Origin of the sequence: Xanthobacter wiegelii (assembly GCF_043193855.2) — a bacterium.
Classification (GTDB): domain Bacteria; phylum Pseudomonadota; class Alphaproteobacteria; order Rhizobiales; family Xanthobacteraceae; genus Xanthobacter; species Xanthobacter flavus_A.
On the sequence record NZ_CM195529.1, the window covers coordinates 624,816 to 846,240 of the forward strand.

Below are 221,425 nucleotides of genomic sequence, written 5' to 3' on the forward strand. Positions count from 1 at the left end.
CTGCGCGCCCTTGAGATTGCGCGTCGGCGCAAGGCGGGAGGGGGAATTGACGAGACCGGCCAGCATGGCCGCCTCGGCGACCGTCACCTGCCGGGCCGACTTGCCGAAATAGCGCTGCGACGCCGCCTCGACGCCATAGGCACCGGCGCCGAAATAGACACGGTTCAGGTAGAGGTCGAGCAGCTGGTCCTTGGTGAACTTGTGCTCCAGCCACAGGGCCAGCACCAGCTCCTGCATCTTGCGGGATGCCGTGCGCTCCTGGGTGAGAAACAGGTTCTTGGCGAGCTGCTGCGTCAGCGTCGAGCCGCCCTGCCGCAGGCGGCGGGAGGTGAGGTTGGTGACGAGGGCGCGCGCGAGGCCCTCCGGATCGAGGCCGAAATGGCTGTAGAAGCGCTGGTCCTCGATGGCGACGAAGGCCTTGGGCAGGTAGGGCGGCAGCTCGCCGATGGGCACGGCGACTCCGCCCATGTCGCCCCGGGTGGCGATGGTCTTGCCGTTGGCTCCCTGGACGGTGACGGTGGGCGGACGCTTGGGGATCATCAGCGTCTGCATGGGCGGCAGCTTCGACGCCTCGTAGGCGATGACGCCCGCGAGGGCGAGCAGCGCCCACACGCCCAGGATGAGGCCCCACTTCACCAGCCGGAACAGGACGCGTCCGCCACCGCGACGGGGCGGGCGGGGCGGCGGATCGGAGCGGCCACGGCGCGGGGCGGGGGCGGAACGCATGTCGGGCTCAGCCTTGGCCTTGGGGCGCGGGGTCGGCTTGCGGGAAGGAGCCGGCGGCTCGGGCGGCGGGGCGGCGGAACGGTCGCGGGGATCGAGGCGGATGTCGAACAGGGATTCGGGCCGCTCCATGAGCGGCTCGCGCCTCATGCCGTCCCCCCGTCCACGCACTGCCATCTGCTGCTTCCGTAGTCTGCTCCGGTCCCCCGTTTCCGACCACACAAATTGGGCGGAAATGAACCAGGGCGACATAACGCGCTCAGACTGAAAGTGGCGTTAAGGAAGCCGACGTGTTGACGGAAATACAATTTAGAATTGTATTTATGATTATAAACAATTTTAGGAGGCAAAGATGGCGACCATCATTCCCGCGCTGGTGCAGGTGGCATTGGCGGAATGGACGTTTTTCGGCGGCGGGCAGATCAACCTCGACGGCACCGTCAAGGACGGGAAGAAGGAGTATCAGGACGGCGCGTGGCAGCGTGTCGGCGACTATTGGCGCTTCCTCGGCGGCGCCTATCGAAACCTCACCGGCAAGGACCGCGGCTATCCATGGTCTGCGGCGTTCGTCTCCTTCTGCTTCCACGAGGCTGGGGCGAAGGATCGCTTTCCCTATGCCGCAGCCCACGCCACTTACATCAACGCCGCCATCCGCAACGCCGACGAGGGCAGGTCCACGGCGCCCATCGTGGCGCACCGGCTGGGCGATTATCAGCTCAAGGTCGGTGACCTGATCGGCTATTGGCGCGGCGATACCAAAGTGAGTTTCGATACCGCCCGGCGGATCGGCTACTACGAGAGCCATACGGACATCGTCGTCGAGGTCGACGACAGCTATGCCTACAGTATTGGCGGCAACGTCAGCCAGTCGGTGACACGCCGTCAGGTCAAGCTCAATGCTCGCGGGCAGCTCGCGGACAAATCCGCCAATTGGTTCGTGGTGATCGAGAACCGGATGTGAACTCCGCCCTCAGGGGCACCTGCTCCAGTAGCCCACGGTCTTCGCCGGCGTCGTGTAGAACCAGCAGGTGTTCGGCGCCGGGGCTGGGCCGACGAGGGGCGTCGCGAGTCCGCCCGGCAGCACGCCGAGCGGTGCGCCGGAGCCCGGCTGGGCGCCGATGGGCGTGTTGGCGCGGAAAGGCGGCGACTGGATGATGGGGGTGGGGTCCGCCGGCACCACCGGCTTCGGCGCCGGCAGCTTCGGGCGCGGCGTCACCACGGTGGGCGCGCGCGGGACGACGGGGGCGGGCCGTACCACGGGACGGGCCGCCGGCCGCTGGATCGGCGGGATCACCGCCGCTCCCCCGACGATGGGCGTGCCGATTCCCGTCCCGGCCAAGGCTCCGGCCGGGGCAAGGGCGATCACCAGCGCCGCGACGCCGCGCATGACGTTACGGAATGTCAGGGCACCTCTCGTAGGGTGCTGTCCGGCCGGCATGTGGTCCATGACCGACATATAGGTTTCGCACCGGCGGTTTCGAGGGGCAGCCCTCAACGACGCTCGCGGCCGGGCGCCGATTGCGGTACAGATACAGGCTCCTGTCCTTCGTGCCTCCAGATCGCCGAGCAATGCCCACCGTCCGTTCCTCCAAGGTCAACCGCGTCATCGGCGAACCCTTCGAAGGCCAGGCCCTCAAGGCCGAGATCAGGGAAATCGCTTCCGCTCACAAGGGGCGCGACCTCGATCTGCGCAATGCAGTCGTCGCCCGGCTCAAGAAGGGCATGCAGGAGGGCCGCGCGGAAGCCGAGCGCCTGCTTCTGGAAGATGGCTGCGGCCGCTGCTGCGCCATGCGCCTTTCCGCGCTTCAGGACGCAATCATCACCAGTGCCTATGAGGTGGCCACCACCTTCCTCTACCCGGTGGACAACCCCTCCCGCTCCGAGCGCATGGCCGTGGCGGCGGTGGGCGGGTACGGCCGGGGCATGATGGCGCCGGGCTCCGACACCGACATCCTGTTCGTGCTGCCCTACAAGCAGACGGCCTGGGGCGAGAGCGTCGCCGAGGCCATGCTCTACATTCTGTGGGATCTCGGCCTGAAGGTGGGTCACGCCACCCGCTCGGTGGAGGAATGCCTGCGCCAAGCGCGGGCCGACTTCACCATCCGCACCTCCATCCTCGAAGCCCGCTACCTCGTTGGCGACAAGGCGCTGTTCGAAGATCTGGAGACGCGCTTCGACAAGGAAGTGGTCGAGGGCACGGGCGCCGAATTCGTCGCCGCCAAGATGGCCGAGCGTGAGGATCGCCTTCGCCGCTCCGGCCAGTCGCGCTATCTCGTCGAACCGAATGTCAAGGAGAGCAAGGGCGGCCTTCGCGACCTCCACACCCTCTTCTGGATCGCCAAATACGTCTACCGGGTGCAGACCGCGAGCCAATTGGTCGCCAAGGGCGTGTTCACGAGGGAGGAAGCGCGCCTCTTCAAGAGGTGCGAGGACTTCCTCTGGTCGGTGCGCTGCCACCTGCATTTCCTGACCGGTCGCGCCGAGGACCGCCTGTCCTTCGACCTGCAGCGGGAGATGGCGCTGCGCCTCGGCTATACGGAGCATCCCGGCCAGAAGGACGTGGAACGCTTCATGAAGCACTATTTCCTCGTGGCGAAGGATGTGGGCGATCTCACCGCCATCCTCTCCGCCGCGCTGGAAGAGCGGCACGAGAAGCCGGTGCCGGGCCTCAAGGGCATGGTGGAGCGTTTCCGCGCCGGGTCCCGGCGCATCACGCTGAAGGACACGCCGGATTTCATCCTGGATCATGACCGCCTCAATGTGGCGGACCCGGAGGCATTCAACCGCGACCCGGTGAACCTCATCCGCATCTTCCACGTGGCCGACAAGCGGAACCTCGCGCTGCATCCCGACGCCAGCCAGCTCGCCGCCCGTTCCCTCGGCCTCATCGATGCGAGCGTGCGCGAGAATCCGGAGGCGAACCGCCTGTTCCTGGAGATCGTCACCTCGAAGGACGCGCCCGAGACGGTGCTGCGGCGGATGAACGAGGTGGGCGTGCTGGGGCGGTTCCTGCCGGAGTTCGGCAAGGTCGTCGCCATGATGCAGTTCAACATGTACCACCACTACACGGTGGACGAGCACCTGCTGCGCTGCATCGGCATCCTGTCGGAGATCGAGCGCAAGGTGAACCCGGACAACGGGCTCGCCAACGAGCTGATGGGCACGGTGAAGAACCGCAACCTGCTCTATGTGGCGCTCCTGCTGCACGATATCGCCAAGGGCCGGCCGGAGGATCATTCGGTGGCGGGCGCCCGCATCGCCCGCAAGCTCTGCCCGCGCTTCGGCCTCTCGCCCGTGGAGACCGAGACGGTGGCCTGGCTGGTGGAGCAGCACCTCGTCATGTCCACGGTCGCCCAGTCCCGCGACCTCTCCGATCGCAAGACCATCGAGAATTTCGCCGCCGTGGTGCAGAACCTCGAGCGGATGAAGCTGCTCACCATCCTCACAACCGCCGACATCAAGGCGGTGGGGCCGGGCACCTGGAACGGCTGGAAGGCGCAGCTCCTGCGCACGCTCTATTACGAGACCGAGCCGGTGCTCACCGGCGGCTTCTCCGAGGTCGACCGGGGCAAGCGCGTCACCGCCGCCCAGTCCCAGTTCCGCTCGGCCCTCTCCGACTGGGACGACGAGAAGGTGGCGGCCTATGTGGCGCGCCATTATCCGCCCTACTGGCTGCGCGTGGACCTCGAGACCAAGCTGCGGCATGCCCGCTTCGTGGACGAGGCGGAGACGGCGGGCTGCTCCATCGCCACCCACGCGTCGCTGGAGCCGGGCCGCGGCATCACCACGCTCACCGTGCTGGCGCCGGACCATCCCAAGCTCTTGTCCATCATCGCCGGCGCTTGCGCCGCGGCGGGTGCCAACATCGTGGACGCACAGATTTCCACCACCACGGACGGGCTGGCGCTCGATACCATCGCCATCCGCCGCGCCTTCGACCATGACGAGGACGAGCTGCGCCGCGCCAACCGCATCCGCGAGGCGGTGGAGCAGGCGCTGACCGGCGAGGTGCGCCTGCCGGAAGTCATGGCCAAGAAGCTGCCCAAGGGCCGCCGCACCTTCACGGTGGAGCCCGAGGTGACGGTGAACAACTCCTGGTCCAACCGGCACACGGTCATGGAGGTCTCCGGCCTCGACCGTCCGGGCCTGCTGTTCGCGCTCACAAACACGCTGTCCCGGCTCAACCTGAACATCGCCTCGGCCCATGTCGCCACCTTCGGCGAGCGAGCGGTGGACGTGTTCTACGTCACCGACCTGATGGGCGCGAAGATCACCGGCGCCGCCCGCCAATCCACCATCCGCCGCGCTCTCGTCTCGGTGTTCGAGGGGCCCGTGGAGGACGAGGAGCCGGCCCGCCGGGTGGCGCGGGGGTGACGGGGCGCCGCGGCGCGGGCGGGAAGGCCGTTTTTTCGCCGCGCTCGCATGGCTCAGATGCCAATCGTTTGCATGAGGCGACGGTGCGGCATACGTTCTGCCGCGCTCCTTTCCGGCCCCGCGATCCAAGATGACCGACGACCTCCATCTCGATGCTTCCGATGCGACCCGTGCCGAGCGGGCGACGACCCGCGTCGTCGTGGCCATGTCGGGTGGGGTGGATTCGTCCGTGGTCGCGGCGCTGCTCGCCCGCGCGGGCTATGACGTGGTGGGCGTCACCCTCCAGCTCTACGACCACGGCGAGGCGGCGCATCGCGCCGGCTCCTGCTGCGCGGGACAGGACATCTATGATGCCAGCGAGGTCGCCCGCACGCTCGGCATCCCGCACTACGTGCTCGATTATGAAAGCCGCTTCCGCGAGGAGGTGATCGACCGCTTCGCCGCGAGCTACGCGGCCGGCGTCACCCCCATCCCTTGCGTGGACTGCAACCGCACCGTCAAGTTCCGCGACCTGCTCGCCACCGCCGAGGAGTTGGGCGCGCGCTATCTCGCGACCGGCCATTATGTGGCGAGCCGCGCGCTGCCGGGGGGCGGGCGCGGCCTGTTCCGGGCGGCGGAGGAGGCGCGGGACCAGTCCTATTTCCTTTACGCCACCACGGCCGCCCAGCTCGACAAGCTGCGCTTCCCCCTCGGCGAGATGCAGAAGGCGGATGTTCGGGCGCTGGCGGCGGAGTTTGGACTTCCCGTCGCCGAGAAGCCGGACAGCCAGGACATCTGCTTCGTGCCGGGCGGCGATTATGCCGAGGTGGTGCAGCGCCTGCGGCCCGAGGCCGGTGAGGCGGGCGACATCGTGCATCTGGACGGCCGGGTGCTCGGCCGCCACAAGGGTGTGCTCCACTACACCATCGGCCAGCGCAAGGGCCTCGGCATCGCCACGCCCGAGCCGCTCTATGTGATCTCCATCGACGCGAGCCGCCGCGAGGTGCGCGTCGGCCCCCGCGAGGCTTTGGCGGTGCGGGCCATTTCGATGGCCGATGTGAATTGGCTGGGCGACCTCCCCTTCGACGCGGCGCTCGATGCCGAGACCGAGGTCTATGTGAAGGTGCGGTCCACCCGTCCCCCGGTACCGGCGCGCCTGGGTCGGACGGCGGACGGCGCCCCGGCGGTGCATCTCGCGCTCGGCGAGGAAGGCGTTGCGCCGGGGCAGGCCTGCGTGCTCTACGATGCCCCCGGCGCCGGTGCCCGCCTTCTCGGTGGTGGCACCATCGTGAAGGCGGAGCGGGTGGCGAAGGCGGTCGCAGAGGTCGCCTGAGGCGCGGGTTGCCCTCGGGACTTGGGGCGGGAGAGACGGAATGGCGGTTCAGTACGATCTCGAAGGCCAGAAGAAGGCCTATGCCAAATGGGCGCCCATCTATGACAAGGTCTATGTGAAGCTGCTGGCCGACGCGCAGCGCAAGACCTCCGCCGCCGCCGCCGCGTGCGGCCCCGACATTCTGGAAGTGGGCGTCGGCACCGGGCTGGTGCTGCCCTATTATCCCGCTCACTGCCGTGTCACCGGCATCGACCTCTCCTTCCACATGCTGCAGAAGGCGGTGGAGAAAAAGGTCGAGCGTGGCCTGAAGCAGGTGGGCCTGCTCTGCGCCATGGACGCCTGCAAGCTCGGATTCGCCGACCACAGCTTCGACGCCGTGACCGTGCCCTTCGTCATCACGCTGGTGCCCGATCCGGAAGGTGCGCTGGACGAGATGTACCGCGTGCTGCGCCCCGGCGGCGAGATCGTCGTCGCCTCCAAGCTCGGCGCGGACGAGGGCGCGACCATGCATGTGGAGGCGGCGCTCGCCCCGCTGGTGAAGAAGATCGGCTGGAGCATCGCCTTCAAGGCGAGCCGCCTTCGGAACTGGGCGGCCAAGTATCCCGACATGGAAGTGGTGAGCATCGCTCCCGTCTTCCCGGTGGGCTTCTTCAAGATGGTGCGCATCAAGAAGAAGGCGGCCTGAGCCTTTCGGCCGCAAGCCTTCTGTTCACAGGGCGCGCGGGGATTCTTGACACCCGCGTGGCCCCGCCTCTATATGCGCGTCTCCCGACGCAACTTGCGTCGGATGTGTGTTGTGGCAGCGTAGCTCAGTCGGTGAGAGCGCCGGATTCATAACCCGGAGGTCGGTGGTTCAAATCCACCCGCTGCTACCATCCATCCCCCGCCTTCCCATCCTCTTCACGGCGCGACTTCATCGAGAAATGCGCGCACCGCCGCGCGCGTCTGCGCGGCCCGCCCCACGAGCAGGTGTCCGCCGGTATCATAGGCGATGAGCCGGGCGCCGGGGATACGCGCCGCCGCCACCTCCGCCGCCGGCAACGTGTTGAAGAGATCATCCCGCGCCGAGACGATGAGGGTGGGCGCCGTGATGCGCTCCAGGGGCAGCACCGGGTGCGGGCAGGCGCTGTCGAGCCGGATGCCGGCGGCGCGCTCCGACACCGGCGCGATGGCGGCGGCGATCTTCAGCACCCGCTCTCGCTCCTGCGCTCCCGCCTGATCGAGCAACGCCGGCCGCACGCCCACGAAACGGATCACCATATTCGGGCCGAGGGCACCGATGAGCCACCAGAAGAAATCGCCCCCGGCCTTCACGATGGCGAAGGCGAGCCGGCTGCCTCCGGTGGGGTCGGTCGCCACCGGGCTGTGCGGGGCGTCGAGCGCCGGCACCAGCAGCACCAGCGCGCGGACCTTCTCCGGATGACGCACGGCCAGCGCCGCCGCCGATCGCGCGCCGGCCGAAAGCCCCATCACGATGACCTTGTCGAGGCCGAGATGGTCGAGCAGCGCCGCGTGGGCATCCGCCTGCGCGGCGACGCCCCCGTCCGGCTCATCCACCGCTGCGGCAGGCGTGCCGGTGCGCAGATAGCCGAAGCGCGAGGGCGAGATGAGGCGGAAGCCGCCGCCCATCAGTTCGTCGGCGAAGAACAGGCCATGGTCGAAGCCGCCGCCCGCGCCGTGGATGGTGAGCAGCACCGGGCCGACACCGCGGTCGGCATATTCCACCGCGCCGCCGGCCAGCGGCGCGATCTCGCTGCCGGAGGCAACGCGCGCGATAGCCCGCTCGCGCGCCGCCTTGAACCTGCGGGCGACCACCACCGCCACTGCAAGGCTGACCAGGGTGGCGAGAAGGGCGAGGGTCAGTCCCATGGCGTCGGCGCTCCGCGGCATTGGCTTGGCGCGCCGGTTGGCCGCGCCCGAACGCTTCCGCTATAGGTACCCCGGCGCAGCCACGGGGTCACGGCGCGCGAGGAGGGGCCAATGACATTCACCGAAGCTGTCCGCAGCTGCCTCAGCCAATATGCCGGCTTTCAGGGCCGGGCGCCGCGCAGCGAGTTCTGGTGGTTCTGGGTGTTCACGCTGCTGGTGGAAGTCGCGGCCTTTGTCATCGGCACCATGCTGCTCGCGGGGTCCATCACCGCGACGCAGGTCAGCGGTGGCCAGTTCGACGCCCTGTATTTCTTCGCCGGACCCAACTGGCTTTCGGCGGCTGTCCACCTCGCCCTCATCCTGCCCTCGCTGGCGGTTGCGGTGCGGCGGCTGCATGACGTTGGGCGGAGCGGCTGGTGGTTCCTGATCCTGTTCATCCCGTTCGGCTTCTTCGTGCTCCTGTTCTGGTGGGTGCAGCCCTCCCAGCGGGAGCCGAACGCCTACGGGCCGCCGCTGCTGCCGGCCCGCTGAGCCTCCGGCCCAATGAGAAAGGCCCGCGCGCATCCTGCGGCGGGCCTTTTTCACGTCCGGGCTTCGGAGCGCTCCGGGATCAGGTCTCGTCCGCCCGCGTGCGGATCCACTCGATGATGCCGGAGAAGTCCTTGCCCTCGTTCCCCTCCGCCGCGAAGGCGGTGTAGAGCGCGGTCGCGGCCGCGCCGAGCGCGGTGGCGGCGCCGGCCGTCTCGGCGGCTTCCTGGGAGAGCTTGAGATCCTTGAGCATCAAAGCCGCCGCAAAGCCCGGCTGGTAGCCGCGATTGGCGGGGCTGGTGGGCACGGGGCCAGGCACCGGGCAATAGGCGTTGATGGACCAGCACTGGCCCGAGGAGGTGGAGGCGACATCGAACAGCGCCTGGTGCGAGAGGCCGAGCTTTTCCGCCAGCACGAAGGCTTCCGAGGCGGCGATCATCGAAATGCCGAGGATCATGTTGTTGCAGATCTTCGCAGCCTGCCCGGCTCCGGCGCCGCCGCAATGGACGATCTTCTTGCCCATCAGTTCCAGGATGGGCTTTGCCGCCGCGAACGCCTCGTCCGTGCCGCCGACCATGAAGGTGAGCGTGCCCGCTTCCGCCCCGCCGACGCCGCCGGAGACCGGCGCATCCACGCTCGCGTGACCCGCCGCCTTGGCGGCCTCGTGGAAGGCGCGGGCGGAGGCAACGTCGATGGTGGAAGAATCAATGAACAGCGTGCCGGGCTTCGCCGCCGCGAACAGACCGTCCGCGCCGGTGGTCGCGCCCACCACATGCTTGCCGGAGGGCAGCATGGTGACGACCGCATCGGCGGCCGCCACCGCCGCCTTGGCGCTGTCGGCGATGGCGATGCCCTTCACCTTCGCCGCCTCCAGCGCGGCGGGCACGAGGTCGAAGCCGGTGACGGTGTGCCCCGCCTTCACGAGATTGGCGGCCATGGGCCCGCCCATGTTTCCGAGGCCGATGAATGCGATGGTGGCCATGATGGTTTCCTCCCTGCCGGATGCTCCCCTCTCCCCTTGCGGGAGAGGGGCCGGGGGTGAGGGGCCGGCCGTATCCGCATAACTGGCTGCGGGACGGCGCAGACATACCCCTCACCCCGTCCCTCTCCCGCAAGGGGAGAGGGAGGTTTTCGCTAGTTCCCCTGCGCGATCAGCGCGCGGGCGACGATGAGGCGCATGATCTCGTTGGTGCCTTCGAGGATCTGGTGGACCCTGAGGTCCCGCACGATCTTCTCGATGCCGTAATCGGACAGGTAGCCATAGCCGCCGTGCATCTGCAGCGCGTCATTGGCCACCTCAAAGCCGCGATCGGTGGCGATGCGCTTGGCCATGGCGCAGAGCTGGGTGGCGTCCGGCGCCTTGGCGTCCAGCGCCGAGGCCGCGCGCCACAGGAAGGTGCGGGCACATTCCAGCTCGGTCGCCATGTCGGCGAGACGGAATTGCAGCGCCTGGAATTCATCGAGCCGCTTTCCGAACGCCTTGCGCTCGCGCATGTAGGACAGCGCCTTCTCCAGCGCCGCCTGCGCCCCGCCCAGCGAGCAGGCGCCGATGTTCAGCCGGCCGCCGTCGAGCCCGGCCATGGCGATCCTGAAGCCCTCGCCCTCCTCGCCGAGCCGGTTCTCCACCGGCACCTTGACGCCCTCGAAGGTGACGGTGCGGGTGGGCTGCACGTTCCAGCCCATCTTGCGCTCGTTGGCGCCGAAGGACAGGCCAGGCGCGCCCGCCTCGATGACGAGAGTGGAGATGCCCTTCGGCCCGTCGCCGCCGGTGCGCACCATCACCACATAGATGTCGGAGGAGCCGGCACCGGAGATGAACTGCTTCTGGCCGTCGACGATGTAATGGTCGCCGTTCCGCACCGCCTTGGTCTTCAGGGCCGCCGCGTCCGATCCCGCGCCGGGCTCGGTGAGGCAGTAGGAGGCGAAATGCTCCATGCTGGCGAGGCGCGGCACCCACTTCCTGCGCTGGGTGTCGTCGCCGAAACGGTCGATCATCCAGGTCGACATGTTGTGGATGGATAGATAGGCCGAGGTGCCGGGGCAGCCGGTGGCCAGCTGCTCGAAGATGAGCGCCGCATCGAGGCGGGTGAGGCCCGAGCCGCCCACATCCTCCTTCACATAGATGCCACCCATGCCGAGCGCCGCGGCGGCGCGCAACTGCTCGACGGGGAAATGCTTCTTCTCGTCCCATTCCACGGCGTAGGGCGCGATCTGCTCATTGGCGAAATCGCGCGCCATGTCGCGGATGGCGATCTGGTCCTCGGAGAGCGTGAACATGCGTGGGCGCCTTCGTGCGAGCCATCCAGTGCCCGCCGAGATATGCACCCGACGGACCCGCCGATGCCAGAGCCGCCCCGCCCTGAGGACGGGGCAGCTGATCCGGCGTGTCAGCCCATGGTGGGGATCACGAAGTCCGCGCCGTCCTTGATGCCCGAGGGCCAACGGGAGGTGACGGTCTTGGTCTTGGTGTAGAAGCGCACGCCGTCCGGGCCGTGCTGGTTCAGGTCACCGAAGCCGGAGCGCTTCCAGCCGCCGAAGGTGTGGTAGGCAAGCGGCACCGGGATCGGCACGTTGATGCCCACCATGCCCACATTCACCTTGGAAGCGAAGTCGCGCGCCGCATCGCCGTCGCGGGTGAAGATGGCGACGCCGTTGCCGTATTCGTGCTCGGTGGGAAGCCGCAGGGCCTCCTTGTAGTCCGGCGCGCGCACCACGGAGAGGACGGGGCCGAAGATCTCTTCCTTGTAGATGCGCATGTCGGCGGTCACATGGTCGAACAGGCAGCCGCCCATGTAGAAGCCGTTCTCATAGCCCTGCATCTTGAAGCCGCGGCCGTCCACCAGCAGCTTCGCGCCCTCCTGGACGCCGAGGTCCACATAGCCGCGCACGCGCTCCAGCGCCTCGCGCGTGACGAGGGGGCCGAAGTCCGCCGAGCCGTCGGTGGAGGGGCCGATCTTCAGGTTCTCGACGCGGGGGACGAGCTTCTCCAGCAGCCGCTCGGCCGCGTCCTCGCCCACCGGCACCGCGACCGAGATGGCCATGCAGCGCTCGCCGGCGGAGCCGTAGCCGGCGCCGATGAGGGCGTCCACGGCCTGGTCCATGTCCGCGTCGGGCATGATGATCATGTGGTTCTTGGCGCCGCCGAAGCCCTGGATGCGCTTCCCGTTGGCCGCGCCCCGGGCATAGATGTACTGGGCGATGCTGGACGAGCCGACGAAGCCGATGGCGTGGACGTCGGGATGGTCGAGAAGACCGTCCACCGCTTCCTTGTCACCGTTCACCACATTGAGGATGCCGGGGGGCAGGCCCGCCTCGAGCATCAGCTGGGCGAGGTGCATGGGCACGCCGGGATCGCGCTCGGACGGCTTGAGGATGAAGGCGTTGCCGCAGGCGATGGCGGGGCCGAACTTCCACATGGGGATCATGGCCGGGAAGTTGAACGGCGTGATGCCGGCCACGACGCCCAGCGCCTGGCGCATGGAATAGATGTCGATGCCCGGGCCGGCGCTGTCGGAGAAGTCGCCCTTCATGAGGTGGGGGATGCCGATGGCGAACTCGATCACCTCGAGGCCGCGCTGGATGTCGCCGCGGGCATCGGGAACGGTCTTGCCATGCTCGCGGGCGAGCAGGTCGGCCAGCAGGTCGTAGTCGCGGTGCACCAGCTCCAGGAACTTCATGAGCACGCGGGCGCGGCGCTGCGGATTGGTGGCGGCCCAGGCGGGCTGCGCGGCCTTGGCGTTGGCGACGGCGGCATTCAGCTCGTCGGTCGAGGCGAGGGCCACGTGGGCGATCACCTCGCCCGTCATGGGCTGGTAGACGTCGGCGAAGCGGCCGGACGTGCCGGGCACCTGCTTGCCGCCGATGAAATGGCCGATCTCGCGCATGATGCGGTTCCTTCTTGGGAAATGCGTTTCCAGACGAGGGCCGCCGCTTCCCGGCAGCGTTCGTTGGCCGGCACACTGCCCTATCTTTTTGTGCACAGCTACGGCAATCTCCGCACCATTGATGTGCACCCTTTCACAGTCCCGAGAGCCATGCCCGGCAGCGATTTCGAGTGGTCCGACCTCACCTTCTTCCTCGCGGTGGCGCGCGCCGGGCGGCTGACCGTGGCGGCGGCGCGGCTGAAGGTGGAGCATTCCACGGTGAGCCGGCGCATCGCCGCGCTGGAAGCGGCGCTGGGGGCCAAGCTGTTCGACCGGCATCCCCACGGCTATGCGCTCACCGCGGCCGGGGATCGCCTGCTCGCCGCCGCCGAGGGCATGGAGACATTGGCCCTCTCCGCCCAGGGGGAGATCGCCGGCGCGGACCTCGGCGTCTCGGGCACGGTGCGGATCGGCGCGCCGGACGGGTTCGGCACCTTCTTCCTCGCCCCGCGCATAGGGGCGCTGTCGGATCTTCATCCGGGGCTGGACATCCAGCTCCTCGCCATGCCCCGCCTGTTTTCCCTGTCCAAGCGCGAGGCGGACATCGCCATCTCGCTGTCGCGGCCGAAGGAGGGGCGGCTGCATGCGAGGAAGCTCACGGACTACCGGCTCGGCCTCTATGCGGCCCGCGCCTATCTGGAGAAGCATGGGGCCATCGAGAGCCGCGCGGCGCTCCAGCGTCACCGCTTCATCGGCTATGTGGATGATCTGATCTACGCGCCGGAGCTGGACTATGTGCCCCTCGTGGCGAAGGACCTACGCGTGCGGCTGAAAAGCTCTAGCCTTGTTGCCCAGATGACGGCGACGCGCGCGGGGGCGGGCGTGTGCGTGCTCCCGTGCTTCATGGCCGACCTGTTCGCGGGGACGGGGCCGGACGCGCTGGTCCCCATCCTGCCCCAGGAGGTGGGCCTGACGCGCACCTTCTGGCTTCTCACCCACGCCGACACCCGCGACCTCGCCCGCATCCGCGTCGCCGCCGACTTTATCGCCGAGGCGGCACAGAAGGGGCGCGCGGTGCTGATGCCGGGGTGAGGACGGCGCTACTTCAGGCGCCAATACTGGTCGGACGGCCCTCCGGCCACCTCGCACGTCGCAAGCTGGAGCGGCGCGCCGTTGGCGGTGGCGGGGCCCCCGCGCACATCGAGACACAGGCCGGACAACTTGTGGCGGATCAGCCCTTCCTTCGTGAACTGCCACTGCTGGTCGGTGGTCGAGCCGTTGGGGTTCCGCCCCGACATCTCGCAATCATAAAGGATCAGCGCGGTCCCGGCCTTGATGCCGGGGGCGCCGGGCACGTCGATGCACTTGCCGGAGAGGGCATTGCGGATGAAGCCCTGGGGCAGGACCTCCCACATCTGGTCGGTGGGCGACCCGTTGGGGTTCAGCGCGCCGAACTCGCAGGTATAAAGAATCAGCGGCGCGCCATTCTTGACGCCGGGGGCGCCGGACACGTCGATGCACTTGCCGGACAGCTGGTTGACGATGAACCTTGTCTGAGCGCTCGCCTCGCCCGCGCAGAAGAGCCCCGCCATCGACAGCGCGGCGGCGAACAGCCATCCACCGAATTTCATGAAATCCCCCAATTCCACGCCACGCGGCCGATGCTGCCATGTTCCCCAGCTTCGCCGTGGCGCGCTTCCATACCAAGCTTCGCAGGGGGAGGATATGCCCCGCACCTTGACTGGCTTCCCCTCTCCCCCTATACGAGCCGCTTCCCGATAGAGCGGGTGAGTGCACGCGGGTCTGCTGGCCCCGACGCGTTCCCCGCGCCATACGAAGAAAAAAGGACTTTCGCCATGTCCCGGCGGTGTGACCTGACCGGCAAGGGGGTTCAGAGCGGCAACCTCGTGAGCCACTCGAACCGCAAGACCAAGCGCCGGTTCCTGCCGAACCTGTGCAACGTGACGCTGGAGAGCGAGACGCTGAAGCGTTCCGTGCGCCTGCGCATCAGCGCCAACGCGCTGAAGAGCGTGGACCATCGCGGTGGCCTCGACGCTTTCCTCGTCAAGGCGCGCGACGAGGAGCTGTCTCCCGTCGCCCTCGACCTCAAGCGCCAGATCGCCAAGGCCGTCGCCGCCGCTGCCGCGGCCTGAGCCTTCGGTTTTCCGAGACGTTTTGAACCGCGGACGGCAACGTCCGCGGTTTTTCGTCGTGGGTGCTTTCAGCGGAGGGGCGTGTCGCCGCCCGCGCTGCGCCCGGCCACGGCCCAGTAAGCAAGGCCTCCGCCGACACCGGCGATGAGGAGGTCGGCCGTCACCCGGACCAGCAGCGGGTCGCCGAGAGAATCGGTGACGAGGGAGAAACCCAGCCAGCCGGCCGCCGCCCAGATCGCGCCGGCCGCCCCATGGGCCAGCGGGTGACGCAGGCGATGGCGTTCCGAAACGGCGATCCACACCAGCGCCGGCGGGAGCCCGCAGACGGCGGCGAGCAGATAGGCGAAGCCGGCGGAGGCGATCGCAACACCATAATAAAGCGCCAGCCCTTCAGGGGCGCCGGGCGCGGGCGCGAGCCGGTCCATGGCGGCGCCCACCAGCGGCAGCAGGCTCACCGTGACGAGGACGGACGCGAGATAGGCCAGCACCAGACGAACCATGCGCCGCGGCGCACCCGGTTCGTCCGCGGCTGGGCTCATCGGGATGGCGACTCAGGCGAGGGGGGAGGAAGCCGCGGCTGCTGCGGAGGCGGCGGCAGCGCGCCGGCCCGCTCGGCGGGGGAGCGCAGGATGGGCTTGAAGAAGCCCGCCGTGGAGCCCGCCACCAGCCAGTAGGCGAGGCCGCCCGCAAGGCCGGCCGCCACCACATAGAAGGGATCGCTCGCCACGAGAGCCGAGCCGTCGGACGGCGCGAAGAGCTGGGCACCGATCCAGGCCGAGACCACGCCATTGGCCACGTGGAACATCCACGAGCGGATGGCGAAGGCCTCCGAGAACAGGATGCCCACGGCCGCCACCAGCCACATGAGCATCAGCAGCATGAACAGCACCACCACTGTGGTGACGATGGCCACGATGAAGCCCAGCGCCCGGTCGCCGGGATCGGCGGCGGTGAACAGCGAGCCGATGCGCCACTCCCCGATGAGGATCACGCACGCCCCCGCGATGACCGAGGCGAAATAGCCGAGCGGCACGAGAACGAGGCGCAGCAGCAGGCGGACGAGGTTGTCCATGGGCTCAGGCAGCCTCGGGCAGGTGGCAGACGGCCTCCACGTTGAGCCCGTCCGGATCGAACACGAACGCCCCGTAATAATCGGGATGGTAATGCGGGCGCAGGCCCGGCGCGCCATTGTCCCGCGCGCCCGCGGCGAGGGCGGCGGCGTAGAAGGCATCCACCGCCGCCCGGTCCGTCGCGGCGAAGGCGAGATGCAGGTGCCCCGTGGAGACCGGCGCATCGCCGATCCAGAAGTCCGGCTTGCCGGAGCCGACCACGCCGAAGCCGATATAGGTATGCCCGCCCGGCGGGCTCACCTCCATGAGGATGCCATAGCCGAGCGGGGCCAGCGCCGCGAGATAGAAGGCGCGGGAGCGCGCCACGTCGTGCACCGAAATCCCCACATGGTCGAGCATGGCAGCGTCTCCGAAGGGGCGGGGACTACTCCTCCGCCTGGGCCATCATGGCGCGATAGGCGAGGCGCTCGCGGGCGGAGAGCTTCTCGCTCTCGCTCTTGAGCTGGCCGCAGGCGGCGAGGATGTCGCGCCCGCGCGGCGTGCGCACCGGGCTCGCGTAGCCGGCGCGGAACACGATGTCCGAGAAGCGCTCGATGGTTTCCCAGTCCGAGCACTCATATTGCGTTCCGGGCCACGGGTTGAACGGAATGAGGTTGATCTTGGCTGGCACGCCTTCGAGCAGCTTCACCAATGCGCGCGCGTCGGCGGGCGAGTCGTTCACGCCCTTCAGCATGACGTATTCGAAGGTAATGCGCTTGGCGTTGGAGGCGGCCGGATAGGTGCGGCAGGCCTCCATCAGCTCCTTGATGGGATACTTCTTGTTGATGGGCACCAGCACGTCGCGCAGGTCGTCGCGCACGGCGTGCAGCGAGATGGCGAGCATGGGGCCGACTTCCGAGCCCAGGCGCTCGATCTCCGGCACCACGCCGGAGGTGGAGACGGTGATGCGCCTCTTGCCGAGGCCGAGGCCGTCGCCGTCCGAGAGGGTCTCGATGGCTTCCTTCACGCTGTCATAGGCATAGAGCGGCTCGCCCATGCCCATGAAGACGATGTTGGTGACCAGCCGGTCGCCCTCGGTGGGCAGGCCCGGACCCACCGCGCGGTCGCGGCCGGGATAATCGCCGAGCCGGTCGCGGGCCACCATCACCTGCGCCACGATCTCGGCGGCGGTGAGGTTGCGCACCAGGCGCTGGGTGCCGGTGTGGCAGAAGGAGCAGTTGAGGGTGCAGCCCACCTGCGAGGACACGCAAAGCGTGCCGCGGTCGCTTTCGGGGATGTAGACCGTCTCGATGTCATGGGGCCGCTCGCCCGGGTGATCGGCGGGGAAGCGCAGCAGCCATTTGCGGGTGCCGTCCTGCGAGACCTGCTCCGCCACGATCTCGGGACGGGCCAGCGTGTAGGCCTCCTCCAGCCGCGCGCGCAGGTGCTTGGAGACGTTGGTCATCTCCGAGAAGTCCTGGGCGCCGCGCAGGTAGATCCAGTGCCAGAGCTGGTTGACGCGCATGCGCCGGTCCGAGCCCTTCACGCCGATGGCATCGAGCGCGTCGCCCAGCTTGTCCCGGTCGAGGCCGATGAGGGAGGCGCGTGCGGGCGCGGCCTCGGACGCGATGGGCGGCAGGGCGGTTTCAGGCGCGGGCGTGGCTTCAGGCATGGTTTCGAGCGTGGGCATCATCCGCCACACATAATCCCTCGCGGGCCGCGTTTCCACGGGAAGAATGCGGGAGCCGCCCCGCGTCTGCCTCAGGGCTTGGTCGAGCCGGCCCCGTCGCCCTCGGCGAGCAGCGCCTTCAGCCGGGCCTCCTCGGCCGCCGAGAGCCGCGGTGCCGGGGGGGCGGCGCTGCGGCGACGCAAAGCGAGGACGGCGCCGAGGGCGCCCAGCACCAGCACGAGGATCGGCGCGCCCCAAAGGAGCGCATTGCGCCAGGACATGCGCGGGCGGAGCAGCACGAACTCGCCGTAGCGGGCCACCATGAAGTCCAGCACCTGGCTGTCGCTGTCGCCGGCCTTCAGCCGCTCGCGCACGATGAGGCGCAGGTCCTTCGCCAGCGGTGCGTCGGAATCGTCGATGGACTGGTTCTGGCAGACCATGCAGCGCAGCTCCGCCGAGAGCGTCCGCGCCCGGCTCTCCAGTGCCGGATCGCCCAGCACCTCGTCCGGCTGCACGGCGAAGGCCGGGGCGCCGAGGGTGAGGAGGATGAGGAGAGCGGCGAGGAGCGCGCGCAGGTTCGGTGCCATGGCGCTCACTCCGCCGGCGCCACGGAATGCCGCTGCTTCTTCGCCGCCGGGCGGGGCGCGCCCACCCTGAGGCGCCGGTCGGCGAGGGAGAGGCCGCCACCCAGCGCCATCACCAGCGCGCCGAGCCAGATCAGCGTCACGAACGGCTTGAAGGTTGCTCGGACGGAGACGTGGCCGTCCGGGCTTTCCTCGGCCATGCTCACATAGAGCTGGCTGAAGCCGAAGGTGCGCAGGCCCGCCTCGGTGGTCGCCATCTGCCGCGCGGCGAAGGTGCGGCGCGAGGCCTCGATATTGCCCTCGGAGACCCCGCCGTCGCGGATGGAGAACACCGCCGTGCGGGCGCGGAAGTTTGGCCCGGTCCGGCTTTCCAGCCGGTCCAGGGTCAGGGTGCGCGAGCCGATGGTGATGGTATCGCCGAGCTTCACCGCGGCGATCTTCTCAAGGCTCCACGACGTCTCGCAGACGATGCCGAGCAGGCAGACGCCCACGCCGAAGTGGGCGATGGCCGTGCCATAGGCCGAGCGCGGCACGCCGGCGAGCCGGGCAAGCGCCACCTTCGCCCCCACGCGGCCGAGGCCGGCGCGCTCGGCGAGGTCGGTCAGGGCGCCCAGCATGATGAAGGCGGCAAGGCCCACCGCCAGCGGCGCCAGCACCGGGCCGCCGGTGGTCGCGGCCGCCGTCACCACCACCGCCACGATGGCGAGGCCGGCGGCGAGCATCAGCCGCTGCGCGGCGCCGAGGATGTCGCCGCGCTTCCAGGCGAGCAGCGGGCCGAACGGCATGGCGAAGACGAGGGGCAGCATCAGCCCGCCGAAGACAAGGTTGAAATAGGGTGGGCCGACCGTGATCTTCGCGCCGGTGAAGGCTTCCAGCGCCAGCGGATAGAGCGTGCCCACCAGCACCGCGGCGGTGGCGGCGGTGAGGAACAGGTTGTTGAACACCAGCGCCCCCTCCCGCGAGATTGGCGCGAACAGGCCGCCCTGCTTCAGCTCGGAGGCGCGGAAGGCGAACAGCGCCAGCCCTCCGGCGATGAAGAAGGTGAGGATGCCGAGGATGAACACGCCCCGCGCCGGATCGGTGGCAAAGGCATGGACCGAGGTCAGCACGCCCGAGCGCACCAGGAAGGTGCCCACCAGCGACAGGGAGAAGGCGAGGATGGCGAGGAGGATGGTCCACACCTTCAGGGCGTCGCGCTTCTCCATCACCACGGCGGAGTGCAGCAGCGCAGTGGCGGCGAGCCAGGGCATGAGCGAGGCGTTCTCCACCGGGTCCCAGAACCACCAGCCACCCCAGCCCAGCTCGTAATAGGCCCAGTAGGAGCCGACCGCGATGCCCAGCGTGAGGAACACCCAGGCCGCCAGCGTCCACGGCCGCACCCAGCGCGCCCAGGCGGCGTCGATCCGCCCCTCGATCAGCGCCGCGATGGCGAAGGAGAAGGAGATGGAGAGCCCCACATAGCCGAGGTAGAGCAGGGGCGGGTGGATGGCGAGGCCGGGGTCCTGAAGGATGGGGTTGAGGCTGCGCCCCTCCGCCGGGGCCGGCACGATGCGGGCGAACGGGTTGGACGTGAACAGGATGAAGGAGAGGAAGGCGGCCGCCACCGCCCCCTGCACCGACAGCACCAGCGCCCTGAGCCGGTCCGGCAGGTTCGAGCCGAACACCGCCACCAGCGCCCCGAAGAGGGCGAGCACGAAGACCCACAGCAGCATGGAGCCTTCGTGGTTCCCCCAGGTGGAGGTCACGCGGTAGACGAGCGGCATCTGGGAGTGGGAGTTCTCCACCACGTTCACCACCGTGAAGTCGGAGGTGACGTAGAGCTGCACCAAAGCGCCGAAGGCAAAGGCGACGAAGCCGAACACGGCGAGGGTGATCGGCCCGGCGGAACCCATCAGCACCGCATCGCGCCGCTCCGCGCCCCAGGCCGGCAGGATCACCTGAGCCAGGGCCAGCGCGAAGGCGAGGGCGAGGGCGTATTGTCCGATCTCGGCGATCATGCCTCAGCTCCCCGGCTGGCGGGTTGAGGGCGAGGCGGCGCCGGGCGCGGGCGCGCCGTCCTTCCAGTGGCCCTGCTGCTTGAGGGCGTCGGCGACCTCGCGGGGCATGTATTTTTCGTCGTGCTTGGCGAGCACGCTGTCGGCCTTGAACGCGCCGTCCGGCTGGAGCGCGCCTTCGGCCACCACGCCCTGACCCTCGCGGAACAGGTCCGGCAGGATGCCCTGGTAGGCCACCTTCACCGTGGCATTGCCGTCGGTGATGGAGAAGGTGGTGAGCGTGCCGGCCTTGACGACGCTGCCGGTCTCCACCAGCCCGCCAAGCCGCAGGCGCGCGCCCGGCGACACCTGCTTCTGTGCCACTTCGGTGGGCGTGCGGAAGAAAACGATGGTGTCGTTGAGCGCCGAGAGGATGAGGCCGGCGGCGAGCGCGAGCACGCCGAGCCCGGCGCCGATGAGGACCAGCCTGCGCTGCTTCCGCGTCATCCTTTTCCTCCTGTCGGCAGGGCCTTCTCCGCCGCGTCGAGACGGGCGAGGGCCGCCGGATCGTCCTTGAAGGCGGCGCGCGCGGTCTTGAGCGCGGCATCCGCCTTGTCCTTGTCGCCGAGCACGCCATAGGCGCGGATCAGCCGTTCCCAGCCGTCGATGTCGTTCGGCTCCTGGTCGAGCCGGGCGGCGAGGCGCTCCACCATGCCGCGCACCATGGCGTTCCGGTCCTGCGGCGACATTTGGGCGGCCGCATTGACATCGGCGGCATTGGGACCGGGTGTCGCAGGGGAAGGTGCTGCGGGCGGCACCGTGCCGCCGACGCGGGCGAGCGCCTCCGCCACCATGGGGCGATAAAGGGCGGAGGCCGGCGTCCTGGCGAGGAGATCGCCCCAGATCCGCGCGGCATCCTGCGCGCGGCCATCCTGCTCGGCGGCGAGGCCGAGGAAATAGGCGGCGCGCGGCTCGTTCGGGTTCAGCGCGAGGGCGGCGGCGAAGGCCTTGGCGGCATCGGCGGTGACGAGGCCGTCCGCCGCCACCACCAGCGCGTCGCCCCTTGCGGACAGGCGCTCGGCGCTGGGGCCCAGGATGCGGATGGCTTCGCCATAGGCGCGGGCGGAATCCTCCGGCCGCCCGAGACGCAGATAGATGGGGGCGAGGATCTCGTAGCCCTGCCCGTCATTGGGATTTTTCTGGAGGTGTTCCTCCACGCGCCGGACGAGGATCGCCACGTCGCTGCGATCGGGCGCCGCGGCCATCCGCTCGGCCAGCGGCGCGCCGGGAAGGCCTGGCGAGCCCATCACGGCATAGAGCGCCGCCGCGCAGATCGGCACGAAGAGGAGCGCGAAAATGGCCGCCGCGCGCCGGCGCCGGCCGGCCACGGCGGGATCGGCGGACGCAGCGTCGGCCGCCGCATCGGCGGCGAGCATGCGGCGGGCCACCTCGATGCGCGCGGCTTCCGCCTCGGCGGCGGGCAGGCGGCCGGATTTCGCGTCGCGGGCGATCTCGGCCAGCTGGTCGCGATAGACCGCAAGGTCCGCTTCCCGCGTCGCCTTCAGGGTGCGGGCGCGCGACAGCGGCCACAGCACGGCGAGGGCCGCGACGGCGGTCATGAGGGCGAGGGCCGTGAACAGAGGGAGTGAAATCATCACCTGCGAGCCGTTAGCGGCTGACGATCCTCGTGCATAGGCCACACGCCGTCCCAGCGGCGCGGAGCCGCAGGCGATCAGGCGTTCGTGACCGATCCACGCCAGATCGACACCGCGAGGGTGATCCGGTACACCAACCCACGGCGCGCCGCATCGTGCAGCGCAGCAGCGGGAGGAGACGGGGATGGGCCTGTTCGACCAGATGGCGGGCAGCATGCTCTCCAACATGCTCGGCCGTGCCGGCCCCGAGGGCGCCGGCGCCCTCATCGACACGCTGCTCAGCGGCCCCATGGCCTCGGCCCTGCCCGGCATCCTCGATGGCGCGCTGGCGAAGACGCCCTATGGCAGCATCGAGGGCGTGCTGGCGCAATTGCAGGAGGCTGGCCTCGCCCATGAGGTGGACAGCTGGCTTTCCAGCGGCCCCAACGTGCCGGTGAGCGCGGACGAGATCGTCAACGCGCTCGGCGCCGAGCCCCTCACCGCCATCGCCAACGGGCTCGGCCTCCAGCCGGAGATGCTGCCCGAGCTTCTCGCCAAGCATCTGCCGGCCATCATTGATCGATTCAGCCCCAACGGCGTGCTGGATCTGCCCGGGCGGTGATTGCCGGGACGGGCCGGGCCCGTCCCTTCAGCACCTTCAAAGCACGACTTCGATCGCGCTCACTTGATCGCGCTCACTTGCATTCCTGCGCCACCCGGTCGAGCGCCTGCGCCAGGCCGACCAGCGAGTATTTGTCGGTGGTCACGTTGCCGCGCAGCGAGGTCGAGGCGACGGTGAGGTCCTTGCCGCGCTTCATGGCGTCCACCAGCTTGGACTCGTCGGCCACGTTGCGCACCCAAGCGCCCTCATCCTTCGTGTAGAGCTGGAGCGTCGCGTTGCCGACCGTCAGGGTCGCGTCCGAACCCTCCTTCAGCGGGAAGCCGACGGTGACGGTCACCTCGTTCTTCACGTTCTCGCCGGGGCGCGTGGAGATGAAGAAATAGGCCGGATCGCGCTTCAGCCCTTCGGGCGCGCGAGTCTTTGGCTGGGAGATGGCGTAGCAGACCTTGGGACTGGAGGTGGAGACGTAGACGCTCCAGTCGCCGAACTGCGCCACCGCCTTCGACTGAGGCTGGCCCTGCGCGGCGGCCGGGGCGGCTGCGGCACAGGCGAGGAACATGCCCAGGAGAGCAGGATGGACACGAGGAAGCGTCATGGCTTCTCCTAAATCGCTGGGGCCCCGTAAGGCAATCGGACATCGTGCTTGGCCGCCGGCTGTCGGGTAGCGACGCAGGCGGTCAAAAAAATGGCGGGGTCGTCTTGCGTTTTCCTAAACCAAAGGCTCGGCTCCGCTCAATGCGCAGGATGGGTGAAATCGCCCGATTCGTTGCGCCGTGGGACTTCGCGAGACTGTCCGGCCGCCGTGCGTGGCGCAAGGCGTGGGTTCTTGATGGCGCCGGTGCCGTCGCGGAAGGGCGTGTTTACCCCGTGCTTCCGCCCTGTTGGGTTAATTTTTGGTAATCCGTTCCTGTCGTTCCAGTGAAGAAGGAGACCTCATGAAAGCGGTGGTGTGCGCGCGCCATGGCGCCCCCGAGACCCTTGAGATCCGCGATCTGCCCGTGCCTTCGCCCGGTCCCGGCGAGGTGCTGGTGAAGGTCGCGGCCATCGGCCTCAATTTCTTCGACACGCTCATCATCCGCGATCTCTACCAGGTGAAGCCCGAGCTGCCCTTCTCCCCCGGCGCCGAATATGCCGGCCATGTCGCCGCGCTGGGCGAGGGCGTCACCGGCTTTGCGGTCGGCGAGCGCGTGTGCGGCTACCAGACCCACGGCGCGGCGCGCGGGTATGTCGCGGCTCCGGCCCAGTTCCTGGCCAAGGTTCCGGACGACCTCGACCTCGTGAAGGCGGCCGGCCTCATCGTCACCTACGGCACGGCGCTCTATGCGCTGCGCGACCGCGGCGAGCTGAAGGCGGGCGAGCGGCTCGCCGTGCTCGGTGCCTCGGGCGGGGTGGGGCTCGCGGCGGTGGAGCTGGGCCGGGTGCTCGGCGCGCGGATCATCGCCTGCGCCTCCTCGCCGGAGAAGGTGCGCTTCGCGCTGGATCACGGAGCGGACGAAGGTTTCGACTATGCCTCCGGTGACCTCAAGGCTGCGCTGAAGGCGTTCGGCGGCGGGACGGGTCTTGATCTGGTCTACGATCCGGTGGGCGGCGACATGGCGGAGCAGGCACTGCGGGCGCTCGGCCCGCTCGGCCGCTTCCTGGTGGTGGGCTTCGCCGCCGGCGAGATCCCGAAGATCCCGCTGAACCTGCTGCTGGTGAAGAATTGCGATGCGCGCGGCGTCGCCTTCGGCTCCCATGCCCGGGCCAATCCCGTCTGGCTGCGCGACGCGGTGGCCGAGCTGATGGGCTACGCGCGGGACGGCCGCATCTCGGCCCACGTGGACAAGACCTTCCCGCTGGAACACTGCGCCGAGGCCCTCGGCGAGATTTCCGGGCGTCGGGTGAAGGGCAAGGTGGTGCTCACCGTCGCCGACTGAACCTCAGGCCGGGCGGCCGTCCTCCCCGGTCGCCTGATGGTCGGGGTCGAAGGCGGCCTTGGCCGCTTCATAATGCTCGGGCTTCACATGGCCCGACAGCAGCTTGAGCGCGCCCATGAGCACCGCCGCATCGTCTCCGAACCCGATCAGCGGCAGGAGGTCCGGCGTCAGGTCGAAGGGCAGGACGAAATAGGCGAGGGCACCGAGCAGGGTCGCGCGCACCCGCAGCGGCGTCTGGCGGTCGAACGCAGCATAATAGCTCGCCACCGCGTCTTCGGCGAAGGGGACGTGGCGGGCGGCGCCGCGCAACTTCCGCCAGAAGCCCTTGCGCACGCTGGCCTCGTCTTGCGCGGCCTTGTCGCGCTCGGCGCCGGAGAGGCGGTCGAATTCGTCGGGGTTCAGCGTGTGCGTAGTCATGCACCATGAGATGGGGACCCCGCTGAGCGCCGCAAGAGGCCGGGCGCCCTACAGGAGCGGGTAGGCCGCTTCCACGAGATAGGGTCCGCCGCCCACCGAATCCCGCGAGGAGAACAGCACGAAGCGCGGCACGCGGAACGCCGGGGTGCGGAAGGAGCCGCGCGCCGCCAGATAGTCCGCCACCTGCCGCGAGGATGCGTCGCGCAGCCGGGCGAGGGTGACGTGGGGCTTGTAGTTGCGCTCCGCGCCGAGGCCGAGCCGCTGCATGATGCGCTCCTGCTCGGCCTGCAGCTCCATCAGCGCCGCATTGGCCTTCACCGCCGCGAACACCGCGCGCGGCTTGTGACCGCCGAACTGGTCCAGCCCGTCCAGCGCGATGTCGAAGGCGGGTCGTCGCACCTGCCCCAGCATCAGCATGATGTCGCGGCCGGTGGCGTCGTCCACGTCGCCGATGAAGCGCAGGGTGACGTGATAGTTCTCGGAATCGATCCAGCGGGCGCCGGACAGACCGCCCCGCAGCATGGACAGGTCGAGCCCGACCTCCGGGGGGATCTCGATGGCGGTGAACAGTCGCGGCATTGAACCCTCCGCGATGGCCGGCGGGATAGTGCCGGTCTCACGAGCGACCGCGGCGCTACCGCAGGCCCAGCCCGTGCAGTGAAGGAGATTCGCGCCCCGAAGGAAAGGGCTCTGCCGCGCCTTCGGCGGTTCGGAAACAAACCGCCCGGCCGAAGCCGGGCGGATGGGTCTGTCGGGCCTCAGCGCTGGCCGGGCCGAGGCCGGTTCTGCGGCGCCGCCCGTTGCTGCGGCATGGCCCTCGGCTGCTGTCGCATCTGCTGCGGCCGCATCTGCTGGGGGCGTTGCTGCGGCCTCATCTGCTGCGGGCGCTGCTGCTGCGGACGCATCTGTTGCGGCCGCTGCTGGGGCCTTTGCTGCGGTCGCACCTGCTGCGGCCGGTTCTGCGGCCGCACGTTGGCGGGCCGATTGGCCGGCCGGTTCGGCTGGACCGCGGGCCGGTTGGGCCGGTTGGGACCCGCGTTCGGATAACCGGGCCGGTTGGGACCGGCATTCGGATATCCGGGCCGGCCAGGTCCGCCGGGCCGGCCGGGGCCGGCGCCGGGATAACCGGGACGGTTCGGTCCTGCCCCCGGAACACCGGGCTGGCCGGGCCGGCCGGGGCGACCGGGGCCGACGCCGGGGGTGCCGGGATATCCGGGACGGCCGGGACCCGCGCCGGGCTGGCCGGGGATGTTGCCGGGCATGCCCGGGCGACCGGGGCGACCGGGTCCGACGCCTGGGGTGCCGGGATAGCCGGGGCGACCCGGTCCCATGCCCGGACCACCGGGATATCCGGGCCGGCCGGGCGCACCGGGAACAACGGGCATTCCGGGACGACCGGGACCGACGCCGGGTCCACCGGGATAGCCGGGCGTGCCGGGACGACCCGGACCACCGGGATAACCCGGACGGCCGGGGGCACCGGGAACGAGAGGCATTCCGGGACGGCCGGGACCGACGCCCGGTCCCCCCGGATATCCGGGCATTCCGGGACGGCCGGGTCCACCGGGTCCACCGGGTCCACCCGGTCCACCGGGCCAGCCGGGACGGCCGGGCCCTCCAGGACCTCCAGGACCACCGGGACCACCGGGGTAGCCGGGGCCGCCCGGCCAGCCGGGACGTCCCGGACCGCCAGGTCCACCCGGTCCACCCGGCCACCCGGGACCGCCGGGACCACCGGGACCGCCGGGCCAACCCGGACGACCGGGACCACCCGGCCAGCCGGGACGCGGCGGGGGCCGAACGCCGGGACGGCCGGGCACCCACGGTCCCGGTCCCCAGACGGGCGGGCGGCCACCCCAGCCGGGACCCCAATAGGGCGGGCGCACCCAGCGCGGCGGCACCACCCACACAGAGTTCCACGGCCGGTTGTTCCAGCCCCAGTTGTTGTTCCAGTAGGAGCCGACGAGCACGCCGGCGCCGAACGCCAGGGCGCCGGTGGCGAAGGTGGTGAAGACCTCCGAGCTGTCATAGGCCGGCACATAGATGCGCTCGGGATCGGCCGGCTGGATATAGATGGTGCGCGCGGGGCCGCCGCTGCCGCTGCTCGCGGGCGCGTCCTGCGTCGTCACCACCTGCTGCGGCGTGGACTGCAGATTGCCGACCGCCTGCGCCTTGGCACGCAGCAACTGGATGGTGTTGGACACATCCTGCGGCTGGGTCGAGAAGGCGAGGCCGAGGGATTCCGACCACTCCATGTGCTCATGGAGCAGGGTGATCACCTCCGGAAAGCGCACCAGCGCCTTCACCGAGGAATCCCAGTTGAAGGCATCCACCGCGGTGAAGTTGCGTTCCTGCACCGGATTGGGATTGGCGACGATCCAGTTGTACGCCTCCACCAGCTGTTCCGGGAACAGCGTCGCCGGGAACAGGATGGCGAGCAGCGGATCCGGATAGAGCGCCACCGGCCCGAGCAGGTATTCGAGCTCAGACAGGGAATAGGCGGGCTGGACCCGATCGCCCGGCTGGGGCGGCGGCAGGGCTTGGCCCTGCGGGCCTTGCTGCCCCTGAGGCGCCTGCGGCAGCGGCTGGCCCTGAGGATAGCCTTGGTCGCCCTGCGGCGCGGGTTGGCCCTGCGGCGCAGGCGGCGGGGTCTGGGCGAGAGCCGGGTAGATGGTGGACCAGCCGAACACCGCCGCGACGGCGATGCGCGACAGGTTTCCCGTCCTCCCCTTGACGCAGTTTCTTATGGATATGCCACCCATGCGGCCCTCCTTATGGCGGCGTTCTGACCTCAGGCTAGACTGGTCGACGCCGCCGTGTCCTTGATGTTTCTCTATTTTTTCAGGGCCTGCTCAGGGCAGGGGGACGAGGATCTCGATCTCCAGCGCCTCGGGCGAGGCGGTCAGAAGGTCTGTCCGATAGCGCTCGATGTAGAGGTCGTTCTGCTCGACGTTCTTCTCGTCGAGATAATTGGCGATCTGCTCGTAGGTATTGTCCATGTCGCCGAAAGAGCCGGTATGCACGAACCGCAAGACCTTGCCGGCGAAGGAGCCGCCGAGCTTCATCGGCTCGGCCGGCTTCTGGGTGGTGGTGCCGGAGAACGGCATCTGCACCTCATAGTCGAAGCCGCGGTCGTCGCTGGTATTGTACATGACGAACACGTCGCCGGCCCGCACTAGGCCCAGCCGCTTCACCTCGCCATCCGCCTTGCGGACGGCCTCCACCAATTTGTCATAGGCGTCTTCCCAGGACGACGAGCCGGAAATCGTGAGCACCGGCACGGGCGTCAGCGTCACCTCGTCCGCCGAGAAGGTGGCGGGAGCGGGCGTGACGGGGGTCGTCTCCACCGTCTTCGGGTCCACCACCGGCGGAGGCGTCAGCGAGTCCTGTGACTTTTGCGGCGCCTGCGCGGCCGCGGGCGCCACCAGCGCCATCATCAGCCCGAAAACCGCCGCCGCCCGCCCGAGCCTCGTCCCCCAAACGCCCGTCATCGTCCATCCTCCCGCGGGCCGAAGGGCCGCGACGCACTCTGTCTAGCATGTTCTCCTGCCGCAGTTCGGCGCGATTGCGGCGCCTTGCGGGCGGCGCGGGGGTGGTGTGATGGACGGAACGACGCCATATAAGGCAAAGATCCTTCAGGACCAGCCCGGACGCCCGTGAACCCGCTCAGCCACCGCCCCTTTGTGAAGATGAACGGTCTCGGCAACGAGATCCTCGTCCTCGACCTGCGCACCGATCCGGTGGAGGTGCCGCCCGCCGCCGCGCGGGCGCTGGCGCGGCCCTCGGTGCTGCCGTTCGACCAGGCCATGGTGCTCTATCCGCCGCGCCGCGCGGACACCGCCGCCTTCGTCCGCATCCTCAACAATGACGGCTCCCTCTCCGCCGCCTGCGGCAACGGCACCCGCTGCATCGCCGCGCTGGAGGCCGAGCGCACCGGCACGCCCCATGTGCTGTTCGAGAGCGAGGCAGGGCTGCTCGATTGCACCGTGCGGCTGGACGGTCAGGTGAAGGTGGACATGGGCGCCCCCCGCCTCGGCTGGCAGGACATCCCGCTGGCGCAGGATGTGGGCGACACGGCGTCGGTCCTCGTGCCCGGCTTCGAGAGCCTGGGGCCGGCGGTGATGGTGAGCATGGGCAATCCGCACGCCATCTTCTTCGTCGATGATGCCGACGCCATGGACGTGGAAGGCCTCGGCGCCGCGCTGGAGCACCATCCGCTCTTTCCGGAGCGCGCCAACATCTCGTTCGCAAGCCTCACCGCGCCGGACCGCATCCTGCTCCATGTTTGGGAACGCGGCGCCGGTCGCACGCAGGCCTGCGGCACCGCCGCCTGCGCCACCGGTGTCGCCGCCGTCCGCACGGGCCGCACGGGCCGCGCCGTCACGGTGACGCTGCCGGGTGGGCCGCTGGAGATCGAATGGCGCGAGAGCGATGGCCACGTTCTGATGACCGGGCCGGTGGAGCACGAATTCGCCGGCACCCTCACACCCGCCATGCTGGATGAGGCCGCCTGATGGCGGATGCAGCGGGCGTCGAGGTGGTCAATTTCGGCTGCCGCCTGAACGCGCTGGAAGGCGACGGCATCGCCCGCGCCGCCACGGCTGCCGGGCTGGAGCGTGCCTTCATCGTGAATACCTGCGCTGTGACGGCGGAAGCCGTGCGGCAGGCGCGCCAGGCCATCCGCCGCGCCCGCCGCCGCGATCCCGCGCTCCGCGTGGTGGTCACCGGATGCGCCGCCCAGACCGAGCCCGCCACCTTCGCCGCCATGGAGGAGGTGGACCTCGTGCTCGGCAATGCCGAGAAGATTTCCGCCGCGAGCTGGGCCCACGCCCGCCGAGACTTTGATTTCGGCATTGGCGCCGAGCAGAAGGTGCGGGTGCAGGACATCGCCGCCGTGCGCGCGGCGACACCCCATCTCGCCGACCGGTTCGAGGGGCACACCCGCGCCTTCGTGGAGGTGCAGAACGGCTGCGATCATCGCTGCACCTTCTGCATCATCCCGTTCGGCCGTGGCCCCTCGCGCAGCGTGCCCATGGGCGCGGTGGTGGCGCAGGTGGCGCGGCTCGTTGAAAGCGGCCATGGCGAGGTGGTGCTGACCGGCGTTGATCTCACCGCCTATGGTGCCGACCTTCCGGGCGCGCCGACCCTCGGGCGGCTGGTGCGGGCGGTGCTCGCGCGTGTGCCGGAGCTGAAGCGGCTGCGTCTCTCCTCCATCGACGCGGTGGAGGCGGATGCGGAACTGATGCGTGCCCTCGCCGAGGAAGAGCGGCTGATGCCGCATCTGCACCTCTCGCTCCAGTCCGGCGACGACCTCATCCTGAAGCGCATGAAGCGCCGCCACAGCCGGGCCGAGGCGCTGGCGTTCATTGCCGCGCTGCGGCGGGCGAGGCCTGACGTGGTGCTGGGTGCCGACATCATCGCCGGCTTTCCGACCGAGACCGAGGCGCAGGCCCGCGCCACGCGCGACTTCGCCGAGGAGGCGGGCCTCGCCTTCCTCCACGCCTTCCCCTATTCCGCCCGGCCGGGCACGGCGGCGGCCCGCATGCCGCAGCTTCCCCCGGCGCTGGTTGCCGAGCGGGCGGCGCGCCTCCGGGAGACCGGGGCGGGCCTGCTGCGCCGGCATCTTTCGGCGGAAATCGGCCGCCGCCGCACGGTGCTGGTGGAAGCCGGCGGGCGCGGACACACCGAACATTTCACCCCGGTGCGCCTCTCCGGCGCGGCGGTGCGCGGCAGCCTCGCCGATCTCAGGATCGCAGGGCACGACGGCGCGCGGCTCATCGCGGCGTGACGCATTTTCAGGGATCTTCGGCATGAGCCAGCAGGACGGCGGAAACGACAAGAAGAAGCGCGGCTTCTGGGGATGGCTGACCGGCGAGCCGGCGGCTGAGACGCCGGTGACGCCTCCGGATGCGCCTGTCCCCGCTGCGGCGGACACCGCGCCCCCGCTGGTCGCGCCAGAGAGGCCGCTAACGACCCCGGTGGAGAGCGCGGCGGCGGAGCCTGCCGCGCCGCCCGAACCGGTCGCGCCCGAGCTGGTTGCGCCCGAGACTTTGGAAGCACCTGCGCCCGAGCCCGTCGAACCCGAGCCGCCTGTTGCCTTCGCGCCGGAGCCGAATACGGACCCCGAGCCGGTCGAGACCGCCGCGCCTGAGCCCGCTCCGGTCGTGGTGCCCGAAGCTCCGGCGCCGGAGCTTCCCCCGCCGCCGCCCGAACCCGTCGCCGTTGCGCCGGTCCCGGAGCCGCGCAAGGGCTTCTGGAGCCGGCTCGCCTCCGGCCTCGCGCGCACCGCGTCCAGCCTCGGGCAGGGCATCACCGATCTCGTGTCCAAGCGCAAGCTCGATGCGGCGACGCTTGAGGAACTGGAGGAAGTGCTGATCCGCGCCGACCTCGGCGTCGAGACCTCCATGCGCATCGTCGAGGAGGTGGGGCGCGGCCGGCACGACAAGATGATCTCGGCCGAGGAGGTCAAAAGCCTGATTGCGGCCGAGGTCGAGCGCATCCTCGCCCCTGTGGCCGTGCCGCTGGTGGTGGACACGGCGCACAAGCCCTTCATCCTGCTGATGGTGGGCGTCAACGGCTCCGGCAAGACCACCACCATCGGCAAGCTCGCCGCCCAGTGGCGGGCGGAGGGCCGCAAGGTGGTGCTCGCCGCCGGCGACACCTTCCGCGCCGCCGCCATCGAGCAGCTGAAGGTGTGGGGCGAGCGCACCGGCGCCACCGTCATCGCCCGCGAGCAGGGGGCCGATGCGGCGGGCGTCGCCCACGATGCCATCACCGAGGCGCGCGCCCAGAACGCCGACATCCTCATGATCGACACCGCCGGCCGCCTGCAGAACCGCGCCGAGCTGATGGCGGAGCTGGAAAAGGTGGTGCGGGTCATCAAGAAGCAGGAGCCCACCGCGCCCCACGCGGTGCTCCTCGTGCTCGACGCCACCGTGGGCCAGAACGCGCTCTCGCAGGTGGAAGCGTTTGCCCGCACCGCCGGCGTCACCGGCCTCGTCATGACCAAGCTCGACGGCACGGCGCGGGGCGGCATCCTCGTGGCCATCGCGGCGAAGCACAAACTGCCCATCCATCTGATCGGGGTGGGCGAGGGGCAGGATGACCTCCAGCCCTTCGCGGCGCGCGATTTCGCACGGGCCATTGCCGGGTTGGAGTGAGGCTGGACGGGCTTTGGCGGTAGCTATCTGCCGCCTCGCTGCCATTCGGTACGCGGCGGTTGAAAATCCGTGCAACCTCGGGGAATCTCGGTCTTGAGCGCCGCCGTGCGCCGTCCCGAGGATCGCCGCAATGACCCCTCCCACCCGCCGCCTGTTCTCCCTGTCGCTGGTTGCCGGCAGCCTTCTGGCTCTCGCCGGATCGGCCTCGGCGGCGGAGACGACGCCGCTGTTCAAGATCGTCACGGTGAAGGACGAGATCGTCGTCGGCCTCTCGCCGCAGGACGCGGCGGCGATCGGCGGCAGCGATGTCACCGCCATCGGCCGGGCACTCAAGGCGAAGGGCGAGGTGACGCTCTGGCGCTACGCCGTGCGCAAGGGCGCCGACGGCGCGCTGGAGCAGGCGCCGGTGGCGCGCGTGAGCATCCTCAGCAACGACAGCCTGCGGGTCGAGCCCTACACGACGCCGCTGAAGATCATCGCCCCGCAATGAGGCGCCTCGCCGCCCTCACCCTCGTTGCGCTTTTGCCGGCGGCCGAGGCGCGCGCGGAAGACCCGGCGTGGCTTGCCGCCGCCACGGCGCAATTGCCGAAGACGCTGGTCGCCGGCCGCGTGCTGCGCACGGGCGAACTGGGTCAGACGGCGCTGATCGCCATCTTTCCCGCCGGCGCGGATGATCCGAGGACGCCGGGCAGCGCCTTCACGTCCGTGCAGGTACTGGAGGTGACGCTGGCGCCGGAGGGCGATGCCCGCCGCGTCGTCTCCGCCGTAGTGCGCCCCCGCACGGCGCAGGATCCGGCGGGGGATGACCCGTTCGCCGAGGATCAGGCGGAAATTCTCGCAAGCCTCGCGAAGCAAAAGCCGGAGCCGGGTGTGGAGCCTTGCCGGCTCAGGGCGTGGTCCATCGACACCAGTCGCAAGGGCCTGCCCGTGCGCGCCGCGCCTTCGGCGACGGCGAAGGTGGTGGGCACCCTCGCTCCACCGCGCCGGACGCCCGAGTCCGGGCAGGGCGAGGACGACAGCTGGCACGTTGAATTCGAGATCACCGGCTACAAGGACGGCTGGTTCCGCATCCGCAATGCCACCCCGCCCGGCGCGCCCTATGACGATCCGCCGCCCCGCTCCTACCCCAAGACCTACAGGGGGGCGGGCTGGATTCCGGCGGACAAGGCCGGCGGCGCCTATGCCAACACGCAGATGCCGGTGATGCGCCTGCACCAGGCGCCCAACGTCGATGCGAAGGATATTCCGCCCGGCGATGACGCGGCCGATCCCTCCGGCAATCTACCCATCGACGGCACGCTGGAGCGCCTCTACGCCTGCTCCGCCAATTGGGCGCTGACGAAGAGCCGGGATGGCAAGCGCGGCTGGTGGCGCGGCATCTGCTCCAATCAAGTCACGAACTGCAGCTGAGTTTTCAGCCGCGCGGCAGCGCCAGCAGGTCCACATGGCCGATGACGCATCCCTGCGCCATCGCCCGTGCCCGATGCCATTCGGCGGCGACCTCGGCCGGCACGCGGCCACTGTCCACCGCCGCCTGCGCGGTCCCCTTGGCGAGCTCGGCGATCAGCTGCCGGTCTCCGGCATCGAGCCGCCAGGGACTGTCCGCCGTCTCGACGGCGTAGCCGGCGGACGCCAACGCCGCGCCCAGGATCGCGCCGGCCTCCGCCCCGGCGGCGGGGCCGAAGCCCTTGTCTGTGCCCTGATGGATGCGGAACGCGTCCGCGATGGCGTCGTCCGCCGGATGCGGCGGAGACCACACGTCCTTTCCGTCGCAGGTCAGCGCCGCATGGAGCACCGCGCCGCTGCCAGTGAAGGCTGCCGCGAAGCGGCGGCACCAGTCCGCCGAAACGAGGTCGTAGAAGGCCGAGGCCGTCACGAGATGGGGCCGGAAGGCGAGCGGCGCGGCCGGATCGGCGGCGATGTCGCGCAGGGCGAATTCCACCGTCACCTCCTTGCCCGAGAGATCGAGCACCAGCGTTTCGCCGTTCTCCCGCCAGCCGTCCGCAAAGGCGCGGAAGGCGGCGCGGGCGGCCTCGGCCAATGCGTCGTCGTGATCCACCAGCACCCAGTGCTGGCGCGGACCGAGCTTCGGCGCGAGCGCCCGCAGATTGGAGCCGGAGCCGGCGCCGAGATCGACGATGCGCTGCTCGGTGAGGGACGACAGCCGGTCGGCCAGCTTCGCCTCGATCGCCGCCGAGCGGGCGGAATGGTCGGCGACCTCGCGCAGGGCGAGCCAGTCGGCGGAGAAGGTGGCGGCGGGGAGGGGCGCAAGCTCGGTCATCGGTGGGCGACCTCCATCAGCACCCGGCCGATGACAGCTGCGGTATCGGACCAGTCGGGCAAGGCAGTTCCGGCGGCAAAGGCGGCATCGGCGATTTTCTGCCGCCGCGCGGGATCGGTGAGAAGGGCACGGAGCGCGCTGGCGAGGGCATCCGCATCGCCGGGCGGCACCTTGAGGCCGGCCCCGTCCGGAACCGTCTCGCCCGCCGCGCCGCCGGTTGTGCAGATGACCGGCAGGCCGCGCCGCAGCGCCTCGGCCAGCACCATGCCGTAGCCCTCATAAAAGGAGGGATGGACGAAGATGTCGGCGCCAGCATAGGCCGCATCCAGAGCCGCCGCATCGAGCGTGCCCGCGAGGTGGATGCGGGAGCCGAAGCCGGCCGCGCGCGCGGCGATCTCCCGCGCCGTCTCAGGCTCGAACTCCGGGCTGCCGACGATGGTCAGCGTCCAGTCGAGATCGGCGAGCTGGTCGAGGGCGTCGAGCAGCACGCCATAGCCCTTGCGGGGCGTCAGCGATCCCACCGCGATGAGGCGCGGCGGATCGCCGTCCGCCGGCACGCGGTCGGCCGGGGCGGTGCCGGGCAGCGCAAGGGTGACCTTCTGCGGTGGCACGGCGTAGCGCTCCACCAGCATCCGCCGCGTTTCGGGACTGACGGCGATGACGGCGGATGCGGCCGCGAGCGCGCCTGCCTCGCTCTCCAGCAGGCGGGCGGCCACGTCTTCGGCAAGGCCGGTTTCCAGCGCGAGGGGGTGGTGCACCAGCCCGACCAAAGGCCGGCCGATCCGCCGCAATCCCTCCTCCGGCAAGGCGCCGAGGGCGAGGCCATCGGCCAGCAGCACGGTTCCGGCCGGCGTCGCGGCGAGGGCGGCCAGCGCCGCCTCAATCTCGCCCTGCGAGGGACAGGGGAAGCCGCCCTTCAGCGAGAGAGCCGTCGCCGCGAAGCCCTGCGCCTTCAGGCCGGCGAGGATGCGGCGGTCATAGGCATAGCCGCCGCTGGGCGTATTAATGTCGCCGGGATGGACCAGCGCCACCGCCGGCCGCGCGGAACCGCTCACGCGGCGGGGCCGATGTCGGCCTCGTACCAGGCGCGGGCAACGTGGGATTCGTGCAGCGACACGCGGATGCGCACGATGCCGTCGCCCCCGGCGCCGAGTTCGCCGGAGCGGGCGGCGGCGGCCATGTGGTCGAACACGTGGCGGGCCAGCACCTCGGTGGTGGTGTTGCGGCCGGCGAACGCGGGCACCTCGTCGAGGTTTTTGTAGTTGAGCGGGCCGAGCACGCCCTTCAGCGCGTCATGGGCGCGGGCGATGTCCACCACCACGCCCTCCTCGGTCAGGTCCTCGCGATAGAAGGCCACATCGACAACGAAGGTCGCCCCGTGCAGCGCCTGCGCCGGGCCGAACAGGTCGCCCCGGAAGGAGTGAGCGATCATGATGTGGTCCCGCACCTCTACCGCGTACATTGAATGTCCTTTCTGTCCGGTGGTCCGGCCTCAGCCGTAGCGCACGACGGTGACGATTCCTTCCGCACCGGCGCCGAGAATACGCGGCATCCGGGCCGGCAGATCATCGAAGGCGACCTCCTGCGTGATGAGCGCGTCCAGCCGGTCGTCGGCGAGGAGGTCCAGCGCCTTCAGGAGGCGGCGGCGGCGGCTCCAGCGCGGGCGGCGGGCGGGGCTCACCGCGCCCACCTGCGAGGAGAGGATGGCGAGGCGTTTGTGGTGGAAGCCGCCGCCAAGCGCCACGTCCACCGGGCGGTCGCCGTACCAGCTCATTTCGATCACCCGGCCTTCGTCGCCGCAGCAGGCGAGGCAGACGTTGAGGCCGGCCGAGGAGCCCGAGGTGTGGAAGACAAGATCGGCATCGAGATCGGCCGGGCCCGGCTCGGCGGGGAGAAACCTCGCGCCGAAGGTCGCGGCGACGGCGGCGCGGGCGGGATCGGTGTCCACCACCGTCACCTCGGCGCCGGGGAGCCGGGCGCAGAGATAGGCGACCAGAAGCCCGACGAGCCCTGCGCCCACCACCACGATGCGGTCGCCGGGGCCGGCGCCGCCGTCCCACACCGCGTTGAGGGCGGTCTCCATGTTGGCCGCGAGCGTCGCGCGCCGCGCCGGCACGGCATCCGGCACCGGCGCCAGCATCTCGCTCAGCGCGACGAACCGTTCCTGGTGGGGCGCGAGGGAGAAGACGCGGCGGCCGATCAGCTCGGGCGGGCCGGCTTCCACCTCGCCGACGGCGCAATAGCCGTATTTCACAGGAAAGGGGAATTCGCCCTCCTGCATCGGGGCGCGCATCCGCGCGCGATGGGCGGGATCGTTGAGGCCCGCCGCCACCAGACGCTCCGTGCCGCGGCTGACCGCGCTGTAGAGGGTTCGGACCTGCGCGGTGCCTTCGTCCATGGCCGGCAGCACGCCCGGCCGCAGCTCGCAGGCCCCCGGCGCCACGTACCAGAGGGCGCGGGTGAAAACGGAGCCGTGGCAAGTTGACGCAGGTTGAACGGCCATGTCTCGGCTCTCGTATAGGCTTGGGGTTTCATCGCCGCGGGCCGCCGGCACCCAGGGAGCTATGCATGTCTTCAAGGTCCGGTCCACTGTCCTCGCTTCCGGAAAAACCCGCGCCCGCCTCGGCCACGCTGACGCCGGCGCTGATCCAGCCGCTCTCAACGCTTCGGCGGCGCCGTCTGTTCATGCTGGTCGCGAATTTGGCGACGGTGGCCCTCGTCCTCGCCGGGATGGTGGCGTTGGGCGCGCATGACGGTTTCTCTCTGGTGGATGGCCTCCTGCTGGTCTGCGCGCTCGCCATCACACCGTGGAATGCCATCGGCTTCTGGAATGCGGCTGTGGGTCTCTACCTCCTGCACGGCCGGCGCAGGGGCATAGAGGCGGCAGCGCCTTTCCTCGCGCCGCCGCTGCCCGAAGGCCCGATCACCTCCCGCACCGCCATCCTCCTGACCGTGCGTAACGAGGACCCCGCCCGCGCGCTCAACCGGCTCAAGGCGGTGAAGGCGGACCTCGACCTCACCGGCCATGGCTCCGCCTTCGACTTCCACGTTCTCAGCGACACTTCGCGGCCCGACATCGCAACCGCCGAGGAAGCGCTGGTGGCGGCGTGGCGGGCGCAGGAGGGCTCTGCCCGCATCTTCTACCGCCGCCGAACGGACAATGCCGGCTTCAAGGCCGGCAACGTGCGCGCCTTCTGCGTCGACGCGGGCGAGCGCTACGACTTCATGCTGCCGCTCGACGCCGACAGCCTGATGGGCGCGGATACCATCCTCTCCATGGTGCGGCTGATGATGGCCTATCCGCGCCTCGGCATCCTGCAGAGCCTCGTGGTGGGCCTGCCCTCCCAGAGCGCGTTCGGGCGCATCTTCCAGTTCGGCATGCGCCACGGCATGCGCAGCTACACTTTGGGTGCGAGCTGGTGGGCGGGGGATTGCGGCCCGTTCTGGGGGCACAATGCGGTGATCCGCGTCGCCCCTTTCCGCGACGCCTGCCACCTGCCCGCGCTGCCCGGCGGCCCGCCCTTCGGCGGACCCGTGCTTTCGCACGATCAGGTGGAAGCGGTGCTCATGCGCCGCGCCGGCTATGAGGTGCGCGTGCTGCCGGTGGAGAGCGAGAGCTATGAAGAGAACCCGCCGGCCGCCACCGATTTCGTCGGGCGCGACCTGCGCTGGTGCCTCGGCAATCTCCAGTATCTGCGCCTGCTGACGGTGCCGGGCCTTGCGGCGAGCCTTCAGCCCATGAGCCGGTTCCAGCTGGTCTGGGCCATCCTGATGTTCGTGACGGTGCCCGCCCATCCGGCGCTGCTGGCGCTCCTGCCTCTGGCGGCGGCGGAGGCGGGGCCGGCCTATCCGGTCGGCCTCGCGCTGGCGCTGTATGGGGGCATGATGGCGATGGCGCTCCTGCCCAAGCTCGCTGGCGTCGCGGATGTCCTGCTGACCACGGGCGGCGTCGCCCGCTATGGCGGCGCGCTGCGCTTTGCGGCGTCGGTCGCCGTGGAGCTGGTGTTCTCCTTCCTGCTCAGCGCCATCACCGCCATGGCGGTGACGCTGGAGATGCTCCGGCTGCTGCTCGGCCGGGTGCGGGCGTCGTGGGGGAAGAGGGTTATTTGGCGGGCGCAGGCGCGCGATGGCCACGGGGTGGACTTCGCCCATGCGGCGCTGGCCTTCTGGCCGCAGACGCTGTTCGGTCTCGCGGTGCTCATCGCGCTCCTGGCGGTGCAGCCGGTGCTGGCGCTGTGGGCGGCGCCGGTTCTGGCGGGCTATGTGCTCGCCATTCCCTTCACCATGGCCACCGCTGACCCGCGTCTCGGCCAATTGTGCGTGCGTCTCGGCCTGTGCGCGGTGCCGGAGGAGTTCGCCCCGAGCCGGGTGCAGCTTCTGCTGGTAGGTGAGCGCTTTGAGGCCCGCCGGGCGGCCTGAACGGGCGCGCAAAAGAAAAGGCCGGGCGCGCGCGCCCGGCCTTTCGTTCAAGTGCGATGGATGAGATCAGCGCCGGCCAAATCCGCCGCCAAATCCGCGACCGCCGCCACCCCAACCGCCGCCACCGCCGAAGCGGTCGCCGCCGCCGAAGCCGCCGAAGCCCCGGTCGAAGCCGCCGGAGCCGAAGCTGTCGCCGCGGCCATAGGCGTCGCCGCCGAAGCCGTCGCCGCCGTAGCTCGACACCCGCTGATTGCCATAGGAGCGGGCCTGTTCCTCGCGGTCGAGGCTCGATGTGTCGCGGCTGGTGTTCTGCCAGCCGGAGGTGGTGTGCTGGCTCCAGCTGCCATTGTCGTTGTGCTGGTAGACATTGCCGTCGTGGTCAACCGCCACGTGGCCATTGTCCCACGCCACCGCGTTCCCGGTCTTGGCATTGCCGGCGACGCCGCGGCTGTCGACGTTCACGTTGCCGTTCTTCTCCGTCACGCCGGTCTGGGAGGCGTGATAGGTGCCCGTGGTGGGATTGGCGCCGGCGGATTCACGGCCGGCGGCGGCATTGCCCGTATAGGCGTTGCCCTCCACACCGGCGCGGCTTTCGCCACGCGCGCCGGTGGTGGGGTTGTAGCGGGCGTTCTCCCGGCCGGCGGCATAATTGCCGGAATAGGGATTGAACGCGGCGCCCGAGCGGCCGGCGAAATTGGTGCCGTTCGCCGTGGTGCCGCGCCAGTCGCGGCCCGACCAGTCGGTGCCGTTCCAGGTGGTGCCCCACGCATGGTTCACCGTGGCCGCGCCGCCCCAGCGGCCATAGAGGTTGGTCTGGTTCAGGTTGGTGTAGCCCCAGTGGCCGCCCCACGGTCCGTAAGGTCCATAGGGACCATAGGGATGCCAGTACGGCCCCCAATAGGGATACACCGCCGTGCCCCAGCCCCAGCCGGCGGCGAAGCCGAAGGCGAACCCGGTGTCGAGGCCCAGCGCGAAGCCGGCGCCGACGCCGTAGGTGACGGGGCACGAATACCAGTCCGTGAAGCCCACGTAGCCCACGCAATTGTAGCCGGTGCCGTAGACCACCGTGCCGCCCGGAGCGACCACGACGCCCATGTAGCCCGGGGTATAGCCCACCACCACGGCCTCCGGCGTGGCGCCGTAGATGCGCACGTAGGTGACATAGTGGACGGGCGAGGACACCGGGATGGTGTAGATCACGTCCGGCACCGCGTCGGCGACGCGCCAGGGGCCGGCGGGATCGACCGCCACGAACCACGCGCCGTTGTTCACCGCGTAGAAGCGGTCGGGCGCGAGGCGGATGACCGGCGTCGCGGTGTTCACGGCATAGGCGAGGGCGGTGCCGGAGATGGGCTCGAACTTCGGCGCGCCCTCATAGGCGACCTTGAGCTGCACATCCCGCTTCACCGTCGCCGTCTGCGGAATGGTCGCGGCGATGGCCGCTTCCTTGGCCTGCGGCGTGCCCGCCACCGAGACCAGCACGTTGGCCTTGGGATCGTTCGGCGAGATCTTGGAGAAGTCCTTGGGCAGCGCGTTGCTGGCCACGAAGGCCCACGGGCCCTTCAGGTCGGGCGCCTTGAACCAGCGGCCCGAGATGAGGACATAATAGGAATTGGAGGTGGTCTCCATGAACACCGCGTGGTCGGCATTGTTCATGGTGAGCAGGTTGGTGCCCGCCACCGGGAGCATCTGCGGCTGGCCGTCGGTCTGGATCAGCTCGGAGGGCTTGGTGACCGCGATGATGGCCGGGGCCGGGTTGATCGGCTTCTTGTCGTTGCTGAGCAGCGGATCGGCCGGGATCTCGGCGATGGCCGCCTTGCCCGCCGCCGCGAGGGCGTCGGAGACCTGGGGCGTGACGATCCAGGTGCCGCCGAGGTCCGGCGTCTCATACCAGTGGCCGGCGGCCTCCAGGTGATAGGTGCCGGCGTCATCCTTCAGCAGCAGGGGCTGTGTGTTGATGACCCGCTGGAAGCCGCTCACGCCCTTGATCGGCCGCAGCACCGGCTGGCCGGCGACGGGAACAAGCACGGTCGTGGTGGTGGCGAACAGGATTTGCGGCGGGGTGTTGTCCACCGGCTGGGCCTGAACCTTGGCCAGTTCCTGGTTCACCGCATAGCTCGCCTGGAGCTGGTCGAGCGGGATGGTCATGCCATCGGGCGGCAGGCGCGTCTGCAGGGCCGAGCGGATCTCGCTCGCCTTGGCCGGCTCGGTGGGCACCTGCACGTTATCGATGGTGAAGGTGGCGAAATGGACGAGGCCCGCCGGCTTGTCGATGGCGACGCGGGTGGAGAACTTCACCATGCCGTAGGTGGGCGCGCCGGTCTTGACGCCGATGGCGACGGCGGCGCGGCCGGACATGGTGTCGCCGTTCCAGACGTCGATCTGCGGCTGATAGAGCTGGAGCACCTGGTTGTCGGGCAGATCGAAGACGCGCGGCCAGGTCGGCGGCGCGGTGGGCGTGGCCCCGGGCTGGGCCTGCGCCTGAGGTGTCGACTGGGGTTGCTGGGCGTCGGCCGTCGCGGGCCACAGCATCGCCGCTGCAACCAGCGCTGCAGCTGAGGCGCCGGTCCAAAGTCGCTTCATGAACTGCCTCCCTCCCCGAAACGCCGGGGCGGGGCACACCTAACATGTTCGCAGACCAACGTCAGCGTGACAGGCCAGCGCCATGCTCAAGACACGTTGAACATGACGCAATGGAATGGCGCAGCGGAAATGGCGCTCAGCCCGCCCGGTCGCAGTTGCGCTGCCAGGAGAGGCGCGGTCCCTCCCAGGACAGGCTGACGCTCTTGCGCGCCGGACAGGCGCGCGTCGCGGCTGACGTACCGTCGCGGTCCCAGTAGTCGCGCCACTGGTAGGCGGCCTTGGTCGCCGGCGCATCCGCATGCGCCATGGCCGGGGCATCGCCGGGGAAGGCGCGCACCAGATCCCCGCCGCCCCAGGCGGCGATGGCGATGAAGGTGGTGGCGGCAGCCGCGATCACGGAGGAGGTCTTCATGGGTCAGGTCTCGGAGCAGGACGTCGCGTCGCCGGCTTAGAACGCCGGACGGCGGCGGGTCGTCCCCTCAATGGAGGATATTTCCTTCGCCTTGTACGACGCCGGGGCTGAACCCGTGCCGACAGGCGGGTTTACCCGTCGTTCATCTTTTCGCGAGTGCGGTGGAAAATATTGCGATTGCGCACGCCAAAAAGGCGGTGGAGCATTTTTCCTATTGCTGATTGCAGACTTGATCTCCGCCTTGGGCAGGAGTTGGCTGAAGCTGCGCCGCGTTTGGGCGCTGGAGCCGGATCCGCCGGTTGCGATCGGACAGGCGGTGAATTCGGCCCTCGAACCTGAGACGGATGCGTGCCGGTGCCCGGTCGCGACGGGCCGTGGCGCGCGGGGGGAGACCTTGGCATGAACAAATATGTCGCCGAGTTCATCGGAACCGCGGTTCTTGTTCTCTTCGGCTGCGGCTCGGCCGTGCTCACCGGCTACGGCTCCGCGCCCATCGGGATGCTCGCCATCGCCTTTGCGTTCGGCCTGGCCGTGACCTCCATGGCCTACGGCATCGGCCATGTGTCCGGCTGCCACATCAATCCCGCCGTCACCATCGGCGTCTGGGCTGCGGGACGCATCCCCACCTCGGAAGTGCCCAAATACTGGATCGCGCAGATCCTCGGCGGCATCGCCGGCGCCGCCATCCTGTTCATGATCGCCTCCGGCAAGCTCGCCGGCTTCGATGTCGCCACCGCCGGCCTCGGCCAGAACGGCTGGGGCGAGGGTTATATCGGCGGTTACGGTCTCGGCGCGGCGATCCTCGCCGAACTGGTGGGCACCTTCATCTTCCTCGTGGTGATCCTCGGCTCCACCTCCAAGGCCGGCATCACCCAGGCGGCTGGCCTCGCCATCGGCCTGTCGCTGGTGATGATCCACATCGTCTTCATCCCCGTCACCGGCGTGTCGGTGAACCCGGCCCGCTCCATCGGTCCGGCGCTGTTCGCCGGCGGCAAGGCGATCTCCCAGCTGTGGCTGTTCATCGTGGTGCCGCTGGTGGGCGCCTATCTCGCTGGCCTTCTCTTCAAGCTGAAGGTGCTCGAGGACTGAGCTCCCCATCTGGATGCATAAAAAGGGGGCGCGCCGGCAAGGCGCGCCCCCTTTCCGTTTGCCGGGTCAGGGCTCCCGGCAAACCCCCGCTCCGGGATGCCTCACTCGGCGGCGACGGGGCCGGACGGGTTCTTCTGCTGCTGCGCCGTTTCCGCCGCCTTGGCGCGGGTCTCGTGCTCCAGCGCCGCCTTCACGCCCGCCCCATACTCCGGGTGGACCTTGGTGAAGAGCGCGATCTGCCGGTCCGCGATCTCCTGCGGAATGCCGTACATGCCGGCCGCGAGGTTGCTGAAGAGCCGCTGGCGCTGGCCGGCGTCGAACAGCTCGAACAGTGCGCGCGGCTGGGAGAAGTCGTCATTGCCGATGCGGTGGCTGTAGCGCTCCGCGTCGCCGGAGATCGCCAGCGGCGGCTCGGCATACTTGGCATCCTCGGCGGCGCCGTTGAACGAATTGGGCTCGTAATAGGCGTCGGTGTTCCCGGTCATCTGCGGGAAGAACCGCATGGCGCCGTCCTTGTGATAGTGGTGCACCGGGCACTTGGCGGCGTTCACCGGCAGGTGCTCGTAATGCGTGCCCAGGCGATAGCGGTGGGCGTCCGCGTAGGAGAAGATGCGGGCCTGCAGCATCTTGTCCGGCGAGAAGGAAATGCCGGGCACGATGTTGGACGGCGAGAAGGCCGCCTGCTCGATCTCGTTGAAATAATTCTCCGGATTGCGGTTCAGCTCCATCACGCCGATGTCGATGGGCGGATACTCGCCGTGCGGCCACACCTTGGTAAGGTCGAAGGGATTGTAGGAGGTCTTCTCTGCATCCAGCTCCGGCATCACCTGCACCTGCACCTTCCACTTGGGGAATTCGCCGCGCTCGATGGCGCTGAACAGATCCTCCTGCGTGGATTCGCGGGTGCGGCCGACCACCTCGGTGGCCTCGCCATTGGTCCAGTGCTTGTGGCCCTGCAGGGTCTTGAAGTGGAACTTCACCCAGAAGCGCTCGCCGGCCTCGTTGATGAAGGAATAGGTGTGCGAGCCGTAGCCGTTCATGTTGCGCACGCCCACGGGCAGGCCACGGTCGGAGAACAGGATCGTCACCTGGTGCAGGCTCTCCGGCGAGAGGGACCAGAAGTCCCACATGGCGGTGGGCGAGCGCAGGTTGGTCTTGGGGTGGCGCTTCTGGGTGTGGATGAAGTCCGGAAACTTGTAGGGGTCGCGGACGAAGAACACCGGCGTGTTGTTGCCCACGAGGTCCCAGTTGCCCTCGGGTGTGTAGAACTTCAGCGCGAAGCCGCGCACGTCGCGCTCGGCGTCCGCCGCGCCGAGTTCGCCGGCCACCGTGGAGAAGCGGGCGATCATGGGCGTCTGCGCGCCGGGCTGGAGCGCCTTGGCCTTGGTGTATTTCGAGATGTCGCCGGTGATGGTGAGGGTGCCGTGGGCGCCCCAGCCCTTGGCGTGGACCACGCGCTCGGGAATGCGCTCGCGGTTCTGGTGCGCCAGCTTCTCGATGAGCTGGTAATCCTGCATCAGCACCGGGCCGCGCGGGCCGGCGGTGAGGGAATTCTGGTTGTCGGCGATGGGATTGCCGGCCGTGGTGGTGAGGGTGGGTCGCGTCATGAAGGGCTCCCTGCTTGGACCTGCGCCGTGACGGCTGCGGATCAACCGGGGCGCAGCATGGCCGTCAGTTGGAATAAGGACAAATCAGATTGCATTGAATTTTTGATAAGATAAACTTATCGCGTGCTCTCCACCCGTCAGCTTCGCTACTTCGACGCCCTTGCCCGCCACCGCCATTTCGGCCGTGCGGCGGAGGAGTGCGCCGTGACCCAGCCGGCCCTCTCCATGCAGATCCGCGAGATGGAGGAGGCCCTCGGCGTGCGCCTCGTGGAGCGGGGGCGGAGCGGGGTGCGCCTGACGCCGGTGGGGGAGGAGGCCGCCTCCCGCGCCCGGGGCGTGCTCGCGGCCCTCGCCGACATGGAGCGCACCATCCGCGACCGGGGGCGGCTGCTGGAAGGGCGGATGCGTCTCGGCGTCATCCCCTCCATCGCGCCCTATCTCCTGCCCCGCCTGCTGCCGGAGATGGCGGGCCGCTGGCCCGGCGTCGAGATCGCGCTTCGGGAGAGCCAGACCGAGCAACTGGTGAACGATCTCGCCCATGGCGATCTCGATCTCGTCATCCTCAGCCTGCCGGTTGAGCATGCGGCGCTGGAGACACTGGCGCTGTTCGAGGACCCATTCCTCCTCGCCGTTCCCGAAAGCTCGGCGGACTTTTCGGGCGAGACCGCCGCCGCCGAGGACATCCTCGCCGCGGACCTCCTGCTGCTGGAGGATGGCCACTGCTTCCGGGACCAGGCGCTCAACGTCTGCCGCAAGGTGGATGCCCGCCAGCTGCGGCGCTTCGGCGCCTCCAGCCTCTCCACGCTGGCCCAGCTGGTCGCCAACGGGCAGGGCGTGACGCTGCTGCCGCAGATGTTCGTCGCCTCCGAAGGCGGGAGCATCCCGCGCGTGCGGCTGCTGCGCTTTCCCCATCCCGCGCCGTCGCGCACCATCGGCCTCGTCTGGCGGCGGACTTTGCCGTTCCGGGACGACGTGGCGCAGGTCGCCGCCATGGTTCGGGCCTGCCGTCCGGCTGTGCAAGACGGCGAAGACCGGCGCTCTGCCTTGCTTTGACCCGCGTTCGCGGCTAAGCCCCGCCCAAAGACGGGGATCCTATGGCTCAGGACGGACTTTCCTACCGCGACGCGGGCGTGGACATCGATGCGGGCAACCGGCTCGTCGATCTCATCAAGCCGCTGGTGAAGGCCACCGCCCGGCCCGGCGCCGATGCGGACATCGGCGGCTTCGGCGGCGTGTTCGACCTGAAGGCGGCGGGATTTGCCGATCCCCTCCTCATCGCCACCACCGACGGCGTGGGCACCAAGCTCAAGATCGCCATCGATACGGGTGTCCATGACACCATCGGCATCGATCTCGTGGCCATGTGCGTGAACGATCTCGTGGTGCAGGGCGCCGAGCCGCTGCTGTTCCTCGATTATTTCGCCACCGGCCGCCTCGCGCCGGAGGTGGGCGCGCACATCGTCGCGGGCATCGCGCGGGCCTGCAAGGCGGCCGGCTGCGCGCTCATCGGCGGCGAGACGGCCGAGATGCCGGGCATGTACCGCGACGGCGACTATGACCTCGCCGGCTTCTCCCTCGGTGCCGTCGAGCGCACCGAGCTTTTGCCGAAGAAGGATGTGGGGCCGGGCGACGTGATCCTCGGCCTCGCCTCGGACGGCGTGCATTCCAACGGCTATTCGCTGGTGCGCCGCATCGTCGAGCGCTCCGGCCTCGCCTGGACCGACGAGGCGCCCTTCCACAAGGGGCAGAACCTCGGCACCGCACTCCTCACCCCCACCCGGCTCTATGTGAAGAGCGTGCTCTCCGTCATCCGCGCGACCGGGGCGGTGAAGGCGCTCGCCCACGTCACCGGCGGCGGCATCACCGAGAACCTGCCACGCGTGCTGCCGGCCGGCACCATCGCCCGGATCGACCTGTCCAACCTCATCGTTCCCCCGGTCTTCCGCTGGCTCGCCTCCGTCGGCGCGGTGGCGCCGGAAGAGATGCTGCGCGCCTTCAACTGCGGCGTCGGCATGGCCGTGGTGGTTCCCGTGGAGCGCGAGGAAGAGGTGGCCGACGCCTTCGCCGCCGCGGGCGAGACGGTTATCCGCCTCGGCGTCATCGAGCCGGGCACCGGCGCGGCCCATGTGGTTTATGACGGGGCCGCCGACTTCGGGTTCGCGTCGTGAGCGAGGCGGCGCCGAAACGCACCGCGATCCTCATCTCCGGCCGCGGCTCCAACATGGCGGCGCTGGTGAAGGCGGCCGAGGCGCCGGACTTCCCGGCCGAGATCGCGCTGGTCCTCTCCAACCGGGAGGACGCCGCCGGCCTCGACTTCGCCAAGGACCATGGTGTGCCCACCCTTGTGCTCTCGCACAAGGGCTATGCTGACCGCCTCGCCTTCGACGCGGCCCTCGACGCACATCTCAAGGCCGAGGGCATCGAGATCGTCTGCCTCGCCGGCTTCATGCGTCTCCTCACCCCCTGGCTGGTGGAGCGCTGGCGCAACCGGATGATCAACGTCCACCCCTCGCTGCTGCCGAGCTTCAAGGGCCTCCACACCCACGAGCGGGCGCTGGAGGCCGGCGTGCGCCTGCACGGCTGCACCGTCCATTTCGTCCGCGCCGAGATGGACGAGGGCCCGATCATCCTCCAGGCCGCAGTGGGCGTGGAGGCCGACGACACGCCGGACGTCCTCGCCGCCCGCGTGCTGGCGCAGGAGCATGTGATCTATCCCAAGGGACTGGAGCTTCTGGCCGCCGGCCGCCTGAAGGTCGCCGACGAACGGGTGGAGATCACCGGCGCCATGGGCGGCCTCCCGCCGCTGGTTTCGCCGGGGGTGTAGTTCACGAGCGGGGTGCCCGCTCTCCTTTGTGCTGACGCTATGCGGTCGCCGGGCGTGAGAGCCTCACGCCCCGATCTTCACCACCCGCACCTTGTTGTCGTGAAACGCCGCGCCACCCACCGGCGCCACCGGATCGGCGCCCGTCAGCGTATTGATCCCGCGCCCACCGCGGTGGGCGCCGGAGGGCTGGATCTGCTCGGAGACGACGACGCCGCGCCGCAGCCCCTCGAACAGCCGGACGCGCAGCTCCACCCGCCCGCGCGGATTCTCCACCGCCACGAGATCGTCCTCGGCCACGCCCAGCGTTGCCGCGTCTTCCGGGTGAAGCAGCAGGGAGGGCGCGCCCTCCTTCTCCTGCGAGGTGGGCGTCTCGGTGAAGGAGGAGTTGAGGAAGTTGCGCGCCGGCGCGGTGACGAGGCGGAAGGGATGCTCCGCATCCGCCTCCTCGATCACCGCCCAATGGTCCGGCAAAGCCGGCATCTCGGCGACGGGGCCGAACTTGCCCGGCGCGGGGAAGGAGAGGTTGGCCCAGTCCACCGCGAAGTGGAAGCGCTTGTCGCGGTGGGCGAAGCCGTCGAGGAAGTGGGCGGCGCGGAAATCCTGCGCCACGTCCATGAAGCGGGCCTCCTCCAGCGCCTCCACCGGGCCACGGCCGCTTTCGCGCAGGGTCCAGTCGATGAGTTCGCGCGCGGTCATGCCGAAGCCGGGATGCTCGGCGCCGAGGCGGGATGCCAAAGCACAGATCACGTCATGGTTGGTGCGGCATTCGCCCGGCGGCTCGACGATCTTGGTGCCGATCTGGATGTGGGGATGCCCGCCCGCGCCATAGAGGTCGTCATGCTCGGTGAACATGGTGGCGGGCAGCACGATGTCCGCCATTTTCGCGGTGTCGGTCATGAACTGCTCGTGGACCGCGACGAACAGGTCCTCCCGCGCGAAGCCGCGCTTCACCTTCTCCTGCTCGGGGGCCACCGCCACCGGATTGGTGTTCTGGATGAGGAGCGCCGCCACCTTGCCGCCGCCGGCCAGCGCGTCCTCCTCGCCCATCAGGATCGGGCCGATGCGGGACTGGTCGAGGGCGCGCACGGTGGGATCGAGCCGGTCCAGCCCCTCGATCATCTTCTTGCGCCAGCCATAGGTGCCGGACATGGAATGCAGCGCGCCGCCGCCCTCATGCTGCCAACTGCCGGCCACCACCGGGATGGAGGCCACCGCATGCATGTTCAGGGCGCCGTTGCGGCTGCGGGAGAAGCCGTAGCCGATGCGGAAGTAGGAGGCGGGCGTCGTGCCCACCAGGCGGGCGTAGGCTTCGATCTCGGCGACCGGCAGGCCGGAAATGGCCGAAGCCCATTCCGGCGAGCGGGCGGCAAGGTGGGCTTCCAGCGCGGCGGCGTCGCGGGCGTAGGTGTCCATATAGGTGCGATCGGCGAGGCCGTCGCGGAACAGCACATGCATGACCGCGCAGGCCAGCGCCCCGTCCGTGCCGGGGCGGATGAGCAGGGGGATGTCCGCCTGCTCCATGGTGGGCGTGCGATAGACATCCACCACCGCGATCTTCGCGCCGTGCTTCTTCCGCGCATGGATGGCGTGGGTCATCACATTGACCTGCGTGGACACCGCATTGGTGCCCCACAGGGTAATGAGGCCGGACGAGGCCATCTCGCGCGGGTCCACGCCGGAGATGCGGCCGGCGCCCGCCATGTAGCCGCTCCAGGCGGGATTGACGCAAATGGAGGAGAAGAAGCGCGAATAGCGCTTCACATGGGTCAGCCGGTTGATGCCATCACGCATCACGAGGCCCATGGTGCCAGCGTAATAATAGGGCCAGACGGACTCTGCCCCATGCGCCCGCTCGGCCTTCAGGAGGCCCTCGGCCACGCGGTCCAGCGCCTCATCCCACGAAATGCGAGTGAACTGGCCGGACCCCTTGGGGCCGGTGCGCAGCAGGGGATGGGTGAGGCGGTCCGGGTGGTTCGCCCGCTCGGCATAGCGGGCGACCTTCGCGCAGATGACGCCGGCGGTATAGGGCTGGTCCTTCGAGCCATGCACGCGGCCGATGCGGCCGTCCGCCATCACGTCCACCTTCAGGGCGCAGACGGACGGGCAGTCATGAGGACAGACGGACGGGTGGGTCGCAACCGGGCTGTGGGCGGCGTGCGAGGCGTTCGGGGCATGGACGTTCATGGCCGAGAGACAATAAAGGGGGCGACGCGCGGCGTCGCCCCCTTTTCAGACCTTATCTAGGGAAGGCTCAGGCGCCGTGCCCGGCCTCGGTGGCGCGGTCGCGACTGCGGTTGCGCAGGATGTAGCCGAGCCCCAGCACGAAGAGCGCGCCGATGGTGCTTGCCACATAGTGGGGCAGGGCCGCCGGGTGCAGTCCGTCCTCGGCCACCTTCACCAGCGCCGGATTGATCTGCTGCAGGTAGCTGAGCGCCATCACGTCGCCCACCAGCATCTCACCGGCGATCCAGCCGAGCAGCGCCGCGCCGAACCAGATCAGGATGGGGAAGCGGGTGAGCAGCGACAGCAGCAGCTGCGAGCCGAAGATGATGAGCGGGATGGTGAGCAGCAGGCCGAACACGAACAATTCCCAGTGCCCGCGCGCCGCGGCGGCGATGGCCACCACATTGTCGAGGCTCATGACCGCATCGGCGATGGCGATGGTGCGCACGGCCTTCCACAGGCTGTCCGATGCGGCGACCTCGTGGGAATCCCCGCCGTTGTCGGTGACCAGCTTGATGGCGATCCAGAACAGGAGCAGGCCGCCGACCACCTTCAGGAACGGCACGCCGAGAAGGTAGGAGACCGCCAGCGCGAACAGGATGCGCAGGCCGACCGCCGCGCCGGCGCCGAGCAGGATGCCCCACTTGCGCTGCTTCTGCGGCAGCGAGCGGCAGGCGAGCGCGATGACCACCGCATTGTCGCCGGACAGCAGCAGGTCGATCCAGATGATCTGCAGAAGGGCGACCCAGAAGGTCGGCGCGGTGAAATCCATCGTCCACTCCATTGGGTGCAGGCGGTAAGGCTATCGTTCGGGGCGGTTCGGCGGGCACGGATGCTATGATGTCGCGTCGCATAAATGACGCGATAGAACTTCCGTTACGGCAAACCGGAGACAGAAAAAAGGGGCCTCGTGCGACCCCTTTCCCTCAAAATCAATTCAGGCCGGCAGGTCGTTGTGGGGCGCGCGCCGACCCTTGTACCAGCGCAGGCCAAGGGCCACAGCCACCACGAGGACGGCGCCGGCGGCCGAGACGATGCGGTGAAGGTGGTGGGTGGTTGCCTCGCCCAGCCGCTCGATGATGGCGACATCGCCCAGCAGCATGTCGCCCGCCACCCAGCCCAGCAGCGCCGCCCCGGCCCAGACCAGCAGCGGGAAGCGATTGATGAGCGCCATCACCAGCGAGGAGCCGGCGATGATGAGGGGAATGGAAATGGCCAGGCCGAATATCAGCAGGAACCAGTCGCCGTCGGCGATGGCGGCCACGGCCACCACATTGTCGAGGCTCATGACGATGTCCGCCACGGCCACCGTGCCCACGGCCTTCCAGAGGTTGTCGCTGGACTGGATGGCCTCTTCGCCCGCCTCTTCGGGGCCGGCGAGGTCCACCGCGATCCACATGAGCGCGAGCGAGCCCACGAGCTTCAGCCAGGGCAGCGCCAGCAGCGTCGCGACGATGCCGGTGAAGATGATGCGCAGTCCCACCGCCACGCCGGCACCGAGGACGATGCCCGTGCGGCGCACCTTCTGCGGCAGCGAGCGGCAGGCGAGCGCAATGACCACCGCATTGTCGCCTGACAAGAGGACGTTGATCCAAATGATCTGAAGCAGCGCCAGCCAGAGCACTGGTGAATCGAGCGCCATGTTCCCTACCCCGGGCCAAAAGAGCGTCGGCGTCACCGCGAGATTGTATTCTGCGTCTGGTGCGCCGTATTTTGGATTTTGACGCTACGGTATTCTGCCCGTGGGGCGGGCTCAACAAAAACCGGATGCCGCGGCGCACCAATTCGATCGCGCGCCGCGGAATCCTAATCGAATACCAGCTCAGCCGACGATTTCATTGCCGGAGAAGAACTGGGCGATCTCCACCTTGGCATTGTCGGTGCTGTCGGAGCCGTGGGCCGAATTGGCCTCGATGGACTCGGCGAACAGCTTGCGGATGGTGCCCTCGGCGGCGTTCGCCGGGTTGGTGGCGCCCATCACTTCGCGGTACTTGGCAACCGCGTTCTCGCCTTCGAGCACCTGCACCACAACGGGGCCGGAGATCATGAAGGCCACGAGCTCGCCGAAGAAGGGGCGCTCCTTGTGCACGGCGTAGAAGGTCTCGGCCTCCTCGCGCGTCATGCGGATGCGCTTCTGGGCCACGATCTTGAGGCCCGCGTTCTCGATGACGGCATTGATGGCGCCGGTGAGGTTCCGACGCGTGGCGTCGGGCTTGATGATCGAGAAGGTGCGCTCGATCGCCATGGGGGACCGTCCTGTCTGTTCATGGAAGAGGAATGCCGCGAGCATCCCGCGGATGGCGCGGCTCTTAGCAGGGGGGCGCCCAAGGGGCAAGGGAAGGGGCGAAATGCCCTGCCTTCACCGGTCCTTCAGCACCCCGTCGATGGCCCGCTCCACGGCGGCGGAGGCATCGAAGGCCACCGGCACGCCAAGCACCCGCGGCCAGAACAGCGGCTCCTTGATGGCGCCAAGGAATTGCGCCGCCGCGAGCTGCGGGTCCGGCGTGGCGAGGCGGCCCTCGGCGGCGAGCGCCGCGAAGTAGGCCCCGAGCCCCTTCAGCGCCGGCTCCTTCCCAACGGCGAAATAGGCCTGGGACAATTCCGGAAAGCGGGGAGCCTCGGCAATGACCAGCCGCAGCAATGGCACAACGTCCGGCCGTTCCCAATGCTCGGTCAGGCGCCCGACATAGGCGCGCAGAACGGCTCGGGGGTCGCCGCCTGTGTCGCCGGGCAGGATGGGCGCGCGGGTGAAATGGGACCAGGCGTCGTCGATCACCGCCGCGAACAGGTCCGCCTTGCCCGGAAAGTGCTGGTAGAGCGTGCGCTTGGAGACGGGCGCCGCCGCCGCCACGGCATCCATGGAGGTGCCCTCGTAGCCCCGCTCCAGAAACAAACGGCGCGCGGCTCCGCGGATGCGCGGCACGGTGGTGCGGCGGTCGCGTGGGGGGCGGCCGTCGGCCGGAGCGGCTCCGGCGGCGCGGGGCGGGGAGGGGATGTCACTTGACATAAGTACACTATACGGTGTAGTTTACATTCATGGCCAGCGCGGATCCGCTTGGCTGTGCATCCCTACACTCCCCTTCATATGAGGTCCCCCATGGACCAACGCTCCCTCGGTCGTTCGGGCCTGTCCGTGTCCGCCATCGGTCTCGGCTGCATGGGCATGTCCGAATTCTATGGTCCGAGCGACGACGAACAGTCGCTCGCGACCCTAGCAGCCGCTCTCGACCTCGGCATAAATTTCTTCGACACCGCCGACATGTACGGCGTCGGCCACAACGAGCGCCTGCTCGGCCGCTTCCTGAAGGGGCGGCGTGACAGCGTCGTCCTCGCCACCAAGTTCGGAAATGTGCGCGGCCCCAACGGCGAGCGCCTCGGTGTTTCCGGCACGCCGGACTATGTGCGCTCCGCCTGCGATGCCAGCCTCGAACGGCTCGGCATCGACACCATCGACCTTTATTACCAGCACCGCGTCGACCCCAACACGCCCATCGATGAGACGGTGGGCGCCATGAAGGGGCTGGTGGAGGCCGGCAAGGTGCGCTTCCTCGGCCTGTCCGAATGCTCGGTGGCGACGCTCCGCAAGGCCCATGCGGTGCATCCCATCACAGCCGTGCAGATCGAATACTCCCTTTGGAGCCGCGAGCCGGAAGAGGAGATGCTGGCGGCCTGTCGCGAACTGGGCGTCGCCTTCGTCGCCTATTCCCCGCTCGGCCGCTCCTTCCTCACCGGCGCGGTGAGCAGCCCTGACGCGCTGGCGGACGATGACTTCCGGCGGAGCAACCCCCGCTTCAGCGGCGAGGCGCTCAAGACGAACCTCGCGCTGGTGGAAGCGCTCAAGGACTTCGCGGCGGGCAAGGGCGTGACCAGCGCCCAGATCGCCCTCGCCTGGATCCTCGGCAAGGACGACAACATCGTCCCCATTCCGGGCACCCGGCGGCAGAAGTATCTGGAGGAGAATGTGGCGGCGACCCGCATTCGCCTCTCGCCGGACGAGATCGCCGCACTGGACGCGCTGTTCGCGCCGGATGCGATCGCGGGAACGCGCTATCCGGCGGCGGCCATGGCGATGCTGAACCTCTGATCGCCGGTCGATCCTGCGGCCCGCGGCGCTGTCGCGGGCCGCGCTCTTCCCGAACGTCACTTTCTAAGGCGTATCGCTCCTGCGCAGGTTCACAGCCCCGATTTCACATGCTAGACACGGTGCATGTAAAAATCATATTTCACCATATGTGAAATGTAAATTCGGGAGCCAGTTCCATGATCACCCGCCGCGCCCTCCTCGCCACCGCGCTCGCCGGCGCGGCCGTGGCTCCGTTCGGCGCCGCGCCGTCCCTGGCCCAGCAGGGGCCGAACACGCTCCTGAACGTCTCCTACGACATCTCCCGCGAGCTGTTCACGGCCATCAACGCGGAGTTCATCCCCTTCTGGAAGTCGAAGACCGGCCAGGAGCTGACGGTGAACCAGAGCCACGCCGGCTCGTCCCGTCAGGCCCGCGCGGTCATCGAGGGGCTGGAGGCGGATGTGGTCACCTTCAACCAGGTGATCGACGTGGATACTCTTGCCAGGGCCGGCTATGTGGCGAAGGACTGGGCGAAGAAGTTCCCCAATTCCGCCTCGCCTTATTATTCCTTCCCGGCCTTCCTCGTGCGCGCGGGCAACCCGAAGAACATCAAGGACTGGTCAGATCTCGTCCGCGATGATGTGAAGGTCATCTTCCCGAACCCCAAGACCTCGGGCAACGCGCGCTACACCTACCTCGCGGCCTATGCGTTCGCGCTGGAGCAGAACAAGGGCGACGCCGCCAAGGCCGATGCCTTCGTGAAGAAGCTGCTCTCCAACGTCCCCGTGTTCGATACCGGCGGCCGGGCCGCCACCACCACCTTCGTCGAGCGGGATACCGGCGACGTGCTCGTGACCTTCGAGGCCGAGACGCGCACCATCGAGGGGCTCTATCCCGACAGGAAGCTGCTCACCGTCGTGCCGCCCGTAAGCCTTTTGGCCGAGTTCCCGGTGGCGGTGGTGGACAAGGTGGTCGACAAGCGCGGCTCTCGCGCCTCGGCCACGGCCTATCTCGAGTTCCTGTATTCCCCCGCTGGGCAGACGCTTGCAGCGAAAGCCTTCCACCGGGTGGTGGACCCGAAGGTGGTCGCCGAGTTCAAGGACCAGTTCCCGCCCATCCGCCTCGTGAAGGTCGAGGACGTGTTCGGCGGCTGGGAGAAGGTGCAGGCCACACACTTCGCCTCCGGCGGCAAGCTCGACAGCCTGTTCGCGGGCAAATGATCCCTCTGGCGGCGTGAGAGGGGCGCGAGCCATCCGCGCTCGTGTCGCATTCCCGCCAGTCCACCGATAAGGCGCCGGCGTCCCTCGGGGGCGTCGGCGCTTTTGTGTGTTCTAAGCTGATGGCTAAACGAGACTTTTCTAAGTTTGGAATAGGTCGGCATGCATTTTGAATGGCTCGAAGGAACGCCACCGAGCCGCGAGCCGTCATGTCCGAAGCCGCCGAAGCCGAAGTCCTCGACATTCCGCAGGTCTACACCCATCACGTCTTCTGCTGCTTCACCCAGCGGCCGCCCATGCACCCGCGCGGTTCCTGCGGCGCCAACGGCGCGCAGCCCCTCTGGGAGCGTCTCGGCAAGAAGCTGGAGGCCTCCGGCCGCCGCGATATCGCGATGACCTCCTCCGGTTGCCTGAGCTTCTGCCAGGCGGGGCCGATCATGGTCGTCTATCCGCAGGGCATCTGGTACACGCCGAAGACCCCCGAGGACATCGACGAGATCGTGTCCTCGCATCTGCTCGGCGGTAAGCCGGTGGAGCGCCTGATCATCGTTCCGCGCATCTGATCCGAGCCCGAGCGGCGATTCCTTCGGTCTGTCATCGCCCGCCACGTGCGGGCGATCCACGGTCGGGCTGGGACAATTCTCCGGCGATCCGGGCAGGCGCAGAAGTGGATCCCCCGGACGAGCCGGGGGATGACGGCGCCTTAACGCCGGAGGCAGAGTCAACACCAAATCCCGCGGCGCTTGAAGGCCGCGCGATCAGGTGGAAGGTGGTGTCAGGACCAGCGCCTCACGCCTTGCCGGGATCGGCGAGGCGGAAGGTGAGGCGCACGCAGGTGCCGCGCTCGCGCGGGTCGAAGATCGGCTCGCAGCCGAGCTTCATCGACATGGCCCTGACGATGCGGTTGCCGAGGCCGGTCGAGTTCGCAGGCTTTTCCGAAGAGATGCCGGCGCCGTCATCCTCCACGGTGAAGTCGAGCCTGTCGCCCACCCGTCGCAGCTTCACCCGCACCGGCCCTTCGCCATCGGGATAGGCGTATTTCATGGCGTTGATGACGAGTTCGGTGGCGATGATGCCCAGCGCAACGCCGCGATCGGGGTCGATGTGGATGGGATCGGCATCATAGGCGAGGGTGATGCCGCCGTGCTCGCGGTGCGCAGACACCTGCAAGTCGTCCAGCAGCGAGCCGATATACTGGTCGAGCGCAACGGTGGCGATCTGGTCGGAGGTGTAGAGGCGGCGATGAACCTGCGCCACCGCGGACACCCGGTTGCGGGCCGAATTCAGCGCTTCCTTGACCCGCGGCTCATCGGTGGCGCCGGCCTGCACGTTGAGCAGCGACACGATGATCTGCAGCGAATTGCCGACGCGATGGTTCATCTCGCGCAGCAGCAGCGCCCGCTCGGCGGCCAGCGCCTCGAACCGGTCCCGGGCGGCGCGGATCTCGGCTTCCGCCGCCTCGTGGGCGCGGCGCATGCGCACCTGCTCCACCGCCGCGACGAAGGCGGCCCGCAGCAGCTCGATGAAGTCGGCCTGGACCTCCTTCACCACATAATCGGCCGCACCCGCCTTGAGGGCGGCCACCGCGAGGCGGCCATCCTGCGCGCCGGTGACGTAGACCACCGGCGGGGGGTTTTCGAGCGCCCGGATGGCGCGCAGCGTGACCATGCCGTCCTGTCCCGGCATGTAATGGTCGAGCGCCACCACGTCGAACCGCTCGGTGCCGAGGCGGGCCAGCCCGTCCTCGCCGGAGAAGGCGGGGACCACCTCGAAGCCGAGGCGGCCAAGCTGGCGCTGCACCAGCCGCCCGAGGGCGGGGTCGTCGTCCACATAGAGCACGCGCAGCGGCAGGGGCGGGGCGGATGCCGCGTCCGGTTGGGATGCCAGGGGGTCGGACACGGCGCAGTCCATCAGTCGGTCTCCGGCACCTGGATGACGGAAAAGAACAGGCCCAGCTGCCGGATCGCGTTGGCGAAATTCTCGTAATTGACCGGCTTGGTCACATACACGTTGGCGCCGAGATCATAGCAGCGCTGGATCTCCACTTTGTCGTCGGTGGTGGTGAGCACCACCACGGGCGAGCGCTTGAGATGCTCGTTCTGCTTGATACGGGCGAGGATATCGACGCCGGTCATGTCGGGCAGGTTGAGATCGAGCAGCACGAGAAGCGCGCGCCCGCTGCTTTCCCGGCCGCTGCCGTCGGCGCCGAACAGGAAATTGACGGCGCTGGTGCCGTCCCTGAAGGCCATGATCTCGTTGCTCACGCCCGCGCGCCGGATGTTCTTCTCGATGAGTCGGGCGTGACCCTCGTCGTCCTCGATCATGATGATGGTGACGTGTTCAACCATGGTCTTTCATTCCGGTCTCCGTGGGCAGGCGGCGCGGTACCGTCACCTTGAAGGTGGAGCCTTCACCCAGCTTGGAATCGAGAGAGATGAGTCCGCCCATGCGGCGCACCAGCGCACGCACATGGGCAAGGCCGATGCCTTCGCCGGGGCGGTCCTGCCGGCCCGAGCGGCGGAACAGCTCGAACACCCGGCCGCGATCCTTGGGATCGATGCCCCGGCCGTTGTCCGCGATCACGAAGGTCACGAAGCCGGGGGTGTCCACGGCGCTCACTTCCACGCGCAGCGGCACGTCGTCCCGGCGGTATTTGAAGGCGTTATCGAGGAGGTTGGTGAAGATCTGCTCCAGCGCCAGCCGGTCGGATTGGATCACCGGCAGGCGCTTGATGGCGATCTCTCCGCCCGCCTCGTGAAGCTGGTGGGTCATGCTGTCACGCAGGCTGGCGAAAAGCTGGCCCATGTCCACGTCCACGGGCATGAACTCCTTCCGGCCTTCGCGCGACAAGGCGAGAATGGCGTGAATGAGCCGGTCCATGCGGTTGATGGACGTCTTGATGAAGCCGAGCGCCTCCTCGAAATCGGCGGCGAGCTGCGCATCGCTCTCCGGTGCGTCCCCCGCCTGGGCTCTCAATTGCGCGAGACGATCGAACAGGTCGCCGCGCATGGCCTCGATCTCGCTGGTGAAGCCCATGATGTTGACCAGGGGCGAGCGCAGATCATGACTGACGATGTAAGCGAAGCTCTGGATTTCGTCGTTGGCTTCCTTGAGATCGGCGGTGCGCTCGGCGACGCGCTTCTCGAGGTCCTGGTTGGCGGCCTCAAGTTCACCATGAGCCGCCTGCAGCGCGTTGATCTGACGGCGATTGAGCGTCAGCGCGAGGGCGCCGAGGGCCAGCACCACGGCGAGGCCCGAGAGGCTGACCACGGTGAGCCAGACCGTGCTGTCGCGGGAGGCGCCGGTGCGCTCCTCCAGCAGCTTGTTCTCCACCTGCTTCATCTCGACGAGAAGCGTACCGAGGCGCGTCATGGCGCCCTCGGTGCGGTCGGCGCGAAGGTCCGCGAAGGCGCCGTCCAGGTCGCCCGCCGTCCGCAGCGCCATGGATCGCTCATAGGAGGCGAGGCGTTCGGCGATCAGGTCGCGGGCTTCCGCCACCCGCTGCTGCTGTTCCGGATTGTCGGCGGTGAGGGCGGCGATCTGCTCAAGAGTGGGTCCGGTCTGCGCCTTGGACTGCTCAAAGAAGCGGGCGAACCCCTCGCGACCGGTGATGAGAAAGCCGCGCTCCGAACTTTCGCTGCGACGGATGAGAACCTGCAATTGGGATACGGCGTTCATCACCTGAAGCGTGTGCGCGACGCTCTCCGCATCCGACCGCGCGCGGTGGATGAGGGTTATCGAAGACGCGCTGATGGCGACGAGGATCGCAAAGCCGAGCAGAAGGAGAAGCGTCGGGCCGGGCGTGGCGAACTGATGCCGCCAGGCGCGTGGCGCGGGCTGTGTCATGACAGGGAAAGATCCGGCTTGGGACACGGGCACGCGCGCAAAGACGTCAGCCGGCCGCACGTGGCCGCGCGGGCAGGTTTTGTCCCGCTCGCGGAGGCCGCCTCGCCGAGGGGGCGAACCGCCCATTTTCCCATTTCGTCCCGCCTCTCCGGCCGCGCGGTAAATTGAAACCTCTTTTGGGTCAATGCGCGCCAACTCCAGGGGTGATAAGTGCGGACTCGCTTGAAGGTTCCACGCCTTCGCGCTTGGATGCGGCTTGAACGTCGCTTTTTTGAAGACGGAGTATCATGCCGGTCACAATCCCCGGCCGTCGACCCGAGGAGGCCTCTGCCGCAGCAGAGTCTGCCGACGAGGTTGCGGCCTATCTGTCCACCTACGGCGAGCCGGAGGTGGTGGAAGTTCTTTTGCCCGATACATCAGCGGTGCTGCGCGGCAAATGGATCCCCGGGCGGTCCATCACCAAGATCTGGAAGGACGGGGTCGCCATTCCCCTCTCCATCTTCGGCCTAGACATCTGGGGCTGCGAGGTGGAGGCGACCGAGATCCACCTGGAGACCGGCGACAAGGACGGCCTGTGCTGGCCGGTGGCGGGCACGCTCAAGCCGGTGCCCTGGGCGCCGCGGCCCACCGCGCAGGTGCTCATCACCATGCACGAGCCGGACGGCTCGGCCAAAGGCGCGCCGTGGAAGCTCGATCCGCGCCAGCAGCTTGCCGGCATCGTGGACCGTTTTACCGCCCGTGGCCTCGCCCCCTGCGTCGCTTTCGAGCTGGAATTCTACCTGCTGAAGCCGTCCGACGTGCCGGGCGCGCCGCCGGAGCCGGTGTTTCCCGTCACCGGGCAGGCGCGGCAGAACATGTATTCCATGTCCGACCTCGACGCCTTCGCGCCGGTGCTGCACGACATGCGGGCCGCCTGCGAGCAGCAGGGGCTGCCGGCGGACACGGTGATCTCCGAGGCCGCGCCCGGCCAGTTCGAGGTCAATCTCTACCACCGCGTGGATGCCCTTGCGGCAGCGGACGACGCCATATTGCTGCGCCGGCTCATCGACGGCGTGGCCCGGCGCCACGGCCTGCGCGCCAGCTTCATGGCCAAGCCCCTCGTGGATTTCGCCGGCAACGGCATGCATGTCCACGTCAGCCTGATGGAAACGGGCGGGGGCAATCTCTTCGCGCGGCCGGACGGGGTGGGTGACCGGGCGCTGCGGCACGCCGCCGGCGGGCTTCTCGCGACCATGGCGGACTCCACCCTTCTGTTCGTGCCGAGCTACAACGGCTACCGCCGCCTCGTGCCGGGCTCCTACGCGCCGGTGTCCATCAGCTGGGGCTATGACAACCGCTCGGTGGCCGTGCGCGTGCCCAACGGGCCGCCCGCCGCCCGCCGGCTGGAGCATCGCATCGCCGGAGCGGAGGCCCATCCCCATCTCGTGCTCGCCGGCATCCTCGCGGGCATGCTGGAGGGGCTGGAGCGGGAGATCGAGCCGCCGGCGCCGCTCTCGGGCAATGCCTACGAGCATGAGGCAGAGCGGCTCTCGCCCTCCATGGAGGAGGCGGTGCGGCGCTTTTTTGCCTCCGACTTCATCGCCCGCGCCTTCGGCGAGGACTATCGCCGCATCTATGGCGTGATGAAGCGGGAGGAATTGGCCGCCTTCACCCGGCAGATCCTGCCCCTCGAATACGACACTTACCTGTGAGCACCGCGGCGCACCCGTTTCCTGTTGAGCGGTGTGCCGCGACGCAATAGCCTTCCACCACCGGGGACGGCAGGATAAGCCCGCCCCGCGCAAGAGGAGAACGGCGGATGCTTCGCCAAACGCTAGCTGCAGTCGTCGTCGCCACGCTCGGCCTTACCGGCGTGGCGACGGCTCAGGACAAGGTCCTGAACGTCTTCAACTGGTCGGACTATATCGATCCGACCGTGCTGGAAGATTTCACCAAGGAAACCGGCATCAAGGTCCGCTACGACGTCTTCGACAGCAACGAGGTGCTGGAGACGAAGCTGCTCGCGGGCAAGACCGGCTACGACGTGGTGGTGCCGTCGGGCTCCTTCCTGCAGCGGCAGATCAAGGCGGGCGTGTTCATCCCCCTCGACAAGGCCAAGCTCCCCAACCTGCAATATGCCTGGCCCGAGGTGTCGCAGCGCCTCGCCGTGTACGACCCCGGCAACGCCCATGCGGTCAACTACATGTGGGGCACCACCGGCATCGGCTACAACGTGGACAAGGTGAAGGAGCGCCTTGGCGACATCCCGCTCAACACCTGGGACATCATTTTCAAGCCGGAAATCCTCTCCAAGCTGAAGGACTGCGGCGTCTACGTGCTGGACGGTCCGGAAGAGGTCATCCCCACCGCGATGAAGTATTTGGGGCTTGATCCCAATTCCAAGAATCCGGACGACATCGCCAAGGCCGGCGAGCTGCTGATGACCATCCGGCCCTTCATCAAGAAGTTCGACAGCTCGGGCTACATCAACGCCCTCGCCCGTGGCGACATCTGTATCGCCCTCGGCTGGTCGGGCGACGTCTACCAGGCCAAGGCGCGCGCCCAGGAAGCCGCGAAGAAGACCAAGAAGAAGCCGGTGAACGTGGACTACGTGCTGCCCAAGGAAGGCGCGCTCATGTGGTTCGACAATTTCGCCATCCCGAAGGACGCCAAGAACATCGACAACGCCCTCGCTTTCATCAATTACATGATGAAGCCCGAAGTGGCGGCCAAGAACACCAACTTCATCTCCTACGCGAACGGCAACCTCGCCTCGCAGAAGTTCATCGACAAGGAGATCATGGACAACCCGTCCATCTATCCGACGAAGGAGGTCTTCGACCGCCTCTTCATCGTCACCACCAACGAGCCGCCGGTGCAGCGGGTCATCACCAAGACCTGGAACACCTTCAAGCGCGGGAAGTGATCGGCAGGCGGAGCGCCCGCCAGCCCATTGGCATCTGAAAATGAAAAGGCCGCGAGAGGCATCTCCCGCGGCCTTTTTCGTGGTGTGCCGTGCGGGCCTCTCAGCCCTTCAGCCCCCGCTTCACCGCGTCGACGATGCGGTCCTGCGTCGCCTCGTCCAGATAGGCGTGCATGGGCAGGGAGATGACCTCTTCCGCCAGCGCCTCGCACACCGGCAGGATGGCGCCGGCGGAGGGATAGTGGCGATAGGCCGGCTGCAGGTGCATGGGCAGACGGTAGTAGACGGCGGTGGGCACGCCCTCGGCCTTCAGCTTCTCGGCGAGGCCGTCGCGCACGCCGGGGGCGAGCTTGATGGTGTATTGGGCCCACACTGAAGTGGCGCGGGGGTCCACCACCGGCACGCCGGCCACGTCCTTGAGCAGTTCATTGTAGCGCCGCGCCACCTTCTCGCGCGCCGCGATCTCCTCCTCGAAGATGGCGAGCTTTTCGAGCAGGACGGCGGCCTGGACCGTATCGAGGCGGGCGGTCATGCCGATGCGCACGTTCTGGTACTTGTCCACGCCCTGGCCGTGCTCGCGCAGGCTCTTGAGGATGGTCACCAGTTCCTCGTTGTCGGTGAGGATGGCGCCGCCGTCCCCGTAAGCGCCGAGCGGCTTGGCGGGGAAGAAGGAGGTGGCGGTGGCGTCGCCGATGGAGCCGGTGCGCCGGTTGTTCCAGGTGCCGCCGAAGCCCTGCGCGGTGTCGCACAGAACCTTGAGGCCATAGGTCTCGGCGATCGGCAGGATCGCGTCATAGTCCGCGGGCTGGCCGAACAGGTCCACCGGAATCACCACGCGCGGCTCCAGCCCCTGCTCGATGGCGACCTGGATGGCCTGCTCCAGGCTCTCCGGGTCCATGTTGAAGGTGTCTTCCTTCACGTCCACGAACACCGGCGTGGCGCCGACCCACGGCACCACCTCGGCAGTGGCGCAGAAGGTGAAGGCCGGGCAGAACACGGCATCGCCCGCCTTCACGCCCCAGGCCATGAGCAGCAGGGCCAGCGCATCCGTCCCGCTGGAGCAGGAGACAGCGTATTTTGCTCCGGCGAAGGCGGCGAGCTTCTGCTCGAACTCGGTGACTTCCGGGCCGTTGATGAAGCGGCAGGAGGCGAGCACCGCCTGCACCGCGTCGTCCACGCGGCGGCCAATGCGGGCGCGCTGGGCGGCAAGGTCGATGAAGGCGATGGGGGCGCTGGCGCCCGACGCGGGAGAGGTCATCTCTGGTCCGTTTCAGAAGGCCCGGTCGCCGGGCGTTTCGCAGGCGCGCGCCCGCCCGCCGGCCTGGAGCCGGCGCGGCCGCACGTTCAAGGGCAGGCTCAGCCCACCGCGCGTCGCTTGGTGGCGGAGCCCCGCGCTGAGGCGGCGGCACCGGGCAGGCACGACATGGCGATCTCTAGGCTCGCCACGCCCTCCTCGCCGGTCACTTCCGGCGGCCGGCCGGTGCGCACGGCGGAGAGGAAGTTCTCAAGCTCGGCGCGCAGCGGCTCGGCATAGGCCACCGGCAGGTGCCGGGTGGAGTAGGAGCCGTCGGGGCGATAGTCGAAATGCTCGGTCACCTGGCGGGTGAGCAGGTCGCCGATCACGTATTTCTTGGAGGTGGCGACGTGCACCGTGCGCGCCTTGAAGGGCGTCAGCCAGTTGGTGTTGATGTGCGCCAGCGCGCCGGTGGCGGTGCGGAACTGGAGCAGGGCGATGTCCTCGCGCTCGGCGATGGCGGCGCGGGTCTGCGGCTGCACTTCCAGGATGTCCGAGCCGGTGAACCAGCGAATCAGGTCGATGTCATGCACCGCGAGGTCGATCACCACGCCCACATTGGACATGCGGGGCGGAAAGGGGCCGACGCGGGTGATGGCGATGGACAGAAGGTTCTCGTCCCGGATGGCATCCTTGATGGCACGCACCGCCGGGTTGAACCGCTCCACATGACCGATCATGAGGGTGACGCCCTTGTCGCGGGCGGCGGCCACGATCTCGCGGCCTTCCTCGGTGGTGGAGGCGACAGGCTTTTCCACCAGCACCGAGCAGCCGGCGGCGATCACGTCGAGGGCGATGGGATGATGCAGGTGGGTGGGGGCCGCCACCACAACCGCGTCGAGGCCGAGGGCGAGGAGGTCGCGATGGTCGCCCACCGCCTGGCAGCCGAGAAAATTGGCGACCCGCTGGGCCTGAGCCTGGTCGGGATCCGCCACGGCGACCAGTTCCGCGCCGGGAAGCTCGGCCAGAACGCGGGCGTGATTCGATCCCATGATGCCGATGCCGGTGACGCCGATGCGTACCGGACGGTTCGAGGCGCGCTCCTGAGCGGGCGCTGCCGGATGAGCCATTTCAGCCCTCTTCTGCCGTTCAACCATTGCGCGCTCTAGCACGATCGTAGTTAAGAAGGCGAGGAGGCGGGTCAAATCCGGCCTCCGGCACCGTTCAAGAATTGCATCCCCGTGTTACCGGTCCGCCCCGGCAAGGGCGGAGCGCCGCCTCTTGCGTCGGGCGCTCTGCCGCATCGGAAGCCGAAGCCGCAACGCAGGGGCGCTTCAAGGCGTCACCCCCAAACAAAAAGGCCCCCGGGCGATGCCGGGGGCCAGTTTGCAAGGGGGGTGCTTCGGATCAGAACTTGTAGTTCACACCGACGCGGGCGGTCTGGATGTTGCTGCCGACGGACAGCTGATCGCCGTTGGAGTAGTTGGTCTTGCTGTTGTCGAAGCCGAGGTACAGGTACTCGGCCTTGACCGTCCAGTTGTTGGTGATGGCGTACTCGAGGCCAGCACCGGCGGTCCAGCCCCACTTCAGGTTGCTGTCGGAGAAGCCGAAGGGGTCGGTGTACTTGGTGTTGGCATAGGCCACGCCGCCGGTGATGTACGGCAGGAAGCGGTCCATCGCATAGCCGAGGCGGGCACGGATGGTGCCGAAGTAGTCGACCTTCTGGTCGATCACGCCACCGCCGAGCGGGCCGCCGAGGAGCACGCCGCTGGTGTTGATGTCGGCCCAGTTGAAGTCCGTCTCGACGCCGAGCACGACGTTGTTAACGAACTGGTAGTTGTAGCCCATCTGCAGACCGCCGGTGAAACCGTTGGAGGTGCCGGGGTTGTAGCTGTAGGTGGGGGAGGCGAAGGGGGTGTAGTCGTAGGTGTTGTCAGCCCAGCCCCAGCCGACGTTGCCGCCGATATAGAAGCCGGTCCAGGAGAAGACCTGCACGGGGATCGGGGCGGCCTTCACCGGATAGCGGGTGGCCAGGTCGGCCGCGGAGGCGGTGCCGGCGAGGAGAACCAGGGCGGTGGCGCCCAGAAGTGCACGCTTCAACATGAGTATCTACCTTTGTGGTTTCGCCGGCCCCCTCCCGGAGGAGGTCGCCGTCGGGTGGTTCTTTCTTACAGCCCCCGCTGGGTGCCGTCTGTAGCGTTCGGGCCACACCGGGAAAATCAAACCGGGCAGAGATGTGGCCTTTTCCTAACTTTTCTTAATCTCCGCGACACAATGGCGCGTAAACGCGGCAGATTTGGGATGGTTCCCATGTTTTGCCGCATTTCTTTTCCTTACGTTACGTTCCCTGCTAGAAACGATAATTCACACCAGCCCGAAGAATATTGGCGTCAAAGCCAGTAGTAACGGGACCGACTGCAGTGGGAAACGTAGCGCTGCCCAAGTCTACATAAAGATATTCGAGCTTCGCGGACCAATTCCGGTCAAATCCTACCTCCGCCCCGAGGCCTAAAGTCCATCCGGTCTGGGTGGAGGAGGAGGTCAGGCTGAAGAAATCCGCGCTGCCCTGGCCATAGGCGAAGCCGCCGGTGCCGTAGACCAGCACGCGGTCGAACGAATAGCCGAGGCGGGCCCGGACAGTGCCGAGATTGTTCAGGCTGTAGGCGCCGGCCGACATGCCGGCGAAGTCGAAATCAGTCTCGACGCCCAGCACGAAGGGGCTGCCGAACTGGAAATTGTAGCCGGCCTGAAAGCCGCCCAGGAATCCGCCGGGGCTGCTGAAGGAGGAAGAGCCCCAGCCGTAGCCGGCATTGGCGCCAAGATAGAAGCCGGTCCACGTGAAGGCGGCGACGGGCTGCGCATAGGGCGCCGGATAGCCGAGGTCGGCCGCCCCGGCTGGTGAGGCGAGAGCGAGGCCCGCCACTGCAGCGGCGGAAGCAAGCAGACGGATACGCATGATCATCCCTCCGAGGGTCCGGCCGGTCGCGCCCGGCGTTTCGCGCACCCTCGCAGGGGAAACTTGCCCCTTTCTCTGCGGTTGCTCTCCTTCGCGCACATGGTTGATGCCGGGGTAACCATCTATGACATTGCGCTGAATGTGGATTTTTGGCCTTGTGCGGAGCTGTCGCGCGTCCCGGCCCGCGTTCGAATTTTCCTATGGTTGACGGCGGATGAAGAGAGGCGGCGAGGCCGTGCCGTTCCCTCCGGGCGCCCGGCGCATTACATACCCTTCCATGATCCGCCGCCGACCCTCCGACCCGCCCGAGATTGCCCTTGCCCGTCCCGATGGCGATGCGCCAGGCGAAGCCTTGCCGCCCGGAGCGGGGGAGGGGACGTCCGAAGAGACGGAAGAGGCCGTCCTTCTCGAGATCGACGCGGCGGAAGAGGCCGTCCCCGGCGAGGAGAGCCTTGCCACGGGGCGCGCCGCCATCGTCCGCGCGGTGAAGCACGCGCCCGGCGGCCCGGGCGTCTACCGCATGATCGCGGCGGACGGCACCGTGCTCTATGTGGGCAAGGCCAAGAGCATCAGGAAGCGCGTGCTCAGCTACACGCGCCCGGTGGGCCACACCAACCGCATCGCCCGCATGATCGCCGCGACGGCGCAAATGGAGTTCGTCTCCACCCGCACCGAACCCGAGGCGCTGCTGCTGGAGGCCAACCTCATCAAGCAGTTGAAGCCGCGCTTCAACGTGCTGCTGCGGGACGACAAATCCTTCCCCTACATCCTCATCACGGCCGATCACGTCTCGCCGCAGATCGCCAAGCATCGCGGCGCGCGCAACCGGCCCGGCGACTATTACGGGCCGTTCGCCAGCGTCTGGGCGGTGGACCGCACCATCAATGCGCTGGAACGCGCCTTCCTGCTGCGCTCCTGCTCCGACAGCTATTACGAGAACCGCACGCGCCCCTGCCTTCTCTTCCAGATCAAGCGGTGCTCCGGCCCCTGCACCGGCGAGGTGAGCCACCAGGACTATGCCGAGCTGGTGCGCGAGGCCCGCGCCTTCCTCTCCGGCCGCTCCCGCGCCATCAAGGAAGAGCTGGCGAAGGAGATGGAGCAGGCCGCCGAGGAACTGGAGTTCGAGCGCGCGGCCCGGTTGCGCGACCGTCTCGCCGCGCTCTCGGCCGTGCAGGGCTCGCAGGGCATCAATCCGCGCGGGGTGGAGGAGGCCGACGTGTTCGCCTGCCACCAGCAGGGCGGCGCCACCTGCGTGGAGGTGTTCTTTTTCCGCACCGGCCAGAACTGGGGCAACCGCGCCTATTATCCCCGCGCCGACCGCTCCCTGAGCGAGGCCGAGGTGCTGGGCGCCTTCCTCGCCCAATTCTACGAGGACAAGCCGTGTCCGCGCCTTCTCCTGCTGTCGCACAAGGTGGAGGAGCAGGAGCTTCTGGCCGAGGCCTTGTCCGAGAAGGCCGGCTACCGGGTCGAGATCGCCGTCCCCCAGCGCGGGGAAAAGCGCGATCTGGTGGATCATGCGATGCAGAATGCCCGCGAGGCGCTGGCCCGCACGCTGGCGGAGAGCGCCACGCAGGCGAAGCTGCTGGAGGGCGTCGCCGCCACCTTCGGCCTCAAGGCGCCGCCGCAGCGCATCGAGGTCTACGACAATTCCCACATCATGGGCACCAATGCGGTGGGCGGCATGATCGTGGCCGGGCCGGAAGGGTTCCGGAAGGCGCAATACCGCAAGTTCAACATCAAGTCGGCCGATCTCGTGCCGGGCGACGATTTCGGCATGATGCGCGAGGTGCTGACCCGCCGCTTCGCCCGCCTGCTGAAGGAGGCGCCGCGGGAGGGTATGGCTGCGGCCACCGAAGCCGCATCCCCCTCACCCCCGCCCTCTCCCGCGAGGGGAGAGGGCGTTCCGGGTGTGACGGGCGGGAACACCGAAGACCATACGGCAACGATTGAGGCCACCGCAGTGGTCGAAGAGCCGCTCGAGCCCCCTCTCCCCTTGCGGGAGAGGGTCGGGGTGAGGGGTGAAGACCCAGCCGTTGCCGAGGTGCCCGTCGAGCCTGAGGGCGAAGACGAGCCCGACGCCCTGCCCGACGCCACCGGCGCCTCGCCCTGGCCGGACCTCGTGCTGATCGACGGCGGCCTCGGCCAGCTCAATGCGGCGCGGAAGGTTCTGGAGGAACTGGGCATCACCGACGTGCCATTGGTGGGCATCGCCAAGGGGCTCGACCGCGAGGCGGGGCGCGAGCAGTTCTTCCTGCCCGGGCGCACGCCGTTCCGCATGGAGCCGCGCGATCCGGTGCTTTATTATATCCAGCGGCTGCGCGACGAGGCCCACCGCTTCGCCATCGGCTCCCACCGGGCGCGGCGCAAGAAGGACATCACGGAAGCCGGGCTTCAGGCCATTCCGGGGGTGGGTCCGACCCGCAAGCGCGCGCTGCTGCGCCACTTCGGCACACTCAAGGCCATCGAGCGCGCCTCGCTCGCCGATCTGGAACAGGTGGCGGGCATCAATGCCGGTACGGCCAAGGCGGTGTACGATTATTTCCACGAGCGACCTTCATCATGAAATCCCATCGAGGCTTTCGCCGGCCGCCCGCCCGGCCTAAATAGGGACGATGGCCGGCGCGATGCGCTCCATCGCCGCCGTGCTTTCTCAAGTGGTGCTCATGTCCGACGCAGCGACACGATCCGATGCCCCGCCCGCGACCGAGCGGCGTTCACGCGGGCATGCCCTGTCGCTGCCGAACATCCTCACCTATTCGCGCTGCGTGGCGGTGCCGCTGGTGGCCGCCAGCTTGTTCTGGTCGGATATCCTCGCCGGCGGGGTGTGGCTGCGCTGGGTCGCGCTGTTCATCTATGTGGCGGCAGCCATCACCGATTTCTTCGACGGCTATCTGGCGCGCGCCTGGTCGCAGCAATCCGCCATCGGGCGGATGCTCGATCCCATCGCCGACAAGCTGCTCGTCTCCACCTGCCTGCTGATGCTCGCATCCGACGGCACCATCCGGGGCTGGTCGCTCTGGGCGGCCATCGTGATCCTGTGCCGGGAGATCCTGGTCTCCGGCCTGCGTGAGTTCCTGGCCGAGCTTCGGGTGTCCGTCCCGGTCTCGCGCCTCGCCAAGTGGAAGACGACGCTCCAACTCGTCGCGGTGGGCGTCCTCATCACCGGCACGGCGGGCGAGGCGGTGCTGCCGGGGGTTACGCTGGTGGGTCTGACACTCCTGTGGATCTCGGCCGTGCTCACGCTCTACACCGGCTACGATTATTTCCGCGCCGGCGCCCGCCATCTGGTGGAGGACGAGCGGTGAAGGTGCTCTACTTCGCCTGGCTGCGCGAACGCGTGGGGCTTGCCGAGGAAGACGTTGCGCCTCCGGCCGAGGTTGCCACCGTTTCCGACCTCGCCCGATGGCTAGCGGGGCGGGACGAGGCCCATGCCCACGCCTTCGACAATCCCGCCATCGTGCGCGCCGCCATCGACCGCCGCCATGTGAAGCCCGACGCCGCCATCGCCGGCGCGCGGGAGGTGGCCTTCTTCCCGCCCATGACCGGGGGCTGAGGCCCATGTTCGCCGTCCGCATCCAGCGTGAGCCCTTCGACGCCGTTGCGGAAAGCGCCGCGCTGGCGGCCGGCCGGACGGATGTTGGCGCCATCGTCACCTTCACCGGCCTCTGCCGCGCCGATACCGGCCCGGACGGGACGGGCCTCGCCGCCCTGACGCTGGAGCATTATCCCGGCATGGCGGAGGAAGAGATCGAGCGCCACCTGGAAGAGGCGCGCCGCCGTTGGCCGCTCACCGGGGCCATCGTCGTGCATCGCCACGGGCGGCTGGAGCCGGGCGATCCCATCGTGTTCGTCGCCACCGCCTCGTCCCACCGCGCCGCCGCCTTCGCCGCGGCCGAATTCCTGATGGACTGGCTGAAGACCAGCGCCCCCTTCTGGAAGAAGGAGGAGCCGGCCGATGCCGCCCGCCCCGCCGGCTGGGTCGAGGCCAAGGCCAGCGACGACGCGGCCGCGGACCGCTGGCGGGGGTAGGGGTCACACGAGGAAGGCGCCGTGGACCCAGCCGGTCTTCTGCGCGATGCCGGCTTCGTCGAGCACATTCACCATCACCCAATTGCCGCTTCGCTCCACGGGCTCCACGACGGTGCCGTCGGCGAGCAACTCCAGCACACCGGAGCCGACGCCGGGTCCGTTGCGCAGATTGAGGCCGGAAGGCGAGCGCACGGTCAGGGTGTTCGGCCCATCCACGGCACGGTCGCCCAGCAGCTGATTGCGGAAGCGCGCCATGTCGAACGCCGGGCCGGGATCCCATTTGCGATCCCGGGCGATGTCGTCGTGACCGAGGATGGTGTCGACCCTGTAGGTCTTCACCAACTCCCGCGCGATGCCCATGGCGGTGGCGATCTGCGCCTGCGGATAGGGCTCCCAGCCGATGGGGGCATCCGTGGGCAGGTAGGGGTTCCCATTCTTGTGCGGGGCGATGAACGGCTCGGGGATGGGCACGCCCGTATAGGATGACCAGCCCGCCCCGCTGCGCTTGAGATAGCCCCAGTTGGCGAGCTCGATCCCGAACGACTTGTTGTTGAAGGACGTGAGCCCGCCCCAGGAGGATTTCCCGGCGTGATTGGCGGCCGTGTCGAAATCCACGCACTGGATGACTGTGCCGTCGCGATCCACCACGACGTGCGCCGAGACCTTTTTCGGGCCGTCGCGAAACCACTCGGCGCTGGATTTCGCCGAAGCCCCGTAGGTGAAGTGCATGATGAGGATCGACGGCTGGCGTGCGAAGGCGCCGCCGGTGTTCTGCGCGGGCGACATGATCCGCGTGACGAGCCGGCCGTTCTCGATCAGCCGGTGACGTTGGTCGATGGTGAAAGCCATGGGTGCCCCCTGTTGCGTCCCAACGGCCATGCAATCATTAAGTGTATAAAATGGTAAGCTCAATCTTAAGCATATGTCGCGTTCGTGATCCGGCAGCCACACCGTCCGGCCTTGAGCGCTTCCGCTCCGGCCCCCTTCCGCCCCGGACCCCTTGCGCCGCGGCATCGGCCGCGTCTATGAAAACGGACGCTCGCTTTTCAAGAACCGGCAAACGGTCCCCGCGCAGGTGAGAGAAACGTTACCGGGAATAACTTCATGGATTTCCGCGTCTCGCTGGACGGGCGCTCCGCGTTGGTGACGGGAGCGTCCGGCGGTCTTGGTGCGTATTTCGCCGGCCGGCTGGCGGCCTCGGGCGCGAAGGTCGCGCTCGCCGCGCGCCGTGCCGAGGCCTGCGCCGCCCTCGCCGACGAAATCAACGCCGCCGGCGGCACGGCGATCGCCGTCGCCCTGGACGTGACCGACCCCGCCTCGGCGCCCGCCGCCGTCGCCGCCACGGTCAAGGCTTTCGGAGGCCTCGACATCCTCGTGAACAATGCCGGCGTCACCGGCACCACGCCGCTCATGGACGAGACGGCCGAGGATTTCGGCCGCATCATCGACACCAACCTCAAGGGCTCCTTCCTCGTCGCCCAGGCGGCGGCGCGGGCCATGGCCGAGGCGAAGAGCGGCGGCTCCATCATCAATGTCGCCTCCATCCTCGGTCTGCGTGTCGCCGGGCAGGTGGCGGCCTATGCGGCATCCAAGGCGGCGCTGGTGCAGCTCACCAAGTCCATGGCGCTGGAATGGGCGCGCCATTCCATCCGCGCCAATGCCTTGTGCCCGGGCTATGTGGAGACCGACCTCAACCGCGACTTCTTCGCCACCGAGGCGGGGCAGGCGCTGGTGCGGCGCATTCCCACCCGGCGGCTCGGCGCTCTGGCTGATCTGGAGGGCCCGCTGCTGTTCCTCAGTTCCGATGCCTCTGCCTACGTGACGGGCACGACGCTGGTGGTCGACGGCGGCCACCTCGTCTCCTCGCTTTGATTGCGCTGCGGACCCGCTTCCGCTTCGCCTCATGTCCCAATAAGTTCATCTCGATGCCAGCGCCCCAGGGAGCGCCCAGGAGGAAGTGATGCGACACAAGGTGTATCCGGACGCAAAGAGTGCCCTGGAGGGCATCGTTTCGGACGGCATGACGGTCATGGCGGGCGGCTTCGGCCTGTGCGGCATCGCCGAGAACCTGATCGCGGCGATCCGCGATCTCGGCCCCAAGCACCTCACCGTGGTGTCCAACAATTGCGGCGTGGACGATTTCGGCCTCGGCATCCTGCTCGCCAACGGCCAGATCAAGAAGATGATCTCGTCCTACGTGGGCGAGAACAAGCTGTTCGAGAAGCTCTATCTCGGCGGCGAGCTGGAGCTGGAATTCAACCCGCAGGGCACGCTGGCCGAGCGCATCCGCGCCGGCGGTGCCGGCATCGCCGGCTTCTACACCAAGACCGGCTACGGCACGATCATCGCCGAGGGCAAGCCGACCCGCGAGTTCAACGGCCAGCATTACGTGCTGGAGACCGGCCTCGTCGCCGACCTCTCCATCATCAAGGCGTGGAAGGCCGACAAGGAAGGCAACCTGATCTATCGGAAGACCGCGCGGAACTTCAATCCGATGATGGCCACCGCCGGCAAGATCACCGTCGTCGAGGTGGAGGAACTGGTGGAGATCGGCGAGCTCGATCCCGAGAACATCCACACCCCCGGCATCTATGTGGACCGCATCGTGGTCGAGGTCGGCGCCGAGAAGCGAATCGAGAAGGTGACCACCCGCAAGCGTGAAGAGGTGAAGTGATGGCCTGGACCCGTGAGCAGATGGCGGCCCGCGCCGCCCAGCAGATCCGCGACGGCTTCTACGTGAACCTCGGCATCGGCATCCCCACCCTCGTCGCCAACGCGCTGCCGCCCGGCATGACCGTGAGCTTCCAGAGCGAGAACGGCATGCTCGGCATCGGCCCCTTCCCCTATGAGGGCGAGGAGGACCCCGATCTCATCAATGCCGGCAAGCAGACCGTGACCGAGGTGCCGGACACCTCTTATTTCTCCTCGTCCGATTCGTTCGCCATGATCCGCGGCGGACACATGGACCTCTCCATCCTCGGCTCCATGCAGGTGTCCGAGCAGGGCGACATCGCCAATTGGATGGTGCCCGGCAAGATGGTGAAGGGCATGGGCGGCGCCATGGACCTCGTGGCCGGCGCCAAGGAAGTCATCGTGCTCATGGAGCATGTGGAGAAGTCCGGCGCGCCCAAGCTGGTCACGCGCTGCACGCTGCCCCTCACCGGGACGCATGTGACCGACTTCGTGATCACCGACCTCGCCGTGTTCGAGTTTACCAAGCGTGGCGGCACGCTGGTGCTGAAGGAACTGGCGCCGGGCGTCACCCTCGACGAGATCAAGGCCAAGACCGAGGCGAAGTTCGAGGTCGGGCTCGCCTGATCGCGCGCCACGAGAACGGTTCGGAAAGGCGCCCTCGGGGGCGCCTTTTTCGTTTGGGGGAGCTTCAGGCGGCTTTTCTGGCGATACCAAGATCCGGCAGAGCGAGGCTCACGTCGGCGGCATCGAGGATGGCGCGCCACTGCGGCCCGCGCAGCACGCCGTATTCCACCTCCCGCTGGTGGGTGAGGGGATCGCGGGCGACGAGCGGGTCGTCCACCCGGCCCGGATGGACCATCACCAGCCCGCCGTCCGGGACGCCGGCGAGGAAATGGCCGAGCAGCGTCGCGAAATCATGGTCGCCGGAGAAATCGTAGGCGCCGCCGAAGCCCCGGTTGGTGGCGAGCCCCGCGCGGGCCGCATCGCGGGCGAAGCCGGCGGAGAAGGCGCCAATCAGCCGGCCCTTGATGTCGAGGCCGTTGAGCGCGCCGCGCGCGGGCGTCACGTCCCGCAGGAAGGCGTGGGGGGCGTGGCGGGCGGTGGCGGCAATCACCGCCGTCCGGATCACCGGTAGGACATGGACGTGCTGGTGGCCGTCCACATGGTCCGGCGGGCGGCCAAAGGCGTCGTGGAAGGCGGCGAACTGCGCCTCCACCTCGGCCGCGACCGCCTTGGCATCGAGCCGGCGCGAGAGTGCCGAGAGCAGCAGCTTTGGCAGGGAGGCGAAGGTGCCGGATGGCTCGGCCATGCCGGCGGTCAACGGCGCGAAGGCCCCGGTGAGGGTGACATGCAGGCCGATGCTGGCGCCCGTGTCCGCCGCCGCATCGTCGAGCGCCCGCGCGGCGGGGGCGAGGCCGTCGAACACGGTCATCACTGACGTGGCGTTGATCCGCCGATCGGCGATCAACGCCGCGATGGCCTCGGAGACTCCGGGAGAAATCGCGTAGTCGTCGGCGCAGAGGATGACGCGCTTCATGGCTCCCCCCGCGAGGCAAGCACCGCCGGATGGGAAATCACCTGCGCCTGTCCATGCCCGGGCAGCTCTAGCCCCGCCTCGGGCGCGCGGTTGAAGACGTGGTCGGCCACATAATAGACCGGCCGCGCCTTGATCTCGGACAGGATGCGGGCGATGTACTCGCCCATCAGCCCCATCACCAGCAATTGCGTGCCGCCGATCACCATCAGGCCCACGACGATGGACGGATAGCCGGGCAAGGGAATGCCCCACACCAGGCGCTCCACCACGATCCAGCCGCCGTAAAACAGGGCGAGGCCCGCCAGCGCCGCGCCGAACAGGGCGGCGAGCCGGAGGGGGGCAGGGGAGAAGGAGGTCAAAGCCTCCATGGACAGGCCGAGCAGCCGCAGGAAATTGAACGAGGTCGAGCCATGCGCCCGGGCGGCCGGGCGATAGGGCACGGCCACCTGCCGGAAGCCGATCCAGCTGGTCAGTCCCTTGAAGAAGCGGTTGCGCTCGGGCATCCGCCGCAAGGCCGCCGCGGCACGCGGAGACAGGATGCGGAAATCGGCCGCGTCTTCGGGAATGGGCGTGGCGGCGCCGAAATTCAGCAGTCTGTAGAAGATGCGCACGAAGGTGCGCCGGCTCGCGGCCTCGTCGGAGCGATCCGCCTTCACCGCATAGGCAACGTCCCAGCCCTCATCCCGCCACAGGCCGATGAAGGTCGGGATCATCTCCGGCGGATGCTGGCCGTCGCCGTCCATGAACATCACCGCGTCGCCTCGCGCATGGTCGTGACCGGCCATGAGGGCGGCTTCCTTGCCATAGTTGCGGCTCAGCGCCACCACCTGCACGTCCACCCGTTCATGCGGGAGGGACGCGGCGATCGCGGCTGAGCCGTCGCGGCTGCCGTCGTCCACATAGACGATCTCGATCCGCATCCCGCGCCGCTCGGCCTCTGCCGCTGCGATCGACGTGACGCGATCGTGGAACTCCGGCAGGCCGGCCGCCTCATTATAGAGCGGTATTACGATGCTCAAGTCTGGTGTCATGATACTGCCATCGATCCCGCGCCGGGGATTGAAACCGCATGTAGCCGGGCCTGCGCGAATTTGCGCAAAAATTTTTTGGATGGGCGGGAACCGCAGGTCGAAGCCGGCGTTTCCTCATCAGCGCGATCATCCCCCCCAAGTGATCGTGCCATTGGCGCGGCCGCTTTCCCCCAAAGCGGCCGCGTCGTCATTTCTGGGGTGCATGGGCCTGATCCGGTCATTTCCTGCCGCGCTCACGCGGCCCCGAAGACCGGAGCCGATTGCGCCACATCAAGACCTGAGACTTTGGGCGAGTTTAGGGTAAGGTCGCGTCGTTCAAACGGCCGAACGGGGGCCTTCCCATATGATTCGCGACATTCTGGTCAATCTCGCCCAAGGGGTCGAGACGGACGTCGCCTGCGACTACGCGGCGAGCCTTGCCGCCAGCTTCGGTGCGCACCTCACCGGCCTGTCGGTGGCCTATGAGATCGACGTGCCGCCCTTTTACATGGGCGCTCTGCCGACAGACTTCATCGATGCCCAGGTGCTGGAGAACCAGGCCGCCGCCGAAAAGGCGGCTGCGCGCTTCTCCGCCGCCGCCGCGGCCGCGGGCCTGTCGCACGAGGTGCGCAGCCTGTCCGCCTCGCTTGGGGTCGCCGCCAACAGCTTCGCGGAACTGGCGCGGCTTTATGACCTCACGGTCGTTGCCCAGCCCGATCCCGACCGGCCCGGCCCGGAAGAGGTGATCTCCGAGACGGTGCTGATGGAGTCCGGCCGCGCCGTGCTCGTCGTGCCCTACGTGCAGACCAAGCCCTTCACCGCCGAGCGGGCGGTGGTGGCCTGGGACGGCAGCCGCCCGGCCGCGCGCGCCCTTGCCGAGGCCCTGCCCCTGCTGCACCGCACCAAGGTGGTGGAGATTTTCCGCGTGGTCACCCATCCCGACGACGAGGACGTCGCCGGTGCGGACGTGGCCCGCCATCTGTCGCGCCATGGCCTGACCGCCACCGTGCGGAAGTTGCCCGTTGGCTCGGGTGAATCCGTGGCCTCGGCCATTCTGAACGAGGTTTCCGACCAGGGCGCCGACCTCGTGGTCATGGGCGGCTACAACCATTCCCGCCTGCGCGAGATGATCATCGGCGGCGTCACGCGGGAAATCCTCAACACCATGACGGTCCCGGTGCTGATGGCCCACTGAGGCCGCTCAGACCGGACCGAAACAAAAATGCCCCGGCCTTGGCCGGGGCATTTTCGTATGCACAGAGGTGTCCGGGCGAGGATCAGTCCTCGTCGTCCTCGGCCTCGTTCTTCTTGGAGCCGCCGAGCTTGGCGAACACGGTCTCGAGGTCGAGGCTCTCGCGCCCCTTGCGCGGCTCTTCCTCATGCTCGTCATGGCCGGTGGTCACATCGGCGGGCAGCAGGGTGGCGCCGCGATCCTCATGGCCGGCGGTGGCCGGACGGTCCTTGGCGGCGCGCTGGACTTCCAGGTCGAGGTCGATCTGGCTGCACAGGCCGAGCGTCACCGGGTCCATGGGGGAGAGCTGGGGCGAATTCCAGTGGGTCCGGTCACGGATGGACTGGATGGTCGCCTTGGTCGTGCCGACCAGACGGATGATCTGCGCGTCCTTCAGCTCGGCATGGTTGCGCAGCAGCCAGAGGATGGCGTTGGGCCGGTCGTGGCGACGCGACACCGGGGTATAGCGCGGGCCGCGACGCTTCTTCTGCTCGGGCAGGCGCACCTTGGGGTCGAGCAGGCGGAGCCGCCGGTTGTGGTCCTTCTCCGCGAGGGTGATCTCGTCGCGGGAGAGCTGGCCGGTGGAGATGGGGTCGAGCCCCTTGATCCCCTGCGCCACCTCGCCGTCGGCGATGCCCTTCACCTCAAGCGGGTGGAGCTTGCAGAAGTCGCCGATCTGCTCGAAGGAGAGCGCCGTATTGTCCACGAGCCAGACGGCGGTGGCCTTGGGCATCAAAGGTACGTTCGACATGACGGCCTCTTCGGCTTGTTGGTCTATCGGGCCCGTCGGACTGGGACGCGCCGGTCATGGAAAGAATGGGCCGGGCATATGCGTCTTCGCCTGGCCACCCCGGCTTCGGGGCGGACCGCGGAATGCATCGCATGTGTCCGGGATAGCGCCAACATAAGGCGACGGGGCAGAAGTTGCAATTGCCGTGGCGTGCCGGGCCAGGAATTCGCCGCCGAAGCTTGACACCGGCCAAAGGAGGTCGCCAATTCGCGCCATGTCCGACACTCCCATCGTGCCCGACCATGATGCCGCGCCCGCCGAAAGGCCGCCGCTGAAAGTCCTTCTCGCGGCGCCGCGCGGCTTCTGCGCCGGCGTGGTCCGCGCCATCGATGCCGTGGAGCAGGCGCTCAAGCTCTATGGTGCGCCGGTCTATGTGCGGCACGAGATCGTGCACAACAAATACGTGGTGGAAGACCTGAAGCGAAAGGGCGCCATCTTCGTGGAGGAGCTCGACGAGGTTCCGGACACCACAGCGCCGGTCATCTTCTCCGCACACGGCGTGCCGAAGTCGGTGCCGGAGGAGGCCGCAGGCCGCAACCTCTTCGCCATCGACGCCACCTGCCCGCTGGTCACCAAGGTGCATCGCGAGGCGCAGGTCCACTTCAAGCGGGGCCGTCACATCCTGCTCATCGGCCACAAGGGCCATCCGGAGGTTGTGGGCACCATCGGCCAACTGCCGGACGGCGCGTTTACGCTGATCGAGACGGCCGAGGAGGCCGAGCGGGTGACGCCGCCGGACGCTGAAAATCTCGCTTATGTGACGCAGACCACCCTGTCGCTGGACGACACGGCGGAAATGGTCGCCATCCTGCGCCGGCGCTTTCCGAAGCTTTCCGAGCCGCACAAGGAAGACATCTGCTACGCCACCACCAACCGGCAGGAGGCCGTGAAGGTCATCGCGCCGAAGGTGGATGCGCTGATCGTGGTGGGCGCACCCAATTCCTCCAATTCCCAGCGCCTGCGCGAGGCAGCGGAACGGGCCGGATGCCCCCGCTCGGCTTTGGTGCAGCGGGCGGCCGACATCGACTGGTCCGTATTCTCCGGCCTCTCCAGCCTCGGCGTCACCGCCGGTGCGTCGGCCCCGGAAGTGCTGGTGGAGGAGATCATCGACGCCTTCGCAGCGCGCTACGACGTGCACGTGGAGACCGTGACCTCCTCGGAAGAAGACGTCTTTTTTCCCCTGCCGCGCGTGCTGCGGCCCGACGCGGCGGCGGAGTAGAGCGTGGCGGTCTATACGGATGTGGCGCCGGCCGAGCTTGAGGCTTTCCTCTCCGGCTACGACATCGGCACGCTGACCTCCTTCCACGGCATCGCCGAGGGGGTGGAGAATTCCAACTTCCTGGTCCAGACCACCACCGGAAGCTTCATCCTCACCCTCTACGAGAAGCGGGTGAAGCGCGAGGATCTGCCGTTTTTCGTCGGCCTCATGCAGCACCTCGCCGCGCGCGGGCTCTCCTGCCCGGAGCCGGTGGCGGCGCGCTCCGGCGCGATCCTCGCGGAAGTCGCGGGGCGGCCGGCGGCGATGGTCACGTTCCTGCCGGGCGTCTCGGTGCGCCGTCCCACCGCCCACCATTGCGCAGAGCTTGGACGGGGCCTTGCCCAGTTGCATCTGGCCGGTGCTGATTTTCCGCTGAAGCGGGCGAATGCCCTGTCCGTAGCGGGCTGGCGGCCGCTGTTCGAGGCGGCCGGCGCGGCGGCGGACACGGTGGCGCCGGGCCTGTCCGCCACGGTCGCGGCCGAGCTTGCCGTGCTGGAGACGGGCTGGCCGCAGGACCTGCCTTCGGGCGTGATCCATGCCGATCTCTTCCCGGACAACGCCTTCTTCCTCGACGACGCACTCTCGGGGATCATCGACTTCTATTTCGCCTGCACGGACTTCCTCGCCTATGACGTGGCCATCTGCCTGAATGCCTGGTGCTTCGAGGCGGATGGGGCCTACAACGTCACCAAGGGGCGGGCGCTGCTTGCCGGCTATGAAGCCGTGCGGCCTCTGTCCGAGCCCGAGAAGGCGGCGCTGCCGCGCCTCGCCCGCGGTGCCGCCCTGCGCTTCCTTTTGACCCGCCTCGTGGACTGGCTGAACGTTCCGGAAGGGGCGCTGGTGCGGCCCAAGGACCCGTTGGAATATCTGAAGAAGCTGCGCTTCCACCAGGCGGTGGAGCGGGCGCAGGATTACGGTCTCGCCGCATGAAGTCCGTGGAAATCTTCACCGATGGGGCTTGCTCCGGCAATCCCGGCCCCGGCGGCTGGGGCGCGCTGCTGCGCTTCGGCGCGCACGAGAAGCCGCTCTGCGGCGGCGAAGGGCTGACCACCAACAACCGCATGGAGCTGATGGGCGCCATCTCTGCCCTTGAGGCACTCAAGGAGCCGTGCGCGGTCGATCTCCACACCGACAGCGAGTACCTGAGGAACGGCGTCACCAAGTGGATGCACGGCTGGAAGCGCAACGGCTGGCGCACCGCCGACAAGAAGCCGGTGAAGAACCAGGACCTCTGGGAGCGGCTGGACGAGGCGCTCAAGCGGCACGAGATCCGCTGGCACTGGGTGAAGGGCCACGCCGGCCACGCCGAGAACGAGCGCGCCGACGAACTCGCCCGCGAGGGCATGGCCCCGTTCAAGCTGAAGGCCCGCCTCGGCGGGTAGGGGGCTGCTGCTTGGCCGGCTCCGGCCTGCGGGAGATCGCGGCAAGCCTCACCATGGCCGAGCTTTCCGACCCGCTCACCTTTCCGACCGGGGGCGATGCAACGTGGCGGGCTGAGGCTTTCCTTGCCGCGCGCGGGCCATTAGGGTCCGGCCACCCCTTCGCCAGACCGCCGGCCGCCCGCACCCCATGTTCCGCAACATTCTCTCCGTCGGCGGCCTGACGCTGCTCTCGCGCCTCGCCGGCTTCATCCGCGACGTGGTGATGGCGGCGGTGCTCGGCGCCGGGCCGGTGGCCGACGCCTTCCTCATCGCCTTCCGTCTGCCGAACCATTTCCGCGCCATCTTCGCCGAAGGGGCCTTCAACGCCGCCTTCGTGCCGACCTATGCCCGGCTCAGGGAGCAGGACGGGGTGCCGGTGGCGCGTGGGTTCGCCGACGAGATCCTCACCGCCATGACGCTGGTGCATTTGGTGCTGCTGGCGTTGGCGCTGGGCTTCACGCCGCAGTTCGTCTCGCTGCTGGCGCCGGGCCTCGCCGAGGATGGCCAACGCTTCGACCTCGCGGTCACGCTCACCCGCATCACCTTCCCCTATCTGGCGCTCATCTCCATCGCGACGCTGGTGACGGGCGCGCTCAATGCCTCCGACCGCTTCGCCGTCGCGGCCGCCGCGCCCATCCTGCTGAACGTGTGCATGGTGAGCACCCTGCTAGGTGCGGCGCTGTTCCCCACCGCCGGCCATGCGGCGGCCTGGGGCGTGCTCATCTCGGGCGTGGCGCAGCTGTTCGTCGTGGGGGTGGATGCGGAGCGGCACGGCATCGGGCTGCGCTTCGCCCGGCCGAAGCTCGATCCGGGCACCCGGCAGTTCCTCAAGGCGCTTGGGCCGGCCATCATCGGCTCGGCCGGGGTGCAGATCGCGCTGTTCGCCGACACCATCATCGCCACCTTCCTGCCGGTGGGCGCGCTCTCCGCGCTCTATTACGCGGACCGGATCAACCAACTGCCCATCGGCGTGGTCGGCATCGCGGTCGGCACCGTGCTGCTGCCGGAGATGTCGCGGCGCCTCGCCGCCAAGGACGATGCGGGCGCCGCGCACGCGCAGGCGCGCTCCATCGAACTGGCGGCGCTACTCGCCATCCCGTTCGTTGCCGCGGCCCTTCTCGTGCCGGACCTGACCATGCGGGCGCTGTTCGCCCGTGGCGCCTTCACGGTGGCCGATGCGGCGGATGCGGCCGCGACGCTTCGGGCCTACGGCTTCGGCCTTCTCGCCTTCGTGGTGGTCCGCGCCTTCATCGCGCCCTTCCATGCACGGGGCGACACCAAGACGCCCATGATCGCGTCCCTCAGCGCCGTCGCGCTCAACGTGGCGCTCAAGTTCGCGCTCATGGGCAGCCTCGCGCAGGTGGGGCTCGCCTTCGCCACCGCCGTGGGCGGCTGGCTGAATGTCGGACTGCTGGTGCTGTTCGCCATCCGCCGGGGCTATCCGGTGGGCGATGCGGCGCTCGGGGGCCATCTGGTGCGGCTCGCGGCGTTGCTTGTGGTGGTGGGCGCGGCGCTGGTGGGGGCGCAGGCGGCGGCCGCGGCGGCGCTGCCGGCCGGCCTGTGGGCGCGCGAGGAGATCATGCTGGCGCTGGTGGTGACGGGCGGCGGCGCCGCCTATCTGGCCGGCCTGTGGCTGCTGCTCGGGCGCGGATTCATCGCGGGCGTCATCGGCCGCAGGAGGCCTGCGCCGCCAAAAGCCTGATCCGCTGGAGCCGTTCCAAATGGACGGTCAACAAATCGTCTCTTTTGCAACGCACCCGCGCTGTGCTATCGATCCGCCGATTTTCCGGTCTCGGCTCATCGGTTGCGGGAGGTGCCGAACCTTCTCCGAAATGAACAAGCGCGGACACCCGTCCGTCCAGGAGCCGGATGCCCATGTCGCCTGCCCCGCGTCTTTCCCTGCCCCGTCCCGCCGTGTCCGTCGCTGCGGCCGTTCCGGTGCTCGCACTCGCGCTGGCGCTCGCCGGCTGCGGCCAGCCCACCGCGCAGCAGCAGGGTGCCCCCCCGCCGCCCCAGGTGACGGTGGCTACCCCCACGTCCGCGAACGTCACCGACACCGACGAATATGTCGGCCGCTTCGTCGCCATCGATGAAGTGAACGTGCGGGCCCGCGTCTCCGGCTATCTGGACAAGATCGGCTTCACCGACGGCCAGATGGTGAAGGAGGGCGACGTGCTCTTCACCATCGACCAGCGCCCGTTCAAGATCGCGGTGGATCAGGCCCAGGCCAATCTCGCCCAGGCCAAGGCCAATCTCGACTTCACCAAAGCGGACCTCGAGCGCGCCCGCACGCTGTTGGAGGACAAGACCTCCAACGCCATCTCCAAGCAGGCCTTCGACCAGCGCACCCAGGCCGAGCGCACCGCCGCCGCCATCGTGCAGTCGCAGGAGGCGCAGGTGCGCTCCGCCCAGCTCGACCTCGGCTTCACCGAGGTGAAGGCGCCGGTGTCGGGCAAGATCGGCGACCGCCGGGTGTCCGTCGGCAACTACGTCACGGGCGGCACGGGCGGCACTCCCACGCTTCTGGCCGTGATCGTCTCCACCGACCCGATCCGCTTCGAGTTCACCATCGACGAGGCCTCGCTGCTGCGCCTGACCCGCCGCCAGGGCGGCACCGACTTCAAGGGCGAGCCGGTGACGCTGCGGCTGATCGACGACAAGGACTTCGTCCACAAGGGCAAGCTCGACTTCCTCAACAACGTCGTCGACCGCGAGACCGGGACCATCCGCGGCCGCGCGGTGTTCGACAACAAGGACGGCCTGTTCCGCCCCGGCATGTTCGCGCGCCTGAGGCTCCAGTCGTCCGACCCCTATCAGGCGCTGGTGGTGCCGGATGTCGCCATCGGCACCGAGCAGGTGAAGAAGTTCGTCTATGTGGTCGGGCCGGAGAACAAGGTCAGCCAGAAGTTTGTCACCCTGGGTCCGCTGCAGGGCGACATGCGGGTGATCCGCGAGGGGCTAGCGCCGGACGACAAGGTGGTGGTGAACGGCCTCATGCGGGTGCGTCCCGGGGTGACGGTGACGCCGCAGGCCGCCGGGGCCCAGCCCGCTGCCGGTGCGCCGGCCGGTTCCGCCAACGCCGCCGCCAAGTAAGGAGAAGCCCTCATGCGCTTCTCCCACTTCTTCATCGACCGTCCCATCTTCGCCTCGGTGGTGTCGGTGGTGGTCATCATCCTCGGCGCGGTCTCCTACCTGCGCCTGCCGGTGGCCCAGTATCCGGATATCGCTCCCCCCGTGATCACGGTCACGGGCCAATATCCCGGCGCCTCGGCGGAAATCGTCGCCGAGACGGTGGTCGCGCCCATCGAGCAGCAGATCAACGGCGTCGAGAAGATGATCTATCTGTCGTCGAACTCGACGGCGGACGGTCGCTTCTCCATCTCCGTCACCTTCGACATCGGCACCAACCTCGACATCGCTCAGGTGCAGGTGCAGAACCGCGTTGCCATCGCCGCCCCACGCCTGCCGGCCGAGGTGCAGCAGGTGGGCGTCGTCACGGCCAAGGCCTCGCCCGACCTTCTGCTGGTGGTCAGCCTCTATTCGCCGGACGGCTCGCGCGATCCGCTGTTCATCTCGAACTTCGCCAATATCGAGGTGAAGGACGTGCTGTCGCGCATCGACGGCGTCGGCTCCATCACCGTGTTCGGCTCGCGCGAATATGCGATGCAGATCTGGCTCGATCCGGACCGGCTCTCCGCCCTTAACCTCACCACCACGGATGTCGTGGCGGCGTTGAAGGCGCAGAACGTGCAGGTGGCCTCCGGCATCCTCAACCAGCCGCCGGTGCCCAACCAGCGGGCGTTCCAGATCGCGGTGCGCACTCTCGGCCGCCTGTCCGATCCCCAGGCCTTCTCCGACATCGTCATCAAGCAGACCGACCAGGCGCTGGTGCGGCTGAAGGATGTGGGCCGGGTCGAGATCGCGGCGCAGGACTATGCGTCCACCTCGTTCCTCGACAAGGACATCTCCATCAACCTCGGCATCTTCCAGCGGCCGGGGTCGAACGCGCTCGCCACCGGCAACGCGGTGGTGGCGGAGATGGCCCGCATCGGCAAGACCTTCCCGGCGGGCCTGAAGTACGCGATCTATTACAACCCGACCGAGTTCATCCAGCAGTCGGTCGATGCGGTGGTGCACACCATCGGCGAGGCCATCGTGCTGGTGGTGCTGGTGGTGATCCTGTTCCTGCAGACGTGGCGGGCGGCGATCATCCCCATCCTCGCCATCCCGATCTCGCTCATCGGCACCTTCTTCGTCATGGCGCTGTTCGGCTTCTCGCTGAACAACCTCTCGCTGTTCGGCCTGGTGCTCGCCATCGGCATCGTGGTGGACGACGCCATCGTGGTGGTGGAGAACGTGGAGCGCAACATCGAGGCGGGGCTCTCCCCGCGTGATGCGGCGTACAAGACCATGGACGAGGTGGGCGGGGCGCTGGTCGCCATCTCCCTCGTGCTGTCGTCGGTGTTCATTCCCACCGCCTTCATCACCGGCATCTCGGGCGAGTTCTACCGCCAGTTCGCGCTCACCATCGCGGGCTCGACGCTGATCTCGCTCCTCGTCTCGCTGACCCTCTCGCCGGCCATGTGCGCGCTGCTCTTGAAGCCGCACCGGTCGAAGCACGAGAAGCCGGCGTGGTACGCCCGGCCCATCGTCGGCTTCTTCGGCCTGTTCAACCGGGGCTTCGAGAAGGTCGGCAACGGCTATGCCTGGATGTCGGCCCGCCTCGTGCGGTTCGTCGCCCTCGTGCTCATCGTCTACGCCGGCATCGTCGGCTTCGGTGGCTGGCTGTTCGCCACCACGCCGCAGGGCTTCATCCCGCAGCAGGATCGCGGCTACCTCATCGTCGTCGCGCAGCTGCCGCCGGGCGCCTCCATGCAGCGCACGGAAGACGTGATGAAGCGCGCCGGCAATCTGGTGCTGGGCACGCCCGGCGTCGGCCACATCGTCAACATCGCCGGCTTCTCGGGCGCCACCTTCACCAATGCCCCGAACGCCGGCGCCATGTTCGTGATCCTCGATCCGTTCACTTCGCGCGCGGGGCATCCCGACCAGACGGCGGCCGCCATCCAGAAGGTGCTGTTCGGCAAGGTGGCGTCCATCCAGGAAGCCCAGATGATCGTGGTGCAGCCGCCGCCCGTGCAGGGCATCGGCAATGCCGGCGGCTTCCGCATGATGCTGGAGGACCGCTCCGGCGCGGGTCTCCTCGCTCTGCGCAATGCCACCTACGCCATGATGGGCGCGGCGGCGCAAACGCCGGGGCTGATGCAGGTCTACTCCTTGTTCGAGACCTCGACGCCCCAGCTCTTCCTCGACATCGACCGGCAGAAGGCGCAGCTGCTCCAGGTCAACGTCGCCGACGTGTTCTCGGCGTTGCAGACCTATATCGGCTCGTCCTACGTCAACGATTTCAACCTGTTCGGCCGCACCTTCCGGGTGCAGGCGCAGGCCGACGCGCCGTTCCGCCTCGACCCCAAGGACGTGCTCTCGATCCGGGTGCGCTCGGCCAACGGGCAGACGGTGCCGCTCGGCTCCTTCACCACCGTGCGCGACATTTCCGGCCCCTACCGCGTGCCGCGCTACAACCTCTATCCCACCGCCGAGCTCGACGGCTCCCCGGCTCCTGGCTATTCGCAGGGCCAGGCCATCCAGATCATGCAGGATCTGGCCGCCAAGGTGCTGCCGCAGGGCTTCTCCTATGAATGGACGGCGCTGGCCTACCAGCAGCAGCGCGCCGGCAACACCGCCATCTTCGCCTTCGCGCTCGGCGTGGTGTTCGTGTTCCTGGTGCTGGCGGCGCAGTACGAGAGCCTGACATTGCCGCTGGCGGTCATCCTCATCGTGCCCATGTGCCTTGTCGCGGCGCTGATCGGCGTGATCCTGAGGGGGCAGGACAACAACATCCTGACCCAGGTGGGCTTCATCGTGCTCATCGGCCTCGCGGCGAAGAACGCGATCCTCATCGTGGAATTCGCCAAGCAGCTGGAGGACCAGGGACACGGCCGGCGCGAGGCGGCGGTGGAGGCGGCGCGGCTGCGCCTGCGTCCCATCATCATGACCTCGCTGGCCTTCATTCTCGGCGTGGTGCCGCTGGTGTGGGCCACCGGCGCCGGCGCCGAGCTGCGGCAGGCGTTGGGCACGGCGGTGTTCTCGGGCATGATCGGCGTGACGCTGTTCGGCCTTGTCTTCACCCCGGTGTTCTACGTCTTCGCGCGCTGGATCGCGTCCCTCGGCAAGCGCCGTGCGGCCGAAGCGCCGCCCCCGTCCCATCCCGCTCCGGCGGAGTGAGGACGACCTGACCCAAACGCAAACGGGCGGCCCTTCGGCCGCCCGTTTCGTTTCATCACCGAGATGTCAGCGTCGCGAGTCGCGGCGCGACTTCAGCCACTTGATACGGTTGACGATTTGCTGGGGCTGGTAGGGCTTGTCGACGCCCGGACCGTCCTCGCAGAGGTTGGTGGCGTGGGCGGCCGCCATGGCGGTGGAGCCGGCCAGTATCACGTCGATCTCCGGGTGCGCGTCGCGCAGCCACTGAGAGAGGGCGAAGCCCTCGCGGTCGCCGGTGGCGGACGCATCCGCCAGCACCACCTCGACCCGTTCGGCCTCGACCTCGAGGATGATCTCGGCCTCGGCGCCGGTCGCGGCTTCGAGCACCTCGTAGCCGCAATTGCGCAGATATTCCGCGATGACGTGGCGGACGAGAATCTCGGTTTCGACCACGAGAACGACGGGCGGAAGCTCGTTCGGACGGTTATCGTTCATCACTCGCCTTTCCTCGATCCCGAATTTTATGAGCCTGCCTTCCCCTGGAGCTGTGCCTGGATGATCTGCAGCACGGTCTCCACCTGATAGGGCTTGGCCAGAAACGGCGCGACCACGGCCGCAACGGTGCGGTCGAACTGGCCGGAGGTCAGGATCACCGGGAGGTTCGGCCGCTCGGCCTTCAGCAGCAGCGCGAACTGGTAGCCGTCCAGCGCGCCCTCGGTATGCACGTCGGAAAAGACCACATCCACGTGCAGACCGGCGAGAATAGCCTGATGCGCCTCCTCCGCCGACGCGGCCTCGATGACCAGCAATCCCGCGGAACGAAGCTCGGAAGCCGTGACCATACGGACCAGCGCGTCGTCTTCGATCAACAGCACGGTGAGAGAAACCGGCTCCGCCATCGGCTGGGCTTCCCCAAGTGTCATTTCATTGGCCCATTCCAGGATGCAGCTTGAGAACGCCGCGGCCCCCCACTCCAAGGTGCAGCTTGAAAACGCCCGGGCCGCGCTTCGGTTCCCCGATACAGCGGGTCAAATCGTCAGTCCCGCTCAATATCTTTAGACTGTCATCCGATCCTCATCGTCGCCCCTCGTCGTCGGCCCTCGGCGCCGACCCTGGGTGCCTCTGCGGTCCCGCGCCGCCGTCCTTCGCTTGCGCAGAAGACCGTCATCGGCGTTGTGGCAGGGATCGGCGCGCTGGGTTACGAACGCGTGATCGGCGCGACACGGCTGGGACCGAGCGCAAGGGGAGGCGGCACGTGACGGCACGGGATTCGCGCGGAGCGATGGTGTTCTACAGCGCGTTCGATGATCCCGTGGAGTGGAAAGCCGCCCTGCAGGCGGCGATGCCTGCCCTCGACGTGCGGATCGCCGACGTGGCGAGCGGCGCCGTGGACGGCGATGCGGCGGACATCCGCTATGCCCTCGTCTGGAAGCCGCCGCAGGGCTTCTTCGCGCGCTTTCCCAATCTCCAGCTGGTGATCAATCTCGGTGCCGGCGTCGATGCGCTGGTCGCCCGCGATGACCTGCCGCACCTTCCCATCACCCGCCTGTCCGACCCCAACATGTCGCGGATGATGGCCTCCTTCGTGCTGTTCTGCGTGCTGCGCCATGCCCGGGACATCCCGACCTTCGAGCGGGCGCAGCGGGAGGGGCGATGGCATTATGTGCATCCGCGCACCGCGGAAGAAACCCGCGTCGGCGTGCTCGGGATCGGCGAACTCGGCTCCACGGCCGCGCTGGAGCTGGTGCGCCACGGGTTCGACGTGCGGGGCTGGTCCCGTTCGCCCAAGCCGCTTGAGGGCGTGAAGACCTGCCACGGGGTCGATGCGCTGCCGGGCTTCCTCGCGCAGGCGGATATCCTCGTGGTCATGCTGCCGCTCACCGGCGAGACGCGCCACCTCATGAATGCGGAGCGCCTGGCCCATCTGCCGAAGGGAGCAAAGTTCATCAACGTCGCCCGCGGCCCGGTCGTGGATGAGGCCGCCCTGATCGCGGCGCTGCGCTCCGGCCAGATTTCCGAGGCGACGCTGGACGTGTTCGAGGTGGAGCCGCTGCCGGCCGAAAGCCCGCTCTGGGGCATGGCCAACGTGCTGGTGACGCCGCACCTCGCCTCCATCGCCATCCCCGCCAGCGCCGCCGCCCAGATCGCGGAAAACATCCGGCGGGTGGAGGCGGGCGAGGAAGTGCTGAACCGGGTGGACCCGACGCGGGGCTATTGAGCCCCGTCGCGTCCGGCGAGGATCTCCCGCGCCCGCTCGTGCGGCGCCAGGGACTGCTCAGTCACGGCGTCGCCGAAATCCTCCATCTCGTAGAGCGGGCGGATCTCGATCTCGCTGGGGCCGGGCATGGGGTTGGGGCAGCGCTTCACCCAGGCGACGGCCTCCTCCATGTCCTTGACCTCCCACAGCCAGTAGCCGGCGATCAGTTCCTTGGTCTCGGCGAAGGGGCCGTCCATGACGATGCGGGAGGCGCCATCGAAACCGATGCGTTTGCCCTGCGCGGACGGCTTGAGGCCGGCGCCGTCCCGCATGATGCCGGCCTTGGCGAGTTCCTCGTTGAAATGGCCCATGGCCTCCAGCAGCTCGGGCGCGGGCATCAGCCCGGCTTCGCTGTCGGCTGTCGCCTTCACGATGACCATCACGCGCATGTCGCTCTCCTCAAGGTTGGATGGGCTCGATGCCAGAAGGACGGTGGACGACGTCCGGCCCCGACACGATACGGGCAAATTTGGAGGATGAATTGCAACGCGCCTGGCCATCGACCAGGCTCCGGCGCGCCGGTCCGGTGCGGCGGGCAGATGCTCAGGGGAATGACATGCGTTTCTGGGGAATGGCCATCGTTGCGGCGGCAGTCGTGGCCGCGGGGGCAGCCGAGGCCGGCAAGCAGACGAACACCCAGTTCCGTGCGTTCGGCCAGTGGAAGGTCGAGACCGTGCTGGACGACGGCAAGTTCTTCCTGTGCCGGGGCATCACCAAGACCAACAGCGGCATTGTCGGGCTGCTTTATTATCCCAACGGCAAGTGGGCCATCGCCTTTCCGGACCTCAGCCTGAAGCCGGGCAGCAAGGTCTCCGGATCGCTGGACATCGGAAAGGCGTCGCAGCCGGTCGAGCTCGTCGCCAGCCAGCCGGGGGTCCGCGAGCGGGTCTTCATCACGGACGAGGTGCTCAATGCGCTGCGGCAGGGCGGCAAGGTCTCGCTCAAGATCGCCGGCAAGACCTTCGACTGGGACATGACCGATGCCGGCCAGGCCATCGGTGCCGTGCAGGACTGCTGGACGGCGGGCAAGAAGATCGGCGGCTAAAGGACCCGGAGGACGCGCGGTGGCGGTGCTCTCCGGCATCTCCCCCGCTCTCGTCTCCCTTGCCTATCGCCCTAAGCTGCGGCACAGGTGACGCGCCATCAACGGGGACTGCCCATGTCGACCACCGTGTCTCCCCTCGCACCGACGTTCGTGCCCGAGCTCAAGCCCGTGCCGGGGGTCACCTTCACCACGGTGGCGGCGGGCATCCGCTACAAGGGGCGCACCGATGTCCTCGCCATGGCGTTCGAGCCCGGCACCACGGTGGCGGGCGTCACCACCCGTTCGCTCTGCCCCTCCGCCCCGGTGGAATGGTGCCGCGAGCTACTGAAGAAGGGCAAGGCGCGGGCGCTGGTGGTGAATTCCGGCAATGCCAACGCTTTCACCGGCATGAAGGGGCGGGAGGCGACGAGCCTCACCGCCGACCTCGCCGCCCAGGCCTTCGGCTGCAAGCCCACCGAGGTGTTCCTCGCCTCCACCGGCGTGATCGGCGAGCCGCTGGACGCCACCAAGTTCGAGGCGGCTCTCACCGAGGCGGCGGGTCAGTTGGTGGACTGGCCGTGGCTTGATGCCGCGCGGTCCATCATGACCACCGACACCTTCCCCAAGCTCGCCACCGCCACCGTGCTGCTCGGCGACGTGCCGGTGACCATCAACGGCATCGCCAAGGGCGCCGGCATGATCGCGCCCGACATGGCGACCATGCTGTCCTTCGTCTTCACCGACGCGCCGATTGCCGCCGACGTGCTGCAGAAGCTGCTCTCCAAGGGCGTGAAGACCACCTTCAACGCCGTCACCATCGACGGCGACACCTCCACCTCCGACACGCTCCTCCTGTTCGCCACCGGCGCCGCCAAGGCCCGCGGCGCGAAGACGGTGAAGGATATCGACGATCCCGCGCTGAAGGCGTTCAAGCGCGCGCTCACCGAGCTTCTCGCGGACCTCGCCGAGCAGGTGGCCCGCGACGGCGAGGGCGCCCGCAAGCTGGTGCGCATCACCGTGACGGGCGCCGTCTCCAACAAGTCGGCGCGGCGCATCGCCATGTCCATCGCCAACTCGCCTCTGGTGAAGACGGCGGTGGCCGGCGAGGATGCCAACTGGGGCCGCGTGGTGATGGCGGTGGGCAAGGCCGGCGAGCCCGCCGACCGCGACCTCCTCTCCATCTCCTTCGGCGACATCCGCGTCGCGAACGAGGGCGCCCGCGATCCCGATTACGATGAGGCTGCGGTCTCCGAATACATGAAGAACGCGGTGATCGACCTCACCGTCGACCTCGGCCTGGGGCGCGGCACCGACCGGGTGCTGACCTGCGACCTGACCAAGGAGTATGTGGCGATCAACGGGGATTACCGTTCGTGAGGGTTGCGGGCCGTTGGGAGTGAGTTATATTTCTATATAACTGAGGTTTTCCCCATGGCCCGTGCAAACCTGCGCAAGGTCGGCGGCTCGGTGATGCTCGCCATTCCGCCGGCCATTCTCGATCAGCTCTCCCTCGCCGAGGGCGCCGGCGTGGAGCTTGCGGTAGAGGGCGAGGCGCTCGTCGTGCGCTCCCGTCGCCCGCGCTACACGCTGGACCAGCTTCTTGCGGAGGAGGCGGATGACCGAGCACGCGATGAGGCGGAAGGGCCAGTCCTCGCCTGCCGGCTCCCTGAGCCCACTGATGACTGGACTTCGGATGGTCCTCACGGCGATGAACTGATCTGATGGAGCGGGGCGACATCTACAAGGTTTCGCTCGATCCTATCGAGGGACGCGAGCAGCAGGGATTTCGCCGCGTGCTGGTGATTTCGCCCGGCAAGTTCAACCGCCTTACGGGGACACCCCTGGTGGTCCCGATCACCACGGGTGGCGGATTTGCCCGCAACATCGGCTTTTCCGTCTCACTCACCGGCGCGGGGCTTGAGACGACCGGCATTGTCCGCTGCGATCAGGCCCGCTCGCTCGATTTCCGCGCCCGCCGTGCGCAGCGGGTGGAGGCGGCACCGGCCCATATCGTCGACGAAGTTCTCGCCAAGCTGTCCACCCTTCTGGAGTGACCCGAAGCCGTGTCGCCGCCCCCCCCTCTCAAGATCACCCTTGTTGCCGCCTGCGCCCTCATTGACGGCGACGGCCGCGTGTTGGTGGCGCAGCGGCCGGAGGGCAAGGCGCTGGCGGGCCTCTGGGAGTTCCCCGGCGGCAAGGTCGAGCCCGGCGAGCGGCCGGAGCAGACCCTCATCCGCGAGCTCGACGAGGAACTGGGTGTCACGGTGAAGGAGGCCTGCCTCGCGCCCCTCACCTTCGCCAGCTACCCCTACGAGACGTTCCACCTCCTGATGCCGCTTTGGATCTGCCGCCGCTGGGAGGGCGTGATCCAGAAGAAGGAGCATCAGGCGCTGCAATGGCTGCGGGCCGGCCGCCTGCGCGACATTCCCATGCCGCCGGCCGACGAGCCGCTGATTCCCGCGCTCATCGACCTCCTCGGCCCCTGATCGCTCCATGTCTTCCGGCATGTCCTCCGCCACGGCGACCCGTATCGGCTTCCTCGCCATCCTGCTGTGGGCGACGCTCGCCTTCTTCACGGCAGCGACCGGGAAGGTGCCGCCCTTTCTGCTGACGGCGCTGACCTTCGGCATCGGCGGGGCGGTCGGCTTGGGCGCGGCGCTCGCCGGGCCGGGGCTTTCCGTGCTGAAGCAGCGGCCGCTGGCCTATCTCCACGGCGTGGGCGGGCTGTTCGGGTACCATTTCCTCTATTTCACCGCTTTGAAGCTGGCGCCTGCGGCCGAGGCGGGGCTGATCGCCTATCTCTGGCCGCTGCTGATCGTGCTGCTCTCCGCCTTCCTGCCGGGCGGCGGGCTGAGGCGCGTGCATGTGATCGGCGCGCTGATGGGCTTCGCCGGAACGGTGGTGCTGCTCGCCGGCAAGGGCGGCTTCACCGGCATCGAGATGCGGTTCCTGCCGGGCTATCTCGCCGCCTTCGCCTGCGCCTTCATCTGGTCGTCCTATTCGGTCGCCTCGCGCCATTTCGCCGATGTGCCGACCCAGGCCGTCGCCGGCTTCTGCCTCGCCACGGCGGTGCTCGCCGGCCTCTGCCATCTCGCGTGGGAGGAGACGGTGTGGCCCGCCTCGACGGGGGAATGGACGGCGGTGGTGCTGCTCGGCATCGGTCCGGTGGGGCTCGCCTTCTACACCTGGGACATCGGCATGAAGCGGGGAGACGTGCGCCTTCTGGGTGTCGCCTCCTATGCGGCGCCGGTGCTGTCCACGTTGCTGCTGGTTGCAACCGGCTTCTCGGCGCCGTCCCTCGCGCTGGCGGTGGCCTGCGCGCTCATCGTCGGCGGAGCCTTCGTCGCCACACGGCGTTGACCGCGCGAACCTGAACGGAGACCCGCCATGACCCATCCCGCGCTCTCGTCCGGCGCCGTCGCCGTCATCACCGGCGGTGCCTCCGGCATCGGGCTCGCTGCCGCTGAAAAGCTCGCCGCGCGCGGGCTGAAGGTGGCCATCGCCGACCTGCCCGGCGAAAAGCTCGATGCCGCCGCGGCTCGGGTGGCGGCCGTGGCGCCGGGCGGGGCCGGCGACGTTCTCGCCGTCGCCACCGACGTCAGCCGGCCGGAGGATCTGGAGCGGCTGGAAGAAATCGTCGCCGGGCGCTTCGGCGGCGCGGACCTCCTCATGAACAATGCCGGCCTGCAGCCGGGCAGTGCCATCTTCGGCCCCTTCGCCAATTGGGAGAAGGTGCTGGGCGTGAACCTCATGGGCATCATCCACGGCTGCCGCGCGTTCGGGCCGAAGATGATCGCACGGGGCCGGCCGGGCCTTATCGTCAACACCGGCTCCAAGCAGGGCATCACCACCCCGCCGGGCGACCCGGCCTACAACGTGTCCAAGGCCGGCGTGAAGGCCTTCACCGAGGCGCTGGAGCACGAACTGCGCAACACGCCGGGTTGCCTGGTGTCCGCCCGCCTGTTCATCCCCGGCTTCGTCTTCACCCCGCTGGCGGCCGGCGGGCGAACGGAAAAGCCGGCGGGGGCCTGGACCGCCGCGCAGACCGTGGACTTCCTGCTGGAGAAGCTGGAGGCCGGGGATTTCTACATCCTCTGCCCGGACAATGACGTGCCTCGCGCGCTCGACGAGAAGCGCATCGCCTGGGCGGCCGGCGACATCATCGAGAACCGGCCGCCGCTGTCGCGCTGGCACAAGGACCATGCGGAGGCTTTCGCCGCATTCGTGAAAGGGGTCTGAACAGTGCCGGCGGACGTGATCCTCCTTGCCATCGGCCCGGCGAGGCCCTAGCACTCCGCGCCGAGCCGCCGCCCTCAGGGCGGCCTGAAAAACGGCGCGATGCCGCAGCGTAAATCAAGACCCGAGGAAACGACCCATGGCCACCCACAAGCTCCTCCTGCTCGCCGGCGACGGCATCGGCCCCGAAGTGATGGCCGAGGTGAAACGGGTGGCCCAGTGGCTCGAGCAGGCGGGCCTCGCCTCCTTCGCCATCGAGGAGGATCTGGTCGGCGGCTGCGCCTATGACGCGCACGGTGCCGCCATCTCCGAGGACGCCATGGTGCGCGCCAAGGCGGCCGATGCCATCCTGCTCGGCGCGGTGGGCGGCCCCAAGTGGGCGGACGTGCCCTATGAGGCGCGCCCCGAGGCGGGCCTGCTGCGCCTGCGCAAGGACCTCCAGCTGTTCGCCAACCTGCGCCCGGCCATCTGCTATCCGGCGCTGGCGGATGCCTCGTCCCTCAAGCGCGAGGTGGTGGAGGGGCTCGACCTTCTCATCGTCCGCGAGCTGACCGGCGGCGTCTATTTCGGCGAGCCCAAGACCATCACCGATCTCGGCAACGGCCAGAAGCGCGCCATCGACACGCAGGTCTATGACACCTACGAGATCGAGCGCATCGCCGCCGTGGCCTTCGAGCTGGCCCGCACCCGCCGCAACAAGGTGACCTCCGCCGAGAAGCACAATGTGATGCGCTCCGGCGTGCTCTGGAAGCAGGTGGTGACCGACCTCCACGCCCGCGCCTACAAGGATGTGGAGCTGGAGCACGCGCTGGCGGATTCGCTCGCCATGCAGCTCGTGCGCTGGCCCAAGCAGTATGACGTGATCGTCACCGACAATCTGTTCGGCGACATCCTCTCCGACCTCGCCGCCATGGCCACCGGCTCGCTCGGCATGCTCCCCTCCGCCTCGCTGGGCGCGGTGGATGCGGCGACCGGCAAGCGCGCGGCGCTCTACGAGCCGGTGCACGGCTCCGCCCCCGACATCGCCGGCAAGGGCGTCGCCAATCCCATCGCCATGATCGGCTCGCTGGCCATGGCGCTGCGCTATTCGTTCAACGAGGGCGCCGTGGCGGACCGCATCGAGCAGGCCATCGCGGGCGTGCTCGCCTCCGGCAAGCGCACCGGCGACATCGCCGCGCCCGGCATGGAGACCATCGGCACCGAGGCGATGGGCAAGGCCATCATCGCCGAGTTGGACGCCGCGACCGCCTGAGCGGTCGTGCTCCAATTCCAAGTGCTTTGACCCTCCGGCCCGTCCGGAGGGTCAAAGCAGCGCGCGCCTCAGCCGCGCTCCACGTCGAAGCCGGCCTCGCGCCAGCCGAGGATGCCGCCCTTCATGTGCTCCTCATAGGCGAGCCCCGCCTTCTGCGCGGCCGCGGCGGCCTGCTGCGAGCGCTGGCCGGAGCGGCAGGAGAAGACGAGGCGCTTGCCCGCCGGGTCGGGCAGAGCGGCCGGATTCCAGGTGCTCAGCGGAAAACTGACGGCGCCGGGAATGCGCTCGGCCTGAATCTCGTTCGGCTCCCGCACGTCCACGAGAAGGATGCTGCCATCGGCGAGACCCTGTCGGACCTCCGACGGGGAGAGGTGGCTGATGGTCCCGCCGAAGGGGTTGCGTTCACTCATTGACCTGTCCTGAACACGAAGCTGTGAGCCGGTTCGTACCGGGCGCGCGAGCCTGCCCGGAGCGCCTTGCGGATGCAAGAGCTGTTGCAGATGCAAGAGCTGTTCCCGCACTTGGCCGCGCCGCTGCGCCGGGGAGGTGCCCGAGGCCGGCTTGCCGGGCTTCGAACCTTGGACGAAGCTGCATGCCGCCCGAACGACCCGCTCATCTGGCGTTCATGTGGCCTTTGCTAGATCAGGTGCCATCGCAGCACGCCGCGGGCCGACGCCCGGCGGATGCGGAAAGGATCAAGATGTCGACCCGTAAAGCCGCCTTCGGCGCGTTCACCGCCTTCACCCTGGCCGGGGCCCTCCTTGCCGGCTCCGCCGTCACCGCCAGTGCCCAGAACAACACCGTGGGCGGTGCGCTCATCGGCGGCACGGCCGGCGCGCTGATCGGCGGCGCGGTGACAGGCAATGCCGGCGGCGCCGCGGCCGGTGCCATTATCGGCGGCACCACCGGCGCCATCATCGGCAACCAGCAGGACCAGCGCCGCGCCTACTACTTCTGGGGCAACAACGGCCGCTGCTACCTGCGCCAGACCAACGGCAACGTGGTCAAGGTGTCGCGCGGCTACTGCGGCTGATCTTCGATCTCAGGACTGTTGATCGGTTCCGTTCCCCCGCACGGATCCGATCAGTGGGAGAGGCGCCGGCTTTTGCCGGCGCCTTTTTCCGTTGGCGCGGGCACGGCTGTGTTGCCTCCCGCAGTGCGGCAGATAGATTGACGCCATGCCGCCCGAGCCTGCTCCCGCCGACGCCCCAGACCGCCCCCGCACCTCCATCGTGCCCGATCTCGCCACGCTGGCCGCCGGGGGAAAACGCGCCGTCGCCCGCGCGCTGGCGCTGGTGGAGACGGCGCGCGGCCAGCCCGACCTCGTGGCGCTGCTTGATGCCGCCGCCAGCGCCGGCCGGGCTGACGTGCTGGGGCTTACGGGGCCGCCCGGCGTCGGCAAATCGACCCTGACCAACGCACTGGTCCGCCGCGCCCGCGCGGCGGGTCGCACGGTGGCTGTGCTGGCGGTGGACCCGTCGTCGCGGCGCACCGGCGGTGCGCTGCTCGGCGACCGGGCGCGGATGAAGACCGATCCCGACGACCGGGGCGTGTTCGTGCGTTCCATGGCCGCGCGCGACCGGCTCGGCGGCCTCTCCGATGATTCGATCGCCGCCGTGGTGCTGCTGCGTGCCGTCTACGATCTGGTGATCGTCGAGACCGTAGGCGTTGGCCAGTCGGAGGCGGACATTTCTCTCGTCGCCGACACGGTGGTGCTGTGCATCCAGCCGGCCTCGGGCGACAGCCTTCAGTTCATGAAGGCGGGTGTCATGGAACTGCCCGACATCATCGTCGTCACCAAGGCCGACATGACCGAGGTTGCCCGCCGCGCCGCCTCCGAGGTTGCCGGGGCGCTGTCGCTGGCCGGTTCCGCCTCCGCCGGCTGGACGGTGCCGGTGATCCGCCTGTCGGCCTCGACCGGGGAGGGGCTCGACGCCTTCGAGGCGGCGGTCGCGGCCCATGGCGCCTTTCTCGACGCGGGAGACCGCCGCGCGGCGCAGCGTGCGTTGCAGGAGGACAAATGGGTGGAGGAGGCGGTGCGCGTGCGCTTCGGCACTCATGGCCTTGCACGGGCACGCAAAATCCCCCGGCGTTCGGAAGGCCCGTTCGCCCGCGAAGCGGAGCTGGCGCGGGAATTAACCTCCAGGCAAGACTGATTGGACAATGCTCTTGCGTGTCGCCGGCCGGCAACGGTCCGGCGCCCTATTGGGGACATGAAGTCTCGGCAAGGGCTGGCGCATGGGAATTTGTCGGGATCGATGGCCGAGGGCCGGACGGGCTTTGTCGCCGTTTCTCGTCGCCACCGCCTTCATCATCGCAACGCCTTGCGGGGCAGGGGCTGACGATGCATCCGGCCGGGCGCCGAAGGGCGCGACGGCGGGCTCAGGTCTCGGCCTCTGGCCGGGTTCCGCGCGGGCGCTGAAGCTCGCCACGCTCGATCTGCCCCAGCCGGTCGGTACCGGCCTGCCGGAGGTTCCGAAGGAGGCGCGCGCCGAGGCCGCAAAGCCGGCGCGCCGTGTTGTCGCACCCGGCGCCATCGTCACTGCCTCCCTCGCGCCGGTCTCCGACGACAGTGCGCGCGCCGCGGCCGTTGCCGCCCAGCCGGTGATGGAGGTTGCGGGCGAGGATGGTGCTCGGGAAGGCGTGGGAACGGGCGTCGAACCGTCCGACCTCATCGCGCCCGCGCTGGCCTCCGCTTCTTTCTCTTCATCGCCCGCCGCCAGCCCGGCGGATGACGACGCCTTCGCCTTTCCCCCGCCGCTGGTTCTGTCGGAGAGCGAAACCGCCGAGCCGCCGCGCCACCACGACATGTCGGGCGCCTATCTTGAGCTGGCGCTCGACATCGTCCTCGAACTGCCGCTCATCCAGGATGCCGCGCGGGTCGCCGCGGCGGAAGAGGTGCCGGCTGATCTGGAACGGGCCCGCCGCGCTGCCGAGGCACTGGCGCGCGAGGATGCGCCGGAAGACGCGATCAACGACTTTGGCGGTGGTACGGAACTCGTGCGTCCCGTGCCGCATCAGGACCCGGTGGCGGTGTTCAGCCGCGATCCGGTGCTGTTTCCGGCCCTGGCGTTCCAGTATGCGGCCCTCGCCGAGCAAGGCTATGTGCCGCATCCGTCCCCGCATGCCGAGGGCGAGGCGGACCTCGTCTCGCCAGACAGCACCGTGGAACTGGAGACCGCGCCCAGCGACGGCATCTGGCCCTCGCCGGCCCAGCGGCTGGAGCTCGGTGGCGAGAAGCTGGCGCGGGCCCAGAAGTGTTTGGCGGAAGCCATCTATTTCGAGAGCCGCGGCGAGCCCAAGCGGGGCCAGATCGCGGTGGCGCAGGTCATCGTGAACCGGGTGTTCTCCGGCTATTACCCCAACGACGTGTGTGGGGCGGTCTACCAGAACGCCCACAGGCACCTCGCCTGCCAGTTCACCTTCGCCTGCGATGACGTGAAGGATGTGGTGCGCGAGCCGGACATGTGGGTGCAGGCCAAGGACATCGCCGCCGACATGCTGGACGGCAAGCTCTGGCTCGCCTCCATCGGTCGCGCCACCCACTACCACGCCTATTGGGTGCATCCGAGCTGGGTGCGGGAGATGCGGAAGCTGGACAAGATCGGCGTCCACACCTTCTACCGCCCGCGCCGCTGGGGCGACAGCTACTGAGCTATGCCCGCTTTCCGGCCTGAGCGGCGCCCCCTCCAGCCCGCGCGGCGCTTGAGCGAGGCAACGCAAGAAGCCTGCGCGGCGCTTGAGCGAAAAGGCGACAAACCCCGCGCGAGGCGCCGTCAGGCGTGGCCGGCGTCGCTGGAGAGCATGCCCGGCACGATACCGAGCTTGCGCAACGCGCTGTCGTATTTCGTCTCCACACCCGCGCCGAAGATCAGGTCCGCGTCGGCCGGGCAGTTGAGCCAGCCGTTGGCCTGAATCTCGGTTTCGAGCTGGCCCGGCGCCCATCCGGCATAGCCGAGCGCCAGCACCGCGCTGCGCGGTCCGTGCCCGCCGGCGATGGCCTTGAGGATGTCCAGCGTCGCGGTGAGGCAGATGCCGTCGTCGATGGTCAGCGTGGAATTCTCGACGAAATAGTCTGCCGAATGCAGCACGAAGCCGCGTCCCGTCTCCACCGGCCCGCCGCGCAGCACTTTGACGGTGCCTGCGCTCCTGGGCAGCAGGATGCGCTCGGAGGCGGGCACCACGTCCAGCTGGACGAGGAGGTCGGTGAAGTCGATGTGGCTCGCCGGCTGGTTCACCACGATGCCCATGGCTCCTTCCGGAGAGTGGGCGCACATGTAGACGAGGGTGCGGGCGAACTGCTCGTCGCGCATGGTCGGCATGGCGATGAGCATCTGCCCATCGAGGAAACCCGACCCCCCGCCGTCGATCGTGTGGTTCTGGCTCGCAGTCATGGAGAAAGGGTACCGCCGTTCGGCCGTCTTGGAAATGCGGATTGCAACGCCGGCGGCTTTGACGCGCCCCGCCGGCGCGGCTGCCCGGGGCGGCTCACACGCTTGTGCGCGCCATGGGGACGGCATGGGGCTTTGCGTCGGGGCCGCGAGAAGGTACCCGGAAGGTCATGACATCGACCCCTCCGCGCTTCCCCGGCGCCTTGCGCGCGGCCGCCTTCTCATCATCGTCTCGCGGCCCGTCTCGCCGCCTTCTTGCCCGCGCATCCCTCGCCTGCGCGATGCTTGCTGTCCTATCGCCTGCCTCTCGGGCCGCGAGCGCGCCGCCGGTGAAGGTTCCGGGCGCCGATGTGATCCTGATGGCCGGTGCCGTCTCCGGCATCAACGCGGATGCGGGCATCGAGCTGAAGCTCGCGCCCGGCTGGAAGACCTACTGGCGCTATCCCGGCGACAGCGGCGTGCCCCCGACGCTGGACTGGAGCGGCTCGGAGAACATCGCGCGCGTGACGATGGAATGGCCGGCGCCCAAGCGTTTCGCCGACGGGGGCGGGGGCTTTGCCATCGGCTACAAGGGGTCGGTGCTGTTCCCGCTCAAGGTGGAACTGAAGGACAAGGACAAGCCGGCCCGGCTTGCTCTCGCGCTGGATTTCGCGGTGTGCGAGGCGCTGTGCATGCCCGCGCGCGCCGACCTCGCCATTGCCCTCGGCGGCGATGCGGGGGCCGAGGCGACTCGCATCGCGGCGGCCCGCGCGGCCCTCCCGGTGGAGCGCCCGCTTGGCGTGGCGGAGCCCACATCCATTCAAGCGGTCGCGCTCGATGCGTCCGCCACGCCGCCCCGTGTCGTCATCGAGGTGAAGGCGCAGAACCCCAAGGCTGACCTTTTTGCCGAGGGGCCCGCGCGCTGGGCGCTGCCGCTGCCGCAGAAGACCATGCTGCCGGACGGCGCCGCCCGTTTCGACCTGCCTCTCGACGGGATTCCCGCCGGGACCGAGCCCTCAGGCGCGCCGCTCACCCTGACCCTCGTGGACGGCCCGAAGGCCATCGTCACGACCGTTCCCGTCCCGCCCATTCCGCCGCGCTGAGTTCGGACGCTTCAGCCTGCGCGGGCGCTTTTCTCCCGGTCAAAAGGCCGTATTGTCGGCGCGGGCGCGAACGCCCAAATATGTGGAGAAGACGATGCCCATTTCGGTCGGCGACAAACTGCCCAACGCCACCTTCCGTGTTCCCACCGAGGACGGCCCGGTGCCGAAGACCACCGACGAGATCTTCACGGGCAAGAAGGTGGTGCTGTTCGCGGTGCCGGGTGCCTTCACGCCCACCTGCCACAAGAACCACCTGCCGGGCTATGTGCACGAGGCCGACGCCATCAAGGCCAAGGGCGTGGACGCCATTGCCGTGGTCTCGGTGAACGACCCCTTCGTCATGGGCGCTTGGGAGAAGGCGTCCGGCTCCGACGGCAAGATCTTGTTCCTGGCCGATCCCGATGCATCCTTCGCGACCGCGCTCGACCTCACCTTCGACGGCTCGGCCGCCGGCCTCGGCGTGCGCTCCAAGCGCTATTCGATGGTGGTTGAGGATGGCGTCGTGAAGACGCTCAATGTCGAGGACGTGCCCTCCAAGGCCGACGCCTCCGGCGCCACCGCGCTGCTCGCCCAGCTCTGATTTTCCGTGCGACTGACGGATGCCGGGCACGCCCGGCGTCCGCGCACCGGCGCCTCCTCAGGAGGCCCGGCCTCGCGCCCGCCCCACGCCTCCGCTCAGGCGATGATATCGGGGAACAACTCGTCCTCGATCTGGCCGATGCGATCCTTCAGCTGCAGCTTGCGCTTCTTGAGCCGCTGAATCTGCAGGATGTCCGATCCCGACACGCTGGTGAGCGCCTCGATCGCTGCATCGAGATCGCGATGCTCCTGCTTCAGGCGTTCCAGGTGGACCTTGAGATCCCGTTCCTCGTCGCTCGTCATGCCCGGTCCTGTCACCGGCGTGCGGGTCCGCCGCCCACTCGCCCCCATTTGGAATGACTATGGCACGGGCTTGCCGCGCCGCAAGATGGGAGGTCGCCGGAGGGGCGGAAAGCGGCTTGAGAAGTCGCTCGACAAGGCGGTCGACTCTTGGTTGGCTCCATGACAGACTGATGTCGTGTTGCAGACAGGGAGTGGCTAAGAATGTCCATCCAGTCGCACCTTCAGGAACTGAAGCGGCGTCACGCGGCCATCGAGCAGGAGCTCAACCGCGAAATGAACAGCCCCGCCTCGGATCCTCTTCGTGTCGCAGAGCTGAAGCGCAAGAAGCTGGTTCTCAAGGACCAGATGTCGAAGCTGAATCCGACGTCCACCGTACATTGATGGTTCGCGAGATGTGCTCGCCGCCCGTGTAATACGGTGCGACGCGCTCATCTTTGCGTCCTGTGAGACGAGCGGCGCAAAGCGGCGTTCCGCGCGAACGGCCTTTGCGTTCCGGGCCATTGGGCTTTAATCCGGCCCCATGGCTCCTCCGCTCGTTCTCCTCCAGGACATCCATCTGCGCTTCGGCGCCACCCCCCTGCTCGACGGCGCGGAGCTTTCCGTGTCGGCGGGCGAACGGGTGTGCCTCGTCGGTCGCAACGGCTCGGGCAAGTCCACGCTGCTGAAGGTGGCGGCGGGGCTGATCGAGCCGGATTCCGGCACGCGCTTCTTCCAGCCCGGCTGCACGGTGCGCTATCTGCCGCAGGAGCCGGACTTTGCCGGCTATGCGACGACGCTCGCTTATGTGGAAGCTGGTCTCGGGCCGGGCGACGATGCCTATCGCGCCCAATATCTCCTCACGGAGCTGGGCCTCACCGGACAGGAAGACCCCGCTCACCTCTCCGGCGGCGAGGCCCGCCGGGCCGCTCTGGCGCGCGTCATCGCGCCGGAGCCGGACGTGCTCCTGCTGGACGAGCCCACCAACCATCTCGATCTGCCGGCCATCGAATGGCTGGAAAGCGAGTTGAGGGGCTTAAAGTCCGCCATGGTGCTCATCAGCCATGACCGGCGCTTCCTGGAAACCCTCTCCCGCGCCACCGTGTGGCTCGACCGCGGGCAGACGCGGCGGCTGGAGCAGGGGTTCGGCGCCTTTGAGGCGTGGCGCGACGACGTGCTGGAGCAGGAAGAGACCGAGCGCCACAAGCTCGACCGCAAGATCGTCGCGGAGCTGGACTGGCTGCGCTACGGCGTCACCGCCCGGCGCAAGCGCAACGTGCGGCGCCTCGGCCTTCTGCATTCCATGCGCAAGGACCGGCGCGAGGAGCGTCGCGCGGTCGGCAACGTCAAGCTGGCGGTGAGCGAGGCCGAGGCCTCGGGCAAGCTGGTCATCGAGGCGAAGCACATCGCCAAGTCGTTCGGCGACCGCGCGGTGGTGAAGGATTTCTCCACCCGTATCCTGCGCGGCGACCGCATCGGCATCATCGGCCCCAACGGCGCCGGCAAGACCACCCTCATCAAGCTGCTCACCGGCGAGCTTGCCCCCGATTCGGGCACGGTGCGACTCGGCACCAATCTCGAAGTCGCCAGCCTCGACCAGAAGCGCGCGGCGCTGGACCCCGGCACCACCCTGCGCGACGCCCTCACCGGCGGCGGCTCCGACCAGGTGCAGGTGGGCGGCGTGCCCAAGCACGTGATGGGTTATCTGAAGGACTTCCTCTTCACCCCTGAGCAGGCCAACGCACCCCTCTCCGTCCTCTCCGGTGGCGAACGCGGCCGGCTGATGCTGGCGCGGGCGCTGGCCTTGCCCTCCAACGTGCTGGTGCTGGACGAGCCCACCAACGATCTCGATCTCGAAACCCTCGATCTCCTGCAGGAGATGGTGGCGGACTATCCCGGCACCGTCATCCTCGTCAGCCACGATCGTGACTTCCTCGACCGCACCGTCTCCAGCGTCATCATGGCGGAAGGGGATGGCGTGTTCCGCGAATATGCCGGCGGCTATTCGGACATGCTGTCCCAGCGCGGCCGGGGCGTGGAGGCGCGCGACAAGGGCGCGCCCGCGCAGAAGGCCAAGGCCGGCGAGTCCAAGCCCGAGGCCGGCAGGACGCCCGCCGGCGCGGCCAAGCGCAGGCTTTCCTTCCACGAGCAGCACGCGCTCAAGACGTTGCCGAAGACCATGGACGACCTGCGCGCCAGGCTGGAGAAGCTCGCCGCCGAGATCGCCGACCCCGCGCTCTATGCCCGCGACCCGGCGCGCTTCGACAAGGCCTCGGCGGCCCTCGCCGAAACTCAGGCGGCCCTGGATGCGGCGGAAGAGGAATGGCTGCGGCTCGAAATCCTCAAGGAGGAACTGGAAGGGTAGGCCGCCCTCACGGGCGGCGCCGCATCAGCACGGTGCTCTCGAAGTCGATCACCAGATCACCGTACTGGTTCGCCCCGGAATTGTAGGTGCGCAGGAAGCCCCATTGGGGCCGGGACTTGATGGTGATCTTGTCCCGGACCTCGGTGGCGAACGAGATCGTATCGCCCGCATAGACCGGCTTCAGCCAGCGTAGCTTGGTGAAGCCCGAGGCCGGTCCGAAGGAGCCGCCGCCCGGCACGCTTTCCTCGCCGGGTTTCGACGCCTCTATGGGCAGGGCCATGTTGGAGGCGACGAAGCACTTCATCCACATGGCTGCAGTATGCCACCCCGACGCCACCAGCGCCCCGAACGGGCTGCGCCGGGCCGCCTCGGGGTCCACATGAAAGGGCTGGGGATCGTAGAGGCGGGCGAAGGCCAGCATCTCCGCCTCGGTGAAGGTGTGATTGCCGAGCGCGGCGGTGGCGCCCGCCTCGACTTCCTCGAAATACATCATGCGAGGCGCGCTCCCGGGTTGCGACGGCCGATCATGCACACGCAGGTCTGATCGACCGCGGCGCTCTTGTCGGCCTTGAGAAGCTCGAAGCGGAAGGTCACGAGGCCCATGTCGGGCTTGCTCCTGGAGGTTCGGCTCTCCAGCACGGTGCGGCGGAGCGTGAGCACATCACCGGGAAAGACCGGCGCGAGCCATTTGTTCTCGGTGACGCCGGGCGAGCCCTGGCCGGCGGTGCGCAGCAGGAAGCCGTCGCAGATGAGTCGCATCATGATGGCGCAGGAATGCCAGCCGGATGCCGCCAGCCCGCCAAGCAGGGACGCCTTGCCCGCCGCCGCATCGAGATGCATGGGCTGGGGATCGAACTCCCGCGCGAAGGCGAGGATCTCCTCCTCCGTGACCTTGTGCGAGCCGAACGTCTTCACCTCACCGATGATGAAATCTTCGAAGAAGATGTCGGGCAAGGCGGCCTCCCTGTCGTTGGAGGCCGATGGAAGGCGAGGATGACGCAAACGTCAAGCTGGGCGTGGGGATACCGGCGCGTCAGGCTCAAAAGAGGTCCTTGTCGCGCCCCACGAGAAGGTCGCGGATGGTCGGGGTGACCGGAAATCCATAGCCGCCTTCACGATGGAGCGCCGGGAGCAAGCCGTCGTCGTGATATTCGGACAGGTTGCGCGGTAGCGCGTGTTGACCAAGGCGTGCTGCCGGTCGCCGAGCTATCGCGCATCCGGTGCCAGATGCCTCAGCGCGAAGCGCATCACCTCGGTCCCATCCTCCCGCCGGGCGCTGCCGGTGCGGTGGTAGATGGTCCAGCCTGGGCGGCTGCCGCTGGGGCGGGCGTCGAGGATTTCGGTGAAGAAGGTGATGGTGTCGCCGGCTCGGACTGGAGCGAGCCATTTGAGATCCGTCAGGCCGAAGCCGACGCCCACGGGTGCGATCGCCGCCGCATGGTCGGGGGGGAGGGCTTCAGCCGTGGCGCCGTGGGCGCGCACGAACAGGCCCATCCATGTTGAGACCGTATGCCAGCCGGAGGCGATGAGGGTGCCGAAGGGGGAGGCGGCGGCCGCCGCCGCATCCACATGGAAGGGCTGGGGATCGTAGGCGCGGGCGAAGCGTACGATCTCCTCGGCCGTGAAGGTGAAGCGGCCAAGTAACTGCGGCCCGGCCCCGACCATCACGGAGCCTCAGTTGGCGAAGCGGAAGTGCAGCACGTCGCCATCGGCGACCACATAGTCCTTGCCTTCCAGGCGGAAGCGGCCGCCCTCGCGCGCACCGGCCTCGCCCTTGAACTTCACATAATCGTCGAAGGCGATGGTCTCGGCGCGGATGAAGCCCTTCTCGAAATCCGTGTGGATCACGCCCGCCGCCGCCGGGGCCTTGGTGCCGGCGGTGATGGTCCAGGCGCGGGCTTCCTTTGGGCCGACGGTGAAATAGGTGAGCAACTGGAGCAGTTCGTAGCCGGCACGGATGACGCGGTTGAGGCCCGGCTCGTCGAGGTCGATGGCCTCCAGATATTCCTTCTGCTCGTCGGGCGGCAGCACCGCGATCTCGCTCTCGATCTTGGCCGAGACGACGACCGCCTTGGCGCCTTCCTCGGCGGCGCGCTTGAAGACCTCGGCGGAGAGGGCGTTGCCCTCCTTCGCGGAGGCTTCCTCGACGTTGCACACGTAAAGCACCGGCTTGGCAGAAAGGAGGCCCAGCTGGTTGAAGAGCTTGCGCTCTTCCGGCTTCACCTCGGCGAGGCGGGCTGGCTTGCCCTCGCGCAGCAGAACGAGGGCGCGCATGACGAGATCGAGGGTTTCCTTGGCTTCCTTGTCGGTGCCGCCCTTGGCTTTCTTCTCCAGCGCCGTGACGCGCTTCTCCAGGCTCTCGAGGTCGGCGAGCATCAGCTCGGTCTCGATGGTCTCGATGTCGTTGACCGGCGCGATCTTGCCTTCCACATGGGTCACGTCTCCATCCTCGAAGCAGCGCACCACATGGGCGATGGCGTCGCACTCGCGGATGTTGGCGAGGAACTGGTTGCCGAGCCCCTCGCCCTTGGAGGCGCCGCGCACCAGGCCTGCAATGTCCACGAAGGTGAGGCGGGTGGGGATGATCTGCCCGGAGCCGGCGATCTCCGCGAGCGTGTCGAGGCGCGGGTCGGGCACCGCAACGTCACCCACGTTCGGCTCGATGGTGCAGAACGGATAGTTCGCCGCCTGCGCCGCCGCCGTCTGGGTGAGCGCGTTGAAAAGGGTGGACTTGCCCACGTTGGGAAGCCCGACGATGCCGCATTTGAAGCCCATGGAACGCTCAGCAGTTGCACCCGCCCGCCGGGGCGGCTGCAGGATGGAGATAAGGATCGGGCCGCGCGGCGGCCGTTGGGGGATCGCATAGCCCCTCGGGCCTTGGGTGCGCAACCCGCCGAAGCTTGCGCCGGGTCTCAGCCCTTCTCGCCGACCCTTTTTTGCTCCCCGAAGCCCTGGGCTTCGAGGAAGAGGTGGGCGCGGTTCTGGAACTCGTCGGGGCGCTGCTTCACCAGCAGCTCGGAGAAATCGGCGCAGGCGTCGCTCACGGCATCCACCCAGCCCTTTTCGGACTTGGCGAAGTCGTTGAGCACGTAGGCGTGCACCAGCGCCTTGTCGCCGGGATGGCCGATGCCGAGGCGGATGCGCCAGTAATCGTTGCCGCACTGGGCGGTGATGGACCTCAGCCCGTTATGGCCGGCGTTGCCGCCGCCCTTCTTGATCCGCAGCTTGGCGGGGGGCAGGTCCAGCTCGTCGTGGAAGACGAAGATGTGGTCGAGGGGGATCTTGTAGAAGCGCTGGGCTTCGGCGACGGCCCGTCCGCTCTCGTTCATGAAGGTCTCGGGAAAAAGCGCGATGACCTTCTCGCCGGCAATCTCGCCTTCCGCGGCAGCGGACTGGAAGCGGCGCCGCAGGGGGCCGAGACGGTGGCGGCGGCAGATGGCGTCGAGCGCCATGAAGCCCACATTGTGCCGGTTGCCGGCATATTTCGGGCCGGGATTGCCGAGCCCTGCGAACAGGAACATGAGGCGGATCTCCGGCCCGGAAAACGGGGCGCCGCGGCTTTAAGCAAGCGCGGCGCCCGGTACTGGTCAGCGATCAGCTCAGGCCTTCGGCTCTTCCGCCGCCGGCTCTTCCTCGGCGCCCACGGGGGCGACGATGGTGGCGAGCGTGTCGTCACCCTGGCCGGCCCAGCTGGAGCCAGCCGGAAGCTTGAGGGCGGAGAGGTGGAAGGCGTCGCCGAACTCGGCGCCGGTGAGATCGACCTCGATGGCGGCGGGGATGTTCTCCGCATCGCACTCAAGCTCGACGGTGTGGGCAACCACGTTCAGCGTGCCGCCGGCCTTGAGCGCCGGGGAGGCTTCCTGCTTCACGAAGTGCACCGGAACCTCGACCGTCACGGTCGCGCCCTTGGAGACGCGCAGGAAGTCCACGTGAACCGGGAAGTCCTTCACCACGTCCAGCTGGTAGTCGCGCGGGATGACGCGGTGCTTCTTGCCGTCCACGTCCACCTCGAACAGGGTGGTGAGGAAGTGGCCGGCATAGATGATCTTGTTGATCTCGATAAAGTCGAGCGAGATCGTGATGGGGTCCTGCTTCTCGCCGTAGATCACGGCGGGCACACGCCCGGCGCGGCGCTCGGCACGGGCGGCCCCCTTGCCGGCCCGCGGGCGCGCCACAGCCTTCAGTTCCTTGATGGCAGTCATGGCACTTGTCCTAACTTCGATATGGGTCCGAGAATGGCGCGTGATTCACACAGCGGACACACGCCTTCGACCGTCGGCACGCCTCCAGGGGGGCGCATGCCGCGGACGAAGGCGCGCTTATAGCGGCGCCGCGGCGCCAACGCAACAATTGCGGGCGTTTGCGCCCGGCGGGGGGATGCCATGAGGGCTTGGAGCCGCGTCACCAGGGGACGGATCGGATGGGCCAGCGCGCTGCTCGCGCTGACGCTCGCCACGGGTGCGGCTGTTGCCCAGCAGGCCCCGGTCCCGCCCGGCAGGGAGGCGGCGAGTGCAGCCGCCGCGAATGCCCGGATCGCCATGTGGGACGTTCCGGACGTGGACCTCCTGCCCGATGACGATTATGGCCGACTGGTGCGCTACGGTCGCTCGGTGCTGGAGGCGAGCGCACGCCATATCGGGCCGGATGCCGCGGATCCGGCCATGCGGTTCGCCGGCAACAACCTCGCTTGTGCGAACTGCCACCTCGACGCTGGGCTTAAGAAATTCGGCCTGCCGCTGGTTGCGGCGTCCGCGGACTACCCGGCCTATTCCACGCGCACGGGGCAGGTCGCGACCCTGGAGGATCGTCTCGACAATTGCATGATGCGCTCCATGAACGGGCGGCCCATGCCACGGGATGCCCGGCCCATGCAGGCACTGGTGGCTTATCTCCGCGTGCTCTCCTCCGCTTTGCCGAAGGATGCGCGCATCGAGGGTGCGGGGGCTGGGGCCCTTCCGGAGCTTGACCGCGCCGCCGATCCGCAGCGCGGCGCGCGCGTCTACGCGCAGAACTGCGTCTTCTGCCATCGCTCGGGCGGGGAAGGGCTGCGGCGCAATCCGGTGGATGCGAGCTTCGGCTATGGCGTGCCGCCTTTGTGGGGCCCCGACAGCTTCAATGACGGTGCCGGCATGAACCGCCTCATCTCCATCGCCAACTTCGTGCATGACAACATGCCCAATGGTACCGATTGGCTGATGCCGGTCTTGTCCACGGAAGACGCGTGGGATGTGGCGGCCTATGTGGTCAGCCAGCCCCGCCCATCGCGCGAGGCCTTTGCGGCGGACTTTCCGGATTTGCTGGAGAAGCCCGTGGACACGGCCTACGGCCCCTATGCGGACACCTTTCCTCCGAGCCAGCACAAATACGGCCCCTTTGCCCCCATCCGCGCCGAAATCAACCGGCTGAAGGCGACGCGCGGCAACGTGCCCAATCCAAATGCGCGGTAGGGCTTAGCGAGGCGTTGACGACTGGCAGGCGCCGGGCTTGCCCACCGGGGTGCCCTGGCCAAACCAGTTGCCGCACTTGTCGCAGCCGGAAACGGCGATGGCCAGCGCGGCGACGGCGGCGAGACGGATGGCGACGCGCATGACTTCTCCTCGGGAACTCGCGGCAGATTAGGCGATCCGCCGGGGAAGGAAAGGGGCCGCGCCGCCGCGGCCCCTTCTCTCCTCAATAGACGATGACGTGCCGCACCACCTCGCCGCGGTCGAGGCGGTCGAAATTCTCGTTGATGGTTTCGAGCGGCCCGGTGGAGGAAAGCAGGCGGTTCACCGGCAGCTTGCCGCGCTTGTAGAGCGCCATGAAGCGCGGGATGTCGCGCGGCGGCACGCAGCTGCCCATATAGCTGCCCTTGATGGTGCGCTCCTCGGCGACGAGGTGCACGGGCGGCAGCGAGATGCGGGCATTGGGATTGGCGAGGCCGCCCGTTGTGGTGGTGCCGCCGCGGCGGGTGATCTTGTAGGCGAGCTCGAAGGCGGGGGCGGAGCCGGCCATCTCGATGGCGTGGTCCACGCCGCCACGGGTCGCCTCCTTCACCGCCTCCACGATGTCCGCGTCGCTGGCGAGGAAGGTGTCGGTGGCGCCGAGCTGGCGGGCGAGGTCGAGCTTGGCCGGCGACAGATCGAGCGCGACGATCTGGTCTGCGCCCGCCGCCACCGCGCCCATCACCGCGGAAAGGCCCACGCCGCCGAGGCCCACCAGCGCGACGCTCTGGCCCGGCCGCACGCCGGCCGTGTTCACCACCGTGCCGACACCGGTCATCACCGCGCAGCCGAACAAGGCGGCGTCGATGAGCGACATCTCCTTGTCGATCTTGATGATGGAACGGCGCGAGACCACCGCATACTCGCCGTAACCGGCGATGCCGCACAGATGGTAGACGTCGGTCCCGTCGTCGCACCTCAGCCGGCGGCCACCGCCGAGCAGCGTTCCCGCGCCGTTGGAGGCCTGTCCCGGCCCGCACAGTTGCGCCCGGCCTTCCATGCAGGAAGGGCAGGTGCCGCAGGTGGGCACGAAGCTCATTACCACATGGTCGCCGGCATGGAGATCATCGACACCTGCGCCCGTCTCCACCACAACGCCCGCCGCCTCGTGGCCGAGCACCATGGGCAACTGCCGCGGACGGTCGCCATTGATGACGGAGAGGTCCGAATGGCACAGGCCGGCCGCCGCCACCTTGATGAGCACCTCGCCAGCCTGGGGCGGCGCAAGGTGAACCGTTTCAATGGTCAGAGGGCGCGTGTCCGCGTAGGGTTTGCTGACCGGAGACGTGCGCAGGACGGCGGCGCGGATCTGCATCTTTTCCTCCCGATGCTGTTACCGCGTTTTCGGACGCGATGGGGCGGAGCGTCAAGCGCGGGAGGCTGCGCATTTCGCAGGGGAGGCGGCGGCGCTCCTTTCCGGCCGCCTCAGGCGGCCTCCGCCGCCATGCCCGACAGCAGGAGGTCGGCCGTCTGGCCCGCCAGAAGGGCGACGTTGGCGTCCTTGGTGATCATGGCGGCGACGATGGCACCGTCGATCAGCACGCCCAATTGGTGTGCGGCGCCGTTGGGGTCGCGCGCGCCGGCCTCGGCGGCAAGGCGGGTGATGGTCTCCAGCACCACCTTCTTGTGGGCGAGGGCAATCTGGCGCATGCGGTCGTCGGCCTTGTCGTGCTCCGCCACCGCATTGATGAAGGGGCAGCCGAAGAATCGGGCGTCGCCGAACCATTCGCGCAGCACAGGGAAGATGCGGCGCAGACGCATCTGCGCGGTTGCCTCTCCTTTCAGCAATTCGCCGAGAAACCAGTCGCGCCAGGCCGCGCCCTCGCGCTCCAGCACCGCTTCCACCAGCCGCTCCTTGGAGCCGAACGACTTGTAGAGGGTCGCCTTGGCCGTTGCCGCCTCGGCCACTACGGCGTCCACGCCCACGGCATTGATGCCGTGCTGGCAGAACAGCCGCGTCGCAGCCTGGAGGATGCGCTCGCGCGCCTTCGGCTCCGCCTCCCCAACGTCCGGGGCGGCGTGGGGATTGGCCCTGGGGCGGCTTGCCTTCGTGTGCTGCATCGCTTCTCACCAATGTGCCGCTTTCGCGTGCACTCGGACAGACCTGTCTGTTTTCTACAGGCACGAACCGTGCCGAACAAGCGGCGTCAACTTTTCCCGCAGCTCCTTATTTCTCATGAGGAAATGCACTTCTCTTGCAGTCAGTCGTCAGCTTCGGCGGATTTGGCATAGGGCGTGCATAAGACAGACCGGTCTGTCTACACGACCCAAGGAGATCCTGATGACTGCGCCCCAGACCGCACTGACCGGCTGCCTCGCGCCAGAAGCGACCACGGGCTGCCTTGCGCCCATCGACAAGGAGGGCCTCGCCAAGCTGATCGCGGCCGGCAAGGCGGACCCCAAGGTCATCAAGACCCTGAAGTGCAAGACCGTCGCCGAGGGTCGCTTCCGCCACGCCAATTACATCCGCAACCTCGAGCCCTACATCGTCGACGAGCCCCCGGGCTTGCTCGGCGACGACACCGCGCCGAACCCCTCCGAGGCCTCCCTCGCGGCGCTCGGCTCCTGCCTCGCGGTCGGCCTCCACGCCAATGCGGTGCATCGCGGCTGGACCGTGCGGAAGCTCGAACTCCAGCTCGAAGGTGATCTCAACATCACCGCCGTGTGGGGCACGGGCGACGTCAGCGAGAAGCCGGTCGGCTTCACCGACGTGCGCGTGAAAGTCGACATGGAATGCGACGGCGTGCCGAAGGAGGAGGTCGAGGCGCTCATCTCCCACGTCACCAAGTGGTCGCCGGTGGCCAACACCTTCGTCCGGCCGGTGAACCTCGAGGTGGCGCTGGGCTGACCCGCCGACGCCGACCAATCCGGCCGTCTTCGGCCGCATCCCTGCCCGGCGACGGTCCGGGCAGGCTCCCGCCCTCTCCCCATCGAGGATCGCCATGTCGCTGTCTGTGCTGCACACCGCCGTCACCGCCTTGTCGCCGCATGACCTCACTGCGGCCGATCTCGATGCCGGCGTGGCGCTGGACGAGATTGGCAAGATCGCGCGGACCGACCTTTCCGCTTGGGCGCGGGCCATCGACGAGGGCACCTATCCGGCGACGCTGCTGCATCGCTTCGCCGATGCGGGGGCGTTCCGGCTGCATCTCTCTCAGGGGCATCAGCTCGGCAATAGCATCGAAGGCATGTCGCGCGTGTCCGAGGTCTGCGCCGCCACCGGCTTCATGGCCTGGTGCCAGAACACGCTCGTCTGGTACATCATCAATTCCGAGAACGAGGCGCCGCGCGCAAAGTATCTCGCCGCCGTCGCCACGGGTCACGTACTCGGCGGAACCGCACTGTCCAATCCCATGAAGTCCTTCTTCGGCATCGAGACGCTGAAGCTGAAGGGCACGCGGGTGGAGGGCGGCTACAAGGTAAGGGGCATCCTGCCCTGGGTGTCCAACCTCGGCCCCGACCATTTCTTCGGCTGCATCTTCGCCGTGGACGGCGCCGCGCCGGTGATGGCCATCATCGACTGTGCCGAGCCGGCGGTGACGCTGAAGCCCTGCGAGCCGTTCCTCGGCATGGACGGCACCGGCACCTACGCCGTGCAGGTGCGCGACCTGTTCATTCCCGACGACATGGTGCTGGCGCACGACGCTCCGTCCTTCGTGAAGAAGATGCGGGCCGGCTTCATCCTGCTCCAGGCCGGCATGGCCATCGGCCTGATCCGCGATTGCATCGCCATGATGCGCGAGGTGGAGGAGCCGCTCGGCCACGTCAACCGCTATCTCGACGTCCAGCCGGACCAGATGGCCGAGACGCTGGCGGCCATGGAGGCGGAGGTGAAAACCCTCGCCGAGACGCCGTTCGATCCGAGCCCGGACTATTGGCGCCGTGTCGTCTCCGCCCGCCTGCTGGCCGGCGAGAAGAGCGTCGAGGCGGCGCACTACGCCATGCTCCACTGCGGCGCCCGTGGCTATGTGCGCGCCTCGCGCTGCCAGCGGCGCCTGCGCGAGGCCTATTTCGTCGCCATCGTCACGCCGGCCACCAAGCAACTGAAGCTGATGCTGGACCAGATGCCCGCCTGACACCGGCCGCCCGTTTCAAAACATGAGGGGCAAAAGCCCCCGTTGCCTTCCGAAGACGTGTCCTTGCGACCCGCAAGATCCGACCCACCAGAGGGGATCACCATGAGCACAATCCTGATTTCGCCGTCCGATCTGTCCACCCTCATCCTGTCCGAGCCCACGGTCGTCATCGACACCCGCGACCCGGCCAGCTATGCCGCCGGGCACATTCCCGGCGCGGTGAACCTGCACGAGATCTTCACCTTCCTCGCCACCTCGACACCCGAGGGCTACGCCGAGCTTAGGGATAAATTCGCCGACGCCTTCGGCAAGGCCGGCCTCTCCGGCAAGGAGACGGCGGTCATCTACGAACAGTCGATGAATTCCGGCTTCGGCCAGTCCTGCCGTGGCTATTTCCTGCTGACCTTCCTCGGCTATCCCAAGGTGAAGGTGCTGCATGGCGGGTTCGCCGCCTGGACGGCCGCGGACCTTCCCGTTTCCACCGACATGCCCGAGCCCAAGGCCGCCACATTCCCCGTGGACCGGGCCGCCGGCGAACTCATCATCGATGCCGCTGCCATGCTGAAGGCGGTGGAAGACCCGGCCGTCGCGAAGCTCGATGTGCGTGACGTGGACGAGTGGATCGGCGAAAGCTCCTCGCCCTATGGCAAGGATTTCTGTCCGCGCAAGGGCCGCATCCCCGGCGCCAAGTGGATCGAATGGTACCGCATGATGAAGCCCACCGCCGAGGGGCCGCGCTTCAAGTCCTCCGCCGAGATTCTCGCCGAGTGCGCCACCGTGGGCATTTCGCCCGAGACCCCCGTCTATCTCTACTGCTTCAAAGGGGCGCGGGCCTCCAACACCTTCCTCGCGCTGAAAGAGGCGGGGGTGAAGGACGTGAAGATGTATTTTGGCTCCTGGAACGAGTGGTCGCGCGATCCGTCGCTGCCCATCGAGGAGGGGCATCCGGCCGCGGCCCTCGGCTGAACCGAGCCAAAGGAGCCCCGCCGTGTCCGAGATCATCTGCTATTTCAGCCCCCAGTCCGGCTATGCCTATTTGGGACACGGCCGCCTGCGCCAGATCGCGCGCGCGGCGGGCGCCGACATTCTCTGGCGTCCCGTCGATATCCTGAAGGTTTTCGCCGAAGGCGGCTCCACCGCCCCGGCGAAGCAGTCGCCCCAGCGCAATGCCTATCGCAAAGAGGACATCGTGCGCTGGGCCAAGGTGCGCGACATCCCGATAAACACCGAGCCGAAATTCTGGCCCACCGATACGCTGCCCGCCTGCCGTCTCATCGCGGCCGCGCAGATTGAGGGCATCGACCCCGCCGATCTCATCGGCGCGTGCCTCTCCGCCGTGTGGGCGCGCGACATCCAGATTTCCGAGAGGGACAACCTCGTCCGCCTCGCCAATGAGGTGGGGCTGGACGGCGAGAAACTGGCGGACCTTTCCGACAGCGTGGAGGCGGCCGACAAGATCGCGCGCAACACCGCCGCCGCCATTGAGGCGGGCGTGTTCGGCTCGCCCACCTATCTCGTCGATGGCCAGATGTATTTCGGCCAGGACCGGCTGCTGTTCGTCGCCGCCGCGCTGGGTGTCGCGCAGGAAGTCGTCGCGCCGGAGCATCTGTCGTGAGCGCCCCGCTCGTCATCATCGGGGCCGGGCAGGCGGCGGCGCAGGCCGTCACCTCGCTCAAGGCCGAGGGCTATGGGAAGCCCATCATCGTCATCGGCGACGAGCCCTATCTGCCCTACCAGCGCCCACCGCTCTCCAAGGCCTATCTCGGCGGCGAGATGGCCGAGGACCGGCTCGAGCTGAAGGCGCCCGCCTTCTATGCGGAGGCCGGTGCCGAGATTCGCCTCTCCACCCGCGCCGCCCGCATCTTTCCTGCGGGCAGGGAGGTTGAGCTTTCCGATGGCAGCCGGCTCACCTACGGCGCGCTGCTCATCGCCACCGGCACCCGTGCCCGCGCGCTGCCTGTGCCGGGCGCCGACCTGCCCGGCGTCTTCTCCATCCGCAGCATCGACGATGTGAAGCACTTCCGCGCGGCGGCGCAGCCGGGCGCGCGGATGGTCATCATCGGCGGCGGCTATATCGGGCTGGAGACGGCCGCCAAGGCGAAGACGCTCGGGCTCGATGTCACCGTGGTGGAAGGCGCGCCGCGGCTTCTCGCCCGCGTCGCCTGCGCCACCATCTCTGATTTCGCCCGCGACCTGCACGAGGCACACGGCGTCATCGTGCGCACCGGCATCGGCGTCGCCCGCATTCTGGGCACGGATGCCGTTACCGGTGTCGAACTGGCGGACGGCCGCATCCTGAAGGCGGATCTCGTTCTGTCCGCTGTGGGCGCGGTCCCCAATGCAGAAATCGCCGCAGATGCTGGCCTTGCCTTGGAGAACGGCATCCGCGTGGACGCGGCGACCCGCACCAGTGCGCCCAATATCTATGCTGCCGGAGACGTGGCCAGTTTTCCAAGCCGTCTGTACGGCCGGCGTATTCGCCTTGAATCCGTGCAGAATGCGATCGATCAGGCGAAGGCTGCCGCTAAAATCATCTCTGGTAATTACGTTGTATACGATCCCATCCCCTGGTTCTGGTCCGATCAGTATGATGTGAAGCTGCAGATCGCCGGCCTTCTCGACGGCCACGACCGCACCGAATGCGAGGGCGACATCGCCGCCGCGCGCTTCTGCGTCAGGTATTTCGCGGGGGAACGCCTCGTCGCGGTTGCCTCCGTCAACGATCCGAAAAGCCACATGCTGGCGCGCAAGGCGCTCGCCACCCCACCACCCGTGCCCGTTCCCGGGTGAGCGTGGCACGGGCATTGCCCTATCCCAGCGTCACGTTCGCCCGGTCCATCGCAAGCCCTCATGGAGAGCCCTGATGTCGATGTTTTCCAACCCGTTCTCGCTGAAGTCCACGCTGCGCCGCTGCCTGTGCGGGCGGCACGCGAGCGCGGAGGAACATGCGGCAGCGGAGCGTGCTGCGGCGCTCTCCGATGAGGCGCGCTACAAGGAGGTGGTCGCCTCCGGCCTCATGCGGGCGCTTTTCCCGAACGACATGAAGCGCCGCGCTTTCCTGAAGGCCGTGGGCACCTCCACGGCGGCAGCCGCGCTCGCGACCTTCTTCCCGCTCGACGCCGCCACCGAGGCCTTCGCCCAGACCGGCAAGCCGGAGAAGACCGACCTCAAGGTGGGCTTCATCCCCATCACCTGCGCCACGCCCATCATCATGGCCCACCCCATGGGCTTCTATAAGAAGCACGGCCTGAACGTGGAGGTGGTGAAGACTGCCGGCTGGGCGGTGGTGCGCGACAAGACCATCAACAAGGAATACGACGCCGCGCACATGCTGGCGCCCATGCCGCTCGCCATCTCGCAGGGGCTGGGCTCGAACCCGATCCCGTTCGTCGCGGCGGCCATCGAGAACATCAACGGCCAGTCCTTCACGCTCGGCATCAAGCACAAGGACAAGATGGACGTGAAGTCGTGGAAGGGGATGAAGCTCGCCATTCCCTACGACTTCTCCATGCATAACTACCTGCTGCGCTATCTCCTCGCCGAGAACGGGATCGATCCGGACACCGATGTCCAGCTTCGCGTGGTGCCCCCGCCGGAGATGGTGGCCAACCTGCGCGCCGAGAATATCGACGGCTTCCTCGCCCCGGACAACGTGGCCCAGCGCGCCGTGTTCGACGGCGTGGGCTTCATTCACTCCCTGTCCAAGACCATGTGGGACGGCCACCCCTGCTGTTCCTTCGCGGCCAGCAGGGAATTCATCTCCACCATGCCGAATACTTACGCGGCGCTGCTGCGCGCGATCGTGGACGCCACCGGCTATGCCTCGAAGGCGGAGAACCGCAAGGCCATCGCTGAGGCCATCGCGCCGGCTGCCTATCTCAACGCGCCGCCGATCGTGCTGGAGCAGGTGCTGGTGGGCAAGTATGCGGACGGCCTCGGCAACATCAAGGATGACCCCAAGCGCGTCGATTTCGATCCCTTCCCGTGGGATTCCTTCGCCGTGTGGATGCTGACCCAGATGAAGCGCTGGGGCCAGATAAAGGGCGACGTGGATTACACCAAGGTCGCCAACGAGGTGTTCCTCGCCACCGACGCCGCCAAGGTGATGAAGGAGATGGGCCTCACCCCGCCCACCACCACCTCCAAGTCATTCTCTGTCATGGGCAAGGTTTTCGACCCGGCCAAGCCCGCCGAATACGTGAACTCCTTCGCCATCAAGCGGAGCTGATGGGATGAAGAGCCTCGGCGCGCGCGCCGGCCTCCTCTCTGTGCTGCTGTTTGTCGCCTTCTGCGCGCTGTGGCAGATCGCCGTCACCCCGAGCGCAAGCTCGGGGCCGGCGCTCGATCCCGAATATGCCAAGCTGATGGGCATCGCCACCGAGGGCGCAAAGTCGGCCATGCCGGGGCCGCTCGATGTGGCCGGCAAGCTCTGGGACAACCTCAAGCGGCCATTCTACGACAACGGCCCCAACGACAAGGGGCTGGGCCTTCAGCTGCTCTATTCCATCGGCCGGGTGGCGATCGGCTATGGGTTGGCGGTGCTGGTGGCGGTGCCCGTCGGCTTTCTCATCGGCATGTCGCCGCTCGCCTACCGGGCGCTCGATCCCTTCATTCAGGTGCTGAAGCCGATCTCGCCACTCGCCTGGATGCCGCTGGCCCTCTACACCATCAAGGACTCTTCCCTCTCTGCCATCTTCGTCATCTTCATCTGCTCGGTGTGGCCCATGCTCATCAACACCGCCTTCGGTGTGGGGGCGGTGCGCAAGGAGTGGCTGAACGTGGCGCGCACGCTGGAGGTGGGCCCATGGCGGCGCGCCTTCACGGTGATCCTGCCGGCGGCGGCGCCCACCATTCTCACCGGTATGCGCATCTCCATCGGCATCGCCTGGCTGGTGATCGTGGCGGCGGAGATGCTCGTGGGCGGCACCGGCATCGGTTACTTCGTCTGGAACGAGTGGAACAACCTCTCCATCGCCAATGTGATCGTCGGGATCCTGCTCATCGGCGTCGTCGGCATGGTGCTCGACCTCATTCTCGCGCGCTTCCAGAAGCGCGTGACCTTTCCGGAGTGAGGGGCATGGAGAACGCCAAGACCGAGAACGCCAAGACCGAGATCGATCCCAAATTCATCTCCATCGAGGGCATCGCCCGGCGCTATCCGGCGGCGGGCGGCGGGTCCACAACCATTTTCGAGGATCTCTGGCTGCCGGTGCCGCGGGGCGAGTTCGTCTGCATCATCGGCCATTCCGGCTGCGGCAAGACGAGCGTGCTCAATATCCTCGCCGGGCTGGAGGAGCCGTCCGACGGCGTGGTGGTGGTGGATGGCCAGGCCATTTCCGGCCCGAGCCTCGACCGCGCCGTGATCTTCCAGGGCCATGCGCTGCTCCCGTGGAAGAGCGTCATCGGCAATGTGGGCTATGCCGTCTCCTCCCGCTGGCGCAAGGCGGGACGTGGCGAGGTGGAGGAGCGCGCGCGCCGCTTCATTGATCTCGTCGGCCTCAGGGGCAACGAGCTGAAGCGGCCGGCGGAACTCTCCGGCGGCATGCGCCAGCGGGTGGGCATCGCCCGCGCGCTGTCCATCGAGCCGAAGATCCTGCTCATGGACGAGCCCTTCTCGGCGCTGGATGCCCTCACCCGCGGCACGCTTCAGGACGAGGTGCGGCGCATCTGCAAGTCCACGGGGCAGACCGTGGTCATGATCACCCACGACGTGGACGAGGCCATCTACCTCGCCGACAAGATCGTGCTCATGACCAACGGTCCGGACGCCATGATTGCCGAGGTGGTGGAGAACCCGCTGCCCATGGAGCGCGCCCGCGACACCATCCACCGGGAAGAGGACTACTACGCGGTGCGCAATCACCTCGTCGACTTCCTCGTCTCCCGCAGCCGCACGTTCAAGGCGGAGATGCCTGCGGGCTACGACCGCCGCCACCCGCCCCGGGTGCGTCTCGGCCGCCAGCCGGAGCCCGCGCTCGCGCCGGCCAACACCATTCCCTTCCCCGCCATCGCCAAGGCGCGGGACTGACTCTCTTTCGACCGATCCCAAGCGGAGACCATAAGAAGATGAAGCGCGAGCAACTGACCGAGAAGATCCTCGACATCAAGCGCGAGAAGGGCTGGACCTGGAAATACATCTGCGAAGAGATCGGCGGCATGTCGCCCGTGCTCGTGGTCGGCGCGCTGCTGGGCCAGATGAAGCTGGTGAAGCCGCTGGCGAAGAAGGCCGCCGAGCTGTTCGGCCTCTCCGAGGTGGAGGAGCGGATGCTCAACGAGGTGCCCATGCGCGGCGCCGGCACGCCCATGCCCCCCACCGATCCGCTGATCTACCGCTTCTACGAGCTGGTGATGGTGAACGGCCCGGCGTGGAAGGCGTTGATAGAGGAGGAGTTCGGCGACGGCATCATGTCCGCCATCGACTTCAACATGGAGATGGTGCGCGAGCCCAACCCCAAGGGCGACCGCGTGCAGATCACCATGTCCGGCAAGTTCCTGCCCTACAAATATTACGGCAACGAACAGGGCATCCCCGAGTACGGTTTCAAGGAAAGCTGAGCCGGCGCCACGTCACGCAGGCAAAGAAAAACCCCGCCGGGCGACCGGCGGGGTTTTTTGTTCAGGGGTGGCAGGGCCTGTCCTATTCGTTGAACAGCACCGGCTGCTCGGGCGCGGGCGCCTCAGCGGCGGCCTCGGTGCCTTCGCCGGCCCGGGTGCGGAAGCGACGACGGCGGGGACGCGGGGCGTCCGCCGCCTCGGCGGCTTCCGCGCTTTCCTCGCGCGGCGCATCGGCAGCGATCTTGGGTTCGGCCTTCGGTTCTGCCTTGGCCTCAGCCTTCGGTTCGGCCTTGGGCTCACGGGGCTCGGCCTTCGGCTCGCTCTTCGCCTCGGCCTTCATTTCGGCCTTCGTTTCGACCTTGGGCTCGGGGCGCTCCTTGGTCACGGCCGGAGCGCCGGTGATGAAGGACGGTAGACCGAGATCCTGCTCCTCGGCGCGGGGCGCGCGCGGCGGACGGGGCTGCTCGATCTCCTCGCTGCGCGGCGCGCGATGCAGACGCGGCTGGTCGGTGTCGTCGGTGCGGGGCGCACGCGCCGCGCGGGGCACAAAACCATCGCCGTTGTCGTCGCGGTTGCGGCGGCGGAACTCGCGCGGCTCGCGCTGTTCCCTTGGCTCGCGCTGTTCGCGCTGTTCACGGGGCTCGCGCTGGTCGCGTGGGTCGCGGTTGTCGCGCGGCTCGCGGTTCTCTCGCGGCTCCCGATTGTCGCGCGCCTCGCGGGGCTGATAGCCCTCGTCTTCATCCCGATTGCGGCGGAAGTTGCCCTGCCGGTTGTCCCGCTGGCCACGATCGTCCCGCTGGCCACGATCGTCCCGCTGGCCACGATCGTCCCGCTGGCCACGGTCGTCCCGCTGGCCACGGTCATCCCGCTGGCCACGGTCATCCCGCTGGCCTCGCTCGTCGCGGTTGCCTCGCTCGTCGCGGTTGCCGCGATCGTCCCGCTGGCCGCGTCCCTGATAGGGCTGCTCGTCGCGGACATAAGGCTGCTCGTTGCGGCCGCCATAGGGCTGGGGCGCGTCGAGAGAGGACATGTCGTCCATCTCATCATCGTCGCCCTCGTCATCGCGGCCGAAGCCGTTCGCCGGGGCGAACTGGCCCTGCAACGAGGCGATGAGGCGAAGATAGTGTTCCGCATGCTGGAAATAGTTCTCGGCAGCCACATGGTCGCCGGAGGCCTGGGCGTCACGGGCGAGCTGCTGGTACTTCTCCGCAATGTGGTGGGCCGTTCCGCGCACCTTCACATCCGGGCCGTTCGACTCATACACCCGCGTCAAAGGGTTTGAGCTGCGCCGGTTGTTGTTGCGGCCGCGCATGCGCTTCTGCTGACCATTTCTCATATGGATCAATCTCTACTCGCCCGGCGTTCACGCCGCCGTCTGCGCCCGGCCGCATCGCGCCGGTACAATCCGCATATCCCGCCGGGCTTCCCGCTCCGGCGGCGCGCGCCTCATGAAACGAACCTGCGGAGGCCCCTCCGTCTGGAGAAAAACGCCGCGGCACGCTGCTCTGTGCGCAGGACAACACCGTCAGTTCCGCGGAAGCCGCCTGCGCCGGCATCCGCGCTGGATCAAAGCGAAAATCGTCAAGAAGTCCGGATCAGTCCGATCATCGAGCCCCGTTCCGTGCCCCCAGCACGGGTGCCGCCGCACGAAATGCCGCAACCCGCGATCCCGTCGTTCGAGACCTCATCGCCATCCGCCTCAGCGGCAAAGACGCCATCGCATGAGAAGCCACGGCCATTCCGAAGGTTGCGCGTGTTCAACACCGTGAACCGATCCAACCGCAGGATGCTTGCATGAGCAGCACCATCGCGCGCTCGACGCTCTCGCATCCCCAGCGACCGAAACATCCGTTTGAGATTTCGGAAGCCCGCATCAGCCCTCTGGACCAATGCTCCGGTTCGATTCCTGCGACTGACACTAGCGATTTCCCTCGGAGGTTCCAAGCCTTTTTTCGTCCGCCGGGTCTTGGGTGGCTCCCCGCCACCGGGCACACAGGGCGCGCGGGATGCCCGCGAGGTCCGCTCGCGCGGGTCCGAGCACGTTCAATCCTGCCTGTTGAACAAGGTCCGCGACAGCCGGTTCCTGCCCCGCGCCGAGTTCGAGAACAGCCACGCCACCGGGCTTCAGCAGGCGCGGAAGGTCGGCTGCGATGGCGCGATAGGCGGTGAGCCCGTCGGCACCGGCGACCAGCGCACGCCGGGGATCATGCAGGCGCACATCGACGGCAAGCCCCGCCATCTCGCCCTCGGCGATATAGGGCGGGTTGGAAACGACGAGGTCGAACCCGCCGGCGACGGCCGTCCCCCAGTCCGCGACAAGGGCCGCCACGCGCCCGGACAGGCCGTTCGCCTCGAAATTCAGCCGTGCGGTGCGGGCGGCGCTTTCCGAATAATCCACGGCGATGCCGGTCGCGGCCGGCCGCTCGGTGAGGATGGCAGCGAGGATGGCGCCCGTGCCCGTGCCCAGATCGAGGATGCGCAACGGCGCCGCGCGGTCGGGAGTGAGCGAGAGCACCGCCTCCACCACGGTCTCCGTATCCGGGCGCGGCACCAGCGTCTCCGCAGAGAGCTGGAAGGTGAGGCTCCAGAATTCCTTGTGCCCGAGGATACGGGCGACTGGCTCGCCGGCCAGCCGTCGGGCAAGGAGAGTGTCGGCGGCAGAGTGCAGCCTCGATGGTACGGACGTTTCGCCGCGCGAAAGAAAATCCCCCGGCGCGAAGCCGAGAGCGTGGGCCAGCAGCAGCCGGGCATCCAGCTCCGGTGTCTCAACGCCTCCGGCGGCGAGGCGCGCGGTCATCTGCCGGCGCAACTGGGCGATGGTCGGCTCGGCCTCGGGTTTATCGCCGGGACCGTCCACCGCTCACGCCTCCTCGGCGGCGGCCAGCAGGGCCGCCTGATGCTCGGTGAGCAGCGGCTCGATGATGTCGTCCAGCGCGGTGCCCGCGATCACCTCCTCCAGCTTGTAGAGGGTAAGGTTGATGCGATGGTCCGTCACCCGACCTTGCGGAAAGTTGTAGGTGCGGATGCGCTCGGAGCGGTCGCCGGAACCGACCTGCCCCTTGCGGTCGGCGGCGCGGCCCGCCTCCTTGCGCTGGCGTTCCTCGTCCAGCAGGCGGGAGCGCAGAAGCGCCATAGCCCGGGCCTTGTTGCGGTGCTGGGAGCGCTCGTCCTGCACCGCCACCACCGTGTTGGTGGGAATATGGGTGATGCGCACCGCCGATTCCGTTTTGTTCACATGCTGTCCGCCGGCCCCCTGGGCGCGGTACACGTCGATGCGCAGGTCCGCCTCGTTGATGTCCACGTCCACATCCTCCGCCTCCGGCAGCACGGCAACGGTGGCCGCCGAGGTATGGATGCGCCCGCCGGCCTCGGTGGTGGGCACGCGCTGCACCCGATGGACCCCGCTTTCGAACTTCAGCCGCGCATAGGCGCCCTTGCCGTGGACGGCGGCGACGATTTCCTTGTAGCCGCCCATGGTGCCCTCGCTCTCGGACAGCACCTCCACGCTCCAGCCCTTGTCGGCGGCATAACGCGCATACATGCGGTAGAGGTCGCCGGCGAAAAGAGCTGCCTCGTCGCCGCCCGTGCCGGCGCGGACCTCCAGGATGACGCCGCGCTCGTCCATGGCGTCCTTGGGCAGGAGCGCGAGGCGCACGGCGGTCGTCAGCTCGGCGATGCGGGTGTCCAGCCGCTCCACTTCCGCCTCGGCCAGGGCACGCATGTCCGGGTCTCCGGCCGAATCGGCCAGCAGCTCCTGCGCCCCCTCAAGGTCACGCGTCGCGCCGCGCAGGGCCAGCACCTGCTCGACCACTGGGGAGAGATCGGAAAACTCGCGGCCGAGACGGACAAACTCCTCCCCCTCCGCCCCGTGGGAGAGGGCGGCCTCGATCTCGGCGTGCCGGGCGACCAACTGGTCGAGCTTGGCGAGGGGGAGCGTGTTCATCAGGGCGCGGTTCTGGAGTCCGGACGGTTTCGGGAGAAGGGCGGGAGCCGAGGCTGCGGGGCGCGCGCCGGCTAGAGCGGCAGGCCGCAGTCCCGCGCGAACTTGGTCAGCGCGGCGCGCGGATCGGCCGCGCCGGTCCGATCCTCCAGCAAGGGCAGGAGCACCTTGCGGGCGGCGGAGACATCCGTCTCCAGCAGCGTGGCCTTCACCGGGCCGATGGCGGCCGGCGAAACCGACAGCGAGCGGTATCCCAAGGCGGCAAGTGCCACGGCCTCAAGCGGGCGGGATGCCAGCTCGCCACACAGGGTGACGGGCTTGCCGTGGCGGATGCCGGCCTCCGCCACCATCCGGAACGCGCGGAGCGCGGGCGGCGACAGGGGGTCGAAGCGGTCGGCGACCCGCATGTTGGCGCGGTCGGCGGCATAGAGGAACTGCACGAGGTCGTTGGACCCCACCGACAGGAAGTCGGCGCGGGAGAGAATTTCGTCCAGCTGGAACAGCAGGGAGGGCACCTCCACCATGGCGCCCACATACACCCGCTCGGGCAGGCCGTGGCCGTGGCGCCGGAGATGCGTCAGTTCGCGCTCCACCAGCGCCTTGGCGCGATCGAACTCGTCCACCGCGGCCACCATGGGGAACATGACCCGCAGTTCCCGCCCGGCGCCGGCGCGCAGCAGGGCGCGCATCTGGCTGCGCAGGAGGCCCGGGCGGTCGAGGCCGAGGCGGATGGCGCGCCAGCCGAGGGCGGGGTTTTCCTCCTCCACCGTCCGCATGTAGGGCAGCACCTTGTCGCCGCCGATGTCGAGTGTTCGGAAGGTGACGGGACGTTCGCCGGCGGCATCCAGGACCGCGCGGTAGAGCTTCAACTGCTCCGAGATGCGCGGGAAGGCCGAGGCAATCATGAACTGAAGCTCGGTGCGGAACAGGCCGATTCCCGCCGCGCCTGTCTCGGCGATGTGCGGCAGGTCCACCAGCAGGCCGGCGTTCAGGTTCAGGTCCACATGCACGCCGTCCTTCGTTACGGAAGGGCGGGTGCGCAACGCGGCATACTGGGCCTGCCGGCGGGCGCGGAAGCGCACCTTCTCGGCATAGGCTTCTTCGACGTCGCCGGGCGGGCGCAGATGGACCTCGCCGTTCTGTCCGTCGACGATGACCGGATCGCCCTGATCGGCGAGGCCTGCGGCATTCTCCACCTGCCCCACCGCCGCGATGCCGAGGGCGCGGGCGACGATGGTGACGTGGCTGGTGGTGCCGCCCTCCTCAAGGACAAGTCCCCGGATGTTGCTGCGGTCGTAATCCAGCAGCGCGGCCGGGCTCATGTTGCGGGCGACGATAATGGCGTTTTCGGGCATCGCCTCCCGCTCCATGCCGCGGGCGCGGCCGATCAACTCGCGCAGGAGGCGGTTGGCGAGGTCGTCGAGGTCGTGCAGGCGCTCGCGCAGGTAAGGGTCCGAGGCGCGCATCATGCGGGCGCGGGTATCGGACTGCACCCGTTCCACCGCGCCCTCGGCGGTGAGACCGGAGAGCACGGCCTCCCGCATCTTGTGCATCCAGCCCCGGTCGTGGGCGAACATGCGATAGGCTTCGAGAATGTCCCGGTGCTCGCCGGCCTTGGAGAGGCCGTCGTCCTCCAGCATCAGGTCGATGGAGTGCCTGAGCTTGCCGATGGCGGCGTCGAGACGAGAGGCCTCCTTCACCACGTCGTCGGCGATGACGTTGGTCACCTTGATGCGCGGCTCGTGCAGCACGACGTGGCCGAGGCCGAGGCCATCCGCCAGCGCCACACCCTTCAGATGCAGCGGCCGGCGCACCGCCGGCTCGGCTCCGGGCTTGGCCAGCGCGGTCAGCTCGCCGGAGGCGATCATCTCGGCCAGCACCATGGCCGTGGTCTGGAGCGCCTCGATCTCCTCTTCCGTATAGGTGCGCCGCGCGCGGTTCTGCACCACGAGCACGCCGAGCGTGTTGCCGCCGCGCAGGATCGGCACGCCCAGGAAGGAGTTGTAGACCTCTTCGCCCGTCTCCGGCCGGTAGGAGAATTCAGGGTGGGACTGGGCGTCGAGCAGAGCGAGCGATTCGGCCTCGCGCGCGACGTGGCCGACGAGGCCTTCGTCGACGCTCAGAACGGTCAAATGAACCGCATCGCGGTTCAGGCCTTCCGTAGCGTACAGCTCGAGGGTCTGATCGACGCGCAGCACGTAGACCGAGCAGACTTCCGCCACCATGTTGGCGGCGATCAGCACCACGATCTTGTCGAGGCGGTCCTGCGCGCTGACCGGCTCCGCCATCACCTCGCGGAGGCGGCGGAGAAGCACGCGCGGACCGCCGAGCGCGCCACGCATCGGCCGCATCCTTAAAAATGATCGGGCTCAGGCGCCCGCGGGGCAATCCATCGGTACGGCGCGCCCCCGCGTAGCCACCGTCTCCTGTTCCGCCCTCAGCTGTCCAGCCCGTATAGCGAATGGAGAGTTCGGACCGCAAGTTCGGTATAGGCCGCGTCTATCAGGAAGGAGATCTTGATCTCCGACGTGGTGATGGCGCGGATGTTGATGCCGCGGCCCGCCAGCGCCTCGAACGCCTTGGCGGCGACGCCGGCGTGGGAGCGCATGCCGATGCCGATGACCGACACCTTGGTCACGTCCCCCGCGCCCTCAAGCGACTGGAAGGCGATCGAGTCGCGGGCCGTCTCGATCACCGCCTTGGCGCGCTCGAAATCGGCCGTGGGCACGGTGAAGGTGATGTCGGTATAGCCGTCCGCCGACACGTTCTGGACGATCATGTCCACATTGATGTGCGCGTCCGCCAGCGGGCCGAACACCGCGGCGGCGATGCCGGGCTTGTCCGCGACGCGGCGGATGGAGACCTGGGCCTCGTCCTTGGAGAAGGCGATGCCCGTGACCACCTGCGATTCCATCTGGCTTGCCACGATTTCCTCCTCGTCGCAGATGAGGGTTCCGGCCTTCTCGACCTCGCGCATCTCCGGCGCGTCGGGGTCGACGAGGCTTGAGCGCACGAACGTGCGCACATTATGCACCATGGCGAGCTCCACCGAGCGCACCTGCAGCACCTTGGCGCCCAGGGACGCCATTTCCAGCATCTCCTCGAAGGCGATGCGGTCGAGGCGGCGGGCCTTGGGCACCACGCGCGGGTCGGTGGTGTAGACGCCGTCCACGTCGGTATAGATGTCGCAGCGCTCGGCCTTGAGCGCCGCAGCCACCGCCACCGCCGAGGTATCCGAGCCACCGCGCCCAAGCGTCGTGATCCGCCCCGTGGGCAGGTGGATGCCCTGGAAGCCGGCGATCACCGCGACCTCGCCGCCCTCGATGGAGGTCGCCAGCCGGTCGCCGTCGATGTCCATGATGCGGGCGGAGCCGTGCGCGTCGTCGGTGGAGATCGGGATCTGCCAGCCCTGCCACGACCGGGCGGAAACGCCCAGTTCCTGGAGGGCGATGGCGAGGAGGCCGCTCGTCACCTGCTCGCCGGAGGCGACCACCGCGTCATATTCACGCGCGTCGTAGAGCGAGGACGCATCCTTGCACCAGGCGACCAGCTCGTTGGTCTTGCCGGACATGGCGGAGACCACGACGGCCACCTTGTAGCCGGCCTGCACCTCGCGCTTGACGTGCCGCGCGACGTTGCGGATGCGCTCGATATTGGCGACGGACGTGCCGCCGAACTTCATGACAAGCCGAGCCATCGCTCGTGCCTTTCTTCGCCTGATGTCCCGAGGATTGCACGCGTGCGGCGCCGATCACGGCCGCCGGCTTCGGACCCGCGTCATTTTCGCCGGCGCAGCTGGGCGCGCGATGCGGGGGGGGCGAAGGTGGCCGAGCGGAACATCCCTGAAGTCCTTGCGCGCGGGGTTCTTGAAGTCGCGCGGCTGTTGGGGCGCCTCCATAGCGGCAACGGCGGGCCGGGGCAACCGCCCAGCGCAACCTCGCGCCAAAGCTTGCGGCGGGAGGAGCGCGCGGGCATCAAGTCCCCCGTGCCACGGGAGCCAGCCATGACCGACTCCGCTTTCGCGCTCGACCCTCGCCTTGCCGCGGACGGCCCGGCTGTGGGCGACCTGCCGCTGTGTCATGTCCGGCTGGTGGAGGACCGGCGCTTCTTCTGGGTCTCGCTGACGCCCCGCCGGGCCGCCAAGTCGGAGGTGTTCGACCTCGATGCGGAGGACCGTGGCCGCCTGATGGACGAGATCGCCCGCGTGAGCGAGGTGCTGAAGCACGCCAGCGCCTGCGCCAAGCTGAACATCGCGGCGCTCGGCAACATGGTGCCCCAGCTCCATGTCCACATTATCGCGCGAAACCCCGGCGACGCCGCCTGGCCGGGCGTGGTGTTCGGTGCCGGCGCCCGCGAGCCGCTGGAGGATGTGGAGCGGGCGGCGCGATTGCGGGCGCTGCGCGCGGGGCTGGGCATTCCCGGCTAATAGGGCCTTTCCGCGCCTATCCTGCCGGCGGGACAGGCAAGCGACAGCCTTGCCTCCGTCCCGACTGCGTGCGACGGTCGCCGTCCGTCCTCAGCCTGCCGCCTTCCGGGGTCGCCTGGTCCATGTCCTTGATTACCCGTCCCGATCTCGGCGCCTGGCCAACTCTTGGCTATGTGGACAGCCCGCTCGACCGCGCCTGCCACCTGCGCGCCGGTGCAGCCGATCTCCTCGGGCATGCCGAAGCCCGCTTCTACCTTCTGGGCGGCGAACTGGTCGCGCTGAACGGTCCGGGGCCGGTCTTCGATCCCCTGTTCACCCGGGCTCAGGCGGAGGCGCGCGGACGTGGCGAGCCCCTGTTCCTCGGCATCGAGGGCGACGGCGCGCCACGCTTCGCCCTGGGGTTCGATCCCGGCCTGCGTGAGAGCCTTGAATCGGATGGGCTCACCGTCACCGATCTGCGCAGCATCGCCGTGAGCGGCCTGATCGCCCCCCATCACCTCGGGCCTGTCGCCTGCGGGAAGGCGCTGCGGGCTTGGCACGGCAGGCATGGCTTCTGCGCCAATTGCGGGGCCGCCTCGCGCATCGTGGACGCCGGCTGGCGGCGCGATTGTCCCTCCTGCGGCGCCCAGCACTTCCCGCGCACGGATCCCGTCGTGATCATGCTCACGGAGCGCGGCGACCGCTGCCTCCTCGGCCGGCAGCCGCATTTCGCGCCCGGCATGTGGTCGACGCTCGCCGGCTTCGTGGAGCCGGGCGAGACCATCGAGGAGGCGGTGCGCCGCGAGACGCTGGAAGAGGCGGGGGTCACGACCGGAGCCGTGCGCTATTTCGCCAGCCAGCCCTGGCCCTTCCCCATGTCGCTGATGATCGGTTGCATCGCAACGGCGACCAGCGAAGACCTCGTCATCGACCGCAACGAGCTGGAGGATGCGCGCTGGTTCGCCCGGGACGAGGTGGCGGAGATGCTGATGCGCACCCATCCGGATGGGCTGTTCGTGCCGCCGCCCATCGCGATTGCGCATCATCTCATCCGCAGCTTCATCGAGGGTGGGCATGGTTGAGCCGGCGCCGCCCGAAGACGCGCCCCGCCCGGCGCGCCTCGCCCGCCTGACGCATCTCCTCGACCGTTTCTTTCCCGATTCCCGACGCGGCATGCGGACCGGACGCCGCCCGCCGTCCCTCGTCTATGGTCTCGATGATCCGGTACCGGCCTCAGCCCTGATTCCGCTCGCCGCCCAGCACGCCATGCTGGCGGTGACCTTTCTGATCTATCCCGTGCTGGCCGCGACCGAGGCGAAGCTGCCCGCCGAGCAGATCTCCGCCATGGTCTCAGCCTGCGCCATGAGCATCGGCGTGGCCACCATCATCCAGTGCATGCGGACCCGCTTCGGCTCGGGCTACCTCGCGGTCCACATCCCGGCGCCGGGAGCGATTCCGCTGGCAGTGCAGGCGCTTGCGCTGGGCGGGTTGGGGCTGATGGCGACCACGACGCTGCTTGTCGGCATCGCGCAACTGTTCATCGCCCGGCTGGTCCGGCCGCTGCGGGTGCTGCTGCCGCCGGAAGTCTGCGGCGTGGCGGTGAGCATGCTCGGCGTCTCGCTGGCAACCCCGGCGCTGCGGCGCGCGCTCGGCCTCGACCACGGCATGATGGTTGAGGAGAATGCGATCCTCTCCAGCCTCGCGACGGTGGGCATCATCGTTGCCATTACCGTGTTCGCGCCGCGACGACTCAAGCTGTTCGCGGTATTCGCGGGGGCGGGCATCGGCTGGATCGTCGCGCTGTCCCTCGGCGCCGGCCGGCCGGAGGCGCCGGCCGCCATCGCCGCCGCGCCTCTCCTCGCCTTGCCGACGCTGACCCTGCCGTCCTTCGAATTCGCGCCGGCGCTGTTCCCGCTGATGGCGCTCCTCGTGGTGATGAACCTCGTGGACGTGCTCTCCGTCACCGTCTCGCTGGAGAAGATGAACGACGCCGACTGGCGCCGCGCCCACATGCCGGCGGCGCAGCGGGCCGTGACCGCTTGCGGCATCGGCAACATATTGAACGGGCTCACCTCCGGCTTCCAGTCCGGCCTTTCCTCGTCCTCGGTCGGGCTCGCCTTCGCCACCCAGTCCACCGCGCGGATCATCGGCTTTACCGCCGGGATCATGATCTTCGCCATCGCCTTCGTGCCCAAGGCGATCGTGGCGCTCACCCTCATCCCCTCGCCGGTCATCGGCGGCATCCTGCTCTACACCTCCGCCTATCTGGTGGTCGCGGGCATGGATCTCGTGACCTCTCGCCGCCTCAGCGAGCGCAGGGTGTTCGTGGTCGGCCTCTCGGTGCTGGCGGGGCTTTCCGTGGCGCTGCTGCCGATCACGCGGCAACTGCCGCTGATGCTTCAGCCCCTGTTCTCGACGCCCCTCACCGTCGGCGCGCTCAGCGCCATCATCCTCAATCTCCTGTTCCGCATCGGCATCGCACAGGAGGCCGTGGAGCGGGTGCCCGAAGGCGCCCACGCCTTTCCTTTCGTGCGGGATTTTCTTGAAAACCAGGGAGATAACTGGGGTGCCCGGCGCGATGTGATCGCCGCCGCCATCCCGACCGTTGCCCAGGCCCTGGAACTGGTGGCCGACAGCGGCATCGCCGAGGGACCGATCGAGCTGCGGGCCCGCTTCGACGAGAGCCATCTCGATGTGTCCGTCGTCTATGACGGCATCGTCATGGAGGCGCCGAAGGAGCGGCCCTCGCCAGAGGCGCTCCTTGGCGATGCCCAGGAGCAGGCCTCCTTCGCCGCCTATATGCTCACCCATCTGTCCGACCACGTGAGCTTCGGCCGCACCGGCGGCCGCGCCCGCATCCTGGTTCGGTTCGATCATTGAGCGTCTCATCGCTCAGACGCCGCGCGGGCTTGGGCGTTGCCTTCGCTCAAGCGCCGCGCGGGCTTATCAGATCACCGGATCGGCATCCCCGAAGCGCGCCCGATAGGGGTGCGCGGGATAGACGCCGAGGATGCGCATCTCCCTGGAAAAGAAGGCCAACTCCTCCAGCGCCAGCTTCACGGAGCGGTCGTCGGGATGCCCCTCCACGTCGGCGTAGAACTGGGTGGCGGTGAACTGCCCGTCGAGCTGGTAGGACTCCAGCTTGGTCATGTTCACGCCGTTGGTGGCGAAGCCCCCCATGGCCTTGTAGAGCGCCGCCGGCACGTTGCGGACGCGGAAGACGAAGGTGGTGATGACTGGCCCGCGCCCCGCCGGGGCCCAGTCGGCGCCGCGGGTCAGGATGATGAAGCGGGTGGTGTTGTGGGCCTCGTCCTCGATGTTCTCGGCGAGGATGTCGAGGCCGTAGATGTCCGCCGCCAGACGGGAGGCGATGGCGGCCCGGGCGGGGTCGTTTGCCTCGGCGATCTCGCGGGCGGAACCTGCTGTATCTGCACCGATAATCGGCGTGAGGGAGAGGGTGCGGATGGCCTTGCGGCACTGGCCCAGTGCCATCACGTGGCTCTGCACCGTCTTGAGGGTCGAAAGGCTCGCCCCCTTCACCGCCATGAGCTGGTGGGAGAGGGGCAGGAAGTACTCGCCGACGATGGAAAGGCTCGACTGCGGCATCAGATGATGGATGTCCGCGACCCGGCCGGCCACCGAATTCTCTATTGGAATCATGGCGTAAGCGGCGGCCCCGCTTTCCACGGCGGCGAAGGCGTCCTCGAAGGTGGGGCAGGGGACGGCTTCGAAGTCGGGGAAGACCTCGCGGCAGGCGATGTGGGAATTGGCGCCGGGCTCGCCCTGGAACGTGATGCGGCGGGCAGATGGGCCATTCTTGGGCATGCTCATTTTTCCTGCGCGAGAAGGGCCCGTGCCCTGTCCAGATGGGAGGGGGTATCGACCCCCAGCGGCACCGCGTCAACCACCGCCACGTCGATCCGCATGCCGGCCTCAAGTGCGCGCAATTGCTCAAGCTTTTCCCGTCTCTCCAACGCCGACGGCGGCAGGGAGACGAAGCGTTCCAGGGCGGCGCGGCGGTAGGCGTAGAGGCCGATGTGGTGGTATAATGGTCCCTCGCCAAAGGGGGCCGTGGCGCGGGTGAAATAGAGCGCGCGCAGCAGTCCCGGCGCCAGCGGCGAGCCGACCACCTTGACCACGTTGGGGTCGGTGCGCTCCTCGGCAAGGGTGATTTCGGCGGCCAGTGTCGAGATGTCAGCCGAGGTTTCCGAGAGGGGAATCAGCGCGGTTCGGATGATGTCGGGTCGAATCGTCGGCAGATCGCCCTGCACATTGACCACGATCTCCACCTCGCCCCCCGGATCGAGGGCGGTGAGCGCCTCGAAAATCCGGTCCGATCCGGAGGGGTGGTCCGCCCGCGTCATCACCGCCTCGAGGCCGGCGGCGGTGACCGCGGCGGCGATCTCCGGCGCGTCGGTGGCGACCGCCACCCGGCCGATGCCGGCTGCGACCGCGCGCCGCGCCACCTCCACGATCATGGGACGTCCGCCCACGTCGGCGAGCGGCTTGCCGGGCAGGCGCGTCGCGGCCATGCGGGCGGGGATCAGCACGAGCACGCGCCCGGCCGAAAGCCCTGCCGGGGCTGGAGCGGGGGAGGGGGTGTCGGCCGGCATGGCGGGATCCTCGGCGGGGTCCGGAAGGCCGCGCCGGGACGGACGCGGGGAGTGGCATTGGGGCGCGCCTTATACGGGTTGCTTCGACCGGTTCAAAGTGCTTAGTGTCCCCGACGGTGCACGGGGCTCCCCCGCGCGCCATTCATCGACATGCTTGGGGCCGGGCTGCGCGCCGTTTCAGGTGCAGCGCCCGGTGGGACACAGGACCTCCGAGGGGCGTAGCGCCGATGGACAGTTTTGAATTGAACAAGATCGCGGGTGCCGTTCTGGGAACGCTCACGCTGACCCTCGGCCTCGGGATCGTGTCCGAAATCCTGTTCACCCCCGAGGCTCCGGCCAAGCCCGGCTTCGAGATCGCCGTGCAGGAAGGCGCCGCCGCCGCCGCCGGCGCGCCCAAGGCCGCCGAGGTGCCGATCGAGCAGCTGTTCGCCACCGCCTCCATTGAGAAGGGCCAGGCCGCCGCCAAGAAGTGCGCCGCCTGCCACAACTTCCAGGAAGGCGCCGGCGCCAAGGTTGGTCCTGACCTCTACGGCATCGTCGGCCGCCCCGTGGCCTCCGCCGCCGGCTTCGGCTATTCGGCGGCCCTGAAGGCCAAGGGCGGCGACTGGACTCCCCAGGCGCTGAACAAGTTCCTGACCAATCCCAAGGCGGACGTGCCCGGCACCGCCATGGCCTTCGCCGGCATCGGCAAGGAAGGCGAGCGCGCCGACCTGATCGCCTATCTGAACTCCCTGTCCCACAGCCCGAAGCCGCTGCCGACCGCAGCCGCCGCCCCGGCTGCGGCTCCGGCAGACGCGCCTGCCGCGGCGCCCGCCGGGCACAAGTGATCTGATCGGGGCGGTGACCCGAGCGTTACGGCGCGGGTCCGTCGACTGAACGATTGAAGCCCTCTCCCGGCTGCGGGAGAGGGCTTTTTCTTTTGGCGAAGCGCCTTCGCCGTTGGATGGCGTCGCCTTCGCTGGGCTTCCACGCAATCGGTCACCCCATCCGCCCGTCATGCCCGGGCTTGTCCCGGAAGTCGGCTGTTTCCGACGTCCGCCCGTGAGAGCGGGACCCGCAAACATGCGGGTTCCGGGTATCCACGTCGGGCCGAAAGGGGGATGCGCGACAGCTATTCCCTGCCCAACCACGCGGATGGCCGGGACAAGCCCGGCCATGACGATGGTGACGGAATCCGCCCGGCCGGGGATGACGGTCCTGAGGGCGGCATGACGGCGGTGTGAGACATGGGCTTGGTCTCAACGTTTCACGCCATTGTCATCCCGCCCACCCCGGCCCCTCGCCGCCGACGCCCTCTGTCGCCCGCTCTCGCCATGTTTCTGCCGTCGCGGCGGGTGCCATAATCGGCTATTCCCGGATCGAAGCGCGATCCAACCGGAGTTGCCGATGCTTGCGTCCCTCGCCCGCCGCCTTGCCCTCGCCGCCGCGCTGAGCCTCGCCTTCGCGGCGCCCGGCCGCAGCGCGGAGGAGGCGAAACCGGCGCCGGACCCGGCCGCGCCCTCTTCCGCCGCCTCCACCGCCGCCGCGACGCCGGTGTTCAAGCATGGCCTGTCGCTCATGGGCGAGCCGGCCTATCCGCCTGGGTTTCCCCATTTCAAATATGTGAATCCCGGCGCCCCCAAGGGCGGCCAGCTGCGCCTTGCCGAGGACGGCACGTTCGACAGCTTCAATTTCGTGGTGCCGCGCGGCACGCCCGCCACGGGCCTCAACCTCATCTACGACACGCTCATGGCCTCGTCCTATGACGAGGTGGCGACCGAGTACGGCCTGATCGCTGAGGGCGTGAGCCATCCGGCGGATTTCTCCTCCGTCACCTATCGGCTCCGCGCCGACGCCCGCTGGCATGACGGCAAGCCGATCTCGCCGGAAGACGTGGTGTTCTCCTTCGAGGCGCTGACGAAGAACAACCCCAACCAGCGCTTCTATTACAGCCACGTCGTGAAAGCCGAGAAGACCGGCGAGCGGGACGTGACCTTCACGTTCGACCAGGCCGGCAACCGGGAGCTGCCGCAGATCGTCGGCCAGCTGACCATCCTGCCGAAGCACTGGTGGACCGGCACGGACGCCAATGGCAAGCCCCGCGACATCGCCCAGGGCACGCTGGAGGTGCCCCTGGGCTCGGGGGCCTACCGCATCAAGAGCTTCATCGCCGGCCGCTCCATCACCTACGAGCGGGTGAAGGACTATTGGGCGAAGGATCTCAATGTGAATGTCGGAAAGGATAATTTCGACGAGATGCGCTACGAGTATTTCCGCGACGATACGGTGATGCTGGAAGCCTTCAAGGCCGACCAGTATGACTTCCGCGTGGAATCCTCGGCCAAGAACTGGGCGACGGCCTATGATTTCCCGGCCCGCACCGATGGCCGCGTCATCCTCGAAATGTTCGAGAACCGCGCCTCGGGCGTGATGCAGGCCTTCATCCCCAATCTGCGCCGCGACAAGTTCAAGGACCCGCGCGTGCGCCGCGCGCTCAATTACGCGCTCGATTTCGAGGGCATGAACCACACCCTCTTCTTCGGCCAGTACAAGCGCACCAATTCCTTCTTCTCCGGCACCGAGCTGGCCTCCTCCGGCCTGCCGCAGGGCCGCGAGCTGGAGATCCTCAATACGCTGAAGGACAAGGTGCCGCCGCAGGTGTTCACCACCGCCTACACCAATCCCGAGAGCGGATCGGAGGAGGCGCGGCGGGCGAACCTGCGCGAGGCGGCCCGCCTGTTCAAGGAGGCCGGCTATGAGATCAAGAACCGCAAGCTGGTGAACGCGAAGGGCGAGCCCTTCACCATCGAGTTCCTGCTCTCCAGCCCCGCCATGGAGCGCGTCGCGGTGTTCTACCGCCCGGCGCTGGAGCGCCTCGGCATCGAGGTGAGCATCCGCATGGTGGATACCTCGCAATACATCAACCGCGTGCGCTCGCGCGACTACGACATGATCGTCTCCGGCTGGGGCCAGTCGCTCTCGCCGGGCAACGAGCAGCGCGAATATTGGGGCTCGGAGGCGGCCGACCGCGAAGGCTCGCGCAACCTCGCCGGCATCAAGGACCCGGCGGTGGACGCGCTCATCGAGAAGGTGATCTACGCCTCCGACCGCGCCGACCTCGTGGCCGCCACCCACGCCCTCGACCGCGTGCTGCTGTGGAATGAATACGTCATCCCCGCCTGGGGGCTGAACTATACCCGCACTGCCCGCTGGGACCGCTTCGCTCATCCCGCGCAATTGCCCACCTATTCCTACGCCTTCCCGGACATCTGGTGGTTCGACCCGGCCAAGGCGTCGAAGGCCGGCGGGGGAGCGGCCAAATGAGCCTGACGCGCCGCGACCTGCTGGCCTCCTCGCTCGCTTCCTCCTGCGCCCTCATGCTGCCCGCGCTGGCGCGCGCACAGGGCATGCCCTCCGCGGCGGAATCCACCGCGACCGAGGGCGGCGTCTCGGCCGGCGCGGTGGAGCGGCACGGCCTCTCCTTCTTCGGCGATCTCAGATATCCGCCGAATTTCACCCATTTCGATTATGTGAACCCGGACGCGCCCAAGGGCGGGCCCTTCTCCCAGCTCGGCCGCGCCACCTTCTACAATCAGGCGCTCACCACCTTCGACACGCTGAACCCCTACAACCAGCGGGGCAACGGTGCGCAGGGCGTCGAGCTGATCTACGACACGCTGATGGCTGCCGCCGGCGACGAGAAGAGCGCCATGTACGGGCGATTGGCCTCGTCCGTGGTGATTTCGGACGAGGGTCTGACGTACCGCTTCAAGCTGAGGCGCGAGGCGCGCTTCCATGACGGCACGCCGCTCACCTCGGCGGACGTGGTGGCGACCTTCGAGGCCTTCAAGGCGGAGGGCTACGAGACCATCCGCATGGCGCTGCGCGATGTCACCTCCTTCGAGGCGGACGGGCCGAACGAGGTGGTGTTCCGGTTCCGGCCCGGCCGCGCGCGGGACGTGCCGCTCACCGTTTCCGGCCTGCCCATCTTCTCCAAGGCGTTCCTGGCGAAGCACCCGTTCGGCCAGTCCTCGCTGGAGGTGCCGCTCGGCTCGGGGCCGTACCGCATCGTCCGCTTCGAGCAGGGGCGCTACATCGAATACGCCCGCGTGCCCGATTACTGGGGTCGCGATTTGCCGGTGATGAAGGGGCGCTTCAATTTCGATCAGGTGCGCTACGAATATTTCCGCGACCGGGTGGCCGGCCTCGAAGGCTTCAAGGCCAAGGCCTATCTCTTCCGCGAGGAGTTCACCGCGCGCGAGTGGGCCACCGGCTACGATTTCCCCGCCGTGCGCGAGGGGCGGGTGAAGATCGATACCCTCACCGACGAGAGCTTCTCCGGCGTGCAGGGCTGGTTCTTCAACACCCGCCGCCCGAAATTCTTCGACCGCCGCGTGCGCGAGGCCATCGGGCTCCTGTTCGATTTCGACTGGACCCGCAAGAACCTGATGTACGACAGCTACAACCGCACCGTCTCCTTCTTCCAGAATTCGGAGATGATGGCGCAGGGCCTGCCCTCCCCGGCGGAGCTGAAGCTGCTCGACCCGTATCGCGACCGCCTGCCGGAGGAAGTCTTCGGCGAGCCCTATGTGCCGCCCCCCTCCGACGGCTCCGGCGAGGACCGCAATTTGCGCCGGCTGGCCCTGAACCTCCTCAAGGAGGCGGGCTATACCGTGCAGCAGGGCAAACTGGTGGATGCGAAAGGCGAGGCCTTCACCATCGAGTTCCTCGACAGCGACGGCAGCATGGAGCGGCACACCGCCCGCTTCATCGGCCATCTGAAGAAGGTGGGCATCGATGCCTCCTTCCGCATCGTGGACCCGGCGCAGTTCCAGCAGAGGCTGCAGAATTTCGACTTCGACCTCGTGGTGCGCCGCTACAGCTTCGCGCCCTATCCCGGCGACGAGCTGCGCGCCTATTTCTCCACCGAGGCGGCACGCACGCGCGGTTCCTACAATGTGGCGGGCATCGCCGACCCGGCGGTGGATGGCCTCATCAACGATGCGCTGGCCGCCGCCGACGCGGCCGCCCTCGTCACCGCCTGCCGCGCGCTGGATCGGGTGCTGCGGGCGGGGCGCTACTGGATTCCCCAGTGGTATTCGGGCCAGAACCGCATCGCCTACTGGAACCAGTTCGCGCGGCCGGCGGTGAAGCCGCGCTACGAGCTGGGCGTGCTCGACACCTGGTGGAGCACCGGCACCGAGCCTGCCCGCTGAGGGTGAGGGGCGCCCCGCCATATGGATGAATCTTCATGTGAAGCGGCAACCTTTTCCCGCCAATATGGTCTAGCCTGAACGAAGTGCCGCAACGGGACGCCTGATGCTCGCCTACATCGTCCGCCGTATCGCCCTCATGGTGCCGACCATTCTCGGCATCATGCTGGTGTCGTTCGTGGTCATCCAGTTCGCCCCCGGCGGGCCGGTGGAGCGCGTGATCGCGCAGCTCACCGGCGAGGATGTCTCCGCCACCCAGCGCGTGTCCGGCGGTGGCGGCGACTTCAGCGGGGCGGGCGCGGCGGCGCAGGCGGGGGCGGCGGCGGACATGTCGTCCAAATATCGCGGCGCGCAGGGGCTCGACCCCGCCTTCATCAAGGAGCTGGAGAAGCAGTTCGGCTTCGACAAGCCGCCCCACGAGCGCTTCCTGAAGATGATCACGGACTATGCCACCTTCAATTTCGGCAAGTCCTATTTCCGCGACATCTCGGTGCTGGAGCTGATCGGCGAGAAGATGCCCGTCTCCATCTCGCTCGGCCTGTGGATGACGCTCATCACCTACCTCATCTCCATCCCGCTCGGCATCGCCAAGGCCATGCGCGACGGCTCGCGCTTCGATGTGTGGACCTCGGCCGTCATCATCGTCGGCTATGCCATCCCCTCCTTCCTGTTCGCCATCCTGCTCATCATCCTGTTCGCCGGCGGCTCCTTCCTCGATCTCTTCCCGCTGCGCGGCCTCACCTCCGAGAATTTCTGGCAGATGAGCTGGCCGGAGCGCATCGTCGATTATTTCTGGCATCTGGCGCTGCCGCTCACCTCCATGGTGCTCGGCGCCTTCGCGACCATGACGCTGCTGACCAAGAACTCGTTCCTGGAGGAGATCCGCAAGCAGTACGTCACCACGGCGCGGATGAAGGGGCTCTCGGAAAGCCGGGTGCTCTACGGCCATGTGTTCCGCAACGCCATGCTCATCGTCATCGCCGGCTTCCCGAGCGCCTTCATCGCCGCCTTCTTCTCCGGCTCGCTCCTGATCGAGACCATCTTCTCGCTGGACGGCCTCGGCCTGCTCGGCTTCGAGAGCGTGCTCAACCGCGACTATCCGGTGGTGTTCGCCACCCTCTACATCTTCTCGCTGGCGGGCCTCATCGTCGGCCTCATCTCGGACCTCACCTACATGCTGGTCGATCCCAGGATCGACTTCGAGACGCGGGAGGTCTGAGCCATGGATGCCGTTCCCGTGCTCCAGCCCGGCGCGCCCACCGACGTGCCCGCCGCCCGCGACACCGCCCACGGCGCGCTGCCGCCCCCCGGCGAGGGCCGGCCGAAAGGGCGGTTCGCCCTCTCTCCGCTCAACCGGCGGCGGCTCGCCAATTTCCGCGGCAACGGGCGCGGCTATTGGGCCTTCGTCGTCTTCATGGTGCTGTTCGTGCTCAGCCTCGGCGCCGAATTCATCGCCAACGACAAGCCCATCCTCGTCTCCTATGACGGCGGCTATTACTTCCCGGTGGTGAAGGCCTATCCGGAGACGGCGTTCGGCGGCGATTTCGAGACCGATGCGGACTATCGCGATCCCTTCCTCCAGAAGCTGATCGCCGAGAAGGGCGGCTGGATGGTGTGGCCCCCCATCCGCTTCTCCTATTCCACCCACAATCTGGACCTGCCCACCCCCGCGCCCTCGCCGCCCACCTGGATGCTCACCGAAGAGCAATGCAAGGCGGCGGCGGAGAAGAAGGGCGTTTCCGGCTGCGCCGGCCTTGAGATGAACTGGCTCGGCACCGACGACCAGGGCCGCGACGTGGTGGCCCGGCTCATCTACGGATTCCGCATCTCCGTGCTGTTCGGCCTCGCGCTGACCATCGTCTCGTCCGTGGTGGGCGTCGCCGCCGGGGCGGTGCAGGGCTATTTCGGCGGCTGGGTGGACCTGCTGTTCCAGCGCTTCATCGAGATCTGGACAGCCATTCCCTCGCTCTATCTGCTGCTCATCATCTCCTCGGTGCTGGTGCCGGGCTTCTGGGTGCTGCTGGGCATCCTGCTCCTGTTCTCCTGGGTGTCGCTGGTGGGGCTGGTGCGCGCCGAATTCCTGCGCGCGCGCAATTTCGAATACGTGCAGGCGGCGCGGGCGCTGGGGGTCGGCAATCTCACCATCATGACGCGGCACATGCTGCCCAACGCCATGGTGGCGACGCTGACCATGCTGCCCTTCATCCTCTCCTCTTCGGTGATGACGCTGACGGCGCTGGACTTCCTCGGCTTCGGCCTGCCCCCCGGCTCGCCCTCGCTGGGCGAGATGCTGTCGCAGGGCAAGAACAACATCCAGGCGCCCTGGCTGGGCCTCACCGGCTTCTTCACCGTGGCCGTCATGCTGAGCCTGCTCATCTTCATCGGCGAGGCGGTGCGCGACGCCTTCGACCCGCGCAAGACGTTCGGGTGAGGGGGAGGGTGTGGTAGGATGAATGCGCGAGGTTGGCTGAGATGAACAGGATCGTGCGCCAGAACTACCCGGTGGAAAAGCTGCCCGAGGATTTGCGGGACGGGATCACGCATGCGTCCGTCACGGTGTCTCTGGAAGAGGAAGCGCCTGATATCTCTCCTGCCGCAGGTCATTTCACGCGGTGGAAGCATTTGCGCCGGACGGAGTTCCTGACGACCGACGAGATCGTCGATCATGTCCGGGCGCTGCGGGACGAATGGGATCGTCGATGACGGTGCCTCGCGTGTATCTCGATACGAACGTCTTCATCACCGCCATGGAGCAGACGGGCGCACGGTCCGATCATGCCTGGTGGGTTTTGTCCTCACTTGAGGCGGGGGATTTCGCGGGGGTGACCAGCGAACTGACCTTGTCCGAGGTGCTGGTGAAACCCCTGGAGCGTGGAGCCGACGCTGTGGTCGAAGCCTATCAGGGCATGATCGCGCCCTCCATCGGCTTCGATGTGCTTCCGGTCGACCGGGCTGTTCTGGTCGCCGCCGCGCGGCTTCGTGCCGGCCGCGCCTCCCTCAAGCTGCCGGACGCGATCCATGTCGCGACGGCGCAACTGGGGGGCTGTGGGTTCTTTGTTTCTGCTGACGAGCGGATCGCCGTGCCGACTGGCATGGCGCGACTGCCTCTTTCTCCCTTCACCGTGGACGACATCGTCAATCCCAAATGACCACACCCCTCCTCTCCGTCCGCGACCTCTCCGTCGCCTTCCGCCGTGGCGATGGCGCGCCGCCGGCTCTGGCGGTGAAGACTGTGTCGTTCGACCTCGCCAAGGGCGAGACGCTGGCACTGGTTGGCGAGTCCGGCTCCGGCAAGTCGGTCACGGCGCTGTCGGTGCTGAAGCTGCTGCCCTATCCCTCGGCGAGCCACCCCTCGGGCGAGATCCTGTTCAAGGGGCGCGACCTGCTCACCGTCCCCGAGCGGGAGCTGCGGGGCATCCGGGGCAACAACATCACCATGGTGTTCCAGGAGCCCATGAGTTCGCTCAACCCGCTCCACTCCATCGAGCGGCAGGTGGGGGAGATGCTGATCCTCCATCGCGGCATGTCGGCCCACGCCGCCCGCGCCCGCACGCTGGAGCTGCTCGCCGAGGTGGGCATCCCCCAGCCGGAGGAGCGGCTCAACGCCTTTCCGCACCAATTGTCCGGCGGCCAGCGCCAGCGCGTGATGATCGCCATGGCGCTCGCCAACGAGCCGGACCTGCTGATCGCCGACGAGCCCACCACGGCGCTCGATGTCACCGTGCAGGCGCAGATCCTGAAGCTTCTGAAGGAGCTTCAGGCGCGGCTCGGCATGGCCATGCTGTTCATCACCCATGACCTCGGCATCGTGCGCAAGATCGCGGACCGGGTGTGCGTGATGCAGAAGGGCGAGATCGTGGAGCAGGGGGGGGCGGAGGCGACCTTCCTCCACCCCAAGCACCCCTATACGCAGGCGCTGCTCAAGGCCGAGCCGAAGCCGGACCCGGCCCCCATCGCCCCCGACGCGCCCATCGTGGTGGAAGCGAACGACCTCAAGGTCTATTTCCCCATCAAGCGCGGCATCCTGCGCAAGACGGTCGGGCACGTGAAGGCGGTGGACGGGGTCTCCGTCGCCATCCGCCGGGGCGAGACGCTGGGCGTGGTGGGGGAGAGCGGATCGGGCAAGACCACGCTCGGCCTCGCGCTGCTGCGGCTCATCTCCAGCTCCGGGCCCATCGCCTTCCTCGGCAAGCCCATCGACGGACTGAGCTTCAAGGCCATGCGGCCGCTGCGGTCCGACCTCCAGATCGTGTTCCAGGACCCCTATGGCGCGCTCTCGCCGCGCATGTCGGTGGCGGAAATCGTGGAGGAGGGGCTCCTCGTCCACCAGCGCAAGCTGTCCGCCGACGAGCGCGAGGCGCGGGTGATCGCGGCCCTCGCCGACGTGGGGCTCGATCCCGAGACGCGGCACCGCTATCCGCACGAATTTTCCGGCGGGCAGCGCCAGCGCATCTCGATTGCCCGCGCCATGGCGCTGGAGCCCTCCTTCGTGGTGCTGGACGAGCCGACGAGCGCGCTCGACATGATCGTGCAGGCGCAGATCGTCGATCTCCTGCGCGCGCTTCAGAAGAAGCGCGACCTCACCTTCATGTTCATCTCCCACGATCTGCGCGTGGTGTCCGCGCTGGCGAGCCGCATCCTCGTCATGCGCAACGGCAAGATGGTGGAGGAGGGGCCGGCGCACGACGTGTTCGAGCATCCGCGGGAGGACTACACCCGCGCTTTGTTCGCCGCCGCCTTCAACCTCGACACCGCCGGCCACGGCGTGGTGCGCCAGTGACGGTGATGGAGGATCGTCCCGCCCGTGTGGACGTGGACGGGCCGGAGCTTCTGGCCAAGGGCTTCCGCCCCTATGAGCGCTACCACCTCGTCCTGCACCACGCGGACGGCACGAGCGACCGCCAAGTGCGTGACATCGTGCGCGGCGGGCGGGTGGTGGGCGTGCTGGGCTATGATCCGGAGCGCGACCTCGTGGTGCTGATCCGCCAGTTCCGCCTCTCGGCGCACCTCGCGGGGGGCAAGGGCGATCTCATCGAGATCGTCGCCGGCATGGTGGAAAAGGGGGAAGACCCGGAAGCCGCCGCCCGGCGGGAGTGCGTGGAGGAAGCGGGCGTTGCGCCCCGCGCCCTCGTGCCCATGCTCGCCTTCACCCCCACGCCCGGCGTGACGGACGAGATGGCGCAGCTCTACCTCGGCATCCTCGATGCGTCCGGCCTGCCCGAGCGGGCGGGATCGGCGGCGGAGACGGAGACCACCCGCCCCTTCGCCGTGCCGGTTGACGAGGCCCTCGCCGCCATCGGCGCGGGGCGCTGCATCAACGGATTTCTTATTCTGGCGCTGCAATGGCTGGCGCTCAACCGCGCCCGGCTTCCGGAGCTGATCGCGGCGGCGGAGCGGGGCTAGGGCGATTTTGCGCCGTCAGGGACGGGTTACTAAAGCGCTCCCTTCCCGCCGTCATCGCCCGGCTCGTCCGGGCGATACACTGCGTCGCCTGAGCCATGTTCGAGAGCCGGATCCAGCCCAACCGTGGATCCCCCGGACAAGCCGGGGGATGACGCAGTGACATGGGGAGCAGGCGCTTTGGCCTGCCGTCCCCGTCCTTACCCCTCACGCATGCGGCTCCAGCCGCGCCAGATCGAACGCCGCCACGTCCTTCAGCAGCTCCACGAAGGCGCGGGAGCCGTATTCGTAGGCGGCCTCGCCCTTGAGGGCCGTTGCATGGGTGGCGTCGCCCATGGCGCCGTCGGGGCTGAGATCCTCGGCCAGCCAGCCGAAGCCGACGGGGTGGTTGGCGCGCAGGCGCTGGAACTCGGTTTCCATGGCGATGGAATAGGGCGGGAACGGCCCGGCGTGGCTCATATCCACCAGTTCAGGGCGGAACGCGAGCATCAGCGAGGTCTCGATCTCCCCGCCATGGATGCCGTGCGCCCGCTCGTGATCGGAGAACAGCCCCACCGGATAGCCGAAGCGGTGCATGGAGCAGGTGACGGCCAGCATCCTGTGGTCCACCCGCAGGGTGCGGGCCACGAGATCGATCACCGGCACGTTGCCGCCATGGGTGTTCATGAGCACGAGGCGGCGCACCCCGGCGCGGGCGAGGCTGCGGCCCAGCTCCACCCAGGCGGCGATGGCGGTGGCGGGCGAGAGCGTCAGCGTGCCGGCGAAGGAGATGTGCTCGTCGGACTTGCCCACGGCCTGCACGGGCAGGAACACCGCATCCACCTCGCGCGGCACCATGAAGGCGATGCGCTCCACATAGGCCTCGGCGATGAACAGGTCGGTGCCCAGCGGCAGATGCGGGCCGTGCTGCTCCACGGCGGCGACGGGCAGAACGGCGACCATGCGGGATTTGTCCAGTGCCGCGAGGGCCGGTGAGGAAAGTTCAGCCCATTTCAGAAACACCGTCCGCCTCCACGCCGCCCGGCGCGTGCTGCCGCGCCACCCTACCTCCATGGGAAGGAAAAGCCGCATGATGTCAAGGGTCTGGGCGGCAACGCGGGCCTCGGCCCAAGGGCTACCCCTCTCCCCTTGCGGGAGAGGGTGGATCGCGGCTCCGCCGCGAGACGGGTGAGGGGTGTGGCGCGGCATCGGGGCGCCTCGGCTCGGCGCGCCCCCTCACCCCCGGCCCCTCTCCCGCCCGAACTCGGCTGTTGCCGAGTTCGGATCGTGCAGGTCGAAGTCGGCAGAAGCCGACTTCGAGGGGAGAGGGGAGAAGCGTCGGGTACGGGCGAGGGGACGACTTCAGCCCGCCCCGCCGGAGAACACCCCGCGAACGCCGCCCGCAAACTGATTCGCTCCCCTCCCGTTCGGCGAATGTCCGCGCGCCCCCTTTCGCCATCGCCCTCGCGTCCCGATATGATACAGGAACACCCCTCCTTTACGTGGATTGCGCCAGAGCCGATGGACGACGTCACCCGATGGGCCGTGCTGCCGCGCAATCTGAGGGCGCGGGGGGTGAGCGCGGTCCTTGGCCCGACCAACACGGGCAAGACCCACCTCGCCATCGAGCGCATGCTCGGCCATGAGAGCGGCATCATCGGCCTGCCGCTGCGCCTGCTCGCGCGCGAGGTGTACCAGCGCATCGTCGATCGGGTGGGGGCGGACAAGGTCGCGCTCATCACCGGCGAGGAGAAGATCAAGCCCAAGGGCCGCCATGGGGAGAACGCCCGCTACTGGGTCTCCACGGTGGAGGCCATGCCGCGTGATCTCGATGTGGCCTTCGTGGCCATCGACGAGATCCAGCTCGCCACGGACCTCGATCGCGGCCACGTCTTCACCGATCGCATCCTGAACCGGCGCGGCCGGCACGAGACGCTGCTGCTGGGCTCGGCCACCATGCGCCCGCTTGTGGAAAAGCTCATTCCCGGGGTGAACGTGGTGGTGCGGCCGCGCCTCTCCACCCTCACCTTCGCCGGCGAGCGGAAAATTTCCCGCCTGCCGCGCCGCTCGGCCATCGTCGCCTTCTCGGCGGACGAGGTCTATTCCATCGCCGAGTTCATCCGCCGCCAGCGCGGCGGGGCGGCGGTGGTGATGGGCGCCCTCTCGCCGCGTACCCGCAATGCGCAGGTGGATCTCTACCAGTCCGGCGATGTGGATTATCTCGTCGCCACCGATGCCATCGGCATGGGTCTCAACCTCGACGTGGACCACGTGGCCTTCGCCTCGGACCGCAAGTTCGACGGCTGGCAGTATCGCAAGCTCAATGCCTCCGAGATGGCGCAGATCGCCGGCCGTGCCGGCCGCGCGACGCGGGACGGCACGTTCGGCACGACGGGGCGTTGTCCACCGTTCGAGGAGGAACTGGTCTCCCGGCTGGAGGAGCATGTGTTCGACACCGCGAAGGTGTTGCAATGGCGCAACGCCGTCGCCGATTTCCAGTCGCCCGCCGCGCTCCTCGCTTCCCTTTCGCGCCTGCCGAAGGAGGAGGGGCTGACCCGCGCGCCCACCGCCGATGACGTTGCGGTGCTTGAAATCATGAGCCGGGACATGGAGGTGACGGGCCGTCTCGACGGCGCCGCCGACGTGGAACGGCTGTGGGATGCCTGCCAGGTGCCGGACTATCGCAAGGTCTCCCCGGGCGCCCATGCGGAGCTGGTGGGCACCCTTTTCGGGCACATAAAGGGGGGTGGCCGCATCCCCGATGACTGGTTCGCGCGTCAAATCGCCTTGACCGATCGCGCAGAAGGCGACATCGACACGTTGTCGAACCGGATTGCGCAGGTGAGGACCCTCACCTTCGTCGCGAACCGGCCCGACTGGCTCAGGGATCCGGAGCACTGGCAAGGCGTCACGAGAGGGGTCGAGGACAAGCTGTCGGATGCGTTGCACGAAAGGCTGGCTCAGCGTTTCGTGGATCGGCGGACCAGCGTGCTCATGCGGCGCCTGCGAGAGAACACGATGCTCGAAACTGAAATCAGCAAGACCGGTGACGTTACCGTCGAAGGCCACGTCATCGGCCACCTCCACGGCTTCCAGTTCGCCCCCGATCCCGCAGCCGCGGCCGGTGGCGAGGAGGCCAAGGCATTGCGCGCAGCCGCCCAGCAGGCGCTGGCCGGCGAGATCGAGCAGCGCGCCCAGCGCCTGTCGCAGGCGGTGGACGAGGCGTTCGTCCTCACCTTCGACGGCACCATCCGCTGGACGGGCGAGGCGGTGGCCAAGCTCATCCCCGGCGACGAGGTGCTGAAGCCGCGCTTCAAGATCATCGCCGACGAGCATCTCACCGGCCCCGCCCGCGACCAGGTGGAAGCCCGCCTCACGCTGTGGATCGCCGCCCATATCGAGAAGCTGCTCGGCGCGCTCACCAAGCTCGGCACCGCCGAGGACATCACCGGCATCGCCCGTGGCATCGCCTTCCAGATCGTCGAGAGCCTCGGCGTTCTGGAGCGCGCCCGCGTCGCCGACGAGGTGAAGGGGCTGGATCAGGCCGCCCGCGCCACCCTGCGCGGCTATGGCGTGCGCTTCGGCGCCCATCACATCTATCTGCCGGCGCTGCTGAAGCCCGCCCCGCGCGCGCTGGCGGCGGAGCTTTATGCGCTGAAGCACGGCGGCCTCGCCCAGAAGGGCCTCGACGAGCTGCCGCACCTCGCCGCCTCCGGCCGCACCTCCATCCCCGTGGATCACGAGGTGCAGAAGGGGCTCTACCGCGCCGTCGGCTTCCGCGTGTGCGGCGAGCGTGCGGTGCGCGTGGACATTCTGGAGCGCCTCGCCGACCTGATCCGCCCCGCGCTGGCGTGGCGGCCCAACTCCCCCGGCCCCAAGCCGGCCGGAGCGGTGGACGGGCGCGGCTTCACCGTGACCGTGGGCATGACCTCGCTCGCCGGCTGCTCGGGGGAGGATTTCGCCTCCATCCTGAAGTCGCTCGGCTATCGCATGGAGCGCCGCCCCCCGCCGCCGCCGGAGGCCGAGGCCCCCGCCGCCGCGCCGGAAGCGGCTCCCGTGGAACTCGCCCCGCTGCCGGAAGGCGCCATCGAGGCCGACCTGCTGTTCGACGCCCCGGCGGAATCGCCGGCCGAGGCCCCTGCGGACGAGCCGGCCGAATCGGTGGACGAGGCGCTTGTCGAGGCGCCTGCCGAGGACGCGCCCGCTGAAGAGACCCCCGCCGACGTCGTTCTCGCCGATGCGGCCGAGGCCGAGGCTGCCGCCGAGGCGGTCGAGGTGTCCGGCGATCCCACCGCCGCCGAAGTCGCGGCCGAGGTGGAGGCGCCTGCCGCCCCCGGTGGTCCCGAGGCGGTGGAAGGTGCGGCCGAAATCGTTGCCGAAGGTGCTGCCGCCGAGGCCGCTCCCGCCGAGCCCGAGCTGATCGAGGTGTGGCGTCCCGGCCGTCCGCCCGGCGCGCCGCGTCGCGAGCGCCCGGCCGGCGAAGGCCGCCGCTTCGGCGATCGTCCGGGCGGAGATCGCGGCGAGCGCGGTGGCGAGAAGGGTGGCGGACGCGGCGAGCGTCGTGATGGCCGTCCGCCCCACCGCCGTCCCGAGCAGGCGCCCGCTGAGGCCGGTGCCCCCGAGGGTGAGCGCGCCCCGCGTCCGCCGCGCGGCGACCGTCCCTTCCGCGGCCCGCGCGAAGGCGAGGGCAATCGCGAGCACAGGAACGAGGGCCATCGTAACGAGGGCCATCGCGGCCCGCGTCCCGAGCAGCGGGCGGACAACCGCCCCGCCCATCAGGAGCGTCGCCGCGAGAAGCCGGCGGACCCGGACAGCCCCTTCGCCGCCCTCGCCGCCCTCAAGGCGCGGCTGGAGGCGGAGAAGAAGGGCGGTTGAGCCGTGAGCGATCCGGCGGAGCGGCAGAGGCTCGACCGCTGGATCTGGCATGCCCGCGTGGTGCGCGCCCGCGAGGATGCCGCCGATCTCGTCCGTTCGGGCCATGTGCGGCTCGATGGCGCACGGGTCACCAGCCCCGGCCACATGGTGCGGGCGGGGCAGGTGCTCACCATCGCCCTCGACCGGCAGGTGCGGGTGCTGCGGGTGACAGCCTTTGCGGAACGCCGGGGAGATGCTACATCCGCTCTCGCGCTTTTCGAGGAAATAACAGAAGCGTGACGGGATTTAGGGACTGCGGCGCGCCCAGTTTTATCGGCCTTTGGCCTGCCGCCGCTTGCGTGGCGCGTGCGCCTGCGCTACCCGAGCCCCTCGAAAGGGATTGCCCATGACCTACGTCGTCACCGAGAACTGCATCCGCTGCAAATACATGGATTGCGTGTCCGTGTGCCCGGTGGACTGTTTCTACGAGGGCGAGAACATGCTCGTCATCCACCCCGACGAGTGCATCGACTGCGGCGTCTGCGAGCCGGAATGCCCGGCCGAGGCCATCAAGCCGGATGCCGAGCCGGGGCTGGAGAAGTGGCTCGCGCTCAACGCCGAATACGCCAAGACCTGGCCCAACATCACCCTGAAGCGCGACGCCCCCGCCGACGCCAAGGAATGGGACGGCAAGCCCGGCAAGGAAGAACTGTTCTCCCCGGAGCCCGGCCAGGGCGACTGAGCCAAGATCTGCCCGGCCAGGGCGACTGATCCCAGGATGTGCGCTCGCCGCCGTGTGCGCAATCTCACGCTGGTTTCGGCAGGGATGGGGGCGGACCCGCGCTCCGATGTTCGCCAGAGGGGCCATTGGGCGCGACAGGCGCCCGGCGCAGTTCTGCGGTCTCTGGCAACATTGTCGAGACCAGCTATACACGCTCCGGATGCAATTGGGCAGTGAGGTCGAGCCGGCATGCAGCAGGTTCCTGCGGCGGGACACCCCTCGGGCCGTCGCGACCGATGGGCGTGGTTGGCGCTGGCTCCGAGCGGGGCTTGGTGTCTGCTCCTGGCCCTGACGGTGTTTTTCGGCGAATTCTCCGAGCGCGCTGTCGTGGTCCTTGGGCTCGCTTTTCCCCTGCTGCTTCTTCTGGGGGCGTGCGGCCTCGCCTACGGCAGCATTGCGGCGCTGGTCTTCCTGGTGACCGGGCGCTGGCGCAGGGCCGTGTCGCATCTTCTCGGCATCGGCATGCTGGCCCTGACTGTCCTCAGCGTCCCGACGCTTGGAGACGCGTCGCGCTACGTCAGGTTCAAGGTCAACCTTCCCGCCTATGAAGCGCGCATCGCCGAATGGCGCGCTCGGCACCCCGATAGCACTCCTGCCCGGCTGGTTCTGGAAAACCGCGACCTTTCCGTGTTCGTGACGGCAACCCTTTTCGAGAGCATCATCTTCGACGAAACCGACGCGGTCCTGAGCGACCCGTGCCCGCTTCTGCGCGGAGACAGGGACCTTTGCCGTATGGAAATGTTCGTTGAACCGATTTCAGGGCATTTCTACAGGGTTACGGAAAGCTGACGGGACCCCCCTCAGGGCAGCGCCTCCAGCTGGAAATATTGCGAGAGCACCAGCTTGCCGTCGGCGTCGAGATAGGCGCGGCCGAATTTGGCGGCCTGCAGCCTGTCGGTCTCCTGATAGATGGTGCCGCCCAGCGGCGGCAGCGCGTTGGGCTTGGCGCAGGGAATGTCGAGCGTCACCTTCTGGCCGACCGTGTAGGCCTCGCCGCGCTCCACCACCTTCACCGTCCCCGCCACCGCGCAGGTGCCGAAGGCGCGCGGCGTGAGGGTCACCCCCTCCACCGCCACCACGATGACGCTCTTCGCCCCCTCCCGGGCGCTCGCATAGACCTGCGGCGACATCAGCGCCAGCGCCGGCGCGGCGCCACCGAGGAGCAGCAGGCCGGCGAGGGCGGTGTTGCGGAGGGTATGGCGGAGCGCCTGCCGCGCGGCCCCCTCGGGTTGCCTGCGGTCCGACCTGTACACCATGCGCGCCTCCCGCTGCTTATCGCCCGGTACCGTCATCGCGGGATGCGGCGCCGACGCTCTTGCCGCCAGTTCTGGCGGGAAATGCGGCATTTGCAAAGCCGGGCTTTCGCAGGGGAGGGGAGCGCCTGTCGCGGACCCGCTGCTCAGCCGGTGGTCGCAGCGGCATCCACCGCCGCCTGATGCTCGGCCGCGAGGCGCGCATCCAGCTCCGCCACCTTCAGCGCCGACGGCCGGCCAATGATGCGCGCGACGTAATCGGCGATCACCGGCGTCTCGGGCACCAGCTTGAACATCACGCCCCAGTTGAAGGCATTGCCCCACAGAATGTCGGCCGCCGTGCACCGGTCGCCCAGAAGATAGGGCTTCGCCGCCAGCTCGCGCGTCACGGTGTCGAGCATGGTGTCGTAGTCGCCGTAAGGCGACATGGCGGGCGCGGCGGGCTCGCGCTTCAGCGCGCGGTCGGTGAGGGCGGGCTCGAAGCAGGCGCCGTAATAGGCAAGCCAGCGCAGATAGGGGCCACGCCCCGGCGCACCCAGGCCAGGCGCGAGGCCGGCTTCGGGGAAGGCATCGGCGAGATGGATGAAGATCGCCACCTGCTCGGTCACGAGTTCGCCCCGGTGCAGGATGGCGGGCACCTTCCCCATGGGGTTCACGGCGAGATAGGCCGGCTGGCGCTGCTCGCCCGCCTTCATGTTCAGCACATGGAGGCGATAGGGCGCCCCCAGCTCCTCGATCAGTGTCAGCGCGCAGGAGGAGCGGGTGTGGGGTGCGTGGAACAGGGTGATGGTGTCGTCGGCGGTCATGAGATCTCCTGTCGTCGGGAGGGGTGACGCCACACCTCTAAACGGCCGAGGCTGACACCTTCTGTCAGGTTTGATAGCTCTATCCCCATGCGCGCCAGCCGCCTCCTCTCCATTCTCATGGTCCTCCAGGCCCGCGGCGCGGTCACCGCCCAGGCCCTCGCGGAGGAATGCGAGGTCTCGCTGCGCACCATCTATCGCGACATCGATGCCCTAAGCGCGGCGGGCGTGCCCGTCTATGCCGAGCGCGGGGCCGGCGGCGGCTACCGGCTGCTGGAGGGCTACCGCACCCGGCTGAACGGCCTCTCCGCGCAGGAGGCGCAGGCGCTGTTCCTCTCGGGTCTCGGCGACGCGGCCGCCGCGCTGGGCCTCGGCGCGGTGCTCGCGGCGGCGCAGACCAAGGTGACGGCCGGCCTGCCGGCCAACCTGCGCAGCGCCGCCGCCCGGATGCGCGCGCGCTTCCATCTCGATGCGCCGGGCTGGTTCCATGAGGCGGAGGAGCCGCCCTTCCTCCAGTCCGTCGCGGCGGCGGCGTGGGAGCAGCACCTCATCGAGATCCGCTACCAGTCGTGGCGGGCGGAGAAGCGCCGGCGGGTCGCGCCGCTTGGCCTCGTGCTGAAAAGCGGCGCCTGGTACCTCGTCGGCGCGGTGGAGGCCAGCGTGCGGACCTATCGCATCAGCCGCATCCGGGAGCTGGAGGCGCTGGCCGAGCGGTTCGAGCCGCCGCCCGGCTTCGACCTCGCCACCTTCTGGGCGGCGAGCGCGCGGCGGCTGGAGGCGGAGATGTATCCCAACCGCGCGACGGTGCGCCTCTCGCCCCTCGGCCAGCGGATGCTGGAGCATGTCACCTCCGCCGTCTCGCGGGCGGGGATGGAGGCGGGCGCGCCGGATGCTGATGGCTACAGGGTCGTCACGCTGCGCGTGGGCGCGCTCTGGGAGGCGACCAGCGATCTGATGCGCTTCGGCCCCGAGGCGGAGGTGCTGGAGCCGCCGGAGCTGCGGGCGCGGGTGCAGGAGACGCTGGAGCGCATGGGGCGGCTCTACGCGCCTTGAAACCCGTCGGCTTCGGGGGCCAATCCCGCCATTTCATGGCGCGCGATTTGCCCTTATAAGGCGCCCATGCTCGACCAGACCCCCAACGCCGCCCTCGCGGACCTGCCCGATTTTGCCCGCCGGCGCACCTTCGCCATCATCTCCCATCCGGACGCCGGCAAGACCACGCTCACGGAAAAGCTGCTGCTGGCCTCCGGCGCCATCCGCATGGCCGGCCACGTGAAGGCGCGCGGCGAGCGCCGCCGCACGCGGTCGGACTGGATGGAGATCGAGCAGCAGCGCGGCATTTCCGTCACCTCCTCGGTGATGACGTTCGAGCGCGACGGCATCGTCTTCAACCTGCTCGACACGCCCGGCCACTCGGACTTCTCGGAAGACACCTACCGCACCCTCTCGGCGGTGGACGCGGCGGTGATGGTGATCGACGCCGCCAAGGGCATCGAGAGCCAGACCCGCAAATTGTTCGAGGTCTGCCGCCTGCGCGACATCCCCATCTTCACCTTCGTGAACAAGGTGGACCGGGAAAGCCTCGACCCCATCGCGCTGATGGACGAGGTGTCCTCCACTCTCGCGCTGGACCTCACCCCGCTCACCTGGCCCATCGGCATGGGCGTGGATTTCCGCGGCCTCATCGACATCGCCAACAAGCGCGCGCTGCTCGCCACCGAGCGCGGCGGTCCGCTGGTGCGCGAGGTGCCATTTAACGAACCCGAAGACCTCATCGGTCTCGACGGCGTGGAGGAGCGCATCCTCAACGAGGCGGTGGAGAGCCTGACGCTGGCGCTGGGCGTGCTGCCGCCGTTCGATCTTGCCGCCTTCCGCGAGGGCCATCTCTCGCCGGTCTTCTTCGGCTCGGCGCTGAAGGAGGCGGGGGTGGCCGAACTGCTGTTCGGCTTGGGCGCGGTCGGCCCGAGCCCGCTGCCACGCACCGCCGCCGGCGACCGCACCGTGGAGCCGGCGGAGGATCTCGTCTCCGGCTTCGTCTTCAAGGTGCAGGCCAACATGGACCCGAACCACCGGGACCGCGTGGCCTTCGTGCGCCTGTGCTCCGGCCGCTTCAAGCGCGGCATGAAGCTGTTCAACCCGCGCGAGAAGCGCAACATGGCCATCGCCAACCCCATCTTCTTCTTCGCCCAGGAGCGCGAGACGGTGGACGAGGCGGTGGCCGGCGACATCATCGGCATTCCCAACCACGGCATGCTGCGCGTGGGCGACACCCTCTCCGAGGGCGAGAGCATCCGGTTCGAGGGCCTGCCGGACTTCGCCCCGGAAATCCTGCGCCGCGTGCTGCTCTCCGATCCCATGAAGGCCAAGCAGCTGCAGAAGGCGCTGCAGGACATGGCGGAAGAGGGCGTGGTGCAGGTGCTGCGGCTGGTCAATGATCCCGCCCCCATCGTCGGCGTGGTCGGCACCCTCCAGCTCGACGTGCTCGCCGCGCGCCTCGAGAAGGAATACGGCGTGCCGATCCGCTACGAGACCACCTCCTTCGTCACCGCCCGCTGGATCGTCGGCGAGCGGGCCGAGGTGGACCGCTTCCTGGAGACCAACCGCTCCTCCACCGCGCGCGACCGCGACGAGGCGCCGGTCTATCTCGCCCGCAGCCAGTGGGTGCTGGACCGCGCCATCGAGGAATGGCCCAAGCTCAAGTTCGTGGCCGTCAAGGAACGCGGCTGACCCCTTTCCCGTAACGATCAGAGGGCGCGTAACGACGCTGCCCGTCCGGAGGATGACATGACCGACGCCGCCCGCCTGTCCGCCCTTGCCGCCACCATCGACGACGCCTTCGAAAAGCGCGCCGAGATCGGCTTCTCGACCACCGGCGCCGTGCGCGACGCGGTGAACGAGGCATTGACGCTGCTGGACAGCGGCGCCGCCCGCGTGGCCGAGCAGGGCGCCAACGGCCAATGGACGGTGAACCAGTGGCTCAAGAAGGCGGTGCTGCTCTCCTTCCGCCTCAACGACATGGAAGCCATCCCCGGCGGCCCCGGCGGCGCCCATTGGTGGGACAAGGTGCCCTCCAAGTTCCTGAACTGGGGCGAGGCCGAGTTCCGCGCCGCCGGCTTCCGTGCCGTGCCCGGCGCCGTGGTGCGCCGCTCCGCCTTCATCGCGCCGAACGTGGTGCTGATGCCCTCCTTCGTGAACCTCGGCGCTCATGTGGGCGAGGGCACCATGGTGGACACGTGGGCCACCGTGGGCTCCTGCGCGCAGATCGGCAAGAACGTGCATCTCTCCGGCGGCGTCGGCATCGGCGGCGTGCTGGAGCCGCTCCAGGCCGGCCCGGTCATCATCGAGGACGACTGCTTCATCGGCGCGCGTTCCGAGGTGGTGGAAGGCGTGGTGGTGCGCCGCGGCTCCGTGCTCTCCATGGGCGTGTTCATCTCCGCCTCCACCAAGATCATCGACCGGCAGACCGGCGAGATATTCATCGGCGAGGTGCCGGCCTATTCGGTGGTGGTGCCCGGCGCGCTCCCCGGCAAGCCGCTGCCCGACGGCACCCCCGGCCCCTCGCTCTATTGCGCGGTGATCGTGAAGCGGGTGGACGCGCAGACCCGCTCCAAGACCTCCATCAACGACCTCCTGCGCGACTGAGATCGCGCCGGTTCGGGAGGGCCCGGAAGATGTGCCGCCAAGGGATTTTCCCGGCGGCACGCCGGGGCCGTGGCGCGACGGATGCGACCTGTTGGCAAGGCGGAGATTCCGGCTTGCCAACCAAGGCCGAGCCGCTATATTCCGCCGCCTCGCCCGGATGCGACGCCCTCGCGGCCCGCTCCCTTCCCAGAGCCATCTTGGAGACGACCGGCGAGACCCGGCCCCGCCCCTGCGGCGATGGCTGGAAACAGGGGCGACGGAATTGCGGGCCTTCAACCAGCCCGGAGCAGGATCGTCATCTCCTGCATAGACCGCCATCGTCGGTGGTCTTTGAGTAAAGTTCTGCGTGCGCCTGTCGCATGCGGCTGGAGAGGTGGCCGAGTGGTTGAAGGCGCACGCCTGGAACGCGTGTATACGGGAAACCGTATCGAGGGTTCGAATCCCTCTCTCTCCGCCAGTTTCAACAACTAATCATCTGAAAATAAAGCGATATTTGATGTGGCACGAAATCGTGCCCCAGCATCTGCCCTAGCACGTGCGTTAGGTCGTGGTGGTCCGTGGTGGACTAAGGCGGTTTTGACCGGGATCATGCAGAATGGGCGGGAATTCGGGGAGGTGCAAATCGAACAGGCGAATCGCACACGGGCGCACCTCGAGCGCCTCCTCCTCGTTTGTGGCGACAGAAATGCCGGCAAGAGTCGCCTTATCCGCGAGATGTTCAGCGATAGGAGGCTAGGGGGCACAGTCCCAACGTCGGGCCGATTGCCTATCAGGCCCCTCTCTCGTGAGCGATGCATCGCAGGACGCGTTATGTCGCCTCATGAAGCGATGGAGACGCCGGCGGACTTCCATTCCAAAATTGACGAAGCCTGTGACGCGGCGCGACGGTCGAACTTCTGGCGCATCAACTATGTGAGTGCTGTACAGCCCAAGGCCGCGAACAATATGCCGGGTATCGTTGATACATGTAGGGGCTTGCAAAAAGCGTTCTTGCCGGAGCGGATCAGAGTGGTGTGTATTGATCCTGACCAGGCCGGCACCAACAACAGCCATCTTAGCGTCGCGGAGGTCGATGGTTTGCGGGCGCTCGATGTCGAAGTCGTCACGATAGATTCTCGCCGCAGTGGGCATCGTGCGGAGCCGGGGAACGTGAGGATCCTTGCTGACTTCTTCGACTTCTCTTGATCGTGTCGGCTAGAAGCCGGGACCCGGCACCCACACCCCGACGACGCGCCCCACCAGCCTTTCGGCCGCATAGTCCTCCCGCATCGGCCCGTCACAGGTGCCGATCCGGCCGGCCTGCAAGAGACGTTGGTATTCGTCCCGCGATTCCGGTGGGATCCAGAAGCAGGCTGTCCACGTCGTCTCCGGCTCAGCGCCGGGCTCGGGACTGCGCACGTTCACGCCATCGGCTCGCCGGAACCAATGCGAGCCGCGCATCATGCAGAGTGCGAAGGCGAGCCCGCTCTCCACCCGCGGGTCGGAGAAGGAGATCAGGAACAGCTCGCCCCGCGCCGGCAGGTGGTCGGCGAGGTCCACCACCGCGAACTCGCCGCGGCGAAGGTGCGGATAGAAGGCGTCATCCTCCACCGGGAAGGTCATGTGTCCCGGCGGAAGCGTCGGCAGGATCATCAGGGCGCGCAGCTCGGGCTGGTGCTCAAATTGGACAGCCGGAAGCTGGGGCGAGATGGCGAGGGCGCGGCCAGGGCGCCCGGCTGACGTGCGGCGGGTCATGCTTCACCTCCTTCCAGAAAGGCCAGGGCCGCCTGCATGAGGTTCGGGATGGCATCGGCGCCGGCGAAATCCTCGCACATCTCCACCGCCAGCCTCAGGGCGGCCATGGCCCCCGCATTGCTGGCGGCGGCCGGGATGCGGCCTTCGTTGAGGGCGTCCCATATCGGCAGGGGGGTGGCGTCCGGGATGTCGCCCTCGGTCGCGTTGAGCGCGGCGCATTCGGCCCGGTAGGCCGTAACGAGCGTGCAGAGCGGATCGGCAGGCTGGGCAGCGGCGGCGGTGGCAGGCAGGCCCACGAGCGCCAGCGCGCCGGTGCCCTTCAGCAGGGAACGGCGGGAGGTGCGAAGCTCAGACATGGGCCGCCTCCCGCATGTGATAGTGACGTTGCCCCTCCTGGCTAATCCAGTTTGAAGTTCGTTCTGGCCCAATGAGAGGACCAGAACATGAGGCGCAGCCGCTTCACCGAGGAGCAGATCATCGGCATCCTGAAGGAGCACGAGGCCGGGGTGCCGGTCTCGGACCTGTGTCGCAAGCACGGGGTCAGTGACGCCAGCATCTACAAGTGGAAAGCCCGTTTCGGCGGGATGGACGTATCGGAGGCCAAGCGGCTGCGCGCGCTCGAAGACGAGAACGCCAAGCTGAAGCGCATGCTCGCCGACGCAATGCTGGACAACGTCGCACTGAAGGATCTGCTGGGAAAGAAGTGGTGACGTCCGCTGCCGAGCGCAGGGCTGTCGCCCACCTCATGGAAGTCCATGGGATGAGCGAACGGCGGGCGTGTAAAGCCACCGGCTTCTGCCGCATGACCATGAGATACGAAGCCACGCGCGGGAATGACGCCTCGCTGCGTGAGCGCATGAAGGCCATCGCCCGGGAGCGACGGCGGTTTGGCTACCGCCGTCTCCACGTCCTGCTCAGGCGGGAGGGCTTCCGGGTCAACCACAAGCGGCTGTTCCGGCTCTATCGTGAGGAACGGCTGATGGTCCGCCGGCGCGGCGGTCGCAAGCGGGCCATCGGAACGCGGGCGCCGATGATGATCCCGCTGCGACCGAACGAGCGCTGGTCACTCGACTTCGTCGCCGACCAGATGACCGATGGCCGGCGCTTCCGGATGCTGGCCATCGTGGACGACTGCACTCGCGAGTGCCTGGCGCTGGTGGCGGACACGTCGCTGTCCGGGGTCAGGGTCGCTCGCGAACTCGACAGGCTTCTGGCAGAGCGCGGCCGGCCCAAGATGATCGTCAGCGACAATGGCAGCGAGTTCACCTCCAATGCCATTCTGGCCTGGACCGACGCGGCCCGGGTCGAGTGGCACTACATCGCGCCCGGCAAGCCGATGCAGAATGGCTTCATCGAGAGCTTCAACGGCCGCCTGCGGGACGAGTTGTTGAACGAGACGCTGTTCTCCAGCCTGTCCCAGGCCAGGGCCGCCCTCGCCCGATGGCAGGTCGATTACAACACCGACCGGCCGCACTCGAAGCTCGGATGGCAGACGCCAAGCGCCTTCGCCTCAACGTTCCACCCGCGGCGGGATCAGACGCTCCGCAACATGAACGGCTCCGCATCTGCCCCCGCCGCTCCACACGCCCGAGAAGGCAAACCCAACCGCCAGAACGAACTCACCGCTGGATAGAAGTTGGGGGCAACGTCAGCGGCGCTCCGCTGCCTGCCCGTTCGCCCCCGCCCGGACCGCGCGCTATCCTGTCGCCGGGCCTGACAGGGCGGTATCTGATCTGAGACAGGCCTGCTACAAAAGCAGAGCCCTAGGCGGGCGCAGGGTTCGGCGATAAGTACTCGGTGTCATGCCAGTCAGTCGCCGGAACAGGCGGCGGAACGACGCCTCGTCCTCATAACCCACCTGGCGTGCGATGTCCGCACCAACGTCGTCGCTCGTCTCCAGGATGTGCTTTGCCTCCTCGATCCGAAGCGTCTGCACATATCCCAGAGGCGAATAGCCCGTCGCCGCCCTGAAACGCCGGTCGAAGCTGCGTTTGGGCAGGCCGGACCGGCGGACCAGTTCGGCAATGATGTCCTGGCGGTCGTAATTTTCGGCGATCCATTGCTGGCAGTTCAGGATCACGGTGTCGCCATGGTTCACGTTCCGGATCATGGAGACGTAAGGCAGCTGTCCGTCGCGATGCCACTGATAGAGGAAGATCTTCGACATGCGGATGGCCTCCTGCATGCCGCCATACTTGGCGATGATCAGAAGCGCGAGGTCCTGCCAGGAGGACGCGCCGCCGGCGCAGTACAGGCTCTGGTTCGGACCCGTTTGGACCATGATGCGCTCGATCTTGAGCCGGACACTTGGATAGTAGGCCTCGAACAGCGGGGCATAGGAGAAATGCGTCGTCGCCTCGTGGCCATCGAGCAGGGCGGCCTCGGCCAGCACGATGGACCCGCCACAGGCCGCATAGATGGGCACGCCGGCCGTGTTCATCTTCCGGATCCAGGCGATGAGGTCTCTGTCGAGGTCATGCGGGGACTGGCCTGCCCCCATGACCACGTTGGGCACGAAGACGAGGTCGGTCGAAGGCGTCGCGTCGATGGTGTCCTGTGGCACGATGCGCACGCCGGTGATGAGCTCCATCGGGTCCACCTTCACGGCGACGAGGCGCGGCTCGAACAGCCCCTCCGGTCCGCCGCCCAGCACATGCTCCCACTGGCGTCCCGCCGCCCAGAGCGTGTCGAACACCCCATAGATGATGGAGGGATCGCATTCGGCGAAGATCGGAATGCTGACCCGAATACGCGGCCGGCTCATCGGCACCCCCGTTCGCGGGAGCCTCTGGCGCGCTTGTCTCAAGGCGCGTTTGGCTTAACTGGCCCGGATCTGGCCATTCTGCCCCTCACGCTTCCTTCGGCGCAAGGATACGACCGCCCCCGACGGCGCGACAGGCGCCTATCCATTCGGGAGACGGAACCATGGACGTGAATGCAGACAAGCTGAACGCCTTGCTCGGTAAGGTGGTGAATGAGCTGGGCGCGGCATCCAACGCCGCGCTGGTCATCCTCGGCGATAAGCTCGGGCTGTTCCGGGCGCTGGCGCTGGGCGCGGCAACGCCGGCCGAACTGGCAGCGCGCACCGGCACCTTCGAGCGCTATGTACGCGAATGGCTGTCCGCCCAGGCCGCGTCCGGCTTCGTGGAATTTGACGCCACCACTGGCTGCTTCTCGCTCTCGCCTGAGCAGGCGGCAGTGTTTGCGGATGACGACAGCCCTGTCGCCATGGCGGGCGGCTTCGCCATGCTCACCGCCGTCTACCACGACGAGCCCAAGCTCGCAGAGGCGTTCAGGACCGGCAGGGGCATGCACTGGGGTGAGCACTGCACCTGCCTATTCTGCGGCGTGGAGCGCTTCTTCCGGTCCGGCTACCGCGGGCACCTCGTCGCCGAATGGCTGCCGGCGCTCGATGGGGTGGTGGAGAAGCTCCAGCGCGGTGCAAGGGTGGCGGATGTCGGCTGCGGTCACGGCGCCTCAACGCTGCTGATGGCGGACTCCTTTCCGAATTCCGAGTTCATCGGTGTCGACTATCATGCCGCCTCCATTGCACATGCGAACGGGCTGGTCGAGGGCCGTGGCAATGTCCGCTTTGAGGTCGGCCGCGCCCAGGATTTCGGGGGGCGGGACTATGATCTCGTAACTCTGTTCGATGCGCTGCACGACATGGGCGACCCCGTCGGTGCCACCACGCATATCCGCAGCGTCCTCAAGGGCGACGGCACGCTCATGCTGGTGGAGCCGGCAGCCGGTGACAGCCTGGCGGAGAACCTGAACCCGGTGGGACGGGTCTACTATGCTGGATCCACCCACATCTGCGTGCCCACCGCTCTAAGCCAGGACGGGGGCACTGCGCTCGGCGCGCAGGCCGGACCGCGGCGCATCGCTGAGGTGGTCCAATCCGGCGGGTTCTCGACCTTCCGGCAGGCGGCATCAACACCGTTCAACATGATCATCGAAGCAAGACCGTAGGTTTTCAGGGAGGCGGCCGGGAGGGGCTGCCACTGAACCGCCCCTGGATTCCTGGACGCCTTCTTCCCTAAATTTTTAGGCAAGGAGGCCTCGATGGGCAAAGCGAACTTGACCGAGGACTTCAAGCGCGACGCGGTCGTTCAGATCACCGAGCGGGGCTATCCGGTCGCAGAGGTGGCTGCGCGGCTGGGGATCAGCAAGTACTCGCTCTACGAATGGAGGAAACGGTATGCCAAGTCTGCCGCCGTGGTCCGCGATGACGATCATGCCGCCGAGGTCCGCCGGCTGAAGCGCGAGCTGCAGCGCGTGACGGAGGAGCGCGACATCTTAAAAAAAGCGGCCGCGTACTTCGCCAAGGATGCAAAGTGAAGTACGCGTTCATCGCCGAGCATCGCCTGCTGTTTTCGATCCGCGCCATGTGTCGGTGCCTGCGTGTCCAGCCCAGCGGCTTCTACGCCTGGCTGAAGGAGCCGCTGAGCCGCCGCGCCAAGAACGATCGCCGCCAGACCGAGCTCATCCGCACGGCCTGGCGCGACAGCAGTAAGGTCTACGGCTACCGGAAGCTCCACGACGACCTCATGGACATGGGCGAGAGCTGCTGCCCGAACCGGGTGGCGCGTCTCGCGCGTTTGGCTGGCATCCGGGCGCAGATCGGCTACAAGCGCCGGCCCGGCCACTATGCCGGCAAGCCGTCCCTGGCCGTCGACAACACGCTCGATCGCCGGTTCGACGTGGAGGCGCCGGACAAGGCCTGGTGACCGACATCACCTACATCCGCACGCATGAGGGCTTCTCATACCTGGCGGTTGTGCTCGACCTCTTCTCGCGCCGCGTCGTCGGCTGGTCGATGCAAGCCCGACAGACGACCAACGTCGTGCTTCAGGCGCTGCTGGCCGCCGTCTGGCGACGCAAGCCGAAGGGCCGTGTGCTGGTGCATTCGGATCAGGGCAGCCAGTTCACGAGCCTGGACTGGGCTTCGTTCCTGAAACACCACGATCTGCAGCCCTCGATGAGCCGTCGGGGCAATTGCCATGACAACGCAGTGGCCGAAAGCTTCTTCAACCTGCTCAAGCGCGAACGCATACGCCGAAAGGTCTACCGAACGCGCGACGAGGCACGCCGGGACGTGTTCGATTACATCGAGATGTTCTACAATCCCACCCGCAAGCACGCACGGAATGGGATGCTGTCGCCCATCGAGTTCGAACGGCAGCACAAAGCGCGAGCCGAGGGCGTCTGGAAAACTCGGGGCGGTTCAGTTCGCTATCGACTGCTCTCTCCGCCAGACCTCTGTTTCAGGACATCGCCAAAAGCTCCAGATTCTAACGCTGATAATGTTTTTTCGCAGGCCTTTGTGTTCCTCTGCGTCTCGCAATGTACCCCAACAGCGTAATTTTGCGTTAGGGCGAGCGTTGGGGCAGAATTCGTTGGTCCAGCCCGCCCCAACGGGCGCCCCTAGCGCCGCGCCCGGAAAAGCGGCATGCAGGTCCTGCAAGGCTTGCCCAGAAGCCCGCCCGAAGGAGCGGGACGAGGAGGAGAGGCGCAGGTGCGAAAGGAACCGCGACGGGGTCTGATGCGGCGCATGGCGTCGGCCATCCTGCGACCGCTGCTTTGGAACCGTGCCGGCCGTGTCCTGGGGGTGGCGGCAGCCGCGGTGATCGCCGCCGCCACACTCGCCACCGCCGCACTCGCCTCGGCCGAAGCCCCGGAAACGCCGGAGGCTGCCCGCCGGGAGCCGGTGCGGATGGTGCTGGACCGGCCCGTCCTGACCCTGATCGAAGCCCGCGACCGGTCGTTCCCCGCGCTCATGGGCGCGCCAGGCGCGGCAACACTCGAGGCGCTGAAGGCCGCAAGCCCGCTCTATGCGGACCTCGCACGCCAGATGGGCGACGACGTGAAGGCGCTGCGGGCGGACATGGCGGCCAACAGGCGCCGGCTGTTCGAGGTGACGGACGACAATGTGGGCCGCATCATCGACCTGCGCTGGCTCGCCTCGCCGCTCGCCAGCTTCCGCCTCGTCGGCGTGGTCAATCGCACCGACCGGCGCGATTTCACCGCGCTGACATCGCAGCCATCCTGCGGCGAGGTGCGGCTCGTCTATCGCCTCGCCTACCGCTTCCGCCGCGGCGCGACCACCTACGCCTCCCGCCTGCCGGTGAACCTCAATGCGGTGTTCGACGTGCCGGTCCCGGCGGACGCCCCCTGTCCCGATCTCGCCGGCCGGTGGACACCGCCGCGCGCCGACATGGATGCGACCGCCATGGCGGACTGGCTCGCATCCGGTCCCCTGTCCGGCCTTCGCCTTCGGCAGATCGAGGTGAATGCGCAGGTCGTCCGCCTGCCGTCCGGCATGGAGACCGAGCTGGGTGGACAGGCCATCTACCTGATGCGCGTGTTCCGCGCCGAGGGCGACCGGGTGATCCCGAAGCCGCTGGAGAACACGCCGGATGTCGGCCGTCTTGCCTCCGATGCGGCGCTGAAAGCGCGGCTGGTGGAGTATGTGCGCACCCATCTGCCCGAGGTCGACCGCGGCGTCTACCAGATCCCGGACGAATTCCTCGCCGAGAAGGTCCTCTCCTTCTCGACCTTCGGCAGCGCCCGGACCGCCAACCATCCCTTCGCCAGCCTGTTCACCGAGGCGGATTTCGCCGGCCTTCCCTATGCACAGCTATCCTATCTGGGCTCTTCCGCCGGACTGATCGCGCGGCTCGATGACGGGACCTGCACCGGATGCCACCAGGGCGCCGCGACCGCCGGCTTCCATCTCATCGGCCATGACGAGCCGGATTCCGCCCCCTTCAACGTGGTGAAGGTGCCCATTTCGCCCCACCTCCATGCCGAGGATGCGCGGCGGCGCGCCTATGTGGCGGCGCTGGCGGCAGGGCGGGAGGCCGACACGTTCCGGCCGCTCTCCATCGCCCCTCCCGCGATATGGGGCGAACCGGCATCGCACGTTCCGGCGTCAGCCGCCGCCACAATGGCCTGCCTCCTGCCCGCCGCTATGGCGCCGTTCAAGGAGACATGGGCCTGCGGCGGGGGCCTCGCCTGCGAGGCCATCGCCCACAATCCGCGCCTGCCGGTCGCGACCGGCCAGTGCATGCCGAGTCAGGAGACGGGCATCGTCTCGGGCATGGCGTGCCTCTCGGGGGAGATCGTGCCCGGCAGGGCGCCCTATCTCGACCGCTTCCGCATCCTGCGCCAGATCAACAGCCGTGCGCCTTCGGTCTCGCCCACCGCCTACAATTGCCGGCCGGCGAAGCTCGGCGTGCCGGGCGGGGCCGCCTACCGCCAATGCACGCCGTCTGAGCGCGCGTTCGCGGGCTTCGCGTCCGGCCGGGCGCCGGCGGAAATCTGCGCGCTGGTGGGCGGCAAGGCGTTCGATCTGTGCGTCGCCACCGACAATTTCGCCAAGTGCATGGACGCGAGCGTGGTGCGCGGCAATCGGCCGACCTGTGGCATGGGCCGCTTCTGCCGCGAGGATTTCATGTGCCAGGCCCTGCCGGCCAGCATCCCCGGCGTCGCGGCCATCGCGCGCGACAACGGCTTCTGCTCGCCCACCTATTTCGTTTTCCAGATGCGGATCGACGGACACCCGGACCCCGTCCACGGCGTGAAATAGAGCCGCTCGCGGACAGGTGGAGCGCTTCGGGGGCCATAACCTACCGGAGCAAGCTCCGTGGCGTCGTCCAAATCCGCTTCACCATGAAGGGGGCAAGCCCAATACCGCACCCGGTGCTCACGCAACGTAAGCTGAAGCGTCTCAGGAACATTCGAATTCGGCGCGTTATCGCGCCATGACCACCGCTGAAGCTTCCGCTCGTCCGACCGAGAAACCAGATGCGACCGCAGAGTCCGAACTGGACAGCGTGATCGCGGAGAGCGGGAAGGTACGGCAGCATAGTTGGGCGCAACAAGTCCATATAGCTGGGCCAGGCTGGCGGCTTCCGGTCGCGCCCATGTCCTGTGGAGTTCCGACAGGAGGGCATTCGTTGATGCGGGCTTCACGCCACCTTGAACGAAGCGGGCCAGGGAGGTGCGGGAAGCCATCTCGCTGGGGTCGCCCGAGGCATCCACCACCGCATAGACCTCATATCCCGCGACCTTGGCATCAAGGGCGGGAAACATCACGCAGACGCTGGTCCAGACGCCGGCCATGACGAGCGTCCTGCGGCCCGTGGCCTCGACCTGCGCGACGAAGCCGTCATTGTCCCGGGCGTTCACCTCGCCCTTGCGCGGAACGTAAACGGCATGGGGCGCGAGTTGGTGAATCTCCGGCATCAGCGGGCCATTGGTTCCGGCGGGCTCCGAGGCGGTCGTGATAACCGGAATATTGAGAAGCGTGCTGAGCCGCGCGATCATCTCCACATTGCGGCGCAGGTCCGCGACAGGAATATCCTTCACGGTCTGGAATAGGCCGGACTGATGATCGAGGAGAAGAATGACTGTATCCGAAGGGTTCATCAGCGCGGCACCCCCTCCGCTCGGGAGGACGCTGGTCTTCTTGGGCGACGGTGTCATTTCGGGCCTCCGGGATTGACGCACCGATGCTGTGGACTCAAATCGACCCTGTGGATGGCGCCGCTCAAGGACCGCGCATCGGTTGATTGTGGGGTAGGCCCCGGCGCCGGCCCGAGGCGTGCAGGGGGCAGCCCTAGCCTGGGCCGCCGACAGCGGCCGTGCCGCGGGCTCAGGACTGCAGGGCCCAGTCCGCCACCTGCCAGCGCATCTGGCCACGGTCCAGCACGACCCGTCCAAGCCCGGGGAAGGGCATATGGGTCGCGGCGATCAGGGCGCCTTCGGAGGCTGCGAGGGGAAAGAAGCGGTCGCGCATGGCCTTTGCGGCGGCGCGATCCTGCTCGAACAGAAAGCCCACGTCCGTCGCCTGCGGATGCACCACGGGGAACAGCATGTCGGAGACCATGATGAGGCTCTGCCCGGCATCGGCGACCCGCACGCCGATGTGGCCGGGGGTGTGCCCGGTCAGGTCGACGATCGAGACCCCCGGCGCCACCTCACGCTCGCCGTCGATCGCCTGGAGCCGGGGATAGAGCTTCACCACCTCGGATGCCATCCGGAAGCTGTTCTGAAGATAATCGGGGGCGCCAGCGCGCTTGGCCGGATCAGTCCAATGCTTGACGTCCCGCTGATCGATGTAGAGTTCAGCATTGGGATAGTTGTTCTGCCCGCCGACCACCAGGCCGCCCATGTGGTCCTCGTGCATGTGAGTCACGATGACCGCGTCGATCTGGTCGCGGCGCAGCCCGGTGGCTGCGAGCGCCTGCGGCAGCGCGCCGGTCTGACCGATGGAGCCGGCCGGGCCCGTATCGAGAAGGATGCGGCGCGCGCCATCCTCGATCAGATACTGGTTGAAGACGAAGCGGACGCCGCTCGGCCGCGCGACGAACTGCGACACGGCAGCCTGCTCGACCTGGGCGGCCGTCCGGCCGGGGAAAAAGGTGTAGGGCATGTCCGCATACCCGTCCGTGAGCGCCGTCACGGTGAAGCGGCCGACCCTGATCTGCGCCAGCGGAGTCACCCGGGCCGCGACGGGACTGGGGGCAGGACCGGCCGCCGGGGCTTCCGCAGCACTGTGGCCGGTGGTGAGGATCTGGAGAGCGCTGCCCCCGACAAGACCCAGAGGAAGGCCGAACGCGAGGGCGCGGCGGGAAAGGTTGGCCATGGCAGCATCCGTATGGTGATCGACGGGCGGGGAGGCCATCTGGACTCTCCATCGGTCTCCGGACGACGTTAGGATATCTAACGCCCACGCAGTAACCGGGCCATTCCGGGAGCTATCCTCTCAAAATTCGGAAGGTACGATGGACCGCTTCGATGCTATGACCGTGCTGCTGGCCGTCGTCGAGGCAGGCAGCCTCTCGGGCGGCGCCCGGCACCTGCGGGCGCCGCTGGCGACGGTGAGCCGGAAGGTTTCCGAACTCGAGCATCACCTGGGAACCCCGCTGTTCGTGCGCAGTCGCGGGGGACTGCGGCTGACTGAAACCGGCCGCGCTTTCGTGGCGGCGGCCCGCCGCATCGTCGGCCAATTGGAGGAGGCGGAGCGGGAAGCGGCCGGCGAATTCAGCACCCCGCGCGGGACGCTGCATGTCACCGCGCCCATTGCCTTCGGGGAGCGCCATCTCTTGCCCGTCGCACTCGAATTTCTTGCGCAATATCCCGACATCTGTCTGCGCCTCATGCTGGCCGACAGGCAGATCAGTCTCGTGGACGAGCACGTCGACGTTGCCCTGCGTATCGGACACCTGACGGACAGCACCCTCATTGCCACCCGTGTCGGCAGCGTCAGCCGGGTGATCTGCGCCAGCCCCGCCTATCTCGCAGGACGCGGCACGCCGTCTCGGCCGGAGGATCTCGCCTCCCATGACGGGATCAGCTTCCAGGGCTTCGCCGCCGCGCCCGAATGGCGCTACCGGCGCGACAGTGCCGCCTTCACCGTCCAGCCGCGCCCAAGACTGTCCGTGAACACGACGGAGGCCGCCATTCAGGCGGCGTGTGCCGGTCTCGGGGTCATCCGCGTCCTGTCCTATCAAGTGGCGGACGAGATTAAGTCCGGCCAGTTGCAGGTCCTCCTCCCGGAGTTTGCGCCGGAGCCGCTTCCGGTGAGCCTCATCTATCCGCAGGCCGAGGTGCTGCCTCTGAAGGTTCGCAGCTTCCTGGACTGGACCGCCCCGCGCTTGCGCGCCCGCATGGCCACGCTCGGGGCGGACGGATCGTGAGATGTCCCGGAAAAGGACGACTGGCCGGCAATTGGATCGGTGTCGGGCTAGCTCGGCCACTCACGACCCGTTGGCCGCCCCTCCGCCGAGAGCGCGGTGATGGCATCCACGATCGCACCGGCGCGCCGAGTGCGGCGCGACCATGTGCGCGCCGTATTGACCTTACGTAATGTGCTACGAGCAGAAGCGGCGCGCACCCGCGGCGCGCGACCGGAGGAAGACGACGGAGGCGTTACGATGATAAGAAATCTGTTGCTTCTGTTGGGGGAAAGCCCCGCTGGCGCGGTTGCCAATGCGTATGCCAGAGGGCTTGCCCGACGCGGCGATGTGTCCCTGACAGCACTGGCCGGGATCGATCTCTCCTACATCGAAGCTCCCATGCTGGGGACCATCGGGGGCGCCGCCTATCATGCGCGGATGGAAAGCGGCCTCCAGAGCGCGGCCGAGCGGGCCAGCAACACCCTGACCGAGGCCTTCGCGCGGGACTGCGCGCGGGAAGGCATCCCCGCCGCCCAGCTTGCCTTCAAGGGAGATCCCTTCGATCAGGTCACAGCGGCCAGCGCGCTCTGCGATCTCGTCGTCGCCGGCCACGACGTGACGTTCCGCGGCACCGGCAGAGAGCGCAATTCGGATACGCTGAGCCAGCTTCTGCAAGCTGCGCCGCGGCCGGTGCTGGTCTGCCCGGACGTGGCGCCAGCCGGCGGCGACGTGCTGGTGGCCTATGACGGCAGCCTTCCCGCCATGCGCGCGCTTCAGCTTTTCGTCCTTCTGGGGTGCTGGGCGGACCGCAGCATCACCGTCGTTTCGGTGGATACGCAGAGCGAGACGGCGGAACGCCTCGCGACCGATGCTCAGACCTATCTGAGCCGGCATGGCTACGCGGTGTCGACCAGGCCCATCACCTCAGGCGCCCATCCCTCTGAGGTCATCGATAGCCATGTGGTGGACGGGTTCGAGCTCCTGGTGATGGGCGCATACGGGCGGCGCGGACTCAGGGAGTTCATCTTCGGCTCCACCACGCAGACCGTCGTGGGCCTGCCGAAAACCTGTATCTTCCTGTATCACTGAGGCGGGGCGGTCACTTCCCTCGCCGACGCATCCCGGCGGCACCGCGGGGCTTCGGCCTCATCCACCTGACATCCGCAGGCGAGACGAGGCCTCGACCGCATGACACTCCTCCTCGTTGTCCTTGTTCCGTTTTTCGGCGCGCTGCTGCCGCCGCTGGTCATCCGCTCCGGCCGCGACACGTGTGCGATGGCGACGGCGGCCGTCACGTTGCTCGCTCTCGCGCTGCTGATGAGCCACGCGCCGGCCGTCTTCTCCGGCGAGGTACCGAAAGCCGAAATACCATGGGTCCCGGCCATGGGCCTGTCATTCTCGGTGTTCGCGGACGGGCTCGGCTTCTTCTTCGCGGCGATGATCCTCACCATCGGCCTCCTGGTCATCATCTATGCGCGCTATTACCTCTCGCGCGAGGATCCCATGGGTCGCTTTTTCACCTATCTGCTCCTGTTCCAGGGGGCGATGGTGGGCGTGGTGCTCTCCGACAACGTCGTCGCGCTGCTCGTCTTCTGGGAGATGACGAGCCTCACCTCCTTCCTGCTCATCGGCTTCTGGCGCAAGCGCGCCGACGCGCGGCAGGGCGCGCGCATGGCCTTGGTTGTGACAGGCGGCGGCGGGCTCGCTCTCATCGCCGGGCTGCTGCTGGTGGCCGAGGCTGCGGGCTCCTACCAATTGTCGGACATCCTGGCGCGGGGCGACGTGGTGCGCGCCTCGCCGCTCTACCTGCCGGCGCTGGGGCTGGTGTTGTTGGGCGCCTTCACCAAATCGGCCCAGTTCCCGTTCCATTTCTGGCTGCCCCACGCCATGGCGGCGCCGACACCGGTCTCGGCCTATCTGCACTCCGCCACCATGGTGAAGGCGGGTGTGTTCCTGCTCGCACGGCTGTGGCCGGTGCTTGCCGGCACAGACGCCTGGTTTCTCATCGTCGCGCCGGTGGGGCTCGCCACCATGCTCATCGGCGCGGTGATCGCGCTGTTCAAGGACGATCTGAAGGCACTGCTGGCCTTCTCCACGGTCAGCCATCTCGGGCTCATGACCATGCTGCTCGGATTCGGCACGCCCATGGCCGCGGTTGCGGCGGTGTTTCACATCATCAACCACGCGACCTTCAAGGCCGCCCTGTTCATGAGCGCCGGCATCGTCGATCACGAGACGGGCACGCGCGACATCCGCCGCCTCGGCGGCCTCCTCTGGCTGATGCCCGTCACGGGCACGCTGGCGCTTCTGGCGTCGGCCTCCATGGCCGGCGTGCCGCTGTTCAACGGCTTCCTGTCCAAGGAGATGATGCTGGAGGAGGCCGCCCACACCGCCTATCTCGGCCTCGATTTCCTGTTCCCCGTGCTGGCGACGGTGGCTGCGCTGTTCTCGGTGGCCTATTCGGCGCGCTTCGCCATCGGCACCTTCCTCGGCAAGGCGCGGGACGATTATCCCCACCATCCGCACGATCCGCCGCTCGGCATGTGGTTGCCGGTGGCCGTGCTGGTGGTGCCGGTCATCGCCATCGGCATCCTGCCCGGTGCCGTCGCCGGCCCGCTGGTGGCATTGACCGCCGGTGCGGTGATCGGCGGCCCGCTGCCGGAGTATCATCTCGCGCTCTGGCACGGCATCACGCCCGCCCTTGTCATGAGCCTTGCCGCCTTCGCCGGAGCAGCCCTGCTCCTGCTCGGCTTCGCCCGCGCCGACGCGCTCCGCCTTCGCCTGCCGCGCCTCGATGCCAAGGCCATGTTCGAGACGACCAGCGCAGGCCTGGTTGTCGCCAGCCGCCGCGCCGTGGCAGCGGTTCATGACGGGTCGCTGCCGCGCTATGCCGGGGTGATCCTCGCCACGCTGGTGGCGGTCGGCGGCTACGGCTTCTGGAGCGCGACGCATGCGGCCGGAAGCCGGCCGCTGCTGCCGGTGAGCCTGCCGGCCGCGACCGCCTTCCTGGCCCTGCTCCTCGCCAGCGGCATGGTCCTGCTGCGCCATGGCGATCGGCTCACTGCGCTCATCCTCACCGGCGTGGTGGGCGTCATCGTGGCCCTCGCCTTCCTCCAGTTTTCCGCGCCCGACCTTGCCTTGACGCAGATTTCCGTGGACGTGGTGACGACCATCCTGATGCTGCTCGCCCTCAACCTTCTGCCGAAGACGACGCCGCGTGAGGAGAGCCGTGCCGTGCGATGGCGCGACGGTCTCCTGGCCGGTCTCGCGGGCCTCGGCGTCGCCGGTCTCGCCTATGGGGTGATGACCCGCGACGGCACCTCCATCTCGGACTATTACCTCGCGGAATCGAAGCCCGGCGGCGGTGGCACCAACGTGGTCAACGTGATCCTCGTGGACTTCCGCGGCTACGACACCTTCGCAGAGATCATCGTGCTCGGTATCGCCGCCCTCGCCATCTATGCGCTGCTCGACCCCGCCCTGAAGGGCGCCGCCGTGCGCCGGATCAAGGCGATGCTCCCCCACGAGGAGGCGTTGGACGCCCATCCCCTGCTGCTCGTCATGGCGACCCGCGTGCTGCTACCGCTGTCGCTGGTGGTGGGCACCTACATCTTCCTGCGCGGCCACAACGAGCCGGGCGGCGGCTTTGTCGCCGGCCTCGTGGTCGCCATCGCCCTGATCATGCAATACATCGCTTCCGGCTATGGCTGGGCGGCGGCGCGCATGCGGGTGGATGCGCAATCCTATATCGGCGCGGGCGTCGCCATTGCCGGCCTCACGGGTGTGGCGGCCTTCCTGTTCGGGCGGCCCTTCCTCACCTCCACCTTTGGCTATCTGACCTGGCCGGTGGTGGGCAAGTTCGAGGTCGCTTCCGCCATGGCGTTCGATCTCGGCGTATTCCTGACCGTGGTGGGCGTGATGGTGCTGTCGCTCGCCCAGCTCTCCCGGGTCTCTCGGCGGATTGATCCCGCCCCGGACAATCAGGAGCCGATGGATGTCCGGCTGGAGCCGTCCGCCTCCCGGGCGCGGGAGGGCTGAGGCATGGAGCTTCTCCTCGCCGCCGGCATCGGCATCCTCACCGCCGTCGGGCTCTACCTGGTGCTCCGGGCGCATACATTCCCGGTGATCCTCGGCCTCACTTTCCTGTCCTACGCGGTGAACCTCTTCCTCTTCGCCATGGGCCGTCTCACCATCGACCGGCCGCCGGTGACCGTGCCCGATGCGGCCGGCTACACCGACCCGCTGCCGCAGGCGCTGGTGCTGACGGCCATCGTCATCTCCTTCGGCATGACCGCCTTGATCGTGGTGCTGGCACTGCGCGGCTTCCTGGAGACCGGCTCCGACGGCTCCCACCTCGATGCGCCGCGCGGCGACAAGGGAGATGCGCCGTGACGCCCGCCATCTCCGCCCTCGACCACGCCATCATCCTGCCGGTGCTGCTGCCAGCGCTCACCGCCGCTTTCCTCGTGCTTGCGCTGCGCCATCACCTGCGGGGCCAGCGCATCGCCTCCATCGCTGCGACCGGGCTGTTGCTGGCTCTGGCGGTCCTCCTGTTCGCGCTCGCCTCGGACGGGACAGTCCGCGCCTACCGGCTCGGCGACTGGCCGGCGCCCTACGGGATCGCCCTGGTGCTGGACCGGCTCTCGGCAACCATGCTCCTCCTCACCGCCGTTCTGGCCGCCTGCGTGCTGATCTATGCAGCCGGCGGGGTAGACGGGCGCGGGCGGCATTTCCACCCGCTGTTCCAGTTCCAGCTCATGGGCATCAACGGCGCCTTCCTGACCGGCGACGTGTTCAACCTCTTCGTCTTCTTCGAGGTGATGCTGATCGCCTCCTACGGGCTGATGCTGCACGGTGGCGGCCCCGGACGGTTGAAGGCGGGATTCCAGTATGTGGCCATCAACCTGCTCGTGTCCGCCGTCTTCCTGGTGGGCGTCGGCCTCATCTATGCCGTCACCGGAACGCTCAACATGGCGGACCTCGCAGTGAAGGTGCCGCAGGTCCAGCCGGCGGATGCGGGCCTGCTGAAGGCCGGCGCACTTCTGCTCTTCCTCGTCTTCGCCACCAAGGCCGCGCTGGTTCCGCTGCACTGGTGGCTGCCGGCCACCTATGCCGGCACGTCGGCGCCGTGCGCCGCATTGTTCATGATCATGACCAAGGTCGGCGCCTACGCCATCATCCGCGTCTATGGCCTCGTTTTCGGGGCCGGGGCCGGGTCCGTTGCCTTGGCGGCGGCGCCATTCGTGATCCCCGCCGCACTGGCGACGCTGGTGGTGGGGACGGTCGGGCTCGTGGGGAGCCGGACGCTGCGCGATCTCAGCGCCTTCGCGGTCATCGCCTCCATGGGCACGCTGCTCATCGCCCTCGGCCTCTTCGATGTGGAGGGGCTGTCCGCCGGCCTCTATTATCTCGTCCACTCGACGCTCGCCGGCGCGGCGCTGTTCCTCATCGCCGGCATGGTGCAGGAGCAGCGCGGTGCCGCCAGCGACCGGCTGATCCCGGCGCCGGCCATGGGGGGCGAGACGCTCCTAGCCGCCCTGTTCTTCCTCGCCGCCATTGCCCTCGTCGGCCTGCCGCCTCTATCGGGCTTCATCGGCAAGGTGATGATCCTCGAGGCCGTGCGCACCTCCGCCATCTGGCCGTGGATCTGGTCTGCCATCCTCGGTGCCAGCCTCCTGATGACCTTCGGCTTCGCGCGGGCGGGCTCGGTGCTGTTCTGGGCCAGCGGGCCGGTCTCTGAGCCGAAGCCGGTGCCCGCGCTGGCGGGGCTTGCGGCGGTCATCCTGCTGCTCGCGGCCACCATCGGCTGGACGCTCGCCGCAGGCCCGGCCACGCAGGCGCTTGGCCTCACCGCCCGGCAGGCCCTCGACCGCGACGCCTACATCCAGGCCGTGCTGCCGCCCGCCACGCCGGAGAAGTGACATGCGCACACGCCTTCTCCCCCATCCCCTGCTGACGCTGCTCCTCATCCTCGTCTTCATCTTCCTGATGAACGAGGTAACGCCGGGCGTGGTGGTGCTCGGCATCGTCCTCGGTGTCATCATCCCGCTCCTCACCGCGCCGTTCTGGCCAGGACGACCGAAACTGAAGGCGCCGCTGACCATCGCGAGCTACGTGCTGATCGTGCTGTGGGACATAATTGTCTCCAACATCGAGGTCGCATGGATCATCTTGTTCCGGCCGGCCAACCGCCTGCGCACCCGCTACGTGACTGTGCCCCTCGACCTCAAGACGCCGGAGGCCATCGCCGTCCTCTCCGGCACCATCACCATGACGCCGGGCACGGTGAGCGCTGACCTCAGCGCAGATGGCAAGACCCTGCTGGTGCACTGCCTCGACGCCAGCGACCCGGACGGTGCCGTCGCCACCATCAAGGCGCGCTACGAAAGCCGGCTGAAGAGGATATTCGAATGATCGCCATCGCCATCGCCATTGCGGCGGGGGCCATCAGCCTCGCCATCGGCCTCACCCTTTACCGCCTCGCCGTCGGGCCCGACGCCACCGACCGGGTGCTGGCGCTGGATACGCTCGTGATCGAGACCATCGCGCTCATCGTGCTGCTCGGCATCGCTTACGGCACGGGCATGTATTTCGAGGCGGCTTTGCTGTTCGCCATGGTCGGCTTCGTCACCACCGTCGCCTTCTGCAAGTTCCTGCTGCGCGGCAACGTGATCGAATAGGAAGGGCGCATGAACCCGATCGTCGAGGCGCTCGTCGCCGCGCTCATTCTCATCGGCGCCTTTTTCTTGCTAGTGGGTGCCCTCGGCCTCGCCCGCCTGCCGGACATGATGCGCCGCCTGCACGGACCGACCAAGGCGACCACGCTGGGCATCGGCTCCCTGCTGATCGCCTCGATCATCTATTTCACCGCGACACGGGGCGGCTTCTCCGTTCACGAGCTGCTCATCGCCCTGTTTCTCTTCCTCACCGCTCCCGTCAGCGCGCAAATGCTGGCGAAGGCCCATCTCCTGCGCAGCCGGGCGGAGCGGAGCCAGCTCCCGCAACCGACGGAGTGAGCTGCCCCGGGCGTGGCCCCATGAATTCGCGCGCGTGAGCGTGTCGTGATGCAAGCTCCCGCACTGGGAGGTTAACAGATGCCCGTAACGAGCTGACCGACGAGGAATGGGCGATCATCGCGCCGCTGCTGCCGAACAAGCTGCGTGGCGTGCCGCGGGTGGATGACCGCCGAGTGATCAACGGCATGCTCTGGCGCTTTCCGCCTCGCAGCCCTCAACCTCGCTGCAACACCTATCTGGATCACGCGTTATGAGTCCGCCTGCTAGCTCGCCAGAGACACGCACCACACGGCGAACGTCCGCGATCGGCTCATTCCGCGGCCTCGGGGCGGATCAGGCGCACCTCGGTGCCGTGGACGGTGGTGCTCTCGGCGATGTCGCTCTTGCGGCCCGGCACCAAGGCGTTGACGTTGGCATCGCCCGGCGAGAGGCTCGGCCAGCGCCCCTTGTGCATCAGCGCCACGCCCGGAAGGGTGCGGTCCGAGATGGCGACGGCGACCGGCACCCGGCCCTCGCCGGCGGCTAGAACCACCTGATCGCCCTCCGCGAGGCCTTCGCGCGCCGCGTCGTCCGGATGAAGCGCCACGGTCGGCGGTCCGAGCCGGCGCCGGATCACCGGATCATTGCCGTAGCTCGAGTTCATCTGCCATTGGGAGGCGGGGGACAGGATGCGCATCCGGCCATCGGCGGGCGGCGCGTCGGCATGGGCCACCGGCAGGCGCGGCAGGCCGAGGGCGGCCGCCTGCTCGCTCGCAAGCTCGATCCGTCCCGACGGCGTGCCGAAGGTGAGGCCCTCGAACTGCACCTTCGGCTCGGGGAAGACGGTGGCCGTGCCCACGGCGGCGAGATCCGCGAAGGTGCCCTCGAAGGGTGTCTGGGCGAGGAGCCGCGCGATGAGGTCGGCATCGCTCTCGAACAGCTCCGGCTCGGTGAAGCCCATGGCTGTCGCGAGCCGCCGGAAGATCTCCGAATTGGGCAGCGCCGTGCCGGGGGGATCGCCCGCCTTCACCTGCGCCGAGACGGTGAGGTCGAAATAGGACAGCACCAGGTCGTCGCATTCCAGGAAGCTTGCCGCCGGCAGCACGATGTCGGCATAGGCGGTGGTGTCGGTGTGAAACAGCTCCACCGCCACATGGAACAGGTCCTCGCGCGCCAGCGCCCGACGCAGGCGGGCCTGCTCCGGCGAGGAGGCGGCGGGGTTGTTGTTCCAGTTCACGAAGGCACGCGCGCAGCTCGCATCCTCCAGCGTCGCCGCGAGGTCCATGTGGCTGATGGCAGGCGGCGCGTTGGTCGCAAGCGCGGGGCAGGTCAGCGCCGCCATGTCGATGCCGCGCCCGCCGGGGCCGTTCATGTAGAGGAAACCGGCGCCGGGCTTGCCGAGATTGCCGGAGAACGCCACCAGCGCCGCCAGCGCGCGGAAGGCATTGCCGCCGTAGGGCTGGCGCTGAACGCCCTGCCCGAGCCACAGGAGCGACGGGCCCGCACCATAGGCGCGTGCCGCCTCTTCGATCAGCTCCGCGGGCACGCCGCACAGCGTCGCCGCGTGCTCGGGCGTCATGGCGGCGATGGTCGGGGCGAGATCCTCCGCCCCCAGCACGTGGGCGCTCAGGAAATCTGGGTCATCCAGCCCGTCCCGCCGCAGCACATGGATCAAGGCGAAGGCGAGAGCCGCATCGCTGCCGGGCCGCAGCTGCAGATGCAGGTCCGCCGCGCGTGCCGTGTCGTGCGCGATCGGATCGACGGCGATGACGCGCGTGCCCGCCGCCTGCGCGTCCGCCAGCCAGCCCTTGTTCTGGTGCGGCGCCGAGAAGGAGGGATTGGCGCCCCACACCAGGATGGTGCGGGCATCGCGCGCGGTGCGCGGGTCGAAGCCTTCCAGCGAGTTGCCGAAGGTCATTTCCAGCGCGACATGCCCTGCCTTGTTGCAGACGGTGTCGGGGTCGACTTCCGTCGCCCCGAGGCGGTTGAAGAAGCGGATGGGAAACCAGCCGCCCACCAGCCCCACCGTGCCGGTGTAATGGGTGTGGAGGATGGTGCGGGCCGCGCCTTCGGCACTGAGCGCGCCGAAGCGCCGGGCGATCAGTGAAAGCGCCTCGTCCCAGTCGATGGGCTTGAACATCCCTTCGCCCTTGGCCCCGACGCGCCTGAGCGGCGTCGCCAGCCTGAAATCCGGCGCGCGCCAGCTGCCGTTGTAGGCGATGGCGCACTTGCCGCAGAGGGCGCCCCGGGTGACGGCGTGGTCAGGGTCTCCGAGAACCTTCCGGATCGTGCCGTCGCGGCGACCCACGATCATCCCGCAGGCGTCGTAGCAGTCCCTCGGGCAAGTGGTCTTGATGAAGTCCTCGTCCGCCATGGCGCTGGCCGGCCTCGTTCTGGTGAAGGGAAGAGCGGTCGCGACCGCCCGCACCGGCCGGTTCGCAGAGACAATTTATGCGAAAGGCCCCCGGCTCCTAAGCCCTCCCTGAGCTGGTCCTATCGATTTTTCTCAAAGCGGAACCATCGCATGCCTTGTGAACCGCATCGCCCGGGCTCAGGCTTCATAATGAAGACGGAGAGCCGAGGCATGACCAGGATGAATATCGAAGGTGTTGTTCTGTTTTCAGTGACGCCGATCGCGGCCGATGGCTCCATCGACTACACGCGGTGGAAGAAACATCTTGATGATGCACTTGCGGCCGGCATCCACAGCGTCACCCTGTTCGGCAGCACGGGCGCGAACGGCTACTTCACCGAAGCCGAGAAGATGAAGGCTCTGGAAGAGATCGCAGCCCATCTGGGCGGGCGGGTCCCGGTGATGACGGGCATCGGCGCCATGACCACGGCGGAGAGCGTCCGCCTGGCGAAGCACGCGGCCGACCATGGCGCGGATGCGGTGCTGGTGGTGCCGCTCAACTATTGGAAGCCGACCGAGCGCGAGATCATCACCCATTACGAGACGGTCGCCGCGGCCAGCGACCTGCCCCTGTGGCTCTACAACAATCCGCCGCTCGCCGGCATCGATCTCACCCCGGCCCTGGTGAAGAAGCTCTCGTCGATCCCGACGCTGGTGGGCATGAAGGATTCCTCCGGAGATCTGTCGCGCGCCTTCATGGTGCCGCCTTCGGCTTGATCTTCCATTCCTTCCTGTTCAAGTTCTACGATCTGACAGGCGGAGAATCCGGCATCTCGGTGCCGCGCCCCAGCCTGTTCGGGGCCAGCTTCGCCTCCATGAGCAAGACCGCTTTCCTGGTGGGGCCGTTCTACTGGTACGCGCTCGGGCTGTTCTCCGTGATGTTCCTCCTCATGGCCCTGATCGTCTCCTCGCCCTTCGGGCTGGCGCTCTGATCGCGCGCTACGCCACCCGGGTCATCGGCCTGAAGGCCGGCAGCCTCGTCGCCGACATGCCGCCCGATGCTTTCTTCCGGGACCCGGAGGTGATCGACACCCTCGTCGGCAAGGTGCCCCACAATGCTCTCGGTTGATCGCCTCAGCGTCGATATCGCAGGCACGTCGATCCTGCGCGACATCTCGCTCGACGTGGCGGCGGGCGAGATCGTCTGCCTCGTCGGCCGCAACGGGGCCGGCAAGACGACGCTGCTCCGGACCCTCATGGGGCAGCTCGCGCCCCGCGCCGGGGTCGTCCTGTGGCGCGGGAAGGCGCTGGCCGGGCTTCCGCCACACGAGGTCGCCCGGCGTGGCATCGGCTTCTCGCCGGAGGAAAGCGAGGTGTTCGCAAGCCTCTCGGTGGCCCAGAACATCGCCTTCGGCACCTGGACGCGGCCCTCGCGGGAGCGCCCTGCGGCCGACCGCATCGCCTTCGCCTATGAGGTCTTTCCCAAGCTCGTCACCTACATGGCGCGCGGCGGTGCCGAACTCTCCGGCGGCGAGCGCAAGATGGTATCCATCGCCCGCGCCCTGGCCCTCGATCCCGACCTGCTGCTGCTCGACGAGCCGTTCGAGGGGCTCTCGCCCGCCATCATCCCCACCATCGCCGCCGGCATCGCCTCCATCCGCGCCTCGGGGCGGGCGATCCTGATGGCGGAATCCAACGTCCAGCATATTCCCCACTATGTCTCGCTCATCTATGTGATCGAGCGGGGCGAGATCGTCTTCCGCGGCAGCCTGGCGGCCGCGCGGGCGGACCCGCTGGTCCGTCAGGTGGCTTCCGGCCTTGCGTGAGGGGGATTTGGAGCAGGGGGATTTGGAGCAAGTGGATGGCACATGAATTGCTTTTCCTGCCCCAGGGGCAAGGATCGAGCAGGCACATGATTCCACTGCATCTGGACCCTGCCGCGGGCGTCACGCTCCAGGAGCAGGTCTACGACCAGGTCCGCGCGGCCATTCTCGCCCGCACGCTGCCGCCGGGCGCGGCACTGCATTCGACGAGGGAACTGGCCCGCACGCTCAAGGTGTCGCGCAACACCATCGTGCTTGCGTTCGAGCGGCTCGCGAAGGAAGGCTACCTCGTGAAGCGGCCGGGCGCCGGCACCTTCGTGTGCGAGGTGCTGCCGGAGGCCTGCGTCGGCCTGTCCGAATCGCCTATTCCTGAGGCAACGAGCCGCGCGCCGCGTCTACCCGAGCCCGCGGTCGTGCACCCGCCGGTGCTGCTGCGCGCGGCGCCGCTGCGCATGGTGCAGACCGGCCCCAGCGGGATGCAGGTGGATTTCTGGTACGGCAGCGCCAACAGCCGGAATTTTCCGCTCCGTGAATGGCGGCAATTGCTGCTGGAGAACCTGTCGCGCGCCTCCGGCAACCTGTCCGGCTACGGTTCGCCGGAAGGCGCGGTCGAGCTGCGCAGCGCCATCGCCCGGCATGTCTCGGCAAACCGCGCCATTCCGGCCGAGCCGGATCAGGTCATCATCACCGCCGGCGCGCAGGAGGGCTTCAATCTCATCAGCCGCCTGTTCGTGCAGCCGGGGGTGAGGATCGCCATCGAGGACCCCTGCTATGCCGGCGCGGCGCATGTCTTCTCCAGCTTCGGCGGCGCTCTGGTGCCGGTGCCGGTGGATGCGCACGGCCTGTGCACGGAGTATCTGGGGGGCTGCGGCGCGACACTCGCCTATGTCACTCCCTCCCACCAGTTCCCCACCGGGGTCACCATGTCGCTCGGGCGCCGCCGCGAGCTTCTGGCCTGGGCCCGCAGCAGCGGCGCCTATGTGGTGGAGGACGATTACGACAGCGATTTCCGCTATGACGGCGCCCCGCTCGCCGCGCTGGCGGGGCTCGATGCCAATACCTCGGTGATCTATCTCGGCACCTTTTCCAAGTCCGTCGGCGCCGGCATCCGCACCGGCTACATGGTGGTTCCCAAGCAACTGGTCAGGCCCGTGCGGCAAGCCAAGAGCCTCGCCAATTATGGCCATCCCTGGCTCGACCAGATCGTGCTCGCGGACTTCATCGATCAGGGCCGCTTCGCCCGGCACGTGCGGCGCATCCGCCAGACCTACAGCGAGGCGCGGCAGGCCCTGGTGGACAGCCTGAACACCCATTTCGGGCCTGCGCGCATCTCCGGTGCCGATGCCGGCATGCACGTCATGTGGACGCTGCCGGACCATTTCCCGCCGGTGCGCGAGGTGGCGCGGATCGCTGCCGATGCGGGGGTCGGAATCTACACGCTGGAGGCGGCGGGCGCCCACGAGATCGTCCCGTTCCGCTATCCCCGCGCCGTGGTGCTGGGATATGCGGCGCTGACGCCGGAGGCGATCCGCAAGGGCATCGCCCGGCTCGCAACCGCTCTGTCCCGGGCGGGCGTCGACCTCTCCCCCCGCTTCGTGCGGCATCGGCCGAGCGTGCTGGCGGCACCGGGACCGCAGCGATAGCGCGTCCACGCTCCGCCAGCCCGACCGCGCAGGAAGCCGGCGCAAGCCCCGCCGATCGGCCCGGATTTGCCGCGTGCGCCTAGACCATCAGGCGCTGGCTGTGCTCGCGGGTGGTCCGCTTCAGGAACTGCCACACCGCTTGCACGCGGGCGATGCGCTTCAGCTCGGTCGGCATCATCACCCAATAGGTCCGCTGGAAGCTCACCTCGCTGCCCAGCACCGGCCTGAAGGCCTCGTCCTGGCCCACGAGGTAGGACGGCAGGATGGCGATGCCGCCACCCGAAGCGACGATCGCCATCTGGGAGAAAATGCTGGTGCTGCGGATGCCCGGCCAGCTGGACTGAACCAGATCCCAGATCACCGGCAGGCCCTTGGCCGGGCCGCTTTCCTCGATGTAGCTCACGAGGTGGTGGTCCTTCAGGTCCGCAAGGCGCGTGATGGGGGCGTGGGTCGCGAGGTAGGACGGCGCCGCATAGAGACGCAGCGTGTAGTCGTAAAGCTTCGTGATGAGGTAGGGGCCGCGCTCGGGCCTATCGATGGTGATGACGATATCGGCCTCGTTGCGCGCCAGAAGGACCGGGCGGGGCTGAACGATGAGATCGACCCGAAGGTTCGGATGCTGCCGGCGCAGCTCGGCGAGATCGTGCGGCAGCACGCCGGCGGCGTAGCCCTCGGTGCAGCCCACCCGGACGATGCCCGAGACCGACTGGGCGGGCGCCGTCTTCTCCTCGTCCATGCTGAGGAACAGGTCCTCGACGGCCTGCGCCTCCACCAGCAGGTTCCGCCCGCGCAATGTCAGCTCATGTCCCGTGTGGGTGCGGGTGAAGAGGGGCGCGCCCACCGCCAGCTCGAGCCGCTGGATTCGGCGGGCGACCGTGGTGTGCTTGACGTCCAGCCGGCGGGCCGCCTCGGTCAGCGTGCGCGTGCGCGCCAGCTCCAGGAAGAACCGCAGATCGTCCCATTCCATGCCGAGGACTCATGATGTGCAAATTTGCACACTAGCCTCACATCCAGCGGCAGTTCAAGCGGACGGCCTGCGTGTTACCAATTCCCCTGGGTACCGATCCATCGAGCGCAGCGGCGACACCCGCCAGACGCTCAGGCCGACGCAATGCGGAGGCTGACAACGGACGGACCGAGGGAGCGGTAGGTTTATGTCCAGAATTGCCTTTCTAGGCATCGGAAACATGGGTTTTCCGATGGCGTCCAACCTTGTGCGCGCCGGCCACGAGGTTCGCGCATTCGACCCCTCCGCCGGGGCGTTGGAGCGCCTCGCGGCGCTGGGCGCGCGGGCGGCGGAGAGCCCGCTTGCGGCGGCAGAAGGCGCCGACATGGTCATCACCATGGTGCCCAACAGCCGCGCGGTCGCGGATCTTTATCTCGGGCCCACGGGCCTTCTTGCGCGCCTTGAGGGGCGCCCCCTGCTGGTGGACTGCTCGACCATCGCGCCGGAGGTGGCGCGCGATCTTGCGTCCGCTGCCGGGCGGGACGGTTTCAGCATGCTCGATGCGCCGGTCTCCGGCGGCGTGCAGCGCGCCGCCGAAGGCACGCTGAGCTTCATGGTGGGCGGCGCGGATGACGCGCTGGCACAGGCGCGGCCGGTGCTGGAGCAGATGGGGCGGTTCATCTTCCATGCCGGTGGCAATGGGGCGGGACAGGCGGCCAAGATCTGCAACAACATGCTCGCCGCGGTCACCATGGCTGCGACCGCCGAAGTGATGGAACTCGGCGCCCGCAACGGCCTCGACGCCGCCGTCCTCACCGCCATCATGCAGAAAAGCTCCGGCGGCAACTTCTTCCTGGAGCGCTGGCATCCCTGGCCGCACGTGCTGCCGGACTCGCCCTCCAGCAAGGGCTACGCCGCAGGCTTCCAGCTGGCCCTGATGCTCAAGGATCTCGGCCTCGCGCTCGACAGCGCCCGGGCCAACGGCGCCGCCGTGCCCCTGGGGGCGCTGGCGCAGAGCCTCTACGCGCTGCGCTCCAAGGAGGCCGGTGCGCCCGCCTTGGACTTCTCCTGCATCCAGACCCTCTACACGCACCAGAACACACATCAGGCCTGAGTCCGGTCTTCCCCAATCCAAGGAGTTCATCCCGTGTACGGCATCGATCACTACATCGGCGGCACGTTCAGCCGCGGCTCCGGCACCCGTTCCGGCCCGGTGTTCAATCCCTCCACCGGCGAGGAAATCTACCGCTGCAATTATGCCGACCGCGGCACGGTGGACGAGGTGGCCAAGGTGGCCGTCGCGGCCGGCCGGGCCTGGGCCGGCCAGTCGCAGACGCGGCGCCTGCAGGTCATCTTCAAGATGCGCGAACTGGTGATCGCCAACATCGACGCGTTGGCGGAGATCACCGGTCTTGAGCACGGCAAGACCATCGATGACGCGAAAGGCGAGATCGGACGCGCGGTCGAGGCGCTGGAGTTCGCCACCAACGCCCCGCAGGTGACGAAGGGCGAATACTCCGTCAACGTCGGCGGCGGCATCGATACCTTCTCCATCCGCCAGCCGGTGGGCGTGGTCGGCTGCATCGCGCCGTTCAACTTCCCCGTCATGGTGCCGCTCATGATGGGCGCGATGGCCGTGGCCGTGGGCAATGCGGTGGTGGTGAAGCCATCCGAGCGCGTTCCCGGCGCCACCGCCCTTGTCAGCGAGCTGTGGAAGAAGGCCGGCCTGCCGGACGGCGTGTGGAACGTGGTCAACGGCGATGCCGAGGTGGTGGACGCGATCCTGGAGCACCCCTCCATCGCCGCCATCAGCTTCGTCGGGTCCACGCGCGTGGGCGAATACATCTACCAGAAGGGCTGTTCCCACAATAAGCGCGTGGCGGCCTACACCGGCGGCAAGAACCACATGGTGGTGATGCCGGACGCCGACCTCGAAGCCGCCGCGGCCGCCTTCATCAGCGCCGGCTACGGCTCCGCGAGCCAGCGCTGCATGGCCATCTCGCTCCTCGTTGCGGTGGGTGACCAGACCGCCGACCGGCTGCGCGCGCTCATCGTGCCCATGGTGGAGAAGCTGCGGGTCGGGTCCTACAACGACAAGTCCGCCGACTTCGGCCCGCTCGTGACGGCGGCCGCCAAGGCCACGGTCGAAGCCGCTATCGACCGTGCCGTCGCAGAGGGCGCGGAGCTGGTGGTGGACGGCCGCGCGCAGGTCGCCGGCAAGTCCGGCTTCTATGTCGGCGCGTCGCTGGTGGATAACGTCACCACCGACATGCAGATGTGGAAGGAAGAGATCTTCGGCCCCGTGCGCGGCATGATGCGTGTTGACTCGCTTGACGCGGCGATCGAGGTGGTGAACGCGCACGAATACGGTAACGGCGCGGTGATCTTCACCCGCAACGGCCGCGCGGCGCAGCGCTTCTACATGGAGGTGGAAGCCGGCATGCAGGGCGTGAACGTCCCGGTTCCGGTGCCGGTGGGCCACCACAATTTCGGTGGCCTGCGCCGCTCCAAGTTCGGCGACGCCCACATGTTCGGCCCGGACGCCGCGCGCTTCTACACGAAGATGAAGACCATCTCCCAGCGCTGGCCCGAGCCGGACGCCAGCCTCGACCACGCCGTCTCGATGTCCTTCCCAAGCAACGGCTGACCGGCGCGGTCCGCCAGCGTCGAACGAGAGCCGGGGCGGGGAGGCAAAACCCCTCCGCCCCGCATTGGCCGAGGCCGCAAAAGGCCGGGCCGAAAAAAGACAACAACATAAATGGAGGAACGCCGTGAAGCTCATGACTTCCCTTGCCGCGCTCGTCGCGTCCGTGTCCCTGTGCCAGGCGGCCGAAATTTCCGGCAGCGTGGTCAAGATCGGGGTGCTGAACGACCAGTCGGGCGTCTATGCCGACTTCGGCGGCCGCACCTCCGTGGATGCCGCGCGCATGGCGGCCGACGAATTCATGTCGAAGAACAAGAATATCAAGGTCGAGATCGTCTCGGTGGACCACCAGAGCAAGGTGGACGTGGCCGTTGCCACCGCCAAGCAATGGTTCGAAACGGAAGGCGTTGACGCCATAGCAGATCTCACCAATTCGGCGGTCGCGATCGCGGTCAACACCATGGGGCGTGACCTCGGCAAGATCACCTTGATGACCGCTCCGCTCACCACGGCGCTTACCAACGAATCCTGCTCGCCCACCGGTTTCCACTGGGGCTGGGACACCTATTCGCAGTCGGTCGGCACGGCGTCCGCATTGCTCGACCGCGGCGAGAAGGACTGGTTCATCCTCGCCGCCGACTATGCGTTCGGCGCGGCGATGACCGCCGAGCTGGACCGGGTGGTGACGGCGAAGGGCGGCAAGGTCGTCGGCCAGGTGAAGCACCCGCTCGGCGCCAACGACTTCTCTTCCTTCCTGCTGCGGGCGCAGTCGTCCAAGGCGCAGATCATCGCGCTCGCCAATGGCGGCACCGATACCATCAACGCCATCAAGCAGGCCGGCGAGTTCGGCATCGCCGCCGGCGGCCAGAAGCTCGCGGGCCTCGCGGTGGTGATCAGTGATGTGCACGCCCTCGGGCTGAAGGCGGCGCAGGGCCTGATCGTCGCCACCCCCTTCTACTGGGATCACAACGCACAGACCCGCGCCTTCTCGCAGCGGTTCCAGGAGCGCACCAAGCGGATGCCGGGCGTGGTCCAGGCGGCCACCTACTCGGCCGTCTCGCACTATCTCCAGGCGGTCGCGGCCGCGGGCACCGATGACGGCAAGACGGTTGCCGCCAAGATGCGCGCCACACCGGTCCACGATGCCTATGCGCCCAATGGCAAGATCCGTCCCGACGGCCGCATGGTGACGGACATGTACCTCGTGGAGGTGAAGACCCCGGCCGAATCCAAGGGCGAGTGGGACTATTTCAAGGTGCTCGGCAAGATCCCGGAAGGCGACACCGCCGCTCCCCTGTCCGCCTCGCGCTGCCCGCTGGTCAAGGAAGCCGCCAGCCAGGCGAAATAGTCCTCCCGCGACCGGCAGGTGCCCTCTGGCGCCCGCCGGTCGCCTCTCGTCGGATGAGGGCAGGGCGGGCCGTCGCTGGTCGAGCGGCTCGCGACGACGGGGAACCCTATGATGGCCAGTATCGCGCGCCGGCGCCGCCGGCGATGGTCTTGTCCGGCAGGATGACCGGGCCATCGGCGCGCTCTTTTGGCCCGACGACATGCACCGCCTTGCAAAGACGCGCGTGACTGGGGATGGTTGCGCGGGAGAGCTGGCAGGGGGCTCCGGCGGGATGGCGCGGGTGACATTGGCGGATGTGGCGCGGGCGGCGGGCGTCGACATGTCGACGGCCTCGCGCGTGCTCCGGGGCGAGGCGACCCAGCGGGTGCGGGAGGAGACGCGCGTCCGCATCCTCAAGATCGCCGAGGAGATGCAATACCTCGCCAATCCGCTGGCGCGCGGGCTTCGCACCCAGCGCACCGACACGCTCGGCATCGTGGTGCCCCAGCTCGACAACCCGGTCTTCGCCTCGGCCATCCGGGGGGCGGAGCTGGCGGCGGCCGAGCGCGGCTATTCGCTGCTCATCTCCCATCGCGAGCCGGGCGAGACGGCCACCACCATCGCCAAGATCTCCCGCACCAATCGCGTGGACGGCCTGCTCGTGGCGAGCCTCGACGATGACGAGGTGCTGCGTACCGACCTCGCCGCCGCGCGCGTGCCCTTCGTGCTGATGAACCGCATCCTGCCCGGCGCCGCGCTTTCCGTGGTGCTGGACAGCCGCGCGGCGGCGCGCAAGGGCGTGGAGCATCTCACCGCCCTCGGCCATCGGCGAATCGCCCACCTTGCCGGCCGCGAAGGCGGCTTCAATGCCCGCGAGCGCCTGCAGGGCTATCGCGACGGGCTCGCGGCGGCGGGCATCGCGTTCGACGAAAAACTGGTGGGCGTGGCCGGCTACACAGCGGAAGGCGGCACCACGGCCATGCGGGCGCTGCTGCCCCAACACCCCACGGCGGTGCTGGCCGCGACCCTCGTCTCCGCCGCCGGCGCCATGGCGACGCTGCACGAGGCGGGCCTGCGCATTCCCGAGGACATCTCGATCATCGGACTGCACGACGCGCCGGTGGCGCGCATGCTCTATCCGGCCCTCACCAGCGTCGCCATGCCGACCGAGGAGATGGGCCGCGTCGCCGCCGATCTGCTCATTCGCGCCTTGGCGGGGGAAGAGCCTGAGCCCGTCGCGCCGCTGCCGCCCGGCGCCCTCGTGGTGCGTGGCTCCACCGGCCCAGCTCCTCACTGAACATCGCCGCTTGACGCCTCCGGCTTTCTCTGACAGCTTTGAACAAACGATTGTTCAAAATCGATAACGACGACGGGAGGACGCCAGCATGGGAGCCCGCAAGGGACCGCATCGCCGTGCCTCTCGCGCAAAGAGGTGCCAATGACTGGTCCGGCCGCCGTCCAAAGCAACATCACCGAAGCCGCGCGATCCGAACCGTCCGCCGACGCGGGTCTGGCGGAGGCCTTCGCCGCGCTGGTGGGCCGCGACAATGTCCTGGCCGGCGACGAGGACCGCCGCGCCTATGCCCATGACCGTCTGCCCTTCGCCAATTTCCGCGCCCGCACCGGCCGGCTCGCCGGCGTGATGCCGCGCCTCGCGGTGCGGCCCGGCTCGACCGATGAGGTGGCCGCAATCGTGCGCCATGCGCGGGCGAACACCATCCAGCTCATCCCCTACGGCAACGGCTCCGGCGTGCTGGGCGGCGCGATCCCGCTCGCCCGTGAGGTGATGGTGGACCTGCGCCGGCTGGACAAGATAGTCTCGCTCGATCCGCAGAACGCCATGGTCACCGTGGAAGCCGGCATGAACGGCGCGGCGTTCGAGGCGGCGCTGAATGCCGAGGGCTTCACCTGCGGTCACCTCCCGCAATCCATCGAGATTTCGACGGTCGGCGGCTGGGTCGCCTGCCGCGGCGGCGGGCAGGCCTCCAGCCGCTACGGCAAGATTGAGGACATCGTGCTCGGCCTCAAGGCGGTGCTGCCGGACGGCCGCCTGCTGGAGGTGCGCCCGCTCGCCCGCCGGTCGGTCGGCCCGTCCATCCGTGACCTGATGGTGGGCGGGGAGGGCGCGTTCGGCATCATCACCGAGGTCACGCTGCGCATCTGGAAGAAGCCCGAGGTGGAGCGCGGCGTGGTGCTGGCCTTTCCCTCGCTGGAAGCCGCGTGGGAGAGCGCCCGCCTCATCATGCAGGCGGAGCTGCGTCCCACCATCGCCCGCCTTTACGACGCGGCCGAAAGCGCCGAGCGCACGCAGGGGCTGGAAGCGTTCGCGACCAACCCCATCCTCGGCATCTTCGCCTTCTCCGGCTCCGAGCCCATGGTGAGCGTGGAGCAGGAGATGAGCCTCGCCATCGCCAAGGCGCAGGGCGCGGTGGTGGCGCCCGAGGGGCCGTACCATCACTGGAAGGAAAACCGCTACGTCGCCTATTCCCAGAAATGGCAGGCAGCGGGCTATTACAACGACACCATCGAGGTGACGGGAAACTGGTCCGCCCTTCCGGGCCTGTATGCCGCCATCGCGGCGGCGGTGCGGGACATCTATCCGGACATCCATTTCGGCGCCCATTGGTCGCACATCTATCCCGAGGGCGCCTGCCAATACATGACCATCCGCCTGCCGCCCATGCCGGAAGCGGAAGCCCTGCCGCTCCATGCGCGGCTGTGGGAGACGATCCAGTCGCTGACGCTGGACCACGGCGGCTCCATCGCCCACCATCATGGCGTCGGCGTGTTCCGCAACCCGTGGCTGGCGCGGGAGTTGGGCGTCGGCCTCGACGTCCTGCAGGCCATCAAGGACACGCTGGATCCGGGCAACCTCATGAATCCCGGCAAGCTGGGCCTGCGCCCGGCCGCCGGAGCGGTGGACGTGCGCCGTGGCGGCTGATCTCCTCATCGGTATCGATCTCGGCGCGGGGGCGCTGAAGACCAGCGTGATCCGCCTCGACGGCGCGCTGGCGGGCGAGGCGTCCGCGCCCATCGCCACCTCCGCGCCCTATCCCGGCTGGAGCGAGCAGGACCCCCACGATTGGTGGCGCGCGGTGTGCGAGACCGTGCCGCGCGCGCTCGCCGCCGCCGGTGCTTCGCCGCGCGATGTGCTCGCCGTCTCCTTCTCCGCCGGCGCCCATACGCAGGTGCTGGAGGATGCGGACGGCGCGGTGATCCGCCCCGCCATCCTGTGGAACGACCAGCGTTCCGGCCCCGAGACGGCGGACCTGCGCCGGCAATGGGATGCGCGCATCCTGGAGATCGGCGCCAACCGCGCCAATCCCACCTGGACCCTGCCGCAGATGCTGTGGCTGCGCCGGCATGAGCCGGCCGCCTTCGCCCGCGTGCGCCGGCTCTACGTGGCCAAGGACTGGCTGCGCTCCCGCCTCACCGGCACCTGGGAGACCGACACCATCGACGCCGTCGGCACGCTGATGGCCGATGCCTCCACCGGTGGCTGGTCGCCCGAATTGTGCGCCATGATCGGCTGGCCGCTGGAGACGTTGCCGCCCATCGTTGCGCCCAAGACGGTGGTGGGCACCGTGACGGCCGAGGCCGCGCGGCAGATCGGCCTTGCCGAGGGCACGCCCGTGGTGTGCGGGACCTCCGACACGGCGGCGGAAACCTATGGCGCCGGCATGACGGGGGAGGGGCTCGGCGTGGTGAAGCTCGCCACCGCCGCGACGGTCAGCGTGCTCTCGCGCCATCCAAGGCCGGACTTCACCGTCATCAACTATCCCCACATCATGCCGGACCACTGGTATGTGATCGCGGCCACCAATTCCTGCGCCTCGGCCCACAAATGGCTGCGCGACACCTTCTTCAAGCGCGCGGGCGAGGACGGCAGCGCGGTGTTCACCGAGATGGACTGCCTAGCGAGCGCCGTGCGGCCGGGGGCGGAAGGCCTGTTCTTCCACCCCTATCTCAACGGCGAGCGCAGCCCGCATTGGGATCCGCTGCTGCGCGCCGATTTCGTGGGCATGGGCTTCAACCACGGGCCGGGACACTTCGTGCGCGCGCTCTATGAGGGCATCGCCTATTCGCTGAAGGACTGCCTCGTCGCCCTGCGCGCCAAGGGGCTCGACTTCTCCACCGCCCGTCTCACCGGCGGCGGGGCGAAGAGCGCCCTGTGGCGGCAGATCGTGGCCGATGTGCTGGATGTGAAGGTGGAACTGCCGGCGGTGGCGGAAGCCTCCTTCGGTGCGGCGCTGCTGGCCGGCGTCGGTGTCGGGGCCTATGCCGACGAGGCGGATGCGGCGCGCCGCGTCGCCATCGTTTCCACCGCCACGCCCGATCCCGAGCGGGCGGCGCTCTATGCGCGCGGCCACGGCCTGTATTGCGAGATCCAGGCGGCGCTCGCCCCAATCAACCATCGCATCCACGCCTTCGTCGCGGATGCGGGCTCCGGCGCCACGGCGCGCCGGGATGAGGTCACCCATGGCTGAAGTCAGGCTGAACACCGTCCGCAAGGCCTATGGCGGTCAGGTGGCCGTGCATGGGGTGGACCTCCATATCCGCGATGGCGAGTTCGTCGTGTTCCTCGGTCCGTCCGGCTGCGGCAAGTCCACCACGCTTCGCATGATCGCCGGGCTTGAGGAGATCACCACCGGCACCATCGAGATCGGCGGGCGCGACGTGACGCGCCTCGAGCCCAAGGACCGGAACATCGCCATGGTGTTCCAGAACTATGCGCTCTACCCGCACAAGACCATCTACGAGAACCTCGCCTTCGGCCTGAGGATGCGCCGGATGGACAAGGCGGAGATCGACCGCCGGGTGAAGTCCGCCTCCGCCATGCTGGGGCTCGACCCCTATCTGGAGCGCAAGCCCAAGCAGCTCTCCGGCGGCCAGATGCAGCGCGTGGCGCTGGGCCGCGCGCTGGTGCGCGACCCCGACGTGTTCCTGCTCGACGAGCCGCTCTCCAACCTCGACGCGAAGCTGCGTGTACGCATGCGCGAGGAGATCGCCCGGCTGCACCAGGAGGTGGGAACCTCCATGGTCTACGTCACCCACGATCAGGTGGAGGCGATGACGCTCGCCAACCGCATTCTCATCATGCGCGACGGGCATGTGCAGCAGGTGGGCGCGCCGCTGGAGGTCTATGACCGGCCGGCCAACCTGTTCGTTGCGGGCTTCATCGGCTCGCCCGAGATGAACCTCATCGAGGGGCATCTGGAGCGCGGCGCGCTCAAGGCCGGCGGCCTTTCCATCGAGCTGCCGCCGGGGGGCATCGCCGCCGCCGAGGGCACGCCGCTGGTGCTGGGCGTGCGGCCCGAGCACATCGGCGTCGGCGAGGCGCCCGGCGCGCACGCCTTCCAGGTGGCGGTGATCGAGCAACTCGGCGCGCAGACGCTGTGCATCGGCGAGGTGGCGGGCGTGCGCCTGCGCGTGATGCTGGACCGCACCGATGCGGTGCGCAGCGGCACGACACTGCCGATCCAGTTCCGGCCCGGCCGGCTGCATGTCTTCTCCAAGGAAACCGGAGCGCGGATCAACCGCGCCGACGCGGACGTGGGGCGGCGGCCCGCCGCCTGAATTTGCCGAGTGAAAACAAGAACTGAAAACAACACGATCGGGAGAACGCCATGGACGAGATCAAGAAGGACGGGCTGTCACGCCGGACCCTTTTGAAGGGCGCCGGAGCACTCAGCGTCGGGGCATTCGGTGCCGGCATCGCCGCGGGTGGGCTCGCGGCCCCCGCAGTGGTGCGCGCGCAGGGCACCAAGACCATCCGCTTCCTCAACGCCGAGACCTCCATCGACAGCATCCGCGCGCTGAAGGTGGCGGCGGCGGAATACGAAAAGCAGTTCGGCACCAAGGTGGTGGTGGATTCCGTGCCGCTCGATGGCATCTTCACCAAGGTGACGACCTCGCTGCGCGGCGGCACGCCCTATGACATCGCCACCTTCGCCTTCGTCGGGCATGTGCTGATCCTCGCCTCCGAGGGGCAGCTGATGCCGCTCAACGAGCTGACGGACAAGTACAAGTGGGGTCCGAACATCCTGTTCCCGGTGGATGGAAAGGTCTACTGGTATCCCTACGACTACAACCTCGCCTGGATTTATTACCGCAAGGATCTCTACGAGAAGAACAAGCTCGAGGTACCGAAGACCTGGGACGGCTTCCTGAAGAACAGCCAGGCCCTCAATGGCGACGGCACGTCCGGCGCCCTGTTCCCCATCGGCTCGAACGGCGCCACCAACTGGCTCTCCCCCGGCTTCATGTGGGCCGAGGGCGTGAAGCTGTTCGACGACAAGTGGAACATCATCTTCGACAATGCGGACATGGCGCCGCGCGCGAGCCGCTATCTCGACTTCTTCGGTGATCTCTACAAGACCATGCCGTCCGGCACGAGCCAGGCGAGCTTCGGCGAGGTGCTGTCCAACTTCACCTCGGGCAAGGTGGCGCACACCGCCTATGCCGGCCGCATCATCGAGACCATCGAGCGGAACAACCCCGCGCTCGCCGACAAGTACGGCATCATGCCCTACATGGATTCCGCCGGTAAGCATCAGGCGGTGAACCACGGCTATGACGGCTGGGTGGTGCTGAAGACGCCGCAGTCCGACGAGGCCATGAAGTTCATGAAATGGTTCACGGAGAACCAGTACATCAACTTCCTCCACACCGCGCCGCTGCACTTCCAGCCGCCGCGCCTCGATGTCTATGACGATGCGCGCTGGCGGGCTCATCCGCTCATCGAGAAGCACAATGGGGCGGTGGAGATGATGAAGTCGTTCCTCACCGACAAGAACATGATCCTCACCTCCATCGACACGCAGGGCCCCTCGCCCAGCCTGAAGCCGGGCAAGATCTTCGAGGCCTTCGTTTTCCCGGAGATGCTGCAGAACAAGGTGCTGAAGGGCATGTCTTCCGCCGAATGCGTGAAGACGGCGGCCGACCGCATGCGGCAGGTGATCGCCTCCTGACTGCGTCCTGAGGGCTCTGTCCGAAGACGCAAGGCCGGCAGGCTCTGCCCCGATCGTGGTCTGCCGGCCATTCTCCCCCGCTCCGGCCCTCGGGCCGGGCGTTCCTGTCTTGACCCCGAAGGTCAAAGCCGCTCCAGCGAGGCGCCGCAGGTGAGCTCCAAAGCGACGATCTATTCCTTCCTCTTCCTGGGCCTCGCCGTCACCGCGCTGCTCATCGTGGCGCCGGTGGTCTATGCGGTGTCGCTGAGCTTCTACCAGATGGATTCCTTCGTCGGCGCGCCCAAATGGGCGGGGCTCGACAATTACGCCCGCATGCTCTCGCAATGGGTGTTCTGGCGCGCGCTCATCAACGGCTTCATCTATTCTCTGGGCACCATCGTTTTCCAGGTCGTTCTGGGTATCGGCTTCGCGCTGGTGCTGAACCAGGTCTTCCCCGGCCGCAACATCGTGCGCGGCCTCTCCATCCTGCCCTATCTGCTGCCCACCGTGGTGGTGGTGCTGACCTTCAAGTGGATGGTGGACGGCTCCATCGGCGTGCTCACCACCATGATGTCCGCCCTCGGCCTGCCGCAGGTGCAATGGTTCGAAAGCCCCGGCGCCGCCATGGCCTCGGTGATCCTGGTGAGCGTGTGGATGTGGACGCCCTTCGTCACCACCACCTTCCTCGCCGCGCTGCAGACCGTGCCGTCGTCTCTCTACGAGGCGGCGAAGGTGGACGGCACCAACGCCGTGCAGCGCTTCTTCCACATCACCCTGCCCATGCTGAAGCCGATCCTCACGGTGATCGTGCTGCTGCGCGCGGTGTGGATGTTCAACAAGTTCGACGTCATCTGGCTGCTTACCCAGGGCGGCCCGGTGGGCGCCACGGAGCATCTCGCCATCCTGTCCTACAAGCAGGCCTTCGGGCAGTTCGACATCGGCGGCGGTGCGGCGGTGGCGACCATCTCCTTCGCCATCCTCTCGCTGGTGGTGTTCATCTATTTCCGCCTGTTCCCGCTCGATACGGAGTGATGCCGCAATGTCTCGCTCCCCCCGCTCGCTCGCTGGCCGCGTGGCGCTCTATGGCGCCGCCCTGCTCATCGCGGTCTATTCGGCCTTTCCCATCTACTGGATGGTGGTGTCCTCCACCCGCGCGCCGCAGGCGCTCATCAATTCCACGTCGCTGCTGCCGGGTCCGTTCACCTGGGAATACTATACGAACCTTCTGGAGCTGACGGACTATCCCTCCCAGTTCCTGAATTCGCTCATCGTCGCGGCGGTGACGGTGGTGGTGACCATGGTGTTCTCCATCATGATCGCCTACGCGGTCACGCGCCACCGCATCCGGGGCAAGGGGATCATCGTGGGGGCGATGCTCTACGCCTACATGTTCCCGCCGCTGCTCATCGCCATTCCCATGTTCTCCATCTTCGCCAAGCTCGGTCTCGGCGATACGCTGGCGAGCGTCATCGTCTCCCACCTCACCCTCACGCTGCCGCTCGGCGTGTGGTTCCTGTGGGGCTTCTTCAAGAGCATGCCGTTCGAGCTGGAAGAGGCGGCGATGGTGGATGGCTGCACGCGGCTCGGCGCCTTCCTGCGGGTGGTGCTGCCACTGTCGCTGCCGGGGCTCATCACGGTGGCCATCTTCTCCTTCCTCCTGTCGTGGACGGACTACACCTACGCCCTCATCATGATCGGCTCCGACGCCAACAAGACCGTGCCGGTGGGGCTCGCCTCCATGGTCGGCTCGTTCGACCTGCGCTGGGGCGAGATCATGGCCGGCTCCACCCTCATCGCCTTGCCGCTGTTCGGCGCCTTCGCTTTGCTGAGCCAATACTTCATCCAGGGGCTTGGCGCCGGCGCGGTGAAGGGCTGATCGGAGATCGACATGGATCTGGGACTTCAGGGCAAGGTCGCCCTCGTCACCGGCGCGGCGCGCGGCATCGGCCGGGCGGAGGCGCTGGCGCTCGCCGCCGAGGGGGCGCGCATCGTCATCAACGACATCGATGCGGAAGCCGCCGCCCGCTGCGCCGAGGAGTTGCGGCAGGCCGGGCACGAGGCGGCTGCGGCGCCGGGCGACGTTGCCGACGAGGCTGGCGCGGCCGGCGTGGTGGCCGCGGCGGCAGGCGCCTTCGGGCGGCTCGATATTCTTGTGAACAATGCGGGAGCCGGCGGGCGCCATCTCGGGCGGCGCGTGGCGGAGATGGAGATCGAGGATTTCGACATCATCGTCTCCACGCATCTGCGCAGCACCTTCCTGTGCAGCAAGCACGCCATTCCGCTCATGCGCGTGAATGGCTTCGGCCGCATCGTCAACACCTCGTCCATGAACGTTACCGGCGGCGGGCGTCCGGGCGTCGCCAACTACTCGGCTGCCAAGGCCGGCGTGCTCGGCTTCACCCGCACGGTGGCCAAGGAGGTGGGGGCCGACGGCATCACCGTGAACGCGATCGCCCCCGGCTATGTGGCCACCGATTTCATCGCCACCTTCTCGCCGGAGAAAAGGGCGGTGATCACCGGCCAGAATCCCGTTGGCCGCTTCTGCCAGCCGGAGGAGGTGGGCGCGCTCGTCGCCTTCCTGTGCTCCACGCAGGCGGCCTTCATCAACGGCGCCTTGATCTGCATGGACGGCGGCAAGCGCGATTTCCATTGGGGTGACGCATGAGCGTACGCGCGTTCGGGTCTCCGGCCCGCTACATCCAGGGGCCTGAGGCGCTTGGCGAATTGGGAGCGCTGGTGCGCCTGCACGGCCAACGGCCCTTCGTGGTGGCCGATGCCATCGTGATGGATCTGCTGGGTACGCGCCTGAAGGCCGAGCTGGCGGAGGCCGAGGCGGTCACCTTCGCTACCTTCGGCGGGGAATGCACGGCAGCGGAGATCGACAAGCTCGCCGCGGCGGCGCGGGCCGCTGGCGCGGATGTGGTGATCGGCGTCGGCGGCGGCAAGGCCATCGACACCGCCAAGGGCGTGCGGATCGCGCTGCGCGTGCCCCTCGTCATCGTGCCCACCATCGCCTCCAACGACAGCCCCACCTCGCGCCTCGTGGTGGTCTACACCGCCGAGCACGTGCTGAGCGAAGTGCGGCTGATGGATGCCAATCCCGATGCGGTGCTGGTGGATACGTCCGTCATCGTGCAGGCGCCGGCGCGCTTCTTCGTGGCGGGCATCGGCGATGCGCTGTCCAAGAAATTCGAGGTGGCGCAGTGTGCTGCCGCTGGTGGGCTGAATTTCTTCAAAGGCCGCCCCACCGCGCTTGCCGTCACCATTGCTGATGCCTGCTACCGCACCATCCGGGAGGATGGCGAGGCGGCGGTGGCCTCTGTCGCGCGCAAGACGGCAAACGAAACGGTGGAGCGGGTGGTGGAGGCGACCATTCTCCTGTCCGGCCTCGCCTTCGAGAGCGGGGGGCTCTCCATCGCCCATTCGCTCACGCGCGGCTTCTCCACGGTGCCCGAGGTTGCGCGCGCGCTGCATGGCGAGCAGGTGGCCCTCGGGCTTCTGGTGCAGTTGCTGGCGGAGGGGAGGGACGCCGATTTCATGGCCGACATACTGGCCTTCTACGCCCGCCTCAACCTGCCGCGCGCGCTGGAGGATTTCGGTGTCGCGACCGATGCGGTGGTGGATGGCATCGTCTCCGTGTCGTGGGACACCGCGCCCTACCTGCGCAATTTCGTGCAGCCGCTGTCCAAGGAGATACTGGCCGATGCGTTCCGGGCACTCGCCGTCTGGCGCGCCAAATGAACTGATGGGGTAGTCTTGCCGTTATGGTCGGAGCCAGCACGACCAGCGGAGGTACGATGAGCGACGCCAGCCGAGATGCTCACCACGAGGTTCAGCGCGAGGACGGCCCGAGCAGGGGCCGCTATGTCATCCGCCTCGGTGGCGGGGCGGAGGCCGAGCTTAGCTACCAGCGCGCCGGCGATGGATCGCGCGTCGTCACCCATACCGGCGTCCCGCCGGCCTTCGAGGGGCGCGGCATCGCCGGGCGGCTGGTGGATGCCCTCATCGCCGACGCCCGCGCCGAGGGCTTCAAGATCACCCCGCTCTGCTCCTATGTGGCCGCGCAGTTCCGTCGCCATCCCGAGTGGCACGACCTGCGGGCTTAGACGGTCCGGCCGGAGGCTTCCGGCGATCGGGTGACCGCCGGAGCCGTTGCCAACGCGCCCGAATCAGGCCGCGCCAAGGAGCGTCTTGTCGACGGAGGCGCCGAGCGTGTATTTCGGGTCCACCATGTTGCCGACGCGCAGATGCCCGGCCTGCGTCAGCAGCATGTAGGCCTCCAGCTCGTCATAGCCGTAATCGGCGGCCATCCAGCGCACCAGCTCGCGATAGGCGATGCGGGCCGCATCCTCCATGGGGCGGCCGGAGCCGATGGTCATGATGCGGTCGTGCGTCTCCAGCCGCGGCCAGCGGAAATTCCACCCCTTGATGAGGTCGATCTGAACCGTCGTCACGGTGGGATGCTCGATGGCGAATCCGCACAGTTCCCCGTCGCCCTGCGTCGCGTGGCAGTCGCCGAGATAGAGCAGGGCGCCCGGCGCATGCACCGGCAGGTAGATGACGGCGCCGGGGGCGACATCGGGCAGGTCCATGTTGCCGCCGTAATAGTCCGGGACGAGGGAGGAGATGGCCTCGATCTCCGGCGCCGTGCCGATGGTGCCGATGAAGGGCTGATAGGGCAGGCTGATTCGCTCATTCCAGCGCACGCCGGTCTTAGGATCCACGTGCAGCTTCTTCACGATCTCCGGCAAAGGCGCGTTGAGGATCGCCGTGTCGCCCGTGCCGACGAGGCCGCCGAACTCCGGCATGATGCAGGTGGTGCCGATGGGCTGCGGCCCGCGCGGCACGATGTCGTGGATGTAGACGGCGAGGCAGTCGCCCTTCTCCGCGCCGTTGACGAAGATCGGACCGTTCTGCGGGTTGAGGAAGGGAAAGTTGAGGATTTCCGACGGCTTGTCGCTCTCGTTTTTGATCTGCCCTTCCATGGCGTCGTGGGTCTCGGCGCTCACCACCGCGCCCGGATCCACGCGCAGCACGGGCGTGGCATAGGGGCCGTAGACGTAGTGATACTTGCCCTGGCTCGCCTCGGTGATCTCGTAGCGCTCGCCGGCGCGCCCCTTGGCTTCGCCACGGGCGGCCATGATGGAGCCTTCGAGCCAGGCCGGATCCGGCGGGGAATAGGGGGGCGGTGTCAGATGCCGGGACATATGCCTTCTCCTCGCGGGCGGGCTGGCGTCGCTGGCAGCTGCCACGTGCGCGGAGCCGGGCGGCTCCGTCGGGATGTGGGTCGGTAAGGTCAGCGCCGGGCTGCGGTGCGCGGCTCGGCTTCGGGCGAGGACACGGTCAGCTTCGACCGGCCGGAGATGTAGTCCTCGCAATAATCCTCGAGGCTCTGGCGCCGGCGCATGCTGTCGCGGCGGAGCATGACATAGGCCTCGTCGTCATCTACCTGGTGCTCTTCCATCAGCAGCAGAATGGTCTTGATGACCGCCTTGCGGCGGCGGCGGCGATCCTGCTGGGCGTTCAGCTCGCTCGCCATCTCCTTGCGCAGCAGATACTGGTTCACGCCGAGGAACAGCGTGGTGTAGACGGCTCCGGCATAGACCGGCTTGCGCAGGAAGGCTGTTGCGCCCTGGTTCATCAGCGCCTTCAGCCGGCCCGGCGCCTCGATGCCGACCAGCCCGATCACCGGCACCGGCGGCGTGCGGGCCGCGCCGAGGTCGCAGGGCAGCACGCTGTCGAGATCGCCGTCGATGAAGAGCAGGTCCGCGCGCTCCTCCACGGAGGCGAGGTCAAGCCGGCGGCCCGCCTCCGGCGCATCCGCGCGGGCGACCACCAGGCCGAGCTTGCCGAGCACGCTCTCAAGCGTGTCGATGCCGCCTTCGCCGGAGGCGACAATGAGGGCGCGGGCGCCGCGGAAATTCTGGAGGAGGTTGCGCGACATGCTCGCCCGCTCCTTACTTGGCGACCCGCAGCCGCGGCGCGGATGCGAACCAGCTGTCGGTGGGCGCGGAGCGCACCAGATAGGGATCGGGCCGGATGGGCGCCGGCTCCTCGCGGATGATGTCGAATTCCGTCCCGCGCGAGCGGCCGATGCGCGGCGTGAGATGGAGATGCATGGTCTCCGCATCCACCCACACATCGCCCTGGGGCGCGGCGAGCCGCTGGCGCGCCACCGCGGCCTTCACCGCGAGGATTTCATCGGTGCCGGCCTCGGCCAGCGCGCCGGCCAGCAGCTTCACCGCGATGTAGGAGGCTTCCGCATCCGCCGAGGTCAGCGGTGCGGAGGGGTAGGCCGCGGCATGGCGGGAGACGAAGGCGTCGTTCACCGGATTGCGCAGGGCCGAGAAATAGACGCTGGAGGAGATGTGGCCGTCGCGGGCCTCCGGCTCCAGCTCGTCCAGATCGGGCTCGGACAGGTTGCAGCTCGCCACCGGCATGGTGCCCGGCTGGTCGATGCCGCGTGCGAGGCAGGCGTGGCGCAGCGCGCTGAGGAAGGCGAGACCGCTGACCCCGATGAGCGACGAAAAGACGAAGCTGGGCCGCGCCTCGATCACCGCATCCACGAGCTTGCGCAGGTCCGTCTCGCCCACCGGGAGATAGCGCTCCGCCACCACGGTGCCGCCGCGCGCCGTCACCGTCTCGCGCAGGATGCGGCTGTTTTCCCACGCCCAGATGTAGTTCGAGCCGACGCAGAAGGCGCGGTCGCCGAAGGTGGACATGAGGTAGTCGATCAGCGGCAGGATATGCTGGTTCGGCGCCGCGCCGGTGTAGACGACATTGTCGGCGCTCTCGAAGCCCTCGTAATGGGAGGGATACCAGAGAATCCCGTCATGCTTTTCGAAGCAGGGGATGACCTCCTTACGGCTCGACGAAGTGTAGCAGCCAACCACATGGCGCACCCCTTCGGCGAGGAGCTGGCCGCTCAGCGCCGTGTAGCGCGAGAGGTCGCCGCCCGGATCGACGACCACGGGCACCAGCTCGACCGGGCCTGCCTCGCCGATCTCCGACACGGCGAGCAGCGCGCCGTTGAGCATGGCGCCGGCGACCGTGCTGTAGGGCCCCGTGGTGGAGAACATCAGGCCGATCCGATAGCTGGGTCTCGCCATTTCCCTCACCGCAGGTGTCCGTTGCCGGTGGCCCCGCTCGATGTCCGCCTGCCGCAAGTGGCCGTGGTCAGCCTGGCCTTGCCGCAAACAAAAACGCCCTCGGGCCGTTCGGCCTGAGGGCTGCATCGCCACGGGGTCTGTCCCGAATGTCTGTTCGCAAGTGGCGACTTAATAGGCATCCTTGCCTGTCGCCTACGAATTAGCCTGACTGTGCGCCGGCCCTGTGTCAAGCGCAAATGCGGCTGGCTCGCACCGAGCGGGGCATAAATGGAGGGAGCCGATACCATGTGCGTCGGTGCTCGTATCCGCGGTTGAAATCCTGTCTTCCACGCTAAAGGCGGCGCCTCAAAATTCGCGCTTGACAGTTCTTTTGCTGCGTCGCACTGTTTTCATGGTCGTCGAGCAAGGACGCTCATCAAGACGCCGCCAGCATGATTTATGGATCAGTGGCAAAGCCGCCCGCAGCGAGGTGCTGACGGGCTTTTTTGCGTTGGCGATCATCTTCGTCGACCTTGAAAGCCTCGCTCCTCGTGTTCCGCCGCTCCGCGGGCCGCCCGTCGCGGCGGCAGGGGCGGATCAACCGAGGCTCGCGATCCGCCTGGGATCGCAGGCATGGCAGAGAGAGGCGTCGGCATGAAAGTTCAACATTTCCTCGGGGGCATCGAAAATCTCGGCCCCGTGGCCGTCGAGAAGCGCGTGTTCGTGGAGCCGTGGGAGGCCCAGCTCTTCGCGGTCCACACCACCATGATGGGCACGGGCATCTGGGCCTGGCCGGATCTTCGGGTTCTCGCCGAAGGCATGAGCCCGCTCGACTACTTCAAGTACCGCTATTACATCAAATGGCTCGGCGGAATGTGCCATTTCCTGGTGGCGAAAAACTATATTTCCGAAAAAGAGCTTGAGGAGCGCACCAAGCACTTTCTTGAGTATCCCGACGCGCCGCTCCCCAATTCCGGGGACAATGCCGTCACCGAGCGGGTGATCGAGTATTTCTACACCGGCGCCAATCCCTATCGGGACGTGGCGGTGGATCCCCTGTTCAAGGTCGGCGACAAGGTGCGCGTGAAGGACATGCCGCCGGCGGTCCACACCCGGCTGCCGGGCTATCTGCGCAACAAGGTCGGCGTGATCGATACCGTCTACAAGGGCGCCTATCTCTACGCCGACAACGTGCCCACCGACGGCATCTCCACCACTCAGCCGGTCTATCTCGTCAAGTTCAAGACGCGCGACCTGTGGTCGGACATCCCGGACAAGGGCGACATTCTCTACAACGACTGCTTCGAAGTCTATCTCGAAGCCGCCTGATCTCATTCTTCCTCACAACAACCGGCCTCGCGCCCAATAGCCAGAGCGGAAAATCATGAGCGACGACCACGACCACGACCACGACCACGAACACCATCACCACCTGCGGGAGAGCGAGAGCTATTACGCCGCCCGCACCAAGGCCCTCGAATCCCTGTTCCGCGAGAAGGGCATGATCGGCATCGACACGGTCGATCGCGTCATCCGCTTCTTCGAGCACGAGATGGGACCGTTCAACGGCGCCAAGGTGGTGGCCAAGGCCTGGACCGATCCGGCCTTCAAGGCCCGCCTGCTCGCCGACGCCAACAAGGCCATCGCCGAACTCGGCCTCAAGGACGGCATCGAGGGCGAGAACCTGCGCGTGGTGGAGAACACTACGGCCGCGCACAATGTGGTCTGCTGCACCCTGTGCTCCTGCTGGCCCTGGCCGCTGCTCGGCCTGCCGCCCTACTGGTTCAAGGATCCCGTCTTCCGCGCCCGCATCGTGCGCGAGCCGCGCGGCGTGCTCGCCGATTTCGGCGTGAGCCTGCCCGAGGACAAGCGGATCGACATCTGGGATTCGAGCGCGCAGGTGCGCTACTTCGTGATCCCCGAGCGGCCCGCCGGCACCGAGGGCTGGCCCGAGGAGAAGCTCGCCGCCCTCGTCTCGACCGAGGCCATGCAGGGCCTCGGTCTCGTCTCCGCCTGAAAGGAGCGCCGCCATGGACATCTATGTGGAATCGCTCGACGGGCGCGGCGCCATCCCGCGCAATTGCGAGAGCCTCCAGTTCGAGGAGCCCTGGCAGGGCCGCGCGTTCGGCATGGCCCTCGCCCTTGCCGAGGCCAAGGCCTACCAGTGGGAGGACTTCCGCCAGAGCCTGATTGGCACCATCGGCACCTGGGACAAATCCCACGCACCCGATGACGAGACCTGGAACTACTACCAGCAGTGGCTGGCGGCGTTCGAGAAGCTCGCTCTGGCGCGCGGCCTCGTCAGCGCCGAGGAGCTCGATCGCAGGACGGAGGAATTCCTCCACCGGACCCGCGAAGAGGTGATCTGAGCCGGGCGGCGGGCCGCATCGGGTCCGCCGCCACGACAGCAAGCATCGCCGTCTCTTGCCCCCGGCGCACCACCCGCGCGCCGGAACGGGAGAGGCTCGTCTCACCGCCTCAGCGGAGGCTTCGACATGATCATTTCCCTGGCCCTGAGCGTCGGCGTGCTGGGAGGCCTGTGCACCTGGCTGTTCCTGTCCACGCAGGCGTTCCTCATCTGGGCGGCGTTCATCGCCTGGGCGTGCTTCTTCCACTCGGGCGGCAACGCCGCGGCGTTCCGGACCACCATCGTCTCGAACGTGTTCGGCGTCGCGGTGGCGTGGGCGACGGGGCTGGTCCTCGCCACCCTCGCGCCCGGGCCGGTGGTGGGCGCCGTCATCGTGGGGCTGTCCATCGCCCTCTACATCCTCGTCGCCTACATCCCGGCCTTCTCCTCCATCCCGGCCGTGACCTATGGCTATGCCGCCACCTTCGCGTTCCTCACCCAGAACCCGGATGCCTTCACGCCGGCCGCGATGCTGTCCCTCTCGGGCCGCAACGCGCTTCTGCTGGTGCCCTTCTCCATGGTCCTCGGCGCCTGCTTCGCCTACGCCTCCGCCTTGTGCGCGGCGCGCATTCAGCAGGCTCTTGCCCAGCCGGAGCGCAGCCCCGTCTGAGACCCGTCCCCCCTTCCAACCCATCCAGAGCAAGGAAGAACATCATGTCCCGTTTCGTCAGCAGGATCGCGCTCCTGTCCCTCCTTCCCCTCCTCGCAGCCACCAACGCCGAGGCGCACCACGCCATGGGCGGGCGGCTTCCCGCGACCTTCGGCGAAGGCTTCATCTCCGGCCTCGCCCATCCGGTGATCGGGCTCGACCATCTGGGCTTCATCGTCGCCGCCGGCCTGATCGCCGGGGTGATGGGGCTCGGCGCCTTCGTGCCGGTCGCCTTCGTGGTGGCCTCCATCGCCGGCGTCATGCTGCACGTGCAGCTCGTGAACCTGCCGTTCGCCGAGACGGTGATCGCGCTGAGCGTGGTGGCCATCGGCGGCATGCTCGCCGCCGGGCGGGAAAAGCCCATGCGCGGAGTGTGGATCGGCCTGTTCGCCATCGCCGGCCTGTTCCACGGCTACGCCTACGGTGAGTCCATCGTCGGCGCCGAGCCGACCCAGCTCGTCGCCTATCTCGCCGGCCTCGCGGTGGTGCAGTCGGTGATCGGCGCGGGTGTCGCCCTCGTCGCGTCGGGCCGCGCCTGGACCCCCACGTCCCTGGCTCCGCGCCTTGCCGGCGCCGCCGCCTTCGGCATTGGCCTGTCGGCGGTGGCGACGCAGCTGATCCCGGGCTGAACGGTCGGAAGCCGGCGCCCACCGTGGGTGCCGGCTTCAGACCTTTCTCTATTGCTTAGGTCAACAACGCTTGATTTTACCCGTCCCGCATCTGGTGTAGGTTCGCGCACCAGCAAGCCAGCCCCGAGGCTTCAGATGACGGCCCGACTCGACACGGCGGGACCCGGTGCAATCACCCGGCGCGACAGCCTCGGCTGTTCCGTCGCGGCGCTCGAAGATCAGAAGGAACTGGTCGGCACCGGCTTCGTCGTTTACCGCAAGCAGCACGAAGGCTCGGCAGTGAGCCGTGTCGAGACCCCGCCGAGCGGCCGGGGCCTGTTGCTGGGCGTCGCGCTCTCGGCCGGACACCGCCGCCGCATCTTCGCCGATGGTGCGACGGCGGCCTATGATTTCGAGCCGGACAGCTGCTACGTCCGCTCGTTCTCGGATACCTATCGCGCGGACATCGAGACGGGGTTCGACTTCTTCCTGCTGGAGGTCTCCCACGCGGCGCTGCACCAGACGTTCAGCGAGATGGGGCTGCCGCTGGCGGAATGCCTCTCCTGCACGCCCGGCACCCGCGACCCGGTGCTGGCGAGCCTGTCTCGCGCGCTGCTGCCCATGCTGGATGCGCCCGATCGGCAGGTGCCGCTGTTTCTCGACCAGGTGGTTTCCGCCATCCAGACCCATGTCGCGACGCGCTATCACGGCGCCGCCGTCCGCACGCCAGGTGGTCTCTCGCCACGCCAGTTTTCGATCGCCAAGGAACGGCTCGCCGCCGGGCTGGACGGCAACGTGCTCATCGCCGACATCGCCGCGGCCTGTGGCGTCTCGCGCGGCCATTTCATCAAGTGCTTCAGGGATGAAACCGGGCTGACGCCCTACCAGTGGCTGCTCCACCTGAAGGTGGAGCGCGCGCGCGACCTCATCGTGAGCTCCCGCCTGCCGCTGGCGGACATCGCCATCACCTGCGGATTTTCCGACCAGAGTCATATGACGCGCACCTTCTCGCGCCTCACCGGATCGGCGCCCGGCCTGTGGCGGCGCGGGCATTGAGCGAGCGGGGTCTCTTTCGGGAAATCCCATCGTTCAAGGATGCGGGCTTTTCGGCAAGACGGGCTCGAACTGCACCGCCATAGTCCGCCCCATCAGACCCGCTTCGGGCTTCCGGCAAGGGATCGAACCGATGGGAACTGCCTCGTTCAAGTTCGCCACATGCTGCGGTCTACCCCCAGAGGTGGGCGCCGTCAGCGCCCGCTAGCCAGTGCGCCCGCCGTGCCTTCGAGGTACAGCGCCGCTTCCGCCTGCGACAGAAGGAGGTCGATGGCGCGACCCGAGTCCGTCAGCCTGTATTCCACCTGACGGACCCGCCCCTCGATCTCCCGCCGCGCCACGTATCCCCCGGCTTCGAGCGCCTTGAGCCGGGCAGAGAGGACGCGTGCCGAAATCGGCCCCGGCAAGCTTCGCCGGAGCTGTCCGAACCGTAACGTGCCGTGGCGCGACAGTGCCGCGACGACATGAGCCATCCACTCCTGAGCGAAGAACTTCAGGAGGGGCTCGGCCATGCACGCCTTGTCTGCCTGAGGCTCGATCTTGTCTTGGGAATTCATGGATGTGCCCGGTATCCCGCCAGTAACTAATGGTCTCAGCACTTTTCGGGCGTTAGCTTCGCGCCCGCTCTCACACAGGAGATGAACCGTGCCCCACGCCGTCGCCGCCCCCGGCGGTATGCTCCTTTCCCCGAAGGACCATACGCTCATCATGATCGACTTCCAGTCGCAAATGTCGTTCGCGACCAAGTCCATCGATGCCGTGAACCTGCGTAACAACGCGGCGCTGGTCGCCCGCGCCGCCGCCGGCTTCGGCGTGTCCACCATCCTCACCACGGTCGCGGAGAAGAGCTTCTCCGGCCCCATGTTCTCCGAGATCACCGAGGCATTCCCGGGCGAGAAACTGCTCGACCGCACCTCCATGAACACCTGGGAGGACGAAGCCGTCATCGCCCGGGTCAACGAGATCGGCAAGGGCCGCATCGTGCTCTCCGGCCTGTGGACCGGCGTGTGCATCGTCGGCCCGGCCTTGTCGGCCATCGAGCAGGGCTTCGAGGTCTATGTGATCGCCGACGCCTGCGGCGACGTTTCCGACGAGGCGCATGAGCGCGCCATGCAGCGGATGATCCAGGCCGGCGCCCGGCCCATGACGTCCCTGCAATATCTGCTGGAGCTTCAGCGCGACTGGGCCCGCACCGCGACCTACGACATGACCACCGGCATCGCCAAGACCTACGGTGGCGCCTACGGCCTCGGCATCATCTACGCCAAGACCATGTTCGGCGCGTCCGAAGGCCACTGAGGTTAATCACCATGACCGAGCATGACCAGCCGGGCGGCGCGCGCCTCCCGGAACAGGACCTCCTTGTCTCTTCGCTCCTCTCGCGCCGGACCGTGCTCGGCGCGGGTGCCACCGCGGCGCTCGCAGCCGCCTTCGGCCTCGACTTTCCCGCCGCGGCCTTCGCAGCCTCCACCCCCGCAGTCTCCACCTCCCACGGAGTTCAACCCATGCCCAGCGTGACCACCAAGGACGGCGTCGAGATCTTCTACAAGGACTGGGGTCCGAAGACCGCCCAGCCCATCGTCTTCCACCATGGCTGGCCCCTGTCCTCGGACGACTGGGACGCGCAGCTCCTGTTCTTCGTGAACAACGGCTACCGCGTGGTCGCCCACGACAGCCGCGGCCATGGCCGCTCCACCCAGGTGAGCGACGGCCACGACATGGATCATTACGCCGCCGACGCCGCGGCCGTGATGGACCATCTCGACCTGAAGAACGCCGTGCACATCGGCCATTCCACCGGCGGCGGCGAGGCGCTGCACTACACCGTGAAGCACGGCAAGGGGCGGGTCGCCAAGCTGGTGCTCATCGGCGCCGTGCCGCCCATCATGCTGAAGACCGAGTCCAATCCCGGCGGCCTGCCCATGGAGGTCTTCGACGGCTTCCGCAAGGCGCTCGCCGCCAACCGCGCCCAGTTCTTCCTCGACGTGCCCACCGGCCCGTTCTACGGCTTCAACCGTCCGGGCGCGCAGGTCTCCCAGGGCGCCATCTGGAACTGGTGGCGTCAGGGCATGACCGGCGGCGCCAAGGCCCACTATGATGGCATCAAGGCCTTCTCCGAGACCGACTTCACCGCCGATCTCAAGGCCTGCGAGGTGCCCACCCTCGTGATGCATGGCGATGACGACCAGATCGTCCCCATCGCCGACAGCGCGCTCCTCTCCGCGAAGCTCCTGAAGCACGGCACGCTCAAGGTCTATGCCGGCTATCCGCACGGCATGTGCACCACCCATGCGGACGTGATCAACGCCGACCTCCTCGCCTTCATCAAGGCGTGACCCCATCCGGCGCCGGCCTCCCCCCGGCCGGCGCCGGTTCCTGCATTTGCGGAGGGCGCATGAAGCTCTATCTCGCCTCGCTTGGCGCGGGCCTCCTGGTCGGCATCGTCTACAGCCTCATCAACGTGCGCTCCCCGGCACCGCCGGTGGTGGCGCTGCTGGGGCTGCTCGGCATCCTCGTGGGCGAGCAGATCCTGCCCGTCGCCCGTCATCTGATGAACGGCGACGGCCTCGCCCGCGCCATCGGCCTCGCCGACTGCAAGGACCACGTGCTCGGCCAACTGCCGGGCCGGCGGGACGCGGCCGAGCCGAGCGCCCCGGGCGACACAAACCCTCCGAAATCCTGAGCTTTCCTGACGCCCCGCACACAGAAGGCGCGCACCATGAGCGAGATCGCCGACCTCATCCTGTTCAACGGGAAGATGACCACCCTCGACCGCACCAATCCCACGGCGGAGGCGGTGGCGGTGCGCGGCGGCGTGATCGTTTTCGCCGGTCCCACCAACGACCGCCATGCGGCTCGCCGGGACGACGACGAAGATCATCGATGTGGGTGGCCGGCGGGTGATCCCGGGCCTCATCGACAGCCACATGCACATCATCCGCGGCGGGCTGAACTACAATATGGAACTGCGCTGGGACGGCGTGCGCTCGCTCGCCGACGCCATGGAGATGCTGAAGCGGCAGGTGGCCGTCACGCCCGCCCCGCAATGGGTGCGCGTGGTGGGCGGCTTCACCGAGCATCAGTTCGCCGAGAAGCGCCTGCCGACGCTGGAGGAGATCAACGCCGTCTCTCCGGACACGCCGGTCTTCATCCTGCACCTCTATGACCGCGCCCTGCTGAACGCTGCCGCCCTGCGCGTGGTGGGCTACACCAAGGACACGCCGGACCCGCCCGCCGGCGAGATCGTCCGCGACGCCAACGGCAATCCCACCGGTCTTCTCGTCGCCAAGCCCAACGCCACCATCCTCTACGCGACGCTGGCCAGGGGGCCGAAGCTGCCGCCCGAATACCAGAAGAACTCCACCCGCCACTTCATGCGCGAGGTGAACCGCCTCGGCGTCACCTCGGTGATCGATGCCGGCGGCGGTTTCCAGAACTATCCGGAAGACTATTCCGTCATCGAGGAGCTGCATCGGGAGGGAAACCTCACCGTACGCATCGCCTACAACCTCTTCACCCAGAAGCCGAAGGCGGAGCTGGCCGACTTCGCGGGCTGGTCCAAGTCCGTCACGCCGGGGCAGGGCGACGACCTCTATCGCCACAATGGCGCGGGCGAGATGCTGGTCTATTCCGCCGCCGATTTCGAGGACTTCCAGGTGGCGCGTCCCGACCTTCCCGGCGCCATGGAAGGCGACCTCGAGCCGGTGGTGCGGCTGCTGGCCGAGAACCGCTGGCCCTTCCGCCTGCACGCCACCTATGACGAGACCATCTCGCGCGCCCTCGACGTCTTCGAGAAGGTGGATTCCGACGTGCCGCTCAAGGGCCTCAACTGGTTCTTCGATCATGCGGAGACCATCACCGACCGCAACATCGACCGCATCGCGGCGCTGGGCGGCGGCATCGCGGTGCAGCACCGCATGGCCTATCAGGGCGAATATTTCGTCGACCGCTACGGCGCGAAGGCGGCCGAGCGCACGCCCCCGATCCGCCGCATGATGGAGGCCGGCATTCCGGTGGGTGCGGGCACGGATGCGACCCGCGTCGCCTCCTACAATCCGTGGGTCTCGCTGTCCTGGCTCGTGACGGGCCGCACGCTCGGCGGGCTCTCCCTCTACCCGCCGGCGAACCGGCTGGACCGGGAGGATGCACTGCGGCTGTGGACCGAGGCCAACACCTGGTTCTCTAGCGAGCCCGGCAAGAAGGGCCAGATCAAGGACGGCCAGCTCGCCGATCTGGTGGTGCTGTCGGATGATTACTTCTCGGTGTCCGAGGACCGCATTCAGGACATCACCTCGGTCCTCACCCTGCTCGGCGGCAAGGCGGTGCATGGGGATGGCGCGTTCCGCGACCTCGCCCCGCCGCTGCCGCCGGCCATGCCGGACTGGTCGCCGGTGCGCACCTTCGGCGGCTATCAGCCGCGCAAGGCGGACAGCGCGCAGAAATACGCCTTCGCCGCAGCCTGTGGCTGCGCCAAGGCCTGCGGCGTCCATGGCCACGCCCATGCCGGGGCGTGGGGTGCGAACCTGCCGGTGGGCGATCAGCAGGGCTTCTTCGGTGCGCTGGGTTGCGCCTGCTGGGCGTTCTGAGCGATGGACCTTCCTGACCGCCTCGCACAGGCCGCCCGGCCGCTTCTGTCGCCGCGGCCGGTGCGGGCGTTCGCGCTGCTCGCCCTGACCTCGGCCTATCTGCAGGGCGGCCTCACCAAGGCGCTGGATTTCTCCGGGGCCATGGCGGAGATGACCCATTTCGGCCTCGCCCCGGCGGCTCCGCTCGCGGCCGGGGTGATCGCGCTGGAGATCATCGCCCCGCTGATGGTGCTCTCCGGCTTCCTGCGCTGGGCCGGCGCGCTGGCGCTCGCGGCCTTCACCGTCGCGGCAAGCCTTCTCGCCAACCGCTTCTGGGGCATGGCGGGGGCGGAGCGCTTTGCCGCCGCCAACGCCTTCTTCGAGCATGTCGGCCTCGCCGGAGCCTTCGTGCTGGTGGCGTGGTACGATCTGGCGGGGAAAGCGGAGGGACGGCGAGCATGAGCGAAAATCCCCCATCCCCCCAGTCTCCCCCCGCGGCCGCCCCCGGTGCCTTCGCCCCGCTGAAGCGGCCGGTCTTCGCCGTGCTGTGGGTGGCGACCGTGCTCGGCAATACCGGCAGCTTCATGCGCGACGTGGCGAGCGCGTGGATCGTCACGGATCTGTCCGCCTCGCCGGCGGCGGTGGCGACCATCCAGGCCGCGGCCCTGCTGCCGGTGTTCCTCCTCGCCATGCCGGCGGGCGTGCTCTCCGACATCCTCGACCGGCGGCGCTTTCTCATCGCCATCCAGGTCGGGCTGGCGGCGGTCAGCGCGGCCCTGATGGTGCTGTCGCTCACCGGGCTGATGACCGTTTCCTCGCTCATCGCGCTCACCTTCCTCGGCGGCATCGGCGCGGCGCTGATGGCACCCACCTGGCAGTCCATCGTGCCGGAACTGGTGCCGCGCTCGGACCTGAAGAGCGCGGTGGCGCTCAACTCGCTGGGCATCAACATCTCCCGCTCCATCGGCCCGGCACTGGGCGGCGTGCTGCTTGCCGCTTTCGGCGCGGCGGTGACCTATGGGGCGGACGTGGCGAGCTATGTCTTCGTCATCGCCGCCCTCGTCTGGTGGCGGCGTCCCGCGACCCCGCAGGACGAATTGGGCGAGCGTTTCCCCGGCGCGTTCCGGGCGGGGCTGCGCTATGCGCGGTCGAGCAAGGAGATGCACGTCGTGCTCCTGCGCTCGGCCTTCTTCTTCGCCTTCGCCAGCGCGGTCTGGGCGCTGTTGCCGCTGGTCGCGCGCGGGCTCTTGAAGGGGGATGCGGCCTATTACGGCCTGCTGCTCGGTGCCGTGGGCGTGGGCGCCATCGGCGGGGCGCTGCTGATGCCGCGGCTGCGTGGCCGCCTTTCGCCGGACGGCCTCATCCTCGCCGCCTCGCTCTTGACCGCCATCACGACGGTGGGGCTCGCCCTCGCGCCGCCGCGCTGGCTCGCGGTGCCCATCCTGCTTCTGATGGGCGGGGCGTGGATCACCGCCCTGACGACGCTGAACGCCACGGCCCAGGCCATCCTGCCCAATTGGGTGCGGGGCAGGGCGCTGGCGGTCTATCTCACCGTGTTCAACGGGGCGATGGCGGGCGGCAGCATCGCCTGGGGCCTCGTGGCGCAGGCGATGGGTGTTCAGGTCGCGCTGGTGGTGGCGGCCGGCGGCCTCGCGGTGGTGGGGCTCATCATGCACCGCGTGCCGCTGCCGGCGGGCGAGGCCGACCTGACCCCCTCCATGCACTGGCCCGAGCCGGCGCTGGCTGAGCCCATCCCCAACGACCGGGGGCCGGTGCTGATCCTGATCGAGTATCGCGTCGCGCGGGCGGAGCGGGAGGCATTCCTCAAAGCGCTGGAGCGGCTCTCCGCCGCCCGGCGCCGGGACGGGGCCTATGCCTGGGGCATCAGCGAGGATTCCGCCGATCCCGAGCAGATGCTGGAGTGGTTCATGGTGGAATCCTGGGCGGAGCATCGCCGCCAGCATCGCCGGGTGTCCCACGCCGATGCCGACGTGCAGGCCGAGGTGCTGTCCTTCCACACGGGCGACGCGCCGCCTGTGGTGCGCCACTGGATCGGTGTCGATCCGCCGCTTTAGGTCGGATCGACGAGGCCCGTCAGGAGGCCTTGGCCTCCGTCGGGCGGCTGCCGCCCGTGCTCTCGCGCAGGGCGATCCGGAAGCCCATTTCACAGGTGCCGCCGCGCGCGGCGGTGCCGGCGATGCGGCCGATGAGCATCTCGGCCGCCTTCTGGCCCATCTCGTAGCGCGGGATGTCCACGGTGGTGAGCGAGGGGCTGAGGTGGCTCGAGAAGTCGAGCCCGCCGAAGCCCGCCACCGCGATGTCGCCGGGCACCGTGAGCCCCATGCGCTGGAAGGCGAGCAGCGCGCCGGCCGCCAGCACGTCGTTCAGGCAGAGCAGGGCATCGGGGCGGGGCCGCATGGCGGCGATGCGCTCGGCGATCACCCGGCCGGAATCCATGCTGGTGAGATCCTCCGCGTTGAGGATGAGCGGCGCGCCGAGCCCGGCCTCGGCGATGGCGGCCTCGTAGCCCTTGGCGCGCATCTGGGCGCGGCGATCGCGGGTGGCGGTGCCGACGAAGGCGATGCGGCGGAAGCCCTGCGCCACCAGCGCCTCGGTCATCGCCTTCATGGCATCGAAATTGGAGAGCCCCACGAGGCTGTCGATGGGCGTCGGCGTGCTGTCCCACGTCTCCACCACCGGCACGCCCGATTTCTCCAGCAGCGCCCGTGTCGCCCGCGTGTGGGAGACGCCGACGATGATGAAGCCGTCCGGCCGGCGGCGCAGCAGCGCCTCGATGACCTTTTCCTCCTCCGCCGGGGCGTAGTTGGTCTCCGCCATGATCATCTGCACCGCGTGGGTGCGGGCGACGTCGGAAACGCCCTTCACGCTGTCGGAGAAGATGGAGGACGCCACCGTCGGCAGGATCAGCGCAATGATGCCGCTGCGCTGGGAGGCGAGGGAGGAGGCGACCAGATTGTAGATGTAGCCGGTCTCGCGGATCGCCGCTTCCACGCGGGCCTTGAGATCGGCGTTCACGAGGGTCGGCTGGCGCAGCACGCGCGAGACCGTCATGGCGGAGACGCCCGCCACGCGGGCCACATCCTCCATGGTGACGCCCGCCGCCCGTCCCCCCCGCTTTTGCCGCATCGCCGATTCCGCCCCCTGTCCTGAAGCCAAACATATGGCCTGCCTCTCGCTTGACAAGCGGACGTCGTTAGCGCTAACAAATGATAGCGCTAACAATTAAAAACAGGGATGGGTGGAGATGCGCGACGCAAGGCCCGCCGAGGTGCTGGAAACGGACGTGCTGGTGGTCGGCGGCGGCGCGGCGGGCCTTGCCTGTGCGGTCGCGGCGGCGCGGCAGGGGCGGCGCGTCATCCTGCTGGAGCGCTACGGCTTCAGCGGCGGGGCGGCGGTGGCGGGCCTCTCCGGCACCATCTGCGGCCTCTATGCGGCGTCCGACCGTCGCAACGCCGAGCCGGAGCAGGTGGTGCACGGCTTCGTGGACGAGTTCATCGCAGCCATGGAAGCGCGCGGCGGCCTCACCGGCCCGGTGCAGTACGGCAAGACCTATGTGCGCGTGCACGATCCCCTCGTCTGGCGCGAGGCGAGCGACGCGCTGCTTGGCGCCGAGGGCAATATCCGCGTGCTCTACCACGTCACCGTCACCGGCGTTCTTTCCGAGGGCGACCATGTGCGGGGCGTCACCGCCTTCACCAAGCAGGGGCCGCTGGAGGTGCGCGCGAAGATCACCGTGGACGCCTCGGGCGACGCGGACGTGGCGGCCATGGCGGGGCGGGCGCTCACCAAGGGGCGCGACGGCGCCATCCAGAACCCCACCATGATCTTCCGCATCCTCGGCGTGGACATGGCCCGCTTCCTCGCCGCCAACGGGCCGGATTCCATCCTCGACGAGCGGGTGATGACGCTCATCCAGGCGCTGAACGCCTCGGGCGCCTACCGCCTGCCGCGCGCCAAGATCTTCCTCTTCCCGACGCCCCGTCCCGGCGAGCTGCTCTGCAACGCCACGCGCATCATGGGCGCGGACGGGCGCGAGCTGGATGCCACCCGCGCCGTCGACCTCAGCGAGGCGGAGATCGAAGGGCGCAAGCAGGTGCGCGAATACGCCCGCTTCATCCGCGACCACATCGCGGGCTGCGAGGCGTCCTTCGTCAACGATACCGGTGTGCAGGTGGGCGTGCGCCAGACGTGGCAGATCGTCGGCCGCGACCTTCTGAAGAACGAGGACGTGACCTCCGCCCGCAAGCGCGCGGACGGCATCTGCCGCTCGCCCTGGCCCATCGAGCTGCATTCCGGCGAGAAGCCGAAGCTGCACTGGATTCTGGACGATTATTACGAGATCTCCCTCGGCTGCTTCCTGCCCGCCACCGGCTCGGGCCTGGTGATGGCCGGGCGCTGCCTCTCGGCCGAGCACGAGGCCATGGCCTCGGCCCGCGTCACCGCCCAATGCTTCGGTTACGGGCAGGCCATGGGCCTTGTCGCCGACCAGCTCTGCGACGATCCGGCGGCCCTGCCGTCCGGCTCCGATATCCGCGCCGCGCTGAATGCGCTCGGCGCCCAGCTCACCTGACGAGACAGGGACGTTTCATGTCCGACGCCGAACAGCCGAAACCCACACTGCGCAGCAATTTCGAGCCCGGCACCACCCGATGGGCGGTGCGCCGCGCCCAGTGGCTCGCCATGGGCTACAGCGAGGACGACCTGCTGAAGCCGAAGATCGCCATCGTCAACAGCTCCAGCAAGCTGTCGGTCTGCTATGCCCACCTCGACGACGTGTGCCGCGTGGTGGAGCAGGCGATCCGCGATGCCGGCGGCCTGCCGTTCGAGATCCGCACCGTGGCGCCGTCCGATTTCGTCACCAGCGCGGGCCGGCAGGCGCGCTATCTGATGCCGAGCCGCGACCTGCTCGTGAACGACATCGAGGTGCAGGTGGAAGGCGCGGAGCTGGACGGCATGGTGCTGCTCGCCTCCTGCGACAAGACCACCCCCGGCCAGCTCATGGCCGCCGCGCGGCTCAACGTGCCCTCCGTGGTGCTGCCCTGCGGCTACCAGCTCGGCGGCCATTGCGCGGGCAAGGAAGTGGACATCGAGGAGGTCTACAAGAGCGTCGGCTCGCTGAAGGCGGGGTCCATCTCGCTCGCCGACCTCAAGGCGATGACCTGCAGCGCCATCACCGGGCCGGGCGTGTGCGCGGGACTTGCCACCGCAAACACCATGCACGTGCTCTCCGAAGCGCTCGGCATGGCACTGCCGCGCAGCGCCCCCATCCGCGCCGGCTCGCAGGCGCTGATGGAGAATGCCGCCCGCGTCGGCGCGGCCATCGTGGACCTGATCCTCAAGGACATCCGGCCGCGGCAGATTCTCACCCCCGCCGCCTTCCGCAATGCGCTGCGCGTGGCGGTGGCGACGGGATGCTCGGTGAACTGCGTGCGCCACCTCGCCGCCACGGCCTCGGAAGCCGAGATGGACATCGACATCGTGGCCGAGCTGGAGGCGCTGAACGACACGCCCCAGATCACCACCGTGCGGCCCAACGGCCCCCACCGCATCGAGGACCTCGACCGTGCGGGCGGCTGCCGGGGCGTGATGCGCGAACTTGCCGGCGTGCTCGACCTCTCGGTGATGACCGTCACCGGCCGGACGCTGGGCGAGAACCTCGCCGACGTGCCGGAGCCCGACCGCGCCTTCATCCGCCCGCTGGCCGATCCGTTCCGCCACGAGCCGGGCCTCACCATCCTGCGCGGCACCCTCGCGCCGGACGGGGCGGTGGTGAAGGTCTCCGCCGTGCCGGCGGAAGTGCGCACCTTCTCCGGCAAGGCGCGGGTGTTCGAGGATGAGGCCGTCGCCATCAAGGCGCTGGAAACCCATTCCATCAAACCCGGCGACGTGGTGGTGCTGCGCGGCCTCGGGCCGAAGGGCGGCCCGGGCACCGTGTTCGCCGCGAGCTTCATGGCCGCCCTTATCGGCGCGGGGCTGGGCGCCGGCGTCGCGGTGGTGACCGATGGCGAGCTCTCCGGCCTCAACAGCGGCATCACCATCGGCCAGGTGATGCCCGAGGCGGCGGAAGGCGGGCCGTTGGGTCTCGTCGCCGAGGGCGATGTCATCTCCATCGACATCGGCGCCCGCCGGGTCGATCTCGAAGTCTCCGAGAGCGAGCTGGCCGCCCGCCGCGCGGTGTGGCGCGCGCCGGACCACAGCCAGATCCGCGGCTGGCTCGGCCAATATGCCGCGATGGTGCAGCCGCTCTCCAAGGGCGCCGTGCTGAAGCCCATGCGGCCCTGAAAACGGACGACAACAAGAACGAACAGACAGGATCGGGAGGTTTGAAATGACCAAGAAGACTGAAAGGTCCGGTAAGACTGAAAGGTCCGGGACGCTGAAGAGCGCTTTGGCCTCCACGGCGCTCGCCGCCCTCGTCTGCGCAGCCTTTGCCGGCGGCGCGCGCGCCGAGAGCGTGAAGGTGGGCGTGCTCAACGACCAGGCCGGCGTGCAGGCGGACTTCGCCGGCGCGGGCTCGGTGGTGGCGGCGAAGATGGCCATCGCCGATTTCGGCGGCAAGGTCGCCGGCATGCCCATCGAGCTGGTCGCCGCCGATCACCAGAACAAGGCCGACATCGGCGTCAACGTCACCCGCCAGTGGTTCGACACGGACGGGGTGGACGCGGTGCTGGACGTGCCCAATTCCGCCGTCGCGCTGGGCGTCAGCGGCATCGCCAGGCAGAAGAACAAGGTGGTGGTCATCTCCGGCGGCGGCACCTCCGACCTCACCGGCAAGGACTGCACCCCCAACACCGTCCACTGGACCTACGACACCTGGGCGCAGGCCAATACGGTGGGCACCGCCGTCACCAAGGCCGGCGGTAACACCTGGTATTTCATCTCGGTGGACTACGCCTTCGGCCATGCGCTGGAGCGCGACGCAGGCGAGGCCATCAAGGCGGCCGGCGGCAAGATTCTCGGCACCGTCAGGCACCCGCTCGGCACCTCCGACCTCTCCTCCTTCCTGCTCCAGGGCCAGGCCTCCGGCGCCAAGGTGATCGGCCTCGGCAGCGCCGGGGCGGATACCATCAATGCGGTGAAGCAGGCGTCCGAGTTCGGCATCGTCAAGGCCGGGCAGAAGCTCGTCGCCATGCTCATGGTGCTCAACGACATCAGTGCGCTGGGGCTGGAGACCGCGCAGGGCCTGTTCCTGTCGGAAGCCTTCTACTGGGACCTGAACGACCAGACCCGCGCCTTCGCCAAGCGCTTCGCCGAAGCCAATGGCGGGCGTTATCCCAACATGGTCCATGCCGGCGTCTATGCCGGGCTTCTGCACTATCTGAAGGCGGTGGAGAAGGTGGGCAGCGCCAAGGACGGTGCCAAGGTGGTGGAGGCCATGAAGGCCATTCCCACCGACGACCCGCTGTTCGGCAAGGGCGCGGTGCGTCCGGATGGCCGCGCCATCCACGACATGCATCTGTTCGAGGTGAAGAGCCCGGCGGAGTCGAAGGGGCCCTACGACTTCTACAAGCTCATCGCCACCGTTCCCGCCGACAAGGCCTTCCGCCCCCTCGCGGCCGGCAACTGCCCGCTGGTGAAGTAACGCGTCAGTGCTCCTCCTCCTGCTCCGGCAGGAGGAGGATGACCAGCACGGCGGAGATCCAGCCGATGAAGGCGAAGGCCGTGGATTGCCCGTTCCAGGTCTTCGACTGCCACATGGCGAACCATTCGCCGCCGATGACGACGAAGCCCAACCCATAGAGCAGGATGCCGAGGGTGAGCCCGAGCACCGCCGTCGTGCGGGCGCGGCGGAAGCCCGGTGTGCGGATCGCGGCCAGCATCCGCACGACGCCAGCCCACAGCACGAGGGCGATGGCCCCCTCCGTGGCGATGATCGCGACATAGGCGGCGGTCTGGAGCCGTTCGTCGGTGATCGCCCGCCACCGCAGGGTGGAGTCCGGGAAGATGGTATCCATGGCCAGCACGTGCTGGACGAAGGCCCAGTTCGTCCCGTAGTCCGTGATGTTGCCGAAGGCGACCAGGGTGAAGAAGATGGCGATCGTCGCCACGAGGGCGATCTTGCACAGCCGGATCAGAACCATCGTTCCTGCCCCCGCCTCTCCGCCTTGATGCGGCTCCTGCGGCGATTCTAGAAGCGGGAGCCCGTGACGCAAGACGCGCCGCTCAGGATGGGACCGCCGGGTTTTGACGGACTTTCCGGGCCGTCCCTGCCTGTGGCATGGTCCCACCAGCCCGGCGGCGTTCATGCCGGCGGACGGAGATTGACCGGTGGCAGCGGACGGAACGTCGTCTCAAGAAGCCCCACGGAGGCTGCTGGCGAGCTTCGCAGGATATCGGCCGGGCTGGATCAAGACGGATGTCGCCGCGGGGCTCGCCATCGCCGCGGTGGGCTTGCCGAGCGCCATCGCCTATCCCGCCATTGCCGGGCTGCCGCCGCAGACCGGGCTCTACGCCTCCATCGCGCCGCTCATCGCCTATGCGGTGTTCGGCCCCTCCCGGCAACTGGTGGTGGGGCCGGATGCGGCGACCATCACCGTGCTCGCGGCCGTGCTCGCCGGCATGCCGAACCTCGCGGCGGTGGACAAGCCGGGGGTCGCGGCCCTCATCGCCCTCGTGGTGGGCGGCTATTATTTCGCGGCGCGGCTGGTGGGGCTGGGGGTGCTTTCCACCTTCCTGTCGCGGCCCATCCTGGTGGGGTTCTTCGCCGGCATCTCGCTGTCCATCCTGGTGGGCCAGCTGAAGCGCGTCACCGGCATTCCCATCATCGGGGACGGGCTCGTCGCGCCGGTGGTGGAGCTGGTGCGCAAGGCGGATGAGGTACACTGGCCCTCGCTGCTGCTGGCGCTCGGCATGTTCGCCGTGCTCCATCTCGTGCGCCGCACGCGTCTGCCGGTGCCGGGGCAGGTGGTGGTCGTGGTGCTGTCGGTGGTGCTCTCCGCGCTGTTCGATTTCGAGGGGCGCGGCATCGCCGTGGTGGGGGCGATCCCCTCCGGGCTCCCGGCGCTGGCGCTACCCGCCGGGGGCGGCGCGGCGATCGACCAATTGCTCATCGGCGCTGCGGCGATCTTCCTCGTCAGCTTCGCGGCCGGCATCGTCACGGCGCGCAGTTTCGGCGAGCGGGGCGGCTATCCGGTGGATGCCAACCGCGAGATGGTGGGCTTCGGCGCCGCCAACATCGCCGCCGGCCTGTTCGCGGCCTTCCCCATCACCGCCTCGGATTCGCGCACGGCGGTGAATGCCAGCGTCGGCGGCCGCTCGCAGCTGGCCAGCGTGGTGGCGGCGCTGGCGCTGCTCGCCATCGTGCTGTTCCTGCAGCCCGCGCTGGCCATCCTCCCGATTCCGGCGCTGGGCGCGATCCTGATCTCGGCCGCACTCAGCCTCGTGGACATCCCGGCGCTGCGCGAGCTCTGGCGGATCAGCCGGGTGGAGTTCACCTTCGCCATGATCGCGCTGTTCGCGCCCATCAGCCTCGGCGTGCTGAACGGTGTGCTGATCGCCATCGGCGCCACCTTCGCCTATCTGCTGCACAAGATGATGTATCCGCGCGACGCCCTGCTGGGGCGCGTGCCAGGCCACGAGGGCTTTTACAAGCTCCACCGGCGGGACGATGCGCGACAGGTGCCGGGGCTCGCCATCGTGCTTATCCAGGGCGATCTTCTGTTCTTCAACGCGGACCGGATGCAGGGCCGCATCGACGCCATCGCCGACACGCTGGTCGCGGGCACGCGCTGGCTGGTGCTGGACGCCAGCGCCATCACACAGGTGGATTCCACGGCTGCCGCCGCGCTGGAGGAAGTGCGGGCGGAACTGGAGCGGCGCGGCCTCAAGTTCGGCATCGCCGAGATGCACGACGAGGTGCGCACCCTGCTCGACCGCGCGGGGCTGCTCGACGCCATCGGGCCGGACATGATCTTCGACGATCTCGACGACGCCTATCGCGCCTTCAAGGCGAGCGGGGAGGGGGCGGACGCCCCAAGCCCGCGCGGCGCCTGAGCGAAGACAACAAGGAAAGCCCCCGCGGCGCCTGAGCGAAAGCAACGAAGAAAATACCGCGCGGCACGCGGTCGAACAGCACCGGGTGATGTCCTACCGGATTGCGAAGACAGCGCTCAGCCCGCGGCCGTCTCCGCCGCGCGCATGCCGAGATAGGCGGCGATCACGCGCGGATCGCGGGCGAGTGCTGCGGCGGTGTCGGCGAAGATGATGCGCCCGTGCTCCATCACATAGCCGTAGCTGGCCACCGAGAGCGCCTTGCGCGCGTTCTGCTCCACGAGAAGCACGGTGGTGCCCTTGGCGTTGATGTCGGCGATGGTGGCGAAGATGTCGTTCACCACATGGGGCGCGAGGCCCATGGAGGGCTCGTCCAGCAGCAGCAGCTTGGGCCGCGCCATCAGCGCCCGGCCCATGGCCAGCATCTGCTGCTCGCCGCCGGAGAGGGAGCCGGCATACTGGAAACGCCGCTCCTTCAGGCGCGGGAAGCGGGTGTAGATCATTTCCATGTCGTCGGCGATGGCGGGGTCGCTTCCGCGCACATAGGCGCCGACCTTCAGATTGTCCTCCACCGACATGGAGGCCACCACCCGCCGGCCCTCCGGCACCAGCGAGACGCCGGCGCGGACGATCTTGTCCGCCGGGCGTGCGGTCATGTCCCGCCCCTCGATGCGCACGGTGCCGGAGAAGGCGCGCACCAGGCCGCATATGGTGAGGAGCGTCGTCGTCTTGCCGGCCCCATTGGCGCCAATGAGGCAGACGCAGGCGCCGGCCGGGACGGTGATGTCGATGTCCTCGACCGCCGCGACGGAGCCATAGCCGGAGGTGACCTTGACGAGTTCAAGCATCCTCGGTCCCCAGATAGGCTTCGATCACGCTCGGCATGCGGCGCACCTCCTCCGGCGTGCCGGCGGCGATCTCGCGGCCGAAATTGAGCACCACGATATGGTCGCTCACCCGCGCCACGAACTCGATGTCGTGCTCGATAAGGAGCACGGTGATGCCCATGTCGCGGATGGCGAGCACGAGGTCGGCCAGCGCCCGTTTCTCGGCGAAGTTCATGCCCGCCGCCGGCTCGTCCAGCAGCAGCAGGCGCGGCTGGGTGGCCAGCGCCCGCGCGATCTCCACCCGCCGCCGGTCGCCGTAGGAGAGGCCGCCCACGGCCACGTCCTTGAGATGGGTGATGCCCACGAGATCGAGCAGCGCCTCGCAGCGCGCCTTCTCCCGCGCCTCGCTGCGCTTCACCGCCGGCAGGCCGAGCAGCACGTCGAGGAGGCTGGCCGACTGGTGGCGGTGGGCGCCGAGCAGCACGTTGGCGAGCGTGGTCTCGGTGGCGAGCAGGCGGATGTTCTGGAAGGTGCGGGCGACGCCCAAAGCCGCCACCCTGTGCGGGGCGAGGCGGGCGATGTCCACGCCGTCGAGGCGGATGTGGCCGGCGTCGGTGGGATAGAGGCCGGTGATCATGTTCATGGTGGTGGTCTTGCCGGAACCGTTGGGGCCGATGAGGCCCGTCACCTGTCCGGCGGTGGCTGTCAGCGACACGCTGTCCACCGCCACCACGCCCTGGAAGCGCTTGGCCACCTGCCAGAGTTCGAGCTGGGCCGCCGCCATCATTTGGCTCCTTCAGGTGCGGCGCGCCGGGCGCCCGCCGGCTTGCGCGGCCGCCATTTGAGGAGCGACATGGCCCCGCCGGGCAGGAACAGCACCACCGCGAGAATGAGCAGGCCCATCAGGATCTCGCGCCACTGGCTGGAGAAGCGCAGCAGCTCCGGCAGCAGCGTGGTGAAGATCGCGCCCACCAGCGGCCCCATAAGCGCGTTCACGCCGCCGAGGATGGGATAGGCGAGGGCATCCACGCTCCGCAGCAGGCCGAAATCCGTCGGGCCGACGAAGAAGTTGAGATGCGCCGCAAGCCCCCCCACGCCGCCGCTGACGAAGCCGGAGGCGACGAACAGCGAAAGGCGCTGGCCGAACACGTTGACGCCCATGGCCTCGCTCATCACGTCGTCCTGCCGGATGGCGAGGATGGAGCGACCGAAATAGGAGCGGCGCAAAGCGAAGACGAAATAAAGGGCCATGAGGACCAGCAGCACCAGCTGCCAGGTCTCGGTGTAGCGCGGGATGCCGTAGATGCCGATGGCGCCGCCGGTGACGGCATCCCAGTTCAGCGCGATCACCCGCACCACCTCGGTGAAGGCGAAGGTGGCGAGCATGAAATAATCGCCGCGCAGCCGCAGCACGGGCGCGCCGATGATCAGCGCCACCGCCGCCGCCAGCAGCCCGCCCGCCACCACCGCCACGGCGAAAGGCGCGCCGAGCTGCATGGTGAGATAGACGCTGCAATAGGCGCCCACCGCCATGAAGCCGCCGGTGCCCAGCGTGAACATGTTGGCCGCCAGCGCCAGCCACACGCCGTAGGCGAGGAGCGTATTGAGCAGGCACAAATTCACGAGGTTGCCGTAGCTGGCCAGAAAGGTATCGAGGGCGGCCATCATGCGCGGCGCTCCTCGAAGCCGGAGAAGAGGCCGGTGGGCTTCACCAGGAGGATCAGGAAGATCAGCCCGAAGCCGATGGCGTCCCGGAAGGCGGAGGAGACGTAGGCGACGGAGAACACCTCGACCAGCCCCAGCAGGAAGCCGCCCGCGACCGCGCCGGGGATGTTGCCGAGCCCGCCGAGGATCATCACGGTGAGGCCCTTCACCAGCATGTGCTCGCCCATGAAGGGGGAGACCACGTTGAAGAGGAGGCCCAGCAGCACGCCGGCGGCCCCCGCCAGCGCGCCGGCGATGAAGAAGGTGATGAGGATGGTGCGCCCCACCTCAACGCCGACGATGCGGGCCACATCCTCCGAAAAGGCCACGGTGCGGATGGCGCGGCCCACCGAGGTCTTCTGCAGGGTGAAGCCGAGGATGCCCATCAGGATCACGGCCGTGACCACCACGATCACCTGAAGCAGCTGCACGCGCACGCCGCCGATCTCCCACACGATGGCGGTGAAGGGGTTCGGCGGATAGCCGTGCACGGCGGTGCCGAACACCTCCTGCGCGATACCCACCAGGAGGCGGGCCAGCGCGAGGCTGGCGACGAGGCCCATCCATTTGTGCCCGCCGCGCAGCCGCAGCACGCGGAACACGAGCAGCTCCGACGCCATGCCGAGCACCCCGCCGCCCACCAGCGCGACGACGAGCGCCAGCGGCAGCGGCAGGCCGAGGAGGGCGATCTCCAGCCCGAGATAGGCGCCCACCATGAAGAAGGCGCCCTGCGCCAGGTTCACGATGTTGAGCACGCCGAAGATCAGCGTGCAGCCGATGGCGAAGACCGCATAGATCGAGCCGAGCGACAGCCCGTTCACGACCTGCTGCAAAAAGGTTGTCATGCGCTGATCCCCCGGACCTGCCCGAACCGGTCGAAGCACCGTGCCGCCGCGGATGCCCGGGCTGCACGGCGCGCCAATCCATCCGCCCCGGCCAGTGACCGGGGCGGGCGGGGGATCACTGGGCGAGCTGGAACTTGCCGTCCTTCAGCTCCAGCACCTTGGCGACCAGCACCGGCTCGCGGTCCTTGTCGAAGGAGAAGGGGCCGAGGACGGTCTGGAGGTCCTTGGTGTCGGCGATGGCCGCGCGCAGCTTCGCGGGATCGGACACGCCGCCCGCGCGCTTCACCGCATCGGCGAAGATGGTGACGGCGGCATGGGCCTGGGCGGCGAAGGTGTCGGGGGCCGAGCCGTACTTGGCCTTGTAGGCCTCCACGAACGCCTTGTTGGCGGG

216 protein-coding genes, 2 tRNA genes and 3 pseudogenes (2 of these 221 only partly in view) are annotated in these 221,425 nt (G+C 68.3%); 135 read left to right on the forward strand and 86 right to left on the reverse strand.

Annotated features, from left to right (window positions below; genetic code table 11):
• Positions 1 to 873: the 5' portion of a transglycosylase domain-containing protein gene (locus V5F63_RS02810; RefSeq protein WP_394101526.1), read on the reverse strand. 1,323 nt of this gene lie to the left of the window's left edge; the window shows 873 of its 2,196 coding nt (coding positions 1-873); the start codon lies at positions 871 to 873; the stop codon falls past the left edge of the window.
• Between the two features lie 202 nt (positions 874 to 1,075).
• Between V5F63_RS02810 and V5F63_RS02815 the strand changes: the two genes are divergently transcribed.
• A complete protein-coding gene (locus V5F63_RS02815; protein ID WP_209487604.1) occupies positions 1,076 to 1,684 on the forward strand; it encodes a DUF2272 domain-containing protein in 609 nt (202 codons plus the stop codon).
• Positions 1,685 to 1,693: 9 nt separating this feature from the next.
• On the opposite strand, the gene V5F63_RS02820 is transcribed toward V5F63_RS02815, so the two are convergent.
• Positions 1,694 to 2,179 (reverse strand): hypothetical protein, encoded by a 486-nt coding sequence (locus V5F63_RS02820; RefSeq protein ID WP_394101527.1) that lies wholly within the window; start codon positions 2,177 to 2,179, stop codon positions 1,694 to 1,696.
• 113 nt (positions 2,180 to 2,292) lie between these two features.
• Here V5F63_RS02820 and V5F63_RS02825 point away from each other — a divergent pair, with 113 nt between their 5' ends.
• From V5F63_RS02825 to V5F63_RS02840, 4 genes are all read left to right on the forward strand, one after another.
• Positions 2,293 to 5,097 carry a [protein-PII] uridylyltransferase gene (locus tag V5F63_RS02825; protein ID WP_394029536.1) on the forward strand — a complete coding sequence of 935 codons (2,805 nt, stop codon included), beginning with the start codon at positions 2,293 to 2,295 and terminating at the stop codon, positions 5,095 to 5,097.
• A 130-nt stretch (positions 5,098 to 5,227) separates the two neighbouring features.
• The gene (gene mnmA, locus V5F63_RS02830) at positions 5,228 to 6,409 is read left to right on the forward strand and encodes a tRNA 2-thiouridine(34) synthase MnmA (protein WP_394101528.1); all 1,182 of its coding nucleotides are present in this window, start codon (positions 5,228 to 5,230) and stop codon (positions 6,407 to 6,409) included.
• Positions 6,410 to 6,449: 40 nt separating this feature from the next.
• Complete coding sequence (locus V5F63_RS02835) at positions 6,450 to 7,094, forward strand: class I SAM-dependent methyltransferase (RefSeq protein WP_394029534.1); 645 nt, start codon at positions 6,450 to 6,452, stop codon at positions 7,092 to 7,094.
• Positions 7,095 to 7,207: 113 nt separating this feature from the next.
• Positions 7,208 to 7,284, forward strand: a tRNA-Met gene (locus tag V5F63_RS02840).
• Positions 7,285 to 7,309: 25 nt separating this feature from the next.
• On the opposite strand, the gene V5F63_RS02845 is transcribed toward V5F63_RS02840, so the two are convergent.
• Positions 7,310 to 8,278 (reverse strand): alpha/beta fold hydrolase, encoded by a 969-nt coding sequence (locus V5F63_RS02845; RefSeq protein WP_394101529.1) that lies wholly within the window; start codon positions 8,276 to 8,278, stop codon positions 7,310 to 7,312.
• A 111-nt stretch (positions 8,279 to 8,389) separates the two neighbouring features.
• On the opposite strand from V5F63_RS02845, the gene V5F63_RS02850 reads away from it, so the two are divergent.
• The gene (locus tag V5F63_RS02850) at positions 8,390 to 8,809 is read left to right on the forward strand and encodes a DUF805 domain-containing protein (RefSeq protein WP_209487610.1); all 420 of its coding nucleotides are present in this window, start codon (positions 8,390 to 8,392) and stop codon (positions 8,807 to 8,809) included.
• A 79-nt stretch (positions 8,810 to 8,888) separates the two neighbouring features.
• On the opposite strand, the gene mmsB (V5F63_RS02855) is transcribed toward V5F63_RS02850, so the two are convergent.
• From mmsB (V5F63_RS02855) to V5F63_RS02865, 3 genes are all read right to left on the reverse strand, one after another.
• A complete protein-coding gene (gene mmsB / locus V5F63_RS02855; protein ID WP_209487611.1) occupies positions 8,889 to 9,788 on the reverse strand; it encodes a 3-hydroxyisobutyrate dehydrogenase in 900 nt (299 codons plus the stop codon).
• 152 nt (positions 9,789 to 9,940) lie between these two features.
• Complete coding sequence (locus tag V5F63_RS02860) at positions 9,941 to 11,083, reverse strand: isobutyryl-CoA dehydrogenase (RefSeq protein ID WP_394101530.1); 1,143 nt, start codon at positions 11,081 to 11,083, stop codon at positions 9,941 to 9,943.
• 110 nt (positions 11,084 to 11,193) lie between these two features.
• Positions 11,194 to 12,690 (reverse strand): CoA-acylating methylmalonate-semialdehyde dehydrogenase, encoded by a 1,497-nt coding sequence (locus tag V5F63_RS02865; protein WP_394029530.1) that lies wholly within the window; start codon positions 12,688 to 12,690, stop codon positions 11,194 to 11,196.
• A gap of 150 nt (positions 12,691 to 12,840) precedes the next feature.
• Here V5F63_RS02865 and V5F63_RS02870 point away from each other — a divergent pair, with 150 nt between their 5' ends.
• Positions 12,841 to 13,761, forward strand: coding sequence for a LysR family transcriptional regulator (locus V5F63_RS02870; RefSeq protein ID WP_394101531.1), 921 nt, complete (start codon positions 12,841 to 12,843; stop codon positions 13,759 to 13,761).
• Between the two features lie 8 nt (positions 13,762 to 13,769).
• On the opposite strand, the gene V5F63_RS02875 is transcribed toward V5F63_RS02870, so the two are convergent.
• Positions 13,770 to 14,300 carry an RICIN domain-containing protein gene (locus tag V5F63_RS02875; RefSeq protein WP_394101532.1) on the reverse strand — a complete coding sequence of 177 codons (531 nt, stop codon included), beginning with the start codon at positions 14,298 to 14,300 and terminating at the stop codon, positions 13,770 to 13,772.
• A 225-nt stretch (positions 14,301 to 14,525) separates the two neighbouring features.
• Here V5F63_RS02875 and rpmB point away from each other — a divergent pair, with 225 nt between their 5' ends.
• Entirely contained in the window at positions 14,526 to 14,822 is a 297-nt protein-coding gene (rpmB, locus tag V5F63_RS02880; protein WP_209487618.1) for a 50S ribosomal protein L28, read from the forward strand.
• Positions 14,823 to 14,890: 68 nt separating this feature from the next.
• Here the strand turns inward: rpmB and V5F63_RS02885 are convergent, their stop codons facing one another.
• The 8 genes from V5F63_RS02885 to ccmI all read right to left on the reverse strand — a co-directional run bounded on the left by V5F63_RS02885 (position 14,891) and on the right by ccmI (position 21,752).
• Positions 14,891 to 15,322 (reverse strand): hypothetical protein, encoded by a 432-nt coding sequence (locus V5F63_RS02885; RefSeq protein WP_394101533.1) that lies wholly within the window; start codon positions 15,320 to 15,322, stop codon positions 14,891 to 14,893.
• A 35-nt stretch (positions 15,323 to 15,357) separates the two neighbouring features.
• A complete protein-coding gene (locus V5F63_RS02890; protein WP_394101534.1) occupies positions 15,358 to 15,894 on the reverse strand; it encodes a hypothetical protein in 537 nt (178 codons plus the stop codon).
• A gap of 4 nt (positions 15,895 to 15,898) precedes the next feature.
• A complete protein-coding gene (locus V5F63_RS02895) occupies positions 15,899 to 16,291 on the reverse strand; it encodes a VOC family protein (protein ID WP_394101535.1) in 393 nt (130 codons plus the stop codon).
• Positions 16,292 to 16,316: 25 nt separating this feature from the next.
• The gene (gene rlmN / locus V5F63_RS02900) at positions 16,317 to 17,564 is read right to left on the reverse strand and encodes a dual-specificity RNA methyltransferase RlmN (protein ID WP_394101536.1); all 1,248 of its coding nucleotides are present in this window, start codon (positions 17,562 to 17,564) and stop codon (positions 16,317 to 16,319) included.
• A gap of 68 nt (positions 17,565 to 17,632) precedes the next feature.
• Positions 17,633 to 18,127 (reverse strand): cytochrome c-type biogenesis protein, encoded by a 495-nt coding sequence (locus V5F63_RS02905; RefSeq protein ID WP_209487622.1) that lies wholly within the window; start codon positions 18,125 to 18,127, stop codon positions 17,633 to 17,635.
• A 5-nt stretch (positions 18,128 to 18,132) separates the two neighbouring features.
• Positions 18,133 to 20,121, reverse strand: coding sequence for a heme lyase CcmF/NrfE family subunit (locus V5F63_RS02910; protein WP_209487623.1), 1,989 nt, complete (start codon positions 20,119 to 20,121; stop codon positions 18,133 to 18,135).
• Between the two features lie 3 nt (positions 20,122 to 20,124).
• Positions 20,125 to 20,604, reverse strand: coding sequence for a cytochrome c maturation protein CcmE (gene ccmE, locus V5F63_RS02915; RefSeq protein ID WP_394101537.1), 480 nt, complete (start codon positions 20,602 to 20,604; stop codon positions 20,125 to 20,127).
• Positions 20,601 to 21,752: a c-type cytochrome biogenesis protein CcmI gene (gene ccmI, locus V5F63_RS02920; protein ID WP_394101538.1), complete on the reverse strand. Its 1,152-nt coding sequence runs from the start codon at positions 21,750 to 21,752 to the stop codon at positions 20,601 to 20,603. The genes ccmE and ccmI overlap by 4 nt, the downstream gene beginning before the upstream one ends.
• A 184-nt stretch (positions 21,753 to 21,936) precedes the next feature.
• On the opposite strand from ccmI, the gene V5F63_RS02925 reads away from it, so the two are divergent.
• The gene (locus tag V5F63_RS02925) at positions 21,937 to 22,353 is read left to right on the forward strand and encodes a YidB family protein (RefSeq protein ID WP_209487626.1); all 417 of its coding nucleotides are present in this window, start codon (positions 21,937 to 21,939) and stop codon (positions 22,351 to 22,353) included.
• Positions 22,354 to 22,426: 73 nt separating this feature from the next.
• Here V5F63_RS02925 and V5F63_RS02930 read toward each other — a convergent pair whose 3' ends face one another.
• Complete coding sequence (locus V5F63_RS02930) at positions 22,427 to 22,948, reverse strand: invasion associated locus B family protein (RefSeq protein ID WP_394101539.1); 522 nt, start codon at positions 22,946 to 22,948, stop codon at positions 22,427 to 22,429.
• 340 nt (positions 22,949 to 23,288) lie between these two features.
• Here V5F63_RS02930 and V5F63_RS02935 point away from each other — a divergent pair, with 340 nt between their 5' ends.
• Positions 23,289 to 24,269, forward strand: a complete 981-nt coding sequence (locus V5F63_RS02935) for an NADPH:quinone oxidoreductase family protein (RefSeq protein ID WP_394101540.1) — start codon at positions 23,289 to 23,291, stop codon at positions 24,267 to 24,269.
• Positions 24,270 to 24,272: 3 nt separating this feature from the next.
• Here the strand turns inward: V5F63_RS02935 and V5F63_RS02940 are convergent, their stop codons facing one another.
• The 4 genes from V5F63_RS02940 to V5F63_RS02955 all read right to left on the reverse strand — a co-directional run bounded on the left by V5F63_RS02940 (position 24,273) and on the right by V5F63_RS02955 (position 28,177).
• Positions 24,273 to 24,686 carry a YkvA family protein gene (locus V5F63_RS02940; protein WP_209487629.1) on the reverse strand — a complete coding sequence of 138 codons (414 nt, stop codon included), beginning with the start codon at positions 24,684 to 24,686 and terminating at the stop codon, positions 24,273 to 24,275.
• A 48-nt stretch (positions 24,687 to 24,734) separates the two neighbouring features.
• Positions 24,735 to 25,265, reverse strand: coding sequence for an RNA 2',3'-cyclic phosphodiesterase (gene thpR / locus V5F63_RS02945; RefSeq protein WP_209487630.1), 531 nt, complete (start codon positions 25,263 to 25,265; stop codon positions 24,735 to 24,737).
• Between the two features lie 179 nt (positions 25,266 to 25,444).
• Complete coding sequence (locus V5F63_RS02950; protein ID WP_394101541.1) at positions 25,445 to 27,448, reverse strand: DUF3300 domain-containing protein; 2,004 nt, start codon at positions 27,446 to 27,448, stop codon at positions 25,445 to 25,447.
• A gap of 90 nt (positions 27,449 to 27,538) precedes the next feature.
• Positions 27,539 to 28,177, reverse strand: coding sequence for a GyrI-like domain-containing protein (locus tag V5F63_RS02955; protein ID WP_209487632.1), 639 nt, complete (start codon positions 28,175 to 28,177; stop codon positions 27,539 to 27,541).
• A gap of 165 nt (positions 28,178 to 28,342) precedes the next feature.
• Here V5F63_RS02955 and dapF point away from each other — a divergent pair, with 165 nt between their 5' ends.
• The 5 genes from dapF to V5F63_RS02980 all read left to right on the forward strand — a co-directional run bounded on the left by dapF (position 28,343) and on the right by V5F63_RS02980 (position 33,256).
• On the forward strand, positions 28,343 to 29,200 hold the full coding sequence (gene dapF / locus V5F63_RS02960; protein ID WP_209487633.1) for a diaminopimelate epimerase: 858 nt from the start codon (positions 28,343 to 28,345) through the stop codon (positions 29,198 to 29,200).
• The gene (gene mtaB, locus V5F63_RS02965) at positions 29,200 to 30,474 is read left to right on the forward strand and encodes a tRNA (N(6)-L-threonylcarbamoyladenosine(37)-C(2))-methylthiotransferase MtaB (protein ID WP_394101542.1); all 1,275 of its coding nucleotides are present in this window, start codon (positions 29,200 to 29,202) and stop codon (positions 30,472 to 30,474) included. The genes dapF and mtaB overlap by 1 nt, the downstream gene beginning before the upstream one ends.
• A 22-nt stretch (positions 30,475 to 30,496) precedes the next feature.
• The gene (ftsY, locus tag V5F63_RS02970) at positions 30,497 to 31,846 is read left to right on the forward strand and encodes a signal recognition particle-docking protein FtsY (RefSeq protein WP_394101543.1); all 1,350 of its coding nucleotides are present in this window, start codon (positions 30,497 to 30,499) and stop codon (positions 31,844 to 31,846) included.
• Between the two features lie 130 nt (positions 31,847 to 31,976).
• Complete coding sequence (locus V5F63_RS02975) at positions 31,977 to 32,336, forward strand: hypothetical protein (RefSeq protein ID WP_394101544.1); 360 nt, start codon at positions 31,977 to 31,979, stop codon at positions 32,334 to 32,336.
• Positions 32,333 to 33,256, forward strand: a complete 924-nt coding sequence (locus V5F63_RS02980; protein ID WP_394101545.1) for an SH3 domain-containing protein — start codon at positions 32,333 to 32,335, stop codon at positions 33,254 to 33,256. The genes V5F63_RS02975 and V5F63_RS02980 overlap by 4 nt, the downstream gene beginning before the upstream one ends.
• A gap of 4 nt (positions 33,257 to 33,260) precedes the next feature.
• On the opposite strand, the gene V5F63_RS02985 is transcribed toward V5F63_RS02980, so the two are convergent.
• The 4 genes from V5F63_RS02985 to V5F63_RS03000 are packed head-to-tail and all read right to left on the reverse strand — an operon-like array spanning position 33,261 to position 36,630.
• Positions 33,261 to 34,127 carry an SAM-dependent methyltransferase gene (locus V5F63_RS02985; RefSeq protein WP_394101546.1) on the reverse strand — a complete coding sequence of 289 codons (867 nt, stop codon included), beginning with the start codon at positions 34,125 to 34,127 and terminating at the stop codon, positions 33,261 to 33,263.
• On the reverse strand, positions 34,124 to 35,182 hold the full coding sequence (locus V5F63_RS02990) for a glycosyltransferase family 4 protein (protein WP_394101547.1): 1,059 nt from the start codon (positions 35,180 to 35,182) through the stop codon (positions 34,124 to 34,126). Before V5F63_RS02990 ends, V5F63_RS02985 begins: the two co-directional genes overlap by 4 nt.
• Positions 35,179 to 35,589 carry a 6-pyruvoyl trahydropterin synthase family protein gene (locus tag V5F63_RS02995; protein WP_209487638.1) on the reverse strand — a complete coding sequence of 137 codons (411 nt, stop codon included), beginning with the start codon at positions 35,587 to 35,589 and terminating at the stop codon, positions 35,179 to 35,181. Before V5F63_RS02995 ends, V5F63_RS02990 begins: the two co-directional genes overlap by 4 nt.
• A gap of 30 nt (positions 35,590 to 35,619) precedes the next feature.
• Entirely contained in the window at positions 35,620 to 36,630 is a 1,011-nt protein-coding gene (locus V5F63_RS03000) for a zinc-dependent alcohol dehydrogenase (protein WP_394101548.1), read from the reverse strand.
• Between the two features lie 65 nt (positions 36,631 to 36,695).
• On the opposite strand from V5F63_RS03000, the gene mdoH reads away from it, so the two are divergent.
• Positions 36,696 to 38,546 (forward strand): glucans biosynthesis glucosyltransferase MdoH, encoded by a 1,851-nt coding sequence (gene mdoH / locus V5F63_RS03005; protein ID WP_394101549.1) that lies wholly within the window; start codon positions 36,696 to 36,698, stop codon positions 38,544 to 38,546.
• A gap of 66 nt (positions 38,547 to 38,612) precedes the next feature.
• Here the strand turns inward: mdoH and V5F63_RS03010 are convergent, their stop codons facing one another.
• Positions 38,613 to 41,129 carry a carbohydrate-binding family V/XII gene (locus V5F63_RS03010; protein ID WP_394101550.1) on the reverse strand — a complete coding sequence of 839 codons (2,517 nt, stop codon included), beginning with the start codon at positions 41,127 to 41,129 and terminating at the stop codon, positions 38,613 to 38,615.
• A 136-nt stretch (positions 41,130 to 41,265) separates the two neighbouring features.
• Positions 41,266 to 41,541 carry a hypothetical protein gene (locus V5F63_RS03015; protein WP_209487642.1) on the reverse strand — a complete coding sequence of 92 codons (276 nt, stop codon included), beginning with the start codon at positions 41,539 to 41,541 and terminating at the stop codon, positions 41,266 to 41,268.
• Positions 41,542 to 41,940: 399 nt separating this feature from the next.
• Here V5F63_RS03015 and aqpZ point away from each other — a divergent pair, with 399 nt between their 5' ends.
• Entirely contained in the window at positions 41,941 to 42,630 is a 690-nt protein-coding gene (gene aqpZ / locus V5F63_RS03020; RefSeq protein ID WP_209487643.1) for an aquaporin Z, read from the forward strand.
• A gap of 101 nt (positions 42,631 to 42,731) precedes the next feature.
• Here aqpZ and V5F63_RS03025 read toward each other — a convergent pair whose 3' ends face one another.
• Complete coding sequence (locus V5F63_RS03025) at positions 42,732 to 44,237, reverse strand: catalase (RefSeq protein WP_394101551.1); 1,506 nt, start codon at positions 44,235 to 44,237, stop codon at positions 42,732 to 42,734.
• Positions 44,238 to 44,360: 123 nt separating this feature from the next.
• Here V5F63_RS03025 and V5F63_RS03030 point away from each other — a divergent pair, with 123 nt between their 5' ends.
• The 3 genes from V5F63_RS03030 to purN are packed head-to-tail and all read left to right on the forward strand — an operon-like array spanning position 44,361 to position 47,061.
• Complete coding sequence (locus V5F63_RS03030) at positions 44,361 to 45,290, forward strand: hydrogen peroxide-inducible genes activator (protein WP_394029508.1); 930 nt, start codon at positions 44,361 to 44,363, stop codon at positions 45,288 to 45,290.
• Positions 45,291 to 45,331: 41 nt separating this feature from the next.
• The gene (purM, locus tag V5F63_RS03035) at positions 45,332 to 46,405 is read left to right on the forward strand and encodes a phosphoribosylformylglycinamidine cyclo-ligase (RefSeq protein WP_394101552.1); all 1,074 of its coding nucleotides are present in this window, start codon (positions 45,332 to 45,334) and stop codon (positions 46,403 to 46,405) included.
• Positions 46,402 to 47,061, forward strand: coding sequence for a phosphoribosylglycinamide formyltransferase (purN, locus tag V5F63_RS03040; protein ID WP_209487647.1), 660 nt, complete (start codon positions 46,402 to 46,404; stop codon positions 47,059 to 47,061). Before purM ends, purN begins: the two co-directional genes overlap by 4 nt.
• 63 nt (positions 47,062 to 47,124) lie before the next feature.
• Here the strand turns inward: purN and V5F63_RS03045 are convergent, their stop codons facing one another.
• The 5 genes from V5F63_RS03045 to V5F63_RS03065 form a co-directional block, all read right to left on the reverse strand.
• Positions 47,125 to 49,245 carry a molybdopterin-containing oxidoreductase family protein gene (locus V5F63_RS03045; protein ID WP_394101553.1) on the reverse strand — a complete coding sequence of 707 codons (2,121 nt, stop codon included), beginning with the start codon at positions 49,243 to 49,245 and terminating at the stop codon, positions 47,125 to 47,127.
• Positions 49,246 to 49,312: 67 nt separating this feature from the next.
• Complete coding sequence (locus V5F63_RS03050) at positions 49,313 to 50,056, reverse strand: TerC family protein (RefSeq protein WP_209487649.1); 744 nt, start codon at positions 50,054 to 50,056, stop codon at positions 49,313 to 49,315.
• A gap of 165 nt (positions 50,057 to 50,221) precedes the next feature.
• Complete coding sequence (locus tag V5F63_RS03055; RefSeq protein WP_209487650.1) at positions 50,222 to 50,926, reverse strand: TerC family protein; 705 nt, start codon at positions 50,924 to 50,926, stop codon at positions 50,222 to 50,224.
• A 180-nt stretch (positions 50,927 to 51,106) separates the two neighbouring features.
• On the reverse strand, positions 51,107 to 51,529 hold the full coding sequence (gene ndk, locus V5F63_RS03060) for a nucleoside-diphosphate kinase (protein ID WP_209487651.1): 423 nt from the start codon (positions 51,527 to 51,529) through the stop codon (positions 51,107 to 51,109).
• Between the two features lie 114 nt (positions 51,530 to 51,643).
• A complete protein-coding gene (locus tag V5F63_RS03065; protein ID WP_394029504.1) occupies positions 51,644 to 52,291 on the reverse strand; it encodes a TetR/AcrR family transcriptional regulator in 648 nt (215 codons plus the stop codon).
• Positions 52,292 to 52,381: 90 nt separating this feature from the next.
• Between V5F63_RS03065 and V5F63_RS03070 the strand changes: the two genes are divergently transcribed.
• The 3 genes from V5F63_RS03070 (at position 52,382) to V5F63_RS03080 (ending at position 55,127) form a co-directional block, all read left to right on the forward strand.
• Complete coding sequence (locus tag V5F63_RS03070; RefSeq protein WP_394101554.1) at positions 52,382 to 53,368, forward strand: aldo/keto reductase; 987 nt, start codon at positions 52,382 to 52,384, stop codon at positions 53,366 to 53,368.
• A gap of 176 nt (positions 53,369 to 53,544) precedes the next feature.
• Positions 53,545 to 54,567 (forward strand): sulfate ABC transporter substrate-binding protein, encoded by a 1,023-nt coding sequence (locus V5F63_RS03075; RefSeq protein WP_209487654.1) that lies wholly within the window; start codon positions 53,545 to 53,547, stop codon positions 54,565 to 54,567.
• A gap of 206 nt (positions 54,568 to 54,773) precedes the next feature.
• A complete protein-coding gene (locus tag V5F63_RS03080; RefSeq protein WP_209487655.1) occupies positions 54,774 to 55,127 on the forward strand; it encodes a (2Fe-2S) ferredoxin domain-containing protein in 354 nt (117 codons plus the stop codon).
• Positions 55,128 to 55,353: 226 nt separating this feature from the next.
• Here the strand turns inward: V5F63_RS03080 and V5F63_RS03085 are convergent, their stop codons facing one another.
• From V5F63_RS03085 to V5F63_RS03095, 3 genes are read right to left on the reverse strand one after another with little or no spacing between them, the layout of a single operon-like run.
• Positions 55,354 to 56,463, reverse strand: coding sequence for a histidine kinase dimerization/phosphoacceptor domain -containing protein (locus tag V5F63_RS03085; protein ID WP_394101555.1), 1,110 nt, complete (start codon positions 56,461 to 56,463; stop codon positions 55,354 to 55,356).
• Positions 56,464 to 56,474: 11 nt separating this feature from the next.
• A complete protein-coding gene (locus V5F63_RS03090; RefSeq protein ID WP_209487657.1) occupies positions 56,475 to 56,912 on the reverse strand; it encodes a response regulator in 438 nt (145 codons plus the stop codon).
• On the reverse strand, positions 56,905 to 58,410 hold the full coding sequence (locus V5F63_RS03095) for a sensor histidine kinase (RefSeq protein ID WP_394101556.1): 1,506 nt from the start codon (positions 58,408 to 58,410) through the stop codon (positions 56,905 to 56,907). The genes V5F63_RS03090 and V5F63_RS03095 overlap by 8 nt, the downstream gene beginning before the upstream one ends.
• 287 nt (positions 58,411 to 58,697) lie before the next feature.
• Between V5F63_RS03095 and V5F63_RS03100 the strand changes: the two genes are divergently transcribed.
• Together V5F63_RS03100 and V5F63_RS03105 are read left to right on the forward strand one after the other, a co-directional pair.
• Positions 58,698 to 60,101 carry a glutamine synthetase family protein gene (locus tag V5F63_RS03100; RefSeq protein WP_209487659.1) on the forward strand — a complete coding sequence of 468 codons (1,404 nt, stop codon included), beginning with the start codon at positions 58,698 to 58,700 and terminating at the stop codon, positions 60,099 to 60,101.
• A gap of 107 nt (positions 60,102 to 60,208) precedes the next feature.
• A complete protein-coding gene (locus V5F63_RS03105) occupies positions 60,209 to 61,315 on the forward strand; it encodes a polyamine ABC transporter substrate-binding protein (RefSeq protein WP_209487660.1) in 1,107 nt (368 codons plus the stop codon).
• Positions 61,316 to 61,415: 100 nt separating this feature from the next.
• On the opposite strand, the gene V5F63_RS03110 is transcribed toward V5F63_RS03105, so the two are convergent.
• The 4 genes from V5F63_RS03110 to V5F63_RS03125 form a co-directional block, all read right to left on the reverse strand.
• A complete protein-coding gene (locus V5F63_RS03110; protein ID WP_394101557.1) occupies positions 61,416 to 62,570 on the reverse strand; it encodes a DegT/DnrJ/EryC1/StrS family aminotransferase in 1,155 nt (384 codons plus the stop codon).
• A gap of 98 nt (positions 62,571 to 62,668) precedes the next feature.
• Positions 62,669 to 63,676 carry a Gfo/Idh/MocA family protein gene (locus V5F63_RS03115; RefSeq protein ID WP_209487662.1) on the reverse strand — a complete coding sequence of 336 codons (1,008 nt, stop codon included), beginning with the start codon at positions 63,674 to 63,676 and terminating at the stop codon, positions 62,669 to 62,671.
• Between the two features lie 277 nt (positions 63,677 to 63,953).
• On the reverse strand, positions 63,954 to 64,649 hold the full coding sequence (locus V5F63_RS03120; RefSeq protein WP_209487663.1) for an outer membrane protein: 696 nt from the start codon (positions 64,647 to 64,649) through the stop codon (positions 63,954 to 63,956).
• A gap of 247 nt (positions 64,650 to 64,896) precedes the next feature.
• On the reverse strand, positions 64,897 to 65,502 hold the full coding sequence (locus V5F63_RS03125; protein ID WP_209487664.1) for an outer membrane protein: 606 nt from the start codon (positions 65,500 to 65,502) through the stop codon (positions 64,897 to 64,899).
• A 277-nt stretch (positions 65,503 to 65,779) separates the two neighbouring features.
• On the opposite strand from V5F63_RS03125, the gene uvrC reads away from it, so the two are divergent.
• From uvrC to V5F63_RS03145, 4 genes are all read left to right on the forward strand, one after another.
• The gene (uvrC, locus tag V5F63_RS03130; RefSeq protein ID WP_209487665.1) at positions 65,780 to 68,065 is read left to right on the forward strand and encodes an excinuclease ABC subunit UvrC; all 2,286 of its coding nucleotides are present in this window, start codon (positions 65,780 to 65,782) and stop codon (positions 68,063 to 68,065) included.
• A 100-nt stretch (positions 68,066 to 68,165) separates the two neighbouring features.
• Complete coding sequence (pgsA, locus tag V5F63_RS03135) at positions 68,166 to 68,807, forward strand: CDP-diacylglycerol--glycerol-3-phosphate 3-phosphatidyltransferase (RefSeq protein ID WP_394029589.1); 642 nt, start codon at positions 68,166 to 68,168, stop codon at positions 68,805 to 68,807.
• Positions 68,804 to 69,055, forward strand: coding sequence for a molybdopterin converting factor subunit 1 (moaD, locus tag V5F63_RS03140; RefSeq protein ID WP_209487666.1), 252 nt, complete (start codon positions 68,804 to 68,806; stop codon positions 69,053 to 69,055). The genes pgsA and moaD overlap by 4 nt, the downstream gene beginning before the upstream one ends.
• Positions 69,056 to 69,060: 5 nt before the next feature.
• Positions 69,061 to 69,531, forward strand: a complete 471-nt coding sequence (locus tag V5F63_RS03145; RefSeq protein ID WP_209487667.1) for a molybdenum cofactor biosynthesis protein MoaE — start codon at positions 69,061 to 69,063, stop codon at positions 69,529 to 69,531.
• 3 nt (positions 69,532 to 69,534) lie between these two features.
• Here the strand turns inward: V5F63_RS03145 and V5F63_RS03150 are convergent, their stop codons facing one another.
• On the reverse strand, positions 69,535 to 70,380 hold the full coding sequence (locus tag V5F63_RS03150; RefSeq protein WP_394101558.1) for an N-acetylmuramoyl-L-alanine amidase: 846 nt from the start codon (positions 70,378 to 70,380) through the stop codon (positions 69,535 to 69,537).
• A gap of 255 nt (positions 70,381 to 70,635) precedes the next feature.
• Between V5F63_RS03150 and V5F63_RS03155 the strand changes: the two genes are divergently transcribed.
• The 3 genes from V5F63_RS03155 to V5F63_RS03165 all read left to right on the forward strand — a co-directional run bounded on the left by V5F63_RS03155 (position 70,636) and on the right by V5F63_RS03165 (position 72,849).
• A complete protein-coding gene (locus tag V5F63_RS03155) occupies positions 70,636 to 71,403 on the forward strand; it encodes a glucose 1-dehydrogenase (RefSeq protein ID WP_394101559.1) in 768 nt (255 codons plus the stop codon).
• Between the two features lie 88 nt (positions 71,404 to 71,491).
• Complete coding sequence (locus V5F63_RS03160) at positions 71,492 to 72,205, forward strand: CoA transferase subunit A (RefSeq protein WP_209487670.1); 714 nt, start codon at positions 71,492 to 71,494, stop codon at positions 72,203 to 72,205.
• Positions 72,205 to 72,849, forward strand: a complete 645-nt coding sequence (locus tag V5F63_RS03165; RefSeq protein WP_209487671.1) for a CoA transferase subunit B — start codon at positions 72,205 to 72,207, stop codon at positions 72,847 to 72,849. Before V5F63_RS03160 ends, V5F63_RS03165 begins: the two co-directional genes overlap by 1 nt.
• Before the next feature lie 64 nt (positions 72,850 to 72,913).
• Here the strand turns inward: V5F63_RS03165 and V5F63_RS03170 are convergent, their stop codons facing one another.
• Both V5F63_RS03170 and V5F63_RS03175 read right to left on the reverse strand, forming a co-directional pair.
• On the reverse strand, positions 72,914 to 73,762 hold the full coding sequence (locus V5F63_RS03170) for a ChbG/HpnK family deacetylase (RefSeq protein WP_394101560.1): 849 nt from the start codon (positions 73,760 to 73,762) through the stop codon (positions 72,914 to 72,916).
• Positions 73,759 to 74,793 carry a glycosyltransferase family 2 protein gene (locus V5F63_RS03175; protein WP_209487673.1) on the reverse strand — a complete coding sequence of 345 codons (1,035 nt, stop codon included), beginning with the start codon at positions 74,791 to 74,793 and terminating at the stop codon, positions 73,759 to 73,761. Before V5F63_RS03175 ends, V5F63_RS03170 begins: the two co-directional genes overlap by 4 nt.
• A 343-nt stretch (positions 74,794 to 75,136) precedes the next feature.
• Between V5F63_RS03175 and V5F63_RS03180 the strand changes: the two genes are divergently transcribed.
• On the forward strand, positions 75,137 to 75,967 hold the full coding sequence (locus V5F63_RS03180; protein ID WP_209487674.1) for a universal stress protein: 831 nt from the start codon (positions 75,137 to 75,139) through the stop codon (positions 75,965 to 75,967).
• Between the two features lie 82 nt (positions 75,968 to 76,049).
• Here V5F63_RS03180 and V5F63_RS03185 read toward each other — a convergent pair whose 3' ends face one another.
• Entirely contained in the window at positions 76,050 to 76,754 is a 705-nt protein-coding gene (locus V5F63_RS03185; RefSeq protein WP_209487675.1) for a DUF1013 domain-containing protein, read from the reverse strand.
• Between the two features lie 253 nt (positions 76,755 to 77,007).
• Here V5F63_RS03185 and ispH point away from each other — a divergent pair, with 253 nt between their 5' ends.
• From ispH to V5F63_RS03215, 6 genes are all read left to right on the forward strand, one after another.
• Positions 77,008 to 78,012: a 4-hydroxy-3-methylbut-2-enyl diphosphate reductase gene (ispH, locus tag V5F63_RS03190; RefSeq protein ID WP_209487676.1), complete on the forward strand. Its 1,005-nt coding sequence runs from the start codon at positions 77,008 to 77,010 to the stop codon at positions 78,010 to 78,012.
• A 3-nt stretch (positions 78,013 to 78,015) separates the two neighbouring features.
• Positions 78,016 to 78,981: a homoserine kinase gene (thrB, locus tag V5F63_RS03195; RefSeq protein ID WP_394101561.1), complete on the forward strand. Its 966-nt coding sequence runs from the start codon at positions 78,016 to 78,018 to the stop codon at positions 78,979 to 78,981.
• Positions 78,978 to 79,433: a ribonuclease HI gene (gene rnhA, locus V5F63_RS03200; protein ID WP_394101562.1), complete on the forward strand. Its 456-nt coding sequence runs from the start codon at positions 78,978 to 78,980 to the stop codon at positions 79,431 to 79,433. Before thrB ends, rnhA begins: the two co-directional genes overlap by 4 nt.
• 187 nt (positions 79,434 to 79,620) lie before the next feature.
• Entirely contained in the window at positions 79,621 to 81,174 is a 1,554-nt protein-coding gene (gene murJ / locus V5F63_RS03205) for a murein biosynthesis integral membrane protein MurJ (RefSeq protein ID WP_394101563.1), read from the forward strand.
• A gap of 173 nt (positions 81,175 to 81,347) precedes the next feature.
• Positions 81,348 to 82,565 carry an efflux RND transporter periplasmic adaptor subunit gene (locus tag V5F63_RS03210; protein ID WP_394101564.1) on the forward strand — a complete coding sequence of 406 codons (1,218 nt, stop codon included), beginning with the start codon at positions 81,348 to 81,350 and terminating at the stop codon, positions 82,563 to 82,565.
• Positions 82,566 to 82,577: 12 nt separating this feature from the next.
• On the forward strand, positions 82,578 to 85,757 hold the full coding sequence (locus V5F63_RS03215) for an efflux RND transporter permease subunit (RefSeq protein ID WP_394029487.1): 3,180 nt from the start codon (positions 82,578 to 82,580) through the stop codon (positions 85,755 to 85,757).
• Between the two features lie 66 nt (positions 85,758 to 85,823).
• Here the strand turns inward: V5F63_RS03215 and V5F63_RS03220 are convergent, their stop codons facing one another.
• Together V5F63_RS03220 and V5F63_RS03225 are read right to left on the reverse strand one after the other, a co-directional pair.
• Positions 85,824 to 86,231: a response regulator gene (locus V5F63_RS03220; RefSeq protein ID WP_394101565.1), complete on the reverse strand. Its 408-nt coding sequence runs from the start codon at positions 86,229 to 86,231 to the stop codon at positions 85,824 to 85,826.
• Positions 86,232 to 86,257: 26 nt separating this feature from the next.
• Entirely contained in the window at positions 86,258 to 86,635 is a 378-nt protein-coding gene (locus tag V5F63_RS03225; RefSeq protein ID WP_209487683.1) for a response regulator, read from the reverse strand.
• A gap of 383 nt (positions 86,636 to 87,018) precedes the next feature.
• Between V5F63_RS03225 and V5F63_RS03230 the strand changes: the two genes are divergently transcribed.
• The gene (locus tag V5F63_RS03230; protein WP_394101602.1) at positions 87,019 to 87,954 is read left to right on the forward strand and encodes a 2-hydroxyacid dehydrogenase; all 936 of its coding nucleotides are present in this window, start codon (positions 87,019 to 87,021) and stop codon (positions 87,952 to 87,954) included.
• On the opposite strand, the gene V5F63_RS03235 is transcribed toward V5F63_RS03230, so the two are convergent.
• Positions 87,948 to 88,382, reverse strand: coding sequence for a YciI family protein (locus tag V5F63_RS03235; RefSeq protein ID WP_209487684.1), 435 nt, complete (start codon positions 88,380 to 88,382; stop codon positions 87,948 to 87,950). The genes V5F63_RS03230 and V5F63_RS03235 overlap by 7 nt on opposite strands.
• A gap of 167 nt (positions 88,383 to 88,549) precedes the next feature.
• Here V5F63_RS03235 and V5F63_RS03240 point away from each other — a divergent pair, with 167 nt between their 5' ends.
• The 8 genes from V5F63_RS03240 to leuB all read left to right on the forward strand — a co-directional run bounded on the left by V5F63_RS03240 (position 88,550) and on the right by leuB (position 94,505).
• Positions 88,550 to 89,038 (forward strand): hypothetical protein, encoded by a 489-nt coding sequence (locus V5F63_RS03240; protein WP_209487685.1) that lies wholly within the window; start codon positions 88,550 to 88,552, stop codon positions 89,036 to 89,038.
• A gap of 114 nt (positions 89,039 to 89,152) precedes the next feature.
• Positions 89,153 to 90,394, forward strand: a complete 1,242-nt coding sequence (gene argJ, locus V5F63_RS03245) for a bifunctional glutamate N-acetyltransferase/amino-acid acetyltransferase ArgJ (protein WP_394101566.1) — start codon at positions 89,153 to 89,155, stop codon at positions 90,392 to 90,394.
• A 54-nt stretch (positions 90,395 to 90,448) separates the two neighbouring features.
• Entirely contained in the window at positions 90,449 to 90,739 is a 291-nt protein-coding gene (locus tag V5F63_RS03250) for an AbrB/MazE/SpoVT family DNA-binding domain-containing protein (protein WP_394101567.1), read from the forward strand.
• The gene (locus tag V5F63_RS03255; protein WP_394101568.1) at positions 90,739 to 91,071 is read left to right on the forward strand and encodes a type II toxin-antitoxin system PemK/MazF family toxin; all 333 of its coding nucleotides are present in this window, start codon (positions 90,739 to 90,741) and stop codon (positions 91,069 to 91,071) included. Before V5F63_RS03250 ends, V5F63_RS03255 begins: the two co-directional genes overlap by 1 nt.
• A 9-nt stretch (positions 91,072 to 91,080) precedes the next feature.
• Complete coding sequence (locus V5F63_RS03260; RefSeq protein ID WP_394101569.1) at positions 91,081 to 91,503, forward strand: (deoxy)nucleoside triphosphate pyrophosphohydrolase; 423 nt, start codon at positions 91,081 to 91,083, stop codon at positions 91,501 to 91,503.
• Between the two features lie 19 nt (positions 91,504 to 91,522).
• Entirely contained in the window at positions 91,523 to 92,377 is an 855-nt protein-coding gene (gene yddG, locus V5F63_RS03265; RefSeq protein WP_394101603.1) for an aromatic amino acid exporter YddG, read from the forward strand.
• Positions 92,378 to 92,404: 27 nt separating this feature from the next.
• Positions 92,405 to 93,256: an SDR family NAD(P)-dependent oxidoreductase gene (locus V5F63_RS03270; protein ID WP_394101570.1), complete on the forward strand. Its 852-nt coding sequence runs from the start codon at positions 92,405 to 92,407 to the stop codon at positions 93,254 to 93,256.
• Between the two features lie 136 nt (positions 93,257 to 93,392).
• Positions 93,393 to 94,505 carry a 3-isopropylmalate dehydrogenase gene (gene leuB / locus V5F63_RS03275; protein ID WP_209487690.1) on the forward strand — a complete coding sequence of 371 codons (1,113 nt, stop codon included), beginning with the start codon at positions 93,393 to 93,395 and terminating at the stop codon, positions 94,503 to 94,505.
• A 68-nt stretch (positions 94,506 to 94,573) separates the two neighbouring features.
• On the opposite strand, the gene V5F63_RS03280 is transcribed toward leuB, so the two are convergent.
• Positions 94,574 to 94,915 carry a rhodanese-like domain-containing protein gene (locus V5F63_RS03280; protein ID WP_394029482.1) on the reverse strand — a complete coding sequence of 114 codons (342 nt, stop codon included), beginning with the start codon at positions 94,913 to 94,915 and terminating at the stop codon, positions 94,574 to 94,576.
• 290 nt (positions 94,916 to 95,205) lie between these two features.
• Here V5F63_RS03280 and V5F63_RS03285 point away from each other — a divergent pair, with 290 nt between their 5' ends.
• From V5F63_RS03285 to V5F63_RS03295, 3 genes are all read left to right on the forward strand, one after another.
• Complete coding sequence (locus V5F63_RS03285; RefSeq protein ID WP_209487692.1) at positions 95,206 to 95,538, forward strand: YMGG-like glycine zipper-containing protein; 333 nt, start codon at positions 95,206 to 95,208, stop codon at positions 95,536 to 95,538.
• Between the two features lie 145 nt (positions 95,539 to 95,683).
• Complete coding sequence (gene meaB, locus V5F63_RS03290) at positions 95,684 to 96,661, forward strand: methylmalonyl Co-A mutase-associated GTPase MeaB (RefSeq protein WP_394101571.1); 978 nt, start codon at positions 95,684 to 95,686, stop codon at positions 96,659 to 96,661.
• 124 nt (positions 96,662 to 96,785) lie between these two features.
• On the forward strand, positions 96,786 to 98,159 hold the full coding sequence (locus V5F63_RS03295; RefSeq protein WP_245327346.1) for a cell wall hydrolase: 1,374 nt from the start codon (positions 96,786 to 96,788) through the stop codon (positions 98,157 to 98,159).
• 122 nt (positions 98,160 to 98,281) lie between these two features.
• Here V5F63_RS03295 and V5F63_RS03300 read toward each other — a convergent pair whose 3' ends face one another.
• On the reverse strand, positions 98,282 to 98,899 hold the full coding sequence (locus tag V5F63_RS03300) for a YqgE/AlgH family protein (RefSeq protein ID WP_209487694.1): 618 nt from the start codon (positions 98,897 to 98,899) through the stop codon (positions 98,282 to 98,284).
• Positions 98,900 to 99,225: 326 nt separating this feature from the next.
• Here V5F63_RS03300 and V5F63_RS03305 point away from each other — a divergent pair, with 326 nt between their 5' ends.
• Positions 99,226 to 99,978 carry a protein-disulfide reductase DsbD domain-containing protein gene (locus V5F63_RS03305; protein ID WP_394029479.1) on the forward strand — a complete coding sequence of 251 codons (753 nt, stop codon included), beginning with the start codon at positions 99,226 to 99,228 and terminating at the stop codon, positions 99,976 to 99,978.
• 94 nt (positions 99,979 to 100,072) lie between these two features.
• Positions 100,073 to 100,558 (forward strand): peroxiredoxin, encoded by a 486-nt coding sequence (locus V5F63_RS03310; RefSeq protein ID WP_209487696.1) that lies wholly within the window; start codon positions 100,073 to 100,075, stop codon positions 100,556 to 100,558.
• A 95-nt stretch (positions 100,559 to 100,653) separates the two neighbouring features.
• On the opposite strand, the gene V5F63_RS03315 is transcribed toward V5F63_RS03310, so the two are convergent.
• A complete protein-coding gene (locus tag V5F63_RS03315) occupies positions 100,654 to 100,860 on the reverse strand; it encodes a YdcH family protein (RefSeq protein WP_024277332.1) in 207 nt (68 codons plus the stop codon).
• A gap of 201 nt (positions 100,861 to 101,061) precedes the next feature.
• On the opposite strand from V5F63_RS03315, the gene V5F63_RS03320 reads away from it, so the two are divergent.
• Complete coding sequence (locus tag V5F63_RS03320; RefSeq protein ID WP_024277333.1) at positions 101,062 to 101,241, forward strand: YdcH family protein; 180 nt, start codon at positions 101,062 to 101,064, stop codon at positions 101,239 to 101,241.
• A gap of 139 nt (positions 101,242 to 101,380) precedes the next feature.
• Entirely contained in the window at positions 101,381 to 103,201 is a 1,821-nt protein-coding gene (locus V5F63_RS03325) for an ABC-F family ATP-binding cassette domain-containing protein (protein ID WP_394029478.1), read from the forward strand.
• A 7-nt stretch (positions 103,202 to 103,208) separates the two neighbouring features.
• On the opposite strand, the gene V5F63_RS03330 is transcribed toward V5F63_RS03325, so the two are convergent.
• The 6 genes from V5F63_RS03330 to V5F63_RS03355 form a co-directional block, all read right to left on the reverse strand.
• Positions 103,209 to 103,694, reverse strand: coding sequence for a MaoC family dehydratase (locus V5F63_RS03330; RefSeq protein ID WP_209487698.1), 486 nt, complete (start codon positions 103,692 to 103,694; stop codon positions 103,209 to 103,211).
• Complete coding sequence (locus V5F63_RS03335) at positions 103,691 to 104,155, reverse strand: MaoC family dehydratase (RefSeq protein ID WP_209487699.1); 465 nt, start codon at positions 104,153 to 104,155, stop codon at positions 103,691 to 103,693. Before V5F63_RS03335 ends, V5F63_RS03330 begins: the two co-directional genes overlap by 4 nt.
• A gap of 252 nt (positions 104,156 to 104,407) precedes the next feature.
• Positions 104,408 to 104,866: a MaoC/PaaZ C-terminal domain-containing protein gene (locus tag V5F63_RS03340; protein ID WP_394101572.1), complete on the reverse strand. Its 459-nt coding sequence runs from the start codon at positions 104,864 to 104,866 to the stop codon at positions 104,408 to 104,410.
• 9 nt (positions 104,867 to 104,875) lie between these two features.
• Entirely contained in the window at positions 104,876 to 105,976 is a 1,101-nt protein-coding gene (gene ychF / locus V5F63_RS03345) for a redox-regulated ATPase YchF (RefSeq protein ID WP_394029476.1), read from the reverse strand.
• Between the two features lie 137 nt (positions 105,977 to 106,113).
• Positions 106,114 to 106,722, reverse strand: a complete 609-nt coding sequence (gene pth / locus V5F63_RS03350) for an aminoacyl-tRNA hydrolase (RefSeq protein WP_209487702.1) — start codon at positions 106,720 to 106,722, stop codon at positions 106,114 to 106,116.
• A gap of 78 nt (positions 106,723 to 106,800) precedes the next feature.
• A complete protein-coding gene (locus V5F63_RS03355; protein WP_209487703.1) occupies positions 106,801 to 107,403 on the reverse strand; it encodes a 50S ribosomal protein L25/general stress protein Ctc in 603 nt (200 codons plus the stop codon).
• 180 nt (positions 107,404 to 107,583) lie between these two features.
• Here V5F63_RS03355 and V5F63_RS03360 point away from each other — a divergent pair, with 180 nt between their 5' ends.
• Positions 107,584 to 108,648 (forward strand): c-type cytochrome, encoded by a 1,065-nt coding sequence (locus tag V5F63_RS03360; protein WP_394029474.1) that lies wholly within the window; start codon positions 107,584 to 107,586, stop codon positions 108,646 to 108,648.
• Between the two features lie 3 nt (positions 108,649 to 108,651).
• On the opposite strand, the gene V5F63_RS03365 is transcribed toward V5F63_RS03360, so the two are convergent.
• From V5F63_RS03365 to V5F63_RS03375, 3 genes are all read right to left on the reverse strand, one after another.
• Positions 108,652 to 108,789: a hypothetical protein gene (locus tag V5F63_RS03365; RefSeq protein WP_168462333.1), complete on the reverse strand. Its 138-nt coding sequence runs from the start codon at positions 108,787 to 108,789 to the stop codon at positions 108,652 to 108,654.
• Between the two features lie 82 nt (positions 108,790 to 108,871).
• Positions 108,872 to 109,999, reverse strand: coding sequence for a zinc-dependent alcohol dehydrogenase family protein (locus tag V5F63_RS03370; RefSeq protein WP_394101573.1), 1,128 nt, complete (start codon positions 109,997 to 109,999; stop codon positions 108,872 to 108,874).
• 110 nt (positions 110,000 to 110,109) lie between these two features.
• Positions 110,110 to 110,745, reverse strand: a complete 636-nt coding sequence (locus tag V5F63_RS03375; RefSeq protein WP_209487706.1) for a TetR/AcrR family transcriptional regulator — start codon at positions 110,743 to 110,745, stop codon at positions 110,110 to 110,112.
• Positions 110,746 to 110,965: 220 nt separating this feature from the next.
• On the opposite strand from V5F63_RS03375, the gene V5F63_RS03380 reads away from it, so the two are divergent.
• The 9 genes from V5F63_RS03380 to cynS all read left to right on the forward strand — a co-directional run bounded on the left by V5F63_RS03380 (position 110,966) and on the right by cynS (position 119,315).
• Positions 110,966 to 111,532, forward strand: a complete 567-nt coding sequence (locus V5F63_RS03380; RefSeq protein ID WP_051678987.1) for an OsmC family protein — start codon at positions 110,966 to 110,968, stop codon at positions 111,530 to 111,532.
• 94 nt (positions 111,533 to 111,626) lie between these two features.
• The gene (locus V5F63_RS03385) at positions 111,627 to 112,760 is read left to right on the forward strand and encodes an acyl-CoA dehydrogenase family protein (RefSeq protein WP_394101574.1); all 1,134 of its coding nucleotides are present in this window, start codon (positions 111,627 to 111,629) and stop codon (positions 112,758 to 112,760) included.
• Positions 112,761 to 112,862: 102 nt separating this feature from the next.
• The gene (locus V5F63_RS03390; RefSeq protein ID WP_209487708.1) at positions 112,863 to 113,726 is read left to right on the forward strand and encodes a sulfurtransferase; all 864 of its coding nucleotides are present in this window, start codon (positions 112,863 to 112,865) and stop codon (positions 113,724 to 113,726) included.
• A 22-nt stretch (positions 113,727 to 113,748) separates the two neighbouring features.
• Entirely contained in the window at positions 113,749 to 114,375 is a 627-nt protein-coding gene (locus tag V5F63_RS03395; protein ID WP_394101575.1) for a 2-hydroxychromene-2-carboxylate isomerase, read from the forward strand.
• The gene (locus tag V5F63_RS03400) at positions 114,372 to 115,550 is read left to right on the forward strand and encodes an NAD(P)/FAD-dependent oxidoreductase (RefSeq protein WP_394101576.1); all 1,179 of its coding nucleotides are present in this window, start codon (positions 114,372 to 114,374) and stop codon (positions 115,548 to 115,550) included. The genes V5F63_RS03395 and V5F63_RS03400 overlap by 4 nt, the downstream gene beginning before the upstream one ends.
• Positions 115,551 to 115,623: 73 nt before the next feature.
• Entirely contained in the window at positions 115,624 to 116,988 is a 1,365-nt protein-coding gene (locus V5F63_RS03405) for a CmpA/NrtA family ABC transporter substrate-binding protein (protein WP_394029470.1), read from the forward strand.
• A 4-nt stretch (positions 116,989 to 116,992) separates the two neighbouring features.
• On the forward strand, positions 116,993 to 117,832 hold the full coding sequence (gene ntrB, locus V5F63_RS03410; RefSeq protein ID WP_394101577.1) for a nitrate ABC transporter permease: 840 nt from the start codon (positions 116,993 to 116,995) through the stop codon (positions 117,830 to 117,832).
• A 5-nt stretch (positions 117,833 to 117,837) separates the two neighbouring features.
• Positions 117,838 to 118,788 carry an ABC transporter ATP-binding protein gene (locus tag V5F63_RS03415; RefSeq protein WP_394029468.1) on the forward strand — a complete coding sequence of 317 codons (951 nt, stop codon included), beginning with the start codon at positions 117,838 to 117,840 and terminating at the stop codon, positions 118,786 to 118,788.
• A 38-nt stretch (positions 118,789 to 118,826) separates the two neighbouring features.
• The gene (cynS, locus tag V5F63_RS03420) at positions 118,827 to 119,315 is read left to right on the forward strand and encodes a cyanase (protein ID WP_394101578.1); all 489 of its coding nucleotides are present in this window, start codon (positions 118,827 to 118,829) and stop codon (positions 119,313 to 119,315) included.
• An 82-nt stretch (positions 119,316 to 119,397) separates the two neighbouring features.
• On the opposite strand, the gene V5F63_RS03425 is transcribed toward cynS, so the two are convergent.
• The 5 genes from V5F63_RS03425 to V5F63_RS03445 all read right to left on the reverse strand — a co-directional run bounded on the left by V5F63_RS03425 (position 119,398) and on the right by V5F63_RS03445 (position 126,952).
• The gene (locus V5F63_RS03425) at positions 119,398 to 120,651 is read right to left on the reverse strand and encodes a DUF4167 domain-containing protein (RefSeq protein WP_394101579.1); all 1,254 of its coding nucleotides are present in this window, start codon (positions 120,649 to 120,651) and stop codon (positions 119,398 to 119,400) included.
• A gap of 582 nt (positions 120,652 to 121,233) precedes the next feature.
• Positions 121,234 to 122,172, reverse strand: a complete 939-nt coding sequence (prmC, locus tag V5F63_RS03430) for a peptide chain release factor N(5)-glutamine methyltransferase (RefSeq protein WP_394101580.1) — start codon at positions 122,170 to 122,172, stop codon at positions 121,234 to 121,236.
• A 3-nt stretch (positions 122,173 to 122,175) separates the two neighbouring features.
• Positions 122,176 to 123,258 (reverse strand): peptide chain release factor 1, encoded by a 1,083-nt coding sequence (gene prfA / locus V5F63_RS03435; protein ID WP_209487716.1) that lies wholly within the window; start codon positions 123,256 to 123,258, stop codon positions 122,176 to 122,178.
• A gap of 71 nt (positions 123,259 to 123,329) precedes the next feature.
• The gene (gene ptsP / locus V5F63_RS03440) at positions 123,330 to 125,597 is read right to left on the reverse strand and encodes a phosphoenolpyruvate--protein phosphotransferase (RefSeq protein WP_209487717.1); all 2,268 of its coding nucleotides are present in this window, start codon (positions 125,595 to 125,597) and stop codon (positions 123,330 to 123,332) included.
• A 95-nt stretch (positions 125,598 to 125,692) separates the two neighbouring features.
• Positions 125,693 to 126,952, reverse strand: coding sequence for an aspartate kinase (locus V5F63_RS03445; protein WP_209487718.1), 1,260 nt, complete (start codon positions 126,950 to 126,952; stop codon positions 125,693 to 125,695).
• A 306-nt stretch (positions 126,953 to 127,258) separates the two neighbouring features.
• On the opposite strand from V5F63_RS03445, the gene V5F63_RS03450 reads away from it, so the two are divergent.
• From V5F63_RS03450 to V5F63_RS03460, 3 genes are all read left to right on the forward strand, one after another.
• Complete coding sequence (locus V5F63_RS03450; protein ID WP_209487719.1) at positions 127,259 to 127,681, forward strand: HIT family protein; 423 nt, start codon at positions 127,259 to 127,261, stop codon at positions 127,679 to 127,681.
• Between the two features lie 122 nt (positions 127,682 to 127,803).
• The gene (gene nudC / locus V5F63_RS03455; protein WP_394101581.1) at positions 127,804 to 128,742 is read left to right on the forward strand and encodes an NAD(+) diphosphatase; all 939 of its coding nucleotides are present in this window, start codon (positions 127,804 to 127,806) and stop codon (positions 128,740 to 128,742) included.
• Positions 128,735 to 130,540, forward strand: a complete 1,806-nt coding sequence (locus tag V5F63_RS03460; protein ID WP_394029462.1) for a solute carrier family 23 protein — start codon at positions 128,735 to 128,737, stop codon at positions 130,538 to 130,540. The genes nudC and V5F63_RS03460 overlap by 8 nt, the downstream gene beginning before the upstream one ends.
• 66 nt (positions 130,541 to 130,606) lie before the next feature.
• Here the strand turns inward: V5F63_RS03460 and V5F63_RS03465 are convergent, their stop codons facing one another.
• Both V5F63_RS03465 and V5F63_RS03470 read right to left on the reverse strand, forming a co-directional pair.
• The gene (locus V5F63_RS03465) at positions 130,607 to 131,485 is read right to left on the reverse strand and encodes a prephenate dehydratase (protein WP_394029460.1); all 879 of its coding nucleotides are present in this window, start codon (positions 131,483 to 131,485) and stop codon (positions 130,607 to 130,609) included.
• A gap of 2 nt (positions 131,486 to 131,487) precedes the next feature.
• The gene (locus V5F63_RS03470) at positions 131,488 to 132,273 is read right to left on the reverse strand and encodes a 3-deoxy-manno-octulosonate cytidylyltransferase (protein ID WP_394101582.1); all 786 of its coding nucleotides are present in this window, start codon (positions 132,271 to 132,273) and stop codon (positions 131,488 to 131,490) included.
• A gap of 227 nt (positions 132,274 to 132,500) precedes the next feature.
• Here V5F63_RS03470 and V5F63_RS03475 point away from each other — a divergent pair, with 227 nt between their 5' ends.
• The 10 genes from V5F63_RS03475 to V5F63_RS03520 all read left to right on the forward strand — a co-directional run bounded on the left by V5F63_RS03475 (position 132,501) and on the right by V5F63_RS03520 (position 142,868).
• Positions 132,501 to 133,100, forward strand: coding sequence for a c-type cytochrome (locus V5F63_RS03475; RefSeq protein ID WP_209487724.1), 600 nt, complete (start codon positions 132,501 to 132,503; stop codon positions 133,098 to 133,100).
• Positions 133,101 to 133,373: 273 nt separating this feature from the next.
• Positions 133,374 to 133,496 (forward strand): hypothetical protein, encoded by a 123-nt coding sequence (locus V5F63_RS03480; protein WP_394101583.1) that lies wholly within the window; start codon positions 133,374 to 133,376, stop codon positions 133,494 to 133,496.
• Positions 133,497 to 133,659: 163 nt separating this feature from the next.
• Entirely contained in the window at positions 133,660 to 135,576 is a 1,917-nt protein-coding gene (locus V5F63_RS03485) for an extracellular solute-binding protein (protein WP_394101584.1), read from the forward strand.
• Entirely contained in the window at positions 135,573 to 137,468 is a 1,896-nt protein-coding gene (locus V5F63_RS03490) for an extracellular solute-binding protein (RefSeq protein ID WP_394101585.1), read from the forward strand. Before V5F63_RS03485 ends, V5F63_RS03490 begins: the two co-directional genes overlap by 4 nt.
• Before the next feature lie 103 nt (positions 137,469 to 137,571).
• Positions 137,572 to 138,684: a microcin C ABC transporter permease YejB gene (locus V5F63_RS03495; protein WP_209487727.1), complete on the forward strand. Its 1,113-nt coding sequence runs from the start codon at positions 137,572 to 137,574 to the stop codon at positions 138,682 to 138,684.
• Positions 138,685 to 138,687: 3 nt separating this feature from the next.
• A complete protein-coding gene (locus V5F63_RS03500; protein ID WP_209487728.1) occupies positions 138,688 to 139,896 on the forward strand; it encodes an ABC transporter permease in 1,209 nt (402 codons plus the stop codon).
• Positions 139,897 to 139,937: 41 nt separating this feature from the next.
• Positions 139,938 to 140,168 carry a hypothetical protein gene (locus V5F63_RS03505; protein WP_209487729.1) on the forward strand — a complete coding sequence of 77 codons (231 nt, stop codon included), beginning with the start codon at positions 139,938 to 139,940 and terminating at the stop codon, positions 140,166 to 140,168.
• An 11-nt stretch (positions 140,169 to 140,179) separates the two neighbouring features.
• Positions 140,180 to 140,614, forward strand: a complete 435-nt coding sequence (locus V5F63_RS03510; RefSeq protein ID WP_394101586.1) for a type II toxin-antitoxin system VapC family toxin — start codon at positions 140,180 to 140,182, stop codon at positions 140,612 to 140,614.
• Positions 140,611 to 142,245: an ABC transporter ATP-binding protein gene (locus V5F63_RS03515; protein WP_394101587.1), complete on the forward strand. Its 1,635-nt coding sequence runs from the start codon at positions 140,611 to 140,613 to the stop codon at positions 142,243 to 142,245. The genes V5F63_RS03510 and V5F63_RS03515 overlap by 4 nt, the downstream gene beginning before the upstream one ends.
• Before the next feature lie 5 nt (positions 142,246 to 142,250).
• Positions 142,251 to 142,868 (forward strand): NUDIX domain-containing protein, encoded by a 618-nt coding sequence (locus tag V5F63_RS03520; RefSeq protein WP_394101588.1) that lies wholly within the window; start codon positions 142,251 to 142,253, stop codon positions 142,866 to 142,868.
• Between the two features lie 204 nt (positions 142,869 to 143,072).
• Here the strand turns inward: V5F63_RS03520 and V5F63_RS03525 are convergent, their stop codons facing one another.
• Entirely contained in the window at positions 143,073 to 143,936 is an 864-nt protein-coding gene (locus tag V5F63_RS03525) for a creatininase family protein (protein WP_394101589.1), read from the reverse strand.
• Between the two features lie 429 nt (positions 143,937 to 144,365).
• On the opposite strand from V5F63_RS03525, the gene V5F63_RS03530 reads away from it, so the two are divergent.
• The 4 genes from V5F63_RS03530 (at position 144,366) to V5F63_RS03545 (ending at position 149,268) form a co-directional block, all read left to right on the forward strand.
• Complete coding sequence (locus tag V5F63_RS03530) at positions 144,366 to 147,719, forward strand: helicase-related protein (protein WP_394101590.1); 3,354 nt, start codon at positions 144,366 to 144,368, stop codon at positions 147,717 to 147,719.
• A gap of 3 nt (positions 147,720 to 147,722) precedes the next feature.
• Positions 147,723 to 147,998 carry an RNA-binding S4 domain-containing protein gene (locus V5F63_RS03535; RefSeq protein WP_209487735.1) on the forward strand — a complete coding sequence of 92 codons (276 nt, stop codon included), beginning with the start codon at positions 147,723 to 147,725 and terminating at the stop codon, positions 147,996 to 147,998.
• A 106-nt stretch (positions 147,999 to 148,104) separates the two neighbouring features.
• Entirely contained in the window at positions 148,105 to 148,440 is a 336-nt protein-coding gene (fdxA, locus tag V5F63_RS03540) for a ferredoxin FdxA (RefSeq protein WP_024277374.1), read from the forward strand.
• Positions 148,441 to 148,668: 228 nt separating this feature from the next.
• A complete protein-coding gene (locus V5F63_RS03545) occupies positions 148,669 to 149,268 on the forward strand; it encodes a hypothetical protein (protein ID WP_394101591.1) in 600 nt (199 codons plus the stop codon).
• 11 nt (positions 149,269 to 149,279) lie between these two features.
• Here the strand turns inward: V5F63_RS03545 and V5F63_RS03550 are convergent, their stop codons facing one another.
• Positions 149,280 to 149,735: a hypothetical protein gene (locus V5F63_RS03550; protein ID WP_209487737.1), complete on the reverse strand. Its 456-nt coding sequence runs from the start codon at positions 149,733 to 149,735 to the stop codon at positions 149,280 to 149,282.
• Between the two features lie 143 nt (positions 149,736 to 149,878).
• Positions 149,879 to 150,538 (reverse strand): glutathione S-transferase family protein, encoded by a 660-nt coding sequence (locus V5F63_RS03555; RefSeq protein WP_394101592.1) that lies wholly within the window; start codon positions 150,536 to 150,538, stop codon positions 149,879 to 149,881.
• A gap of 87 nt (positions 150,539 to 150,625) precedes the next feature.
• Here V5F63_RS03555 and V5F63_RS03560 point away from each other — a divergent pair, with 87 nt between their 5' ends.
• The 5 genes from V5F63_RS03560 to V5F63_RS03580 all read left to right on the forward strand — a co-directional run bounded on the left by V5F63_RS03560 (position 150,626) and on the right by V5F63_RS03580 (position 155,362).
• Positions 150,626 to 151,588 (forward strand): helix-turn-helix transcriptional regulator, encoded by a 963-nt coding sequence (locus V5F63_RS03560; protein ID WP_394101593.1) that lies wholly within the window; start codon positions 150,626 to 150,628, stop codon positions 151,586 to 151,588.
• A gap of 66 nt (positions 151,589 to 151,654) precedes the next feature.
• Positions 151,655 to 153,262, forward strand: coding sequence for a peptide chain release factor 3 (locus tag V5F63_RS03565; RefSeq protein WP_394101594.1), 1,608 nt, complete (start codon positions 151,655 to 151,657; stop codon positions 153,260 to 153,262).
• Between the two features lie 57 nt (positions 153,263 to 153,319).
• Entirely contained in the window at positions 153,320 to 154,177 is an 858-nt protein-coding gene (dapD, locus tag V5F63_RS03570; RefSeq protein WP_209487741.1) for a 2,3,4,5-tetrahydropyridine-2,6-dicarboxylate N-succinyltransferase, read from the forward strand.
• Between the two features lie 367 nt (positions 154,178 to 154,544).
• Positions 154,545 to 154,634: transfer RNA gene (locus V5F63_RS03575), tRNA-Ser, on the forward strand.
• A 353-nt stretch (positions 154,635 to 154,987) separates the two neighbouring features.
• Positions 154,988 to 155,362 carry a hypothetical protein gene (locus V5F63_RS03580; protein ID WP_209487742.1) on the forward strand — a complete coding sequence of 125 codons (375 nt, stop codon included), beginning with the start codon at positions 154,988 to 154,990 and terminating at the stop codon, positions 155,360 to 155,362.
• Positions 155,363 to 155,371: 9 nt separating this feature from the next.
• Here V5F63_RS03580 and V5F63_RS03585 read toward each other — a convergent pair whose 3' ends face one another.
• Both V5F63_RS03585 and V5F63_RS03590 read right to left on the reverse strand, forming a co-directional pair.
• Positions 155,372 to 155,911, reverse strand: coding sequence for a hypothetical protein (locus V5F63_RS03585; RefSeq protein WP_209487743.1), 540 nt, complete (start codon positions 155,909 to 155,911; stop codon positions 155,372 to 155,374).
• The gene (locus tag V5F63_RS03590; RefSeq protein ID WP_394101595.1) at positions 155,908 to 156,267 is read right to left on the reverse strand and encodes a hypothetical protein; all 360 of its coding nucleotides are present in this window, start codon (positions 156,265 to 156,267) and stop codon (positions 155,908 to 155,910) included. The genes V5F63_RS03585 and V5F63_RS03590 overlap by 4 nt, the downstream gene beginning before the upstream one ends.
• A gap of 87 nt (positions 156,268 to 156,354) precedes the next feature.
• Here V5F63_RS03590 and V5F63_RS03595 point away from each other — a divergent pair, with 87 nt between their 5' ends.
• Both V5F63_RS03595 and V5F63_RS03600 read left to right on the forward strand, forming a co-directional pair.
• Complete coding sequence (locus tag V5F63_RS03595) at positions 156,355 to 156,621, forward strand: transposase (protein WP_143007100.1); 267 nt, start codon at positions 156,355 to 156,357, stop codon at positions 156,619 to 156,621.
• A complete protein-coding gene (locus tag V5F63_RS03600; RefSeq protein WP_509210834.1) occupies positions 156,504 to 157,544 on the forward strand; it encodes an IS3 family transposase in 1,041 nt (346 codons plus the stop codon). Before V5F63_RS03595 ends, V5F63_RS03600 begins: the two co-directional genes overlap by 118 nt.
• Positions 157,545 to 157,658: 114 nt before the next feature.
• Here V5F63_RS03600 and V5F63_RS03605 read toward each other — a convergent pair whose 3' ends face one another.
• Complete coding sequence (locus V5F63_RS03605; RefSeq protein ID WP_394101605.1) at positions 157,659 to 158,675, reverse strand: GlxA family transcriptional regulator; 1,017 nt, start codon at positions 158,673 to 158,675, stop codon at positions 157,659 to 157,661.
• A 161-nt stretch (positions 158,676 to 158,836) separates the two neighbouring features.
• Here V5F63_RS03605 and V5F63_RS03610 point away from each other — a divergent pair, with 161 nt between their 5' ends.
• From V5F63_RS03610 to V5F63_RS03620, 3 genes and pseudogenes are all read left to right on the forward strand, one after another.
• A complete protein-coding gene (locus tag V5F63_RS03610) occupies positions 158,837 to 159,883 on the forward strand; it encodes a class I SAM-dependent methyltransferase (protein ID WP_394101606.1) in 1,047 nt (348 codons plus the stop codon).
• A gap of 93 nt (positions 159,884 to 159,976) precedes the next feature.
• Positions 159,977 to 161,120 (forward strand): annotated as a pseudogene (locus V5F63_RS03615) (IS3 family transposase); the annotation flags it as partial.
• Between the two features lie 345 nt (positions 161,121 to 161,465).
• Positions 161,466 to 163,502, forward strand: coding sequence for a hypothetical protein (locus V5F63_RS03620; RefSeq protein WP_394101607.1), 2,037 nt, complete (start codon positions 161,466 to 161,468; stop codon positions 163,500 to 163,502).
• Here the strand turns inward: V5F63_RS03620 and V5F63_RS03625 are convergent.
• Both V5F63_RS03625 and V5F63_RS03630 read right to left on the reverse strand, forming a co-directional pair.
• Entirely contained in the window at positions 163,442 to 164,401 is a 960-nt protein-coding gene (locus V5F63_RS03625) for an isochorismatase family protein (RefSeq protein WP_394101608.1), read from the reverse strand. The two genes, V5F63_RS03620 and V5F63_RS03625, sit on opposite strands and share 61 nt — an antisense overlap.
• A gap of 169 nt (positions 164,402 to 164,570) precedes the next feature.
• Entirely contained in the window at positions 164,571 to 165,563 is a 993-nt protein-coding gene (locus tag V5F63_RS03630; protein ID WP_209490205.1) for an MBL fold metallo-hydrolase, read from the reverse strand.
• 139 nt (positions 165,564 to 165,702) lie between these two features.
• Between V5F63_RS03630 and V5F63_RS03635 the strand changes: the two genes are divergently transcribed.
• From V5F63_RS03635 to V5F63_RS03675, 9 genes and pseudogenes are all read left to right on the forward strand, one after another.
• The gene (locus V5F63_RS03635; RefSeq protein ID WP_394101609.1) at positions 165,703 to 166,617 is read left to right on the forward strand and encodes a LysR family transcriptional regulator; all 915 of its coding nucleotides are present in this window, start codon (positions 165,703 to 165,705) and stop codon (positions 166,615 to 166,617) included.
• A 99-nt stretch (positions 166,618 to 166,716) separates the two neighbouring features.
• On the forward strand, positions 166,717 to 167,685 hold the full coding sequence (locus V5F63_RS03640; protein WP_394101610.1) for a universal stress protein: 969 nt from the start codon (positions 166,717 to 166,719) through the stop codon (positions 167,683 to 167,685).
• A gap of 99 nt (positions 167,686 to 167,784) precedes the next feature.
• Positions 167,785 to 170,634 carry a monovalent cation/H+ antiporter subunit A gene (locus V5F63_RS03645; RefSeq protein ID WP_394101611.1) on the forward strand — a complete coding sequence of 950 codons (2,850 nt, stop codon included), beginning with the start codon at positions 167,785 to 167,787 and terminating at the stop codon, positions 170,632 to 170,634.
• Positions 170,635 to 170,637: 3 nt separating this feature from the next.
• The gene (locus tag V5F63_RS03650; RefSeq protein ID WP_209487751.1) at positions 170,638 to 170,988 is read left to right on the forward strand and encodes a Na+/H+ antiporter subunit C; all 351 of its coding nucleotides are present in this window, start codon (positions 170,638 to 170,640) and stop codon (positions 170,986 to 170,988) included.
• A complete protein-coding gene (locus V5F63_RS03655; RefSeq protein WP_348634311.1) occupies positions 170,985 to 172,517 on the forward strand; it encodes a monovalent cation/H+ antiporter subunit D in 1,533 nt (510 codons plus the stop codon). Before V5F63_RS03650 ends, V5F63_RS03655 begins: the two co-directional genes overlap by 4 nt.
• Before the next feature lies 1 nt (position 172,518).
• Positions 172,519 to 173,010, forward strand: coding sequence for a Na+/H+ antiporter subunit E (locus V5F63_RS03660; protein WP_209487752.1), 492 nt, complete (start codon positions 172,519 to 172,521; stop codon positions 173,008 to 173,010).
• Positions 173,007 to 173,276: a K+/H+ antiporter subunit F gene (locus V5F63_RS03665; RefSeq protein WP_394101612.1), complete on the forward strand. Its 270-nt coding sequence runs from the start codon at positions 173,007 to 173,009 to the stop codon at positions 173,274 to 173,276. Before V5F63_RS03660 ends, V5F63_RS03665 begins: the two co-directional genes overlap by 4 nt.
• Positions 173,277 to 173,285: 9 nt before the next feature.
• Positions 173,286 to 173,612, forward strand: coding sequence for a Na+/H+ antiporter subunit G (locus V5F63_RS03670; protein ID WP_394031035.1), 327 nt, complete (start codon positions 173,286 to 173,288; stop codon positions 173,610 to 173,612).
• Between the two features lie 92 nt (positions 173,613 to 173,704).
• Positions 173,705 to 173,827: pseudogene (locus V5F63_RS03675) on the forward strand (transposase); the annotation flags it as partial.
• A 95-nt stretch (positions 173,828 to 173,922) separates the two neighbouring features.
• Here the strand turns inward: V5F63_RS03675 and V5F63_RS03680 are convergent.
• Entirely contained in the window at positions 173,923 to 175,965 is a 2,043-nt protein-coding gene (locus V5F63_RS03680) for a molybdopterin-containing oxidoreductase family protein (protein ID WP_394101613.1), read from the reverse strand.
• A gap of 210 nt (positions 175,966 to 176,175) precedes the next feature.
• Here V5F63_RS03680 and V5F63_RS03685 point away from each other — a divergent pair, with 210 nt between their 5' ends.
• The 4 genes from V5F63_RS03685 (at position 176,176) to pdxR (ending at position 179,410) form a co-directional block, all read left to right on the forward strand.
• The gene (locus tag V5F63_RS03685) at positions 176,176 to 176,721 is read left to right on the forward strand and encodes a dihydrodipicolinate synthase family protein (protein ID WP_394101614.1); all 546 of its coding nucleotides are present in this window, start codon (positions 176,176 to 176,178) and stop codon (positions 176,719 to 176,721) included.
• Positions 176,718 to 176,936: an ABC transporter permease gene (locus V5F63_RS03690; protein WP_209487757.1), complete on the forward strand. Its 219-nt coding sequence runs from the start codon at positions 176,718 to 176,720 to the stop codon at positions 176,934 to 176,936. The genes V5F63_RS03685 and V5F63_RS03690 overlap by 4 nt, the downstream gene beginning before the upstream one ends.
• A 123-nt stretch (positions 176,937 to 177,059) precedes the next feature.
• Positions 177,060 to 177,770, forward strand: a complete 711-nt coding sequence (locus V5F63_RS03695) for an ABC transporter ATP-binding protein (RefSeq protein ID WP_394101615.1) — start codon at positions 177,060 to 177,062, stop codon at positions 177,768 to 177,770.
• Between the two features lie 86 nt (positions 177,771 to 177,856).
• The gene (pdxR, locus tag V5F63_RS03700) at positions 177,857 to 179,410 is read left to right on the forward strand and encodes a MocR-like pyridoxine biosynthesis transcription factor PdxR (protein WP_394101616.1); all 1,554 of its coding nucleotides are present in this window, start codon (positions 177,857 to 177,859) and stop codon (positions 179,408 to 179,410) included.
• A 79-nt stretch (positions 179,411 to 179,489) separates the two neighbouring features.
• Here the strand turns inward: pdxR and V5F63_RS03705 are convergent, their stop codons facing one another.
• On the reverse strand, positions 179,490 to 180,377 hold the full coding sequence (locus V5F63_RS03705; protein WP_209487760.1) for a LysR family transcriptional regulator: 888 nt from the start codon (positions 180,375 to 180,377) through the stop codon (positions 179,490 to 179,492).
• Positions 180,378 to 180,564: 187 nt separating this feature from the next.
• Between V5F63_RS03705 and mmsB (V5F63_RS03710) the strand changes: the two genes are divergently transcribed.
• From mmsB (V5F63_RS03710) to V5F63_RS03770, 13 genes are all read left to right on the forward strand, one after another.
• Positions 180,565 to 181,470 carry a 3-hydroxyisobutyrate dehydrogenase gene (gene mmsB, locus V5F63_RS03710; protein WP_394101617.1) on the forward strand — a complete coding sequence of 302 codons (906 nt, stop codon included), beginning with the start codon at positions 180,565 to 180,567 and terminating at the stop codon, positions 181,468 to 181,470.
• 33 nt (positions 181,471 to 181,503) lie between these two features.
• Entirely contained in the window at positions 181,504 to 183,003 is a 1,500-nt protein-coding gene (gene mmsA, locus V5F63_RS03715; RefSeq protein WP_209487762.1) for a CoA-acylating methylmalonate-semialdehyde dehydrogenase, read from the forward strand.
• Between the two features lie 133 nt (positions 183,004 to 183,136).
• Positions 183,137 to 184,348 (forward strand): ABC transporter substrate-binding protein, encoded by a 1,212-nt coding sequence (locus V5F63_RS03720; RefSeq protein ID WP_394101785.1) that lies wholly within the window; start codon positions 183,137 to 183,139, stop codon positions 184,346 to 184,348.
• Between the two features lie 271 nt (positions 184,349 to 184,619).
• A complete protein-coding gene (locus V5F63_RS03725) occupies positions 184,620 to 185,624 on the forward strand; it encodes a LacI family DNA-binding transcriptional regulator (protein ID WP_394031021.1) in 1,005 nt (334 codons plus the stop codon).
• Between the two features lie 141 nt (positions 185,625 to 185,765).
• Complete coding sequence (locus V5F63_RS03730; RefSeq protein ID WP_394101618.1) at positions 185,766 to 187,268, forward strand: FAD-binding oxidoreductase; 1,503 nt, start codon at positions 185,766 to 185,768, stop codon at positions 187,266 to 187,268.
• On the forward strand, positions 187,258 to 188,814 hold the full coding sequence (gene xylB / locus V5F63_RS03735) for a xylulokinase (protein ID WP_394101619.1): 1,557 nt from the start codon (positions 187,258 to 187,260) through the stop codon (positions 188,812 to 188,814). The genes V5F63_RS03730 and xylB overlap by 11 nt, the downstream gene beginning before the upstream one ends.
• Positions 188,807 to 189,904, forward strand: a complete 1,098-nt coding sequence (locus V5F63_RS03740) for an ABC transporter ATP-binding protein (protein ID WP_394101620.1) — start codon at positions 188,807 to 188,809, stop codon at positions 189,902 to 189,904. The genes xylB and V5F63_RS03740 overlap by 8 nt, the downstream gene beginning before the upstream one ends.
• A gap of 50 nt (positions 189,905 to 189,954) precedes the next feature.
• Complete coding sequence (locus V5F63_RS03745; protein ID WP_394101621.1) at positions 189,955 to 191,298, forward strand: ABC transporter substrate-binding protein; 1,344 nt, start codon at positions 189,955 to 189,957, stop codon at positions 191,296 to 191,298.
• Between the two features lie 150 nt (positions 191,299 to 191,448).
• A complete protein-coding gene (locus V5F63_RS03750) occupies positions 191,449 to 192,309 on the forward strand; it encodes a carbohydrate ABC transporter permease (protein WP_209487768.1) in 861 nt (286 codons plus the stop codon).
• A gap of 7 nt (positions 192,310 to 192,316) precedes the next feature.
• Positions 192,317 to 193,153, forward strand: coding sequence for a carbohydrate ABC transporter permease (locus V5F63_RS03755; RefSeq protein ID WP_209487769.1), 837 nt, complete (start codon positions 192,317 to 192,319; stop codon positions 193,151 to 193,153).
• A 12-nt stretch (positions 193,154 to 193,165) separates the two neighbouring features.
• Entirely contained in the window at positions 193,166 to 193,942 is a 777-nt protein-coding gene (locus V5F63_RS03760; protein ID WP_394101622.1) for an SDR family NAD(P)-dependent oxidoreductase, read from the forward strand.
• The gene (locus V5F63_RS03765) at positions 193,939 to 195,018 is read left to right on the forward strand and encodes a glycerol dehydrogenase (protein WP_394101623.1); all 1,080 of its coding nucleotides are present in this window, start codon (positions 193,939 to 193,941) and stop codon (positions 195,016 to 195,018) included. The genes V5F63_RS03760 and V5F63_RS03765 overlap by 4 nt, the downstream gene beginning before the upstream one ends.
• A gap of 56 nt (positions 195,019 to 195,074) precedes the next feature.
• Positions 195,075 to 195,383: a GNAT family N-acetyltransferase gene (locus V5F63_RS03770; RefSeq protein ID WP_209487772.1), complete on the forward strand. Its 309-nt coding sequence runs from the start codon at positions 195,075 to 195,077 to the stop codon at positions 195,381 to 195,383.
• 63 nt (positions 195,384 to 195,446) lie between these two features.
• Here V5F63_RS03770 and V5F63_RS03775 read toward each other — a convergent pair whose 3' ends face one another.
• From V5F63_RS03775 to V5F63_RS03785, 3 genes are all read right to left on the reverse strand, one after another.
• Complete coding sequence (locus tag V5F63_RS03775; protein ID WP_209487773.1) at positions 195,447 to 196,484, reverse strand: acetamidase/formamidase family protein; 1,038 nt, start codon at positions 196,482 to 196,484, stop codon at positions 195,447 to 195,449.
• Positions 196,485 to 196,573: 89 nt separating this feature from the next.
• Complete coding sequence (locus V5F63_RS03780) at positions 196,574 to 197,221, reverse strand: ANTAR domain-containing response regulator (protein ID WP_394101624.1); 648 nt, start codon at positions 197,219 to 197,221, stop codon at positions 196,574 to 196,576.
• Between the two features lie 13 nt (positions 197,222 to 197,234).
• Positions 197,235 to 198,386 (reverse strand): transporter substrate-binding domain-containing protein, encoded by a 1,152-nt coding sequence (locus V5F63_RS03785; RefSeq protein WP_209487775.1) that lies wholly within the window; start codon positions 198,384 to 198,386, stop codon positions 197,235 to 197,237.
• Between the two features lie 295 nt (positions 198,387 to 198,681).
• On the opposite strand from V5F63_RS03785, the gene V5F63_RS03790 reads away from it, so the two are divergent.
• The 7 genes from V5F63_RS03790 (at position 198,682) to V5F63_RS03820 (ending at position 203,085) form a co-directional block, all read left to right on the forward strand.
• A complete protein-coding gene (locus V5F63_RS03790) occupies positions 198,682 to 199,023 on the forward strand; it encodes a hypothetical protein (protein WP_209487776.1) in 342 nt (113 codons plus the stop codon).
• Positions 199,020 to 199,694, forward strand: a complete 675-nt coding sequence (nthB, locus tag V5F63_RS03795; RefSeq protein ID WP_394101625.1) for a nitrile hydratase subunit beta — start codon at positions 199,020 to 199,022, stop codon at positions 199,692 to 199,694. Before V5F63_RS03790 ends, nthB begins: the two co-directional genes overlap by 4 nt.
• Positions 199,695 to 199,749: 55 nt before the next feature.
• Positions 199,750 to 200,382 carry a nitrile hydratase subunit alpha gene (gene nthA, locus V5F63_RS03800; RefSeq protein WP_209487778.1) on the forward strand — a complete coding sequence of 211 codons (633 nt, stop codon included), beginning with the start codon at positions 199,750 to 199,752 and terminating at the stop codon, positions 200,380 to 200,382.
• A 13-nt stretch (positions 200,383 to 200,395) separates the two neighbouring features.
• The gene (locus V5F63_RS03805) at positions 200,396 to 200,734 is read left to right on the forward strand and encodes a nitrile hydratase accessory protein (RefSeq protein ID WP_209487779.1); all 339 of its coding nucleotides are present in this window, start codon (positions 200,396 to 200,398) and stop codon (positions 200,732 to 200,734) included.
• Between the two features lie 126 nt (positions 200,735 to 200,860).
• Entirely contained in the window at positions 200,861 to 201,382 is a 522-nt protein-coding gene (locus V5F63_RS03810; protein ID WP_394101626.1) for a DUF1097 domain-containing protein, read from the forward strand.
• 44 nt (positions 201,383 to 201,426) lie between these two features.
• Positions 201,427 to 202,050 (forward strand): HupE/UreJ family protein, encoded by a 624-nt coding sequence (locus tag V5F63_RS03815; RefSeq protein ID WP_209487781.1) that lies wholly within the window; start codon positions 201,427 to 201,429, stop codon positions 202,048 to 202,050.
• A 135-nt stretch (positions 202,051 to 202,185) separates the two neighbouring features.
• A complete protein-coding gene (locus tag V5F63_RS03820) occupies positions 202,186 to 203,085 on the forward strand; it encodes a helix-turn-helix transcriptional regulator (protein ID WP_394101627.1) in 900 nt (299 codons plus the stop codon).
• Between the two features lie 191 nt (positions 203,086 to 203,276).
• Here V5F63_RS03820 and V5F63_RS03825 read toward each other — a convergent pair whose 3' ends face one another.
• Positions 203,277 to 203,639: a winged helix-turn-helix transcriptional regulator gene (locus V5F63_RS03825; protein WP_394101628.1), complete on the reverse strand. Its 363-nt coding sequence runs from the start codon at positions 203,637 to 203,639 to the stop codon at positions 203,277 to 203,279.
• A 118-nt stretch (positions 203,640 to 203,757) separates the two neighbouring features.
• Here V5F63_RS03825 and V5F63_RS03830 point away from each other — a divergent pair, with 118 nt between their 5' ends.
• The 6 genes and pseudogenes from V5F63_RS03830 to V5F63_RS03855 all read left to right on the forward strand — a co-directional run bounded on the left by V5F63_RS03830 (position 203,758) and on the right by V5F63_RS03855 (position 209,722).
• On the forward strand, positions 203,758 to 204,381 hold the full coding sequence (locus V5F63_RS03830; protein WP_209490211.1) for a hydrolase: 624 nt from the start codon (positions 203,758 to 203,760) through the stop codon (positions 204,379 to 204,381).
• Between the two features lie 206 nt (positions 204,382 to 204,587).
• Entirely contained in the window at positions 204,588 to 205,418 is an 831-nt protein-coding gene (locus tag V5F63_RS03835; protein ID WP_394101786.1) for an alpha/beta fold hydrolase, read from the forward strand.
• A 59-nt stretch (positions 205,419 to 205,477) separates the two neighbouring features.
• Positions 205,478 to 205,765: a XapX domain-containing protein gene (locus V5F63_RS03840; protein WP_209487785.1), complete on the forward strand. Its 288-nt coding sequence runs from the start codon at positions 205,478 to 205,480 to the stop codon at positions 205,763 to 205,765.
• A 36-nt stretch (positions 205,766 to 205,801) separates the two neighbouring features.
• Positions 205,802 to 207,668, forward strand: a pseudogene (locus V5F63_RS03845) (amidohydrolase).
• Between the two features lie 3 nt (positions 207,669 to 207,671).
• On the forward strand, positions 207,672 to 208,109 hold the full coding sequence (locus V5F63_RS03850) for a DoxX family protein (protein WP_394101629.1): 438 nt from the start codon (positions 207,672 to 207,674) through the stop codon (positions 208,107 to 208,109).
• A complete protein-coding gene (locus V5F63_RS03855) occupies positions 208,106 to 209,722 on the forward strand; it encodes an MFS transporter (RefSeq protein WP_394101630.1) in 1,617 nt (538 codons plus the stop codon). Before V5F63_RS03850 ends, V5F63_RS03855 begins: the two co-directional genes overlap by 4 nt.
• Positions 209,723 to 209,741: 19 nt before the next feature.
• Here V5F63_RS03855 and V5F63_RS03860 read toward each other — a convergent pair whose 3' ends face one another.
• Positions 209,742 to 210,794 carry a LacI family DNA-binding transcriptional regulator gene (locus tag V5F63_RS03860; RefSeq protein ID WP_394101631.1) on the reverse strand — a complete coding sequence of 351 codons (1,053 nt, stop codon included), beginning with the start codon at positions 210,792 to 210,794 and terminating at the stop codon, positions 209,742 to 209,744.
• Between the two features lie 118 nt (positions 210,795 to 210,912).
• Here V5F63_RS03860 and V5F63_RS03865 point away from each other — a divergent pair, with 118 nt between their 5' ends.
• Genes V5F63_RS03865 through V5F63_RS03875 form a run of 3 tightly spaced genes read left to right on the forward strand, consistent with a single transcriptional unit; the run spans position 210,913 to position 215,250 of the window.
• Positions 210,913 to 212,238 (forward strand): FAD-dependent oxidoreductase, encoded by a 1,326-nt coding sequence (locus tag V5F63_RS03865; RefSeq protein WP_394101632.1) that lies wholly within the window; start codon positions 210,913 to 210,915, stop codon positions 212,236 to 212,238.
• A gap of 17 nt (positions 212,239 to 212,255) precedes the next feature.
• Positions 212,256 to 213,950, forward strand: a complete 1,695-nt coding sequence (gene ilvD / locus V5F63_RS03870; RefSeq protein ID WP_394101633.1) for a dihydroxy-acid dehydratase — start codon at positions 212,256 to 212,258, stop codon at positions 213,948 to 213,950.
• Positions 213,951 to 213,996: 46 nt separating this feature from the next.
• The gene (locus tag V5F63_RS03875; RefSeq protein WP_394101634.1) at positions 213,997 to 215,250 is read left to right on the forward strand and encodes an ABC transporter substrate-binding protein; all 1,254 of its coding nucleotides are present in this window, start codon (positions 213,997 to 213,999) and stop codon (positions 215,248 to 215,250) included.
• 4 nt (positions 215,251 to 215,254) lie between these two features.
• On the opposite strand, the gene V5F63_RS03880 is transcribed toward V5F63_RS03875, so the two are convergent.
• A complete protein-coding gene (locus tag V5F63_RS03880) occupies positions 215,255 to 215,749 on the reverse strand; it encodes a DUF2165 family protein (RefSeq protein WP_209487793.1) in 495 nt (164 codons plus the stop codon).
• 187 nt (positions 215,750 to 215,936) lie between these two features.
• Here V5F63_RS03880 and V5F63_RS03885 point away from each other — a divergent pair, with 187 nt between their 5' ends.
• A complete protein-coding gene (locus V5F63_RS03885; RefSeq protein ID WP_394101635.1) occupies positions 215,937 to 217,661 on the forward strand; it encodes a SulP family inorganic anion transporter in 1,725 nt (574 codons plus the stop codon).
• 116 nt (positions 217,662 to 217,777) lie between these two features.
• Here V5F63_RS03885 and V5F63_RS03890 read toward each other — a convergent pair whose 3' ends face one another.
• From V5F63_RS03890 to V5F63_RS03910, 5 genes are all read right to left on the reverse strand, one after another.
• The gene (locus V5F63_RS03890) at positions 217,778 to 218,506 is read right to left on the reverse strand and encodes an ABC transporter ATP-binding protein (RefSeq protein WP_394101636.1); all 729 of its coding nucleotides are present in this window, start codon (positions 218,504 to 218,506) and stop codon (positions 217,778 to 217,780) included.
• Positions 218,499 to 219,269: an ABC transporter ATP-binding protein gene (locus V5F63_RS03895; protein ID WP_394101637.1), complete on the reverse strand. Its 771-nt coding sequence runs from the start codon at positions 219,267 to 219,269 to the stop codon at positions 218,499 to 218,501. Before V5F63_RS03895 ends, V5F63_RS03890 begins: the two co-directional genes overlap by 8 nt.
• The gene (locus tag V5F63_RS03900) at positions 219,269 to 220,153 is read right to left on the reverse strand and encodes a branched-chain amino acid ABC transporter permease (protein ID WP_394101638.1); all 885 of its coding nucleotides are present in this window, start codon (positions 220,151 to 220,153) and stop codon (positions 219,269 to 219,271) included. Before V5F63_RS03900 ends, V5F63_RS03895 begins: the two co-directional genes overlap by 1 nt.
• On the reverse strand, positions 220,150 to 221,034 hold the full coding sequence (locus V5F63_RS03905) for a branched-chain amino acid ABC transporter permease (protein ID WP_024280736.1): 885 nt from the start codon (positions 221,032 to 221,034) through the stop codon (positions 220,150 to 220,152). Before V5F63_RS03905 ends, V5F63_RS03900 begins: the two co-directional genes overlap by 4 nt.
• A gap of 115 nt (positions 221,035 to 221,149) precedes the next feature.
• Positions 221,150 to 221,425, reverse strand: partial view of an ABC transporter substrate-binding protein gene (locus V5F63_RS03910; RefSeq protein WP_394101639.1) — the 3' end only. 855 nt of this gene lie beyond the right edge of the window; 276 of the gene's 1,131 nt are visible here — the last part of the coding sequence; the start codon falls outside the window, past its right edge; it ends in the stop codon at positions 221,150 to 221,152.

Bases quoted from the DNA above. Each gene is read 5' to 3' on its own strand.
- V5F63_RS03745 (WP_394101621.1), top strand. From the start codon at position 189,955: ATGGACGAGATCAAGAAGGACGGGCTGTCACGCCGGACCCTTTTGAAG.
- V5F63_RS03390 (WP_209487708.1), top strand. From the start codon at position 112,863: ATGAGCACAATCCTGATTTCGCCGTCCGATCTGTCCACCCTCATCCTG.
- V5F63_RS02820 (WP_394101527.1), bottom strand. From the start codon at position 2,179: ATGTCGGTCATGGACCACATGCCGGCCGGACAGCACCCTACGAGAGGT.
- V5F63_RS03385 (WP_394101574.1), top strand. From the start codon at position 111,627: ATGTCGCTGTCTGTGCTGCACACCGCCGTCACCGCCTTGTCGCCGCAT.
- V5F63_RS03445 (WP_209487718.1), bottom strand. From the start codon at position 126,952: ATGGCTCGGCTTGTCATGAAGTTCGGCGGCACGTCCGTCGCCAATATC.
- V5F63_RS03585 (WP_209487743.1), bottom strand. From the start codon at position 155,911: ATGACCCGCCGCACGTCAGCCGGGCGCCCTGGCCGCGCCCTCGCCATC.
- V5F63_RS02885 (WP_394101533.1), bottom strand. From the start codon at position 15,322: ATGGTTCGTCTGGTGCTGGCCTATCTCGCGTCCGTCCTCGTCACGGTG.
- V5F63_RS03695 (WP_394101615.1), top strand. From the start codon at position 177,060: ATGCTCTCGGTTGATCGCCTCAGCGTCGATATCGCAGGCACGTCGATC.
- V5F63_RS03680 (WP_394101613.1), bottom strand. From the start codon at position 175,965: ATGGCGGACGAGGACTTCATCAAGACCACTTGCCCGAGGGACTGCTAC.
- ntrB (WP_394101577.1), top strand. From the start codon at position 116,993: ATGAAGAGCCTCGGCGCGCGCGCCGGCCTCCTCTCTGTGCTGCTGTTT.
- V5F63_RS03895 (WP_394101637.1), bottom strand. From the start codon at position 219,269: ATGGCGGCGGCCCAGCTCGAACTCTGGCAGGTGGCCAAGCGCTTCCAG.
- V5F63_RS03380 (WP_051678987.1), top strand. From the start codon at position 110,966: ATGACTGCGCCCCAGACCGCACTGACCGGCTGCCTCGCGCCAGAAGCG.
- V5F63_RS02910 (WP_209487623.1), bottom strand. From the start codon at position 20,121: ATGATCGCCGAGATCGGACAATACGCCCTCGCCCTCGCCTTCGCGCTG.
- V5F63_RS03120 (WP_209487663.1), bottom strand. From the start codon at position 64,649: ATGTTGAAGCGTGCACTTCTGGGCGCCACCGCCCTGGTTCTCCTCGCC.
- V5F63_RS03025 (WP_394101551.1), bottom strand. From the start codon at position 44,237: ATGACGCGACCCACCCTCACCACCACGGCCGGCAATCCCATCGCCGAC.
- V5F63_RS03160 (WP_209487670.1), top strand. From the start codon at position 71,492: ATGCGACACAAGGTGTATCCGGACGCAAAGAGTGCCCTGGAGGGCATC.
- fdxA (WP_024277374.1), top strand. From the start codon at position 148,105: ATGACCTACGTCGTCACCGAGAACTGCATCCGCTGCAAATACATGGAT.
- V5F63_RS03725 (WP_394031021.1), top strand. From the start codon at position 184,620: ATGGCGCGGGTGACATTGGCGGATGTGGCGCGGGCGGCGGGCGTCGAC.
- uvrC (WP_209487665.1), top strand. From the start codon at position 65,780: ATGATCCGCCGCCGACCCTCCGACCCGCCCGAGATTGCCCTTGCCCGT.
- V5F63_RS03015 (WP_209487642.1), bottom strand. From the start codon at position 41,541: ATGAAGACCTCCTCCGTGATCGCGGCTGCCGCCACCACCTTCATCGCC.
- V5F63_RS03530 (WP_394101590.1), top strand. From the start codon at position 144,366: ATGGACGACGTCACCCGATGGGCCGTGCTGCCGCGCAATCTGAGGGCG.
- pth (WP_209487702.1), bottom strand. From the start codon at position 106,722: ATGTTCCTGTTCGCAGGGCTCGGCAATCCCGGCCCGAAATATGCCGGC.
- V5F63_RS03815 (WP_209487781.1), top strand. From the start codon at position 201,427: ATGTCCCGTTTCGTCAGCAGGATCGCGCTCCTGTCCCTCCTTCCCCTC.
- ychF (WP_394029476.1), bottom strand. From the start codon at position 105,976: ATGGGCTTCAAATGCGGCATCGTCGGGCTTCCCAACGTGGGCAAGTCC.
- V5F63_RS03360 (WP_394029474.1), top strand. From the start codon at position 107,584: ATGAGGGCTTGGAGCCGCGTCACCAGGGGACGGATCGGATGGGCCAGC.
- V5F63_RS02940 (WP_209487629.1), bottom strand. From the start codon at position 24,686: ATGACTACGCACACGCTGAACCCCGACGAATTCGACCGCCTCTCCGGC.
- V5F63_RS03405 (WP_394029470.1), top strand. From the start codon at position 115,624: ATGTCGATGTTTTCCAACCCGTTCTCGCTGAAGTCCACGCTGCGCCGC.
- V5F63_RS03645 (WP_394101611.1), top strand. From the start codon at position 167,785: ATGACACTCCTCCTCGTTGTCCTTGTTCCGTTTTTCGGCGCGCTGCTG.
- nudC (WP_394101581.1), top strand. From the start codon at position 127,804: ATGTCCTTGATTACCCGTCCCGATCTCGGCGCCTGGCCAACTCTTGGC.
- V5F63_RS03070 (WP_394101554.1), top strand. From the start codon at position 52,382: ATGGACCAACGCTCCCTCGGTCGTTCGGGCCTGTCCGTGTCCGCCATC.
- V5F63_RS03555 (WP_394101592.1), bottom strand. From the start codon at position 150,538: ATGACCGCCGACGACACCATCACCCTGTTCCACGCACCCCACACCCGC.
- V5F63_RS03270 (WP_394101570.1), top strand. From the start codon at position 92,405: ATGACCCATCCCGCGCTCTCGTCCGGCGCCGTCGCCGTCATCACCGGC.
- V5F63_RS02995 (WP_209487638.1), bottom strand. From the start codon at position 35,589: ATGTACGCGGTAGAGGTGCGGGACCACATCATGATCGCTCACTCCTTC.
- V5F63_RS03500 (WP_209487728.1), top strand. From the start codon at position 138,688: ATGGATGCCGTTCCCGTGCTCCAGCCCGGCGCGCCCACCGACGTGCCC.
- V5F63_RS03755 (WP_209487769.1), top strand. From the start codon at position 192,317: ATGTCTCGCTCCCCCCGCTCGCTCGCTGGCCGCGTGGCGCTCTATGGC.
- murJ (WP_394101563.1), top strand. From the start codon at position 79,621: ATGTTCCGCAACATTCTCTCCGTCGGCGGCCTGACGCTGCTCTCGCGC.
- V5F63_RS03820 (WP_394101627.1), top strand. From the start codon at position 202,186: ATGACGGCCCGACTCGACACGGCGGGACCCGGTGCAATCACCCGGCGC.
- mnmA (WP_394101528.1), top strand. From the start codon at position 5,228: ATGACCGACGACCTCCATCTCGATGCTTCCGATGCGACCCGTGCCGAG.
- V5F63_RS03255 (WP_394101568.1), top strand. From the start codon at position 90,739: ATGGAGCGGGGCGACATCTACAAGGTTTCGCTCGATCCTATCGAGGGA.
- V5F63_RS03055 (WP_209487650.1), bottom strand. From the start codon at position 50,926: ATGGCGCTCGATTCACCAGTGCTCTGGCTGGCGCTGCTTCAGATCATT.
- V5F63_RS02815 (WP_209487604.1), top strand. From the start codon at position 1,076: ATGGCGACCATCATTCCCGCGCTGGTGCAGGTGGCATTGGCGGAATGG.
- V5F63_RS03285 (WP_209487692.1), top strand. From the start codon at position 95,206: ATGTCGACCCGTAAAGCCGCCTTCGGCGCGTTCACCGCCTTCACCCTG.
- V5F63_RS03775 (WP_209487773.1), bottom strand. From the start codon at position 196,484: ATGTCCCGGCATCTGACACCGCCCCCCTATTCCCCGCCGGATCCGGCC.
- V5F63_RS03550 (WP_209487737.1), bottom strand. From the start codon at position 149,735: ATGGTGTACAGGTCGGACCGCAGGCAACCCGAGGGGGCCGCGCGGCAG.
- V5F63_RS03855 (WP_394101630.1), top strand. From the start codon at position 208,106: ATGAGCGAAAATCCCCCATCCCCCCAGTCTCCCCCCGCGGCCGCCCCC.
- V5F63_RS03860 (WP_394101631.1), bottom strand. From the start codon at position 210,794: ATGCGGCAAAAGCGGGGGGGACGGGCGGCGGGCGTCACCATGGAGGAT.
- V5F63_RS02860 (WP_394101530.1), bottom strand. From the start codon at position 11,083: ATGTTCACGCTCTCCGAGGACCAGATCGCCATCCGCGACATGGCGCGC.
- mdoH (WP_394101549.1), top strand. From the start codon at position 36,696: ATGTCTTCAAGGTCCGGTCCACTGTCCTCGCTTCCGGAAAAACCCGCG.
- V5F63_RS03415 (WP_394029468.1), top strand. From the start codon at position 117,838: ATGGAGAACGCCAAGACCGAGAACGCCAAGACCGAGATCGATCCCAAA.
- V5F63_RS03210 (WP_394101564.1), top strand. From the start codon at position 81,348: ATGTCGCCTGCCCCGCGTCTTTCCCTGCCCCGTCCCGCCGTGTCCGTC.
- V5F63_RS03595 (WP_143007100.1), top strand. From the start codon at position 156,355: ATGAGGCGCAGCCGCTTCACCGAGGAGCAGATCATCGGCATCCTGAAG.
- V5F63_RS03635 (WP_394101609.1), top strand. From the start codon at position 165,703: ATGGACCGCTTCGATGCTATGACCGTGCTGCTGGCCGTCGTCGAGGCA.
- V5F63_RS03900 (WP_394101638.1), bottom strand. From the start codon at position 220,153: ATGATGGCCGCCCTCGATACCTTTCTGGCCAGCTACGGCAACCTCGTG.
- V5F63_RS03215 (WP_394029487.1), top strand. From the start codon at position 82,578: ATGCGCTTCTCCCACTTCTTCATCGACCGTCCCATCTTCGCCTCGGTG.
- V5F63_RS03835 (WP_394101786.1), top strand. From the start codon at position 204,588: ATGCCCAGCGTGACCACCAAGGACGGCGTCGAGATCTTCTACAAGGAC.
- rlmN (WP_394101536.1), bottom strand. From the start codon at position 17,564: ATGATGCCCACGCTCGAAACCATGCCTGAAGCCACGCCCGCGCCTGAA.
- V5F63_RS03485 (WP_394101584.1), top strand. From the start codon at position 133,660: ATGCTTGCGTCCCTCGCCCGCCGCCTTGCCCTCGCCGCCGCGCTGAGC.
- V5F63_RS02930 (WP_394101539.1), bottom strand. From the start codon at position 22,948: ATGACGCTTCCTCGTGTCCATCCTGCTCTCCTGGGCATGTTCCTCGCC.
- V5F63_RS03865 (WP_394101632.1), top strand. From the start codon at position 210,913: ATGCGCGACGCAAGGCCCGCCGAGGTGCTGGAAACGGACGTGCTGGTG.
- V5F63_RS02865 (WP_394029530.1), bottom strand. From the start codon at position 12,690: ATGCGCGAGATCGGCCATTTCATCGGCGGCAAGCAGGTGCCCGGCACG.
- V5F63_RS03370 (WP_394101573.1), bottom strand. From the start codon at position 109,999: ATGCAGATCCGCGCCGCCGTCCTGCGCACGTCTCCGGTCAGCAAACCC.
- V5F63_RS02985 (WP_394101546.1), bottom strand. From the start codon at position 34,127: ATGACCGAGCTTGCGCCCCTCCCCGCCGCCACCTTCTCCGCCGACTGG.
- V5F63_RS03230 (WP_394101602.1), top strand. From the start codon at position 87,019: ATGGTGTTCTACAGCGCGTTCGATGATCCCGTGGAGTGGAAAGCCGCC.
- V5F63_RS03100 (WP_209487659.1), top strand. From the start codon at position 58,698: ATGCCGGTCACAATCCCCGGCCGTCGACCCGAGGAGGCCTCTGCCGCA.
- V5F63_RS03225 (WP_209487683.1), bottom strand. From the start codon at position 86,635: ATGGCGGAGCCGGTTTCTCTCACCGTGCTGTTGATCGAAGACGACGCG.
- V5F63_RS03110 (WP_394101557.1), bottom strand. From the start codon at position 62,570: ATGACCTCTCCCGCGTCGGGCGCCAGCGCCCCCATCGCCTTCATCGAC.
- V5F63_RS03010 (WP_394101550.1), bottom strand. From the start codon at position 41,129: ATGAAGCGACTTTGGACCGGCGCCTCAGCTGCAGCGCTGGTTGCAGCG.
- V5F63_RS02935 (WP_394101540.1), top strand. From the start codon at position 23,289: ATGAAAGCGGTGGTGTGCGCGCGCCATGGCGCCCCCGAGACCCTTGAG.
- V5F63_RS03705 (WP_209487760.1), bottom strand. From the start codon at position 180,377: ATGGAATGGGACGATCTGCGGTTCTTCCTGGAGCTGGCGCGCACGCGC.
- ftsY (WP_394101543.1), top strand. From the start codon at position 30,497: ATGAGCCAGCAGGACGGCGGAAACGACAAGAAGAAGCGCGGCTTCTGG.
- pdxR (WP_394101616.1), top strand. From the start codon at position 177,857: ATGATTCCACTGCATCTGGACCCTGCCGCGGGCGTCACGCTCCAGGAG.
- V5F63_RS02925 (WP_209487626.1), top strand. From the start codon at position 21,937: ATGGGCCTGTTCGACCAGATGGCGGGCAGCATGCTCTCCAACATGCTC.
- V5F63_RS03000 (WP_394101548.1), bottom strand. From the start codon at position 36,630: ATGGCCGTTCAACCTGCGTCAACTTGCCACGGCTCCGTTTTCACCCGC.
- V5F63_RS03685 (WP_394101614.1), top strand. From the start codon at position 176,176: ATGACCAGGATGAATATCGAAGGTGTTGTTCTGTTTTCAGTGACGCCG.
- V5F63_RS03185 (WP_209487675.1), bottom strand. From the start codon at position 76,754: ATGTCGAACGTACCTTTGATGCCCAAGGCCACCGCCGTCTGGCTCGTG.
- cynS (WP_394101578.1), top strand. From the start codon at position 118,827: ATGAAGCGCGAGCAACTGACCGAGAAGATCCTCGACATCAAGCGCGAG.
- V5F63_RS02875 (WP_394101532.1), bottom strand. From the start codon at position 14,300: ATGAAATTCGGTGGATGGCTGTTCGCCGCCGCGCTGTCGATGGCGGGG.
- V5F63_RS03465 (WP_394029460.1), bottom strand. From the start codon at position 131,485: ATGCCCAAGAATGGCCCATCTGCCCGCCGCATCACGTTCCAGGGCGAG.
- nthB (WP_394101625.1), top strand. From the start codon at position 199,020: ATGAAAGTTCAACATTTCCTCGGGGGCATCGAAAATCTCGGCCCCGTG.
- aqpZ (WP_209487643.1), top strand. From the start codon at position 41,941: ATGAACAAATATGTCGCCGAGTTCATCGGAACCGCGGTTCTTGTTCTC.
- V5F63_RS03605 (WP_394101605.1), bottom strand. From the start codon at position 158,675: ATGAGCCGGCCGCGTATTCGGGTCAGCATTCCGATCTTCGCCGAATGC.
- leuB (WP_209487690.1), top strand. From the start codon at position 93,393: ATGGCCACCCACAAGCTCCTCCTGCTCGCCGGCGACGGCATCGGCCCC.
- V5F63_RS03875 (WP_394101634.1), top strand. From the start codon at position 213,997: ATGACCAAGAAGACTGAAAGGTCCGGTAAGACTGAAAGGTCCGGGACG.
- V5F63_RS03090 (WP_209487657.1), bottom strand. From the start codon at position 56,912: ATGGTTGAACACGTCACCATCATCATGATCGAGGACGACGAGGGTCAC.
- V5F63_RS03480 (WP_394101583.1), top strand. From the start codon at position 133,374: ATGCGCGACAGCTATTCCCTGCCCAACCACGCGGATGGCCGGGACAAG.
- V5F63_RS03780 (WP_394101624.1), bottom strand. From the start codon at position 197,221: ATGTCGCGCAACCTCCTCCAGAATTTCCGCGGCGCCCGCGCCCTCATT.
- V5F63_RS03320 (WP_024277333.1), top strand. From the start codon at position 101,062: ATGTCCATCCAGTCGCACCTTCAGGAACTGAAGCGGCGTCACGCGGCC.
- mtaB (WP_394101542.1), top strand. From the start codon at position 29,200: ATGGCGGATGCAGCGGGCGTCGAGGTGGTCAATTTCGGCTGCCGCCTG.
- V5F63_RS03150 (WP_394101558.1), bottom strand. From the start codon at position 70,380: ATGGCTTTCACCATCGACCAACGTCACCGGCTGATCGAGAACGGCCGG.
- ccmE (WP_394101537.1), bottom strand. From the start codon at position 20,604: ATGACGCGGAAGCAGCGCAGGCTGGTCCTCATCGGCGCCGGGCTCGGC.
- V5F63_RS03235 (WP_209487684.1), bottom strand. From the start codon at position 88,382: ATGCGCGTGATGGTCATCGTGAAGGCGACAGCCGACAGCGAAGCCGGG.
- V5F63_RS03505 (WP_209487729.1), top strand. From the start codon at position 139,938: ATGAACAGGATCGTGCGCCAGAACTACCCGGTGGAAAAGCTGCCCGAG.
- V5F63_RS03315 (WP_024277332.1), bottom strand. From the start codon at position 100,860: ATGACGAGCGACGAGGAACGGGATCTCAAGGTCCACCTGGAACGCCTG.
- V5F63_RS03560 (WP_394101593.1), top strand. From the start codon at position 150,626: ATGCGCGCCAGCCGCCTCCTCTCCATTCTCATGGTCCTCCAGGCCCGC.
- V5F63_RS02890 (WP_394101534.1), bottom strand. From the start codon at position 15,894: ATGGACAACCTCGTCCGCCTGCTGCTGCGCCTCGTTCTCGTGCCGCTC.
- V5F63_RS03280 (WP_394029482.1), bottom strand. From the start codon at position 94,915: ATGAGTGAACGCAACCCCTTCGGCGGGACCATCAGCCACCTCTCCCCG.
- V5F63_RS03365 (WP_168462333.1), bottom strand. From the start codon at position 108,789: ATGCGCGTCGCCATCCGTCTCGCCGCCGTCGCCGCGCTGGCCATCGCC.
- pgsA (WP_394029589.1), top strand. From the start codon at position 68,166: ATGTCCGACGCAGCGACACGATCCGATGCCCCGCCCGCGACCGAGCGG.
- V5F63_RS03630 (WP_209490205.1), bottom strand. From the start codon at position 165,563: ATGGCCAACCTTTCCCGCCGCGCCCTCGCGTTCGGCCTTCCTCTGGGT.
- V5F63_RS03155 (WP_394101559.1), top strand. From the start codon at position 70,636: ATGGATTTCCGCGTCTCGCTGGACGGGCGCTCCGCGTTGGTGACGGGA.
- V5F63_RS03830 (WP_209490211.1), top strand. From the start codon at position 203,758: ATGCTCCTTTCCCCGAAGGACCATACGCTCATCATGATCGACTTCCAG.
- purM (WP_394101552.1), top strand. From the start codon at position 45,332: ATGGCTCAGGACGGACTTTCCTACCGCGACGCGGGCGTGGACATCGAT.
- V5F63_RS03470 (WP_394101582.1), bottom strand. From the start codon at position 132,273: ATGCCGGCCGACACCCCCTCCCCCGCTCCAGCCCCGGCAGGGCTTTCG.
- V5F63_RS03495 (WP_209487727.1), top strand. From the start codon at position 137,572: ATGCTCGCCTACATCGTCCGCCGTATCGCCCTCATGGTGCCGACCATT.
- prfA (WP_209487716.1), bottom strand. From the start codon at position 123,258: ATGAACACGCTCCCCCTCGCCAAGCTCGACCAGTTGGTCGCCCGGCAC.
- dapD (WP_209487741.1), top strand. From the start codon at position 153,320: ATGACCGACGCCGCCCGCCTGTCCGCCCTTGCCGCCACCATCGACGAC.
- V5F63_RS02895 (WP_394101535.1), bottom strand. From the start codon at position 16,291: ATGCTCGACCATGTGGGGATTTCGGTGCACGACGTGGCGCGCTCCCGC.
- V5F63_RS03840 (WP_209487785.1), top strand. From the start codon at position 205,478: ATGAAGCTCTATCTCGCCTCGCTTGGCGCGGGCCTCCTGGTCGGCATC.
- V5F63_RS03640 (WP_394101610.1), top strand. From the start codon at position 166,717: ATGGCATCCACGATCGCACCGGCGCGCCGAGTGCGGCGCGACCATGTG.
- V5F63_RS03240 (WP_209487685.1), top strand. From the start codon at position 88,550: ATGCGTTTCTGGGGAATGGCCATCGTTGCGGCGGCAGTCGTGGCCGCG.
- V5F63_RS03105 (WP_209487660.1), top strand. From the start codon at position 60,209: ATGCTTCGCCAAACGCTAGCTGCAGTCGTCGTCGCCACGCTCGGCCTT.
- mmsB (WP_394101617.1), top strand. From the start codon at position 180,565: ATGTCCAGAATTGCCTTTCTAGGCATCGGAAACATGGGTTTTCCGATG.
- V5F63_RS03165 (WP_209487671.1), top strand. From the start codon at position 72,205: ATGGCCTGGACCCGTGAGCAGATGGCGGCCCGCGCCGCCCAGCAGATC.
- V5F63_RS03730 (WP_394101618.1), top strand. From the start codon at position 185,766: ATGACTGGTCCGGCCGCCGTCCAAAGCAACATCACCGAAGCCGCGCGA.
- V5F63_RS03610 (WP_394101606.1), top strand. From the start codon at position 158,837: ATGGACGTGAATGCAGACAAGCTGAACGCCTTGCTCGGTAAGGTGGTG.
- V5F63_RS03375 (WP_209487706.1), bottom strand. From the start codon at position 110,745: ATGCAGCACACGAAGGCAAGCCGCCCCAGGGCCAATCCCCACGCCGCC.
- mmsB (WP_209487611.1), bottom strand. From the start codon at position 9,788: ATGGCCACCATCGCATTCATCGGCCTCGGAAACATGGGCGGGCCCATG.
- V5F63_RS03220 (WP_394101565.1), bottom strand. From the start codon at position 86,231: ATGAACGATAACCGTCCGAACGAGCTTCCGCCCGTCGTTCTCGTGGTC.
- V5F63_RS03460 (WP_394029462.1), top strand. From the start codon at position 128,735: ATGGTTGAGCCGGCGCCGCCCGAAGACGCGCCCCGCCCGGCGCGCCTC.
- V5F63_RS03310 (WP_209487696.1), top strand. From the start codon at position 100,073: ATGCCCATTTCGGTCGGCGACAAACTGCCCAACGCCACCTTCCGTGTT.
- V5F63_RS03905 (WP_024280736.1), bottom strand. From the start codon at position 221,034: ATGACAACCTTTTTGCAGCAGGTCGTGAACGGGCTGTCGCTCGGCTCG.
- V5F63_RS03325 (WP_394029478.1), top strand. From the start codon at position 101,381: ATGGCTCCTCCGCTCGTTCTCCTCCAGGACATCCATCTGCGCTTCGGC.
- V5F63_RS02870 (WP_394101531.1), top strand. From the start codon at position 12,841: ATGCCCGGCAGCGATTTCGAGTGGTCCGACCTCACCTTCTTCCTCGCG.
- V5F63_RS02850 (WP_209487610.1), top strand. From the start codon at position 8,390: ATGACATTCACCGAAGCTGTCCGCAGCTGCCTCAGCCAATATGCCGGC.
- V5F63_RS03670 (WP_394031035.1), top strand. From the start codon at position 173,286: ATGAACCCGATCGTCGAGGCGCTCGTCGCCGCGCTCATTCTCATCGGC.
- V5F63_RS03115 (WP_209487662.1), bottom strand. From the start codon at position 63,676: ATGGCTCATCCGGCAGCGCCCGCTCAGGAGCGCGCCTCGAACCGTCCG.
- V5F63_RS03665 (WP_394101612.1), top strand. From the start codon at position 173,007: ATGATCGCCATCGCCATCGCCATTGCGGCGGGGGCCATCAGCCTCGCC.
- V5F63_RS03565 (WP_394101594.1), top strand. From the start codon at position 151,655: ATGCTCGACCAGACCCCCAACGCCGCCCTCGCGGACCTGCCCGATTTT.
- V5F63_RS03050 (WP_209487649.1), bottom strand. From the start codon at position 50,056: ATGGATTTCACCGCGCCGACCTTCTGGGTCGCCCTTCTGCAGATCATC.
- thpR (WP_209487630.1), bottom strand. From the start codon at position 25,265: ATGCCGCGACTGTTCACCGCCATCGAGATCCCCCCGGAGGTCGGGCTC.
- V5F63_RS03740 (WP_394101620.1), top strand. From the start codon at position 188,807: ATGGCTGAAGTCAGGCTGAACACCGTCCGCAAGGCCTATGGCGGTCAG.
- V5F63_RS02980 (WP_394101545.1), top strand. From the start codon at position 32,333: ATGAGGCGCCTCGCCGCCCTCACCCTCGTTGCGCTTTTGCCGGCGGCC.
- V5F63_RS02905 (WP_209487622.1), bottom strand. From the start codon at position 18,127: ATGGCACCGAACCTGCGCGCGCTCCTCGCCGCTCTCCTCATCCTCCTC.
- V5F63_RS03545 (WP_394101591.1), top strand. From the start codon at position 148,669: ATGCAGCAGGTTCCTGCGGCGGGACACCCCTCGGGCCGTCGCGACCGA.
- ndk (WP_209487651.1), bottom strand. From the start codon at position 51,529: ATGGCGATCGAGCGCACCTTCTCGATCATCAAGCCCGACGCCACGCGT.
- V5F63_RS03475 (WP_209487724.1), top strand. From the start codon at position 132,501: ATGGACAGTTTTGAATTGAACAAGATCGCGGGTGCCGTTCTGGGAACG.
- ptsP (WP_209487717.1), bottom strand. From the start codon at position 125,597: ATGCGTGGCGCGCTCGGCGGTCCGCGCGTGCTTCTCCGCCGCCTCCGC.
- V5F63_RS03720 (WP_394101785.1), top strand. From the start codon at position 183,137: ATGACTTCCCTTGCCGCGCTCGTCGCGTCCGTGTCCCTGTGCCAGGCG.
- V5F63_RS03045 (WP_394101553.1), bottom strand. From the start codon at position 49,245: ATGAACGTCCATGCCCCGAACGCCTCGCACGCCGCCCACAGCCCGGTT.
- V5F63_RS03825 (WP_394101628.1), bottom strand. From the start codon at position 203,639: ATGAATTCCCAAGACAAGATCGAGCCTCAGGCAGACAAGGCGTGCATG.
- ispH (WP_209487676.1), top strand. From the start codon at position 77,008: ATGTCCGACACTCCCATCGTGCCCGACCATGATGCCGCGCCCGCCGAA.
- nthA (WP_209487778.1), top strand. From the start codon at position 199,750: ATGAGCGACGACCACGACCACGACCACGACCACGAACACCATCACCAC.
- V5F63_RS03065 (WP_394029504.1), bottom strand. From the start codon at position 52,291: ATGTCAAGTGACATCCCCTCCCCGCCCCGCGCCGCCGGAGCCGCTCCG.
- V5F63_RS03625 (WP_394101608.1), bottom strand. From the start codon at position 164,401: ATGACACCGTCGCCCAAGAAGACCAGCGTCCTCCCGAGCGGAGGGGGT.
- V5F63_RS02950 (WP_394101541.1), bottom strand. From the start codon at position 27,448: ATGGGTGGCATATCCATAAGAAACTGCGTCAAGGGGAGGACGGGAAAC.
- V5F63_RS03170 (WP_394101560.1), bottom strand. From the start codon at position 73,762: ATGAAGCGCGTCATCCTCTGCGCCGACGACTACGCGATTTCTCCCGGA.
- V5F63_RS03450 (WP_209487719.1), top strand. From the start codon at position 127,259: ATGACCGACTCCGCTTTCGCGCTCGACCCTCGCCTTGCCGCGGACGGC.
- ilvD (WP_394101633.1), top strand. From the start codon at position 212,256: ATGTCCGACGCCGAACAGCCGAAACCCACACTGCGCAGCAATTTCGAG.
- V5F63_RS03650 (WP_209487751.1), top strand. From the start codon at position 170,638: ATGGAGCTTCTCCTCGCCGCCGGCATCGGCATCCTCACCGCCGTCGGG.
- V5F63_RS02975 (WP_394101544.1), top strand. From the start codon at position 31,977: ATGACCCCTCCCACCCGCCGCCTGTTCTCCCTGTCGCTGGTTGCCGGC.
- ccmI (WP_394101538.1), bottom strand. From the start codon at position 21,752: ATGATTTCACTCCCTCTGTTCACGGCCCTCGCCCTCATGACCGCCGTC.
- V5F63_RS03330 (WP_209487698.1), bottom strand. From the start codon at position 103,694: ATGATGTATTTCGAGGAAGTCGAGGCGGGCGCCACCGCCGCGCTCGGC.
- V5F63_RS03880 (WP_209487793.1), bottom strand. From the start codon at position 215,749: ATGGTTCTGATCCGGCTGTGCAAGATCGCCCTCGTGGCGACGATCGCC.
- V5F63_RS03300 (WP_209487694.1), bottom strand. From the start codon at position 98,899: ATGACTGCGAGCCAGAACCACACGATCGACGGCGGGGGGTCGGGTTTC.
- V5F63_RS02835 (WP_394029534.1), top strand. From the start codon at position 6,450: ATGGCGGTTCAGTACGATCTCGAAGGCCAGAAGAAGGCCTATGCCAAA.
- V5F63_RS03515 (WP_394101587.1), top strand. From the start codon at position 140,611: ATGACCACACCCCTCCTCTCCGTCCGCGACCTCTCCGTCGCCTTCCGC.
- V5F63_RS03250 (WP_394101567.1), top strand. From the start codon at position 90,449: ATGGCCCGTGCAAACCTGCGCAAGGTCGGCGGCTCGGTGATGCTCGCC.
- V5F63_RS03080 (WP_209487655.1), top strand. From the start codon at position 54,774: ATGTCCGAAGCCGCCGAAGCCGAAGTCCTCGACATTCCGCAGGTCTAC.
- V5F63_RS03355 (WP_209487703.1), bottom strand. From the start codon at position 107,403: ATGACTGCCATCAAGGAACTGAAGGCTGTGGCGCGCCCGCGGGCCGGC.
- rnhA (WP_394101562.1), top strand. From the start codon at position 78,978: ATGAAGTCCGTGGAAATCTTCACCGATGGGGCTTGCTCCGGCAATCCC.
- V5F63_RS03590 (WP_394101595.1), bottom strand. From the start codon at position 156,267: ATGTCTGAGCTTCGCACCTCCCGCCGTTCCCTGCTGAAGGGCACCGGC.
- V5F63_RS03180 (WP_209487674.1), top strand. From the start codon at position 75,137: ATGATTCGCGACATTCTGGTCAATCTCGCCCAAGGGGTCGAGACGGAC.
- V5F63_RS03520 (WP_394101588.1), top strand. From the start codon at position 142,251: ATGGAGGATCGTCCCGCCCGTGTGGACGTGGACGGGCCGGAGCTTCTG.
- V5F63_RS03340 (WP_394101572.1), bottom strand. From the start codon at position 104,866: ATGGTCGGGGCCGGGCCGCAGTTACTTGGCCGCTTCACCTTCACGGCC.
- meaB (WP_394101571.1), top strand. From the start codon at position 95,684: ATGCCGCCCGAGCCTGCTCCCGCCGACGCCCCAGACCGCCCCCGCACC.
- yddG (WP_394101603.1), top strand. From the start codon at position 91,523: ATGTCCTCCGCCACGGCGACCCGTATCGGCTTCCTCGCCATCCTGCTG.
- V5F63_RS03770 (WP_209487772.1), top strand. From the start codon at position 195,075: ATGAGCGACGCCAGCCGAGATGCTCACCACGAGGTTCAGCGCGAGGAC.
- V5F63_RS03660 (WP_209487752.1), top strand. From the start codon at position 172,519: ATGCGCACACGCCTTCTCCCCCATCCCCTGCTGACGCTGCTCCTCATC.
- V5F63_RS03075 (WP_209487654.1), top strand. From the start codon at position 53,545: ATGATCACCCGCCGCGCCCTCCTCGCCACCGCGCTCGCCGGCGCGGCC.
- V5F63_RS03785 (WP_209487775.1), bottom strand. From the start codon at position 198,386: ATGGCGAGACCCAGCTATCGGATCGGCCTGATGTTCTCCACCACGGGG.
- V5F63_RS03810 (WP_394101626.1), top strand. From the start codon at position 200,861: ATGATCATTTCCCTGGCCCTGAGCGTCGGCGTGCTGGGAGGCCTGTGC.
- V5F63_RS03760 (WP_394101622.1), top strand. From the start codon at position 193,166: ATGGATCTGGGACTTCAGGGCAAGGTCGCCCTCGTCACCGGCGCGGCG.
- V5F63_RS03175 (WP_209487673.1), bottom strand. From the start codon at position 74,793: ATGACACCAGACTTGAGCATCGTAATACCGCTCTATAATGAGGCGGCC.
- V5F63_RS03525 (WP_394101589.1), bottom strand. From the start codon at position 143,936: ATGCGGCTTTTCCTTCCCATGGAGGTAGGGTGGCGCGGCAGCACGCGC.
- V5F63_RS02955 (WP_209487632.1), bottom strand. From the start codon at position 28,177: ATGACGGGCGTTTGGGGGACGAGGCTCGGGCGGGCGGCGGCGGTTTTC.
- V5F63_RS03490 (WP_394101585.1), top strand. From the start codon at position 135,573: ATGAGCCTGACGCGCCGCGACCTGCTGGCCTCCTCGCTCGCTTCCTCC.
- rpmB (WP_209487618.1), top strand. From the start codon at position 14,526: ATGTCCCGGCGGTGTGACCTGACCGGCAAGGGGGTTCAGAGCGGCAAC.
- V5F63_RS03425 (WP_394101579.1), bottom strand. From the start codon at position 120,651: ATGAGAAATGGTCAGCAGAAGCGCATGCGCGGCCGCAACAACAACCGG.
- V5F63_RS03850 (WP_394101629.1), top strand. From the start codon at position 207,672: ATGGACCTTCCTGACCGCCTCGCACAGGCCGCCCGGCCGCTTCTGTCG.
- V5F63_RS03890 (WP_394101636.1), bottom strand. From the start codon at position 218,506: ATGCTTGAACTCGTCAAGGTCACCTCCGGCTATGGCTCCGTCGCGGCG.
- argJ (WP_394101566.1), top strand. From the start codon at position 89,153: ATGTCGACCACCGTGTCTCCCCTCGCACCGACGTTCGTGCCCGAGCTC.
- V5F63_RS03125 (WP_209487664.1), bottom strand. From the start codon at position 65,502: ATGCGTATCCGTCTGCTTGCTTCCGCCGCTGCAGTGGCGGGCCTCGCT.
- V5F63_RS03765 (WP_394101623.1), top strand. From the start codon at position 193,939: ATGAGCGTACGCGCGTTCGGGTCTCCGGCCCGCTACATCCAGGGGCCT.
- V5F63_RS03620 (WP_394101607.1), top strand. From the start codon at position 161,466: ATGGCGTCGGCCATCCTGCGACCGCTGCTTTGGAACCGTGCCGGCCGT.
- V5F63_RS03095 (WP_394101556.1), bottom strand. From the start codon at position 58,410: ATGACACAGCCCGCGCCACGCGCCTGGCGGCATCAGTTCGCCACGCCC.
- V5F63_RS02845 (WP_394101529.1), bottom strand. From the start codon at position 8,278: ATGGGACTGACCCTCGCCCTTCTCGCCACCCTGGTCAGCCTTGCAGTG.
- V5F63_RS03805 (WP_209487779.1), top strand. From the start codon at position 200,396: ATGGACATCTATGTGGAATCGCTCGACGGGCGCGGCGCCATCCCGCGC.
- V5F63_RS02825 (WP_394029536.1), top strand. From the start codon at position 2,293: ATGCCCACCGTCCGTTCCTCCAAGGTCAACCGCGTCATCGGCGAACCC.
- V5F63_RS03580 (WP_209487742.1), top strand. From the start codon at position 154,988: ATGTCGCCTCATGAAGCGATGGAGACGCCGGCGGACTTCCATTCCAAA.
- V5F63_RS03145 (WP_209487667.1), top strand. From the start codon at position 69,061: ATGTTCGCCGTCCGCATCCAGCGTGAGCCCTTCGACGCCGTTGCGGAA.